Source organism: Spongiimicrobium salis, from assembly GCF_043678055.1.
Taxonomy (GTDB): domain Bacteria; phylum Bacteroidota; class Bacteroidia; order Flavobacteriales; family Flavobacteriaceae; genus Spongiimicrobium; species Spongiimicrobium salis.
In genome coordinates this window covers 173,015-390,609 of sequence record NZ_JBHEQA010000004.1, presented here as the reverse complement: position 1 = coordinate 390,609, position 217,595 = coordinate 173,015, and the positions used below count along the sequence as shown (strand labels likewise).

Annotated in this window: 170 protein-coding genes and 1 tRNA gene; 87 read left to right on the top strand and 84 right to left on the bottom strand. The window is 39.2% G+C overall.

The genetic code is table 11. From position 1 onward, the window contains the following. The 7 genes from ACEXOE_RS18850 to ACEXOE_RS18820 form a co-directional block, all read left to right on the top strand. The coding region (locus tag ACEXOE_RS18850; RefSeq protein ID WP_394750403.1) for a non-ribosomal peptide synthetase family protein at positions 1 to 2,339 on the top strand (2,339 nt) is incomplete at its 5' end. A 96-nt stretch (positions 2,340 to 2,435) separates the two neighbouring features. Further along, positions 2,436 to 5,510 carry a cyclic peptide export ABC transporter gene (locus tag ACEXOE_RS18845; protein WP_394750402.1) on the top strand — a complete coding sequence of 1,025 codons (3,075 nt, stop codon included), beginning with the start codon at positions 2,436 to 2,438 and terminating at the stop codon, positions 5,508 to 5,510. A gap of 62 nt (positions 5,511 to 5,572) precedes the next feature. Continuing rightward, positions 5,573 to 6,922, top strand: coding sequence for a serine hydrolase domain-containing protein (locus ACEXOE_RS18840; RefSeq protein WP_394750401.1), 1,350 nt, complete (start codon positions 5,573 to 5,575; stop codon positions 6,920 to 6,922). A gap of 151 nt (positions 6,923 to 7,073) precedes the next feature. Then, complete coding sequence (locus ACEXOE_RS18835; RefSeq protein ID WP_394750400.1) at positions 7,074 to 8,054, top strand: TauD/TfdA family dioxygenase; 981 nt, start codon at positions 7,074 to 7,076, stop codon at positions 8,052 to 8,054. A 15-nt stretch (positions 8,055 to 8,069) separates the two neighbouring features. Next, positions 8,070 to 8,855, top strand: coding sequence for an aspartate/glutamate racemase family protein (locus tag ACEXOE_RS18830; RefSeq protein ID WP_394750399.1), 786 nt, complete (start codon positions 8,070 to 8,072; stop codon positions 8,853 to 8,855). Positions 8,856 to 8,900: 45 nt separating this feature from the next. After that, a complete protein-coding gene (locus tag ACEXOE_RS18825; RefSeq protein ID WP_394750398.1) occupies positions 8,901 to 9,863 on the top strand; it encodes a cupin-like domain-containing protein in 963 nt (320 codons plus the stop codon). Between the two features lie 18 nt (positions 9,864 to 9,881). Continuing rightward, entirely contained in the window at positions 9,882 to 10,634 is a 753-nt protein-coding gene (locus tag ACEXOE_RS18820; protein WP_394750397.1) for a thioesterase II family protein, read from the top strand. A 24-nt stretch (positions 10,635 to 10,658) separates the two neighbouring features. Here the strand turns inward: ACEXOE_RS18820 and ACEXOE_RS18815 are convergent, their stop codons facing one another. After that, entirely contained in the window at positions 10,659 to 12,017 is a 1,359-nt protein-coding gene (locus tag ACEXOE_RS18815) for a sensor histidine kinase (RefSeq protein ID WP_394750396.1), read from the bottom strand. Beyond that, positions 12,007 to 13,386, bottom strand: coding sequence for a sigma-54-dependent transcriptional regulator (locus ACEXOE_RS18810; protein WP_394750395.1), 1,380 nt, complete (start codon positions 13,384 to 13,386; stop codon positions 12,007 to 12,009). The genes ACEXOE_RS18815 and ACEXOE_RS18810 overlap by 11 nt, the downstream gene beginning before the upstream one ends. Positions 13,387 to 13,659: 273 nt before the next feature. Between ACEXOE_RS18810 and ACEXOE_RS18805 the strand changes: the two genes are divergently transcribed. The 10 genes from ACEXOE_RS18805 to ACEXOE_RS18760 all read left to right on the top strand — a co-directional run bounded on the left by ACEXOE_RS18805 (position 13,660) and on the right by ACEXOE_RS18760 (position 32,515). After that, the gene (locus ACEXOE_RS18805) at positions 13,660 to 14,910 is read left to right on the top strand and encodes an efflux RND transporter periplasmic adaptor subunit (RefSeq protein ID WP_394750394.1); all 1,251 of its coding nucleotides are present in this window, start codon (positions 13,660 to 13,662) and stop codon (positions 14,908 to 14,910) included. Positions 14,911 to 14,949: 39 nt separating this feature from the next. Further along, positions 14,950 to 15,639, top strand: coding sequence for an ABC transporter ATP-binding protein (locus ACEXOE_RS18800; RefSeq protein WP_394750393.1), 690 nt, complete (start codon positions 14,950 to 14,952; stop codon positions 15,637 to 15,639). Between the two features lie 26 nt (positions 15,640 to 15,665). Then, a complete protein-coding gene (locus tag ACEXOE_RS18795; protein WP_394750392.1) occupies positions 15,666 to 17,003 on the top strand; it encodes a TolC family protein in 1,338 nt (445 codons plus the stop codon). 334 nt (positions 17,004 to 17,337) lie between these two features. After that, positions 17,338 to 25,095 carry an amino acid adenylation domain-containing protein gene (locus tag ACEXOE_RS18790; protein WP_394750391.1) on the top strand — a complete coding sequence of 2,586 codons (7,758 nt, stop codon included), beginning with the start codon at positions 17,338 to 17,340 and terminating at the stop codon, positions 25,093 to 25,095. 69 nt (positions 25,096 to 25,164) lie between these two features. Beyond that, positions 25,165 to 25,845 (top strand): DUF5672 family protein, encoded by a 681-nt coding sequence (locus ACEXOE_RS18785; protein WP_394750390.1) that lies wholly within the window; start codon positions 25,165 to 25,167, stop codon positions 25,843 to 25,845. 698 nt (positions 25,846 to 26,543) lie between these two features. Further along, entirely contained in the window at positions 26,544 to 28,301 is a 1,758-nt protein-coding gene (locus ACEXOE_RS18780) for a helix-turn-helix domain-containing protein (RefSeq protein ID WP_394750389.1), read from the top strand. Positions 28,302 to 28,698: 397 nt separating this feature from the next. Then, positions 28,699 to 28,842, top strand: coding sequence for a hypothetical protein (locus tag ACEXOE_RS18775; RefSeq protein ID WP_394750388.1), 144 nt, complete (start codon positions 28,699 to 28,701; stop codon positions 28,840 to 28,842). A gap of 962 nt (positions 28,843 to 29,804) precedes the next feature. Continuing rightward, a complete protein-coding gene (locus ACEXOE_RS18770; RefSeq protein WP_394750387.1) occupies positions 29,805 to 30,332 on the top strand; it encodes a UpxY family transcription antiterminator in 528 nt (175 codons plus the stop codon). 219 nt (positions 30,333 to 30,551) lie between these two features. Beyond that, complete coding sequence (locus tag ACEXOE_RS18765) at positions 30,552 to 31,730, top strand: AMP-binding protein (protein WP_394750386.1); 1,179 nt, start codon at positions 30,552 to 30,554, stop codon at positions 31,728 to 31,730. Between the two features lie 113 nt (positions 31,731 to 31,843). Then, positions 31,844 to 32,515 carry a 4'-phosphopantetheinyl transferase family protein gene (locus ACEXOE_RS18760; protein WP_394750385.1) on the top strand — a complete coding sequence of 224 codons (672 nt, stop codon included), beginning with the start codon at positions 31,844 to 31,846 and terminating at the stop codon, positions 32,513 to 32,515. Positions 32,516 to 32,664: 149 nt separating this feature from the next. Here ACEXOE_RS18760 and ACEXOE_RS18755 read toward each other — a convergent pair whose 3' ends face one another. From ACEXOE_RS18755 to ACEXOE_RS18730, 6 genes are all read right to left on the bottom strand, one after another. Continuing rightward, positions 32,665 to 33,933: a sterol desaturase family protein gene (locus tag ACEXOE_RS18755; RefSeq protein WP_394750384.1), complete on the bottom strand. Its 1,269-nt coding sequence runs from the start codon at positions 33,931 to 33,933 to the stop codon at positions 32,665 to 32,667. Positions 33,934 to 34,041: 108 nt separating this feature from the next. Beyond that, positions 34,042 to 35,097 carry a ThuA domain-containing protein gene (locus ACEXOE_RS18750; RefSeq protein WP_394750383.1) on the bottom strand — a complete coding sequence of 352 codons (1,056 nt, stop codon included), beginning with the start codon at positions 35,095 to 35,097 and terminating at the stop codon, positions 34,042 to 34,044. Positions 35,098 to 35,247: 150 nt separating this feature from the next. Continuing rightward, entirely contained in the window at positions 35,248 to 36,375 is a 1,128-nt protein-coding gene (locus ACEXOE_RS18745) for an acyltransferase family protein (RefSeq protein WP_394750382.1), read from the bottom strand. A 23-nt stretch (positions 36,376 to 36,398) separates the two neighbouring features. Continuing rightward, the gene (locus tag ACEXOE_RS18740) at positions 36,399 to 37,763 is read right to left on the bottom strand and encodes a peptidoglycan DD-metalloendopeptidase family protein (protein ID WP_394750381.1); all 1,365 of its coding nucleotides are present in this window, start codon (positions 37,761 to 37,763) and stop codon (positions 36,399 to 36,401) included. Beyond that, positions 37,756 to 38,139 (bottom strand): BlaI/MecI/CopY family transcriptional regulator, encoded by a 384-nt coding sequence (locus tag ACEXOE_RS18735; protein ID WP_394750380.1) that lies wholly within the window; start codon positions 38,137 to 38,139, stop codon positions 37,756 to 37,758. Before ACEXOE_RS18735 ends, ACEXOE_RS18740 begins: the two co-directional genes overlap by 8 nt. Positions 38,140 to 38,248: 109 nt before the next feature. Next, the gene (locus ACEXOE_RS18730) at positions 38,249 to 39,985 is read right to left on the bottom strand and encodes an ABC transporter ATP-binding protein (RefSeq protein ID WP_394750379.1); all 1,737 of its coding nucleotides are present in this window, start codon (positions 39,983 to 39,985) and stop codon (positions 38,249 to 38,251) included. A gap of 210 nt (positions 39,986 to 40,195) precedes the next feature. On the opposite strand from ACEXOE_RS18730, the gene ACEXOE_RS18725 reads away from it, so the two are divergent. From ACEXOE_RS18725 to ACEXOE_RS18715, 3 genes are all read left to right on the top strand, one after another. Next, positions 40,196 to 42,370, top strand: a complete 2,175-nt coding sequence (locus ACEXOE_RS18725; protein WP_394750378.1) for an acylase — start codon at positions 40,196 to 40,198, stop codon at positions 42,368 to 42,370. 75 nt (positions 42,371 to 42,445) lie between these two features. Further along, entirely contained in the window at positions 42,446 to 43,333 is an 888-nt protein-coding gene (locus tag ACEXOE_RS18720; RefSeq protein ID WP_394750377.1) for an ABC transporter ATP-binding protein, read from the top strand. Positions 43,334 to 43,364: 31 nt separating this feature from the next. Then, on the top strand, positions 43,365 to 47,009 hold the full coding sequence (locus ACEXOE_RS18715; RefSeq protein WP_394750376.1) for an ABC transporter permease/M1 family aminopeptidase: 3,645 nt from the start codon (positions 43,365 to 43,367) through the stop codon (positions 47,007 to 47,009). A gap of 29 nt (positions 47,010 to 47,038) precedes the next feature. Here ACEXOE_RS18715 and ACEXOE_RS18710 read toward each other — a convergent pair whose 3' ends face one another. The 4 genes from ACEXOE_RS18710 to ACEXOE_RS18695 form a co-directional block, all read right to left on the bottom strand. Beyond that, entirely contained in the window at positions 47,039 to 47,506 is a 468-nt protein-coding gene (locus ACEXOE_RS18710; protein WP_394750375.1) for a hypothetical protein, read from the bottom strand. Positions 47,507 to 47,754: 248 nt separating this feature from the next. Then, on the bottom strand, positions 47,755 to 48,384 hold the full coding sequence (locus ACEXOE_RS18705) for a hypothetical protein (RefSeq protein ID WP_394750374.1): 630 nt from the start codon (positions 48,382 to 48,384) through the stop codon (positions 47,755 to 47,757). A 192-nt stretch (positions 48,385 to 48,576) separates the two neighbouring features. Continuing rightward, positions 48,577 to 49,437, bottom strand: coding sequence for a DMT family transporter (locus ACEXOE_RS18700; protein WP_394750373.1), 861 nt, complete (start codon positions 49,435 to 49,437; stop codon positions 48,577 to 48,579). Positions 49,438 to 49,509: 72 nt separating this feature from the next. After that, positions 49,510 to 50,400: a metallophosphoesterase family protein gene (locus ACEXOE_RS18695; RefSeq protein WP_394750372.1), complete on the bottom strand. Its 891-nt coding sequence runs from the start codon at positions 50,398 to 50,400 to the stop codon at positions 49,510 to 49,512. Positions 50,401 to 50,546: 146 nt separating this feature from the next. Between ACEXOE_RS18695 and ACEXOE_RS18690 the strand changes: the two genes are divergently transcribed. Beyond that, positions 50,547 to 52,889 (top strand): GAF domain-containing protein, encoded by a 2,343-nt coding sequence (locus ACEXOE_RS18690; RefSeq protein ID WP_394750371.1) that lies wholly within the window; start codon positions 50,547 to 50,549, stop codon positions 52,887 to 52,889. A gap of 9 nt (positions 52,890 to 52,898) precedes the next feature. Here ACEXOE_RS18690 and ACEXOE_RS18685 read toward each other — a convergent pair whose 3' ends face one another. Further along, positions 52,899 to 54,092, bottom strand: a complete 1,194-nt coding sequence (locus ACEXOE_RS18685) for a Pycsar system effector family protein (protein ID WP_394750370.1) — start codon at positions 54,090 to 54,092, stop codon at positions 52,899 to 52,901. A 116-nt stretch (positions 54,093 to 54,208) separates the two neighbouring features. Between ACEXOE_RS18685 and ACEXOE_RS18680 the strand changes: the two genes are divergently transcribed. Beyond that, a complete protein-coding gene (locus ACEXOE_RS18680) occupies positions 54,209 to 57,853 on the top strand; it encodes a metallophosphoesterase (RefSeq protein WP_394750369.1) in 3,645 nt (1,214 codons plus the stop codon). 14 nt (positions 57,854 to 57,867) lie between these two features. On the opposite strand, the gene ACEXOE_RS18675 is transcribed toward ACEXOE_RS18680, so the two are convergent. The 11 genes from ACEXOE_RS18675 to ACEXOE_RS18625 form a co-directional block, all read right to left on the bottom strand. Then, positions 57,868 to 58,719 (bottom strand): hypothetical protein, encoded by an 852-nt coding sequence (locus ACEXOE_RS18675; RefSeq protein ID WP_394750368.1) that lies wholly within the window; start codon positions 58,717 to 58,719, stop codon positions 57,868 to 57,870. Continuing rightward, the gene (locus ACEXOE_RS18670; protein WP_394750367.1) at positions 58,712 to 59,635 is read right to left on the bottom strand and encodes a GyrI-like domain-containing protein; all 924 of its coding nucleotides are present in this window, start codon (positions 59,633 to 59,635) and stop codon (positions 58,712 to 58,714) included. The genes ACEXOE_RS18675 and ACEXOE_RS18670 overlap by 8 nt, the downstream gene beginning before the upstream one ends. A 3-nt stretch (positions 59,636 to 59,638) precedes the next feature. Next, entirely contained in the window at positions 59,639 to 60,991 is a 1,353-nt protein-coding gene (locus tag ACEXOE_RS18665; RefSeq protein WP_394750366.1) for a vanadium-dependent haloperoxidase, read from the bottom strand. 11 nt (positions 60,992 to 61,002) lie between these two features. Beyond that, entirely contained in the window at positions 61,003 to 64,254 is a 3,252-nt protein-coding gene (locus ACEXOE_RS18660; RefSeq protein ID WP_394750365.1) for a VCBS repeat-containing protein, read from the bottom strand. A gap of 48 nt (positions 64,255 to 64,302) precedes the next feature. Then, positions 64,303 to 67,605: a VCBS repeat-containing protein gene (locus ACEXOE_RS18655; RefSeq protein ID WP_394750364.1), complete on the bottom strand. Its 3,303-nt coding sequence runs from the start codon at positions 67,603 to 67,605 to the stop codon at positions 64,303 to 64,305. A 53-nt stretch (positions 67,606 to 67,658) separates the two neighbouring features. After that, positions 67,659 to 68,984, bottom strand: a complete 1,326-nt coding sequence (xylA, locus tag ACEXOE_RS18650) for a xylose isomerase (RefSeq protein WP_394750363.1) — start codon at positions 68,982 to 68,984, stop codon at positions 67,659 to 67,661. A 1-nt stretch (position 68,985) separates the two neighbouring features. Next, on the bottom strand, positions 68,986 to 70,470 hold the full coding sequence (locus tag ACEXOE_RS18645; protein ID WP_394750362.1) for a xylulokinase: 1,485 nt from the start codon (positions 70,468 to 70,470) through the stop codon (positions 68,986 to 68,988). Between the two features lie 111 nt (positions 70,471 to 70,581). Then, positions 70,582 to 71,121, bottom strand: coding sequence for a hypothetical protein (locus ACEXOE_RS18640; protein WP_394750361.1), 540 nt, complete (start codon positions 71,119 to 71,121; stop codon positions 70,582 to 70,584). A gap of 33 nt (positions 71,122 to 71,154) precedes the next feature. After that, positions 71,155 to 71,625, bottom strand: a complete 471-nt coding sequence (locus ACEXOE_RS18635; protein WP_394750360.1) for a monoheme cytochrome C — start codon at positions 71,623 to 71,625, stop codon at positions 71,155 to 71,157. Positions 71,626 to 71,665: 40 nt separating this feature from the next. Further along, the gene (locus tag ACEXOE_RS18630; protein WP_394750359.1) at positions 71,666 to 73,210 is read right to left on the bottom strand and encodes an SLC5 family protein; all 1,545 of its coding nucleotides are present in this window, start codon (positions 73,208 to 73,210) and stop codon (positions 71,666 to 71,668) included. A 145-nt stretch (positions 73,211 to 73,355) separates the two neighbouring features. Continuing rightward, positions 73,356 to 74,513, bottom strand: a complete 1,158-nt coding sequence (locus ACEXOE_RS18625; protein WP_394750358.1) for an LLM class flavin-dependent oxidoreductase — start codon at positions 74,511 to 74,513, stop codon at positions 73,356 to 73,358. A gap of 161 nt (positions 74,514 to 74,674) precedes the next feature. Here ACEXOE_RS18625 and ACEXOE_RS18620 point away from each other — a divergent pair, with 161 nt between their 5' ends. Further along, on the top strand, positions 74,675 to 75,211 hold the full coding sequence (locus tag ACEXOE_RS18620) for an NADPH-dependent FMN reductase (protein ID WP_394750357.1): 537 nt from the start codon (positions 74,675 to 74,677) through the stop codon (positions 75,209 to 75,211). A gap of 7 nt (positions 75,212 to 75,218) precedes the next feature. On the opposite strand, the gene ACEXOE_RS18615 is transcribed toward ACEXOE_RS18620, so the two are convergent. The 5 genes from ACEXOE_RS18615 to ACEXOE_RS18595 form a co-directional block, all read right to left on the bottom strand. Further along, positions 75,219 to 76,217 (bottom strand): LacI family DNA-binding transcriptional regulator, encoded by a 999-nt coding sequence (locus ACEXOE_RS18615; RefSeq protein ID WP_394750356.1) that lies wholly within the window; start codon positions 76,215 to 76,217, stop codon positions 75,219 to 75,221. A 79-nt stretch (positions 76,218 to 76,296) separates the two neighbouring features. After that, positions 76,297 to 77,229, bottom strand: a complete 933-nt coding sequence (locus ACEXOE_RS18610) for a YeiH family protein (protein WP_394750355.1) — start codon at positions 77,227 to 77,229, stop codon at positions 76,297 to 76,299. An 89-nt stretch (positions 77,230 to 77,318) separates the two neighbouring features. After that, the gene (locus ACEXOE_RS18605; protein WP_394750354.1) at positions 77,319 to 80,666 is read right to left on the bottom strand and encodes a VCBS repeat-containing protein; all 3,348 of its coding nucleotides are present in this window, start codon (positions 80,664 to 80,666) and stop codon (positions 77,319 to 77,321) included. A 191-nt stretch (positions 80,667 to 80,857) separates the two neighbouring features. Beyond that, positions 80,858 to 82,450 (bottom strand): RagB/SusD family nutrient uptake outer membrane protein, encoded by a 1,593-nt coding sequence (locus ACEXOE_RS18600; RefSeq protein WP_394750353.1) that lies wholly within the window; start codon positions 82,448 to 82,450, stop codon positions 80,858 to 80,860. A 16-nt stretch (positions 82,451 to 82,466) separates the two neighbouring features. Continuing rightward, on the bottom strand, positions 82,467 to 85,433 hold the full coding sequence (locus tag ACEXOE_RS18595) for a SusC/RagA family TonB-linked outer membrane protein (RefSeq protein WP_394750352.1): 2,967 nt from the start codon (positions 85,431 to 85,433) through the stop codon (positions 82,467 to 82,469). Between the two features lie 385 nt (positions 85,434 to 85,818). Between ACEXOE_RS18595 and ACEXOE_RS18590 the strand changes: the two genes are divergently transcribed. The 6 genes from ACEXOE_RS18590 (at position 85,819) to ACEXOE_RS18565 (ending at position 93,813) form a co-directional block, all read left to right on the top strand. Next, positions 85,819 to 86,838 carry a LacI family DNA-binding transcriptional regulator gene (locus ACEXOE_RS18590; protein WP_394750351.1) on the top strand — a complete coding sequence of 340 codons (1,020 nt, stop codon included), beginning with the start codon at positions 85,819 to 85,821 and terminating at the stop codon, positions 86,836 to 86,838. Positions 86,839 to 86,861: 23 nt separating this feature from the next. Next, on the top strand, positions 86,862 to 87,527 hold the full coding sequence (pgmB, locus tag ACEXOE_RS18585) for a beta-phosphoglucomutase (RefSeq protein ID WP_394750350.1): 666 nt from the start codon (positions 86,862 to 86,864) through the stop codon (positions 87,525 to 87,527). Positions 87,528 to 87,561: 34 nt separating this feature from the next. Further along, positions 87,562 to 89,868, top strand: a complete 2,307-nt coding sequence (locus ACEXOE_RS18580) for a glycoside hydrolase family 65 protein (protein WP_394750349.1) — start codon at positions 87,562 to 87,564, stop codon at positions 89,866 to 89,868. A gap of 82 nt (positions 89,869 to 89,950) precedes the next feature. Beyond that, positions 89,951 to 91,744 carry an alpha-amylase family protein gene (locus tag ACEXOE_RS18575; protein WP_394750348.1) on the top strand — a complete coding sequence of 598 codons (1,794 nt, stop codon included), beginning with the start codon at positions 89,951 to 89,953 and terminating at the stop codon, positions 91,742 to 91,744. A gap of 21 nt (positions 91,745 to 91,765) precedes the next feature. Further along, the gene (locus ACEXOE_RS18570) at positions 91,766 to 92,524 is read left to right on the top strand and encodes a glycerophosphodiester phosphodiesterase (RefSeq protein WP_394750347.1); all 759 of its coding nucleotides are present in this window, start codon (positions 91,766 to 91,768) and stop codon (positions 92,522 to 92,524) included. Continuing rightward, positions 92,524 to 93,813, top strand: coding sequence for a BaiN/RdsA family NAD(P)/FAD-dependent oxidoreductase (locus tag ACEXOE_RS18565; protein ID WP_394750346.1), 1,290 nt, complete (start codon positions 92,524 to 92,526; stop codon positions 93,811 to 93,813). Before ACEXOE_RS18570 ends, ACEXOE_RS18565 begins: the two co-directional genes overlap by 1 nt. A 10-nt stretch (positions 93,814 to 93,823) precedes the next feature. Here ACEXOE_RS18565 and ACEXOE_RS18560 read toward each other — a convergent pair whose 3' ends face one another. Further along, positions 93,824 to 94,297 (bottom strand): TspO/MBR family protein, encoded by a 474-nt coding sequence (locus tag ACEXOE_RS18560; RefSeq protein ID WP_394750345.1) that lies wholly within the window; start codon positions 94,295 to 94,297, stop codon positions 93,824 to 93,826. Between the two features lie 152 nt (positions 94,298 to 94,449). On the opposite strand from ACEXOE_RS18560, the gene ACEXOE_RS18555 reads away from it, so the two are divergent. The 9 genes from ACEXOE_RS18555 (at position 94,450) to ACEXOE_RS18515 (ending at position 106,518) form a co-directional block, all read left to right on the top strand. Then, positions 94,450 to 95,541, top strand: coding sequence for a diphosphomevalonate/mevalonate 3,5-bisphosphate decarboxylase family protein (locus ACEXOE_RS18555; protein ID WP_394750344.1), 1,092 nt, complete (start codon positions 94,450 to 94,452; stop codon positions 95,539 to 95,541). A gap of 129 nt (positions 95,542 to 95,670) precedes the next feature. Next, a complete protein-coding gene (locus ACEXOE_RS18550) occupies positions 95,671 to 96,609 on the top strand; it encodes a mevalonate kinase family protein (protein ID WP_394750343.1) in 939 nt (312 codons plus the stop codon). A 35-nt stretch (positions 96,610 to 96,644) separates the two neighbouring features. After that, on the top strand, positions 96,645 to 97,550 hold the full coding sequence (locus ACEXOE_RS18545) for a geranylgeranylglycerol-phosphate geranylgeranyltransferase (RefSeq protein WP_394750342.1): 906 nt from the start codon (positions 96,645 to 96,647) through the stop codon (positions 97,548 to 97,550). Further along, entirely contained in the window at positions 97,550 to 98,500 is a 951-nt protein-coding gene (locus ACEXOE_RS18540; protein WP_394750341.1) for a carbon-nitrogen hydrolase family protein, read from the top strand. Before ACEXOE_RS18545 ends, ACEXOE_RS18540 begins: the two co-directional genes overlap by 1 nt. 131 nt (positions 98,501 to 98,631) lie before the next feature. Further along, positions 98,632 to 99,465: a pseudouridine synthase gene (locus tag ACEXOE_RS18535; protein ID WP_394750409.1), complete on the top strand. Its 834-nt coding sequence runs from the start codon at positions 98,632 to 98,634 to the stop codon at positions 99,463 to 99,465. Between the two features lie 228 nt (positions 99,466 to 99,693). Beyond that, on the top strand, positions 99,694 to 103,224 hold the full coding sequence (locus ACEXOE_RS18530) for a metallophosphatase (protein ID WP_394750340.1): 3,531 nt from the start codon (positions 99,694 to 99,696) through the stop codon (positions 103,222 to 103,224). 17 nt (positions 103,225 to 103,241) lie between these two features. Next, the gene (locus ACEXOE_RS18525) at positions 103,242 to 103,868 is read left to right on the top strand and encodes a Pycsar system effector family protein (RefSeq protein ID WP_394750339.1); all 627 of its coding nucleotides are present in this window, start codon (positions 103,242 to 103,244) and stop codon (positions 103,866 to 103,868) included. Between the two features lie 93 nt (positions 103,869 to 103,961). After that, a complete protein-coding gene (locus ACEXOE_RS18520; RefSeq protein ID WP_394750338.1) occupies positions 103,962 to 105,527 on the top strand; it encodes a protein adenylyltransferase SelO in 1,566 nt (521 codons plus the stop codon). A 37-nt stretch (positions 105,528 to 105,564) separates the two neighbouring features. After that, the gene (locus ACEXOE_RS18515; RefSeq protein ID WP_394750337.1) at positions 105,565 to 106,518 is read left to right on the top strand and encodes a hypothetical protein; all 954 of its coding nucleotides are present in this window, start codon (positions 105,565 to 105,567) and stop codon (positions 106,516 to 106,518) included. 26 nt (positions 106,519 to 106,544) lie between these two features. Here ACEXOE_RS18515 and argH read toward each other — a convergent pair whose 3' ends face one another. The 15 genes from argH to ACEXOE_RS18440 form a co-directional block, all read right to left on the bottom strand. Then, positions 106,545 to 107,825, bottom strand: a complete 1,281-nt coding sequence (gene argH / locus ACEXOE_RS18510; RefSeq protein WP_394750336.1) for an argininosuccinate lyase — start codon at positions 107,823 to 107,825, stop codon at positions 106,545 to 106,547. A gap of 145 nt (positions 107,826 to 107,970) precedes the next feature. Continuing rightward, entirely contained in the window at positions 107,971 to 109,053 is a 1,083-nt protein-coding gene (locus tag ACEXOE_RS18505) for a M20 family metallo-hydrolase (RefSeq protein ID WP_394750335.1), read from the bottom strand. Between the two features lie 5 nt (positions 109,054 to 109,058). Beyond that, positions 109,059 to 109,835, bottom strand: a complete 777-nt coding sequence (argB, locus tag ACEXOE_RS18500) for an acetylglutamate kinase (RefSeq protein ID WP_394750408.1) — start codon at positions 109,833 to 109,835, stop codon at positions 109,059 to 109,061. 18 nt (positions 109,836 to 109,853) lie between these two features. Beyond that, positions 109,854 to 110,804: a Rossmann-fold NAD(P)-binding domain-containing protein gene (locus tag ACEXOE_RS18495; RefSeq protein WP_394750334.1), complete on the bottom strand. Its 951-nt coding sequence runs from the start codon at positions 110,802 to 110,804 to the stop codon at positions 109,854 to 109,856. A gap of 11 nt (positions 110,805 to 110,815) precedes the next feature. Further along, positions 110,816 to 111,961 (bottom strand): aspartate aminotransferase family protein, encoded by a 1,146-nt coding sequence (locus tag ACEXOE_RS18490; RefSeq protein WP_394750333.1) that lies wholly within the window; start codon positions 111,959 to 111,961, stop codon positions 110,816 to 110,818. A 42-nt stretch (positions 111,962 to 112,003) separates the two neighbouring features. Further along, entirely contained in the window at positions 112,004 to 112,801 is a 798-nt protein-coding gene (gene proC / locus ACEXOE_RS18485; protein ID WP_394750332.1) for a pyrroline-5-carboxylate reductase, read from the bottom strand. A 36-nt stretch (positions 112,802 to 112,837) separates the two neighbouring features. Next, positions 112,838 to 113,812, bottom strand: a complete 975-nt coding sequence (argC, locus tag ACEXOE_RS18480; protein ID WP_394750331.1) for an N-acetyl-gamma-glutamyl-phosphate reductase — start codon at positions 113,810 to 113,812, stop codon at positions 112,838 to 112,840. After that, positions 113,809 to 114,999, bottom strand: a complete 1,191-nt coding sequence (locus ACEXOE_RS18475; protein ID WP_394750330.1) for an argininosuccinate synthase — start codon at positions 114,997 to 114,999, stop codon at positions 113,809 to 113,811. Before ACEXOE_RS18475 ends, argC begins: the two co-directional genes overlap by 4 nt. A 6-nt stretch (positions 115,000 to 115,005) precedes the next feature. Further along, positions 115,006 to 115,590, bottom strand: coding sequence for a GNAT family N-acetyltransferase (locus ACEXOE_RS18470; protein WP_394750329.1), 585 nt, complete (start codon positions 115,588 to 115,590; stop codon positions 115,006 to 115,008). Between the two features lie 215 nt (positions 115,591 to 115,805). Next, positions 115,806 to 117,167, bottom strand: coding sequence for a glycosyltransferase 87 family protein (locus ACEXOE_RS18465; RefSeq protein WP_394750328.1), 1,362 nt, complete (start codon positions 117,165 to 117,167; stop codon positions 115,806 to 115,808). A 3-nt stretch (positions 117,168 to 117,170) separates the two neighbouring features. Further along, positions 117,171 to 118,655, bottom strand: coding sequence for a cellulose synthase family protein (locus ACEXOE_RS18460; RefSeq protein ID WP_394750327.1), 1,485 nt, complete (start codon positions 118,653 to 118,655; stop codon positions 117,171 to 117,173). Positions 118,656 to 118,657: 2 nt separating this feature from the next. Beyond that, on the bottom strand, positions 118,658 to 119,347 hold the full coding sequence (locus ACEXOE_RS18455; protein ID WP_394750326.1) for a glycosyltransferase family 2 protein: 690 nt from the start codon (positions 119,345 to 119,347) through the stop codon (positions 118,658 to 118,660). Further along, on the bottom strand, positions 119,347 to 119,832 hold the full coding sequence (locus tag ACEXOE_RS18450; protein WP_394750325.1) for a toxin-antitoxin system YwqK family antitoxin: 486 nt from the start codon (positions 119,830 to 119,832) through the stop codon (positions 119,347 to 119,349). The genes ACEXOE_RS18455 and ACEXOE_RS18450 overlap by 1 nt, the downstream gene beginning before the upstream one ends. 49 nt (positions 119,833 to 119,881) lie before the next feature. Beyond that, positions 119,882 to 121,471, bottom strand: a complete 1,590-nt coding sequence (locus tag ACEXOE_RS18445) for a 4Fe-4S binding protein (protein WP_394750324.1) — start codon at positions 121,469 to 121,471, stop codon at positions 119,882 to 119,884. A gap of 14 nt (positions 121,472 to 121,485) precedes the next feature. Further along, on the bottom strand, positions 121,486 to 122,832 hold the full coding sequence (locus ACEXOE_RS18440; protein WP_394750323.1) for an NAD(P)/FAD-dependent oxidoreductase: 1,347 nt from the start codon (positions 122,830 to 122,832) through the stop codon (positions 121,486 to 121,488). Positions 122,833 to 123,084: 252 nt separating this feature from the next. Between ACEXOE_RS18440 and ACEXOE_RS18435 the strand changes: the two genes are divergently transcribed. From ACEXOE_RS18435 to ACEXOE_RS18410, 6 genes are all read left to right on the top strand, one after another. Beyond that, on the top strand, positions 123,085 to 123,810 hold the full coding sequence (locus tag ACEXOE_RS18435; RefSeq protein WP_394750322.1) for a DUF547 domain-containing protein: 726 nt from the start codon (positions 123,085 to 123,087) through the stop codon (positions 123,808 to 123,810). A 34-nt stretch (positions 123,811 to 123,844) separates the two neighbouring features. Then, positions 123,845 to 124,741, top strand: coding sequence for a hypothetical protein (locus ACEXOE_RS18430; RefSeq protein ID WP_394750321.1), 897 nt, complete (start codon positions 123,845 to 123,847; stop codon positions 124,739 to 124,741). 46 nt (positions 124,742 to 124,787) lie between these two features. Next, positions 124,788 to 125,786, top strand: coding sequence for a glycoside hydrolase family 113 (locus ACEXOE_RS18425; RefSeq protein WP_394750320.1), 999 nt, complete (start codon positions 124,788 to 124,790; stop codon positions 125,784 to 125,786). A gap of 1 nt (position 125,787) precedes the next feature. Next, the gene (locus tag ACEXOE_RS18420) at positions 125,788 to 126,540 is read left to right on the top strand and encodes a hypothetical protein (RefSeq protein WP_394750319.1); all 753 of its coding nucleotides are present in this window, start codon (positions 125,788 to 125,790) and stop codon (positions 126,538 to 126,540) included. 86 nt (positions 126,541 to 126,626) lie between these two features. Then, a complete protein-coding gene (locus tag ACEXOE_RS18415) occupies positions 126,627 to 127,892 on the top strand; it encodes a POTRA domain-containing protein (RefSeq protein WP_394750318.1) in 1,266 nt (421 codons plus the stop codon). 163 nt (positions 127,893 to 128,055) lie between these two features. Beyond that, positions 128,056 to 129,144, top strand: coding sequence for an N-acetylmuramoyl-L-alanine amidase family protein (locus ACEXOE_RS18410; protein ID WP_394750317.1), 1,089 nt, complete (start codon positions 128,056 to 128,058; stop codon positions 129,142 to 129,144). 12 nt (positions 129,145 to 129,156) lie between these two features. Here the strand turns inward: ACEXOE_RS18410 and ACEXOE_RS18405 are convergent, their stop codons facing one another. From ACEXOE_RS18405 to ACEXOE_RS18375, 7 genes are all read right to left on the bottom strand, one after another. Next, entirely contained in the window at positions 129,157 to 130,026 is an 870-nt protein-coding gene (locus tag ACEXOE_RS18405; RefSeq protein ID WP_394750316.1) for an NAD(P)-dependent oxidoreductase, read from the bottom strand. 76 nt (positions 130,027 to 130,102) lie between these two features. Then, on the bottom strand, positions 130,103 to 130,975 hold the full coding sequence (locus tag ACEXOE_RS18400) for a helix-turn-helix transcriptional regulator (protein WP_394750315.1): 873 nt from the start codon (positions 130,973 to 130,975) through the stop codon (positions 130,103 to 130,105). Between the two features lie 91 nt (positions 130,976 to 131,066). Beyond that, a complete protein-coding gene (locus ACEXOE_RS18395; protein ID WP_394750314.1) occupies positions 131,067 to 131,774 on the bottom strand; it encodes a TIGR04283 family arsenosugar biosynthesis glycosyltransferase in 708 nt (235 codons plus the stop codon). Beyond that, a complete protein-coding gene (locus tag ACEXOE_RS18390; protein WP_394750313.1) occupies positions 131,761 to 132,828 on the bottom strand; it encodes a DUF547 domain-containing protein in 1,068 nt (355 codons plus the stop codon). The genes ACEXOE_RS18395 and ACEXOE_RS18390 overlap by 14 nt, the downstream gene beginning before the upstream one ends. A gap of 179 nt (positions 132,829 to 133,007) precedes the next feature. Continuing rightward, on the bottom strand, positions 133,008 to 133,973 hold the full coding sequence (gene arsM / locus ACEXOE_RS18385) for an arsenosugar biosynthesis arsenite methyltransferase ArsM (protein ID WP_394750312.1): 966 nt from the start codon (positions 133,971 to 133,973) through the stop codon (positions 133,008 to 133,010). 129 nt (positions 133,974 to 134,102) lie between these two features. Next, complete coding sequence (locus ACEXOE_RS18380) at positions 134,103 to 134,918, bottom strand: purine-nucleoside phosphorylase (RefSeq protein ID WP_394750311.1); 816 nt, start codon at positions 134,916 to 134,918, stop codon at positions 134,103 to 134,105. Next, positions 134,908 to 135,537 carry a TIGR04282 family arsenosugar biosynthesis glycosyltransferase gene (locus tag ACEXOE_RS18375; RefSeq protein WP_394750310.1) on the bottom strand — a complete coding sequence of 210 codons (630 nt, stop codon included), beginning with the start codon at positions 135,535 to 135,537 and terminating at the stop codon, positions 134,908 to 134,910. Before ACEXOE_RS18375 ends, ACEXOE_RS18380 begins: the two co-directional genes overlap by 11 nt. 404 nt (positions 135,538 to 135,941) lie before the next feature. Between ACEXOE_RS18375 and ACEXOE_RS18370 the strand changes: the two genes are divergently transcribed. Beyond that, positions 135,942 to 136,784 (top strand): helix-turn-helix domain-containing protein, encoded by an 843-nt coding sequence (locus tag ACEXOE_RS18370; protein ID WP_394750309.1) that lies wholly within the window; start codon positions 135,942 to 135,944, stop codon positions 136,782 to 136,784. A 68-nt stretch (positions 136,785 to 136,852) separates the two neighbouring features. On the opposite strand, the gene ACEXOE_RS18365 is transcribed toward ACEXOE_RS18370, so the two are convergent. The 3 genes from ACEXOE_RS18365 to ACEXOE_RS18355 are packed head-to-tail and all read right to left on the bottom strand — an operon-like array spanning position 136,853 to position 139,606. Beyond that, positions 136,853 to 138,178, bottom strand: coding sequence for an ADP-ribosylglycohydrolase family protein (locus ACEXOE_RS18365; protein ID WP_394750308.1), 1,326 nt, complete (start codon positions 138,176 to 138,178; stop codon positions 136,853 to 136,855). Next, positions 138,175 to 139,146, bottom strand: a complete 972-nt coding sequence (locus ACEXOE_RS18360) for a phosphotransferase (RefSeq protein ID WP_394750307.1) — start codon at positions 139,144 to 139,146, stop codon at positions 138,175 to 138,177. The genes ACEXOE_RS18365 and ACEXOE_RS18360 overlap by 4 nt, the downstream gene beginning before the upstream one ends. A 13-nt stretch (positions 139,147 to 139,159) precedes the next feature. Beyond that, positions 139,160 to 139,606 carry a DUF1572 family protein gene (locus ACEXOE_RS18355; RefSeq protein ID WP_394750306.1) on the bottom strand — a complete coding sequence of 149 codons (447 nt, stop codon included), beginning with the start codon at positions 139,604 to 139,606 and terminating at the stop codon, positions 139,160 to 139,162. A gap of 131 nt (positions 139,607 to 139,737) precedes the next feature. Between ACEXOE_RS18355 and ACEXOE_RS18350 the strand changes: the two genes are divergently transcribed. The 7 genes from ACEXOE_RS18350 to msrA all read left to right on the top strand — a co-directional run bounded on the left by ACEXOE_RS18350 (position 139,738) and on the right by msrA (position 142,952). Next, complete coding sequence (locus tag ACEXOE_RS18350) at positions 139,738 to 140,169, top strand: RrF2 family transcriptional regulator (protein WP_394750305.1); 432 nt, start codon at positions 139,738 to 139,740, stop codon at positions 140,167 to 140,169. A gap of 48 nt (positions 140,170 to 140,217) precedes the next feature. Continuing rightward, a complete protein-coding gene (locus tag ACEXOE_RS18345) occupies positions 140,218 to 140,679 on the top strand; it encodes a hypothetical protein (RefSeq protein WP_394750304.1) in 462 nt (153 codons plus the stop codon). Positions 140,680 to 140,697: 18 nt separating this feature from the next. Beyond that, positions 140,698 to 141,081, top strand: a complete 384-nt coding sequence (locus ACEXOE_RS18340) for a cupin domain-containing protein (RefSeq protein ID WP_394750303.1) — start codon at positions 140,698 to 140,700, stop codon at positions 141,079 to 141,081. Continuing rightward, positions 141,078 to 141,470: a group III truncated hemoglobin gene (locus ACEXOE_RS18335; protein WP_394750302.1), complete on the top strand. Its 393-nt coding sequence runs from the start codon at positions 141,078 to 141,080 to the stop codon at positions 141,468 to 141,470. Before ACEXOE_RS18340 ends, ACEXOE_RS18335 begins: the two co-directional genes overlap by 4 nt. A 37-nt stretch (positions 141,471 to 141,507) precedes the next feature. Beyond that, a complete protein-coding gene (locus tag ACEXOE_RS18330) occupies positions 141,508 to 141,786 on the top strand; it encodes a hypothetical protein (protein WP_394750301.1) in 279 nt (92 codons plus the stop codon). Between the two features lie 165 nt (positions 141,787 to 141,951). Continuing rightward, entirely contained in the window at positions 141,952 to 142,404 is a 453-nt protein-coding gene (msrB, locus tag ACEXOE_RS18325) for a peptide-methionine (R)-S-oxide reductase MsrB (protein ID WP_394750300.1), read from the top strand. Further along, entirely contained in the window at positions 142,401 to 142,952 is a 552-nt protein-coding gene (gene msrA, locus ACEXOE_RS18320; RefSeq protein WP_394750299.1) for a peptide-methionine (S)-S-oxide reductase MsrA, read from the top strand. Before msrB ends, msrA begins: the two co-directional genes overlap by 4 nt. A gap of 68 nt (positions 142,953 to 143,020) precedes the next feature. Here the strand turns inward: msrA and ACEXOE_RS18315 are convergent. Then, a tRNA-Phe gene (locus tag ACEXOE_RS18315) sits at positions 143,021 to 143,093 on the bottom strand. 100 nt (positions 143,094 to 143,193) lie between these two features. Between ACEXOE_RS18315 and ACEXOE_RS18310 the strand changes: the two genes are divergently transcribed. The 7 genes from ACEXOE_RS18310 (at position 143,194) to ACEXOE_RS18280 (ending at position 150,904) form a co-directional block, all read left to right on the top strand. Continuing rightward, positions 143,194 to 143,922 carry a type III pantothenate kinase gene (locus tag ACEXOE_RS18310; protein ID WP_394750298.1) on the top strand — a complete coding sequence of 243 codons (729 nt, stop codon included), beginning with the start codon at positions 143,194 to 143,196 and terminating at the stop codon, positions 143,920 to 143,922. After that, positions 143,923 to 145,191: a hypothetical protein gene (locus ACEXOE_RS18305; RefSeq protein ID WP_394750297.1), complete on the top strand. Its 1,269-nt coding sequence runs from the start codon at positions 143,923 to 143,925 to the stop codon at positions 145,189 to 145,191. Between the two features lie 38 nt (positions 145,192 to 145,229). Next, entirely contained in the window at positions 145,230 to 146,600 is a 1,371-nt protein-coding gene (locus ACEXOE_RS18300) for a tetratricopeptide repeat protein (RefSeq protein WP_394750296.1), read from the top strand. Position 146,601: 1 nt separating this feature from the next. Continuing rightward, entirely contained in the window at positions 146,602 to 147,228 is a 627-nt protein-coding gene (gene lptC / locus ACEXOE_RS18295; protein ID WP_394750295.1) for an LPS export ABC transporter periplasmic protein LptC, read from the top strand. After that, positions 147,221 to 147,421: a hypothetical protein gene (locus ACEXOE_RS18290; protein WP_394750294.1), complete on the top strand. Its 201-nt coding sequence runs from the start codon at positions 147,221 to 147,223 to the stop codon at positions 147,419 to 147,421. Before lptC ends, ACEXOE_RS18290 begins: the two co-directional genes overlap by 8 nt. Positions 147,422 to 147,426: 5 nt before the next feature. Next, entirely contained in the window at positions 147,427 to 148,716 is a 1,290-nt protein-coding gene (locus ACEXOE_RS18285) for a hemolysin family protein (RefSeq protein WP_394750293.1), read from the top strand. 94 nt (positions 148,717 to 148,810) lie between these two features. Beyond that, on the top strand, positions 148,811 to 150,904 hold the full coding sequence (locus ACEXOE_RS18280) for a peptidylprolyl isomerase (RefSeq protein ID WP_394750292.1): 2,094 nt from the start codon (positions 148,811 to 148,813) through the stop codon (positions 150,902 to 150,904). Between the two features lie 61 nt (positions 150,905 to 150,965). Here the strand turns inward: ACEXOE_RS18280 and ACEXOE_RS18275 are convergent, their stop codons facing one another. Further along, positions 150,966 to 151,871, bottom strand: a complete 906-nt coding sequence (locus tag ACEXOE_RS18275; RefSeq protein WP_394750291.1) for a GYDIA family GHMP kinase — start codon at positions 151,869 to 151,871, stop codon at positions 150,966 to 150,968. Further along, positions 151,871 to 153,190 carry a hydroxymethylglutaryl-CoA reductase, degradative gene (locus tag ACEXOE_RS18270; RefSeq protein WP_394750290.1) on the bottom strand — a complete coding sequence of 440 codons (1,320 nt, stop codon included), beginning with the start codon at positions 153,188 to 153,190 and terminating at the stop codon, positions 151,871 to 151,873. Before ACEXOE_RS18270 ends, ACEXOE_RS18275 begins: the two co-directional genes overlap by 1 nt. A 187-nt stretch (positions 153,191 to 153,377) precedes the next feature. On the opposite strand from ACEXOE_RS18270, the gene ACEXOE_RS18265 reads away from it, so the two are divergent. Together ACEXOE_RS18265 and ACEXOE_RS18260 are read left to right on the top strand one after the other, a co-directional pair. Further along, positions 153,378 to 155,540, top strand: a complete 2,163-nt coding sequence (locus ACEXOE_RS18265; RefSeq protein WP_394750289.1) for a S9 family peptidase — start codon at positions 153,378 to 153,380, stop codon at positions 155,538 to 155,540. A gap of 15 nt (positions 155,541 to 155,555) precedes the next feature. Then, the gene (locus tag ACEXOE_RS18260; RefSeq protein WP_394750288.1) at positions 155,556 to 157,118 is read left to right on the top strand and encodes a peptide MFS transporter; all 1,563 of its coding nucleotides are present in this window, start codon (positions 155,556 to 155,558) and stop codon (positions 157,116 to 157,118) included. On the opposite strand, the gene ACEXOE_RS18255 is transcribed toward ACEXOE_RS18260, so the two are convergent. The 6 genes from ACEXOE_RS18255 to surE all read right to left on the bottom strand — a co-directional run bounded on the left by ACEXOE_RS18255 (position 157,115) and on the right by surE (position 163,945). After that, positions 157,115 to 159,139: a ComEC/Rec2 family competence protein gene (locus ACEXOE_RS18255; RefSeq protein WP_394750287.1), complete on the bottom strand. Its 2,025-nt coding sequence runs from the start codon at positions 159,137 to 159,139 to the stop codon at positions 157,115 to 157,117. The two genes, ACEXOE_RS18260 and ACEXOE_RS18255, sit on opposite strands and share 4 nt — an antisense overlap. A 1-nt stretch (position 159,140) precedes the next feature. After that, a complete protein-coding gene (locus ACEXOE_RS18250; RefSeq protein ID WP_394750286.1) occupies positions 159,141 to 159,698 on the bottom strand; it encodes a C40 family peptidase in 558 nt (185 codons plus the stop codon). A gap of 159 nt (positions 159,699 to 159,857) precedes the next feature. Then, a complete protein-coding gene (locus ACEXOE_RS18245) occupies positions 159,858 to 161,681 on the bottom strand; it encodes a DUF885 domain-containing protein (RefSeq protein WP_394750285.1) in 1,824 nt (607 codons plus the stop codon). Positions 161,682 to 161,708: 27 nt separating this feature from the next. Next, positions 161,709 to 162,821: a lipid-A-disaccharide synthase gene (gene lpxB, locus ACEXOE_RS18240; RefSeq protein ID WP_394750284.1), complete on the bottom strand. Its 1,113-nt coding sequence runs from the start codon at positions 162,819 to 162,821 to the stop codon at positions 161,709 to 161,711. A gap of 37 nt (positions 162,822 to 162,858) precedes the next feature. Beyond that, positions 162,859 to 163,143 (bottom strand): hypothetical protein, encoded by a 285-nt coding sequence (locus ACEXOE_RS18235; RefSeq protein WP_394750407.1) that lies wholly within the window; start codon positions 163,141 to 163,143, stop codon positions 162,859 to 162,861. Positions 163,144 to 163,165: 22 nt separating this feature from the next. Beyond that, positions 163,166 to 163,945 (bottom strand): 5'/3'-nucleotidase SurE, encoded by a 780-nt coding sequence (gene surE, locus ACEXOE_RS18230; RefSeq protein ID WP_394750283.1) that lies wholly within the window; start codon positions 163,943 to 163,945, stop codon positions 163,166 to 163,168. A gap of 207 nt (positions 163,946 to 164,152) precedes the next feature. Here surE and ACEXOE_RS18225 point away from each other — a divergent pair, with 207 nt between their 5' ends. From ACEXOE_RS18225 to ACEXOE_RS18200, 6 genes are all read left to right on the top strand, one after another. Beyond that, entirely contained in the window at positions 164,153 to 166,282 is a 2,130-nt protein-coding gene (locus tag ACEXOE_RS18225; protein WP_394750282.1) for a carboxy terminal-processing peptidase, read from the top strand. Between the two features lie 250 nt (positions 166,283 to 166,532). Continuing rightward, positions 166,533 to 168,725 (top strand): peptidase domain-containing ABC transporter, encoded by a 2,193-nt coding sequence (locus ACEXOE_RS18220; RefSeq protein ID WP_394750281.1) that lies wholly within the window; start codon positions 166,533 to 166,535, stop codon positions 168,723 to 168,725. Between the two features lies 1 nt (position 168,726). Then, complete coding sequence (locus tag ACEXOE_RS18215; protein WP_394750280.1) at positions 168,727 to 170,019, top strand: HlyD family secretion protein; 1,293 nt, start codon at positions 168,727 to 168,729, stop codon at positions 170,017 to 170,019. A 186-nt stretch (positions 170,020 to 170,205) separates the two neighbouring features. Next, complete coding sequence (locus tag ACEXOE_RS18210; RefSeq protein WP_394750279.1) at positions 170,206 to 171,801, top strand: vitamin K epoxide reductase family protein; 1,596 nt, start codon at positions 170,206 to 170,208, stop codon at positions 171,799 to 171,801. Positions 171,802 to 171,937: 136 nt separating this feature from the next. Next, positions 171,938 to 172,096: a hypothetical protein gene (locus ACEXOE_RS18205; RefSeq protein WP_394750278.1), complete on the top strand. Its 159-nt coding sequence runs from the start codon at positions 171,938 to 171,940 to the stop codon at positions 172,094 to 172,096. Positions 172,097 to 172,248: 152 nt separating this feature from the next. Then, the gene (locus ACEXOE_RS18200) at positions 172,249 to 173,049 is read left to right on the top strand and encodes a DNA/RNA non-specific endonuclease (RefSeq protein ID WP_394750277.1); all 801 of its coding nucleotides are present in this window, start codon (positions 172,249 to 172,251) and stop codon (positions 173,047 to 173,049) included. Here ACEXOE_RS18200 and rodA read toward each other — a convergent pair. The 7 genes from rodA to ACEXOE_RS18165 all read right to left on the bottom strand — a co-directional run bounded on the left by rodA (position 173,046) and on the right by ACEXOE_RS18165 (position 180,733). Next, a complete protein-coding gene (gene rodA, locus ACEXOE_RS18195) occupies positions 173,046 to 174,326 on the bottom strand; it encodes a rod shape-determining protein RodA (RefSeq protein WP_394750276.1) in 1,281 nt (426 codons plus the stop codon). The two genes, ACEXOE_RS18200 and rodA, sit on opposite strands and share 4 nt — an antisense overlap. Continuing rightward, positions 174,316 to 176,184, bottom strand: a complete 1,869-nt coding sequence (gene mrdA, locus ACEXOE_RS18190) for a penicillin-binding protein 2 (RefSeq protein ID WP_394750275.1) — start codon at positions 176,182 to 176,184, stop codon at positions 174,316 to 174,318. The genes rodA and mrdA overlap by 11 nt, the downstream gene beginning before the upstream one ends. Next, a complete protein-coding gene (mreD, locus tag ACEXOE_RS18185) occupies positions 176,181 to 176,690 on the bottom strand; it encodes a rod shape-determining protein MreD (RefSeq protein WP_394750274.1) in 510 nt (169 codons plus the stop codon). The genes mrdA and mreD overlap by 4 nt, the downstream gene beginning before the upstream one ends. Continuing rightward, positions 176,680 to 177,498: a rod shape-determining protein MreC gene (gene mreC / locus ACEXOE_RS18180; RefSeq protein ID WP_394750273.1), complete on the bottom strand. Its 819-nt coding sequence runs from the start codon at positions 177,496 to 177,498 to the stop codon at positions 176,680 to 176,682. Before mreC ends, mreD begins: the two co-directional genes overlap by 11 nt. 79 nt (positions 177,499 to 177,577) lie before the next feature. After that, positions 177,578 to 178,606, bottom strand: coding sequence for a rod shape-determining protein (locus ACEXOE_RS18175; RefSeq protein ID WP_394750272.1), 1,029 nt, complete (start codon positions 178,604 to 178,606; stop codon positions 177,578 to 177,580). A 54-nt stretch (positions 178,607 to 178,660) separates the two neighbouring features. Continuing rightward, positions 178,661 to 180,193 (bottom strand): bifunctional phosphoribosylaminoimidazolecarboxamide formyltransferase/IMP cyclohydrolase, encoded by a 1,533-nt coding sequence (purH, locus tag ACEXOE_RS18170; RefSeq protein WP_394750271.1) that lies wholly within the window; start codon positions 180,191 to 180,193, stop codon positions 178,661 to 178,663. A gap of 87 nt (positions 180,194 to 180,280) precedes the next feature. Further along, positions 180,281 to 180,733, bottom strand: coding sequence for a GAF domain-containing protein (locus ACEXOE_RS18165; protein ID WP_394750406.1), 453 nt, complete (start codon positions 180,731 to 180,733; stop codon positions 180,281 to 180,283). Positions 180,734 to 180,934: 201 nt separating this feature from the next. On the opposite strand from ACEXOE_RS18165, the gene ACEXOE_RS18160 reads away from it, so the two are divergent. Both ACEXOE_RS18160 and ACEXOE_RS18155 read left to right on the top strand, forming a co-directional pair. Further along, positions 180,935 to 181,372, top strand: a complete 438-nt coding sequence (locus ACEXOE_RS18160; protein ID WP_394750270.1) for a hypothetical protein — start codon at positions 180,935 to 180,937, stop codon at positions 181,370 to 181,372. After that, entirely contained in the window at positions 181,372 to 181,584 is a 213-nt protein-coding gene (locus ACEXOE_RS18155; RefSeq protein ID WP_394750269.1) for a helix-turn-helix transcriptional regulator, read from the top strand. The genes ACEXOE_RS18160 and ACEXOE_RS18155 overlap by 1 nt, the downstream gene beginning before the upstream one ends. A gap of 67 nt (positions 181,585 to 181,651) precedes the next feature. On the opposite strand, the gene ACEXOE_RS18150 is transcribed toward ACEXOE_RS18155, so the two are convergent. From ACEXOE_RS18150 to miaB, 11 genes are all read right to left on the bottom strand, one after another. Then, a complete protein-coding gene (locus ACEXOE_RS18150; protein ID WP_394750268.1) occupies positions 181,652 to 182,344 on the bottom strand; it encodes a TapB family protein in 693 nt (230 codons plus the stop codon). Further along, positions 182,344 to 183,579: an OmpA family protein gene (locus ACEXOE_RS18145; protein WP_394750267.1), complete on the bottom strand. Its 1,236-nt coding sequence runs from the start codon at positions 183,577 to 183,579 to the stop codon at positions 182,344 to 182,346. The genes ACEXOE_RS18150 and ACEXOE_RS18145 overlap by 1 nt, the downstream gene beginning before the upstream one ends. Positions 183,580 to 183,706: 127 nt before the next feature. After that, positions 183,707 to 184,462 carry a LytR/AlgR family response regulator transcription factor gene (locus ACEXOE_RS18140; protein ID WP_394750266.1) on the bottom strand — a complete coding sequence of 252 codons (756 nt, stop codon included), beginning with the start codon at positions 184,460 to 184,462 and terminating at the stop codon, positions 183,707 to 183,709. Positions 184,463 to 184,476: 14 nt separating this feature from the next. Further along, complete coding sequence (locus ACEXOE_RS18135) at positions 184,477 to 186,273, bottom strand: tetratricopeptide repeat-containing sensor histidine kinase (protein WP_394750265.1); 1,797 nt, start codon at positions 186,271 to 186,273, stop codon at positions 184,477 to 184,479. Between the two features lie 312 nt (positions 186,274 to 186,585). Beyond that, a complete protein-coding gene (gene groL, locus ACEXOE_RS18130) occupies positions 186,586 to 188,220 on the bottom strand; it encodes a chaperonin GroEL (RefSeq protein ID WP_394750264.1) in 1,635 nt (544 codons plus the stop codon). A 66-nt stretch (positions 188,221 to 188,286) separates the two neighbouring features. Further along, entirely contained in the window at positions 188,287 to 188,565 is a 279-nt protein-coding gene (locus tag ACEXOE_RS18125; protein WP_394750263.1) for a co-chaperone GroES, read from the bottom strand. Between the two features lie 173 nt (positions 188,566 to 188,738). Next, a complete protein-coding gene (gene secG, locus ACEXOE_RS18120) occupies positions 188,739 to 189,095 on the bottom strand; it encodes a preprotein translocase subunit SecG (RefSeq protein WP_394750262.1) in 357 nt (118 codons plus the stop codon). A gap of 5 nt (positions 189,096 to 189,100) precedes the next feature. Beyond that, positions 189,101 to 190,033 (bottom strand): hypothetical protein, encoded by a 933-nt coding sequence (locus ACEXOE_RS18115; RefSeq protein WP_394750261.1) that lies wholly within the window; start codon positions 190,031 to 190,033, stop codon positions 189,101 to 189,103. A gap of 7 nt (positions 190,034 to 190,040) precedes the next feature. After that, entirely contained in the window at positions 190,041 to 190,568 is a 528-nt protein-coding gene (lptE, locus tag ACEXOE_RS18110) for an LPS assembly lipoprotein LptE (protein ID WP_394750260.1), read from the bottom strand. A 1-nt stretch (position 190,569) separates the two neighbouring features. Further along, positions 190,570 to 191,847 carry a sigma-54 interaction domain-containing protein gene (locus ACEXOE_RS18105; protein WP_394750259.1) on the bottom strand — a complete coding sequence of 426 codons (1,278 nt, stop codon included), beginning with the start codon at positions 191,845 to 191,847 and terminating at the stop codon, positions 190,570 to 190,572. A 2-nt stretch (positions 191,848 to 191,849) separates the two neighbouring features. Then, positions 191,850 to 193,301, bottom strand: a complete 1,452-nt coding sequence (miaB, locus tag ACEXOE_RS18100) for a tRNA (N6-isopentenyl adenosine(37)-C2)-methylthiotransferase MiaB (RefSeq protein WP_394750258.1) — start codon at positions 193,299 to 193,301, stop codon at positions 191,850 to 191,852. 145 nt (positions 193,302 to 193,446) lie between these two features. On the opposite strand from miaB, the gene ACEXOE_RS18095 reads away from it, so the two are divergent. From ACEXOE_RS18095 to ACEXOE_RS18050, 10 genes are all read left to right on the top strand, one after another. Further along, a complete protein-coding gene (locus tag ACEXOE_RS18095; RefSeq protein WP_394750257.1) occupies positions 193,447 to 194,202 on the top strand; it encodes a hypothetical protein in 756 nt (251 codons plus the stop codon). 69 nt (positions 194,203 to 194,271) lie between these two features. Next, complete coding sequence (locus tag ACEXOE_RS18090) at positions 194,272 to 195,540, top strand: LVIVD repeat-containing protein (protein ID WP_394750256.1); 1,269 nt, start codon at positions 194,272 to 194,274, stop codon at positions 195,538 to 195,540. 95 nt (positions 195,541 to 195,635) lie between these two features. Then, positions 195,636 to 196,298: a class I SAM-dependent methyltransferase gene (locus ACEXOE_RS18085; protein WP_394750255.1), complete on the top strand. Its 663-nt coding sequence runs from the start codon at positions 195,636 to 195,638 to the stop codon at positions 196,296 to 196,298. Between the two features lie 182 nt (positions 196,299 to 196,480). Next, on the top strand, positions 196,481 to 198,976 hold the full coding sequence (gene topA, locus ACEXOE_RS18080) for a type I DNA topoisomerase (protein WP_394750254.1): 2,496 nt from the start codon (positions 196,481 to 196,483) through the stop codon (positions 198,974 to 198,976). A 2-nt stretch (positions 198,977 to 198,978) separates the two neighbouring features. After that, positions 198,979 to 200,136 carry a formimidoylglutamase gene (locus tag ACEXOE_RS18075; protein ID WP_394750253.1) on the top strand — a complete coding sequence of 386 codons (1,158 nt, stop codon included), beginning with the start codon at positions 198,979 to 198,981 and terminating at the stop codon, positions 200,134 to 200,136. Positions 200,137 to 200,249: 113 nt separating this feature from the next. Next, positions 200,250 to 201,605 (top strand): T9SS ring complex lipoprotein PorK/GldK, encoded by a 1,356-nt coding sequence (gene porK, locus ACEXOE_RS18070; RefSeq protein WP_394750252.1) that lies wholly within the window; start codon positions 200,250 to 200,252, stop codon positions 201,603 to 201,605. Between the two features lie 74 nt (positions 201,606 to 201,679). Next, a complete protein-coding gene (gene porL / locus ACEXOE_RS18065) occupies positions 201,680 to 202,330 on the top strand; it encodes a type IX secretion system motor protein PorL/GldL (RefSeq protein WP_394750251.1) in 651 nt (216 codons plus the stop codon). Positions 202,331 to 202,382: 52 nt separating this feature from the next. Then, on the top strand, positions 202,383 to 203,951 hold the full coding sequence (gene porM, locus ACEXOE_RS18060; RefSeq protein WP_394750250.1) for a type IX secretion system motor protein PorM/GldM: 1,569 nt from the start codon (positions 202,383 to 202,385) through the stop codon (positions 203,949 to 203,951). A gap of 28 nt (positions 203,952 to 203,979) precedes the next feature. Beyond that, on the top strand, positions 203,980 to 204,882 hold the full coding sequence (gene porN, locus ACEXOE_RS18055) for a type IX secretion system ring subunit PorN/GldN (RefSeq protein ID WP_394750249.1): 903 nt from the start codon (positions 203,980 to 203,982) through the stop codon (positions 204,880 to 204,882). A 114-nt stretch (positions 204,883 to 204,996) separates the two neighbouring features. Next, positions 204,997 to 206,052 (top strand): NAD(P)/FAD-dependent oxidoreductase, encoded by a 1,056-nt coding sequence (locus ACEXOE_RS18050; protein ID WP_394750248.1) that lies wholly within the window; start codon positions 204,997 to 204,999, stop codon positions 206,050 to 206,052. Positions 206,053 to 206,060: 8 nt separating this feature from the next. Here the strand turns inward: ACEXOE_RS18050 and ACEXOE_RS18045 are convergent, their stop codons facing one another. Beyond that, positions 206,061 to 206,444, bottom strand: a complete 384-nt coding sequence (locus ACEXOE_RS18045) for a DUF983 domain-containing protein (protein WP_394750247.1) — start codon at positions 206,442 to 206,444, stop codon at positions 206,061 to 206,063. A 65-nt stretch (positions 206,445 to 206,509) separates the two neighbouring features. Between ACEXOE_RS18045 and ACEXOE_RS18040 the strand changes: the two genes are divergently transcribed. The 8 genes from ACEXOE_RS18040 to ACEXOE_RS18005 all read left to right on the top strand — a co-directional run bounded on the left by ACEXOE_RS18040 (position 206,510) and on the right by ACEXOE_RS18005 (position 216,974). After that, positions 206,510 to 208,420, top strand: coding sequence for an ABC-F family ATP-binding cassette domain-containing protein (locus ACEXOE_RS18040; protein ID WP_394750246.1), 1,911 nt, complete (start codon positions 206,510 to 206,512; stop codon positions 208,418 to 208,420). Positions 208,421 to 208,570: 150 nt separating this feature from the next. Next, a complete protein-coding gene (locus ACEXOE_RS18035; protein WP_394750245.1) occupies positions 208,571 to 209,446 on the top strand; it encodes a leucine-rich repeat domain-containing protein in 876 nt (291 codons plus the stop codon). Between the two features lie 13 nt (positions 209,447 to 209,459). Continuing rightward, complete coding sequence (locus tag ACEXOE_RS18030) at positions 209,460 to 210,377, top strand: leucine-rich repeat domain-containing protein (protein WP_394750244.1); 918 nt, start codon at positions 209,460 to 209,462, stop codon at positions 210,375 to 210,377. A gap of 127 nt (positions 210,378 to 210,504) precedes the next feature. Next, positions 210,505 to 210,969: a MarR family winged helix-turn-helix transcriptional regulator gene (locus ACEXOE_RS18025; RefSeq protein WP_394750243.1), complete on the top strand. Its 465-nt coding sequence runs from the start codon at positions 210,505 to 210,507 to the stop codon at positions 210,967 to 210,969. Positions 210,970 to 210,983: 14 nt separating this feature from the next. After that, positions 210,984 to 212,117: an efflux RND transporter periplasmic adaptor subunit gene (locus ACEXOE_RS18020; RefSeq protein ID WP_394750242.1), complete on the top strand. Its 1,134-nt coding sequence runs from the start codon at positions 210,984 to 210,986 to the stop codon at positions 212,115 to 212,117. Then, positions 212,114 to 215,416: an efflux RND transporter permease subunit gene (locus ACEXOE_RS18015; RefSeq protein WP_394750241.1), complete on the top strand. Its 3,303-nt coding sequence runs from the start codon at positions 212,114 to 212,116 to the stop codon at positions 215,414 to 215,416. Before ACEXOE_RS18020 ends, ACEXOE_RS18015 begins: the two co-directional genes overlap by 4 nt. Beyond that, positions 215,413 to 216,777, top strand: a complete 1,365-nt coding sequence (locus ACEXOE_RS18010) for a TolC family protein (protein WP_394750240.1) — start codon at positions 215,413 to 215,415, stop codon at positions 216,775 to 216,777. The genes ACEXOE_RS18015 and ACEXOE_RS18010 overlap by 4 nt, the downstream gene beginning before the upstream one ends. Before the next feature lie 14 nt (positions 216,778 to 216,791). After that, a complete protein-coding gene (locus ACEXOE_RS18005; protein ID WP_394750239.1) occupies positions 216,792 to 216,974 on the top strand; it encodes a CPXCG motif-containing cysteine-rich protein in 183 nt (60 codons plus the stop codon). 5 nt (positions 216,975 to 216,979) lie between these two features. Here ACEXOE_RS18005 and ACEXOE_RS18000 read toward each other — a convergent pair whose 3' ends face one another. After that, a complete protein-coding gene (locus ACEXOE_RS18000) occupies positions 216,980 to 217,585 on the bottom strand; it encodes a carboxymuconolactone decarboxylase family protein (RefSeq protein WP_394750238.1) in 606 nt (201 codons plus the stop codon). Between the last annotated feature and the right edge of the window lie 10 nt (positions 217,586 to 217,595).

The window sequence follows — 217,595 nt, the reverse complement described above, 5'->3', positions numbered from 1 at the left end:
GTGCGGCCTATGTCCCGATCGACATGGACAACCCCGAGTCCCGTATCTCCCACATCGTCGGCGACAGCGGCTGTGTTACGATCTTGGGGGAAGGGGAGCTGGAGCGTTTCGTCTCGTCGATGGAGGGTTATCCCGACACGCCCCTTGGGCGCGTTACGGGTAGGGACGATACGGCCTATGTGATCTATACGTCGGGCTCCACGGGCCGTCCCAAGGGCGTGCTGGTGCCCCATGGCGGGCTTTCCAACCTTATACGCTCGCAGTGCTCCCTCTACGGGATCGACGCCACGGACCGCATCCTCCAGTTCTCCAGCCTGGGCTTCGATGCCTCCGTGGAACAGATATGGATCGCGCTCTGCACGGGCGCCCGTCTGGTGCTGGTGGACCGTGGGACGCTCTTGGACGGGGAGCTGTTCGGTGCCTACCTCACGGACCAGGAAATCACGCATTTAGATATAACACCTTCTTATCTGGAGGGCATCGGCCTCGGGGACCACGCCCCGCTCCGCCGGGTGGTCTGCGGTGGGGAGGAGTGCCGCGCCGGCCTTGCGGACCGCTATAGCGGGAAATACGATTTCTACAACGCCTATGGCCCCACGGAAGCTACGATTACTACTTTTATGAAACATGTCCGCACCGAGGTGGGCAAGGGGGGCAGGGTGCCGTTGGGGCGCCCGGTGGCGAACACTTATGCCTATGTGCTCGACGGTGGGCTCTCGCTGTTGCCCGTGGGCTGCATCGGGGAGCTCTACATCTCTGGTGCGGGGGTCACCAAGGGGTACCTGAACAGGCCCTCGCTGACGGGCGAGCGCTTTCTTCCGGACCCCTTCCGCGAGGGCTGTCGCCTCTACCGCACGGGGGACCTTGTGCGCTGGCTCCCTGACGGGGACCTGGAGTTCATCGGCCGCCGCGACGGGCAGGTGAAGATACGGGGCTACCGTGTGGAGCTGGGAGAAATAGAAAACATGTTTCATAGCTACAAAGATTTATTGGAACAGGTTATCATTGATACACATAGAGAGCATAATAATACATTCCTAGTTGCCTATATTGTATTGACGAAAACAGGAAACATTAATGAAATTAAACAGAGGGCATTCGAAGATCTTCCAGGGTATATGGTACCTTCATACTATATGCCAATAGAAACTATTCCGCTTACCACGAATGGAAAAATAGACAAATCTAGTTTGCCCTCGCCAAGACTTGAGATCGGTGAAAATCTTATTCTTCCGAAGACCAATATTGAAAGGGCCTTGGCAGAAATATGGTGCGATATACTTAGCATAGGGAAAGAATTTATAGGCATAAACTCCAATTTTTTTGATTTAGGGGGACATTCCTTAAATGCTACAAAGTTAGTGCATAGTATCAACGAGAAATTTGATGTTAAGATTCCTCTAGTAGATATTTTTTTAGCAATAAATTTAAAGGAATTAGCAAAAAAAATACCCTTATATAAAAATGACAAAACCGCAAATATTAAAGAACTTGTTCGGTTAAAAGAGGTCAAAAAACCTAAAAATAATATCTTTTTCATACATGATGGAAGTGGAGATGTACATGGTTATATTAAATTGATCGCGCAACTAAAAAACTATAATTGTCTAGGGCTTTGCAGTAAAAGTATACACCATAGCTATCCGATGAACATGAATGTTGTGGATATGGCATCAAACTATATTGATAAAATTAAAAAAGTGCAGGCTTCGGGGCCATATATTATTATTGGATGGAGTTTTGGGGGCATTTTAGGATATGAGATTGTTAAACAACTGGAAAAATCTGGAGATGAAATTAAAAGTTTGATAATGATAGATACCGATTTTACGGTAAATGATGAAATCAAGCGTAGAGAGTTTAATCTTGAATCGGAAAAGGAATTTTTAAGAACGAATCTTCAAAATAATATTGCAAATGACAATACTTTTGAAACAATGGAAGAATTATGGAATGAAACTGTAAAAGTTGTTTCATCTTCCAAGATGTCCTTTGAGGAAGTGCAACATCGAATTCCTAAATATGTTTATGATCTTATTCCTATGGAGGAAAGAGATGACCCCAAGATGATCATTCGTACAATGAATACGGTTCGATCCTTAGAACGGACATTGTCTGGTTATACTTTAAATGGAAAAATAAACACCAAAATAAGCTATTTTTCAGCCTTGGATTCAGATTGTCGTTATCAAGATTTTTCCAATTTCACCAATGAAATGGAAGTAATCCAAGTACAAGGAGATCATTTCTCGATGATGAAGTCGCCCCATGTTCATGAATTGGCAACTATTATTATGAAACACTTAGCGCATTCTATTTCCAATCCTCTACTAGATTAATTGCCGACAATACGCACTTCTACATTTGTATTTTACTTTTTAAACAAAACTTTAATAGTCAATACTTCTAAGGATCATTTGACCTATACATGCTATATGAATACACAAGTAAAACTTAATATTATCCTTCTTTTAAAAGCAATACTATTTTGCTTTTTTTCAAGTCAGGTTGTTTTGTCACAATCCTTGGATACGAATGAACTTTTGGAACAGATTGATCAGGAAGTAATGCATCTAATGCAGAAGGGGGATATTCCCGGACTTAGCGTTGTTATTGTACAGGATAATCAAGAAATAGTAAGAAACTATGGCTTCGCAAATGTGGAAGAAGAGATACCTGTAAGCTCAAATACACTATTTGAACTGGGGTCTTGTAGCAAGGCTTTTACCGCTTTGGCCGTAATGCGATTGGTAAAGGAGAAAAAAATAGATTTAGAAGATAAAGTTTCAAAGTACGTACCATGGTTAAGTTTGATGTATGAAAGGGAAAAGGTAGAAATCACTATTCAACAGTTACTACATCACACGACTGGAATACCATGGACAACCATTTCTAAAATACCGGAAGGTAATGATGAAAATGCACTAGAACATACGGTACAAAATTTAGTAGGACAAGAACTAAAACATTATCCAGGTGAGAAGTTTGAATATGCTACTATCAACTATGACGTATTGGCGCTCATCATTCAAAAAGTAAGTGGAGAAACATTTGAAGATTATCTCAAGGAAAGTATAATAAGGCCTTTGGGTTTAACAAGTACAACCATTGGTACTCCTATCGATACCACTTTTTTTTCAAAAGGATATAAGATTGGTTTTTTTAAACCGAGAACATATAATGCGCCCAGATTTAAAGGAAATAATGCAGCGGGCTACGTTATTTCTAATTCCGTAGATATAGCGAAATGGTTGAAGCTGCAATTAGGCATCATACCATCTGAATTATATGATTTGATGCTTTTGACCCAAGAAAGGGACAGAAAAGTGCCTCTTCATAATATGTCTGCATATGCCATGGGTTGGGAAGTGTCTTTAAATGGTACGGAAGAAATACAGCATAGTGGACAGAATCCAAATTTTACTTCCCATCTTATTTTAAAACCTAAACAGGGGATCGGGGTAGGCGTACTAGCAAATTCCAATAGCACTTATACGCCTATTATTGGCGATATAATTATGAAAGTATTGACACAGCGTTCAACGGAAATTGATTTTGATCCAGGAGATAGAAATGATAAAACTTTTTCGATTCTTTCTATGACCATTGGAATCTACATTTTTGCTGTTTTGGCCTTTCTGATATGGCTAATTATAGATGTGGTAAAAGGAAAAAGGAAGTATGAAGGACTGTCCTCGGTAAAATTAAAACGATATGTATTAGCAATAGTCAAGGTAATCCCTTTTTTATATGGCTTATATCTTCTTCCGATGGCCATGGCCAAATTCGATTGGAATACGATATTGATCTGGACACCTATAAGTTTTTCCAGTTTTGTTGATTTGACCATTGCAGCTATTGCCATAAGCTATGTTGCTCATCTGATCAGTTTGTTCTTTCCACATGAGAATGAATATAAGCGAATTGGTCCTCAACTTTTATTGATGAGTATTTTATCTGGAGTTGCCAATGTGGTTGTCATAATCATGGTTACTTCGGCCATAGGTTCGGATATTCCCTTTGAATATATTCTTCTTTATTTTTCATTGACTTTAGGTGTATACTTATTGGGAAGAAGATTTGTTCAAATAAATTTGGTTGGGTTTACAAGAGGATTAGTGTATGATTTACGATTACAGCTCATTACTAAAATTTTGTCTTCTTCTTTTCAGAAGTTTGAAAAAATTGAAAAAGGAAGGGTGTATACCGCTCTTAATGACGATGTGACTGTGGTTGGAGGTGCTACACATACGTTTATGAATGTTTTTACTAGTACAATAACCGCATTGGGTGCCTTTCTTTATCTAACTTCCATTGCCTTCTGGGGCGCTTTGGTCGTTATTTTCTTTATACTGATTATGGTTACGCTTTTCCAATATCAGGTAAAACGAACAAATGTGTACTTTGAAGAGGCCCGTGATGAACGTAATGTGTTCATGAATTTGGTAAGTGGAATGATTGAAGGCTATAAAGAAATTAGCCTACAACGCAAAAAACGACAAGAATTTAAGCAGGATATAGCCAATAGTGCAGATACGTATCGGAAGAAAACACTTATTGCCGATATTCATTTCGTAAATGCATTTCTGGTCGGTGAATTGATTCTTATTCTGCTATTAGGGTTGGTAGCTTTTGGTATTCCTGAATTTTTTCCAAGTATAAAGATTTATACTGTTTTAAATTTTGTGGTAGTATTGCTTTACCTCATAGGACCTATCAATCGTATTGTTGATGCCGTACCCATTTTTATGGAAATTAGGGTGGCATGGAATAGAATCCATAAATTTTTGGGAGAGGTATCTACCAAAAACAAAATGTTGGAAGTACAGCATACCAAAGTATTAGATGTTGAAAGTATTGAAGCGAAGGGAGTAAGTTTTAAATACGGTCATGGTCAAACTGCTTTTGAAGTTGGTCCAATAGATCTTAAGGTAGAAAAAGGAGAAATTCTTTTCATTATTGGAGGGAATGGAAGTGGAAAAACCACCTTTGCCAAATTGCTTACAGGCCTCTATGAAGCAACCCATGGAGAGTTTAAAATTAACGGAATACCTATTGAAAGTAGCGAATTGGGGGAATATTTTTCTACAGTGTTCAGCCCATCTTATTTATTTGAAAAACTTTACAACGTAAATACAGCGGCGGAAGAAGGGAAAGTACAGGGAATTTTAAAGCGATTGGATCTTGCAGAAAAAGTACAGATTGAAAATAATACCTACAGTACTATTGATTTATCTGGTGGTCAAAGAAAACGTTTAGCCCTATTACAGTGTTTTTTGGAAGATTCTCCTATTTATCTCTTTGATGAATTAGCTGCTGATCAGGATCCTGTTCATCGTAATTTCTTCTATAAAACTTTGCTGCCTGAAATGAAGAGAAACGGAAAAATTGTTATAGCAATAACCCATGATGATCATTATTTCGAGATAGCGGATAAAGTAATGAAAATGGATCAAGGGCAATTGAAACTCTGCAATGATGATTTCTTGCTTTATGAATTACCCAAATGACCTACAACGTCATTAACCTCACGAATACTTATTGTAAATCATATCAATTTAATTTAAAAATCATGAAGGACAACTATTTGAAAATCGAAAAACATGTAAAGAATACCTTTTCGAAAGGACATTTTTTATTTACTCTCCTCATATGTATGGGGATTGCACAGCTGGGAAATGCACAACAAGACAAATCGTTTATAACGAAAGGAAAACAGATTAAGGTATCCGAATTTAATAAGGAGATAGAACATTTGAGAAATATGTCTGGAGTACCGGCAATTTCTTTGGCGGTAATCGAAGACAATAAGGTCGTTTTTTCAAATGTTTACGGTTACAAACAAATGGATAAGAAAATAAAGGCAGATGAAAACACAGTGTTTGAAGCATGCTCTTTAACCAAGCCTTTTCTTATATCTGTAATCTATCAACTTGTAGAAGAAGGTCGCCTGGATTTGGACAAGCCAATTTCCCATTATTTAAAGAGTTATGAAAAATTAGATCATGATAAAAGGACAAAGTTGGTCACTACAAGAATGATATTGAGCCATACCTCGGGAATTGAGAATTGGAAACGTTATAACGACCCTGATGTTTTGGAATTCTTAAGTGATCCAGGAGAAAAATTCGTGTATTCTGGTGAAGGATTTGAGTATTTGGCCTCCGCAGTGGAAGTTATTTTGAATGAGCAATATTTTGACTATATCACTAGAATGGTTCTAAAACCGCTTGGATTAAAAAATACGGTCATGGAAATAGCCGATAAATCCGGGGATAATGTGAAAACAAGGGGAGCAACGGACAATTATGCTTTTGGACACGGTGTTTTAGGAGGAGAGCAAAGGAAATATATGCTTACCAAAGAAGACAAAATACCAGGAGGATTGATCCATACTACTGCAGGCGATTATGCCAAGTTAATAGTATCTTTTTTTGATGGAAGTTTAGTATCGAAAAAGAGTGTTGCCGAATTACAGAAACCCATAGTCAAATTATATGAATTTGGAGATATCAATGTTTCTATGAGTTCTGGACTTGAATTAAAAGTATTACCGAATGATACTATTGTGGGCTTCAGTGGGAGTAATTTTGGCTATAAAGCCGAGTTTTTGTACTCTATTAAAAGTAAACGGGGATTTGTGTATTTTACCAATAGCGACTTAGGAAAGACTATGTTGGCGCGAATCAATGAACTCACCAGTGGTTTTGATTTAGACCTATATAATCCAGATTTTCAGACTTTTTATCCAGTTACTCTTGACATGATACGGGTATATAGGGAAGACGGCGAATCCGAAATGTTTAGACAGCTAATCTCCCTAAAAGAAAAGGGCAACTTGAAAAAAGATAATTTACGGGAATTGTCCCAAGTATTTGAAGAAAAAGGAGAAAAAATAGTAAAACGTATTTTGGCACTGTAAAGAGAAATATGATAACACAACCATAATCTTACAAAGTGTCCCCTTTCTTTTAATACACTTCAAAAATCAAAGTATTATATTCTTTATACTATGATTTCATCTAGCTGGTTAAGCTTCAACGATCAGCAAATAATATTAAATCAATTTACTTATGGATCAATTAAAAACATTCCTTAAACAGGAGAGAGGGGTATATGACCATACCACTTCATTACCTATAGAAATTATTTTGGCCGACCTTTCAAAAGAAGAGTTCATTTCATTTTATAGAAAAAACAAAGAACTTATTGAAAATAATTTAATGGTACATGGGGCCATAAAATTCAGGGGCGTTGCCATAGATTCTATAGATAGTTTTCAAGAAATAACACATTCCATTTCCACCAAGTTTTTAAGCTATATTGATGGGAATTCTCCGCGTACCAAGTTAACAGGAAGTGTATATACTTCTACAGAATATGATGCTTCTCAAAAAATAACGATGCATAATGAGCTTTCATATTCCAAAAAGTGGCCTGGTAAAATCTTCTTTAGTTGTATTACTCCTGCTCAAATGGGAGGAGAAACTTTATTGGCCGATAGTAGGACAATACTACAAAAAATGGATAAAGAGATAGTATCTGAAATTGGTCGAAAAGGAGTTACTTATGTCAGAAACCTACATGGGGGGACCGGCATGGGCCCCTCCTGGATGGATACTTTTGAGACAAATGACAAACAAGAACTGGAAAATTATTGTACATCATATGATATCGACTTTTCCTGGAAAGAAAATGATTTATTACATGTAAAACAATCAAGCAAAGGGATTCTTCAACACAGAACGACAAATGAATCGGTTTGGTTCAATCAAATTGATCAGTTCCATCCATTGCATTTGGGTGATGAATTATATGAAACGATGTTGTTAATGTATGAATCTCCAGAAAACTTTCCCATGTACGTCACCTATGGGGATGGAACAATAATACCTTCGGAAGTAATACAAAAAATCTTAGAGACTATAGAAATAGTGACCGTTGCACCTCAATGGGATAGGAACGAATTGCTAATGGTAGATAATGAACTTATAGCCCATGGAAGAAATCCTTTCAAAGGAGATAGAAAGGTAGTAGTAGCGATGTCTGAGTAAAAGAAGGGATTTGCTATGAAACCTATAGACGAAAAAACGATTGGAATTTTGGGGGGCATGGGACCTAAAGCAGGAATAGCCCTATACGATTCCATAACATCGCAAACAAAGGCCAACAGAGATCAGGATCATTTATCCGTTATCTTAATGTCTTTTCCGAAAGAGATGATCGATAGAACGCAATATCTTGAAAATGAGAATTTAGATAATCCAGCATTTAAGATTGCTGAATCTATTAAAAAATTGGAACTCGCAGGTGCTGAGATAATAGGGATAGCTTGCAATACAAGTCATTGTCCTAAAATTTATAATGAAATTCTTCGACAACTCCAACTACGGAAGTTTAATGCCAAATTATTGAACATGCCAACAGAGACATGCAAGTTCATAAAGAGCAAATGCGCCAAAAGTACCAAAGTAGGCATAATGGCAACTAACGGAACAATTAGATCGGGTCTGTATCAGGATTTACTTATAGAAAATGGATATACCCCAGTAGTTCCGGAAATTGAATTTCAAAAAAAAGTAATCCATAGATTGATTTATGATAAGGAATTTGGTATAAAGTCCAAACCTAATCGCATTTCAAAAGAAGTATTGCTTTTGTGGAACCAGGCAATTCAATTTTTTAAGAGTCGTAATACGGACATTGTTATTTTGGGTTGTACTGAACTCTCATTACTTCTTAAGGAATATGAAGAAAAACATATTATGCTTGTAGACTCTACAAGTATAATGGCTTCTGCACTAATACGAGAGGCTAGAGTGAAGGAAAAGCTCTTGAGCACTGCAGAGCGTTGAGGAAATCAACAAGAGATAACATCAATTTAATTTAAAAGTAGACCAATGGAAAATTATAGTATTGAGGAAAAAAAAATTGATAAATTTCAGGATTATGAAAAAAAACTCCTGAACGTTATACCTCAATTAAACAATGCTAGAACGGTGGTAACACTAGATGCCAGAACCTTAAAAGAATCTGATTTCAGAAAGAATTGGCTTCATAAAAATAAAGCCTGTCTCATTAAAAATGCTGTTGAACACTGGCCAGCAGTACATCAATGGAAAGATAAGGAATACTGGTTGTCGGCCTCCAGTGATTTCAAAGTCAAGACTAATTTTCATAGTAATTACAATCAAGAAACAAATATTGAAGGAAAATCTGAAATAACATCATTTCATGATGCTATAGAAAGGCTCCACGAAAAAAAAGATGCAATATTTAGTATCCCTGGAGAGTGTATTGAAGAAGGAACCTCCCTAGCTAAAGTAAATGCCGAAATTGGAAATTTTAAGTTTTTGTCAAAAGTAAAAAGACCGCGGTCTTATTTTCATAAACGCATCTTTATATACAGGAATGCCGCTACCGCGTGGCATTATCATAATGTTGACGAAACACTGATGTGCCAGGTTAATGGGGCAAAAAAAGTAGCCTTATTGACCCCAGAAATACCACGCCCCAAATATGTTTCAAACTTTTTGACCCAAGAATTACAGCTAGAAGGAGATACTTTGGATGACAACATAGATTTACGGCCATTGATAGTAGAGGTAGAGGAAGGAGATGCCCTATACATACCACCATATTGGTATCATGCTGTTGTTCCCAGTGACAATGAAATTGGCTATACATTGGCATTTTGTTGGAGGAGTCCATGGCATAAATTGGGGGACTTTTCGAATTTCTTTGTCCGAGAGTTGTATAAAAAAGCAATATGGCCTGTAAACACCCTTACTTTTGTATTTCCTTTTTTGGGCGCATTTGCTTTTATGAATTTTTTATACCAAAAACTAACAAGAACCATTTGATTTTTAAATTTTTTCCTTATGAAAAAAATAAAACTTTTTTGTTTGCCCTATGCTGGTGGATCTTCAGTAATATTTAGCAAATGGAAATATTTAATTCATGAAAATGTAACGCTTGTACCCATAGAATTGGCAGGAAGAGGAACTAGGATTCATGAACCGCTTTATCCTAATATTAAGGAAGCGGTCAATGATATTTTTAATCGCGTAAAAGTGGAAATAGGTGAAGGTGATTATGCTTTTTTTGGACATAGTATGGGAGCATTGTTAAGTTATGAGCTAGCACAAAAAATTAGTAATCAAGGATTGAAGCCTCCCATACACATGTTTTTTTCGGGGCGTGGCGCTCCACATGTTAAACCGCTCAAAGAAAAGAAATACCATCTTTTAAACGAATCGGATTTTCGATCTAAAATACTTGAACTGGGCGGAACACCTCCTAGTTTCTTTGATCATCCAGAGCTTTTAGAGCTTTTTCTTCCGGTATTGAGAAATGACTTTAAGTTGGCTTCCCATAATTTCACCAAAAGAAAAGTAATACCGTTACCATATGATATTACCGTATTTGTCGGAAAGGATGAAGATCTCTCTGCGGAACAGATTGATGGATGGAAAAAACACACTGAAAAACACTGTCAAATACACTATTTTAATGGAGGTCATTTTTTCTTGAACGAGGAAGTAGAGAATCTGGTGCATAGGATATACTTAGCTTTGTATGGTGATGAAAAGAATCAGCGTCATAGCCCCGAATTTCAGAATGAAGTGAGTTAAAATATTCTAGTATCCTCTCTAAGATCAAATTTTAATAGTAAAAGTTGTTTTCACACCCGGCGTAGAAATAACGCTTAAACTTCCATTATGCATTTGAACGATCTGTCTCGATAGGCTCAAGCCAATTCCAGATTCTTTTTTTTTGGTTGAATAAAATGGAATAAAAATTTTGTCGAGAGCTTCTGGAATAATTCCGTCTCCATTATCGACAACCTCAATAATGGTGATATCTTCAGATGCTTTACGACCTCGAAGTTCAATACCGGGGTGAGGGTGCTTGTGAAGGGATTCCAGAGCGTTTTTCATTAGATTGATGATAACCATTTCAATGAGTTCTTGATCTCCCCAAAGCTGAATATCAGAAGGGGAAACGGATTGCCTATAGTTCATATGGGGAAAAGAAAGTTCTGTCTTAAGTAGGGTTGACACATTATTGAAACAAGCTTTTAACGAAAAATAACGAAATTGAGGTTTGGGAATATTGGTATAATCTTGATAAGCATTAACGAAATGTATTAAACCTTTTGTCCTAGTAGCAACCGTATGAAGGCCTTCTCTTAAATCTGTATAACTTTCACTGTCCAGAATGTAATAATCTTCCTTCTGCACTAGGTCTTCATGAAGCACGTTTAGCATCGTGGAATTGAGAGAGGCAATTGGATTTATGCTGTTCATGATTTCGTGACGTAATACTTTACTGAGATTTTGCCAGGATTCCAATTCTATCTTTTGAACCTCAGGATAAATATTTTGAAAAGCCAAAAGTTTAATGAGCTTGTTTTTAATTTTTATAGAAGTGGCGTTTATAGCAAGTTGGACCCCTTCTTCTTTATGGAAGAGTGTGCTTCTATTTGGTCTTAACTCTGTAATTGTTTTATAGAGTTCGGGCTGTAATGGCATGAGTTCCTGTACATTTTTGATTTGTTTCAGGCTTAGGTATTTTTTCGCATTTTCATTGACCAATTCTATGTGCCCCTTTTTATTATAGGCAAGTAAACCTGTATTTACTTGTTTTACTATAGTGCTTAAATATTGAATACTTTCTTGTTTTTCGGTACGTTCTTTTCTGAAGGCATCCAGAACTTCATTAAATGCATTGTTCAATTCCCGAGTATTGGCTCCAGGTTGATTGGTTGAAGAAAATTTTAATGTAAAATCAGAATAACGGATAGATTCCAAGAATAGTAATAGTCGATTATGAGTAGCAATACTAAATTTAAAGATCTCTGAAATTTGAAAAAATATGAACACCAATAGTATCGTTGAACCAATGTAATTGACATACTTTGGCCCTTTGAAGAAAACATAAATCAATGCACCCAGAGATAGGGTCAAAAAGATGATTCTGAAAAAAAAATATGTTTTAAATCTGTTAAAGCTCATGTTTTTCCAATCTTCTATAAAGAGATGCTCTGGTTATTCCTAATTCGTTAGCAGCCAGTGTCATGTTACCATGATATTTTTTTAAAGCTTTTTTGACAAGAATTTTTTCCGCTTCGTTCAAGTTATACGTTTCAATGATAGCAGCGTCATTGGCATTCGATTGTGTTTGGGAATTGAAATCCAAATGTTCTGGCTGAAGAATTTTGACATTGCTCATGATTACTGCTCTTTCAATAGCGTGTTGCAGTTCCCTGATATTTCCTGGCCAGTTATGTTTGTTCATTCTTGAGATAGCCGCATCACTTATCTTAGAAACATTTTTACTGTATTTTTTAGCATAAGTGGTCATAAAATATTCTGCGATAAGAGGAATGTCTTCGATTCGTTCCCTTAGTGGAGGGACATTTATTTCAATGGTATTTATACGATAGATCAAATCTTGGCGAAAAGTATTTTGTTTCACCATATCGTATAGGGACATGTTGGTAGCACAAATAAGGCGAATATCTACTTGAATTTCCTTGTGGGAACCCACCCTACATACTTTTCTATTTTGTAGAACAGTCAATAATTTGGCTTGAAGAGGGAGCGATAAATTCCCTATTTCGTCCAAGAAAAGAGTACCTCCAGAAGCAATTTCAAAGCGTCCTGGCCGATCTTCTTTGGCGTCTGTAAAAGCGCCCCTTTTGTGACCAAAAAGTTCACTTTCGAACAGTGATTCGGAAACAGAGCCTAGGTCAACGCTGATGAACGGCTCACTGGCTCTATCGGAATTTCTGTGTATTGCCCTAGCAATAAGTTCTTTTCCAGTGCCATTTTCGCCTAAAATTAGGACGTTGGCATCTGTTTTGGCTACTTTGTCGATAATGGAAAATACTTTTTGAATAGCAGTACTGTTGCCTATGATATCAACGTAGTTGTGATTGAGTTGTCTATTGAATTCTCGTTGTTTTATTTTGAGGTTCTTGAGTTCAATTTTGTTTTCGCGGAGCTCCAAGGATGCATAGATAGTAGCCAATAGTTTTTCGTTCTCCCATGGCTTCAAAACAAAATTGGAAGCCCCAGATTTAATGGCTTGCACAGCCATTTGAATATCGCCGTAGGCAGTCATTAAAACTACGGACATTGAAGGGTCGATCTCTAAGATTTTATCCAACCAATGAAAACCTTCTTTACCACTGCTTAAATCTTTGGTAAAGTTCATATCGAGCAAGACTAAATCATAGGTTTCATTCTTTAGTAAAACAGGAATGGATTCGGGATCTGGAGACAAATCAATTTGCAAGAAATGCCGTTTTAAATACATTTTGGCGGCTTTTAACAAGTCTTCATTATCATCAATAATCAATATTTTTCGATTCTTCTGCATAGTAGACGTGAATTTTCGGAATTATAGTAAAATTGTATTACAATTCTGATATAAGAATAAGAAAGATAAGGCATAAAATCAATAAAATAGATTCTTTTGTTAAAAATATATTCTCTGGCTTTATGTTGATCGTTCCTGAACATAAGTGTACGTTTTCGAACACTAAAAGAATATAGGATTTTCAAGTAAATAGTTATAAGAAACTGATAATCAAACATATATGATAATGGCATGTCTTTTGTCTAAAGAATGGTGTGCTTTAAAGGTATTTTTATGGATAGAGTTGTAAAAAAGAAAAAATGGGGAAGGAAAAAGATAGTCTATACTGTTTTGGGGGTAGGCGTATTGGTGATAATTATTTTTCAATTGTGGTTTTCCGGAGATGGTTATACTTTGGAGATTGACGAAAATCAGGTGACATTTTCCGAAACGAAACGGGAAATATTCCAAGAATATATTGTTCAGACCGGTGCTATTGTGCCAAAGAAGACCTACTATCTGGATGCAGTTGAAGGAGGAAATATTATTAAAACATTTAAAGAGAGCGGAGCTATACTACAAAAAGGAGATCCCATAGTAGAATTGGAGAATATAAATTTGAAATTGAGTGTTCTGAGTCAGGAAAACTCACTTAATGAACAAATAAATAGAGTTAGGACAACAAGATTGCAATTAGATCAGAATTACCTTTCCCAAAAACAAGAACTCGCGGAAATAGAAAATCAAATACAAATATTGAGACCTCAATATTATAGAGATAGTATTATGTCTACCAGAGAACTGATTTCGGATAAAGAATTTGAAAAAACAGAAGCCGATTACAGATATAATACCAAAAGAAAAGAATTTACCTATGAGTCTTTCAAGAACGATTCCACTTCGCGCATGTTGCAATCTAGACAATTGAACATGTCCGAAGCAAGCATGATCGAAAATTTGAGGGGAGTTCGGAAAATCCTGGATAATTTAATCATAAGGGCTCCTATAGATGGTCAATTATCTACTCCCGAACCGTTACAAGAAGGACAAAATGTCAACAAAGGAGATCGATTGGGAGAAATTGATGTTATTGGCACTTACAAAGTACGGGCACAAATAGATGAGTTGTATTTGCCGAGAATTGCGGTAGGCCTTCAGGCCAACACAACATTTGCAAACAATACACATCAATTGGTAATAAGTTATATCTATCCTACTATAAAAAATGGAAAATTTGAAGTAGATATGGAATTTGTAGAGGAAGTACCGGAAGGAATTAAAAAAGGGCAATCTGCAAGATTGAAGATCGCCTTGGGAAAGTCCTCCGAACAATTGGTAATTCCAACAGGAGGGTTTTATAATACTACAGGTGGAGATTGGGCCTTTGTGATAGAAGAAGGAAAGAATAGGGCAACAAAAAGAATTATTAGATTGGGAAGAAAAAATTCTGATCAATATGAAGTTCTGGAAGGATTGGAACCTGGAGATCGAGTAATAACATCTTCCTATGAAAATTTTGGAGATGCCGAGAAATTGGTATGGTAATATCGCCTAATAGAATCATAAATTAAAAAATTGGAACTAATGATACAAATGAAAGAATTAACAAAGGTTTATGCCAGTTCAGAACTGGAAACTACAGCCTTGAATAAAATTAACATAGAAGTGAAAGATGGGGAATTTGTTGCTATTATGGGGCCATCTGGCTGTGGTAAGTCAACCTTACTCAATGTGTTGGGGCTTTTGGGAAGCCCATCTGGAGGAGAATATTGGTTCGGGGAAAATGAGGTGGCCAAGTTTTCGGAAAAACAACGTTCAAAATTAAGAAGAGGCTCTATAGGTTTTGTTTTTCAAAGTTTTAATTTGATTGATGAGCTCACTGTATATGAAAACGTAGAACTTCCTCTTTTATATCAGAAAGTACCTAAAAGCGAACGGATTGAAAAAGTAGAAGTCGCTCTGGAACGCATGAATATTATGCATCGCAGAAATCATTATCCTCAGCAACTATCGGGAGGACAACAACAACGTGTGGCTATTGCTCGAGCCATTGTAACAAACCCCAAAATTATCTTGGCGGACGAGCCTACCGGAAATCTCGATTCTACCAATGGCGCGGATGTGATGAATTTGCTGGCAGAACTCAATAATGATGGAGCGACCATAATTATGGTCACACACTCACCAAATGATGCACATTACGCGCATCGTATTATCAATCTCTTTGATGGAAAAGTAGTTTCTGAAAATATCAACGCAGAGTTTAAGATATAATTTCCTGAAGTTAAATGACCAAATATATGATTTGGAGTGACAAATATCCAATACTCTTGTTTTTTCTTCTCCTCTTAATGAGTAGCTTTTCCCATGGGCAATACAAACTCACATTAAAAAAGGCTATACAGATTGCCGTAGAAAAAAATATAGAAGTAGAGAAGGCTGAAAATGATTTTAAGCTGGAAAATAAGAGAAAACTTAGAAGCTATTCAGAGCTGTTCCCAACTTTTTTTGTCACGGGCAGCGGGAATCGTTCTACAGGTCGGAATTTTGACCAGGTTGCTGGAGAAGTGAGAACGGAATCCGGAAACTTTGCCAATGCGGCATTGAGAACAAATTGGGATATATCAAACCTTTTAAATAGCATTGCAAAGTTAAAAGCATCCAAGCACAATTCCCTATCAAAATTATGGGGACTAGAGAATGCCAAAGATTTTGCCATTCTCGAAGTGGCGAGGAATTATTTTGAAATATTACAGAATACGGAACAGAGGGAAATTTTTGTAAGCTCTATAGAAGCTCAGGAAAAGAATTTAGAAAGTACCGAAGAGCAAGTAACGTTGGGACTCAGGACAAAACAAGATTTTTACACACAGAAAGCAGAATTGAGTAATCTCAAATCCATGCTGCTCCAAACCGAAAATCTAATAAGTAATGGTAAAAGTGAATTAATAGGATTGTTGCGTTTAGAAGTGACCAAAGATATTGAGTTGGATTTTGAATTTTCAGAAATTGAGTTTGATTCAAGCCTTGGTTCTAAAACTACGTCAGAATTGTATGAACAGGCATTACTTCATAGGAATAGTATAAAAAGTTCAGAAGAAGATGTAAAGGCTAAAAGAAACCTTCTTAGACAAAATAGGGGCTTGTATTATCCATCTGTTTCTCTATTTTACAATTATGGAACCAATTTCTCTTCTTTTCAGGAGGGTGACTTTAGGCAGCAATTTTTTACGGATAATATTACACAAGTATTAGGCTTTTCTGTGAATATCCCAATCTTTAATGGTATGCAAACCCGTACATCCGTAATTGAAGCAAAGATAACATATGAAAATGCGGTTTTGGATTATGAATCGCTTAAAAACAAAACCTTTGTTGAAATCAACAATATTAATAATACAATAAAAGCAAATTTACAGGAACGCACTTATCGTACAGATCAACAGGAGGCTTCTAGAATTGCTTTTGATCTAGAACAACAAAAATATGATTTGGGAGCGGGAACCCCGGTAACTCTAGCCATAGCTCAAAGAGATTATATTGAGGCGCAATTGCTATTGAATCAGGCAAAATACCAGCTAAAATACAATCAGTATGAATTGAATTTCTTTTGCGGAACTATTCAAGAAAAAATGTAGAAGCAATCAATCATCTTTTTTTAAACCTTGGTCTCGAAGTGAATTTTGAGGGAAATTGAATTATACGTAATTAAGAAAAATATCAAGAACTCTCTTTAAAATTCGCTGAATATTAATTCAGGATTCACTGTAATCGGAGAAACCATTAAATCTATACTAGCTTTTGATACGGACTATGCCCACTAAATAATGCGACTATCATTAAATAGCGCATAAAGAAGCATGGTAAGCTACACCTCTCTTGAAACATGCCAACAACCCCTTTTTTATCGAATCCCTAAAAAAGATTCCAATACGCTAGACTTCTTATTACAACCTTAGAAACAAAATAATCATGACAAAGAAACTTGAAAAAGCCAATGTCCAGGAAATTTATGAGCTTAGTATGGTTCAAAAAGGAATCTTGTTCCATTATTTGGAAGAACAAGATAAAAACTTATATAATGTACAATTGTCTTTTAAAGTACAAGGTCCCTTAAATTACCATGCGCTTCAACAAGCCTTTTGGGACACCCAAAGGGAAAATGAAGTATTGCGTTCTGTTTTTCGGTGGGAAGAAGTAAAACGACCTATTCAGATTATTCTTAAGAAATACGACATCACCCAAAACTTTGAAGATATATCGCAACTAGAGACGGTTGAAAAGAAAAGTAAGCTTGCGGAAATGATTAAGGAAGATCAAGAAAAAAGATTTGATCTTAATAATTTGCCCATAAGAATAGGAATAATAAAGATCGCTGAAGAGGAATATGTTTTGAATATTACACACCATCATATCCTTTATGATGGATGGAGTACAGGCATATTTTTAGAAGCTTTTTTTGGAAAATACAATCAATATAACAAAGGTCTGCGCCCCATTCATAGTGTGAAGGCAACGTACAAAAGGGCTTATTTGGAAATCAAAAAGAAATACGACCCTGTTAAGAGCGCAAAATTTTGGAAGACGTATTTGGAAGGATATGAACCCAACTTGCTATTTGAGCAAAAAAGGAACCCTTCTAGCCACATGAACAAAACCTCCAAAGCTTCTTTCTCCTGGGAAATGGAAAGGTTAGAAATTTTTTCTAGGAAAAACAAGGTCACAAAATCTTCATTGATCTATACCATTTACGGCATTTTGCTCATGAAGTACGGAAATGTATCGGATATCATTTTTGGTATATCAGTTTCGGACAGGGATGCTACTATGGAAGGTTTGGAAGAATTAATGGGAAATTTTGTCAATACGATACCCCTTAGAATATCGGACCCAGGGAATACTTCTTTTCTAGAACTAGTACAGAGAATACACAAGAGATTGATAGTAGGGCAAGAGTATACCAATACATCATTAAATGAAATTTATGAAATGCTTAATTTCAAAGGGGTTCGAACATTGTTTGATTCTACAATGGGGGTAAAGAATTATTCTATCAATAAAGAATTGATCCATAACGTAGATGGTCTGGAATTAGCGTTGAACGGGGTGTACGAACGGACTAATATCCCATTGGCAATAGATGTATATTTTGAAGATGAACTGCGATTGGAATTTAATTATAGTCATGTCTTTTTTGAGGAGAACGATATTCATACGTTAGCGGAACACTTTTTCAGAATCTTAAATCAAGCTTTTGATGCTCCCCATAGTCCTATAGATGACATAAAAATACTTTCGAAAAAAGAGCGAAACCATATTCTGGAAAAATTTAACGAAACTACATTGGAATATAACTTCCAAGAGACGATTATTAGTTTGTTTGAAAAACAAGTAGCGCAAAATCCACAGAATTTTGCTGTGAATTATGAAGGAAATCGCATTACGTATAAAGAATTGGCAACTCAGGTTGATCAAGTAGCACAGGGCCTCCTAGAAGTTGAGGATGCTCTCAAAGAGTCCGCCCACCCGATCGGAATAATGATAGATCCTTCAATAGAGATGATAATAGCTATTTTGGGCATACTGAAATCGGGAAACGCTTTTTTACCGCTAGACCCACGTACTCCGGATGGGAGATTGAAATCAATAGTATTACAGTGCAAGACCACAGTTTTACTTACAAGTGAAAAATATTTAACTCAGCTCAATAGGAACATAGGGAACATTGCTAAACCCTATACCATAGCAAGTATAAACGTAAATAAGAAGAATGTGGAATGGGCTAAGAAAATAGCCTTGTCACCAAGTAATCTGTTATATGTTCTCTTTACATCGGGAACTACTGGAGAACCCAAAGGTGTGCGAATCAATCACAAAAATATGGTTAACTATGTATATTGGAGCAAAGATTTCCTGCATCTAAGCACTAGGGATAAGTGGTTGTTGGCCCAACCTATTTATTTTGATGCCTCTTATACGACCATCTTTGGAGCACTTTTATCTGGAAGCGAATTGCATATTGTATCTAGGGAAATGTATGTGGCTCCTTTGGATTTACTAACCTATATAGACCAGCATAAAATCACACATTTGAAAATGGTGCCATCTCTTTTCGCAACACTAATCCAAACAGAGGAAGGTTGCAAATTAAAGTCTATAAAAAAACTAATTCTGGGAGGCGAAGGGATCCGGGTAACTGATGTTCTGAAAGTTATGAATGTTTCTGAAACCATAGAAGTAATCAATCATTATGGGCCTACAGAAGCCACAGTAGGTACTGTGGCCACTTATATTGATCGGAATACTTTGGAGGATTTTGAAAAGCGACCCATTATTGGAACACCAATTGCAAATAGTAGAATTTATATTTTGGACAAACTATTAAATCCGATGCCCATAGGTATGAAAGGAGAACTATATGTAGCAGGTGTGGGCGTGTCGGAAGGATATTTAGGAGATCGCACCAGGACATCGGAAAAATTTATTGACAATCCATTTTATCCTGGGACAAAAATGTATGGCACCGGTGATTTGGCGCAATGGAATTCCAAAGGTCAAATAGAGTTTTTAGGGAGGAAAGACTTTCAGGTTAAAATTAGAGGGCATCGCATTGAATTGGGAGAAATTGAGAGTAAACTATGCTTGCTTAAAGGTATTGATAAGGTCATTGTCCTTGCTAAAAAAGAGAATGATAATTCGTATTTGATCTGCTACTATGTTTCCTCGACCCATATTGAGGAGGAATCTTTAAGAGAATATGGAAAGCTGCATTTGCCAGCTTACATGATTCCAACATACTTTATGCGCTTGGATGCGATGCCCGTCACAAGTATAGGTAAGATCGATAGAAAAGCTCTTCCAATCGTCGAAAAAGTATCGAAAAGTACATACTTGCCTCCAAAAACTAAAGAAGAGGTAGTTTTAGCCTCCATTTGGAGTGATGTTCTTGGAGTGGAAAAAATTAGCATCACTGATAACTTCTTCCTAGCTGGCGGAGATTCTATAAAATCTATTCAGATTAGTGCAAGATTGCGAAATGTTGGATATAAAGTCGCTGTAAAAACCATTATGGATAACCCTACTATTCATGAACTATCTCGAAAAATAACTCCCCTAACAGTCCATAGTGATCAATCTAAAATGCAAGGTGACTTTGGGCTTAATGCTATACAACAGGAATTCTTTCAAGTTCAAAAAGAGGAAAGACATCATTATAATCAATCCGTACTTCTACGTTTTAAAGAAAAAGTCACGAAGGAATTTGTAGCAGAAATCTTTAAAAAGATAATTGAGCATCATGATGGCCTTAGAGTGAATTATGAGATTAAAAATGGAAATGTCAAACAGTTTTATAGGGAAGAGGACCTGCCTCTTTCTCTCGAAGAATACATGATTTCAGATGAAACCGAGCTTGTATTGAATACCTATAAGGATAAAATTCAAGCCAGCATCGATTTAGCAAATGGATCCTTGATAAAATTGGGACTTTTTCATGAAAAAAATACCAGTCAATTATTGATTGCAATACATCATTTGGTAATCGATGGAGTCTCTTGGCGCATATTGTTTGAGGACATTGAAACCTTATATCAGCAAATCAAGATGCAAAAAGCACCCAAACTACAGGATAAAACAGATTCTTTAAAAGTATGGCAGGGAAGCATATCGGATTATATCGTGTCAGCGCAGTATCAAAAAGGGAAATTGTATTGGGAAAGGTTTAAGGCAAAACAATTTCCAAGAATCCCCCATGACCTTGAAAACGGAAGCTTTTACCGCAGAGATTTTAAAAACAAAACTTTTCGCTTAAACAGAAATTATACGAGTAGATTGTTAACAACGGCAAATAAACGCTTCAATACAAGAGTTGACGATTTATTGCTTACAGCATTGTTGTTGTCGGCACATAAACAATTTGGAAATACATTGTTAGGGGTAGACCTGGAGTCTCATGGTAGGCAAGATTTAATGAGCAACCTTGACGTCAGTAGAACAATAGGTTGGTTTACGAGTATTTATCCAATTATTTTGGAAAAAAAGGGAACGACTTGGGGTACGGTAATCACGGAAGTCAAAGAAATGTTACGAGCTATTCCAAATCATGGGATAGATTATATGATAGGAAGATTCTTTGATTCTTCAATTCCTAATCCAGAAAGAAGACCTCAGATGAAATTTAATTTCCTGGGACAATTTGACAACGATATTCAAGGAAAGAACTATACGATTTCCAATGATTATAGAGGTGTTGAAGTTTCTCCAGAACATATTCAAACAGTAGATTGGGATATTTGGGGGCTTGTTGTTTCGGGTATACTTGAGATGAATTTGAATTACAACACTACGCTGTATCATGAGGATACGATAGATAGTTTTATTGATGGTTTTGAACGGAGTATAACAGAAGTCATAGATTATTGTTGTTCTGAAGACCAAGTAGAATTAACAAGATCTGATCTTACCTATACGGAAATTAAAAAGGATGAGCTTGAAAGATTGAAGAACAATTATGTGTTTAGCGATCTTTATACGTTGTCGGGGATGCAAAAGGGGATGTTGTTTCATTGGACTTTATCCAAAGATTCTGCAGATTATTTTGAACAAAAAGTACTTTATTTTGAAGGGCACATTGATGAAGTTTTATTAGAGCAAAGTTTAAATCAATTGATTGATAGACATGAAGCTTTACGAACTGTATTTGTTCACGAAGGTCAAGAAACACCCGTACAGGTAGTTTTACGCCAAAGGAAAATTGATTTTAGCTATAAGAACGTCCAGAACGAAGTGTTGGAAAAAGCAGAGGCGAAAGTGTTACGAAAATATAAGGAAGAGGACTTAAAGCGCAAATTTGATATACGTTTTGACTGCCTGATCAGAGTAACACTTTTAAAAACATCAGATACTAGGTATAAATTAATATGGAGTCATCACCACATCATTATGGATGGTTGGTGCTTAGGGATTCTTTGGAAAGATTTACAACACTTTTATTTAGGAAGACAGCAACGTACAGAAACCTTATTACCTCCTTCCAAAAAATATAAGGACTATATACTTTGGTTACAAAATCAAGACAATAAGACTTCTTTAGACTATTGGAAAATGTATCTTGAAGATTTTGAACAGCCTTCCAGTTTTCCGAAACTGGCTCTTGAAAAAGCAAAGGAGGCCGTTTATTCACCAGCGCATGTGGAGGTGGTAGTCAACAAAAGTACAACGGATGGCCTGAAAGAGTTGGCAGGAAAATACGAAGCAACACTAAATACACTCTTGCAAACAGTATGGGCTTTGCTTTTGAGTAAATATGCCAATCAGGATGATGTTGTTTTTGGATCTGTTGTTTCTGGAAGACCTTCTGATTTAGAAGGAGTAGAGGATATGGTAGGGTTGTTCATTAATACGCTTCCCTTGCGTATGCGTTTTAATGAGGATGATACTGTGACTTCTGTTTTGCAACGACATCAAAATAACAATGTCAAGAGTTTATCACATCAGTTTGTGCCCTTAACAGATATTCAATCCCTTCATAATTTAGGGAGGGCCTTGTTCGATCATATTTTTGTATTTGAAAATTACCCGATATCAACTGCGATGAAAGGTGCAAAGCTGGGTAGCGAGAAATACGGTGGAGCAACGATGACCAAGGCTGACATTTTTGAACAAACCGGTTATGATTTAACCGTTATAATCAATCCTGGAGATACGTTACGAATAAAAGCAAGCTACAATGCAAACGTCTATGCTTCCACGACAATAAATCGAATTCTGGAGCAATTTGAGTGCCTCATAGAAGGGATATTATTAAAACCTAACCAGCAGCCTCAAAAGGTTTCCATGGTTAAAAAGGAAGAACATCAACAACTTATAGCACTTTTAGATCATCAGAATGTAGATTGGCCAAAAGAAACCAATTTAGTGGAACTGTTCGCTAAACAGGTAAAACTATTCCCTTCTAAGGTAGCCTTGAAGTTTGAAGATAAAGAAATGACTTATGCTGAATTGGATCGTCAATCCAATCAAGTAGCCTCTGTTTTGTTACATAAGGGGATTGTACCAGAGCAGTTGGTCGGAATACTACTAGATCGTTCTTTAGAAATAATTGTGGCCATACTTGGAGTGCTAAAGGCAGGTGGAAGCTACATGCCCATAGACATAGATTATCCAGAGTCTAGGATTGCCTATATGTTGGAGGATAGTCAAACTGAATTGCTTTTAACAAGTAAGGCCTTAAATCTGTATACAGACCCTAAAGATATTGACATGATTTATATGGAAAATATTGAGGCTGAAGATCTGCCAATAGCGGCATTACCTAAAAATTACAGACCTGAAGGACTGTGTTATGTTATATATACCTCTGGTACCACAGGAAATCCAAAGGGAGTTATGGTATCCCATCGAAATATGGTCAGATTGTTTTTTAATGAGAAATTTCAATTCGATTTTTCATCTTCAGATGCATGGACTATGTTTCATAGTCCATGTTTTGATTTTAGCGTATGGGAAATGTACGGTGCCCTTTTATTTGGAGGGACTCTTATTGTAATACCTAAAATGACTGCAAGAGATCCCTATAAATATCTACAATTGTTGCGAAAATATAATGTGACCGTGCTTAATCAAACGCCAAGTGCTTTTTATAATCTTATTCATCAAGAGATTCAAATTGGTGAGCCAACGTTAAAGGTTCGATATGTGATTTTTGGGGGTGAAGCACTGAATCCTGGAAAATTGAGACCGTGGAAAGAACGATATCCTGAGACCAAATTAATCAATATGTTTGGTATTACGGAGACCACTGTGCATGTGACCTACAAGGAAATAGGGAATTATGAAATTCAGAATAATATCAGCAATATAGGAAGACCTATTCCTACCCTATCTGTTTATGTTTTAGACAAACATCAAAGACTACTACCTGTAGGAGCAATAGGCGAAATGTATGTTGGAGGAGATGGCGTTGCAAAAGGCTATCTTGGAAAAGTAGAACTAACAAAAAGAAGATTTATTAAAAACCCCTTTAAAGAAGGTGAGCTATTCTATCGCACAGGAGATTTGGCCCGTATTTTAGAATCGGGAGATATTGAGTATATCGGAAGAATGGATTCGCAAACCCAACTTCGTGGTTTTAGAATTGAATTAGGAGAAATTGAAAATTGTTTATCCAATTATCCCGGAATAAATGAAGTAATAGTGCTGGTGAATGGGGAAGCCGAAAATAAGCATGTAATAGCCTATTATACCGCGGATCATGAAAAGGAAATCATGAAGATGAGGACCTATCTTTCCAAAAAACTTGCGGAGTACATGGTGCCGTCTTACTATGTTTATTTGACCAGTATTCCCCTTACGACCAATGGAAAATTGAACAAAGCACAGTTGCCCGAACCAAATTTTGCCGAGATAAAGTCATCGGCTTTTGCCAAGAACGATGTTCAGAAAAAACTTGTGCGTATTTGGGCAGATTTATTGAACTTAAAACAAAATCAAATAGGGATCCATACAAACTTCTTTGACCTAGGGGGCAATTCCTTAAAACTCATGGGAATGATAGATAAGATACATCGGGAATTTGATATTCGGATTACGGTAGCAGATGCTTTTACGTATCCAATAATTTCCCTTTTGGCAGAATTTCTTAATGGAAGCGATGAAGAAGAATTTTTGGACGATTCTCAAGTGGAGGAAATGAGTGAAGCCATTGATATTTTTAATCAATTAAATGATTGAAAGGATAAAACTACATACATGAAAAGAAGGTTTAGCGTAAAATAATTTTGACATTAAAGCATATGAATTATGAAAAAACTTAATAATGTAACTCTTTTGGGTATTGATTGTATAGATATAGAAAGGCTTGTCGTAGCGGCTGAAATTAGCACCAAAAAAATAGAGTTTGGAGCAGTCAAATTGTTGAGTAATTTAACATATCCAAATTATGATATTATTAAAATTCCAAAAATTGACAGTATTGAAAAATACAGTAAATTCATGATTAAAGAACTCTTTAAATACGTTGACACGGATTATGTCCTGATTTTTCAACATGATGGATTTGTTTTAAACCCTGATAATTGGAGTGATTCTTTTCTTGAATTTGATTATATAGGAGCATGTTGGCCTTGGTATCAAGACGCGTATGACATTGGGAATGGAGGTTTTAGCCTACGAAGTAAAAAGCTGTTAAAAATGCTCGCTCATGACCCATGTATCTTTGAGTTTCATCCTGAAGATTATATTATTTGCAGAACCTATGGTGCATATCTACGAAAACAAGGGATTAAATTTGCGTCTCGTGAAATAGCCGATAAATTCAGTCTTGAAAAGGAACGATGGGAGGGGCAGTTTGGATTTCATCAGGCAGATTTATCCAATTGGAACATCAATGAATATCTAGATAAGTCAAGATTTTCAAAATACTATGAATTGTTTTATGAAACATTTCCCGATGCATTATTTAAAGAAAGAAACGTGGTTTAAAGAAAATGTGTTGCTATAACTTCTAAAGAAAATAATGTCATTAAGAGTATTTTTTAATAAAGAGTATTGTTCTCAAAAAAAAAGCCTTTCCAGAAATGGGAAGGCTTTTTTTAATTTAAAAAATAACTGATATAGATACAGCAATTCTATGCCGCTGTCTAGTAGCCGTTGCCTATAATCTTAAATGTCATAAAAGAATATGGAACAAGCACTTGGAAAGGAAGTGATAATTTTAGACGGATTGAAATACTCTTGTTAAATTCAACATACTACAACAAGACATCATTTAGAATATTTTTTTAAAAGAACGGATAACATTTTTTAGATTAATGAACATGTAAATATAGTACACAAAAATTGAAGAAGTATAATGGATTTTAATCTTGTTCAAAGAAGGTTTTTAGGAAAACAACCGAACAAAATTATAGAAAGAGGAAACAATGGAAATTCAAAAACGAAATATTATTATTAAAATTAATAATCCTTGGATGTCAATATAGTAGCGTAATTATGGAAATTAGAAGATGAAATATTATATTAAAAATGACAGATTTTCGCTAAGATTAGAAAGGATATAATTTATCCATACTAGAAAAATATCCTTATATTAGAAGAAATTAAGAAAAACATCTGCCTTAGAATTCTATGGAATGTCTTTTTTATGTTGCCACCCAAATCGAAAACATCATGCTGAATATATGAAGAAAAGTATTTTTTTATTTCAGCTCTTTTGGTTTTTTTTTCTCCATGGGAGAAACAGTACTTGTATTGCAAAATTAGATAGTTCGGTACAGGATATACCAGGCAATTATATACCATATGCTCAACAAGATAATTTACGGATCAATGATTCCATTAGGAGTAGGGTTTTAGCTGAGGAAAAATTACGAATAGCCAAAATTTCAGAAAGAACGGACGAGATATATGATGCGTATTATGAATTGGCCACCCTAGTCCAAGAGAAAGATGCCATTAGGTACGCAGATAGTATTATTGCGTTAACACGGAATACAGAAAATTTTAATTACCCAGCAAGAGCCTACTTGTTCAAGGCTAAGCTATATGGAGCTAGGGGGAGATATCAATTATCAATGGATGAGCTTGTAAAGGCAAATCGCTATGCTAATTTGAATAAAAATATTGACCAACAATATGAGACCAAGTACTACATTGCGGTCTTACAAGGAAATTTGGGAAATCATCAAGAAGCACTCAATCTTCTGCAATCCATAACGACGTACTACAAAGAAAAAAATGCAAATAATACATTGGATTATCAGGAGTTTTATATTAAATCGCTTTTCGCATTGGGAAATTCATACAATTATAATGAAGATTACGACCGTGCTTCCCTCACGAATAAAAAAGCTATAGCATTATCCTTGAAAACAAAGGATAGCGTATTATATCCGCATATTCTTTTAAACTCGGGTACAACACATTTCCTTAAAAAGGAATATCGCTCCAGTATAGATAGTCTTTTAAAATTAAAGGATATAATTCTCAAGCAGGGATTCGATACTAGTAGATGGATCATCACGGACCTCACCCTAGGGAAAAACTATTTTGAACAAGGTCAAATAGAAGATGCTCTAAGATATTTTGAAGTAGTAGATTCTACAGCCTTTGCCAACAAGTTTTTTGAGCCTACAATGCAATCTATGTACGAAACAATGATTGGATATTATAAAGAAAAGGAAGATGTTGAAAATCAGCTTTTCTATATTGACCGCTTGCTTGCCTTGGATAGTATTTTGGATGAGGACTTTAAATATCTTTATGAACAAATCGATAAAAAATACTACACGCCCAATCTGATTTTAGAAAAACAAGCAGTTATAGATTCTCTTGAAAAAGAAAAAAGAAGTACCGCGGTTATCGTCATTGTGTTGGCGGTATTGTCTGGTCTTCTATTATTATTCTTATTTCAGAATGTTCGAAAAAAGAGAATTTATAAACAAAGGTTTACAGAACTTTTAGAGAAAACAAACAAAGCAAGAAAAACGAAACAAGAGGACACAGGAAAAAGCACATCTATGGTGAACCGACAGATGGAGAATCAGGGCGGTATTGGAATATCTAAGATTATTATCAATGATATTCTTAAGAATCTAAGGTTGTTTGAGGAAAATCAAAGTTTTATTGCATCAAATATTACGGTAAGTATCCTTGCAAAGGAGTTTAAAACAAATTCTAAGTACCTTTCCAAAGTAATCAATATCTATAAAGAAAAAAGCTTTAGCAATTATATCAATGATTTGCGAATTGATTTTGTTATCGAGAAATTAAAAACAGATGAAGTATTCAGACGCTACACCATTAAGGCAATAGCGATGGAAGTAGGATTTAATACTGCTGAAGCTTTTTCTAAATCCTTTTTCAAAAGTACTGGTATCTATCCTTCATTTTTTCTTAAAGAACTAGAGAAAGTGGTAGTCGATGAAAATAGGTCGTGATTCTTAACATTTTCCAATAGTGGTTCGTTCAAAATTGCCTTTGTTTTTCTCAAAATTATAGTATTGATACGTTGCTGGATCATTAGGTAAACTGTAGAAGGTTACTTTAAAAATTAAATTGTTTAAAGTTGGAAACGCTATCTATGTTTAGACTTGTTCCTAGAAGTGTCACAGTTTTTTCGTTGTACTTTGTGGATTATGGAGAATATCTCAGGAAGTATACACATAAAGAAAAAGATTACATTATTATATGGTTAAATCTTTTTTTATGTGGTCTGAATTCCTGAAAGTAGACCGGTAAATTCCTGAAAAAAGACCATATTTCATTAATTTAGAGTAAATTAAGAAGTATTCATTTTATATTTGATGAAAAACCTTCACTAAACATATATTTGAAATGAAATCAAAGAAAAAAGAAAAAAATCTAAATTTGGGTAAACTTCGCATTACAAAGCTTAAAAACCTAAATCAGATTCAGGGAGGAAAGGATACGGATAGAACGAAAGAAGAGTATACAACGACTTTTACGACCGAAGGTTGATTATTTCCTAAACTCTAGCAACAACTCTACTTCTTTATTTTCGGAGCACCTTTCCTGTTTACGATCGCTCCATAATGCGAGTACAGACTTCTACCCTAAATGGTATGTAAAATGAGTTTCGGCCATAGTTTTTAAGGGATTATATCTGGTTGAAAAGCAAGATGCCGAAATCCGTCATGCGCATGTATTTGGAGTATATTTTAAGTAGATGAATATCCCTACATAACTTTCTATCTTGCACAACTGATAGCACTTACGGGTTACCCACAAATTATTTTTGTTCGTAAAATGTTCGTTCGAAAAGTCGAACTTGAAGTAAATGGTACAAAGAATTATTTTTTGAAGAAACTACTTAATGTATGGTGTATGCATGCTATTTTTTTTTTGGGCATGTCTTCTGAAACTACCACTTCTAGGCAACATTATTACTTCATGACTTTGGATTATGGATGGCATTGCCTAAGCTTAAATTTCTAAATTTAAACTTTTGGTTGGCAAAGTAAAAACAATTTATCCGATTCATATTCTTCCTTTTTTTTGTTCTTATGATCTGCTTCTATTGCCCTATGTTTTATGAACACAATCAGTAATTTAATTAGGGGGCGACTTAATACTTTAAAGTAGAATTGAATTCCGTGAAAAGCAGTCGGAATTCCTGAATACAGCCTCAATAAACTTGCGATGAGGATACCTCATACTTTAAGTTTGTTTATGGCAATAACCTACAGGTTGTGGCTATAAAGGTCCTCAAATTTCACGATAATTTTAAACCTAGAAACCTTTACTGCAAAAAAAGGTTTTGCAACATTTCATTCTGAATCTCGAGGATTTTTACCGTACCGTGACTGCATAAAATTCAATGCAATATCAGCACAAGAAAATACACCCATATTTTGGGTAAAATATTGCTGGTGGCAGTCTATTGAAATTTAACTGTTTGTGTTACTTAAAGAAAATTAATTATGAAACAAAGAAATAGAATAGGTTGGCATGTGCTATACGTGAGATCTCGTCATGAAAAGAAAGTATACAGCTTATTATTGGAAAATAAATTAGAAGCATTTTTACCGCTTATTAGTACAGTTAGAAAATGGAGCGATAGGAAGAAGAAAATAGAGATTCCACTTTTTAGTTCGTATGTATTCGTTAAAATTAACTCTCCAATGGATTTTTATAGAGCACTTAATATCAATGGTGCATCAGCCTATATTCGTTTTTCAGATGAATATGCCATTGTTCGGGAAAATGAAATAACGCATATGAAATTGTTAGTAGGAAACAAAGATATTACGAACGTGAAACAAGCTCCCTATCAACCTAAAATTGGACAAATCAGTAAGATAAAATTTGGCCCCTTAATGGGGCTGGAATGCGAAGTTTTACAGATTCGGGATAAATGTACAATTCAAGTTTGTGTGAATTCTTTAAAGCAGAATATTGTAGCCAATATCCCGTCTTTTTATTTTTCTGAACTCCCCAATGCAGGCTAGGAATAAAAATGAATGACATATTGAATAAAGTATAGTTATATATGAAGAAAACAGTAGTAATGAAATTTTCTCTTTAGGAGTATGTTTCTTAGGAAACTTATGCATCTGTTTCAATGACGACCGAATACCTATATTCCTTTTTAATATTCGAATAAGCATAAAATTTATCAAAAATTTAGATTACCAATATCGGAAGCGATAAAAAAGAAGATATACGTTTTGAGTCATGTAAATGAATCCATTATTAGTTGTTTTAGAAGGCAAGTTGAAAATGATGGAGGTAAAATTGCAATAAGTTGGTCGAATGGAAATATGGATTATTCCGAATTGGATATTTTATCCAATCAAATGGCCAATGTTTTAATTGATCAATTTGAAATAGAAGAAAGTGACTTTGTTGCGGTCATGTTGCCAAAATCAGAAACGTTGATAGCGATCATAATAGCCGTTTTAAAATGTGAAGCCAGTTATGTGCCAATTGACCCGAACTGTCCGTTGGAAAAGAAAGAATTTATTCTTAAAGATACTTTTTGCAAACTAATAATTGATGAGAAGTTCTTAAATCAATATATAACGACTTTTAGGCACGCCAAAAAAGCGACCCCTATAACAACTACAGGAAATATCAGCATTGTCAATATTATGTATACGTCCAAGTTTAAGGAGAAATATATAGGGGTCATGGTACAGGATAATAATGTACTCTCGCTGCTAAAATCGTGCAATAAAAATTTTGAACTTTCTTCAAAAGATTCTTGGTTATTGTATCATTCATATAGTACGGATTTTTCCATTTGGGAAATTTTTGGATGTCTTTTAAATGGAGGAAATTTGGTCCTCGTTAATGAGGAGGAAACTCAAAATAGTACTTCATACGTAAGGTCAATGAATGACCATCACGTCACAATTTTTGGTCAAACATCTTCGCAATTTTGCGATTTTGTAGATTCGGGCATAGAAGTTCCTTCATTGCGATATGTGATTTTAAGGGGGAAAATAAGCTGCGCATCTAAAATACGGGAATGGAGTAAAAAACACCCTCAAGTTCATCTCTTTAAAATATATGGGAATACAGAAACAACAGTATTTACAACCTTAAAAAAACTAACTTGGGATACTGCAGTACGATATTCATTGAATAATATAGGAAAGCCATTACCTCTGGTTAGATGCTATGTTGTTAATAAAAAACTAGAAGTCCTTCCCTATGGGTGTGCGGGAGAGTTATGTGTTGGAGGGGATGGAGTGACATATGGATATTTAAACAATCCGCAATTAGATAAAAAACACTTTGTCGACGATTTATTCTTTGGACAGGGAAAAATGTACCGTACAGGAGATTTGGTGCGTTTCCTCTTCACTGGAGAATTGGAATATTTGGGAAAAATGAAATATTGAGAACATTAAATTTATACATAGAACGCTTATGATATTCCTTATAGTCTTTTAATGAATAGAAAAGATAGTGGAAATTATACAATAAGATAAAGTTTTTGTTCAAATCTACTTTTATGACCTCTGTCTATTACACATTTTGCAAAAAACTCTCGAATTACGAGTATACCAGGGCAATTTCACTGCTTCCTATAATGATGCAACGTAGGGCAAGGAGATATCACCGTTGGCAGGATTCACATGCTTATCTGTACGGGAAATTACTATTGAAATATGGATTGCGTCAATTGGGAAAGGATGATTCTCTAATGACAATGAGAAAATCCAAACAAGGGAAGCCCTATTTTGAAGATGATTCCTTGAGTTTTAATATTTCCCATTCTGGAGAATATATCGTCTGTGCAATAAGTCATTGTCATTATAAAACTATTGGCATTGATATTGAAGAAATGAAACCTGTTGTTTTTACAGATTTTGACAGTGTATGGTCTCCTCAGGAAAAAAAAGAAATAAATAGTATAGAAAAGTTCTATAGGTTTTGGACGCGAAAAGAGGCTATTGTAAAAGCAGACGGAAGAGGTTTGAGTATTCCTTTGAAAACTATTGACACTACAAAATTAACTGTTGTCGTCAACAACAACACTTACTACCTGAGCGAATTAGAAATCGATAGAAAATATAGTACGCATGTTGCTACATTGGGAAAAGTAGAAAAAAATAACCCAATTAATTGTGTGTTTATCACAGCCTATGCGCTCTGTGATATCTATGATTCGGAAATGTTATAAGGAAGCTTGTATTTTGTGCGAAACGAAGAATCCCAAAATCAAAAATGACACGAATTTTAATTGGGGAAATTGAAGATTAAAAAAGCATCGAACCATCCCCTTTTGTATACAAGCAACTTGAACAAGGCAGGAACTTTCCTTTTCTTTGATTAGCGGAATGATGCTGTTTGTACCTTGGTTTTTTCCAAATAAGTAAAGTAGATCGTACCTAGAATGGTACTCAAAAAATATACTATTATAATGAAAATAGCCGAGGGCCAATGCTGCTGAATCCCAAACCAATCTCCTGTAAAAGATAGGGACGCCAATCCAAATGCGCTCCTAGCAAACTCGATCCACTTTGCAGATTTTTCCCGATCCATCAAAGAAGAATATCCATATACACTAATGAAAAGGAAAAAACCATATAGTAAAAGTTGGTTGTACTGAAGATTTGCAAAATTGAAAAACATAAAAAGTAAGAGTCCAGTACAACTTAAAAGTTGATACATGGCATACCATATAAAAGCGTTGGAAACTTCTGTTCTGTATTTGGTAAAATTATAGACATCTTCAATGCCTTTTAGAGGGTATTTTTCCTTTACATCTGCAGGACGCCAACCTGTGGGCATACACCAAATGATCAATTTGTTCTTTAAGGTTTTTGTTCTCCAGGCATCTTGTATGAGTCGCCAAATATGTTGAAAGTTAATACGTATGGGGTTCCATGTGGCAGCAGGTTTAAGAATGCCATAAACGGGAGGAGCTTCTTTTAATTCTTTTTGAAAGGTGTGGAACATGCGATCCCATATACTAAAAATCTGTCCCAGGTTTTTGTCAATGTATTCGGGGTTTATGGCGTGATGTACCCGGTGCTGTGAAGGAGTTACTATAAGATATTCCAACCAGCCTAAATGACCAATGTATCGGGTATGGTACCAAAATTGGGCAAATAAGTGAATGGGGGCTATAATATTGACGACTTCAGCGGGCACGCCTAGAATGGCTGCGGGAAGGAGCAATAGGGGAAAATAGGCCAAAATATTTGAAATGGATTGGCGTAGCGCACAGGCAAGGTTAAATTCTTCACTGCTGTGATGAATGAGATGTTGGTTCCAAAAAAAATTGACTTTATGACTTAATCGGTGATTCCAATATCCGGCAAAGTCAATACAGATAAATCCCACGATATAAACGATAAGTGTGGATTCTATCTGAAAAATACTCAAATGTTCCAATAAAAAAGGATAGGAAATAATAATAAGTGCCAATCCAAGGGAATCTTTGATAATATTGGTCAACCCTGAACTTAGGCTAGAAATAGTATCCAATGGCCTATGGAATTGTTTTTTTATGAAATGTCCATATAGAATTTCAAGCAATACCAATCCAATAAAAAAAGGAATGGCAATCAACAAAACTTTGGCGTAGGTTTCCATAAAAAGTACAAAAGATAATTTTAAATATAACGAATAACTTTGTACTTCATTAAGGATAAGATAAAAAGGCCCTTCAATTTCTGAAGGGCCTTTTTTGTGATATCATTTTTATTGTTGTTTCCATTTCCGGGAACTTCCTTTGTCTTTTGTTGGAAAATCTTGGGGGATTTCCTGAGTAACCTTTCCTGTGGCAACCCACTCTGATCCGCGTTGGAAGGTAGTAATAAAGCCAACACATTCCATAGAGTAATCCCAATGCCCAAGGGCCGTATGGAAAATCTTTCCCTTGCCATAATTTACGGTCATTAGCATAGGCTCGTGTCTGCCTGTACCTTTTACGGAAGGATTCCAGGGAGGTCCGTTTTTTTCTACATCGGAGTAGGCCGTAGCCAAGACAGTCATATTTTCTGCAGGCCCCCGCATACGGTCATACAATTCATCCTTGGCGTGTAACCAAGTTGTGGGGAGTCCCTTCATAATGGGGTGTGTTGCATTCCTAGTTTCCAAGGCAAATTCGTATTGTGGTCCATGGGAAGCGCAAATACCATCGGAACCGTCGCGTTGTATATTTCCTTGGTCGTCATAATATACATAAGGGCCACTATTGATATCTCTATCTCCCCAAGCTCCAAGCCCGATCATTTTATTAAACTCATCCCAATCGCCCCAGGGGTTATTGGCAGCGTGTACGACAACTAGTCCGCCACCGTTGGCCATGTATTTTTCAAAATTTTTCTTTGTTTGCGCAGGCCATGGGGCACTTCGCTCCCCCATATTGGAAATGACCACATCGTATTGCTCAAAATTAGGATTAAAGTTGGGGTCCGCTTTGGGGTCTGCTAAAATTTCTGTGCCTTTATCCCTTCCCTCACTATAGTGATTATTGAAATAGATAATAGCTTCATTTACCTCTGGAGCATAGTAATTAGCACCTGCCCAAATGTAGGAGGTACGCATGATATCTACCTCGAACATGCCAGTCTGTTCCAAATAATCTTTCATCATCAAGGTGGTTTTTGGCCATATGAAATGATTGTTTTGGCCTTCAACGATGAGCGCCTTCATTTTTTTTGGAGGATCCAGGGATATATCAACGTCACTAGGAGCAAAGCTATGGAACAAAAATACACTGATGAAAGAAAGAACTGCAATAGGGATTCTCATGGGTACTACTTTTAATTTGAAAAATTGAATTGCCTCCTGAAAAGGGAGCGGCCTTCCCGCAAATTAGGAATATATTTCTAGGATTGCCAAATTAAAAAGTAGGTTTTCCTATTAAAATAATGGAGTAGTACAACTATAACGATTGCGTATTTAAGGAATCCATTTTTTTCGTAACCATCTATTGATCGGATTTGTAAAATAACGGGCAATAGCTTTGCCCAAGAGTAATGAAAAGACAATGGTTAAAAGATACAATGGTGTAATCCAAAACTGCGATAAATCCCAGCTTTTAAATAGGGCTACTAGAGAAATAATAACAAACATGTGAGTGAGATAAATCTCATAACTATGTTTTCCCAAGTGCTCCAACCATCTAAAAATGGGATAATGGACTTGTTTTTTGGATTGGTGACGAGAATGCATCCATAAGAGGACGAGACCTACCCCAATAGCCAGAACAGTGATGTAGAGTCCATTTTTAGTGAGTCCCCATTGATAGGTTGTTCTTCTAAAAAATAGGATGAAGGTGATAAAAATCCAGCCTACTGTAAGCAGGCCAACCCCAATTTTCTTGGGAATCTTTACCCTATGGGCAAGCAAAGCTGTCATACAGCCTATGGCTATGGCATCGATGTAGGCCAAGTGATTTCTATCGCCCAACTCATTTCCCGGGAACAGCTGTGTTCTTGCCCAGGGCGATACGATAAAAAATATGCTGACCAGCACCACAAAATGCCATTCTTTTCTACAGAAAATACAGAGCACTGGAAAGAAGAGGTAGAACACTTCTTCAATGGATAGAGACCACAAAATGTCCCAATTGGCAGGAAGGTACCCCACCTGAATTTCCAACCAATTAAAATGAAAGGTCAATGCTGCGAAAAGAGCTCTGATCAATGAAGTTTTTTCGGGATTTAAAATGAATCCTGGCACCCCTGAGAGATGGAGAATGCTCAACACTAGGAGTAAGCCAGTCAATAAAGGGATGATGCGGGCAAAGCGCATCAAATAGAAGTGTTTTATGGACATCTTGGGTAAATTTCCCCATTTTTGTATGGCAGAATTTGTAATGAGATAGCCCGAAATTACAAAGAACATGGCTACACCATAAAAACCACTCCAAAAAAATAAAGAATACCATTTTTTGGGAAGTAGTGCTCCCAAATAGGTCTCTTTAAAGGGAACCTTTAGGTTTAAATGTAAAAGGATGACCATAAGAATGGCCATTCCTCTTAAAACATCGACACCTATATTTCTAGAAGCGCTTGTGTCTCGCATCGCAAAAGGTTGATGGGGTAAATCTATTGGTCAAAAAAGGACATGGGATCTACAGGTTTCTGGTCTTTTTTGATTTCAAAATGTAAATGTGGTCCTAATGATGCTCCTGTATTGCCCACATAACCAATGATTGCTCCTTTTTTTACTTTTTCGTTCGCTTTCACTGCGAAGCCCTTTAAGTGGGCATAGGCTGTTTCATACCCGTCACTGTGTCGTATATGGATGAGGTTGCCCCAATCCCCTTTTAGTGCGGCATAGGTTACAACACCATCGGCAACGGCAATGATAGGTGTACCACTTTTGGCACGAACATCGATACCTCGATGAAAAATGGGTTTCTTCCGTATGGGGTCTTTCTTTCGCTGACCAAAGGGGGAAGTAATATTTTCTGGAGTGCTATTTTCTATAGGAAATATAAAATTGGGCAAGGCATCAAGGGAGGCGACTTCATGGGGCACAGTATCAAAAGATGAATTTTCTATAGCAGCAGGAAGTACAATTTTTTCAGGTTCGGCCGTACGGAAAGCCATTACAAAGAAAATAATGAGCGGAAGCAGGATGCTATAGCGTAATACATTTGTTGATGGGGAATTCTTTTTTGTAATCATGTCTATTCGTTTTTTAATAATGGGTTGATGAAAATTACTATATAAGGTACTGGTGTGTATATTGGAAATATGGGTTTTCAATAAGGTTAAGTAGGCAATCTTATCCTGGGTCTGTTGCACTACAGCATGGTCTGCCTGAAATTCATGGATAGCTTTCAATGACTTTTTAAATAAATAGACTAGCGGATTGTACCAAAATACAATGGCGTATAGTTCACTTAAAATTAAGTCCCTGGAATGCTTTAGGCGAACATGAACTTTTTCATGTTCAATGATGTTTGAGTTATAAACCCCTTGGTTTTTTTTAGGAATAAAAATCCAATGGAAACAAGAAAAAATAGTGGGGACATCGGCCAAAAGAAAATGAACCCCATCCGTAGAAACCATTTCCGAATTTTGACGTAAAGATCGTACATGAAGCAAGCTTTGTATAAAACGTATGCTATGCCACAGCACCCCAAGAACATATATTCCAAAGATGTATAGAGGATAGTTATGCTTAAAAACGGCATCTTCCGATAATGGAACGGCCTTTAGTGTTGAAGTACCGCTAAAGAATTGTTCCGTAAATATCGGAATTTCCGGATCGGGGTATGAAAGGGTGACCAGCGGAAAAAACGCTTGTATTAATGGAAGGCCTAAAGCCAAAGGTATTATAGCAAGTAGTACCCACCGATTGGTATGATGAAAGGTGAGTTGCTGTAAAAAAAGACGGAAAAAAAGGTAAAGTATGGAGAATACCATACTGCTATGAAAAAAATAGGTGAGAAGATCAGTCATTTTCCTCTTTTAAGCGATCTATTTTTTCATCGATCATTAATTTCATTTGTTCCAACTCGGTAAGACTGAGGTCTTCGTCTTTGGTAAAGAAAAGGGCAAACTTACTCATAGAACCGCTAAAAAAATCGCGCACTACAGCTTTGAAATGTCCCTTGAAATAGCTGTCTTTAGAAATTAAAGGGTAGTATTCATGTACTTTTCCATGAGTTCTGAAATGCACAAATTTTTTCTTCACTAACACTCGGATGACGGTAGAGATAGTGGTATATGCAGGTCTGGGTTCCGGAAATTGTTCCACAATGTCTTTAAGAAAGGCATGCTCTAAATTCCAAAGGTATTTCATCACCTGCTCTTCTGCTTTTGTCAAGTCTTTCATAAGGCGAAGATAATCAAATTTTTGATCTATGACTATAAAAATAGTTATATTACTATAAATATAGTTTTAAGAGATGAGGTAAAGCCCAAGTATAGGTCTTGTACGTGATTTAAATTCTTGCTTGGTACGTAAATAGATTGTAGTATCGACCTTCCTTGGCAATAAGGGTGTCATGCGTGCCTTGTTCTGCAATGCTCCCATTTTCGATGACCAAAATCTGATTGGCCTTTCTAATGGTGCTTAAGCGGTGGGCAATCACAAAGGTGGTCCTTCCCTTGGTCAGTTCGGCCAAACTTTTTTGAATTAAGGCTTCACTTTCCGTATCCAGATTTGAAGTAGCTTCGTCCAAAATCAGAATTTTAGGATTGGCAAGAATGGCTCGGGCAATGGCAATGCGCTGGCGTTGCCCACCTGATAATTTTATCCCCCGTTCCCCGATTAAGGTATCCAAACCTTCTTCAAAACGATCCGTAAATTCGTCTACATAAGCAGCTTTGATCGCATTTTGTAGTTCTTCTTCACTGGCATTGGGTCTTGGGAACAATATGTTTTCCCGAATACTTCCTTCAAAGAGAAACTCGTCTTGTAATACGACGCCCAAATGTTGCCGGTAACTTCCCAATTGTACTTTGGACAAATCTTTGCCATCTATGGTAATGGTACCGGAACGCGGATTTAAAAAAGTAGCGGCCAAGCCGGCAATGGTAGATTTTCCAGAGCCCGAACTGCCCACAAGGGCAATAACATCTCCTGAATTTGCCTCAAAACTAATATGGTGCAGTACCTCTTTGTCCTCTTCATAAGCAAAGGAAACTTCCTTAAAGCTAATATCGCCATGAATATCTTCCAAGGCCAAGGTACGATCAGCCTCTTCAGCTTCGGGCACCATGTTCATGAGTTCTTCCGTACGGTCCAAGCCTGCCAACGCTTCGGTAAACTGACTCCCAATATTGCTCATTTGGACAATTGGGGCGATCATTTGTGCTAGAAGTACCGTGAACAATAAAAAATCTCCTATGGTCAATTCCCCCTGTATAATCTTATAACCTCCATATCCCATAACTCCGGTTGTAGCCACTCCAATGAGAAAAGTTGCAGAGCTGGTCATAAAAGCGGTAGTGGTTAAACTCTTTTTTACATTCTGGAAGAGTTCATCGACTCCTTTTTCAAAAATTTTATATTCCTGGGTTTCTGCATTAAATCCTTTGATTACTCGGATACCTCCTAAAGTTTCGGTTAGCCTACCTTTGACTTCGGCATTGATTTTTCCTCGATTTCTGAAAATAGGTCGTATGATTTTGAAGGCTTTGAGGGCAATAATGCCAAAGATGGCCAATGGCACAAAAGTAAATAGGGTCATCGTAGGGCTAATGGTCAGGAGAATAACTAAAGAAACTAGGGCGGTTATGGTTCCTCCTACCAATTGCACCAGGCCGGTACCGATTAAATTGCGTACCCCTTCCACGTCACTCATTATCCTAGAAACTAGAGCACCCGATTTTGTATTGTCAAAAAAACGAATGGGAAGGGACAACACCTTTTTTTGGACTTGCGAACGGAGTTCCGAAATCAAAAACTGTGCTTGAACACTTAAAATTCGAGTTAATAAAAAAGAAGTTATTGCTTGGATTAAAATAGCTACGATTACGGCTACTACCAGTACTTTGAGCATGTCTACATTCTTGTTGGCGATGACATCATCAATAAGGTATTTTGAAGCAAAGGGTGTAACAAAACTAGCCGCTTTTCCAATAACAATTAGGAGAAGGCCAATAAATACAAGGTTGCGTCTCGGCCAAATAATAGTTTTAAAGGCGGAATATATACTGACTCTCTTCTCGGCCATAACAGAAATTTAATAGGAGTTGTAAACAAATCGTAAAACAACAAAGATATTGGTTTCGCGAGTGGATGAAGAAAAGATTTTGATTTTCATTTCTACCAATGCGAATATCTTAAAATTTTCAGCTTTTTATTTCAAAATTAGCATTTCAGTAACTGGATTACTACATTCACAGAATGAAATCGTTATGGATACTTAATTAAATTTAACCTTATGAAATTCTTACCCCTGTTTTTACTATTGGGATTGGCTTCTTGTGCCACCGAAAAGTCAGATTCTGAAGAGAATCGCTGGAAAACACATGCCGAGAACACTACGATCATCCGAGATGATTTTGGAGTCCCCCATATTTATGGAAAAACAGATGCCGATGCTGTATTTGGACTCTTATATGCGCAATGTGAAGACGACTTTAATCGCGTGGAACAAAATTACATATGGGCTACGGGAAGGTTGGCCGAGGTTGAAGGAGAGGAAGCCTTGTATAGTGATCTTCGGGCAAAATTGTTTATGACGGAAGAAGAAGCCATCCAAAATTATGAGAAAAGTCCGGATTGGCTAAAGGAATTATGCGTTGCCTTTGCCGATGGCATTAATTACTATTTGAAGACCCACCCGGAAGTAAAACCGAGATTATTGACGCATTTTGAACCGTGGATGCCCATGTACTTTAGCGAAGGTTCTATAGGTGGGGATATTGAGCGTATCCGAACCCGGAAAATAAAAGCTTTTTATGAAAGTGGTATGGAAGTGCCCAAAATGGAGGAGGCAACAATGAAAAAGAAAGAAGAGGCTATGGAGCCACAAGGATCCAATGGAATTGCCATTTCTGGGAAATTGACCGAATCGGGAAATGCCATGCTCCTGATTAATCCGCATACCTCATTTTATTTTAGAGGAGAGGTGCATGCCGTGAGTGAAGAAGGCCTTAATGCGTATGGTGCTGTTACATGGGGGCAGTTTTTCATTTATCAAGGCTTCAACGAAAAAACAGGCTGGATGCACACATCGACCTATACCGATGTAATTGATGAATTTAAGGAAAGCATTGTGGAGATGGATGGAAAATTGTTCTACCAATATGGAGAAGAACTCCGTGCTGTGGAAACATCGGAAGTCACACTGAAGTATAAAGATGGGGATGCCATGAAAGAGAAGACTTTTCCCATGCATCGTACCCATCATGGTCCTATTACACATTTGGCCGATGGACAATGGACAGCTTCCGCTATGATGTGGGAACCTGTTAAGGCTTTAGAACAATCGTATACGAGAACCAAACAAGCGGGGTATCAGGGTTTTCGTGAAATGATGGATATTCGAACAAATTCTTCCAACAATACCGTTTATGCAGATGCAGAAGGGAATATAGGGTACTGGCATGGAAACTTTATTCCGGTGCGGGATACCAAATTTGATTATACCAAACCTGTAGATGGGAGTGATCCGGCAACAGATTGGAAGGGCTTACATACGGTGGACGAGTCCATCACCCTTTTAAATCCTGAAAATGGATGGCTGCAAAATTGCAATTCAACACCTTTTACGGCCGCTCTGGAATTTAGTCCCAAGAAAGCGGATTACCCTAATTATATGTCTATTGATCGTGAAAATTATAGGGGCGTCCATGCCATTGAACTTTTAACAGGCAGGAGTGGCTATACACTGGATAATCTTATTGCCTTGGCTCATGATCCGTATTTGCCAGCCTTTGAAAAGTTGATTCCCGGATTATTGAAGGCCTACGAAAATACGCCCACAACTCTTGGAGCTGAGTTCAAAAGACCATTGGAAGTACTTAAAGCGTGGGATTACAGAACATCCAAAACATCTATTGCCATGACTTTGGCCCATTATTATGGTACGGAATACTACCGATCGGGGCAAAGAATTGAAGGCTATACCCCTATGCAGTTGGTGGAATACTGGGGTTCTGATTCTCCCGATGAAGAGAAACGAAATATCTTTACCGCAGTCCTCCTAAAATTAAAAGCAGATTTTGGGACTTGGGAAATGCCTTGGGGAGAGGTCAATCGCTATCAAAGATTGAATGGGGATATCCGCCAAGCATTTGACGATAATGCGCCCAGTATTGCAGTAGGTTTGGCTTCGGGTCGTTGGGGAGCTTTGGCCGCCTACGGGGAGCGGTATACCAATAACACCAAAAAAATGTATGGCACTCGAGGAAATAGCTTTGTTGCCGTGGTTGAGTTTGGAGATAAAGTCCAAGCCAAAAGTATGCTGGCCGGAGGACAGAGTGGAGACCCCAATTCCCCACATTTTGATGACCAAGCACAGCCTTATGCAGATATCCAATTTAAAGAGGTCCCTTTCTACAGGGAAGATGTGGAAAAAAGAGCACAAAAAACCTATCATCCCGGGGAGTAAATTAAATTTATAACAAGATAGTGTAACAATAGAAGACCAAATTAGTCTAAGAATCATAATCAAAAACCAAATGTAATGGCATTAGAGATCAAAAACCTAAGCAAAACCTATTCCAATGGCGTACAGGCATTGAAAGATGTAAGTTTAACGATTCCAAAGGGAATGTTTGGGCTACTAGGCCCCAATGGGGCGGGAAAATCTTCCCTAATGCGAACTTTGGCTACCTTGCAGGAGGCAGATTCAGGAACTGTTCAAATGGGCGATATCGATGTACTCCGGGACAAAGATCAAGTACGGCAGATTTTAGGGTATTTGCCTCAAGAATTTGGAGTGTACCCCAAAGTAAGTTCCTATAAAATGCTCGATCACATTGCCTCATTGAAAGGAATTTCCAGTAAAGGGGAACGCAAGGATTTGGTAGAAGCTTTATTGACCAAAACCAATTTGTGGCATGTCCGCAATAAAAACTTGGGAACCTATTCTGGGGGAATGAAGCAACGCTTTGGAATCGCCCAAGCGCTCATTGGAGAACCAGAACTTATTATTGTAGACGAACCTACAGCAGGCTTAGATCCGGCGGAGCGCGTGCGATTTCATAATCTTTTAAGTGAGATTGGAGAGAATACCATTGTGATTTTATCTACCCATATCGTGGAGGATATTTCCAATCTCTGTAACGATATGGCCATTATTTGTTTAGGAGAAGTGGTGGCGCAGGGAAATCCGCAAGAATTGACCCAAAGGGTTAATGGGAAAATCTGGAAAAAGTCCATTGAACGAAAAGAATTGGAAGACTATAAGTCAGAATTACAGGTGATTTCTTCACATTTAAAGGCAGGTAAAACGGTTATTCATGTGTATCATGAACAACAGCCCGATGCATCTTTCGAGGCAAGTCCGGCCATTTTGGAGGATGTCTATTTCGCAGAGATTACGACCCGTATGGCTACGGCTATCATTTAATTTAAACCGCCTTCTTTAAAACCAGACAATTATGTTCAAAGAAATCTTTCTTTTCGAATTAAAATATCGATTGAAAAGGCCAGCGACCTGGGCCTATTTCGGCATTCTTTTTGTTTTGACCTTTATTCTTGCCTTAGGCGGAAATACACCGGCCTCCGAAAAAGTGTTTTTAAATGCTCCAGGAACCATAGGGCAGATGCTCTTGATCTTTAGCCTTTTTGGAATATTATTATCCAGTGCAATTATGGGAGTGCCGGTCTATAGGGATATTGAACACGGTACACAGAACTACTATTTTTCCTACCCCATAAGCGAAAAAGGGTACATTTTAGGACGGTTTTGGGGTTCTATGATTACGTTGATATTGGTCAGCTTAGGAACACAATTAGGACTTATCATTGGTTTTGCCCTAGGTCCCTATGCTGGTTTTGAGGACGCGGATCGCTTTGCCACTTTAAACCTATTGCACTACATTCAACCCACGCTTATTTTTTATTGGTCCAATTTGTTTTTTGCCGGATGTATCTTTTTTGCATTGGTCAGCTTAACTAAAAAAATTATGCTGGCGTATGCCGGTGGGGCAATACTCTTTATTGTCTATTTGGTGACACAAACCTTGGTTCAAGACATTGATTCCAAAGAATTGGTAAGTCTCTTGGACCCCTTTGCCCTGGGTGCTTATAACAATGCCACACAATATTGGACTCCCGTAGAGCAGAATGCCCAAATGGTGCCTTTTGAAGGAATGGTGTTATGGAATAGGTTGTTATGGGTAGGCCTAGGCGTGGCGATCTTTTTGTTTACACTTTTTAGATTTGATTTTCAGCGTTTCCTCAGCAAGAAACTTAAGGGCAGGAAAAAAGATGAGGTCGATACTGTATTATCCCCTTCAGCCGCTTTAAATCCCATTCCTGCAGTAAGTAAGGTGTTTTCGGGAAATCTGCATTGGAGACAATTGTTTCGGTTGGGATGGATGGAGTTTAAAAATATTCTCGCAGATAATTTCTTTAAAGCGATTCTAATTGCCGCGGTGTTGTTCCTGTTTTTTGACGGTTGGTTTGGTTCCCCTATCTATGGAACACCTTCTTTGCCGATGACCTATTATATGCTGGAAGTAAAGAGTTTTACTTATGTTATTCTGGTCTTTATCCTAATTGTCTTTATGACGGGGGAAGTGTTGCATAGGGAGCGCAGTGTAAAGTACGATCAAATATTTGGTTCCCTGCCGCTTCCGAATTGGGTGATTTACGGATCTAAATTTTTGGGATTGGTATTGGTGTGTTTCGTTCTGGTGAACATGATTCTGTTCAGTGGAATGTTAAATCAAATATTTAAGGGGTATTTTAATTTTGAATTGGACAAATATTTCATTGATCTGTATTTGATTGAATTTCCTAAATACATCATGTATGTCATGCTCGCCTTCTTTGTACATTCCTTGGTGACCAAAAAATTCATGGGACATGTCTTTACCATTACCATTTGGCTGGTTTTGTTTGGGCTAAGTAGCTTCGCGGATATCGATTACAACTTGTTTTTGTATAGCTATACCCCAGGTTATACAGTATCGGATATGAACGGTTTTGGACATTTTGGAACTTCATTGTTCTGGTTCCGTCTATATTGGCTGGCATTTGGGGGCATTTTAACCCTTATTGGGTTAATTTTTTGGAAAAGGGGAACAGATTCCGGTCGAAAATCGCGTTGGAAAACGGCAAATGGAAATTTGACCAAACCGGTTTTGGCCACTGCAGGGATTTGTGCTTTGCTTTGGATAGGTTCTGGACTCTACAATTATTACAATGTAAGTGTTTGGGGGGAGTATAGTACACTGGACGAAGGCCTGGAATCTCGGGCAAATTATGAGAAAAAACTGAAGAAATACGAGTTTATAGATCAACCAAAAGTAGTTGATGTGAAGGTGTATGCCGACTTAGTACCTGAAGAGCGCTCTGCTACCATAAAAGGAATGTTTACACTGGTCAATAAAACCAATGCGCCTATTGATTCGTTGCATTTGGATTGGGGAGGACAATCGAATTATCGAAACGAAGTAGAGGTATTTGAAATTGATGGCGTACGCCCCGAATTAGGGATGGAGTATGAAGATTATGGTTATAAAATCTATGCCTTGCCCAAGCCTATGGCGCCTAATGATACCCTAAGTATGCAAATTACCTTAAAAGGGTTTTATAAAGGATTTCCCAATGAAGGAACAGGTTCCAATATTGTACATAACGGGACCTTTTTAAACAATGGATTCTTTCCTTCTTTTGGCTACAATTCGGGAGTGGAATTGAATGGGGATAAGAGCAGAAGGGAACACGATCTTCCGGAAAAGAAATATCAGTTACCCGACCAAAAGGACGCTTGGGGATTAAACAATCTGCTCTTTAATGATGATGGGGACTATATTACTTTTGAAGGTACCGTGAGCACCGCTCCGGACCAGATTGCTATTATGCCAGGTTATTTGCAGAAAGAATGGGAAGAGAATGGCAGAAAATATTACACCTATAAGATGGAAGGGGAATTGGATTATTTCTATAACATTTCTTCAGCGCGTTATGATGTACATCGCGAAGAGTGGAAAGGCAAGAATGGGGATAAAGTGAATATTGAGATTTTCCATCACCCCGGACATAAATACAATATCGATCGCTTTGTGCATGGGGTACAAAAATCCCTGGATTATTTTACAGAAAATTACGGACCGTACCAATATCGGCAAATGCGTATTATTGAATTTCCTAGATATAGCACTTTTGCCCAGTCTTTTCCAAATACGGTGCCTTATGCAGAAAGTTTTGGATGGGTAGGCGATTTTAGCGATCCCAATGATTTGGATTATGTGTTTACGGTCACCTCCCATGAAGTGGCACATCAATGGTGGGGACACCAAATTACACCCTCGGCAACAAGAGGGTCCAATCAAATATCGGAGACCATGGCGGAGTACTCCTCCTTGATGGTGATGAAAAAAGAGTATGGCGTAGATGCTATGCAACGTTTTCTCAAAGAAGAAGTAGATCGTTATCTAAGTGGGAGAGCCAATGAAAGCAAATTTGAAAAGACGCTGTTGGATAATGATACGCAAGCTTATGTGTGGTATAGGAAAGGAGGCGCCATTATGTACGCCCTTCAAGATCTTATAGGGGAAGATAATCTTAATAGCGCCTTTAGGAAGTATATCGATGAAGCGGCATTTAGGCCAAAAGCGCCCTATACCACCTCTACGGAATGGTATAGCTACATTGAAGAAGTTACGCCCGATTCATTGCAGTATTACATTGAGGATAGCTTTGAAAAAATCACCTTGTATACCAATAAGGTAACCAAGGCGAATTATAAGAAATTAGCAGATGATACCTACGAGGTTACCCTAGAAGTAGAGAGCAACAAGAATTATTACGGAGGGAACGGAGAAACCCTTGGGGAAGGAAAAACACCTAATTTACTGGATATCGGGATTTTTGCCGCTGACGAAGAGAATGAGAAAGGCCTTGAGGTTAAAAAACCCTTGGTTCTGGAAAAGAAATGGGTGGCACCAGGAAAAAGTTCATATACTTTTATTACTAAAGAAATGCCCATCAAAGCAGGTATTGATCCCTATAACAAGATGATTGACCGAATTCCGGACGATAATATGGTAGATGTTGAGGAATCAGAGGAATAGCACTTAAGGAAGTAGGTTGATATCTTTATTTATTGAGGAGACAATTCTGTAAAGGAGGCATCCATAATTTGGAACCCTTTAGACTTCTCTATGAGGGAGGTGTCTATACTAGCTTCAAATTCATTGGAAAAAATAGGAATAAGATTTCCATTACTATCATCGGCTTCGATAAGCATCACGAATCGTGTTTTTAGAAAGGCATTTCCATCAATACAAGGAGTTAGGAAGGAGAGGTAAGTACCTTTTTGCATCTTGTAATAACGTGAAAAATAATGATTTCCGCAGCCTATGGCCTCTCCACGCTGGCTTGAGTGCGATATTACATTGCGCCATTTTCCTTGAAAAAAAACAATTCTAAAAATACTGAATTGTTCAGCTTGGTAATGCAGTCGTTTATGTTTATTGGTAGAGTTGATCACAAAAAGTTGGAACCCTTCTTTTACACCCTTTGAAGCATAATATCCTTTGCTTGAAAAAGGCCAATAGGAGTTGTTCATCACCAAAAGATGTAGCTTATTTCCATTCAATAGTAATGATAAGGAGTCACTATCCTGTAAAGCAAAAGGAACTGTTGACCTTTTAACTTGACCACGGGTTACATCAAAATCTTTATAAGAAAGACATGCATTCTTTTGAGAATATAAATGTTGAGAAAGAAAGCATAGGACAAAGAGGAAACAATTGGTTTTAAGTGTCATATTTAAATGACGATTGAACTATAAAAGTGTAACGAAGAGCATAGATGTTACTCCTTCACGACGATCAAACTGGCTTTGGAGCCCGTAGAAAGATTCCATTTGCTGGAATAAATGAGCTGACCTTTATCGTCATAGACATCCACTTGTGCAGTGTTGGGGCCGGAAGAACCTTGATTCAAGGCTTCAAAATCAATTCTATTGAACCCTTTTTTCAGGTCAAGATTGATGCCTTTAAAACCTGCGGTCAATAATATCTCGGATTCTACGACATCGCCATTGGCATATATGCGTACACGGTCTCCATCTACATATTCATGATCACGGCAAACCACTCCAATATACTTGGCGCTACTCTTAATATCGCCCAAATACTGATCCCCAAAATGTGTTTTTGAATTCTTTTTTTCTTTTTCCCCTAATCTCGCATCGATTTTGAGTCCTTGGCCTGCATCTACCAATTTTTTTTCCGGTAACATGGTAAATCCCTTTTTCTTGCGGGAGAGGTCTACGGGTTTCTTTACCTTAAAAGCGGATGGAATCTTTAGGGCCGTACCTTTACTTTCTTTCTTCGTTTCCTTTACAGCGTCTATTTTCAGGGGTTTGGCAGGAATATCCTCCTGGGCCATCCCGTTGAAAGACCACAATACAGTGAAAATAAGAAAGATAAAATGTTTCATAGGCTACGTTATCTGTCGGGATAGCTCCATAAAAATAACAAATACCCTGCCATAGGGGCTTAAATTGCTGTTAAATTCGATGAATTTAAGGATAAATCCATGTTTTCATCCAAAATACCATTAGTTCAGTAAAGAATAACGAAGCCTGAGTTTGAAAATTGTCATCATCCTAAAAGGAATACGAGATCTCTTTTAGGAGGCGTTTTCTTTTTTATGGGAACGAGTCAACAAAAAACTGCTAAGAATAATAAGGATTCCTCCCAGAATCATATTGAGTTCCAAAGATTCTTTGAGTACCAAATGCCCAAGAATCAAAGCACTCACTACTTCTAGATACATCATGGAAGAGGTTGTGGCCGCATTTAAATATTTAAGTCCATAAAAGAAAAGGCTAAATACCACAACACCTACGAGTAGTCCGTAAATAGAGGCTATTCCAAAGTGTCCCCATTCCATGGCGGGATAACCAAGGAGAAATAAGGGCAAAAAGACAAGTACGCTTACAATGTTTTGATAAAAAATGGTTTCATTCTTATCGTAATTTTGCGATTCCGATTTAAAGATGATTACAGTAATGGCATAGCCAATGGCAGCTCCCAAAGAGGCTAGCATTCCTATAAAATCGCGATCTTCAAAGGTAAAGGTCTTATGCGAGTAGGCAATGATCAATCCTATAAAGGCCAAAATAATCAGAAAAACTTGATATTTGCTCAATTTTTCCTTTAAAAACAGCATGCCCAACAATGCCACAAAAATAGGCCAGATATAAAAAATGATGACGGCATTCCCTATAGAAGTTAAGATGTATGCGGTAAGATAGAGATACATCCGCAAGGCATTAATGGCCGAAGCCCCCAGCATTTTTTTATAGTTCCCTCTAAAGAATGGAACTTTCTTCTGTAACATCCAAATGCTAAATACCAAGGCAGGGACAAAAGCTCTCACCCATGCAATGGAACCGGCGGTCATGCTCGTTACCTGTTTAATGATAAGTCCGTTTAATCCGGCAAGGGCGGCGGCAAGAATTAGGGCATAGATGGCTTTCCGATACATAAGAAAAAGTGCGAAGGTACATATTTCGCAAGAACTTTTTTGCCTTTATGCGATCTAGGATGTTCTTAAAAATCAATGGTAATCCGAAAGACGTTGAGGACCTTCCAATAAGACGCGTACAATTTGTAGGGTTCCATCATCTTTGGTGGAAATTTGCCATTTGATCAAGGAAATAGTTCCTTTTTCAATTTCAATGCCTGTAATACTTCGTGGATGCACGCAACTTCCGTCATTAAAGAAAGCGAGTTCTCCGGGTTCAGGAAATCTAGGCCTATGGGTATGCCCTATAATGGTCATCAAGTTTCCATTGTCCGCGACCCATTTTTTGACGCGGCGCTCCACTTTGATCAGTTCCTTAAAATTTTTGGCAGGGCTCGTAGGGTCAGATATCCCCACTACCTGTAATGGTTTCCAAAGGGCTCGTACTAAAAATCGATTAAAGCGCCAGCCGTGATAGTTCATAAAATCGGCCTGATGCCCGTGGGCCAGAAAGATTTCTTGTTCCGTTTCCCGATGTTTTAAAACAACGCCTTCGTGATAAGTAATACCCTTCAGCAAAAGCTCCTGTTCCCCCGTTTTGGGATCGAAATAGGAATGCAAGTGCTTTTTTACATAATTAGGATCTTTATACACCATATCGTGATTGCCCCATATCATATGCAAACGTCCGGCTTCGAGAAATTGCTTCAGTAGCAGGTAGACATTTTTATGGGCCAAAAGCAAAGGGGAGAAAGAGCGGTTTTCCCAGAGTTCATCCCCATCGCCCAACTCGCAATAGGTAAATCCTTTTAAAAAATATTGTTGTAATGCATGGAAATAGATATTTCTATTGTTGGCAAAATCATCGGCAAAACTATTGTCACCCCTATGACAATCGCTAAAAAGGATAAATTTAGAAGTGTCGTCAAAAGGTACCACCTTGGCATTTTTATAGGCTCTGGTGAGTCGGAAGTTGGATGACATGCAGTATATTTTCCATAAATATCCAAAAAAACCGTTGAAATGCCATAATGTTTCCTTTAACAATGTTGTCTCATTATCTTTTGTAATTTTGTAGTTCAATCAAAGACAAACCATATATGATAGGATGTAAACCAATCGATTCTCCTATGTTGCAGTTGATCAGTTTCAATTCACTATTGAAACAGTATGATGAAATGGCAAAAAGTGGAGATGAATATTTGTCCGCCAAAGCGAAACAGATTCTTGCGGCCCAAGCTCCCTATCCGGAACTTCGGGAAGGCTTTTCTGATATTCAGCTTTTGGATAAATATAAAGATGTCATCAAAATTATCCTACAGGACACTTTTTCAGAGGTCCTGACCCAGAATGAAATCAAAGTAGCTTCTTTTCCCTACAGTAATGTAGTTTTCAATTCATCCAAACGTTTTCAAAAAATCGTTGCAGATGCGGGAGAAGGATTTGAACTTACCATACAAAATCTACCAGATCAGGTAAATTATATTATTGCCTGTACGGTAATATTGAACTTTTATTATGGATATCAACTAGATTTTAGACGGCCAATTTTTTATGACATTCCAGATGCCAATGGTGTAATACGCCACTATAGAATTTTGTACAATGCGGATTTTCTGGAACTTTTTCCTACTGAAAAAGCCAAGGATCTAAGCAAAGAGGATGTAGACCTGTTGTTAGAGAATTTTGATGACCTGGATTTATGGAAGGAGAAAATACCGCCCAACAGTTTTGTGTGCAAAGGTTTTGTAATTTCCAATATGTTTGATGTTACGGCAGAATATTCCATTTCTGAAATAAAATCCGGTTTAATAGCCAATGACAAGCGTAACGATGACAATTTTATAGAAAATCTGAAAGGTACTTTTCAGTCCTTGTTCAATCTTCCAGATATTCAAATTGGTTTTGTGACCTATAATGCTTCAGAAGACCAGTTTGAAAAGGTGTATGGAAAAGGCATTGAGAGTTTTATCCTAAAGGACAAAGACAACGAAGTATGTATGGATGCCCTTTGTGAGGGATCGTATAAGAAGTTAATGACGGATAATGCGTACTATGCTATTTCAGATGTAGATAAATACAATGAGATGTCTGGTGGAAAAGCTCCTTATGGAGCACTATATCGCCAAGGGATCAAGAGTGCTATTTTAGCTCCAATAGCTGCCAATGGGGAGCTTTTGGGAATATTGGAATTGGTGTCCACCACAAAAGGGCAATTGAATAGTGTAAATGCTAATAAGTTGAACGATGTCATGCCGTATATTGTGACTGCCGTTCTACGTTCCAAAGCAGAGGAAGAAAACCTTATTGATGCGGTCATACAAAATGAGTGCACCTCTATTCATCCATCGGTCTATTGGAAATTCCAGGAAGAAGCAAAACGCTTTATTAAAGATGATCTGCTTGGAAATCAGCCTTCTTTTAAAGAAATTGTTTTTAAAGAAGTATACCCGCTCTACGGGCAGATTGATATCAAAGATTCATCCAATGCCCGAAATATGGCCATTCAACGTGATCTAATGATTCAATTGTCGGAGATTAATCATGTGTTGAGTGAAGCATGGGAGCATAATAAACTCTTCGTATATGAAGAGCTCATGTTTAGAGTGAACAATCACATTGATGATGTCAAAGAGGTCCTTCATACGAATAGCGAACAAGCTATTTTTGATTTTATACAAGAGGAAATCAATCCTGTACTTACACATTTAAAGCTCGAAAGTCCAAAGTTAAAAGAGATTGTGGAGACCTACGAGAAAGATATTGATGCTGGAACGGAATCCTATTATGACCATCGCAGGAATTATGATGAAAGCGTCATGGAGATCAATAAAAGATTGGCCATGGTCATTGATACAAAACAAGTAGATGCCCAGGAAATGTATCCGCATTATTTTGAGCGCTACAAAACGGATGGCGTAGAGCACAATATGTACATCGGGGATTCCATAACAGGGGAAAGACCTTTTAATGCCATGTATCTGAACAATTTAAGATTGTGGCAATTGCAGGTGATGTGTGAAATGGAGAACGAATATTACAACTTTAAGCCAGAGTTGCCCATTCAATTGGATGTGGCTTCATTGATCTTAGTATATAACGCTTCCCTTTCCATTCGTTTTAGAATGGATGAAAAGCAATTTGATGTTGACGGTACTTATAATGCCAGATATGAAGTCATTAAGAAGCGAATTGATAAATCTTTTGTCAAAGGCACCAATGAACGTTTGACGCAAAAAGGAAAACTGGCCATTGTCTATTCCCAGAAGAAAGATGAATTGGAATACTTAAGGTACATTACATTCTTGCGATCCAAAGGGTATTTCACCAGCAATATTGAAATCTTGGAATTGGAAGGATTACAAGGCGTAGCGGGACTTAAAGCCATAAGGGCCGAAATCTTATACAAAAAAGGAAACGCCTCCCAAAAGTCCTATACCTATCAGGATCTTATGGAAGAATTAAAATTGTAAGCGATTAGATTATAACATTACTCTGTCCGGACCAAAGAATTTAAAGGCGATGCCAAAGGCAATCACTGAAATGACCATGCCCACCATAAAAATGGTATAGGTCCACCAGAGAATAGTATATTTCCGGTTCAGGACGATACCCAGGAAATATAGATCTTTGGTTAGGGAAGCATAGACATAATCTTTGTCCTTGGTCAACTCTGTGATGGCCCATTCGTAATCCTTAAGGTTCATTTTATGGAAATTCCCAAAGAATAACAGGTTGACTCTTTTCTCGTTGACATCTTCTTTCGTGAATTCCCCGCGGGTCACATTTGGCCTGGTCGCAAGTATGGACAATACCATGGAGACAATACTGAATACAATAAATATGACTGTGGGATAAATTAAATATCCATTGGAAGGGTTGTCCAATTTTGGAATAAGGTTGGACAGGGCCAATGAAATCACAATGGCATTTACAGATAAGAGAATATTGGCCTTGGTATCGGCAATATCACTCAGTTTTAAATGATTTTTTAAGGTAACCCGAAATAAGGTTTGAATACTTCTATCTGGACTCTCACTCTTGTATTTCGCTTTCAGTGCTTCTTTCCGGGCAATTTCTTTTTCGACCGAAGCACTTTTGATCATTTTTTTGAGGTTTTTATCCTTGCCTTCCTGCCAGTTCCCTTTGGCGTAATCCGTATAAAAACGATGTTCTTCACGGAACATTTTGATGTTGGCATCGGCCCATTCTTCCGAGGAATAGGAAGCAATATCCAGTTGTTGCAATTCCAAGCGTAGGGCTTCGCAGGTTTCCGGATAACTTTTCTTGGCGAAATGGGAGGCATCCGCATCCCGTATAATTTCTTCCCCTAAACCGGAGGGAGAATGAAATCGTTTCGTGGCCAAGATATATTGATTAACTTTTTCAATGATATCCGGAGCCACTCCTTCTTTTGCCAAAAAATCCTTGGCTATAAGGGCGCTATGATCTTCATGATTGTCAGGTCCTTTGGTATAACCCGTATCATGCAACCAGGTCGCCAAAAGTAAAGCTTCGTTTTCTTTCTCCTCCAAATCGTAAAAATTAAGCAATTCTTTAGTACTTTTAACTACCCTTTGGGTATGTTTTAAATTGTGGTACAAATATTTGGGATCCAGCTTATTAACAAGAAGGTCAGTTACGAAAATTTCAGTTTTTCCAAGGATATCCGACATGTGATGCATTTTTAGAATTCCCAAATTACGAATTTTTGATTTTTAATAGTATGGACATAAGAAAATATTGTGTTTTCGGCGTATTTATTTTGCTTTTCACGGGCTGCGCTACCCAGATGACAAAGTATGTTGATGGAATTAAACCAAATGATGCTTCGCGCACGAAGACGGTTTCCCATACCTTCTATCTGATAGGGGATGCAGGTTTATCGCCCTCTGGAGAATTGAATCCGGCCTTGCAAAGTTTTAAAGAGCGTCTTGAGCGCGCTGATAAAAATAGTACGGCGATTTTTTTGGGCGACAATATTTATCCGGCAGGACTTCCCAGTAAAAAAAACGACCTGGAACGAAGCATAGCGCAGAATAATTTGAATGCCCAACTGAAGACGCTGGATAACTTTAAAGGGAAGACCATTTTTATTCCAGGAAACCACGATTGGTATAGTGATGGCCTCAAAGGAGTGGAACGTCAACAAAAATATATTGAAGATAAATTAAATAGTAAGGAAGTATTTTTTCCGCAGAATGGATGCCCTCTACAAAAAGTAGAAATCAATGAAACAACGGTAGTAATCGCTATAGATACGGAGTGGTATTTGACCAATTGGAACAAGCACCCCAATATGAACGATGAATGCGATATTAAAGACCGGGAGAAGTTTTTTGAGGAACTGGAAGGGCTTATCAAAAAAAATGCGGACAAGACCACCATTCTGGCATTGCACCATCCTATGTTTACCTATGGAGAACACGGCGGACAATTTAGTCTTAAACAACAGTTGTATCCAGGGCATAATAAAATACCATTGCCGGTATTGGGAACGGTGATCAATGTGTTGCGAAGAACTACGGGGGCTTCTACCACGGATGTGAATAATGCCAGGTATCGCGAGCTTAAGAAACGAATCGTGACCTTGGCCCAATACTCGGAAAAAGTAATTTTTGCTTCCGGACATGAGCACAATCTTCAATATATCGTGGAAAACAATACCCCGCAAATTTTAAGTGGATCCGGCGCAAAGAAAGGGGCGACACGTTTGTTGAACGGCAGCAAATTTTCTTCAGGAAAGTTAGGTTATGCGACACTTGAAGTGTATGAAGATGGATCTTCCAGGGTTCGTTTTTTTGGTGTTGACGAAGTCCAGGGAGAAGAGTTCCTTTATACGGCCGAGGTATTACCTGCGGACGTAGAGGAGCAAGTAGGACAATACGCCACAGATTTTCCGGCAACCCAAAAAGCTTCGGTCTATACCCAGGAAGAAATCACAAAAAGTGGATTCTTTAAAACCGTATGGGGTGAACGTTACAGAAAATATTACGGAACTGAAATAACGGCGCCTACAGTGCGTTTGGATACCCTTTTTGGAGGGTTGAAACCCATACGAAAAGGGGGTGGGCACCAATCCAAATCCTTGCGCTTAGAAGATAGTGAAGGACGCCAATATGTAATGCGGGCTTTGCGGAAAAGCGCGGAATTGTATTTACAGGCAATTGCCTTTAAAGATCAATATGTAATTGGGGAATTTCAAGATACCTATACGGAAAGATTATTGCTGGATTTCTATACAGGAGCACATCCCTATGCTCCTTTTACCGTAAGTGAGCTCTCGGATGCCGTGAATATCTATCATACCAACCCTCAATTGTTCTATGTTCCCAAGCAAGCGGCTTTGGGTGGTTTTAATGAAAATTTTGGAGATGAACTCTATCTTTTGGAAGAACGCACTTCGGATGGGCATGGAAACCAAAAAAGTTTTGGATATGCCAACAAGATGGAAAGTACAGATGATCTGTTGAAAAAGTTGCGGAAAGATGAAAAATATGCCGTGGATACTGAAATGTATATCCGTGCCAGACTCTTTGATATGATCATTGGCGATTGGGATCGGCATGCCGATCAGTGGCGATGGGCAGAATTTAAGGACAAGGATACCGGGAAAGTAGTATATAGGCCTATTCCAAGAGACAGAGATCAAACCTTTTCTAAATTAGGGGATGGGGCCTTAATGGGACTTGCGACCAAAATAGTGCCCAGCCTACGCTTGTTTGAAGGTTTTCGGGAAGAAATACGAAGCGTGAAGGGGTTTACCTCTCCTTTTGCTTTTGCTTTGGACACCCGTCTGTTGGGAGAAACTACCTTAGAACAATGGCAAGAACAGGAGGCTTTTATTCGTAAAAACTTAAGCGAGGACGTTATCGATAAGGCCTTTGAGGCCTTTCCGGTTGAAGTTAGGGATGGTAGCATCGATGAGATGAAACGAATTTTGCTGGCGCGTATAAACGATTTGCCCAGGGTTAGCAAAGAGTACCATGATATTCTGAACAAATATGTAGTGATTACCGGTACGGACAAGGATGATTGGTTCCAAATCAATTGTTTGAATGCCAATGAAGTTGAAGTATTGGGGTATAGGAATATGAAAGGGAAAAAAGATCGCATGTTTTTCCAAAAAAAGTTCCATAGAAAGACCACCAAGGAAATATGGATTTACGGTTTGGATGATGACGATTATTTTGAAGTAACAGGTGTGGGCAGGAGCGCGGTGAAAATCAGATTGATCGGAGGGCAGAACAATGATATTTACGATACCAAGGGAATCAAAAATATTTATGGCTACGACCAAAAAGCAAAGAAAAATACGGTTACAAGCCCCATGGCCCATATGCGATTGAGCAATAATTATGATTTAAACACCTATCAGCCCTTGCGATTAAAACGTTCCGTGAATCAGTTGGTGCCTTTGATCGGCTTTAACCCAGATGATGGCCTTAATATCGGTTTAACGGACACCTATACCCATAATGGATTTTTACAGAATCCATTTACCAGTCAACATACCTTTAATGCGGCTTTTTATTTTGCTACTAGCGGCTTTGATTTTGGTTATACCGGAGAATTTGCACAAGTTTTTGGCAATGCGAATCTTGCCTTGTCGGGCAGGTTCACCAGTCCCAACTTTAGTAGAAACTTCTTTGGTTTTGGAAATGAAACCGTAAATGTTGATGATGATTTGGGATTGAATTTTAATCGTGTTCGTCTACAGACCATTCGTCTATCTCCTTCTTTGGTGTGGCGAGGACAATTGGGTTCCAAATTTAGAACGGGGATATCTTACGAAACTATTGAAGTTGAAGAGACCGAAGATAGATTTATCAATACCTTCTTTCTGGCAAACGGAACGGAAAACTCCAAAAGCTTTGTAGGTGTCGATGCAGAATACAGTTATGAGAACCGGGATAACGATGCTTTTCCCACCCTTGGAATGGCAACTTCACTTCATGTAGGTTATACCGTGGGAACGGAAAGTGGTGCGCAAGGTTTTGGATATATTATTCCTAGTTTTTCCCTGGATTATAGACTGGTTCCGGATGGGAGACTGGTAGTGGCTTCAAAATGGAAGGCGCATTTTAATGTGGGTGATGGTTTTGAATTCTATCAAGGCGCTAGTATTGGGGGCGTCAATGGACTAAGAGGGTTCCGTAACGAACGATTTACCGGTAAAAAATCCTATTATCAGAATACGGACCTACGGTATAGCCTTCAAAAAATACGCACCGGAATTGTTCCTGTTGCACTTGGGATTTATGGTGGATTTGACTATGGAAGGGTATGGTTACCCGAAGAGGATTCGGGAGTATGGCATACTTCTTATGGAGGAGGTTTCTTTGTAAACGGTACCGATTTGGTTTCCATTTCCGCCGCCTTGTTCAGTAGTGATGATGGTTTGCGCTTTACTTTTGGTTTAGGTTTTGGATTTTAACCTTAAGAGGTAATTTACTTTAAGGAGAAAGTATAAAGATTTCTTCCGGTGCTCTTATGCTGCTCATCAGATAACCATAGGGTGTTGTTGTCCTTGAAACAAACCGATTCCATCTGGGTGTTCGTAGGCAAATCTGTTGTTGTTAGCATGCCTTTTGAAAAATTATCTAAAGAAAAGTTCGTGAACAACCATAGCTTGCGATTGCTGATCAGTACAATCTTTTTTCCATCGGGAGAAATATCAGCAGAAGTAATTTCGCAAGAACCTTGTTGGGTACAGGATATAAAAGAACCTACCAAGAAGGCTCGATGATTTCCTTTTTTTGCTGGAACCTTGTAAATAAATGCCTCTCCATGAAACGGCCTAGCTCTATTTTTGGTGATAATGTATAGGAACCCTTGATGGTAAAAGAAGGCTTCGGCCCCAAAATGACGTTTGCTTTTCTTAGGGGGGAATTTTTTTTGTTCCGGATAGAAGAATTGTATGGCTTCCGCAGTAATATGGTCACCCTTTTCCTTTTCGGGATTGGGCACCTTATAAATGACCAGGTCTTTCCGGGTATTCTCGTTATTCCCAAAGTCGCCAATATATATATTGCCTAAACTGTCTTTTGCTAAATCTTCCCAATCCCGATTCTTGGCATTTTTAACTTTTAATTCCTTAAGAAGCTGTCCATTAAGGTCTACTTGATACATTTTATCCGGATTTCCACTATCCTCAATAAACCACGCCGTGTCGCCATTAATACTGGCAATGCCAGAGTTTTCACCTAATTTCTTGGGGAGTTGGGTAATAGGTTGTAATTGTCCATACTGGGTACAACCAGTGAAGAGAAAAAGTAAAAAAAATACCGTTGTGTTATTCATTTGAAGGCTTTAAAGGCAGGTATATCTCGGTAATCCAGTCAATAGCGTTACTTCCTTCCAAAGGGTCGTTGCGGAAATACTCAATCGGAAGCGTTTCTATTGCTATATTATTGCGTTTTGCGAATTCATAAAGGGAAAACCAAGCGCGATCTGAAATTCTATAATTTCCATTAAATATGGCTTTGATTCCTCTTCCACCACCATGCGATTTAAATTTTATAGATTCATGAAAAGGTAGGGAATCTTTTTTTTGAATAGGAAACATAAAATCAAAAGATATGGAATCCTTCGGGACTTCCCAAGAGGTCGTAACTAGAATAGGCCTGCCAATAACCTCTATATTTTGTTTTTTGAGCCAATATAGAATTTCTACATTCAATTTGATCATTGTATTTGCCTTTTGGTCAATAGTACTTTTCGAGGCTATAAAAGCATAGAATCCTTTTGGAATATCTGCTTCTCCGATAATTTTAACCTTATGCAGCTCAAGAAGGTTATTGAGGCTACGATTAAACTTCGATGTTTTGTTAAGTAACATCTTTTTTAAGGGAGGGTTGGAAACTAAATTTTTGAATCTGGTAATAGCACTATTTTGGTGATCTCTAACGCTTATCGTAATCTGAGTTGTGGAATCCGTTATACTTTCAAAATCCCAATCCATAGAAATGATACTGTCCTTTATTTTTAGATCAAATTCACTATGAGTATAAGGCTTGGTCGTTGCGTTGAGTATCACCGTATTTTCTGATTTAGCCAATGCCTTAACCCATTTGTCAACATGGTTGAATATTGTTCCTGGAGATGTTTTCTTTTCAAAACGTATCTGGTAATCATAAGGTTTTACAAAGAAATACCAGACAGAAACTGCTGCAACCAAGAGACTAATGCTCCCAAAAATATATTTCTTCTTGCTCATAGATCAATGGGAGACTACACGGGTGTCGGTATTCATTTGGAGATGATTAATAATAAATTGCCCTACATCCTTACCCTGCTTAATACCGACATCAACGGCAGCTCTGTAATGAATCCCTCCATACATTCTGCTAATGGCAGCTTCTTCTGCCGCTTGATTAAAAGAAGTAAAATTACGTACGGGGAGACCGTATGGAATTTCGGTGTCGTCTTCAAAGGCAAAGTCATCCCCAAAAATACTGGTCAGTGCCATAGCCGCGGATCCCGATACCACACTGTGCCCGCTGGTATATTCCGGGAAGGGGGGCGTCTGTAAGACAGGTTTCCAACTATCGTCAAAATACTGATTGATCAAGGTTTCGGGGCGGATTAAATTACTGCGGTATTTCTCATCCCAGCAACTAATAAAAGCATCGGCAATGGCAATGGAGGTTTTTGTATAAGCATATACGGTCTGATCGAAATTGGCACCTACTTTTCTACTGGCTATTTTGGTAATCCCGATCCAATGTGCCCCAGGAGTGATTTTTTTGGTGGCAAACATTAAATGCCCCCGTGTCACGGAAACATAGGGGTTACAATCCCAAAACTGCGCAATAGCGATTTCTTCTGAACTGTCTCCTTTCTCAGTGATATCCATACTAATGTCATAGACCTCTTTTACTTCTTTATAAAATGCCGTGCCTTCCTCCATAGAAAACTCAGGTGGGGGCAGGGGTTTGAATTGTGCTGCGGAATCAATAACAAAAGGTCGGATTTTATTCCAATGTGGTTCAATCCCTGGCATATAGGCCGGAGGCGTAGGTTGCCATCGTGAAGCATCATCCGTGTCTACCGTGAATTTGGGCATGGTGCGGGTTTGTTTGTAGTTGTCCTGATCCATCCATTGCCCTACGTGATCGGCCACCTTTAAACCGTAGGTTTTGGAATTTTGGAATTCCAATTCATTCTTATTACTCCATATCTGATACAAACTATCTCTGTAGGAAATAATGCGATCTTCGGAAAAAATTAGTCGTTTGCTGAGTTCAAAATGAGCGATAAGGGCCGCTAGTCTATAATTTATGGTTTTTGAAGCCTCAGGTTCGGGAATAGGACTAAAATCCGTCAATTGTCCATTTAAGGAAGTATAGTCCTCGTTTTGAAGCGCGACGATTTCATAGGCTGCAATATTCGGATATGCGTAGATCCTACTGGCAACGGGAGGTGAGAAAATATCATGTATCATGATTTCGGTAACCTTATCCACGGATTCATGTAAATCTTCCCCGGTAATTAGTATAGGACTCACTTCTTGGGAACAAGAGACCAGAAGTCCCAATAGCGTAATTAGTATTCCTTTTTTTATCATCATCATCAATTTTACTGCTAGTTAAGAATTTGGTATACTTGTGCTTTGTCGTTATTTAAGGTTACTACAAGATAGGCTTGCTTATTAAATGTCAATACGTTGAGGTGGCGTACAGATTTTTGCATCAATTCCAAGCCTAAACTTGCCCCTAAAAGTACATTATTTTCATTTTCTATCAAGGCTCCGGAGAAAGAATCTAAACGCCCGTGAAAAGGTTTCGTACCAAAGTAATTCCCTGCCGCCAAGACTTCATTTTTTCCATCGGCATCAAAATCATACGAAAGAAAGCTGGTGATGGGAGAAAATTGTAAAGTTTCCATAAAGGGAACAAAGCTGAAACGTCCATTTTCATTCTTTAAGTAGCCTGAACGCAATTCCTGTACTTGCAGCACCATCGCCTTTTTCAATGCGTCATTATCCAGAATTTGAGGAATTGATTTCCCTGCGAAACTATGGTAATCCGTGAATTTTTTTCTCAGACTGACCAATTGCCCTGCAAGTGCGTCCAAATCATTTAAAGGATAGTATGTTCCATCTTTGGCCGTACTCACAATGGTTTCCGTACTGCCGTTATCATCAAAATCTGCGTAATACATTTTCATAGGATAAGCTTTGGATGCCACAAACTTTGAATTTGTTCCCCAGTTTCCCAATAAATAATCCATATCTCCATCTTCATCAATATCAAAAGCCTGAATACTTTGCCATAAGCCATGGAGGGATTCCTGTAATAGGTTTTTCTCTGTGAATTTCCCGTTTTTATTTTCAAAGAATTTGGGAGACATCCATTCTCCTACAACGATAAGATCTTGGACACCATCGCCATTAAAGTCATCCCATACGGCATCCGTAACCATGCCGGCCTCTTGAATTTCGGTATTCGCTATAGGGGTAAAGGTTCCATTATTGTTGCGAAGTATCTGGGAAAAGGGCATATTTCCAAAATCATTGGAAACGGCATTACTGCCTAAGAAAAGATCTAGATCCCCGTCACCATCAATATCATTGCTTTTAACTACAGAAGCATTTTCAAAAATTTCAGGAATGCTACGCACTTGAAAAGTAGTATCCTGCTGTACATAATAATGATCCAGTAAAGGTTTCATTTTTCGGAAAAAATCTCCCCCTCCGGAACCTATAAAAAGATCGTTCTTTCCATTGTTGTCCAAATCAGAAATGAGTGCTACGACCTCTTCTTTCAGTGAATCTTTTTGTATCGACGGATATGTAGTCAGTACAAAAGAAGAGTCTTTCTGAATATAGATTCTAGAGCCAATGTTTCTGGATCCCCCAAAGAAAATATCTTCTTTTCCATCATTGTTCAGGTCTCCCACCGCAGTTGCCGGCCCTCTATCGGAAATACGATAGGGAATAAGCTTTTGGCGATTGCTATCAAAGTAGTTGTCCTCCTTATGCGTAAAATTGATCCCCAAATTCGCTTCCGTTTTTTTAAACCGCTTTTTTGTCTTTGGTCTAAGGGATGAATAATCAAAAGGTTTTGTGTTTTCCGGACTAAGGATCAATTCCTGATTTACGCTCACATCCCTGAGTACTTGGTAGGTGCTATTGGGCCAGACAATCTTAATGGAATCTACTTGTTTTGTGCTTCCATACCCAAAATGGATCATAGGTTCTGATGAGGCCTGAAAACCTCGGACGGTGTAGAGCGATTTAAATTGAAGTTGTCCGTTATGATAGGAAAAAACTTTAGTGCCTATTCCGAAAGGGTTTTTTCCGGGATACTTAAATTTTAGTTTTAGGTAATTGGCTTTTGTATTGGTTTGATTGATATAGATTGCCGCTGGGGCATTGGAGGTATTGCTCACCAAATCCAGATCTCCATCATTATCCAAATCGGCCATGGCCGTTGCCCCGGAAATCAAGGTGTCTTTTACGATCCAATCTGCCGATTTGTCTTCAAAGCCCAGGGAAGCATTTCCTTTAAAAACATAATTATGGACTGCACCCGATGGCATTAAGTTTAAGGCTTTTTGATCCACCAGTTTAGTGTTGCTTATTTTTTTTCTGATTTGCTCACTTGAAACAAAATTGATGAAATCCAAATCATTGGGACGTTTGGTGATACCATTGGAAATGAATAAATCTTGCTCTCCATCTTGATCATAATCCCCAAAGAGGGCGCTCCAGCTCCAGTCCGTGGCGGCTACACCACTTAATAAAGCGGTCTCTGCATAGGTGCCGTCCGGCTGATTGATATGCAACATATTGCGTGTAAATTGGTAGTGATACCCATAATTTTCCGTTCTTAACTTCTGCGTTTGAATATCATCATCTCCCTCTGAAGATTTTAAGGCTTTTTCATTTTCGGGAAGCATGTCCAATGAAATAATATCAGGCCAGCCGTCATGATTGATATCGGCGACATCGTTTCCCATGGAAAATCGGGTGATATGACCGAAATATTTTTTTAAACTTTCGGTAAAAGTACCATCGCCATTATTGAGATAATAATAATCGTCTTCATGAAAGTCATTACCCACATAGATGTCCGGAGCGCCATCATGATTGAAATCGGCTACGGCAACGCCAAGTCCATATCCGTTAATTCCTCCATAAATCCCGGCCTCTTCACTTACTTCCGTGAACTTTCCTTGGTCGTTTCGCAATAATTTATCCCCGGTTTGAAAATTTCGCTTTAACCGAAGATTGGCCCTTCCAAAAGATTCTTGGCTATGCACGGCATGATTGAGCAGGTAGAGGTCTAGATCGCCGTCCATGTCATAATCCAAAAAAGCGGCTGAAGAGCTAAAAGAATCAAAATCCAATCCGTAAGCGGCGGCACTTTCGGTAAAAGTTCCATCTCCTTTATTGATATAAAGTTCATTATGGCCATCGAATCCATTGATGCCTACAACGGCACAGACATAAATATCCAAAAAACCATCTCCATTGACATCTCCCATAACAGCCCCAGTATTCCAGCTGCTATTTCCCGCTACACCTGCTTGCGCCGTAATGTCTTCAAATTTAAGGTTGCCCGTATTGCGGTATAATTTATTTTTAACTTGATTCCCCGAAAAAAAGATATCGGCTAATCCATCATTATCAATATCCCCTATGGCAACCCCTCCACCATTATAAAAATAGAGGTAATCCAGAATGTTTAGCTGGTCGGTTTCCGTTAGGGTATTGGCAAAGCTAATTCCGGTATCTTCGGAAGTAGGATTTGTAAAAACGTCACCTCCTTTCTTTCCGCAGGAAAAAAGGGTCGCTACTAGAAAGAGATAATATAGGATGTTTTTTTTCATGCAATACAAAACATTATGGTTTGGTCGGTTTAATTTGAAGTAGGACGTTTAGGGCATGTGCGTGGTAAACAATATGGGTTTTGCATTATTGATTCCAATAATATAATAGGGAATCGCATTGATCATCATCTTGGCAATACTTCGTGATGGCCCCGGAATATCCAGGGATAAATTTGTATTCCAATAAAAAGTTCCTTTTTTATCATACAACAAAACAAGGCCATGGGAAGCATCCATTTTGCCCAGTTGCGTATTTATTTCTTCACTATTTCCAACTAAAAACACATCCTTAAAACCGTCCTTATCAAAATCTTCTATTGCAATATCCTGAATTATAGAAGCCTGTGCAATAGGAGGCAAACTTTTAATGTTAAAATTGCCATTTCCATCGTTTTCGAAGAAAGAACTTTCTAATAGGTAAACCTCTTTTTTATCTGCCTTCTTTAATTTTTCGGAACTAAAAAGTGTTTCAATATCTGCACGGGCAAAATCGTTATACGATAAAAAGGCTTTATTTAGGTAGGGAAGTTGCTTGGTAAGATCGTCTTTTGGAGCCAAAGGGGTTTCAGTTTCTTGGTGGTAATAGGTTATTATGGGATCAATGGTTCCATTATTATCAAAATCCAAATTATAGAGGCGTAAGGGGTTTTTGCGAGAAGCACTAAATTTACTGTTCCTTCCCCAATTACCGGCAATAAGATCGATGTCTCCATCCTGGTCAATATCATCAGCTTTTATACTATTCCATAATCCATGGGTGTATTTCACATTGTTGTCTTTTTTGATGGTAAGGGTTTTGCCATCATTTAAAAAGATAGTAATAGGCATCCAGTGACCGGCCACAATCAAATCTTGGAACCCATTGCCGTCCAAATCTACCCATTGAATATCCTTTACGGCACCAATATCTTGAAAAGTGCTGGAAATGCTTTCCGTATGGTCTTCAAAGTTCCCTTGGCCATCATTGATAAACAGGTATTGTTTTGGTGTTTTTCCAAATTGTCTGGGGAACACATCCGAAGCAAAAGCAATATCCATATCGCCATCATTTTCAAAATCTACCACACGAGCGGTGGAAGCATTTAAGGTCAAGGCCCCAAAAGGAGAAGGTGCTTTTACAAAGGTCCCTTCCTTATTGATGTACAATCGAGGCTGTAGTGCATTGCCAGACTGAAACTCATTGCCTCCGCTGACCACGAGTAAATCTGTAAAAGTATCACCGTTGGCATCAAAGAAGACGTGGGAGACATCTTCATTGATCGCATCTTCCATGAATAAGGAATCTTGAGCGCTACTAAAATTCCCCAAGTCATCCTGCACCAATAATACCGAAGCCTGTTGTTTTGCCCCGCCGATAAAAAGATCGTCCCTGCCGTCTTTATTAACATCTGCAACGGAGATGGACGGGCCTTCATTGGTAGAAGCAAAAGGAATTAGAGGATTGCGATCAAACTCCGTTGTTGCAGGTTCTTTATGGGTAAAATCATTTAAATTCCCCGTAACGCCCAGAGGGTTTAGAATCTTAGCCTGCGCTTTTTTATAAAAGTTTCCCTGTGCATCACTTTGGCGCAGGGTCAACTGTGCCGTTTTAAATTGTTGCAAGGTCTGATAACGCCCTCCTGGCCAAATTACAGTTAGGGAATCTGGAAATTTTTGTTTCCCCAATCCGAGATGCATCCTTGGAGAGGTGGCTGAAAGATAGCCTCTAGACGTGAAATTTTCTTGGGTGATGACTGTTCCCCTATGATATGCGATAACTTTTGCTCCTATTCCAAAAGGATTGCGGGAAGATCCTTTAAAAGCAATATGCATAAAGTGGCCTTCCTCTTCTTCTTTCAGCGGTTTATTTTCAAGAAGATAAGCCAGCTCGTCCACATTATTTACGATCAGATCCAAATCCCCATCATTATCCAGATCGGCATAGGCCGATCCATTGCTAAAGGAATCTTCTTTCTTGTGCCAGATAGAAGTCATGTCTTTAAATTGCAGATCTCCTGTATTTTTAAAGAAGTAGTTGGGAACTTTTTTTTGTGGAATTTCCTGGATAAATGCCATATCTGTAGGGCTCATCCCATTACTAATGCGTTTTTGGATATTCTCATTGGCAATAAAACTAATGAAATCCATATCATTGGTTGCCCCTTTGATTCCATTGGAAACAAATAAATCTTTGAGGCCATCATTATCAAAATCGGCCAATAAAGGACTCCAGGACCATTCGGTGGCCGCAATACCACTTAGGTTTCCGATTTCACTAAAATTTAAATTGCCCAGATTCAAGTGCAAGGTATTCTGGATATATTGGGGGGCATAGCCATTTTTAAGGTAGTATTGATAGGTGGGAAATGGAAATTCCAATCCAGAACTTTTATAGGTTTCCAAGTTTTCGGGAAGCATGTCCATAGAAACGATGTCTGTGCGGCCATCATTATTGATATCTGCAATATCATTGCCCATGGAAAAATGCGTGGTGTGCCCTAACTTTTTTGCGTCCGTACTTATGATTTCCTGAAAGGTACCATCTTGATTGTTGAGGTAGAGATAATCATTTTCAAAAAAATCATTGCCTACATAAATGTCGGGATAACCATCATTGTTTAGATCACTTACCCCTAGACCAAGGCCATACCCAATATTCCCTTGATAAATTCCGGCTTCGGCAGAGACATCCATAAATTTTCCTTCATCATTCCGATAGAGGCGATCACCCGAGATCGAATCTACCAATTTGCGTTGACTTCCCCTTCCATAGGATCTATTGGGATGGGTGGAATGGTTCATGAGATACATATCCAAATCTCCATCCAGGTCATAATCGAAAAAGGAGGCCTGGGTAGAAAGTCCGGAGAAATCCAGACCGTATTTTTTAGCTTCTTCCTTAAAACTAGGAATGCCATCGGCATCCATACCTTGATTGATGTACAATAGGTTGTGTCCTTTAAGATGTAAATAACCCGAAACTTTGCAGATATAAATATCCAATAAGCCATCATTATTGATATCTACATGGCTAACACCGGTGGTCCAACCCGATGCATTGTTGATCAAAGCCGTATCCGTAATGTCTTCAAAACTCAGATTTTTTTTGTTCAAGTATAACTTATCCTTGCCCTGATTGGAGGTAAAATAGAGATCGATCCATCCGTCATTGTTGTAATCCGCTGCAGCTACTCCAGCTCCATTATAATAATAGAGATAGGTGAGAATATTGAGTTCTGGAGTATCTTTTAATTCGTTTTTGAAACCAATGTTGGATACCTCTGGAGCCACTTTTACAAAGCGTTTCTCCTGCTTCTTACATGAGGAAACAAGCAAAAATAGAAGGAGGAATATACCAAGAAAATACTTCATAGGAATAGGCTAAACTGGAGTAATATAGGGATTCTTTCCTAAAGAATGAAGCCTTAGATGTATTGGTTGATTATATTTTCAAACAGTTCTTGTTTTCCACTTTTTGAGGTGATTTCCCCCTGTTCTTTGGCAATCTTATACAGGTCTTGAAAGTTTAGTTTTCCAACTTCAAAATCGGCTCCAGATCCTTGATCAAAAGAATGGTAGCGTTCCTTTCTAAGTTGGTCATAGGCTGAGGAGGAGATGATTTTATCTGCTATGATAAGGGCCCGGGCAAAAGTATCGGCCCCTCCGATATGCGCATAGAAAACATCTTCCATATCGGTGGAATTTCTTCTGAGTTTAGCATCAAAATTAATACCGCCACCCTGAAGTCCCCCAGCTTTTAGGAAAACTAACATGGCCTCAGTAACCTCGTTAATATTGTTGGGAAACTGATCCGTATCCCATCCATTTTGATAATCTCCTCTATTGGCATCAATACTGCCCAATAGCCCATGTGCCGCAGCCACTTCCATTTCGTGTTGCATGGTATGGTTGGCCAAAGTAGCGTGGTTTACTTCCAAATTGAGTTTAAAATCATCTTGTAGTCCATAGTGTTGCAGAAAACCAATAACGGTAGCTGCATCAAAATCATACTGATGTTTCATAGGCTCCATAGGTTTGGGTTCAATGAAAAAAGTACCCTTAAACCCTTGGGCTCTGGCATAGTCCCTTGCCATGGCCAAAAATTGGCCCATATGGTCCAATTCCCGTTTCATATTGGTGTTCAATAAGGACATATAGCCTTCCCGTCCTCCCCAGAAAACGTAGTTTTCGCCATCTAAAGCTATAGTAGCGTCCATGGCCAATTTTATTTGTCCCCCTGCCCGCGCCAGTACTTGGAAATCAGGATTTGTGGCAGCACCGTTCATATATCTTGGATGGGAAAAACAATTGGCTGTTCCCCAGAGCAACTTCACTCCCGAAGCAGTTTTTTTCTCCTTAATGTAGTCGATAATAGCAGCTAGACGTTGTTCGGATTCTGAAAATGTACTTGCTTCCTTAATAAGGTCAAAATCATGAAAACAGAAGTAATCGAAACCTAGTTTGGTTATAAATTCAAAAGCGGCATCTGCCTTTTCTTTAGCAGCAATGAGAGGGTCGGTGGCGCTATCCCAAGGAAAGTTTAGTGTTCCGGGCCCAAAAGGATCTGCGCCTACACCACCAAAGGTATGCCAATAGGCTACGGCAAACTTAAAATGTTCCCGCATGGTTTTTCCGGCAACCACCTGATTCGGATTATAATATTTGAACGCCAACGGATTGTCCGATGCCTTCCCTTCATAGGGAATGGACGAAATACCTTTGAAATATTCTTTGTTTCCTACTAATGCCATTTTAATTTGATTTTAGGACGGAATGCAATGCCTTTTTCCAGCGCGCATAGGCCGTATTATACTGTTCTTTTGAAGTGTCCGGGAAGAATGATTTTACATAATCTGTAGTATTCATTTCCTCGCGGTACGTTTTAAAATCTTTATGATGAAATTTGCATGCCCTTGCAGCGCCAACAGCTCCGGTAACCTTATAAATTTCAATTTCTTGTCCGGTCAAGGTAGCCAGGGTCTTGGAAAAAATTTCGGAACGGAATAAATTGTCATTTCCCGCTCTGATGACTCGTGCCTTATCCCCTTCGGTCAACATCATTTCTATGCCATAGGCAAAAGCAAATGCAATTCCCTCCAAAGCCGCTCTGCACAGTTGTTTTTTATCGTGCCTATTGAGGTCAATATGAAAAAAATGGGTATTTATATGCTTATTGTCCAACATGCGTTCCGCTCCGTTGCCAAAGGGCAAAATCGTTACGCCATCGGCACCAATGGGAACTTCAGCTGCCAGTGCATTCATGTCTTCATAAGAAGAAACACTAAGGTTATTTAGTAACCAGCGATATTGAATGCCACAACCATTGATGCAGAGCAGTTTGCCAATACGTGGATTTTCGGAAGTATGATTGACGTGCGCAAAATTGTTGATTCTTTGACCATCTTCAGTAATGCTTTTTTCGGTTACCGCATAAACTACCCCCGAAGTACCTCCGGTGGCCGCTATCTCTCCAGGTTCAAAGACATTTAACGCTAGGGCATTATTAGGCTGGTCGCCTGCCCGGTATAGAATGGGAGTGCCTACCGCTAGGCCTGTTGCTTTACTTCCTTCCACGGAAACCCTACCTTGAATGTCAAATGTAGATACAATATCAGGGATTAAATCCGAACTTATAGCATAGTGGTCCAACAGCCATGTGGCAATATCATTCGTTTTAAAATCCCAGAAAATACCTTCGGACAAACCTGGAATTGTGGTGCAGATGCGATCGGTTAACTTATAGGCAATATAGTCCCCGGGAAGCATAAACTTGGCTATCTTGGCATAGTTATCCGGCTCATTTTCCTTTACCCAGCGCAATTTGGAGGCAGTAAAGTTTCCCGGAGAATTTAAGGCATGGGTACAACATTGCTCAGGACCTAAGGCGTTAAAGGCTTTTTCTCCAATAGAAACCGCTCTGCTGTCGCACCAAATAATGGCGTCACGTAGTGGAGTGCCTTTATCATCTACAATAACCAATCCGTGCATTTGATACGCAATGCCGACCCCGGTAATATCCTTTGCATCCACCTGATTACGCTGCAATAGATGCTTGGTGGCTTCGCAAACGTATTTCCACCAAATATTTGGATCTTGCTCTGCCCACGCTTTGTGGGGGGTATGAATTTCCATTTCTACCTCGGGTAAACTGATCAGATCTAGCTGTTCGCCAGAATCCGTCAAAATCAAGGCCGCTTTAATGGAAGAGCTGCCAATATCATACCCAATAGCATACATAAATACCTTTGTTTTATAAAGAATGAAGATATCAATTTTTAATAGAGCTTACAATGTGGATATTGCAAAAAAAGAACAGAAGTTATTCATTTTCCGCAATAATGACGAAATTTAAGTTTTCGGAATTTTGGTATAATTTCGAAGGGCTATTTCCATGGCCCACCAATACTTTTTTGGCGTTAGAAAGGTCCATTTCAAATAATCAAAAAGGCCCAAATACGTCCATTCCCAAACCAAGGCGTTTAACCACATGGTGCGTCCAATTCGTTTTCGAATACGCCGGAGTTCCAGGGTCGAAATACCATTTTCGGAAAGTAGTTTTTGAGTGTTTTGTTTTTCCTCTTGGTCAAATTCAGTATCCAAAAAAGTATGATTAAGATGTTCCCAAATGTCAAACCGATCGACAAGGGGAATGCGATTTCTTTTGGCAAAATGTTCCAGTGCGGTTTTTAGTTCAGAGGAGATAAAAATGAATTCCTTTTTCTGGTAAATGAGAGCAGGAGGATGTATGCTTAAGTTAATTTCGGCAATGTCCTCGGCAGCAATATGCCGAATTAGGTGGATAGGGCTACAGCTAAAGAAATATCCTTTCGGGAATCGTATTTCACGATCCTTGATCTCAATTACGATATGCTTATGTTTTGAACCCATTTAGAAGCAAAGGAATGCGCCTATGACCGGTGCCTATTTTAATTCATACCAATCCACATCACTTAAATTTTCGCGCCTGCCCTTTTGATCGGGGGCGTAATAGGTAGCCAGATAATCCAATATTATAGCTTCGTCTTCCCCAAGATCCCATAAATTTTGTGTTTCCTGCATCCACTTAATGGTGGAGCCCCATGCTTCCCTGCTCATTTTATTTTGAATGACAAGGGCAGAAGAATGACAGTTGGTGCAATTTTGAATCACTTGTGTTAACCCCGTACCATTCTTGAATCCGGTAGGGGTATGGATTCCGTTTTCGATCTGTAGCTCTTCAGAGGGTATTTTTAAAAGTATACTTTCTTCTGGCGTATCTAGTTTGGGTATTCCGGAAGTACGCTGTTGCAGGTATAGCGCTCCAATGAAAATAATACCAATGCCACAAAATAGGAGTATGATTCTATGATATAAGGCTTTTACTTGCTTTCTGAAATTTTCTTCCGATGACATGCTATCTTAAATTTTTTTAAAATCATTTAAAATATAGCCATTAATGAAATATGACATGCAATGCGATGAGGGAAAGAATCATTCCCAATCCTATTTTTGACATCAAAGGTGTTGCGGGTTCCAAGTATAATTTGCCCTTGATAAAGCCTCCTTTTGAACCTACTAAAATAATGGCAAAACCAATTAGGATCACCCACATGGCACGCACAAAATAGTTCATATCGGGAAAAACATAGGCAAAGAATAATTGAAGAGGCACCGTGGCGATAAAAGCAAATAGGGCCACCCTGTGTTTTGGAGCCATTAAAAAGGCCGCAGCACAAATGAGCACAACAATACCGCTGTTAATGTAATAGCGTAGCTCATTAAGGGTGTGCGTAAAGGCTTCGCCGGAGTTTTGGATTTTAATATACAGGAGCACGATTCCAATTAAAGAGCCTGAAATAAAGGCAATTAGAATGGCTTTTTTACCCGATCGCACTACTTGTTGATCTGTAGCAGATTTATTGACATAAGGTTTGTAGATATCAATGGACCATAAAGTGGCCAATGAATTGAAGGTAGAGTCCACGGTACTCATCAAGGAGGCGAAGAGGGCACATAAGATCAAGCCTTTTAAACCTACGGGAAGATACGTGTTTACCAAGTATGGGAAAGCAGCATCCGGATCGGCCAGACCATTGGAACCTAATATCCCTACCAAGGCAATCCCAGGAAGAATAATGATGGCGGCCATAAAATACTTCATTACTCCTCCTACCATTAAGCCGATTTGCACATCTTTAAGGCTTCTCGCCGCTAAAGATCGTTGCACTACGGATTGGTTGGCACACCAATAATTAATATTCAGCAAAAACAAACCAAAAATATGAATCCAGGGGAGTTTCTCATGATCCGCAGGCAAGTGCAGGTGCATAAGATCTCCTGTTTTATTATATAATTCGGACCAGCCCCCTAAGTGATGAATAGCTACGAGTAAAACAACAATACCTCCAGTAAGGAGAATGGCAAATTGTATTACATCGGTACGCACCACAGCGGCCAGTCCGCCAAAATAGGTATAAGTGGCAGAAAAGAGGCCCAGAAATATAATGAGTATAGCAATTCGGATAAACCGGTCTTCATGAATAAAGGATAAATATTCTGCAAAAACGATATCTACGGAATACGCACCCCAAAACAAAGCAGCGCCAAGGGTAATGGTGGAGAACAGTAAAATATTGGATACGGAATAGAGCAGGGACACTGTCTTTCCCAGTCTTGTTTTAATAAACTGGGTAATGGTGATGATCTTTTCCCGATAATACATAGGGACAAAAATGAATGCCGCCATAAGTAAGCCCTGGATAGCATTGATTTCCAAACTGGCCTGTGCCAAACCGTAGAGATAAGCAGACCCCATGAAGCCCAAAAATTGATAACCCTGTACATTGGTGGCAATGGTAGAGAAAGCAATGGAGGGCCAGCGTAAGTTCCGTGAACTTAAGAAGTATTCTTCAGTAGTGGCATTTTTAGGGGTTCTTCCAGAAAGGGCGGTTACAAAAACAATGACAAAGTATGCGCAAACAATTAGTAAATCAATCATGAACTTACTCTTTTAATTAGGTTTTGATCGGTATGGTAATGGCCATCTACCAATTGTAGGTGCTAATACGGAATCAGCAATTGTCTATGCCATTTTCTGCATGTAATATAAGATTTTGTTTTTAAAAAATGTGATTCCCAACTGTTTAAATACGGATTCCAGCGGCTAAAGGAGAATCGGGTTCTTCTGCACTTACTTTCCCTTGTTCAATAGGTAGGGAAACGGTCTTTAATCTAGGAAGGACCAATCTTGCGAAATTTTCGCACTCTTCTTTATGGGGGTAGCCAGAAAATATAAAGGAACGTATCCCCATATCCATATAACGATTTAATTTTGCCACGATTTGATCTGGATTTCCCACTAAAGCCGCGCCACATCCTGAACGCCCTTTTCCTATGCCTGTCCACATATGATCTTCAACATATCCGTCATCTTTGGAAATCTCCCGCATTTGTGCTTGTCGGCTAACCCCATAAGATTTCGCATCCAATGCTCTTTCCCGCATTTCCTTCCCTTGCTCTTCTTCCAGTTTGGAAATAATGCTATCTGCATATTCCCGTGCTTCTTCTTCGGTTTCCCGGACAACAACGTGAACTCGGAGGCCAAAATCTACCGTACGCCCATAGGAAGCCGCTTTGGCACTCATGTTCTCCATTAAAGTTCTTAAGTTCTCCTCGGTTTCCGGCCACATCAAATATACATCGCAATGTTCGGCGCATAGATCTACAGCAGGAGGGGAGTATCCACCAAAATACAATAGGGGGCCATTTTTTTGGTATGTTTTGGTAGGAAGGGAAGGCAATTTAAGAGTATAAAATTGTCCTTTGAAATCGATTTCATCTTGACTCCATGCTTGCTTTAAGATTTCAATAACCTCGCGAGAACGTTGATAACGATCGGCAGAAGATAAATCTTCCCCGGGCAAATTGGACGATATAATATTAATGGTCAAACGCCCTTTTAAAATATGATCAATAGTTGCCAGTGTCCGTGCCAACATGGGAGGGTGGACTTCCCCACAACGTATGGCGGCCAATAAATTAATCTGTTCCGTCATAGGGGCAACTGCGGCAACGAAAGGCAAAGTGTCTTGTCCTACTTGATATGAGGATGGACACAAGATATTGCGGTAGCCATTGCGATCGGCGGTCAATAGAATTTCAGAAGTGTTTTCAAAAGTACTCTTGTACTTCATATTGCGCTCTCCCAAATAACGATCATCGCCGTTGCAAATAGGAGCAAACCATGATACTTCTGCTCCGTCCAAGTGTGGCGACCTTATGGTAATTTTAGTGTTGTCCATTCTCTTTTTGTTTGGAAATGGGACTTAAGCGTCCCAAAACATTCTGGTTTAGAGTCAAATATAATTAAAAATATGAAAAATGTAAACGTTTACATTTAAAAAAATGATATTTTTACACCTTATAAAGAGAAAAATCAGTAACAGCTTAAATCACCCTCAGAATGATTACAATTATTTCAGGTTCCCATAGGGCAGACAATAAGACATTACACTTTGCCAAATACATACATCGGGAGCTTCAACATAAGACCGACGAACCCATTCGTTTGTTGGATTTATCAGAAATGGATGAAGTAGTACTAAGTAAACAAATGTATACCAGTCAGCCTGAGATGATACAGCAGGTTCAGGACGAATATTTTACGCCTTCGGAGAAGTTTTGGTTCTTGGTACCTGAGTACAATGGGAGTTATCCCGGCATTGTAAAATTACTGCTGGATGGTATTTCCGTACGCGATAAAGACAAAAGTTTTTTGGATAAGAAAGCCTGTATTACGGGAATAGCTTCTGGAAGAGCTGGAAACTTAAGGGGAATGGATCACCTTTGTGATGTATTGAGTCACCTCGGTATCTGTGTGCATCCGAATAAAAACCCCATATCCTCTATTTATAAATTGTTGGATGAAACATATGAGCTGGTGGACGAAGGAACTCAAATGACCTTGTCAAAACAAATGGATCAACTGCTGGCTTTTTAGGGAGCGCTTATTTGCTGGATTTTCGGACAATCAATTCAGGAGACAATATTTCTTTGGAAGGCAGTGGCCGTTCCTTATCGAATTGCTGTAAAAGAAGGGAAACAGCAGTGGTACCCATAATATCACATTTTTGATCGATAGTGCTTATTTGGGGGTCTACATGCACACAGAAATCCGTATTTCCAAATCCAACGGCCTTAATTTCCTCCGGAATGGCTTTTCCAAGACGTTTCAAGAGATTAATGGTATAGAGGCAGCTATCATCTCCATGTGCAAAGAAGCCATCTGTTCTTGGACAAGCATCCAAGTAATCTTGAAGCAATTTTTCATCTTTATCCGTATCATAGGAAAGTTGAATAATATGCTCCTTTGTAACTTGTAGGTCATTTTTTTTCAACGCATCGAGAAAACCTTTTTTGCGCTCTTGAAATATAGGGACATTGAGATTTCCAGCGATGTGAAATACTTTTGTGCATCCATTGTCAATAAGATGTTGCGTTGCTAAAAAGGCACCTTTATAGTCATTCAAGACAACGGTAGTGGCATCCTCCAAAGATGGTCCTCGATCAAAAAACACCAATGGGATGCTCAATTCGGACAATTTCCGGATAAAGGAGAATTCTTTGGTATTCTTGGAGAGGGACATCAGAATGCCATCCGTCTTGAGCTGTATAAAAGATTCTATGGCAGCACTTTCTTTTTCTTGGGACTCATGAGATTGAATAATGATGATGTTGTAACCAACCGCGCTTAATTCTCTTTCAATACCATTAATAATGCTACTAAAAAACGAATTATTGATTTCAGGAACGATTACCCCTACAATATTGCTTTTTCCACTACGCAATGCTGCGGCCATCATATTAGGACGGTAATCCAGTGACCTGGCAGCATCCAAAACCTTCTTTTTAGTCTTGGGAGAAACCAGAGGACTGTCATTGAGCACTCTCGATATCGTGGCCAATGATAGCCCCGTAATCTTGGCAATATCCTTTATTCCAGCCATATTATGAATGTTTTCCTGAGCATTATAGTTATAGGAGCTCGTATCAAAGGTAAAAAATAAGCCTTGTTTTGATTGTCTTTTACGTATAATTGACAATATAGAGTAGCGAAATTACCGCTAGTACGATCCAGGTAAAACTACCTACAATCAGGATATTTGCACCAATTTTTTTCAAACTGCCCATATTGATTTGCAAGCCGATAAGAAATAAGGTGAAAATCAATATTTTTCTGGAAATCCATACCATTTTTTCACTAAAGGCTGACATTTCGGGAATATAGGAAGACAGAATCATCGTAGCGAGAAAGCCTAAAATGAACCAAGGGAAATTGAATTTTTCTTTGGAATCCGATCCAAAAGAAATAATGAGAACCAAAGGAATGATCCATAGTGTACGTATCAATTTGGTCGTGGTGGCAACATTAAGTGCAATTTCGCCAAATTGTGAACTGGCACCAATTACGGAACTGGTATCGTGGATGGCAATGGCACACCAAAGTCCAAATTGCGTCTGATTCAGGTCAAAAAAATGTCCTATGGTTGGAAAAATAAATAGGGCAACGGCATTCAATAGAAATACAATGGCCAAGGCTATGGATGTCTGATTGGAATTGGCCTGGACACTAGGACTAACCGCCGCAATGGCACTCCCCCCACAGATCGCCGTTCCCGAGGCCACCAATATGGTGGTAATTTTTTCGGAACCAAGAATCCTGCCGATGGTAAAAGCTATGACAAAAGTTAATGTAATAGCGATAAGACTTATAAAGAAACTACTAGATCCTAAGGTGAGTGCTTCTTTTATGGGAACACCAAAACCTAATCCTATGACAGAGAGTTGTAATAATTTGGATTGCACCTTGGGGTGCCGCTGAACGATATCCGTATTGCAAATTTTTGAAATCCCTACAACCATCCCAATCAACAAAGCAATTGCTGGGCTAACGTATCCAAAAAGAATACCTAAAAGGACAATAGCCCCTATGATGTATATGGCTGGTTTTAAGTTCATTGTAATAACGCGACAAACATACAAATAAAATGTAAACGTTTACATTTTATTATTGAAAATATTTTCATCAATCTAACCCGATTATAAGTTTAAGGCGTTTTTGAAAATACTTTGGGACTGGCATTATTTCTACCGACCATAAAGAACAGCTGGCCAGCCTTATCCGAAAACGGGAGAATATGTTTTATCTCCCCTTTCATATAGAAGCCTGAAATATCATAGGGCTGCCATTGAAAAGCTTCGTCCTTGTTGCCCAATAAAAGGCCACCATAACTGGCGTCTAATCTGCCATATTGCGGTTTGAACTCAAAGTTGTTTCCTCCAAATAAGATATCCATTTGTCCGTCATTATCAATATCCGTGCAGGCAATATCACAAATACAGGAAAACTGGGCCTCTTTGGGAAGTTCCTGAAGCGTAAAAGTGCCATTACCCTGATTTAAAGCAATACTACTTTTTGCTGTGCTAACTGTTTTCACAATAGCATTTCCAAGAACTTCAGGACTCAACAGCTCACCAATGCTTTTGGTAGCATAGTCAGAAAACTTCAAATTTTCCTTTTTCAGGGAAACCAGCTGAGCGGTTAACTCTCGTTTTAAGACTATAGGGACATCACGCCCTTCAATATTTCGCGTTAAAATCTGTTCTATGGTACCATTGTCGTCAAAATCGTTAATGTACATTTTTGTGGGAGCCTTTTCTGAAGTAATGTATGTGGTATTGGTACCTTGATTTCCTAACACGAGGTCAATGGCACCATCTCCATTGATGTCTTCAGCCGCTACAGCATTCCACCATCCCGTAGCAGTGCTTAAACCGATGTCCATGATACTCAGACGGCGTCCATTGTTTCGTAAAACCGTTGGCGCCATCCAATCTCCAACCAATACCAGATCCTTTTTGGAATCCCCATTGATATCTGCCCAGGTAGCTGAGGTGACCATGCCAAGGTCCTTCAAGGCAAAGGCTTTACTTTCGGTAACATCAGAGAATACCCCCTTACCATCATTTTCCAGTAAGAGGTGTTTAGGGTTTAAGCCATATATACCCGGAACACTTCTGCTCCCGATAAAAAGATCTATATCACCATCCTGATCGAAATCATAAGGGGCAATGACCGCCACATTGTGTCCGGTACTTTTCAAAGCTTCGGGACTACGCGTCAAATTGCCTTTTCCATCATTGATATAAAGTCGATTTTTATACGCTTTACTATCATCTGGGACATTTCCTCCAGATCCTACGGCCAAATCTAAATCTCCATCTCCGTCGGCATCAAAGAAAGCAGCAGCGGTATCTTCTGTCAAGCGATCTTCCCTGAATACATCTTGTGTTGGGCTTGGTTTTAAGCTGCCCTTGCCCTGATGCAGATATAGTGAAGCTATTCCGCCTTTGGCAGCGCCAATAAAAACGTCCTCGTGCCCGTCATTATTGACATCTCCAACCGCCATGGCAGGGCCTTCTTGCGAAAGCATTTGGGAAATAAGACCTTCATAATCAAAATCAATATGTTTGTCTTCCACGTGCTTGGACAACGGGGTTTTAATTTCCTGAAGTAGGGTTGGGCGGGATTTCGTTTTGGGAACATACGTTGTTTTCGCATCAGTTTGCGTTAAAACAAGCCTTGTATTTATAGCAGGTTCAATAATGGACTGGGTTTTGTTATTAGGCCATATTACTTTTAAGGAATCTATTTTTTGATGCGACCCTATACCTAGGGTCATCGTATATTCCACGGAAGATTGAAAACCTCGTGAAGGAATCAATTCTTGTTTCAGGATTTTATCCCCCATATAGGCTTCAACGATACTGCCTACGCCAAAGGTATTGGGACGCTCCCCTTTTAAACTTAATTTTATAAAGTTGTTCGCAGAGGTATTTGCATTATTTTTATACACCAACAGTTCTTGATTGACCGTATTGACGATCAAATCCAGATCGCCATCATTGTCCATATCCCCATATGCAGCCCCATTGGAAAAACTAGGTTCGTCAAAGCCCCAGATAGCAGTAGCGTCAGTGAACGTAAGGTCTTGGTTGTTTTTAAAAGCGTAATTAACAATAGGAGTGGAGGGCATAGCATTGATTACAGCCTCCTTTTTATCTTTTGTTCCCGTTAAGGCCGATTGTTGACGGGCAACATCATCGAAAAAATCAATAAAATCTTGATTGGTCAAATCGTGATACACCCCATTACTGATATAGATATCGCGATAGCCATCATTATCCATATCGAACAGCAGTGCTCCCCAGCTCCAATCGGAACTGGATACCCCACTATAGTGCGCAATTTCGGAAAAGCTATTTCCTAAATTTACTTGAAGGGTATTCTGCATATATTGATGATAAAAATCGTTCTGCAGCTTACGTTGGTAGGTATCATAGGTCTCAAAAGTGGTTGTGTTCTTTAGGCGCTGATCGTCTTTGGGAAGCATATCGGTGACAAAAATATCGGACTTTCCGTCGTTATTGATATCTGCCATATCTGCACCCATGGAGAATAAGCTGAGGTGTGAGGCCCAATTCCTAATATCTTCTTTAAAAGTTCCGTCCTGATTGTTGATGTAGAGATAATCGTGTTCAAAGAAATCATTGGAGACGTATATATCAGGATAGGTATCATTATTGACATCGCCAATGGTAACTCCTAAACCAAAACCGATTAAGCTACCATAAATATTTGCTTCCTCGCTAACATCGGTAAAAACGCCATTATTGTTTTGGAGTAGTTTATCGCCACCGCCTTTTACTTTTTCCGGCATGTTCCAGTCCTTGGCTCTAAGATCCCTTTTATTGTTATATCCTAAACTAGCCACGGATATAAAGCTGTTGTTCAACATATAGACATCCAGATCTCCATCTTTGTCATAGTCAAAAAATGCGGCATGTGTTGTAAATCCACTATCAGCAAGATTATATTGTGCCGCACTTTCGGTAAAAGTTAGGTCGCCATTATTGATAAAGAGTTCATTTTTTTGATCATCTCCTTCAATATTTCCCGCATTACAGACATAGATATCCAAAAAACCATCACTATTGATGTCTACGAACACAACTCCGGTAGACCATGCTTTGGTGCCTAAAACTCCGGCAGTTTCACTAATGTCCTCGAAAGTGAAATCACCTTTGTTTAGGTACAATTTATTTTTCTTTCGATTGGCGGTAAGGTATAGGTCGGGAAGACCATCATTGTTGATGTCTCCAATGGCCACTCCGCCACCGTTATAAAAATTGCGATAAAGGAAAATATTAAAATCCTCTTCGTTTTCTATTTTATTTTCAAAATCAATACCGATAGCGGCTGGGTCTATTTTTGTAAATAGCGTTTCTTGAATTTTATCGGGTATTTCTTCCTTTTTACTTTCGGCGCAGGACATTAAAAGAATGATCCATAAGGTAAAAAATAAGGGGTAATTGAATTTGGAAGTTTGAATCATTTTGGCAGTAGATTTACGGAAAACTAAAGATATTTACTTTTTTACAATTCCCTTTTTAATTTCTGCTAAAAATATGGAGTATTGAAAATGCAGGGGTTGAATAGCAGGATAAGATTGAAATAATCCTTATTAAAAAAGAGGGCGATATCGCCCTCTTTTTCTCTTAAACTTAAACTTGTATATAGAAATGATTAGTACCCTGGATTTTGTACCAAGTTAGGGTTGGTAGCTAAAGCCGAAGCAGGAATTGGATATTTATTTCTAAAATCATCCTGAACGGTTTTCATCTCCCAAGTGGTGCTCGTGAACGTTCCAAAACGTAATTGAACAGCTCTACGTCCTCCGGCAACACCTTCTCCATTTAATTCTCTCGCAATAATATCTGGCATGTCATCTAATGTTACAGCGGCTAATGGAGCGGCTCCTGCTCTTGAACGAATAGCGTTAACATCGGCCAAGGGGTCACCACCTGCGCCTCCTCTTAAAGCGGCTTCAGCACGCATGAGCAGGGCATCGGTGAAACGAGCATATACAAAATCCCTAAACCCATCACCGGGAAGACTTCCATCTGCTTGTCTTACAGGATATTTTACAATACGAATTCCATTACGTTCATTGTTAACTTCTAAATTGGTCAAGATAACATCTTCATAAATCAATGGATTTTCCTGTCTATCGTTTAAATTTGTGCCATCTGGACGTCTTTGCTGGCCTCTTATATACCCAGTAGAAATACCCGCAACATCTTCTCCTGGAAGCCCTAATCTGGCATCTTGAGTTTCATCGTCTGTTCCAAAGAGGCGAAAGGTCTCCGTAAGGGTGACAAAACCATTCCATCCACCTTGATTAGGGTGTAATTGATTGTACATTCTTGTTCTGGCATCGCCATCCAACATTAATATAACTTCTTGATTATCATTTTCTGCCAAATTCCAGATGTCAAAATAGTCAGCACTATTATCGAGAGTAAAGCCCAACGATTCAATAGCATTGACATCTGCAATAACTTGGTTCATATCTCCTTGGGAACCTACTAAATGCATAGCATTTAGATTAACTCTTGCGCGTAAAAATAGAGCGAATGCCTGCCCTACACCGCTTAGTGTACCAAAGCGATCGTCTCCATCACCACGTAAGGGAACGCTTGGCCCGTTATCGGATAAATCACCACTAGATATAGCGGAATTTAAATCGTCCAAAATAAAATCAAAAGATTCTTGCGGAGTTCGTACAACCGGATTTACATCTGCCCCATCATCCACACCTCTAAAAGGAACCTGACCGTAAAAGTCAAGAAGGGAATATGTGTGAAAGGCTCGTATAACCCTTGCTTGCGCCGCTTCTTGAGCGGTAGGATTGGATCTGGAATCCAATAACTGTGTCGCTAAAAGCACCGCAGCATTATGTTTGTTCCAAGTCTGCAATACGTAAAGGTGATTAGGGTCCCAAGTATGATTGTGTAAGGTACGCCATACTCCATTATCTCCCCAATCCGCTCCACGAGTCAATACAGCGATATTATCTGCTGCAACTTCTGTAAGTGCATAATCATCCGCTTGAGTTGTTGATCCCGATAAACCTAGACCATTACTTGCTCCACTGGTATATAATGCAGAAAGTGTACTTGCTGTATTGGCAACTCCTGCGAATTCACCAATGGTAGTCTGTCTTGTTTCAGAATCTAAAAATGTAGGTTCTAAATCCGTACAGCTCTGTCCTAAGAGCAAGAGAATACATATCCCAAGCCCTTTTGTAAAATTATTTTTAAAAACTTCTTTTCTCATGATTTCTTTTTTTTATTTAAAAACTTGCATTAACTCCAAATGAAATGGTGGTTGGTCTTGGATATGAAGTAAGATCAATACCTAAAGATGGTAAGTTATTCAAAGTTCTATCAGTGGAAACCTCTGGATCCTGTCCACTGTAATCTGTAATTACAAATAAGTTTTGAGCATTGAGGAACAGTCTGAAAGCACTAAAAACGCTATCTTCCGTGATATCAAAATTGTAACCTACAGTTAAATTTTGTAATCGTAAAAATGATCCATTCTCAAGGAAACGAGATGAAACGGATTGTGGGTTAAAGCTATTTTCTACACCAACAAGAGCCAATACATCAGTGGTAACATTTCTACCTTGAGAAAGGTTTGGAATGGTTTGAAATGCATTTCTGGTATTGTTGTAGATCGATTGTCCGAACTGGCCGTTAAAGAATAGGCTTAAATCCCAATTTCTATAACTGAAATTGTTGGTAAACCCTAAAGTAACATCTGGTAAAGCACTTTCTCCTACGAAAATTTGAGAACCATTGTTAGAGAAGATGTTTGCGCCATCGGCATCTAACCCTTGGAAATCTCGAACAAAGAAACTAAATAGTGGCTGATTGTTTGCCAATCTTTGAGAGAAAGCTCCTGTAAGTCCAGGACCATTAATCTGTCCTGCGTCAATTGCAGGTCCATCATAGTTCTCCAAAACATTATCGGTATAACCAATATTAAAATTAAGGTCCCAATTGAATTCGTCAGTTTGAATTGGTGTTGCGTTTAAGGTAAGTTCTACCCCTTTGTTGACAATATCTCCATCAACATTACCAAAGATAAATGGCTGAGGCGCTGGTTGAGCACTGTTTACTTGTAATAAGAAATCAGTAGTAGTTCTATTAAAATAAGATAGTGATCCACTTACCCTACTATCTAAGAAAGCAAAATCAACACCAATACTTAATTGTCTGTTTTCTTCCCATTTCAAGGCGGGATTGTCAAAGGCCACGAATCCAACATTACCTCTTGTGCCATCAGTATTTCCAGTATTGAATCGCTCACGTTGCGTAAACTGATTGGAACCTAGGCCTTCCTGATTACCGGTTACCCCCCAATTCGCGCGCAATTTAAATCTATCAAAGAATTCTGGAAACCACTCCTCTTGATCTAACGCCCAAGATGCTCCTACAGCTCCAAACGTACCATATCTATTATCTCCACCAAAACGGGAAGAACCATCAACACGTATGGTGCCCGAGAAGTTAAATTTATTGTTGAGAGAATAATTTGTTCTCAAAAAGAAGGACTGTAATTCATCTCTTTGCAAAGAAGTGTTTGCTGCAAAGCCCTCTGCTCTAGCTATATTGTTCACCATTAAGAACAAGTCCGTGGTTTCAAAACCAGCACCTTCTATGAATGATGTTCTAGTGACAAATTCTTGGTAGGAATGACCTAATACGACATCCAAGATATCTTCGCCAAAACCTTTATTATAATTTAAATAAGATTCCCAAGTAACATTGGTAAGATCAAATTCTTGCAAAGTAACCCGTCCTGTATTTAAAGTTGGCCCAGAGTTGAAGTTTCGCGAAGTAGCACTACTTCCGGCAGATGTAGATTTATCTAACCCTACTAAAGTATTTAAACTTAAATTCTCCGTAAATTTATAGTTTCCAGAGATGTTCACAAGACTTCTTAATGTACTGGAAACGTTTCTATTTAATTCCAATAAGGCTAAGGGATTTCTTCGTTCTGCAGAAGGTTGCGTGAAACCACCAGGATCTCCTTCGGTAAAAAGAGATTGATCCGGAGCAAACCCAATGGCAGCAGATAATAAATCTCCACGAGCATTCGGATTATTGGTAATCGGAGGTCTTTGCGTCTCAATATTTGAAATTGTTGCCTGCGTATTCAAAGTCAACTTATCATCAAAGAAACGTTGTGTTGCATTGAATCTTGCTGTAAGTCGATCGAAACTACTGTCTTCAACTTCACCTTCTTGATCCTGATATCCGAAAGAAAGACGGTAATTTCCATTTTCTCCCCCTCCTCCATATGCAAGGTTGTAATTTTGCGTAAAAGACGTTCTAAAAATAACATCATTGGTGTCAGTATTAAACCCTCTATCGGTAAAAGTACCGCCAGAAATGATATTTTGCGCTTCCAAAAATTGCTCTCTACTCAATAAATCAGGTTGGTTAGGAATGTAACCCACGGACATCGTAGAAGAAAACTCTAAAATACTTCTTCCCGTTGTTCCTCTCTTCGTAGTAATGATTACAACACCATTTGCTCCCCTGGATCCATAAATGGCTGTAGAAGCTGCATCCTGCAAGATGTCTATACTGGCAATATCATTTGGATTTAGGAAACTCAAAGGGTCCAAAGAACCTGCTGAACCAATATCCGTATTTCCACCACCTGTTCCGGGGGATGTATTTCCACCATTCAGTGGCACACCATCCACAACGTAAAGCGGATTGTTTTGCGAACGTACAGATGCTGTACCCCGCACACGCACATTAACGGCAGCTCCAGGTTCACCACTCGTTGCTGAAATCTGCACCCCAGCGGTTTTACCTTGAATCAATTGTTGTGGGTTTACGATTACCCCTTTGTTGAACTCTTCAGCTTTTACGCTTTCTACGGCACCTACGGTACTTCTTTTGGTCGTGGTACCATATCCAACAACTACAACTTCATCAAGTTCATCAGCATTTTCCTGTAAAGTTACATTAATGGTCGTTTGCCCGTTCACTGGAATTTCTTGAGTACTATATCCAATATAGCTAAATACCAAAACAGCATCACTGGCAACATTACTTAAAGTGTAATTACCATCAAAATCTGTTTGCGTACCATTCGAAGTTCCTTTTACCAGTACGCTAGCCCCAGGCAATGGGCCATTTGCGTCAGAAACCGTACCTGATACTTCTTGTCCTTTTGCTATACCAAAACATAAAAATGCCCCGATAAGCAAAAAGCTTTTCAGTAGTGTAATCTTCATAGATTGTTAATTTAAAAGTTTAGTTAATTTCAATTAATCGTTAAACATATATAAAAAAAATGTTAAAATCGAAATAGGGCATATATAATGAATAACGAAACCGTTTTCGTGTTAATAACTTTTTGATTTTAAGAAAATGATAATCTTTTGTTGCTCTCGTTATGTGATTGACAAATATATGATGCTCTTTCTGTGATTTTAACAACATTTAAACAAATATACTATTTTTAATTTTATGTAATTTAGTAATTGGTATTGCAGGCTTTTTGCCAAAAATTAATTCGTATAATTTTAGTTGCCCAAAAAAGCATTTTTCTATATCATTACTTTTTTATTTGAAAATCTGCATGCCAAAAAAACATTTATCTAAACACTTTTTTGAGATTTGAAAAAGAAAATAACATTGAAGCATATTGCAAGAGAATTGGAAGTTTCCATATCCACTGTCTCTAAGGCATTGAAGAATAGTGAAGAAATAAGTAGGGATACCAAGGAAAGGATACAAGCTTTTGCGAAATTGTATAACTATAAGCCCAATAATATTGCCATTAGCCTAAAGAACAAAAGAACCAAAAATATCGGGGTTATCATTCCCGATATTGTACATCATTTTTTTACAACGGCTTTTAGGGGTATTGAGAAGTATGCCAATAATATGGGATACAATGTTATTGTATGTGTTTCTGATGAATCTTTTGACAAAGAAGTGATCAATATGGAAATGCTGGAGAATTCCAGTATCGATGGATTTATTATGGCCCTATCTACAGAAACACAATTGAAAGGAGATTACAATCACCTAAAGGAAGTGACGGAGCAGGGAATTCCTTTAGTGCTTTTTGATAGGGTAACCGATGAAATCCAATGCGATAAGGTGATTATCAATGATAAGGAAGCGGCCTATAATGCCGTTAAGAAACTTATTGGGAATAAGCGAAAGAGGATTGCATTGGTAACTACCGAAGATTATTTCAGTGTGAGCAGAGAAAGGGCAGCAGGATACAGAAAGGCCTTGGAAGATCACCACATTCCTGTTGACGAAAATCTAATCTTACGTCTTTCGGATATGGAAATCGATGAGGCTGCCATTGCTGATTTTTTCCATACGAGAGAGGTGGATGCAGTATTGTGCGTCAACGAGATTTTTCCGATCCACTGTATGAAATTGGTGCAGGAAAACGGACATAAAGTGCCCGATGATATTGCTGTCATTGGTTTTACAGATGGCCTTTTATCTAAATATGCCACCCCAACGTTGACCTCTATTGATCAGCGAGGCGAGGAAATGGGAGAAATAGCGGCACGCATGCTCATTGAAAAAGTGGAAAGTGAAGATGAAGAAGAAACCTATAAAACTGAAATACTTCAAGCAACACTCATAGAAAGAGAATCTACAATCAACTAACTACTTCAACCTTAACTATTAAAATGACTACCACTGGATTTATATTCGATTTGGACGGTGTTATCGTGGATACTGCCAAATATCATTATCAAGCTTGGAAAAAATTGGCCCAGCAATTGGGATTTGAATTTACACCGGCACATAACGAACTTTTTAAAGGGGTCAGCCGGGTGCGTTGTCTCGAAATTCTATTGGAAATAGGTGGAATAACAGTTTCCAAGGAACAGTTTGATGCGTGGTTGGTAGAAAAGAATGAGGATTATTTAAGATATATTGAAAAAATGGATGCTTCGGAAATTCTTCCCGGGGTTGAAGTAATTCTAAGATACTTGAAAGAAAATAGTATTCCCATGGCGTTGGGGTCTGCAAGTAAGAATGCGGTTCCCATATTGGAGAAGGTCAATTTACTCCAGTATTTTGATGCTGTAGTAGATGGGAATCATGTGACAAAGGCTAAGCCTGATCCTGAAGTATTCTTGCTGGCAGCGGAGCAATTAGGTGTTGCGCCCAAGCTTTGTGTAGTCTTTGAGGATGCGGTTGCCGGTATAGGTGCTGCCAATGCGGCAGGAATGACCAGTATAGGTATTGGAGAAGCAGAAGTACTGGGCGAGGCAGACCATATCGTAAACCAGTTTAAGGAAATTGATGTGCCTTTCGTAGAAGGTTTAATCGCAACCATTTCAGCATAAATAGCTAAAACTATAACCCAAACAAAACAAACCAATGAATCAAAACTATATAAAACCGGATGTTTGGTCCATTATTGAGGAAGGATTTGATAAAGAGCGCATAAAATCCTCGGAAAGCCTTTTTAGTATTGGCAATGGCGCTATGGGACAACGTGCAAATTTTGAAGAATCATATTCGGGAGACAGCTTTCAAGGGAGTTATATCGGCGGGGTTTATTATCCGGATAAAACTAGGGTAGGATGGTGGAAAAACGGATATCCCGAATATTTTGCCAAAGTACTTAATGCTCCAAATTGGATTGGGATTGGACTTGTCATTGATGGGGAAGAATTGGATTTGAATCAGTGTAAAGAAGTAGCCAACTTCCGCAGAGAGCTCAATATGAAGGAAGGTTGGTATGGCAGAAGTTTTACTGCAACCTTGCAGAATAATGCTATTATTGAAGTGAAGGTGGTGCGTTTCCTTAGCCTTGATATGGATGAAGTTGGCGCTATTGACTACGCTATTACCCCTAAAAACAGAGACCTAAACATTGTTTTTCAGCCTTATATTGATGGTAACATAACCAATGAAGATTCCAATTGGGACGATGCGTTCTGGGATATCTATGAAGTGGGTGGTCAAGGGGCTATGCACTACGTATCGGCCAAGACCATGAAGACAGAATTTCACGCTTGTACCGCGATGAGGAATCAACTGTTTATTGATGGGAAGTTAGATAAAACAACGCCCAAGGAAATAAAATCAGAATCTAAGATCAGCGCGGAATATCAATTCCAATTGAAAAAGGGAAGCACAGCAAGTTTAGTTAAGTATGGAGGGTATACTACCTCCTTACATCATGCCAAGGAAGCCTTGGTGAAGGCTTCTGAAGAAGTGCTTTCCAAGGCAAGTCATTTTGGTTTTGACGTATTATTGGAAAAACAGAAAGAAGCCTGGGCAAATGTTTGGAACATGAGCGATATTGTGATAGAAGGCGATGTGAGCGCACAGCAGGGTATCCGTTTTAATATCTTTCAGTTGAACCAAACCTATTCGGGCAAAGATTCCCGTTTGAATATTGGACCCAAAGGTTTTACCGGAGAAAAATACGGCGGGAGTACGTATTGGGATACCGAAGCTTATTGTATTCCATTTTATATGGCCACAAAAGATCAGCAAGTTGCCCGAAATTTATTGAAATATCGTTACGATCACTTAGAAAAAGCAATTGAAAATGCGGAGAAGCTAGGCTTTACCAATGGGGCAGCACTATATCCTATGGTAACGATGAATGGCGAGGAATGTCACAATGAGTGGGAAATTACTTTTGAAGAAATTCATAGGAATGGCGCCATTGCCTTTGCCATATTCAACTATTACCGCTATACCGGAGACTATTCCTTTGTCCCCGAAATGGGACTGGAAGTACTCATTGCCATTGCACGATTTTGGCATCAGAGAGCTACGTTCTCCACCAATAAGCAGAAGTACGTTATCTTAGGGGTCACCGGCCCTAACGAATATGAAAATAATGTCAACAATAATTGGTACACCAATTATCTGGCCCAATGGTGCATTGCATATTGTTTGGAGCAGATTGGAAAGGTAAAAGAAGGTTATCCGGAAGATTATCATCGTATTTGGGGGGCAACCAAACTATCCCAAACCGAAATGGAAGCCTGGAAGACCGTCGCAGATATGATGTATTTTCCCTATTCTGAGGAGCATAAGGTCTTTTTGCAGCAAGATGGATTTTTAGATAAAGAATTAACTCCAGTTCAAGATTTGGAAAAATCCGATCGTCCGATCAATCAAAAATGGAGCTGGGACCGTATATTAAGATCTCCATACATAAAACAGGCCGATACCCTACAAGGATTTTATTTGTTTGAAGATCATTTTTCTTTGGCAGAATTGCAACGCCATTTTGACTTTTACGAACCTTTCACTGTACACGAATCTTCCCTTTCGCCCTGTGTACATAGCATACAAGCAGCAAAGCTGAATAGAATGGAACAGGCATATACTTTTTATCTGCGTACTTCGCGTCTGGATTTGGATGATTACAATAAGGAAGTGGAAGAAGGGCTGCATATTACCTCCATGGCAGGTACCTGGATGAGTGTGGTAGAAGGTTTTGGTGGGATGAGAGTCGTAGAGGACAAACTTTCATTTAGCCCGAGAATACCAGAGCAGTGGAAAGCTTATTCCTTTAAAATTAATTTTAGAAATAGGACCTTGAACGTAAAGGTTACCGCGGAAAAAACGAGTTTTGAATTGGAAGGCAAGGAGGAAATGTCCATACGCGTCAATGGGGAACGGGTGGTATTATCCCCGGAAAAGGTGGTAACCGCTTAAGATGAAGAAGAGATCTCCCCTTTTTTTAATATGCACCATTCTGTCGTTCGTTGGATGTCAGGAGAAAAAAGAAAAATCACCAATGGAAAACAAACATAAAGGGAAGCGCAAAGAAGTGGTTTACCAAGTCTTTACCCGCTTGTTTGGGAATACCAATACTAACAATAAAGCTTGGGGAACACTTGAAGAAAATGGCGTCGGTAAATTTTCGGACTTCAATGAAAAGGCCTTACAAGAAATAAAAGAATTGGGAATCACCTATATCTGGTATACGGGCGTACCGCATCATGATGTGATTACGGATTATACTGCTTATGGAATTTCTATGGACGATCCGGATATCGTAAAAGGAAGAGCGGGGTCTCCCTATGCAGTCAAAGATTATTACAACGTAAATCCAGATTTGGCCAATGATCCGAAAAAAAGATTGGAGGAGTTTCAAGCCTTGGTCCAGCGTACACACGATGCTGGTTTGAACGTGTTGATCGATATTGTTCCCAATCATGTGGCCCGTAATTATGAGGGTAGTACAACCCCAAAAGGATTGAAACCCTTTGGCGTGGATGATGATACCACAGTACAATATCATAAGGATAACAACTTTTATTACAATCCAGGAGAAATATTTGAAGTTCCTGCTTGGAACCATGATTATCTTCCTTTGGGAGGAGATGACCCAGTGCTGGTTGATGGGAAATTTAAGGAAGTTCCCGCGAAGTGGACGGGAAATGGATCTAGGTTGTCCCAACCCCATTACAACGATTGGTACGAAACCGTAAAAATCAACTATGGGGTCCGGCCCGATGGCACCTATGATTTTGACCGATTGCCAGACGATTTTGATAGCAAAGACTACACGGCACACTACAATTTTTGGAAAACGAAAACCGTACCGGATTCTTGGATAAAATTTAAGGATATTGCACTGTATTGGCTCCGTATGGGAGTAGATGGTTTTCGTTTTGATATGGCGGAAATGGTTCCTGTAGAATTCTGGAGCTACATGAATTCTTCCATAAAAATGGAAAATCCTAATGCTTTTCTTTTAGCGGAAGTCTATCAACCTTCACTATATCGGGATTATCTCCGTAAAGGAAAGATGGATTATCTGTATGATAAAGTAGAATTATACGATAGTATTAAGCATATTATGCAGGGGCATGGTTGGACAGATCATATTCCTGTTGTACAAGATGGATTAAAGGATATTGAACATCATATGTTGCATTTTCTGGAGAATCATGACGAGCAGCGTATTGCAAGTCCGGAATTTGCAGGTGATGCGCAAAGGGGAAAACCGGCCATGGTGGTTTCCGCGACCATTAGCACTTCACCAACCATGATTTATTTTGGACAAGAAGTCGGAGAGCCAGGAGCGGAGGATGCCGGATTTGGAAAACCTACCAGAACATCAATTTTTGATTACATCGGCGTACCGCACCATCAACGATGGATGAACCATAAAAAATTCGATGGAGGGCAATTGTCCGATGAAGAAAAGGAATTACGGGATTTTTACAAGCGACTGCTCAATTTTACCATAAAGAGTAGCGCCTTAATGGGGGCATATAGAGACATTCATTACTACAATAAAGAAAGAACCGAAAATTACAATCATAGAGTATTGTCCTATGTGCGTTGGTCCGAAGATGAAAAATTAATCGTTTTGGCCAATTTTGATGCCCATGAAAAGTATCACTTCTCTTTGGAAATCCCGGCAGAAATCATTGAAATTTGGGCCTTGAAAGATGGTGTGTATGCCTTGTCAGAAGAAATCTATGGTCAAAAAAAGAAAATACTTACTGTTGAAAAAGGGGTAGGTAAAATTGCTTTGGAAATACAGCCTTTGGAATCTTTTATCTTTAGAATTCCTTAATTTAGCAGAAAAACCGACTGTATGATAAAAAGACTACCTAAGCTTCTCTTATCTCTTTGGTTTCTAAGCTTTTTAAGTTGTACTATGATGAATGACAACCCCCTTGTTATAGGCCATAGAGGGGCTATGGGCTACGAAACCGAAAATACTTTAGCCTCTGTTCAAAAAGCACTAGATCTCAATGTAGATATGATTGAAATTGATGTGTTTAAAATTGAAAGTGGAGAGATTGTGGTGTTCCACGACGAAAAAGTCGATCGATTGGCCAATGGCGGAGGAGCCATAGAAAGTTATAACCTCTTGGATCTGAGAAAACTTATTCTCGATGGGAATCATAAAATTCCACTATTACAGGATGTTTTGAAATTGATCGATCATAAGGTTCCCCTCAATATTGAACTCAAAGGGGCGAACACTGCTGAAGAGGTAAATGCCATTATGTCCTATTATATCAAGGAAAAAGGATGGTCTACCGATGATTTTCTGATTTCAAGCTTTAATTGGGATGAATTGCGCAAGATGCGCAAATTAAATGATACGGTGGCCATTGCTGTATTGACCGAAGAAGATCCCAAAGATGCTATCCCCCTAGCTCAGGAGCTTGTTGCAGTGGCCATAAATCCAAACTTTGCGTTACTTACACAAGACAATATTAACATTGTGCACGATGCTGGTTTTAAAGTGTACACATGGACGGTCAATGAAGAACAGGATATCATGAAAGCAAAACGGATGGGGGTAGATGGTATTTTTACCAATTATCCAGACCGTATACATTGATGTTCGACGTTGTAATTATAGGTGGAGGAGCTGCTGGCTTCTATGCTGCAATCCACATCGCGGAAGAAAACCCTAGTCTAAAGGTGGCCATCATTGAGCGGGGGAAGCAAGTGCTGTCCAAAGTAAGGGTCTCTGGGGGAGGGCGTTGTAATGTCACGCATGCTACCTTTGTTCCTACGGAACTTGTGAAGAATTATCCCAGGGGAGAAAAAGAATTGATGGGGCCTTTTCATACCTATGCCACGGGAGATACGGTCGATTTTTTTGAAAGAAGGGGAATCACCCTTAAAATTGAGGAGGATGGTAGGATATTCCCAACGAGTAATTCTTCCCAAACCATTATAGATTGTTTTTTAAATGAGACAGCACGCCTTGGAGTAAAGGTCATAAAGAGTACCGCTGTGACTGGAATTTTTCCGCCTGAAAAGTTGGAGAATGAACAAGGGGCGTATTGGAAAATCGAAACGATCAGAAAAGATTTTCATGCCAAAAAAGTTATAGTGGCCGCTGGGAGTAGTCCTAAAGTATGGACAATGCTAGAAGCCCTTGGTCATACAATTGTACCTCCGGTTCCCTCATTATTTACGTTTAATATCAAAGATCCCCGTATCAAGGGCATCCAAGGAATAAGCACAGAGGTACGGGTCTCCGTCAGTATTGAAAAAAACAAGAACAGCAAGTTGACCACAGTATTGAAAAGTAAAAAAATTCAACCGATAAAATTAACTTCGGAAGGCCCCCTCTTAATTACACATTGGGGTATGAGTGGCCCGGCAATTTTAAAATTATCGGCTTGGGGCGCGCGCATATTGCACGATTGTGATTATATGTTCAAAGCAACCGTCAATTGGCTTCCGGAATACCATAAGGGAGGTATTATACATCTCCTAATGCAGGTAAAGGAAATTGAATCGAAAAAAACCGTATTGCGAACCAATGCGGTAGACCTTCCTAGAAGATTATGGATCAATTTAGTGAAAGCTGCTGGAATTTCTGAAACGACAAAATGGGCCGATGTAAGCAAGTTGGAACTTCAAAAATTGTCTGAACAATTAACGGAATCTGAATTTGAGGTACTTGGAAAAAGTACATTTAAAGAAGAATTTGTGACTGCCGGAGGGGTAGATTTAAAAGAAATCAATTTTAAGACTTATGAGAGTAAGATCCATCCACAGTTATATTTTGCCGGAGAAGTAATCAATGTAGATGCTATCACCGGAGGATTTAACTTTCAAAATGCTTGGACCGGAGCCTATATTGCGGCTAAGGCCATCGTGTCTGCGGTTTAAACAAGGGAGACTAATTCAATTCCCATATTTTGTAATTCAGCAAAGTGGCAAAGCATACCCAAAGGAAATAGGGAATCAATAAATAAGCGGCAACTTTGCTGACTACCCTGAACCATTTAATGGTCATAAGAATAAGCATGAGTAATACCAATATGGTCAATAAGGCCCAAAAAGGATTTTTTAGCCCAAAAAACAAAATGCTCCACAAGGCATTGAACAATAATTGAAAACCAAAATGGTATAAAGCCGTTTTTACCCAAATATGATAAAACCCTTTAGACCATACGATTCCTGCTGCAATGCCCATCATGAGGTATAATACGGTCCAGACGGGGGCAAATACCCAATTTGGAGGATTAAAACTAGGTTTGTTCAACGTAAGGTACCAATCATTGACCGAGCTCTGCGTGGCAAAACTCGATAAGAAGCCTATCAGTAGGCAAATGATAATACTGATGGTAATATAGCGCAGTTTCTTTTTCAAAGGACCCGTTTCGAACTAAAATAGTAATTTATGCCCAATTTGCATTGCTCTATACATTAAGAATATGGACTCTCCTGAAAAATGAGATCACTTTGGGATCTATGCGGAGGGTTACAACTGTAAAAACTATCTTTGTATAAACGGTATCGTACATGACAGAAAAAGACTTTGTTCCTTCCAAATATTTACAGGAAGTAAAGGAAGGGAAAGTAAGATGGAAATCTCCAAGCAATATTGCTTTAGTAAAGTATTGGGGGAAAAAAGAGAACCAAATTCCAGCAAACCCATCCATTAGCTTCACCTTGAGTGCCTGTGCTACCACGACTACGCTTCATTATAAGAAACGGGAAGAAAAAGGAAACGATTTTTCTTTTGATTTGTATTTTGAAGGAAAGCGCAAAGTCGATTTTGAACCTAAGATCCATGCTTTTTTTGAGCGAATCGTAGCCTATGTACCATTTTTGAAGGAGTATCATTTTAAAATTGAAACCTCAAATTCCTTTCCCCATAGTAGTGGTATAGCTTCCTCTGCCAGTGGAATGTCTGCATTGGCATTGTGTTTAATGGATTTGGAACAAGGTTTAAATCCGGAAATAGGGCAAGATTTCTTTAAAAGAAAAGCGTCGTTTTTAGCGCGCTTAGGTTCGGGAAGTGCATGTCGCAGCATTGAAGGGGATATGGTACAATGGGGAAACCACAAAGATAGTTTGGATAGTTCTGACCTTTATGGTACAAAATACCCTTTTAAAGTACATGCGATCTTTAAAAAGTACCACGATACGATACTTTTGGTAGACAAAGGGCAAAAAGAGGTAAGTAGTACAGTAGGACACAATTTAATGCACGGGCATCCTTTTGCGGCATCCAGATTTGAGCAGGCCCATGATCATCTCACTCACTTGAAATCGGTTTTTGAGCAGGGTGATATCGATCTTTTTATCAAGATTGTAGAACGTGAAGCCCTTACCCTGCATGCTATGATGATGAGTAGCGATCCTTATTTTGTTTTGATGAAGCCCAATACCTTGCATATTATCCATAAAATCTGGGCTTTTCGTAAAAGTTCAGGCACGCATCTGTGCTTTACATTGGATGCAGGGGCCAATGTCCATATTCTTTATCCCGAAATGGAAAAGGAAAAGGTATATCAATTTATTAAGGATGAGTTAGTTGTGTATTGTGAAAACGGACAGTATATTTGCGATAGAATAGGATTCGGGGCGCAAAAATTAAATGTGCTATAGAAGATAATTAAATACCTAGAAGCACGTTAGAAAAGTATATATTGACAAGCGTGGACGTATTATTTTTGATTAGGTAAATAGAATTGTTTATCTTTATTGAAGAATTGTTAAACAAAATAGATTTTTAGAATGAAGGGGCCATTGTTTTATGCGAAGATTTTACTTTTTGGAGAGTACGGAATCATCAAAGATTCCAAAGGGCTTTCCATTCCCTATAACTTCTTTAAAGGAGCACTAAAAACGGATAAGAATCCTTCGGATAATGCCATTGCATCCAATGCCAGTTTACGGGAATTTGCAGATTACTTGGAAAACATGGGCAAGGAGGAAGAGGATTGGGCTGTTTTTGATATTATGGCACTTAAGGAGGATGTAGCAAAAGGAATGTATTTTGACAGTTCCATCCCGCAAGGCTATGGCGTAGGGAGTAGCGGAGCTTTGGTCGCGGCCATTTATGATAAATATGCAAAAGATAAAATAACGGTTCTAGAGAATTTAACGCGGGAAAAACTCCTTAAACTGAAGTCGGTTTTCGGAAAAATGGAATCCTTCTTTCATGGCAAATCTTCTGGTTTAGATCCCTTGAACAGCTATTTGAGCTTACCCATTCTTATAAATTCCAAAGATAACATTGAATCAACCAGTATCCCTTCCCAAAATCAAGAAGGAAGAGGTGCCGTATTCTTGTTGGACAGTGGCACGATTGGGGAAACAGCGCCCATGGTAAGTATTTTTATGGAGCAGATGAAACAGGAAGGATTTCGTTCCATGCTTAAAAATCAATTCATAAAGCATACAGATGCTTGTGTGGAAGACTTTATCAATGGAAATGTAAAATCACTTTTTGGCAACCTAAAACAGCTCTCCCACGTAGTTTTGGATAACTTTAAGCCCATGATTCCTAAAGAATTCCATAAACTTTGGAAACATGGTATAGATACCAATGAGTACTATTTAAAGCTTTGCGGATCTGGGGGTGGAGGCTATATTCTTGGGTTTACGCAAGATGTGGATAAGGCCAAAAAAGCGCTCAAAGGGTACAATTTAGAAGTAGTCTATAATTTCTAAATAATTTTTACTTAATAGTATAATCAACTTCTCAAATGCTTGACAGAAGAAAAAAACTCGTACTCCTAAAGTTTTTGAGTTTGTTTTCCGTGGTCAGGGGGTATAATATTCTAATTATTGTATTGGCCCAATATCTGGCCTCCATCTATATTCTGTCGCCTAATTTATCGCTTAGAGCTGTAGTTTTTGATCTCAACTTATTAATGCTGGTGATTGCATCGGCCTTGGTGATTGCAGGAGGATATATTATCAATAGTTTTTACGATGCAGAGAAGGATCTGATCAATAAGCCCCGGAAGACCATGCTGGACAGGCTGGTCAGTCAACGTACAAAGTTGACCACCTATTTTATACTGAACTTTTCTGCCGTTTTTTTTGCAAGCTATGTGTCCTTTAGGGCGGTGTTGTTTTTTTCAGCCTACATTTTTGGAATATGGTTTTATTCCCATAAACTTAAGCGACTGCCTTTACTAGGAAATATCGTATCCGCAACCTTGGCCATTGCCCCTTTCTTCGCCGTGTTCGTCTATTATAAAAATTTTGAAACGGTGATTTTTGTACATGCCATTTTTCTCTTTTTATTGATATTGTCGCGGGAAATGATAAAGGATTTGGAAAATATGGCAGGTGATATGGCGCAAAATTACAAGACCATCCCTATTCTTTATGGACCTAAAGTATCAAAAATTGGGATTGGATTCTTAATTGTGTTGACTTTGATTCCTTCCCTATTGTTGATCAATAGATTTAATATAGGGCACATGTATATTTACTTTATAGGATGTGTTTTTTTATTGCTGTTATTTATGATATTATTATGGAAATCCAAGTCCAAAAAAGATTATGTTTGGCTCCATAATATTTTGAAATTAATTATTGTTGTAGGGGTCTTTAGTATTTTATTGATCGACATAGACCTCGTCTTAAATCGTATACGTTAATGGAACATCTGTTAAAAGTAGCTATGGCGCAAATTTCGCCAGTTTGGTTGAACAAGGAGGCTACCCTCCAAAAAATTGAAAACTCCATTCGTGAGGCTGCTGAAGCGCAGGCAGAACTTATTGTTTTTGGTGAAGCTCTCCTCCCGGGATATCCATTTTGGTTGGCGTTGACCAATGGGGCGGCTTGGGATTTAAAGGTAAATAAGGAAATACATGCTCACTACACCCGTAATGCCATACAAATAGAGGCTGGCGAATTGGATAGCGTATGTGCTCTGGCGAAAGAACATAAGATGGCTATTTACTTGGGAATTATTGAACGTGCTAAAAACCGAGGGGGACATAGTTTGTATTGTTCGCTGGTCTATATCGATGCAACTGGAGCAACTAAATCTGTACACCGAAAACTACAACCTACCTATGATGAGCGTTTGACATGGGCTCCCGGTGATGGAAATGGTTTGCAGGTACATCCATTGAAACAGTTTACCGTTGGAGGATTGAATTGCTGGGAAAATTGGATGCCTTTACCACGGACTGCACTATACGGCTTAGGAGAGAACTTGCATATCGCCGTTTGGCCTGGTAATGACTTTAATACCAAAGATATTACTCGTTTTATCGCTAGGGAATCCAGAAGTTATGTCATATCCGTTTCATCTTTGATGAAAAAAGAAGATTTTCCCGAAACAACGCCACATTTTGATCAATTGATTGCGGTTGCTCCTGAGGTTATGGCTAATGGAGGTTCTTGTATTGCCGGTCCGGATGGAGAATGGATCATAGAACCCGTATTGCATAAAGAGGGATTAATATACCAAATCTTGGACTTCAACAGAATCTATGAAGAATCCCAGAATTTTGATGCCGTAGGACATTATTCAAGACCCGATGTTACCCAATTGACGGTTAACAGGGAACGACAGGCTACGGTTACTTACGATAATTAGAACCTAGAAATTGGGTTATTGTCCAGTTGTTTTCCTTTTTTTAATAGGCTTGCTTGACACTAAGAGATGATTAAGTGCTAGTTGTAGAGTATCATCCAATTTCCTTTGCTACCTTTGCGGAAAATTTCATTATGGGGAAATCGGACTTCAATAAAAAAACTTCAGGAAAGCAGGGAGCTAATTTCGGAAAGAAAAAATACCCTCCCAAAAAGACGGGTATGAAAAATACGGCCCCAAAACAACCTTCCGACCCCAACAGGATTCGATTAAATAGATATGTGGCAAATTCTGGCGTATGTTCACGTCGGGAGGCAGATATCTTTATTGCAGCTGGAAATGTGACCGTAAACGGGAAAACTATCACCGAAATGGGCTATAAAGTGCATTTATCCGATACGGTGAAGTTCGACGGTCGCTTGCTCAATCCAGAAAAAAAGGAATATGTATTGTTGAACAAACCCAAAGATTTTACGACAACTACACGCAATGAAAGAGGGAAAAGAACCGTAATGGGATTAATATCCAATGCCTCTAAAGCTACCTTACTGCCCATTGATCGGTTAGATAAAAATACCACTGGATTGTTATTGTTTACCAATGATGGTGAAATGACCAAGCGTCTGGGAACCCCAAAAAACGGACTACGTAAAATTTATCATGTGGAATTGAATCGGGATTTGAGAAGCGTCGATCTAAAATCAATTCAAGAAGGAATCGCTATAGACGATAAAGTGGTGCGGGTCCAAGACATCAGTTTTGTGGATAATGCACCGAAAAATCAGGTAGGCATTGAAATTTTTAGCAGTAGAAATAATATTGTACGACGTATTTTTGAACATCTCGAATATGAAATCGTCAAATTGGATCGGGTGATTTATGCAGGCTTAAGTAAAAAAGATCTACCCCGAGGACACTGGAGGTACCTTACAGAACAAGAGGTGATCAATTTGGGGATGATAACATAATAGCTAAGGAAACGCATGTCTCCTTGTGCCGCTATGGCCCCTCTTTTCATGGAATTATTTTTAGGTATTGTCGCGCGAAGTAACTTCCTATAGTTTTCTACTTTCTCTAAACCTTTGATTGTGATACTTTTGCGCTCGAAGTTGTGGTCTTCTGGAATTGTTGTATTTTCCAGAGAAGATTTCTTCAATCAACAACATACACAATACATGACCATCAAAATGAAAAAAGTGAAAAATATAAGACTAATGTTGGTATTCTTATCGGTGTTAGCTTTTTACAGGGGATTTTCGCAAGAAATAGAGACCTCTATTTTTATTACCGGCAATACAGGGGAGGCAGAGCACCAACAGCTACTTTCCCAAATAATGAAGGATAGCAGAAATGTTGATGAAGCTACTTTATTGATTCTGGGTAACGCCATGAAAAAAGGAGGCTTCGCCAACCCTTTGACCATGACCACCCTAGAAGCACAATTATCCGAAGTAAAGAAATTCAAAGGGAAATCAATATTTGTTCCTGGACCCAATGAATGGGAGGAAAAAGATCATAAGGGAGTACGGAAATTGGAGAAGTTTATTCAAAAGAACAGTGATGCGAAGTTTTATCCGGATGGATCCTGCCCAATCAAGAAAAAAGAACTATCGGATAATGTGGTTTTGATTACTATTGACTCCCAATGGTATTTGGAAGATTGGGATGCTTATACGTATTTAAATGAAGATTGTGATATTAAAAATAGAACACTTTTCTTTTTGGAATTCGAAGCAATACTGAAAAAAGCACAGGATAAGATTAAGATCGTTGCAGTTCATCACCCTGTTTATACCAACAGTAGACAGGGGCTTCTTAGGAATACTGCCGCATTTTCCAGCCAGGATTTCCAAAGCAAACAATACCGTGGTTTAAGGAATAGGTTGGCTACTTCGGCGCGGCAAATGGAAAAGGTGATTTTTGTATCGGCGCACGATAAAAACCTACAGTATATGAACCCTAGCGGGGTAGCACAGATTATTAGCGGGGCGCCGGGAAGTACAAGAGGTGTAAAAAAATCGAAAGAAGGAGAATTTTCGTCTACGAAGAACGGCTATGCCCGTTTGGATATCTATGACAATGGAAAAGTGACCACCAGTTTTCATTCGGGAGTGCAAGGCAAAAGTGAAATGTTGTTTTCCACGATGATATTCGATGAAAAAAAAGAAAATGGCCTAGCCGATACGTTCCGGAATAAAGAAAGCTACGGGAAAACAAAGAAAGCGTCCATATATACTAAAGAAGAGACCCAGAAAGGAGGAACCTATACGAGTCTTTGGGGTAAGCATTATAGGCAGTTCTATGGAAAGCAGATAGATGCGCCAGTGGTTTTTTTAGATACACTATGGGGAGGATTGAAACCTGTGAAAAAAGGAGGTGGGCAACAGTCCAAATCCTTAAGAATAGAAGACAAGAGTGGGAAGCAATACGTGATGCGGGCCCTGAAAAAAAGCACAACGAAATTCTTACAGGCCAACGCCTTTCAGGATACCTATATTGGAAATGCCCTGGATGGCACCGCAGTGGATAAATTTCTATTGGATTTTTATACGACGTCCAATCCATATACTCCTTTTGTAATGGGCGGACTCTCGGATGCCGTGGGTGTTTTTCATACCAACCCCATACTGTTTTACGTGCCGAAGCAGGCGGCATTGGGCAAGTTTAACAAGGATTTTGGGGATGAGCTCTATATGATTGAAGAACATGTTGGAAGTACACAGACCGATTTGGTCAGTTTTGGAAGTCCAAAAAAAATATTGAGCACAGCAGATGTTATCCAAGAAATCCACAAAACTGGGCGTTCCGTAATTGATGAACCCTCGTACATTCGTGCCCGACTTTTTGATATGTTGGTTGGCGACTGGGATCGTCATGAAGATCAGTGGCGCTGGGCACTTTTTGAGAATGAAGACGGTACTGAAATATGCAAACCCATTCCCAGAGATCGGGATCAGGCCTTTTCCAAATATGATGGTGCCTTGATTTCCTTTTTGACCCGTGCCATTCCTGGTTTGCGGAAAATGCAAACCTATGACGAGGAATTGAGAAGCCCCAAGTGGTTTGCCCTATCACCCTATCATATCGATGTGAATTTCATTACAAATGCCGATTGGAAGGAATGGGAAAAACAGGCAAAACACTTACAGGAAAATTTAACGGATGCAGATATAGAAAAGGCCTTTGAAAATATCCCTGAGGAAATCAAAGGAAGTATTATAGAAGATATTAAAACAAAATTAAAGGGGAGACGCGCCAATATTGTGGCCATTGCCAAGGAATACTTTGATTATCTCAATAGGTTTGAAGTCATTGTTGGGACTCAAAAAGATGACAAATTTGAGATTGTGCGGCATGATGGAGGAAAGACTTCCATTGCGATCCACCGAAAAGATTTGGGTATTTTTAATAGGACGTTTACCAAAGACGTGACCAAAGAAATATGGTTGTATGGTCTGGATGGGAAGGATACCTTCACGGTTTCTGGTGAAGGAGATCAGCTGATTAAGTTAAAAGTATTGGGGGGCAAGAAAAATGACACCTATGATTTTAAAAATACCAGGAAGGTAAAATTGTATGATTATGCGAGCAAGAAAAATACGATTGTCAATAAAATATCCAAGAAGTGGCTCGTGGACGATTATGAGGTCAATAACTATGACCACAAGAAATTAAAGCACAGTGCCAATCAGGTTTTACCCATTATTGCGGCAAATCCCGATGATGGTCTGCGTATAGGGGTCATTGATAATTATACCTTTCACGGGATACAGGCGAACCCTTTTACGCAAAAACACACCTTTAAGGCTTCCTATTACACGGGAACCTCGGGTTATGACCTATCTTATAGAGGAGAATTTTCCAATATTTTTCACCGATGGAATTTTGCGCTGGAAACCTCCTATAACAGCCCTAATTTTGCTCGTAACTTTTTTGGTTTTGGAAATGATACCGAATATGATAAGGATGCGGTGGATCTGGATTTTAATCGCGTGAGGATTCGCAAGTGGGATGCGGCGGTTTCCTTGATTTACAGAGGAAGAAATGGAGGTTCTTTTCATTTCAAACCCTTGGTAGAATCGTTCCGAGTAGAAAATACCCAAGACCGATTTATCAATACGGTTCCGGCCAACAACACTATTTTTGATCAGCAGACCTATGGGGGAGTGGAAGTAGCTTACGAATATGAAAATAAGGACAATGCCGGTTATCCTACCTTGGGTTTTGATGCCGAAATACGCGCCGGATATAAAACAAATATTGATGGTGGAGCTGCCGAAAATAGCTTTGCCTATGTACAACCGCAATTGGTCTTAGATCACAAGCTTACCAGCAGTGGCTTTTTGGTATTGGCTACAAAAATAGGGGGGAATCTGATTCTTGGAGATGATTTTGAATTTTATCACGCGGCAACATTGGGGGGGAACAATAACCTTAGAGGTTTTAGGAACGAACGCTTTACGGGAAAGTATTCGGCCTATCACAATACTGATCTTCGCCTAGCGCTGGGGAAACTAAAAACGAGTATCATTCCATTGCGTTATGGAATTACAGGAAGTTTTGACTATGGCCGCGTTTGGACTTCCGATGACAATAGCAGTCAATGGCACAACAGCCCTGGAGGATCATTTTGGTTAAACGGCCTAGGGTTTTTAACGGCCAACCTTGGGTATTTTGGAAGTGATGATGGAGGTAGGGTGGTCTTTGTTCTGGGATTCTCATTTTAAATCCTAAAAGCAATCGTATGGAAGCACATAAAGGAGAAAAGCGACTGGAGAATCAATTTTTAAGGGAAGAATTGAATATTGACAAAGAAAAACTCAAAGCTTTAAAAAAGAAATTGGCCAAGGTGGAACAACGTTCCGAGAAAGGTACAGAGACCTTATTTAGGTTGGTATCAAAAAATCAGTATACCCTGAATTCCATGATCGATAGAAAGTCGAATATCCTTATCTCGGTGAATGCCTTGATTTTATCCATTGTTATTGGTACGGTATTAAGTGAATTGGATCAAGACCCCCATCTTCTACTGCCTTCGATCATCATTTTGGGCACCAATCTTACCTCTATCGCTTTTGCCATCTTTGCTACCCGTCCAGAGCTCTTTCATGGGGATAAAAAAACCAATAACCTCATGTTCTATGGCAATTTTCATGCTATGGAAGAATCCGAGTATACTGAGAAATTGACGGATTTAATATACCAAGGGGATGAATTGTATAAGATTATTGCAAAAGATACCTTTTATCTAGGGAAGACCATGAGCCGAAAATTTAAACTTTTACGAAAGTCTTTCGATGCCTTTCTTATTGGAATTATTATATCGGTTATTGTTTTTGTGGGCTGTCATATTCTCTTTGGAAGTTTCTAGCATCGAGGCACCCATCCAGAAACTTCCCGGGTAAAATACAAAGCTTATCCCAAAGCAAGGGGACTTGTCATGGTTTGTAATTATCTTAGCAGTATGAAATTGAAGATAAAGGATACGTTCACTACAAATTTACCCGCAGATGTGGATACCTCCAATACAAGGCGACAAGTGTTGAAGGCCTGTTTTTCCTATGTGATGCCAAGAATACCCTCTGAACCTAAAGTTTTATTGGTTTCCCATGAGATGGCAGAGCTTCTGGGTTTGGATGAAAAAGAGATGAATTCCAAAGCGTTTTTGGATATGGTTACAGGAGTGCGCCCTCCAGCTGGGATGCAACCGTATGCGATGTGTTATGGAGGACATCAATTTGGGAATTGGGCCGGACAATTGGGGGATGGTAGAGCGATCAATTTAGCAGAAGTTGAGCATAAGGGGCAAGGTTGGGCCATACAACTCAAAGGTGCTGGCGAAACACCCTATTCGCGTTCTGCAGATGGTTTGGCCGTATTGCGATCTTCTATTCGAGAACACTTGTGTAGCGAGGCCATGTATCATTTAGGAGTGCCTACGACAAGATCTCTTTCCCTATCCTTATCGGGAGATAAGGTATTGCGAGATGTACTGTATAATGGAAACGAAGCCTTTGAAAAAGGAGCTATCGTATGCAGGGCGGCACCAAGTTTTATACGATTTGGAAATTTTGAGATTTTTGCGAGCCGTCAGGATACAGATACCCTAAAAACATTGGTGGATTATACGATTACCGAATTTTACCCTGAAATAGCGACGGGGACCAAAGAAGGATATATTGCTTTTTTTCAGGAAGTCTCCAATCGTACCATGGATATGATATTACATTGGCAAAGAGTAGGTTTTGTTCATGGGGTGATGAATACCGATAATATGTCCATTCTTGGCTTGACCATTGACTATGGTCCTTATGGTTGGTTGGAAGGTTATGATCCCAATTGGACTCCCAATACAACGGACCGACAATACCGAAGATATCGTTTTGGAAATCAATCCCAGATTGCATTGTGGAATTTATTACAATTGGCCAATGCTCTTTTTCCTTTGGTGAAAGAGGCCGAACCTTTGGAAGCCATTTTACACGCCTATCACGATACCTATGAAGGGAGATATCGAGATATGATGCGCCAGAAATTAGGCTTGCAAGAAGCGTTGGAGTCAGATGTTCAACTTATAGGAAGCCTGCAGGCCAATCTGCAATTAACGGAGACCGATATGACCATCTTTTTCCGGAATTTGTCCAAATTAAGGGCAACATCAAAAGAAGAAGTGTTTTTGGAATTACTTCAAGAAGCGTTCTATGTTTCCGAAAGCATAAAAGATACGATACTGACCCCCTGGAAGAATTGGTTCAAAGCCTATACGGAAAGACTGGCATTGGAAACTACGACCGATGAAGAACGTTGGGCTGCAATGAATGCGACAAATCCTAAATATGTGCTGCGGAATTATATGGCACAAATGGCCATAGATGCAGCCGATCAGGGCGATTATGAAATGTTGGAGGAATTGTACCAGTTGTTAAAGTTGCCTTATGACGAACAACCGGAGCAAGAAAAGTGGTTTGCCAAACGCCCGGAATGGGCTAGGCATAAGGTAGGCTGCTCCATGCTGTCCTGTAGTTCGTGATTCGTTTTATAACTCTTGTTGTTTTAACTTTATGAAAATGAGATATTTACTACTAAATTTACTGCTTATTTGGAGTATGCTTTTGGGCATTTCATGCAGAGGTGATGGTGAAGCTAATGAGGAAATATCGTTAAATTCCCATATCCAATTTTTTGGTTTTACTCTAGTTGATACTCTTTGGGATGACCCTACTGATACCGAACATAATGCTAATTATAAAGATGAGGTATACCCTTTTAGCAATATTGCCGATATCTTGGTAGTAGATCCCGAGGACTATATTGCCCATAGGATAAACGCTTTTTCCGATTTAGAGATGAAAGCTATCCTTCATTTGAATGAGTTGTTTTTTGAGATTAGAGGAACTGATAGTCCTTCGGGTACGGCCTATGGACTACGAATTGATTATCAGGAACGTTGGAATAGATTTGTTGCTACGAATACTCTAAAGGAACAGAGAGCGTTAATCGGGGCTTTTTATATAGGTGAAGAACCTACGTGGAACGGTATTTCTTTTGAAGAATTAGAAGCGGTAAGCCATTATGTAAAAATGCAGTTCCCTGATGTTCCCATTATGCTTATTGAGGCCGCGCCTATGTTGACAACACTTCAAGTACCAACATCTGTAGATTGGTTAGGGTTTGATCACTACTTTGTGCAAAATCCTTTGGAAGATAACATTTATCAACAGGAATGGGCATTGCTGAAATCTAAACGGTCAGCATCGCATCAGCGTATTGTAGTCGTTATGGATACCCATTATATTTCAGAGGCTCATGGAGAATTTGGGGGTATTGCATTGGATGAAATGAACGAAGTGGCTCAAAGTTACTATGCTCTAGCCCAATCCGAAGTTTCAGTAATTATGGTCCTAAGTTATTTTTGGCCGAATGGTTTTGATGCTCCCAACTCCATTGGAGCTAGAGGAATGCCTTCAGATGTATTAGAAGAGTATATGCGAATTGGAAAAGAAATCTCTGGTAAAGAATAGCAGAAATGTAAAGAATCTTTTTCCGTCTATGACATACGATTCATCTTCTCCCGAATCTCTTCCAAACACAAATTCCCTATACTACCTTCATGGGTATGTTGGATATCCCTTTTGGGCGTAAAAGTACCTTCCTGAATTTCCATGCCCATTTTTTTATAGGCGTCCCGGAAAGGCATCCCGGATAATACCAATTCATTTAAGGTGTCTACACTAAAGAGATAGTCGTATTTGTGATCCTCCAAAATGTTTTCATTGACTTGGATTTTCCGTAAACTGAAGACCATAAGCTCCAAACAGGCCTTTAAATCCTGTATGGCAGGTACCATGATTTCCTTGACCAATTGTAGATCTCTATGATATCCACTGGGTAGATTGGTTGTGATCAATGTCAGTTGATTGGGTACCGCTTGTAGTCTGTTGCATTTCCCTCGGATCAACTCAAAAACATCGGGGTTCTTTTTGTGGGGCATAATACTGGATCCTGTGGTGAGTTCATCGGGGAAGGAGATAAAATTGAAATTCTGACTCATATACAAACAGATATCCATGGCCATTTTGGCTAGAGTAGCACCTACAGCAGCGATGCCAAAGGCAGCGGATTTTTCTACTTTCCCTCGCCCCATTTGGGCCGCAACTACATTGTACTTCATTGTGTTGAACCCCATCTCCTTTGTGGTAAAACTACGATCAATGGGAAAAGAACTTCCATAACCTGCAGCACTGCCCAGCGGATTCTGGTCTGCAACTTTATACGCGGCATCAATGAAGAAAAGGTCGTCGATCAAACTTTCTGCATAGGCAGAGAACCACAGGCCAAAAGAGGAGGGCATAGCCACCTGCAAATGGGTATAGCCAGGGATTAAAAGATCCTTATGCTGTGCCGCCAGCCCTAGCAATTGATCAAACAAAATCTTCACTTCTTTCTTGATATCCGATAACTCTTCCTTTAAATAAAGATGTACTGCTACCAAAACCTGATCATTCCTTGAGCGCGCCGTATGTATTTTTTTTCCGGTATCCCCTAACTTCTCAATAAGAAGAAACTCAATCTTGGAATGCATGTCCTCAAAATCATCCTCAATCGTGAAATTGCCCGCTTCGATACTGACTCCAATACGCTCCAATTCCTGAACTAAAGCTTCCGTTTCTTCTGTGCTTAGAATTCCTATTTTTCCTAGCATTTTGGCATGTGCCATGGAAGCGATGACATCGTATTTAGCCAAGACCAAATCTAACTCCCGGTCATTGCCTACGGTAAAATGGTCTATTTTTTTATCGGTACTAAATCCTTTTTCCCAAAGTTTCATGTGTTTTGCTTTTTAAGTTCAAGTTCAAGTTCAAGTGTCAAGTTCAAGTTCAAGTTCAAATTCAAGTATCAAGTTCAAGCGTCAAATTCAAGTTCAAATTTATTAAAGCGATACTTCGGCTAGTGCCTTATATTACCTATAGTTTTTAATTGTTCCTTATCTCATCCACTAAAAAAGCGTTCAATATCTGAATGTAGAGGTCAATCCCTTCTTTGATTTCATCCACGAAAATAAATTCATTGGCGGAATGAGATCGGGTGCTATCCCCAGGACCTAATTTCAGGGACTGGCAGGACAGCGCTGCTTGATCGGATAGAGTCGGGGAGCCATAAGTAGTTCGTCCCAATGCAATTCCCGATGCTACCAAAGGGTGATCTTTTTTTATGGAAGAAGAATTCAATCGTAATGAACGTGCATGCACTTCACAGGGTGCGTTTTCTTCCAAAAAAGTGGCAATCTCTTGGTTGCTGTAACAATCATTGACGCGGACATCCACTACTAATTCCACTTGTGCCGGGACTACATTGTGTTGGGTTCCTGCGTTAATTTGTGTTACAGTGAGTTTTACCTCGCCCAATACTTCTGAAATTTTCTCAAACCTACAGGCCTCAAACCATTGCAGTACTTCAATAGTATTGTAAATGGAATTGTTGTCATTGGGATGTGCCGCATGGGAAGGTGTTCCTTTCACCGTAGCATCGAAAACAACCAATCCCTTTTCGGCAATGGCCAATTGCATTAAAGTAGGCTCTCCCACAATAGCTACATCAATTTCTGGAAGTAAAGGTAGCATACTGTTAAGGCCATTGGACCCAGAGCTTTCTTCTTCTGCAGAAGCCACAATGATGATATTATGATTAAGATCTTTCCGTTCATAAAAATGAGTGAAAGTTGCCAATAAGGAAACTAGACATCCGCCCGCATCATTACTACCCAAACCGTATAATTTCCCATCTTCCACATGAGGGTGAAAAGGGTCTTTGGTGTAGGCTTTGTTGGGCTTTACCGTATCGTGATGGGAATTTAACAGGAGATTGGGCTTGCTGTCGTCAAAGTATTTATTGAATGCATATACATTGTTTTGTTCTCTTTGATGCGGTATGTTGAACGCATCTAACCATACTTGTATTGCGGTAGCCGTCTTGTCTTCTTCGCTAGAAAATGATGGAGTGGCAATTAATTCTTCCAGTAGGGTAATGGCGTAATCGTATAGTGTTTCTCTTTCCATAATGGTTAAAGGCGTATGGTGGTGTATAAATTTGTATTGGGGTCAAGCATGCTCGTGTTTCCTATGCACACTTTGCCCACGTTTTGCTGTAAGGCATGAAAGCAATTTTGCATTTTGGGCAACATGCCGTCCGCAATATAGTTGTTGGCCAACAGTTCTTTATAGGAAGCGGTATTGATATCGGAAATGACGGAATCGGGGTCATTGATATCTTTGAGAACCCCTTTTTTTTCAAAACAATAGTACAAGCTCGTGGTATAGGCTGCACTCAGTGCAATAGCAATTTCGGAGGCAATAGTATCGGCATTGGTGTTTAACAATTGTCCTTGTCCATCATGGGTAAGGGCACAAAAAACCGGGGTGAATCCTCCGTCAACAAGGCTGGAAATGGCGCTTAGATTCGCTTGGTCAATATCACCCACGAAACCATAGTCGATTTCCCGGACTGGGCGTTTGTGTGCCATGATCGTATTGGCATCGGCACCACTTAAGCCAATGGCGTTACATTTTTTAGCTTGTAGTTGGGCTACGATTTTTTTATTGGCGAGTCCGGCATAGACCATGGTAATCACTTCCAAACTTTGGGCGTCCGTCACTCTTCGCCCTTGGATTAGCGTAGAGGGTATCCCCAATTTAGTCGCTAAGGAAGTGGCTAGTTTTCCGCCGCCGTGTACCAATATTTTAGGGCCTTCCATTTTAGAAAAGGCATCTAAGAATTGTGTCAGGGCCACAGGATCTTCAATGACATTTCCCCCAATTTTAACTATAGCAATTTTTTGCATCTTCATTTGTCTTTTTATTTAGGGATTAGCGTTTCCCTCTTCCAATAATTTCTTCAATACCAGTTGGGCCGCATACGTTCTGTTGTTGGCCTGCGCGATTACTATAGATTGTGGACTATCCAAAACAGCATCTTCAACCACTACATTTCGTCGTACGGGCAGGCAATGCATGAACTTGGCCTTCCCCAATTTCTTTTTGGTCATCATCCATTGGGCGTCTTGAGATAGTATCTCACCATAATTCGTATAGCTGCTCCAGTTTTTTACATACACAAAATCGGCCCCCTCTAAAGCCTTTTCCTGATTGTACTCCACAGGGGTATTTTTAGTAATTTTTGGATCTAGTTCATAACCTTTGGGATGTGTAATTAGAAAATCAACATCCTGCATTTGTGCCATTTCAATAAAGGAATTGGCCACGGCATGAGGCAATGCCTTAGGATGGGGAGCCCAAGAAAGGACAACTTTGGGTTTTGATTGCTTTTGATGTTCTGCCAGTGTAATGGCATCGGTCAGGGCTTGTAATGGATGTCCGGTAGAACTTTCCATATTGACTACCGGAATACTGGCATGGGCCATGAATCCCTGTAGAATGATCTCGGCCTCATCCTCTTCCTTGTTCGTGAGACCTGCAAAAGCTCGTATGGCCACAATGTCGCAATACTGCGAAACAACTTGGGCCGCCTCTTTGATATGCTCCGAAGAACCTTGATCCATGATGGTACCATCACCAAATTCCAAAGTCCATCCTTCATTGCCAAAATTCATCACCATCGTGTCCATTCCTAAATTTAATGCCGCTTTTTGGGTGCTCAGACGTGTTCTCAGACTATTGTTGAAAAAGAGGAGTCCCAAGGTTTTTCCTTTCCCCAGTTCCTGAAAGGCCGTCGGATTTTTTTTGAGTGTTCTTGCTTCAGCTACCCATTCGGGAAAAGATGCAATATCGTGTACGGAAGTATAGTTTTTCATGTGAAATACGTTTATAAGATGCTATTGTCTAAGACCAATTCTTCTTGGAGCGCATTGAAAAATTGATCGATTGTGTTGGTGTCAATATTTAAGGCGGGAAGGATACGTAATACAAACTTATCTTTGGCGCCACCAGTGAAAATATGTTGCTTGTGAATCATTCTTTTCCGCAGCTCGGCCACTTCAAAATCAAATTCCAGGCCCAACATCAGGCCTCTGCCTTTTACGCGTTTTACTTGTGAAATGGATGCCGCCTTTTCATGAAAATACTGACCTAGCCTTGCTGCATTTTGAACCAATTGCTCTTGTTCAATAACCTCAAGTACGGCCAGGGAAGCTGCGCATGCCAAGTGATTCCCACCAAATGTGGTTCCCAACATACCATAAGAAGCTTTGATATCTTCATGGATGAGGACACCACCTACGGGAAAACCATTTCCCATTCCCTTGGCTATAGAAATGATATCGGGCTGTATTCCATGATGCTGAAAGGCAAAGAATTTACCTGTTCGTCCGTAGCCCGATTGTACTTCGTCCGCTAGGAGCATAGCGTTATGGGTCTTGCACAAATGGGCAATTTCTTGATAAAAGGAAGTACTGGGTTCATCTAAGCCCCCAACCCCCTGTATCGCCTCAATGATGACTGCGCAGACATCTCCTTTTTGCAATTCTCTTTTAAGGCCTTCCGAATCGTTCAAGGCCAAAAAACTAACTTCTTGTTGCGCATTTATAGGCGCATTTATTTTGGGGTTGTCTGTAGCGGCAACGGCTGCGGAAGTTCTTCCGTGAAATCCATTTTTAAAGGCAACTACTCTTGATTTTCCTGTTTTAAAGGAGGCTAGTTTCAACGCATTTTCGTTGGCCTCGGCCCCAGAGTTGCAGAGGAATAACTGATAATTTTCACAACCCGATAGGCTGCCCAATGTTTCTGCCAATTGCTGTTGAAGTGGATTTTGAACGGCATTGCTATAAAATCCAATGCGATCAAGTTGGTCTTTGATACGGGAAACATAATGGGGGTGGGCGTGTCCGATAGCGATTACGGCATGACCTCCATAAAGATCTAGATATTCCTGACCAGCTTCGTCAATGACAATACTGCCTTTGGCCGCTACGGGCGTAACATCATATAGGGGGTATACATCAAATAATTTCATAAATCACTGTTTTAATAGTCCTTTGGACTGGCATTTATAGGCTTAGTTTTTTGTCTTGAATTCGCTGATTTTATCAAAAGAAGCGACTACACCGCGAATCAGGGACGAACTAAGGCCTTGATGTTCCATTTCGTTCAAGCCCTTGATCGTACAGCCCATAGGGGTGGTCACACGATCAATTTCTTCTTCGGGGTGATTTCCCGATGCAATCAATAAATTTGCCGCACCATCGCAGGTATGCATGGCCAATTCTTGGGCTTCCTTAGCGTCGAAACCTAATTGTATGGCTCCTTGGGTCGTGGCTCGAATCAATCGCATCCAAAAAGCAATACCACTGGCGCATATAACAGTGGCTGCTTGCATTTGACTTTCAGGAATCTCCATAGAATGTCCCATTCTATTAAAAATGGCTTTGGCCAGATCAATACGCTTTTGCCCTTTTTGGTTACTACAGAGGCAAGTCATGGATTTCCCTACGGAGATAGCGGTATTGGGCATACTTCGCACGATGTACTGATCTGCTCCAATGATCGCTTCAATTTTCGCAATACTAAAACCTGTAATGGTTGAGATAACAATATGCTTATCGGTCAACAATTCTTTAATATCCTCCAATATGGCAGAAAAATGCCCAGGTTGCACGGCAAAAATCAACACATCGGACTGCTGTACCGCCTCTTTATTATCAGATGTTACGGTGACATTGCCGTATTTTTCAAAATCTTTGATATCGGCTACATTCCTTTTGGTCAAATACATGGTGGTTGCCCCATTGGAATGCAAAATGCCTTTGGCTATGGATAGCCCCAAATTTCCGGTTCCTATTATCGCTATTTTCATTTTTTCTTTTTATGAGATGACTATACTACTATTGGATTAAAACACACCGGCTTTCAATTGCAGTCCCGCTGTTTCTTCAAAACCGCACATCAAATTCATATTTTGTACGGCTTGACCCGAGGCACCTTTAAGGAGGTTGTCTATGGCTGAAGTAATCAATAACTGATCTTCATGCTGATGCAAATGAATATGACATTGATTGGTATTGACTACTTGTTTAAGGGTTATGGGTTCTTCAGAAACATGGGTGAATTTAGCGTTTGCATAGAATTCCTGATAGTACTGTTTCGCTTCATCCAGGCTTCCTCCGAAAGTGGTATAGGCCGTGGCAAAAATACCCCGGGTAAAATTCCCTCTATTCGGCATAAAGAGCAGTGTTCCGGTATGGGATTGTAAACTGTGCAGGCTTTCATTGATTTCCCCTAAATGCTGATGGGTAAAAGGTTTATACCAAGAAATATTATTGGTTCGCCAGCTAAAATGTGTGGTTGCGGAAGGACTGACCCCCGCTCCCGTGCTTCCTGTAATAGCATTGATATGTGTAGCATGCGTTAAAAGCTTATGCTTGGCCAATGGCAGTAATGCCAATTGAATTGCTGTGGCAAAACAACCGGGATTGGCAATGTATTGCGCTTTTACAATAGCTTCTTTTGCTAGTTCTGGAAGACCGTATAGGAACGCTTTACCGTCTAAAACAGCATCCTTTTTCAGTCTGAAATCGTTGCTAAGATCTATGATTTTAGTGTTTTCGGAGAAATGATGTTTTTTTAGAAATGCAGTAGAATTCCCATGGCCTAGACATAGGAAAACAACATCTACTTGAAGATTTACTTCTCCTGAAAAATTCATGTCCGTTTCGCCCAATAGATCCGGATGTGCAGATGATAATGGTTTGCCCGCTCTTGTGGTACTGTATACAAAATCCAAATTCGCTTGCGGATGATTTAGGAGTATTCGTATTAATTCTCCCCCTGTGTATCCCGATCCCCCTATAATTCCTATAGTAATCATGCTTCTTGATTTATATGTTGATATATTTTACCTGAATTGGAGGCAATTTTAATAAAACCCTTGGCCTCTTCTGCAGTCCAACCTTTGTTCATCTCACCGTAACTGCCAAAGGCGGCATTCATTAGGTCGTGCTGCGAAGAGATGCCGTGCAAGTCAAATCGGTACGGATGCAGGCCAACAAAGACATCTCCAGATACTTTCTTTTGTGTATCGGCAAGAAATACTTCTATATTTCGCATTACTTCATCTAAATAGTTGCCTTCGTGCAATAACATACCATAAAAATTGCCCTGTTGTTCTTTTTGAAATTGTTGCCATTTGGTCAAGGTGTGTTTTTCCAATAAATGATGCGCTTTTATGATGATCATGGCAGCAGCGGCTTCAAAACCTACCCTTCCTTTGATCCCAATAATAGTATCACCTACATGAATATCCCTGCCTATAGCATATGTAGAGGCTAGCTTGTTCAATGCGACGATGTTATTCACGGGCGTATCCGTTTTACCATCAATTGCAGTCAATTCTCCTTGGGAAAAACTAAGCTTAACCGTAGTTGGGGTAGTTTCTTTCAGGGGGCTAGGGTATGCGGTATCGGGTAAAGGCGCATGTGAGGTCAAGGTTTCATCTCCCCCTACAGAAGTACCCCAAAGCCCTTGGTTAATGGAATATTTTGCCTTTTCCCAGGCATAATCTACACCGTTCTCCTTTAAATATGCAATTTCCGCTTCTCGGGACAATTGTTCATCTCGAATTGGGGTAATGATTTGTATTTCTGGTGCAAGAATCTGAAAAATCATATCAAATCGTACCTGATCATTGCCAGCTCCTGTACTGCCATGGGCAATATAATGGGCACCTATTTTTTTTGCATATTGTATCAATTCTACGGCCTGAACAATACGTTCTGCGCTAACCGATAGGGGGTATGTATTGTTTTTTAATACATTTCCAAAGATGAGGTATTTTACCACCTTTTCGTAAAAGGTTTGCACTGCATCTATAGAGGTATAGGAGGTAGCTCCCAATGCTAAGGCCCTTTCTTCTAAAGTTTTGATTTCTTTTTGGGAAAAACCGCCGGTGTTCACGCTAACGGCATGGACTTCATAGCCTTTTTCTTTAGACAGATATTTGGTACAATAGGAAGTATCTAGGCCTCCGCTATAGGCCAATATTAATTTATGGCTCATATGTTCTTAATTTTTATGGGGGGATGATTTTTTTATATTCGTTTTTGTGGATTTACTACTGCCTTTCTTAGAATCGGCCGTGTATAGCATTCCTGTGCATAGGCACATCTTTTGCTCTGTGCGTGTTAGAATATCAAAATTCTTACAGGTTTGGCATCCTTTCCAGAATTCAGGGTCATCGGTCAATTCGGAGAATGTAACGGGTTTGTATCCCAATTCATAATTGATCTTCATCACGGCTAAACCTGTAGTGATCCCAAAAATATTGGCATTGGGAAATTTTGTTCTGGAGAGTTCAAAAATGGCCTCTTTAATCTTTTTGGCCAAGCCTTGATTTCTGTAATTGGGGTGAACAATAAGGCCGGAATTGGCAACAAACTTTCGATGTCCCCAAACTTCGATATAGCAAAAGCCTGCAAATTCATTACCGTCCAATGCAATAACGGCATTTCCATTTTGCAATTTCTTAAGGATGTACTCTGGCGTACGCTTGGCGATTCCTGTACCCCTGACTTTTGCCGATTCTGCGATGGTATCACAAATCACAGGGGCATATTTAAAATGCGATTCATTAGCAATACAGATTTCCATTGCTATTCTTGTTTTGAAATAAATACTATACTTAAATGGTCTTGTGGTAGATTGCGGAAATGGACTCACCTATTTCCAATATATGGAAGCACCCTTACGGGCGACGACGGCGAACGGGTACGGGAGCATACGTAGGAGCGATAGTCCTAGAAGTGATGTGTATGTGTACTTGTTCGTTCATTATGGGTCAAATGTACAAATTAAATGGTTTCGACCTAATTTGAAGCCTGATTTTTATTGAAAATTAATTTTTCACCCTTCAATTTAAAGATTTCATAAGCCAAAAATCCATATACTGCTATATATTCAATGGTCAATAGCCACAAATTCTCCTTATAATCGGCATTGGAATAGGCCCAATAGCTCAATATGACCGTAAATGACCATAATAAGGCATAGCGATATTCTGAAAAAACCCCAAGGACTACCAAGAAAATAATATACCATGGATGAACGGTGGCTGAGGTGAAATAATAAAAAGTCAGCATCAATAGCATGGAGGTAAGGAGTACGGGAAGGCTTTCATTTTTTCGAAGAAAAGTCAATAGTAAAGCGACAATAATAGTAAGTATAGGCGTTATTTTCCCATAAATTTTAATGAGTATCCATGGTTTTCCATCAAACTGTACCGCAATGGATTTGATGGCATTATATAAACCGGCATTAAATTCAAAATTTGAAAACCAAAGCCCTATGGTCTGGGAATAATTATCTATAAATTCAGAAGAAAAGAAGGGGACTAAGAGTATAAGTATAGTTCCTCCTATTACACTATAGAAGAGGACTGTCTTTTTAAATTTAAAATGGGTCAGGAATAGGGGAAGGAACAGTATGGGGACCAGCTTTACGGAAATGGACAAGGCATACACTACAGCGGCCCATAACCATTTATTTTTAGCCAATAGGTAGAGAGACCATACAAAGAAAAATAACATAACTCCTTCAAAATGGAGGTTTCCAGTAAGTTCAATAATCACTAAGGGGTTTACGAAATACCAGAAGATGTTATGTGTGGATCGGTTTAGATGCGACAATAACTTTCTTCCAAAATAAAGAATCCCGATATCGGCCAGTATAATGAGTAGCCGCATAACAATCACAGCACCTAGGACACTTTTGCCGGAAAGTAGTGAGGCCAGAGCAAAAATGGCCTGATTCAAAGGAGGGTAATTGGAAAAATGACGGGCACTTAGACTTCCCATACCATCGTAGAGCTCCTGGGCATTGGCGATAACCAAATCTTCTTGCAATATGAGTTTATCCGGAACATAGAGGTAGGGATTAATTCCATTGCTCACCAGTTCCCCATCCCAGATAAAGCGATAAAAATCCTGAGAAAGATTAGGTTCCACGATAAGAAAAACAAGGCGAAACAGGATTCCTGCAACCAAAAGAAACTTAAAATTCCATTTTTCAAATTGGATAAGCTTGTAGCACAAAAAGAATAAGGCAACAAACAAACTCAAAAGCGTAGGGAAGTCCGTGCGATCCAAAGAATACGCAAAGGTGCTATAAAGAACAAGGCTTAATAACAGAAGGAGAATTGGAAATTTATGGAGTTTCCAATAGGACAACATCTCTTATGCTTTTGCAGTCAATGATTTAAAGAATACAAATCCGAATCCTAGAAATAGCATGAAATGAAATGGGAACAACCCAAAGTCATTTAGGGGAATGGCGCTATACATGCCAAATAAGAAGTACAGCATGAGGGCGGCCTCTAGAATCATATTTGGGGACAGTTTTTTGGCCAGATATTTATTGCCTTTCCAGCTGTCTCCGAGATTATTGATGTTAAACTTTGGTGTGCGTACAAATTCACTTCGTTTACCGATATGACCTTCCAGAACAGCCATGGAATTGTGCAAAGAGAAACCAAGGGCTACCGAGAAAAAGGTAAAGAAGAGTTTAATGTAATCTACAAAATTATCAAAACTGCTTCCCTGAATACTCTTGTAGGTGAACCAATAGCAGATAAACAGAATAATAGTACTGATAATAAAGAAACTTGTTACCTGAAAAACCCATCCCAAATGTCCATACATATTTTTAATATACAGCATCGGAATACTCAATAGGGCAACAATGAATACACAAAGGAACATAGAGCTGTTCAACAGGTGCATTACCCCATGAAATTTTGTTTTAAAAGAGATGTTTTTTGCGGTGATAACACTCCAGACCGTCTTTCTGAAATTTTCGGCACCACCTTTGTTCCAACGGAATTGCTGAGATCTTGCGGCACTGATCACTACGGGAAGCTCTGCCGGAGTTTCCACATCTTCCAAATATTTAAATTTCCAATTTTTCAATTGGGCACGATAACTCAAGTCAAGATCCTCGGTCAACGTATCCCCTTCCCAGTTTCCTGCATCCAGAATACAATCTTTTCGCCAAATTCCTGCGGTACCATTAAAATTGATGAAATGTCCTTTGGCATTTCGCCCAACTTGTTCCAAGGTAAAATGAGCATCAAGGGCAAAAGCCTGAATTCTGGTCAAGGTGGAATATTCTCTATTGATATGCCCCCAGCGGGTCTGTACCACCCCAATTTCTTCGTCCTTAAAATAAATGACGGTTTTTTTCAACCAATCGGGATCAGGAAGGAAGTCGGCATCAAAAATGGCAATAAAATCCCCTTTGGCAATTTCCAAACCTTCTTTGAGGGCTCCTGCCTTAAAACCTTGACGATTGGTTCTCCGGATGTGGGTAATATCCAAACCGGTTTCCTGTAACTTTTTAATATGTGCAGCAGTATCCACGACAGAATTATCCGTGGAATCGTCCAATACCTGAATTTCCAATTTGCTGGAAGGATATTCTATTTTGGAAATGTTTTCCAATAAGCGTTCCATAACATACTCTTCATTGTAAATGGGGAGTTGAATGGTTACATACGGAATTTCCTTTGGGTCCAATAAATTGTATTTTGGAGCTTCCTGATTTCTTTTTTTATAGCCCAAATAGTTGATTAATAAATTCAATTGCGCAAGGCTATAGAAAAATATCAACAATAGTGCAATACTATAAATGGCAATAATAACGTAAGCAATAATTAGTCCCATATTTATTTAATGCTATATTTAAATATCCAACCAAGGATTTTTATGCCAGCAAATATAGTACCTTTTACAGTACCTGACACCTTTGATACACCAATTCTTTTTTTGTAACGTACTGGTACTTCGGTGTATGTCAACTTCTTTTTTAGCGCTTTCAACTGCATTTCCACGGTCCAACCATAGGTTTTATCCTTCATTTCAAGGGATAACAACTTATCATAACGGATAGCTCTAAAAGGGCCAAGATCCGTGTATTTTGCCCCGAAGAACAATTTCATCAATGTGGTGGCCAATTTATTCCCAAAAACCTGTTGTGGGGTCATTGAGCCTGCTTCACGCAGTGCACTGGTCCGAGATCCTATCACAAAATCTATGTTCTCTGAAAGAATAGGGTGTACCACTTTTGTGAGTTCTTCCGGATAGTCAGAATAGTCTCCATCCATAAATACGATGATATCTGGCTTTTTGGATTGTTTGGCAATATATTCCATACCGCATAGACATGCAAAACCATATCCTTTTCTTTGTTCTGTAAGGACCGTAGCTCCAGCGGCTGTGGCATTGACCACAGTATCGTCTGTAGAGTCATTATTTACAACAATGATTTCAGATACGATCTCGGGAATATCCTTAATGACATGAGCGATGGAATCACCTTCATTAAAAGCAGGGATAATTACTTTGATGTTCGCCATTATCTTAAGTCAGATAATTTGTTTTCCCTTTTAAAACTTTTGAAGCTAAACCACTCTTTGATTTTTTGTCCGTTTTTGTATTTTTCAGCTGATGCCAATTTCTCATTTTTATATTTGAGGCAATATCCGTTTTTTATTCCATCATGCAGCTGACATTTATGGATTATTTTTCCACTTTGATCATAAAATAACCACCAGTTGGCTTTTTTTCCATTTTTGTAATGCCCTTCCATTTCCAATTTTCCATTTTCATGGAAAAAATGCCAGTATCCCCTTCGTTGCCCATTTTTAAAATGTCCTTGCTGGAATTTTTTACCGTTCATATGATAAAATTTCCAGTAGTCCACTTTGTGGTTTCCGGCCAACCAGCCTTCAGATTTAATTTTTCCATTTTTATGGTATTCTTTGTGGTACATCTTTCCTGAAGGGGAAACATGGCCCATAAAGAGTGTCATGAAAACGATTAAACTAAGTTTAGAAAACATCCCTTTGGTTTTTTTATTTGGTCGCGATAAAAAAGAAGACCTAACGGATTTATTTGTTGTTTACCAAATCCATAAGGTCAACATCATTTCCTAATAAAACCTGAGTAGGGTTAATGCGTCCTTCCAAGGGTCCATTTTCCAACTTTAACACGCCTCGAGGACATACTGCAGAACAGACACCACAACCCACGCAACTGGAACGCACAATATTCTCTCCTTTTTGGGCATAGGCTCTTACATCGATACCTTGTTCACAATAGGTAGAGCAATTTCCACAAGAAATACATTGTCCCCCATTCGTGGTAATTCTAAAGCGGGATTTAAAGCGTTGTACGAAACCTAAGTATGCCGCCAGTGGGCAACCAAATCTACACCACACTCGATTTCCAAAAATAGGATAGAAACCTGTTCCAATGACACCGGCAAATACGGCACCGATCAAGAAGCTATAGGTGTCCATAACACTTTGCACCTTAATGCCTAAAACAGTACCTGTTTCGGCAAAAAAGCCATAGAGGGTCATTCCCGTCATCACAAGTGCAAAGAGCAATACCCCGTGAATTAACCAGCGCTCTATTTTCCAGGAAAATAAGGACTTGCTGGAATGTTGTCTGTAGGGGTCCCCAAGTGTTTCGGCCAATCCACCGCAACCACAGACCCAAGAGCAGTACCATCTTTTTCCAAAGAAATAGACCATTACAGGAACAATGACTAGGGTAAGGGTAATTCCCCAAACCAAAATAAACAACCCTAGACCACCAGAACTGATGAGTTCTTTGAGGTTCCAATTAAAAAAGAAATCATAATCCAAAGGAAAGGCATTTTTAAAATCGTACCCTTTGCTATATGATAATTGTAGGCGTACCATAATCTCCGGAATCAAAAACGCAAATACGATTTGAAAGAACAACACAGAGGTAGTACGTACCATTTGATACATATTGTGACGGTACTTAATATACATTCTAACGGCCATTACCACCATTACAACACAATACATAAGACCATAGACGAACCATTGTCCTGCAGGATTTCCACTTAAGCTCTCACTAATGGGATCTGCTAAATAGGTCCAGTTTATGGCATATTCCGGAAGGAAATAAAGGATAAGGTAGAAAGAGACCAGAAAGATAAAAACAAGCCAGGCAACAAAGCCTTTATTGGTAGCACTTTCCAAATAAATACCATTGTTTTTTATTCCCTTTTTTCCTAAAAGCACCACATTGGGAAGAATGAACATCAAAGCTCCAATGATGCCCAATCCAAAGGTTAGGAACCACATGAGGCCTTTGTTTTCTACAATAAAACCTTTTCCGGCAGCTTTGGCAACATTGGCGGCCATCTCATGGGGCTTTCTATAAATGATCTTCCCGTATTCCTTATTTTTTCTGTGTTGGGCGTTTACACTTTCTAAAGTAGAGGTGACCTTAGGGGATAGGGCGGCAACCCCATTAAATTCCTTGCCAACAACATCTTTTTGTATGCGTTCTATAAAGAGTTCACTTTTAATACCATTATCCGCTACAAATTTTTCAAAAGTATCCTGAGATACCTGAAACTCTCCAATAAATGGAAGTACGGTGAATATTCCAAGGCCTACCAAGAAGATAACAAGGCCTATATTTTTTATTGCTTTCATATTATTTTACTTACCTATGCGTTACTGAAAATACGTTTCCAACTTTTCTTTTTTGGCGTAATGGAAGTGCCGAAATCTGCATTGAACTTTGCTACTATGGCAACTTCGTGAAGTGCGTAGAATTCAGGATCAAAATTGGCATCCTTTAAATATTCCATGACGTGTTCTACACTTCGCTCTTCCGTTAGCCAACGATTAAAGATTTCATGGCGCATACGTATTCCAAAGGTGTTGATGCCCAAAAACTTTCGTGTTACTTTATCGAAAGCTACGGTAACACAAATTTTTTCGGTGGCATGTCTCCAGTGAAAATGAACTTCATTCTCCTTCATGCCGCGTTCGCTGAATACCCATCCATAGGTTTGATATTCCACATCCAAAAATTTCGCAGAATTGAACCAATGTCCGGGTTTGTATTCCGTCTTATTCCCACAGATGGTCTGGGCCACGGTTTCACCCATCATACGGCCGGTATACCATACCGCTTCTATAGGTCTGCGATTTCCAATAGGTTCATGTTGCTCGGCACAATCACCAATGGCATAAACATCAGGGATATTGGTTTCCAAATGTCGATTTACTTTTATTCCTCGGCCCAATGCAATGCCGGAATCCTTAAGAAAGGCAATGTTGGGGGAAACTCCTGCAGTAAGGCCAACTACATTACAGGGTATGGTATCCCCTTTATCTGTAGTCACTGCTTTTGCTCTGCCGTTTTCATCGGCAATAATTTCTACGAGATTGGTCTCTAGCCTTAAATCAATATGATGATCTAAAATATGTTCGTTGATCAATGCAGATTCGCCTGCTGGAAGTACACCGTTCCAAAAACTACTTTCCCGAACCAGAAATGTAACCGGAATATCTCTTGTACGTAACATTTCGGCCATTTCTATACCGATCAAACCTCCACCCACGATAACGGCCCTCTTACAGACCTCTTTATTGGGGGCATTAGCTTCCAAGGCGTCTAAATCCTGCTTGGAATACAAGCCTTGTACCCCATCTAAATCTTGTCCTGGCCACCCAAACTTATTGGGTTTGGATCCAGTGGCCAATATGAGTTTATCGTAAGTAATATTTTGTCCATCCTTAATAATAAGGGTTTTGTTTTGATGGTCAACGGTTTCCACATAGCCCTTGACAAGGTCTATCCTATTTTTTTTCCAAAACCAATTTTCATAGGGTTGTGTATGCTCAAACTTCATATGCCCCATATATACATACATTAATGCAGTGCGGGAAAAGAAGTAATCGGTTTCGGCTGAGACAATGGTGATTTTTTTATCGGATAGTTTTCGGATATGTCTTGCCGCGGTAACGCCGGCAATACCATTACCGATAATAACGATCTGTTCCATCTTATATGTTTAATTGAAGGTTGTTAAGGATTATGTCGCTCATAAATATAAGAACTTATTCCAGAGAATTAATTTAGAAAGAATTTAAATATGATAAAAATGCAAATAATTTGTAAGGTTGCAAATATTTTATGTGCATATAAAACTCTGATTTCTAAATCCTTAAAAAATTCATAAAAATAAATCTTTTTTGTAGGGTTGTTAAAATTATAGCGACTTACACCGGTATTAAATGCTAACAAACAATTTAAGATGAAATCACAAATTAAGATTACGATAACTGCAGTAGTACTATTTGCTTTCTCATTTGGACAAGCCCAGAGTACTTCAGAATTCTTTACCAAAGCCGATACTTTCTTCAAGACACATGTAAAGAATGGTAGAGTGGCTTATAAAGCGATAAAAAGTGACCCCGCTTCTTTGAACGAATTAATTTCCATGGCCGAGAATATTACGGTTTCCAAGGCAAATGCCAATGAATATCAAGCTTTCTGGATCAATGGATATAATTTATCTGTCATTAAAGGTATAGTGGACAATTACCCTATAAAATCCCCATTGGATAAAGCGGGCTTTTTTGACAAGATCAAACATAATATTGGCGGTAAGAAAACCACATTAAATGATATTGAAAACAAATTGTTGCGCGCTGTGTATCCAAACGAAGCCCGTTTTCACTTTGTATTGGTATGTGCCGGTCTAGGTTGTCCCCCGATAATAAATAATGCGTATCTCCCTTCCACATTGGATAGCCAATTGGAAAAGCAGACGAAAATAGCTTTGAACAATCCATCTTTCATCAAGGTGAACAAAAACAAAGTAAAAATCTCTCAAATTTTTGAATGGTATACCGGAGATTTTAAGAAGAACGGAAAGAGTTTGGTAGATTATATCAATCAATATAGAACTACACCTTTACCGGCTAAATCAAAAGTTTCCTATTACCCTTACGATTGGGCTTTAAACGAAATAAAATAATAAACACGAATAATCAATTATTAAAACTACTAGAATGAGATCAATGAGAAATTACGCAATGCTTTTTGGATTGCTTTTTGCAACGAGTATAGGATTTGCGCAAGACGATAATACGGACGATACACAGGATAGCGGACAAAGTAATATTCAGCAGTATACTCCCTCAAAATTAATTGGGAAAGGACAATGGGATATCAAATGGTTCAACAACCTGTATACCCAAACAGAAAGTACCTTTACAGAAGGACGAGAGCCTAGACAAACCTTTTTTACGTCTACTTTTGAAATCTATACCGGTGTAGGAGAGAATAAAAGATGGAATGTAGGGGTGATTGCACGTATTCGATCTAATGTTGTTAATGATAGAAGTGCTTTGGATGTATTTAGTTTTGATGGAGCCGAAGATGCACGTTCCGGATTTACGGCCTTTGCGCCCTCTGTTAAATTTGTTCCTTTTGCTAAATTGAGCAATTTTTCCATCCAGAGTTCTATTTTTATCCCCTTGATCGATAATGAAACGGAAAACACCTTTAATGTATTCTTGGATCAGAATGGATTTGTATGGCAAAACCGTTTATTCTATGATTACACTTTCCCAGGTGGAGATTGGCAATTGTTTTCAGAGTTGACCACGGAATTGAACTTTGGTGATGAAGATGAGAGTTTTGCAAACAATAGTCTTAACCTCAATCCAGGACTCTTTTTGAGCTATTTTCCAAGTGCCAACTTTACGGTATTGGTATTGGCGCAACACTCACAACGTTTGGATTTAGGAAATGATTTTACCCAGAATTTTACCGCTTTGGGCGGGGGTGCTAAATTCCAATTGAGCAAAGCGTTGAACCTGGAATTGTTATATACCAATTTTGTACGGGGAGAGAATACAGGTCTTGGACAAACATTTAACATAGGACTACGAGGAATTTTTTAGAAAACATCCTTAAATACCTTATTTTAGAAGCCTTAATCGTATTCGTATGAAAAAATTAGGGCTTCTTTTTTTGCTTTTTATTCAACTGTCCTGTAACAGTCAAACTACAGAAAAGATCAATGGGGTAAGTTTTGTGGCATCCCGGGATGCAGCTACACAGGAAAGTGTTGATGCTGTACTAAACGTCAATGCCAATCACTCTGCAGTGATGCCTTTTGGTTTTATTCGGGATATCGCCTCTCCTGAAATTATTTTTAACACGGATCGCCAATGGTTCGGAGAAACAAAAAAAGGAGCGAAACAGTACATAGAACTGTTACAGAAAAATGGAATAAAAGTAATGGTGAAACCCCAAATATGGATATGGCATGGGGAGTTTACCGGAACTTTAAAGATGAATTCCGAAGAAGAATGGAAAGCTTTGGAGCGTTCTTACGACAAATTTATCCTAACCTATGCGGAATTGGCGCAAGAAACAAAGGCGTTTTCTTTTTGTATAGGTACAGAACTGGAACAATTTGTTGCCAATAGGCCAGAATATTGGAAAGGTCTTATCAAAAAGATAAGAAGCATTTACAAAGGAAAGCTGACGTATGCGGCAAATTGGGACGAATTTACAAGAACTCCTTTTTGGAGCGCATTGGATTATATAGGAGTGGATGCCTACTTTCCCTTATCCGAAGAGAAGACACCTTCTGTTTTGGCGCTTAAAGAGGGTTGGCAGAAGCATAAAGGTAAAATGAAAACATTGTCCCAGGAAACGGGAAAACCTGTTTTGTTTACGGAATATGGGTATCGTAGTACGGATTATAATGCCAAGAAACCTTGGATGTCCAATAGGGAAACCACGGTAAACTTGGAAGCCCAGGTCAATGCCACACAGGCAATTTTGGAGGAATTCTGGAAAGAGGATTGGTTTGCTGGAGGGTTTGTTTGGAAATGGTTCATACATCATGAAAGAGCAGGTGGGGAAGACAATAATAGGTTTACACCACAAAACAAACCTGCGGAAAAAGTGTTACAACGATTGTATAAAATAAAGTAATTTGAAGTATTCTGTCTATTTGTGCTTATTTGTATTCTTTTCGTGTTCAACGAATGGAACCGATGATACTGGTGTAAATACACAAAATGGTACTTCCACTACCTTAGCGGCCATGGTAGATGCCCGAGAGGTCGTTGTAGATAATGTGATTGCCTGTGCTGGAAGCAATGAGGACCCTTCCTTGGTAAGCATTTATCTGTATCCGCGGGAAGGCGTGACCAACATTCGATATTTTGAGACCAGCACGGCAGATCAAGACAAAAACGATTATCAAAATTATACCGAAATGGAAGGCGTTTTGCTTGATGTTTTCAATGGCTATCTATTGCGATACGAAGTAGCCTTGCCTCAAGAAAAATGGATTATCGTGTCTTTTGAAGAAGAAGGGAAGATTCACCTTTCCAATCCCATTCGACTCAAACATCGCACGAAGCCTACAGAGTATCTTCCAGAAAATGTATCGGTGGATATCTCTAATCCCTTAATGCCCACTTTTGTTTGGACAGATGGTGTTTTTGATGATTCAAAAATTTATTTTCATGTAGTTTCCGATACCGAAGAGAATTTGCTGTCCGGAACCTATACCTTTGAGCGGAGGTTCCAATTTTATAATCTCGATAATGTAGTATTGAATATTACAGAAGAAACACCCCCTGAATTGGTATTGGAAGATTCGTATAATTTTACACTATTGGCCGTAAGTGAGGATAATTGGGTGAATTTGTTCGCAGAAGTTAACTTTGACCTTCAATAATAGCCTTTTAGGGCTTAATTTAATACTATATTTACGGCTTTATACGTCATATACGCTATCTTTAGCGAAAAATTGCGCGAACTCTCATGACTAGAGTAATCTTCTTGATTTTTTCATTGTTATTTTTCTTTGGGGGTACCTATGCCCAAGAAGGAAGAATATCCGATGTTAAAATTCAAGGCGTAAAAAGAACCAAACCTTCCTTTGTGAAAAAGTTGGTGAAGGTGAAAGCAGGAAGTGTCCTGGATTCTGTAGCCTTGGAGGAAGATGTAGCTAGGTTGTTGCGATTGCCTTCCGTAGCCCATGCCTATTTTCAGGTATTTCCAGCAGATAATAACCAATACAATGTATTCTATAATATTGAGGAAAATTTTACGCTAATTCCCTTTGCCAGTGTGTATAGCTCTACCAACGATGAGTTTGCTTTTAGGGTAGGGTTGCAAGAATTTAATTTTCTGGGTAGAAATATCACCTTGGGTGGTTTTTATCAGTACGATGTATTCAATTCCTATGGAGCGGGAATACGGGCGCCCTATCTGTTTGGAAAGAAATGGGGAATAGAACTAAATTATCAAAACCTGACGACCCAAGAACCTGTTTTCTTTGATAATGGCACGGCAGATTATAGATACAATAATACTTCCTTTGAAGTCTTGGCATTGCATGAATTCAATGTTCGGAATAAAATTAGTTTTGGCGGAAGTTTTTTTACGGAAGACTATTCGTATTTATTCGGAATAACAAGCCCCGAAGTGCCCCTAGCTCTTGTTGTGGACAAGTATCTCTACAAAGTGCTGTACCATTATGACAATATTAAATACTTCTATCAGTACCTGTCGGGTTTTAAAAGCGACTTAAATTTTCAGTATGTTCAGAGTACCGATGAGCGTTTGCCAGAGTTTGCCATCGGATTCAATGATTTTGCCTACTACCTTAGGGTAGGAGAGAAAGGAAATTGGGCCAGTCGTCTACGACTAGGTATTTCCAGCAATATCGATAGCCCCTTTGCTCCCTTTGCGGTAGATAATAACCTAAATATTCGAGGGGTGGGAAATACTATTGATCGTGGAACAGCCGCTATTGTCTTAAATACCGAATACAGACACACTTTGGTCGATAAAGATTGGTTTGTTCTACAGAGTAATGTTTTTATCGATGGGGGATCCTGGCGGAATCCTGGGGGAGACTTTAGCGACTTTGGCGATAATCAAAACCTGAGGATCTATCCTGGAGTGGGATTGCGCTTTATTCATAAACGTATCTTCAACGCTATTTTTAGGATAGACTATGGGTATGGTATTACCAGGGACTCGGAGCGAGGAGTTGTTTTTGGTATTGGACAATATTTTTAAGAATGTCTGTTTTGTTTCCAAGCGTTAGGCTAAAGACTTCATTTTGAGGGTAGAAAAAGTGTCGATTTTTCTATTTTATTTGAAAAATAATTAATTTTATGAGGCTTGAATAAAATTTAGGCACCCTTTTTGGAGTTTACTATATAGAGGCATTTATGAAAGTATGAAAAAAGTATTCCCAAACCCTAGATATCAAAAAGTAATGACCCTGCTGTTTCTCAGTGTGGTATTTTCTTCTTTTTCCCAAGATTCCCTTCGTACGGCGATTGCGGAACAAGGGGATGGCATCTATTCTATCTTAAGAAAGCAAGGAATAGATCCTACCAAATTTTACAAGGATTTTATACAATTGAACAAAGCTTGGATCAAAGATAGCACCACCTTAGTGGTTGGACGTTCTTACAAGATACCCAGAGGGGTTTTGGATAGCGTTTCTGTAGCTACGGCAAAGATTTCCGATGCCACGATAACTACCGATTCCCCCAAAAAAATCGTAAAGGGAAATGCGCCGACCGTGAAAACTTCGGTTCATCCAATTTTTGGCGATGCCTATGAAAAAGTTTCAGAAAAGAGTGAGCGTTTGGAAGGTGCGGTGTACTATCTTATCTCAGGACATGGGGGACCAGATCCCGGTGCCGTAGAAAAATATAAGGGAAAAACTATTGCTGAAGATGAGTATGCTTATGATATCACCCTGCGTTTAGCTAGGGAATTATTGTCCCACGGAGCCAAGGTTTATATTATCATTACGGATTCCAATGATGGTATACGCGATAAACGCATTTTGGAAATTGATCGTGATGAACGAGCCTATCCCTCGGAGAAGATTCCACTCAATCACACCAAACGATTGAAACAACGTGTTGTAGCGGTGAACAAACTGTTTCGGAAAAATATTGGAAAATACCAACGCCTTATTGTTACCCATATCGATAGTAGGAGCAAAGGACAAAATATTGATGTGTTCTTTTATCATCACGAGAAGAGTAAAAATGGAAAGCGTTTGGCAGAAAGCATTCATACTACCTTTCAAAAGAAGTACAAGAAGTATCAACCCAACAGGAAGTACTCCGGCACTTTTTCGGATCGCAGTTCACTCTATCTCGTAAAAAATACACTACCTGCCATGGTCTATATTGAAATTGGGAATATTAAAAACCCAAAAGACCAGCGCCGAATATTAGATCCAGATAATAGACAGGCACTGGCCAAATGGATTTCGGAAGGGGTATTAACAGATTTTGAGAAGTAGGAATCGTATCATTTATTTTTTAGATTTTAAAAAAGCATAAATCCCAGAGAAGTCCGTTTCTATATACCCCTGTTGCATGGCTAAGGCATAGAGTTCTTTGGTGTTGTTTAAAGAAGGGGTTGCAATGCCTTTTTCATAAGCTGTTGTTGCTGCAAGATGCAGATCTTTGTGCATCCATTGTAACGGGAAATTGGCCTCTAAATCATTAGCTTCCATTTTTGACCGCACCAATTGGAGAAATGGAGCCACCACAGGTGTCTTTAGTAAAACATCGAACAAAACGTTTTCTGCAATGCCCATTCCCTGGCCCAGTACCATGGCCTCACTAAAAGCCATCATAGATTGGGCAAGAAGACTATTGATCAGCATTTTCATATTAGACCCTTGGCCAATAGCTCCTAAGTATACCGTTTTTTGCCCCATAAGGTCCAAAAGGGGGTGTATATGATCAAGATCTTCTTTGGCAGCTCCAACCAGGAACAATAGTTCCCCTTTTTCCGCAGGAGCTTTTGTTCCTGCTACTGGCGCATCCATGTAACGAATACCTTTTTCTGCAGCTATACGTCCCATCTCTTCTGCAAAAGAAGGGTTTACTGTACTACAATTGATCCAAAGCCCCCCTTTTTTCATCGCAGTTAAAAAGCCATTTTTTCCCAAAGCCAGCTGACGCACTACTTCGGGCGTGGAAAGCATAGTGATGATGAGGTCACTTTCCAAGGCCACTGCTTTTGGGGTTTTAGCCCATAAAGCACCTTGTTCCAATAAGGATGTAGCCTTGTCCTTTGTTCTGTTATGTACAATGAGCTTATGCCCCCCTTTTTGAAGATTGGAAGCCATGCGTACACCCATGATTCCCATCCCGATAAAACCAATATTTTTCATGTTTCTTATTTTATGCAAAAATGAAAATTAAGACAAAAGAGAAATATACTAGAATGTCAAGAATAGTCTTTTTCGGTCAAAAAGATTGAATTTCCATCTTTTTCCGATGATCCATAAGGTATTTTTTGGGGGAAGTGCCAAATTTTTTGCGAAAGGCTTTAATGAAATGGGAGGTGCTTTCATATCCAACGGCAAAAGCAATCGTTCCAATGGATTCATTCTTTGTTTTGAGGAGTGTTGCAGCCATATTCAATCGTTTTTCAATAAGCCATTTTTTGGGAGGCATATGAAATTTGGATTTAAAGTCGCGACGGAAAGTACTGATGCTACGGCCTGTTAAGTAGGCGTAATCTTCAATATCCAAAGGCTTATGGAAGTAATCGGACATAAAACGTATGATGTCGATACGTGTTCTTTGTTTTAAAGTCTGAAGCTTACTAAGAAAAGCGCTTCCCTGAGGAGAAATAGCGATCAAATGAAGGAATTCCAGCAATTTGGTATGCGTAAATTGATGGTTTTCTGCATTCCGGTATAGTTTTAAGAGACTTTCTACATATAATCGTAAGGGAACGGCATAGGGTATTTTGAGGAGGGATGAATTCGTATCGGGAATGCGTTGCTCAAAATTCTTCAAAAAACCATCGATTAAATCGGCATCAAAAAAGAAAACCAAGGCTTGAAAAGGTTTCTTTTCCGGAATGATGTCGGTGACCATATACATTCCTTTGGGCAAAAATACCAGCTCATTCTTTTTTATCGTTGTGTGATGGATATCGTGTTCTATGAGCAAGGAACCTTCAAGAATCAAAGTTATAGCATGGGAAGATAGGTAACGCTCGTTATTGAGGTCGACGCTAAACGTTTCTTTATACAGAATGCAAGAACTGCCATCAACCAGTAGTTTTTCAATATTGGGATGTTGGTAAAAGGCATAGGGTACCACTTTCATAGAATTAAGGTAACAATTTTAACTGAAATAAACAGAAAATAAGCCCAAATACGGAAAGTAAGTGGCCTTTTAGTCCAAGTCAATCCCTAAATTAGGAAATAACATGTCTTTTATAGTAGTCATAAAGCGAATCTGGACCTGCGCCCAATATTTTTTTGACATGGATTACCGAAAAATGATATTGTAATCGGAATCTACCATTCTCTTTATACTTCCTGGAAGAAGTCACTACATATTGTGGGAGGACTTTAAACTTGGCTACTTTATAGATGCGGCCTATGAATTCCCCATCCTCATAAATGATATAATCTTCATTAAAACCCTTATTTTCTTTAAATAAGGCTTTGGTAATAAATAAGGATTGGTCTCCACCACGGCACATTTTGTGATTCACACGCGTCCACCAGGCCATGAATTTTAAAAACCGACTTTGGCTATCGAATTTCATGCGAAAACAACCTACTGTGGCTCCTTCTTCAACAGCCTTTAAGATGCGACTACAAAACTTGTAGGGAGGTAGTGTATCTACGTGCAAAAAATACAGAATGTCGCCCGTGGCATAGTTTGCTCCAATATTCATTTGTTTTGCCCTGCCTTTAGGAGCTGGGATAACAGTAGCACCCAAATTTTCCGATATAGCAACCGTATCATCCGTACTGCCGCCATCAATGACTAAAATCTCCCGAATATTGGTAGGTTCGCTATTTTCTCTAATATGGCGTATTACCGAACCAATATGATGCTCTTCATTCAGTACGGGAATAATAATGCTGATGGTTTTGGGACTACTTTGCTTCATTCAAGCTCCAATCATATTTTAAGTAAGATACCTTGGCCTTAGGCGAAATCGTGGTTTTTGCGTATTTGTTGATATAATCTTTCAACGAAGTTCCCTTTTCCGTGAAATCTTTTTTATACCATTTAAAAATCTCGGAAAGTTGCGCTTTATCCGCAGTGATTATATTTCTAGTGGTGTCATTTACGAAGTCTATCGAAGCTGCTTCCAATTGCTGTTCCATTTGAGCAGCTGTAAAAGCTTTGTTGACCAATTTTGGACAAGAGAATGAAGCGCAGTTGATAGCAAAATGAATCCGAGGTTCGTTCATTTTTCGCAAAATTTTATGTTCTATATCTCCCAAAGAAACTTTTTCGTTGCCAATAGGAACAATTTTTTTGCCCCAAGGGCTTTTAATGCGCTTAATGCTTGTAGTAGGATAATTATCAATAATCAACTTTACCGTAGCGGCATTATATAGATTGATATAGTAAGCTAATTTTTCATTTTTAGGAGCACTTTCCTCAGGAACATTTTGGGCTAAGGTGGTCAAATAGGCGTTTAAGGCATCGGCATCCTGGGCAAAACCTTTATAGTCTACATTACCTTGATCATTCACGTATTTTTTCAACAAACTGTTCCACGGACCGTGATCTATAGCTTTTATTTCTTTGGGACTTTCAGTGGCCTGCACTTCTTTGGTTTCAATAATTACCTCTTCCACGGCTTCTTTTTCCTTCTCTAGTTCTTGCACTTCTTCTTCTACAGTTTCGGCAATTGGTTCTATAGTTGCTTCCATTGCAATTTCTTTACGATCATCTTCAAGAACTACATTCTTTTCCTCTTTTTTAGAAGTTTTGAGTTCCTTTTGAACAGCATTCTCCGTACTAAGGGCAATTTCTTGGGCAGGAGCAGTAATTTCTTCAGGGGTTGCCACAATTTGGGAGTCTTGCGCTCCTTCCGTGCTAGTTACTGCAACAGGGGTGTTTTCGGTGACCGTAGAGGTTTGTTTGGCAGCCTTGTTATTGCCACAAGAAAAGAATAGGGCCACTGCAACGGGTAACATAAGTACGTTCATAATTCTTTGTTTTGAAAAAATCATAGATAAATCAATCACTTCTTCTATTTTGACGTGTTAATTGCAATTTTCTTACGGAAATTCGATGAAGTGTTTACAAACCCATCTAAAATAAAATTTGGGAACCTCTCCTAATGGAAAAATCCCCAAATTTAAATGCACAAAATAGGCAATAGTATTTAGCAACAGCCACCGCCGTTATAATGCCAGGTACTCTCGCTAATATGTATTTGATCGTTTGCCTTGGCCAAAGCATCTGCAGTCTTATCACAAACTGCCAAAGGCTGATTCTGCATTAGAACATGTCCGTTATTATCATCAAAATATTCTTCATCCCCGTAATAAATCGCGGTTTTCCCGGTAAATACACAAGGGCCATCTTCCGGCATGGGATCCTTGATTGCAGCTACTTCAATAGACTCTATATAAATCAGTTCATCTGTTGGATAGTGATTGGGAGAAAGTACTCTGTACGATTTTCTGGCCCTGATTTCGATAGTCCCGAAACCTGCATCGGTCAATGCCTTTACATAGTCTTTTATCGGAATACTGCCACTAAGACAAAGTGCACGTAACCTATCATCATTTCTAAGGGCATCGTTCATGGGTTGTTCACAAGTGGGGTCGCTCATGACCAGGCGCCCGTGAGGTTTTAATACACGATACATCTCGTCCATAGCTTTCTTTAAATCTTCCGCTTTGAAGATGTTGAAAAGGCAATTTTGAGCTGCTATATCCATGCTATTATCTGCAATGGGAAGATTTAAGGCATCTCCTTTTACCAAATTTACATACTCACTTTTGAACCAGTCATTTTCAAGCTCGGCAATTTTAAAATTTTCTCGGGAAGCCTGTAACATTTCATCCACAACATCCACTCCGGTGACACCGCCTTTTTGACGTGAAAAATAAGAGAACTGAAGTAATTCCATTCCCCCTCCTACACCAACGTATAATACCTTGGGGTCATTGACCAAATCCTGTGCGGAAACCGTGCTTCCACAACCGTAATTCATTTCCTGCATAATTTTAGGGATAGATAATCCCGGAAACTGCCAAATAGGGTTGGTTGTACAACAAAGGCCAACATCGGGGGTTAGGGCTGCATCTTTGTACAAATCGTTAGTTGCTTCTAAATAACTCATATTTTTTCTTTAGTTATATTCTCAATTCATTTGCTGTCACTTCTAATTCCAGACGAATTTCAATACTATTGGATGGACAGCCAGATCCAATAATCAAGGTTCGTTCTTTTCAAGAAAGCTGAAAAGAAGTTACAGTTCTTTCAACAATTCTTTAAAGAGTTTTATCATCTTCGGTTCCGTGCTACCGGCTATCGCTATAATTTCTGCAATATCCACGGGTTTAAGGTTGTCCGGGTCGCATTCATCTGTTAAGACAGATACGGCTACTATAGGTAGTCGTAAATGATTGGCAACTATTACTTCCGGAACAGTACTCATTCCAACGGCATCAGCTCCCATGGTTCTTAACATGCGGTATTCTGCCCTGGTTTCCAATTGTGGACCCACTACGGAAGCGTATACTCCTGTTTGGAGAGAAATCCCTTCCCTTTGGGCAATGGCCGTAATTTTGGCCCGCATTTCACTATCATAAGGATTGCTCATATCTACAAAACGATCTCCAAAATCGGCAACATTCTTAAATGCCAAAGGAGATCCTCCCTGTAAATTAATATGGTCCTCGATCAACATCATATCACCTTTGGTATACTCCAAGTTGATTGCTCCTGCAGCATTGGATATGAAGAGTTTTTTAATGCCCAATTGATGCATTACACGAATGGGGTAGGTAACATCTAGAAGATCATAGCCTTCATAAAGATGAAAACGCCCTTGCATGACCACTACTTTTTTGCCTTCAATAGTACCATAGATCAATTTTCCAGTGTGAAATTCCACGGTCGCCAATGGAAAAAAGGGAATATTGTTATAGTGGGCCGCTATTGGGTTTTCTATCTCATCGGCCAATTGCCCCAAGCCAGTGCCCAGGACTATTCCTATTTCTGGAGCATCGAACCCTTTACTTTTTAAATAGGCCGTGGATTCTTCCAGCTGTTTATGCGTCATGCTTTACGGTTTTAAGAAAAGGTTGGAATGCTTCAATATGAGCAATATCCTGATAGGTGTCTACATCATTCTTGGGCTCCAATACCTTTGTATTTTTGTTTGCTAAAGTATTATAAGTATCCTGAAATACGGTTTCTGTACCCCATTCCTTGTTTTTAAAGAGCTCCGGAGTATAGGTTGTACATCCTAAAAGATAATAGCCTCCATCTTCTGCCGGACCAATGACATAGTCATGATCGTTCAATTGATCAAAGGCATCCGCAATATCAGCTTCCGTTAAATCGTACATATCACTGCCGATCACTACTATTTTTTCAAAATGATCTTGAAATCCAGCTTTGAACGCATTATCCATGCGTTCTCCCAAATCTGCTCCTAGCTGTAATTTTTTGTCATAAAATGTATTATCCCAAATATCATCTTCCCAAATGGATTCTGAATAAAACACTTGCTTGGAGGCTTTGAGGTTTTTGGTAATCTTCTTGGTGTGTTCCAGCAAAAAGACATAAATGTCCAAAGCAATTTCATTGCCCGTTACAGCGGCCAATCTGGTTTTGCACTTCCCCAATTCAGGGTTTCGTGTAAATATGAGCAGTAAATTTTGTTTTTTTTCTTTCAAGAATTTATGGTTTACATCATGTAAGTTGTCCTTTATTGGTCAACTTTTTTTTACATTACTTACGTCAAACCAGAATCAAGAGTTATTCCTCCGCTACGATAAAGATTCTTTGTTTTTTGCTCGTAACCATGACGGACAAAGATACGCTTTTGCGTTAAAAAGAAAGAAGGGCCCATAAAATTATAACAGAGTTTTAGGGATAAACTTCGGTTGGAAAGAGCCGGTCAATATGTTGTTAAGGGATAAAACATAATTACGAATTGTGGATTACAAATTCTTGCGAATTCAAGGAAATTTAGGGTTAAACGGAAGTGACGGGTGAATGGCGGGCGAAATACGGCCTTAAAAATTGGGAGGATAGCCCCTGAATCGTAGTATTGTAGTATCCATTAAAAAATAGAATCATGAAGCAACCGGAATTGGGCCAAAAGATTTTGGCATTGAGACAACAAAAGGGACTTACCCAAGAGGAATTGGTGGCCCAATGCAATATTAGTGTTAGGACCATTCAACGTATAGAGGCTGGAGAAGTCATTCCTCGAAGCTATACGGTAAAATCTATTTTGAATGCTTTGGATTATGATATAGGGCAATTGCAATTTGAAGAATCCCGAGTCAGTCAAGAATTTAAAAAATTATTCCTGTTCACTATAGATGATGATAAGGAAGCAGGTTTTCTCATAAGACAATTAAATATTGCCTGGATATGTGGATTAATCTATTTTCTGCTGGGCTTTCTTGAAACAGGATTGTATTTGTCGCGATTTTTTGAAGGGGAGTTGATTCTGGGCAAAGTGGGATATATTAGCATAGAACTGATTACATTAGGGACTTTTATTCTCTTTATGAGAGGGTTCATTTTGACTGGAAAAATTGTAAAAAATTACTTTTTGAAGATTGCTGCCTTCATTACAATTTTTGTGAGTGGCTTATTTTATGTCTATGATATTCTTTCCCTTTTTATTGACGAGTTTAGCGTAGATTTTATTTTGGGGGCTTCATCCATCGCTTTTGGAATGATCTCTATCTTCTTTGGGATAGCACTTTTTCGTCTCCAACCTATTATTGGTTCGTTGGCAGCGGTTGCAGCAGTTTTTGAACTTATTGCTTCCTTCTTTTTTCTAACCGTAATTCTTAGTTGGATAGGTTTAATATTTTTACTGCCTGCAGTCTTATTGGAAGTAATACTGCTCTATAAGATGATGGAAATGTTGAGCGCCAAACAAACTGAAATACAAATGCAATAAAAAATCAAATAACGAGTAGTCCAAACCCAAATGCCTTTGACAACATGCCAAAGGTATTTTGGTTGTTTTTACTCTTCCGTGATCGCATCCGTCATTTCTTTGGCTAAAGCTTCCAGGTCAATTCCCAATACCTCCTTATTTACAAGAAGAACTTCTTGTTTTAAGGTGGTGGGAAGTTTGGAATATCCATCTTTCGCGCCTAGAATCATACCGGCTACGGCAGCTACGGTATCATTATCTCTTCCGTAGTTGACAATGAACTGCATGGTCTTTTTAAAATCCCCTTCGCCAAATACTAAGGCCGAATATAAAATTTCCCAGATTTCCCCGGCATGAAAAGCAATGGCTTTTTGGTTTTTTTCCAATACACGATAAACAAATTCCTGCTGTACCCACTGCAAAGAGGTGCCTTGGTATCCTTTAGGTATTTTGGGAGGAATACTGTCCAACAGATAATCGGCATCAATAATAGCGGAAGGATCGTTCACCAGTAAAGAATCATTGATGTTAATTTCTTTAGAGGCAATAACCGTTTTTTGGGCAGCATCGGCAATGGAGTAGGAAAGTCTTGAAATTAACCTGCTGTCCTGATATCCTTTGGGGTCTACAAAAATTGCCGCTTGAAGAATGGTATCCATATCTTTTGTTTTCAATGCCGTATTGCACATGGCAGCAACAATTCCCGAAATATCCCGAGCATAGCCCAAGTCAAAAAGAGTATGTTCATAGGCAATATTGTAGGCCCTTTCAGGGTCAGACGCCCATAGACCGAACATAGGGGTATAGAGCATGCCGGCACAAGACATTTCTCCTCCGTAAAATCTATTTTGCGCCTCTTGATAGGCTTTGGGGCCTTTTTGATAGGCAAGGGCAACCCTGACCCATTCTTTGATCCAATCCACTTTTTTAAGTTGTTGGTCCAGCATATCGGGATTGGAAAGGGCATCATCATCCGCCAATTGTGGAAGTAAGGATTGATAATAGTCCACAATAAAATCCGCAAAATGTTTCGCATTCAAATCGTTTTTATGCTGTACTACATATTTCGTAGCTAGGTATTTCCAACGGGTATCGTCTGTAGTGGCGCCTGCCACCAAATTATGCCCCCAGGGCCCTTCGGGAGAACGCTCGCGTATGGTAGGGGTTAAGCCTAGTATGTAGCCATATTGTTTTTGGATATCGTAACGATTCCACATTTCAGTAGATGCCCCCATGGCATCGCCAATGGCAGAGCCTACCAAAGCTCCCAATACTTTATCATAATATGTGGCCTTGTCCAATTTCAGTGGTGTAGCGGCATAGCTGCTTTTTTGAGGGGTGGGAATTGTTGGGGACGACGCATCGCGACAAGAAAATAGAAGGAAGAAAAGAAGGGGTAGAATACGATATTTCATGACAGAATCATTTTATGCGCCATCTGTAAAAGGATTGTTTTTTCAGAAATGCTGCGTTCCAAGGGCAATTGCGCTAGACCAATTAATCGGCGCATCATTTCAATCCCCGCCATTTGTCGGACCAATTTAGAATCAACACTAAGGGGATATTGATTTTCTATCAGGTTCAGGATGCGATCTTCCCCAGTGGTCAATATCAGATGCCCGGCCAATACGCCTAGATCAAATTCGGCAAAACCAACAAAACTGAACTCGGGATCAATTACGAAAATATGATCGTTCGCGCTCATCCAACTTCCTGGATAATAATCCCCGTGCAATAATACATTTCCTTTGGATAAGTAATGTTCCCCAATTGCGGCGATCTGCGCCTTGAGTTGATGATCTTGTTTATACTTCATGGACAACTCCTGAAGACCGTTTTGAATGGCATCCAGATCAAATCCATTATCCTCTTGAAAAGGCAAAACAAAAATGTGTTGATGGTTTAGCTTGCGCAAAATTATATTTTCCGGGAAATCCTGGGGGGCACTGGCCGTATGCACCAAGTGAATGATGCGAATCAATTGCGCTTGTTGTTGTTCCGAAACGCTTCTTTGTTGATACACTAGGGTCATGTCTTCACATTTCCCTAAATCCTGCAATTGCAACAGATAGTTTTGAGCGTCGTAATGAAGGACCGAGGGAGTATGGGGGCGCATAGCTTCACTGTCAATGGTTTTATAAAACAATTGTTCTACGTGAATGCGATCTAAAGGGGCTTCTATATCCTGATATTTTTGCACATAGGGTCTGGACTGTTTTAAGATAAAGGAACGCTGATCTGTAATGATCCGCAATACCACATTCATATTGCCCTCCCCCGCTATGGCCACCTGCTGTATGATCTCTTTGGGATGCAACCAGTTTTTGGAATGTAAATAGGCCTGGAGTTCTTTAGGGGCTATATGGGCGTCAATACTAGTCAAAATTACAATGCTTTTATGAGGTGATTAATCTTCTATGATAATTAATTTGTCCTAAATGATAGGTTAAATGTGTGGTTAGGTGAATCAGCATATACGCTATGGATGTTTTTTGGGAAAATACCTGCAGCGGATATTCTTCTTGCAAGGTTTCCGGTGCTAATAGATCCAAAGTTTCCAGAACCACCCTTTTGGTTTCTTCTATTTTTGACAAGAGCTCCGCTCTAGGGACGTCTTTAAGTGAAAATTCCAGCTCGCGTTGTCTTTGGTATTCAAAATTCCCCAATGTAGCTCCTATAAAGGTATTTAGATTGCCAATAAGATGCAGGCAGAGATTACCTCCGGAATTGTTAATGTTTGTACCGATTTTCCAAAGATCTTTTTCATCTTCATAATTGGAAATTTCGGCACTTAGTTTGTCGAGATTACGCTCATAGAGTTGTTTTAGACTTGATATAGGCATGATGAAAAAGAAATAAAAGTTCAAGATAAATAAAAAATGATCTGCTTTTTAGGTTTTACTGCAATTTTATAAAGGATATATTTGTCCGTTATAAAATAATACTATAATTTTGCCCTATAATCTATTGGAAAATGTTTTCAAAATCCTGTGAATATGGCTTAAGAGCGGTGATTTTTATTGCTGGGCAAAGCCTTAAAGACAATAAGGTAAGTTTGCGTATTATCTCGGAAGAGATCAATTCTCCCCAAGCGTTCACGGCTAAGATATTGCAGCAACTTACGCGAAGTAAGATCGTTAAATCGATCAAGGGCCCATATGGCGGTTTTGTGATAGAAGCGGAGAAGATGCAGACAAAACTGAGTGAGGTGGTAAGCGTCCTAGACGGAGATGCCATCTACACCGGATGTGGTTTAGGCTTGAAACAGTGCGATGCGAATTCGCCATGCCCCTTACATTATAAGTTTGTAGAAATAAGAAATGATTTAAAGGTTATGCTGGAAAGTACCACCTTGAAGGCTGTGGTCGAGGATATGAATGCGGATGTAATTATCTTAAAAAGATAAAAAATTTAAAACTATAACGGATAAAAAGGTCTTTTAATCTTTTTTAAAATGAAATACCGATATCAATGTAGCATTGCTCTTGTTTTTCTCTGGATAGGCTTTGTCTCGGCCATTAGCTTTATGGAAGCTTGGTTAAAGTTTCAAGCTCCGGGCATAAGCACGGAATTAGGATTGGGAATAGGACAATTGGTCTTTAAGGCACTGAATAGGGTAGAGATAGGCCTGGGAATCCTCTTAGGGACTGTCCTAGGATTTTATAAAAATAGGGGGCAAAGAAAAAGTACGCTACTGTTTTTATGGGTTCCATTGCTCTTGTTGGGGCTTCAAACATTTTGGTTACTCCCCGAACTGGATGTACGGGCCAGCATGAGAATTCAAGGTGAGATGGTACCCAATAACAGGCTTCACCTTTGGTATGTACTTATGGAAGTGGCCAAGTTGGGCAGTTTACTGATTTTTGGAATAGCGCTGCTGAGAAAGATGGGCCTCCGACACCCCAAAAATAAATAATGTTTAAAACTAAAAAAGATGAATAATACAGCAACACAAATGGTTTCATTTACAAAGAACTTGGTATACAATGAAAATAGACCGCAAGTGGAAACCTTGCTAAAAACAGCAAGTTCCAAGGAGGTTCGTATTCTCATGAAGAGTGGCCAAATAATGAAAGAACACAAGGCGCCATTTCCTATTGTGGTAGCACTTGTGGAAGGGGCAATTTACTTTGGTGTAGCGGGTAAGAAGCAGGTATTGAAGAAAGGAGACCTCATTGCCTTGGATGCCCATGTCCCTCATGATTTAAGTTGCATTGCAGATTGTATCATCCGTTTGTCCATTTCACATCAAGATGCTGTGGAAAGAGTCAAACAAAATGTTGAAGATACGGTCTCCCTTGATCATAAGAGAAAATGAAACAGATAGAAACTAGGGAAGATATCTTTCTCTTGGTCTCCACCTTTTACCAAGCGATACGGGAAGATGCATTGTTGGGTCCAATTTTTAATCAGCATTTATCTGAAGAACAATGGCCTCCCCATCTGGAAAAACTTACCGATTTCTGGGTTACCGCCTTGTTTGGAGTGGCCTGCTTCAAGGGAAACCCAATGCGGGCCCATAGACAGGTAGATGAACATCTAAACTATACCATGAATCAACTTCATTTTGGGAAATGGCTGCAATTGTGGTTTCAAACCATAGATCAATTGTACGTAGGTGAGCTTGCTGAGCGGGCCAAAGATGCTTCCCGAAGAATGGCTACGAATCAATATCTGGCGATCTGGAAAAATAGACCGCAACACTAATATGAATGCAAGGTTTAGATTTTAAATAAATAAAAAAATGAGTATCTATCAAAGTTATTTCGGAGAGTATCAAAAAAGAATAATGAGTTATGCCCCATTGGCCATCATAGGCCAGAGCTGTTTGGGTTCTGTTGCCGCCATGTATATATTGATCAATGGAAATACCACATTGAATATGGTACAATTGTTTATAGTAACCATACTCTGTATGTTTTATAATGGCGCTATTTTATCACAGCAAAAACCAAAAATTAGTTTTAATTTGCTTATCGCAAGCGTTGTGGTGAGCAGTATCCTTATTATTATCAATGCCTGAGCAATTTGTGTTAGTCGATATAAGGGTGTCGTAAAAACCCATATTGGAGCTTTGCTCCGGTTTAAGAAGTGTAAAATGTATAATTTCTCATGTAGAATGTACATGGTATTTCCTAGGTTTCCTTTGTACTTTTGATATGTAATTAAAACAGAAAGGAGATTTTATATGATGACTTGGAAAGATGTCATACATTTTTCGGTAAAAGGAAACCCAGATCCGGACAAACGAGTTGTGAAGACCGAAAAGGAATGGAAGGAATTGTTGACACCAGAGCAATTTCGGATTACTAGAAAGAAGGGTACTGAAGCTGCTCATAGCGGAGCGCTCTGTAGTGTTTATGATGAAGGCCAGTATCACTGTATTTGTTGCAATAGTCCTTTGTTTGATTCCTCGATCAAATTTGGTTCGGGAAGTGGGTGGCCAAGTTTTACGGCCCCAATAAAGGAAAATGCCATCAAATATGAAAAGGACAGCTCTTTCGGGATGGTGCGTGTTGAGGTCATGTGCAATACCTGCGATGCGCATTTGGGACATGTGTTCCCAGATGGTCCGGAACCTAGCGGATTACGTTACTGTATAAATTCTGAATCAATTCAAATAGAAAGGAAAAAAATATGAATCAAAAAAAAATACAAATGGCCACTCTTGGGGGTGGATGTTTTTGGTGTGTGGAAGCGGTTTTTCAGGAAATAAAAGGCGTGGAAAAAATCGTTTCGGGATATACTGGGGGAAATGCCCCGGGAAGACCTACGTATAGGGAGGTCTGTTCTGGTTTAACGGGCCATGCTGAGGTCATTCAGGTTTCTTTTGATGAAAGCCTAATTTCATATAAGGATATTCTGAACGTATTTATGACGAGCCATGATCCTACTACCTTAAATCGTCAGGGCGCGGATCGTGGTACCCAATATCGTTCGGTGATTTATTACCATGATGAGATACAGCAAGAGGTAGCCTTAGAAGTCGCTCAGGAAATGACGTCCTATTACGAAAATCCCATTGTCACGGAAATTAGCCCTTTGGGTGTTTTTTACGAGGCGGAGGACTATCATCAAGATTATTATAGGAACAACCAAAGCCAAGGCTATTGTAGCGCTGTAATCACTCCTAAATTGGTAAAATTGCGGAAAATGCATGCCGATAAACTAAGGAAAACTACGGTTTAGCATTATTACAAAGGATGCTTGGGCATCAACCATAAAAAAACCCGAACAACTTGTTCGGGTTTTTTATGTGGTACCTCCAGGAATCGAACCAGGGACACACGGATTTTCAGTCCGTTGCTCTACCAACTGAGCTAAGGTACCAGCGCTGTAAGCGGGTGCAAATATAATTTCAATTTTAGGATATACAAACAAAAATGCAAAAAAAGGTGTTTGTTTTTTTACATTTTTAGACCTTTGCCCTATGAATCTGATCATTGATGCCGGAAATACCATGGTGAAACTCGCTGTGTTTGACAAAGATACCCTCTTGTCCAAGGTGAAAATTGCGCTTTCTGATTTTTCAGGTCAACTTAAACTTATTTTTGAAGAATTTCCTAATATTGGACATGCCATTGTTTCTTCTGTGGGGAATTTGGGAAAGAAAGATATTCAAATAGTGTCCTTATTCTGTAAGGTGCACGTATTGGACCATAGTTCCTTGGTCCCTTTTAAAAATTCTTATGCTACGCCCCAAACTTTAGGGGTAGATCGCATTGCCTTGGCTACGGCCGCTTTCTATGATAACCCAAACGGGAATACTCTAATTGTGGATGCGGGAACCTGTGTGACCTATGATATGGTGAACGATTATGGAGAATATTTGGGGGGAGCCATTTCTCCAGGTATTCATATGCGTTACAGGGCGTTACACCGGCAAACTTCTAAATTGCCCAAACTTGCTCCTGAGGACATCATTGATATTATCGGGAACTCTACCGAAACCGGAATCCATAGCGGAGTAATTAATGGGATTTGCAATGAAATTGATGGTGTAATCAACCAATATAGTGCACGTTTTATAGATTTAACAGTTATTTTAACAGGCGGTGACGCTCAATTTTTGTCAAAACGATTAAAAAATACCATATTTGCGAATTCTAATTTTCTCCTTAGAGGCTTAAATTATTTACTGGAATACAACAAACACTAAATGATAAGAAAAATCGTAATTGCAATACTATGCTGTGCAGCTAGTGGCATATACGCTCAAAATAGTTCAGCGTCGCCTTACTCTTTTTTTGGTATTGGGGAGCTGAGATCATCGGGGACTGTAGAAAATCGGATGATGGGAGGAATTAGTGTCTTTGCGGATAGTATCCATATCAATCTGCAAAACCCGGCTGCGTATAGCAAATTATTGCTCACCACCTATTCTGCTGGAATTTCGCATAGTGAAATTAATTTGGAAAGCGCAACCGCAGCGGAACGAACACGTATTACCAACCTTGAGTATCTTTCTCTGGGTTTTCGATTGCGAAAAAATTTAGGATTGGGACTGGGGGTGGCCCCTTTTTCATCCGTAGGATATAATATCGTTTCACAAAGTGCCAACGCGAATAATGCTACGGTGACCAATGCGTTTTCAGGAGATGGCGGATTGAATAGGGTATATGCCTCCTTAGGATATCAAGTGACCAAAAACTTGAGTCTTGGAGCTACGGCAAATTTTAATTTTGGAACCTTGCGCGCCAACAGGATACAAAGCGTGGAGAATGTTCAATTTGGAACATTGGACAGGAGGGAGTCCAGAGTAAATGGACTAGCCTTTGATTTTGGGGCAAATTATGTTTTGCCCTTAAAAAAGAACCTTAATTTTCATGGTTCAGTGGTGGTGAGTACCCAAGCAAATTTGACTTCGGAGAATTCACAGGAAATAGGTTCTTTTGAACAAATTGCAGGTGCAGAGATCGAAGTGGTCGAAGTTGACCTTGCCGCTGCAGGATTACGGAATACGGATTTAAAAATCCCAACCACAACAACCTTGGGATTGGGTATTGGAAAAACGAGAAAATGGTTTGTGGGCGCGGAATACAGCTTTCAGCAATTGAGCGATTTTTCGAATGATTTTTTAGCCGTATCCAATTTCAGATTTGACGATGCCAGTAGTTTTGCTATAGGAGGGTTTTATATTCCTAATTATAGTACTTTTACAGGGTATTTCAAGAGAGTGACCTACAGACTCGGAGCTCGCGTTTCCAAGTCAGGAATGATTGTTAACGACACGGAAATAAATGATTTTGGCATAACTTTTGGAGTTGGTTTACCATTGGGTAGAGGCTTCTCTAATATTAACCTTGGTTTTGAAGTAGGAAACAGGGGGACAACAGATGCCAACCTAATCAAAGAAAGTTACTTTAATGTGAACTTGGGAATATCGTTAAACGATAGTTTTTGGTTCCAAAAGAGGAAATTAAATTAATAAATTAGTACATTAACCGCTTTTAAACAATTGATGATATGAAAACGAATCTTTACTTAATGGCAATTGCTTTACTAGGAGCCATGAGTGTAAGTAATGCTCAGGATCAGAATCCAGAATGTCTGACCAATCTCTCCATTTTCAACGAACATGCAAAAGTGAAAAACTTTGATGCGGCCTATGAGCCTTGGAAAATGGTGTACGATAATTGTCCATCGTTGAATAGGGCAACTTTCTCTCAAGGAGAAAAAATCCTTAAGGATAGAATAAAGAAGGCTTCTGCTGCAGACAAAGATGCTGCTATTGCGGATTTGGATGAGCTATATCAAAATAGTATGAAGTACTTCCCCAAGCGCTTTAACAAGGCTGCGATGATAACGAAGGAAGTATTGTTCAAGTATGATAATAAGATGCTTTCCGACATACAGATCTACGATGGATTGCATAGAGCTTTTACGGAAGACAAAGAAAATTTTAAAAACCCTAAGGCGCTATATTTGTATTTCTCTAGCTTGGTGAACTTGCACAAGGCTGGTGAAAAAGAATTGCAATTGGTTTTTGATACCTATGATGATGTAACGGAGAAAATTGAAGTAGAGAACAAAAAACTCACCGATCAGATTGCAAAGTTATTGCCTAAGGAAGAAGCAAATACCTTATCTGCCAAGGAGAAAAGACGTTTGAGAATTTATAGTACAAACTCTGAATCTTTTGGTAAGATCTCAGGAAGTATAGATACCAAATTGGGAGATTTGGCGAATTGTGAAAATTTAATTCCATTATACCAAAAGAGTTTCGAAGCTAAAAAGAATGATGTAGTTTGGGTAAAGAGAGCCGTAGGAAGAATGTTTGCCAAAGAATGTACCGATGATCCTTTGTTCGTACAATTGGTGGAAGCTCAAAATGCGTTGGCACCAACAGCAGACACCTATTTTTACCTTGGATTGTTGAAACAAAAAGCGAAGGATACCAAAGGAGCTTTGGCCGATTTTACAAAGGCAACGGAGTTGGAAACAGATTCTGATAAGAAGGCCAATATTCAGTATAAGATTGCGTCTATCTATAGAAGAAGTAGTAAGTCAACGGCAAGAAGTTATGCCCGTAAGGCAATCGAATCTAATCCTTCTATGGGAAAAGCCTATTTGTTGATCGCAAGTCTGTATCCAGGGAGTGCCAACGATTGTGGTAGCACCACTTTTGAAAAAAGAGCATTGTACTGGAAAGCGGCAGAAATGGCCCGTAAAGCGGGAAGAGTAGATCCTTCTTTACGTGGAAGAGCAAATGCGGCCGCTGCAAGTTATAATGCAAAGGCGCCTTCTAAAACAGACATTTTTAATGCCGGAATGGCCGGTAAAAGTGTAACCTTCTCTTGTTGGGTAGGTGGTAGCGTAAAAGTGCCCAACCTATAGGATGTACACATTTTTAACATATAATTTTAAAAGCATTGCCGTAGTAGTTACTATGGCAATGCTTTTTTTATCGTGTCAGGACCGCTATGAACGCGTGGGGGCCGAAGCACAAAAAAAGAGTTTTCCTCAAGCCATTGCGGAAAATTTTAAGTTAATATATACGGAAACCGGGGAAGTTATTGGCCGGGAAGGAAAGGCGAATTCTCGTGTGGTGGCCATTCTCGAAAGCCCTAGGAGCGAAGATTTTGAGAATTTAACATTTCGCTATCGCACTTTTCCCAAAGGACTTACTTTGGATTTCTTTAATGAGGAAGGGAAAAAAAGTATCATTAAAGCAGATTACGGCATTATTTATTCTGAAACAAATGTTATAGATTTACAAGGAAATGTAATCATGGAAAGTCACGACGGGAAAAGGATGGAAACATCACAAGTCTATTGGGATCGTGCCAACGAATGGATTTTTACGGAAGAAAAGTTTAGATTTATTGACCCGGAAGAAGGTACTGATATGAAGGGAGTAGGGATGAATCTAAAAAGGGATTTCAGTTTTTTTAAGGCGCATAAAACGGAAGGAATAGCTACCATCGAGGAAGGTAAAGTAGAAGAAGAAAAACAAGATGATTAAAATTTTAAAATATACAGAATATCTTTATTTGATCGTGGCTGTATTGTCACTGTACAAAATCTTTAGCGAGTGGAACACCAATAGGGAAGGAACGTACTTGTTTATCTTCTTTGCCATAATCTCCACGGCAATGTTTTTGTTCAGAAGACGCTATCGGCAAAAATTTGAAAAACGAAATCAAGATAAGCCTTAAACCTATTGGAGACTTCCATTGTCATTATTGTAATCTCCCTTTTGCTTTCCGCTTTTTTTTCGGGAATGGAAATTGCTTTTATTTCCGCCAACAAAATTCACATAGAAATTGAGAAAAAACAGGAAGGTTTTCTGGCCATAGTACTGGCAAAACTCACCGAAAGACCCTCTAAATTTATTGCCAGTATGCTCATAGGCAATAATATTGCTTTGGTCATCTATGGATTCTTTATGGGAGATCTTCTCATGAATTGGTTGATGAGTTGGGAAGTGGCACCGGGAAGTTTTTGGGAACTGCTAAGGACAGATTTTAACCTTTTGACCCAAACCATTATTTCAACATTGGTGATTTTGTTTACAGCAGAGTTTTTTCCAAAAGTCTTGTTTCAAATCTATGCCAATAGTTTATTGAAAATACTGGCTATTCCTGCCTATTTTTTTTACCTATTGTTCTACATTGTATCTGAATTTGTGATTTGGATATCCGATATTATTTTAAAACTCTTTTTTAAAACGGATGGAGACCAAGTGCAATTGGCTTTCAGTAAAATAGAACTGGGAGACTACATCACGGAGCAGATGGAGACGGTGGAAGAAGAAGATGAAATTGATTCCGAAATTCAAATCTTTCAAAATGCTTTGGAATTTTCGGAAGTAAAGGCGAGGGAGGTTATGGTGCCGAGAACGGAAATTGTTGCTACAGAACTCCATGAAACCACCAAGAACCTGAGCAAAACCTTTGTGGAAACAGGTTATTCCAAGATATTAGTCTATAAAGGAACCATAGATAATATCATAGGCTACGTACATTCCTATGAACTCTTCAAACGACCAAAGACCATTAAGAGTATCCTGTTGCCTGTAGAGTTTGTGCCAGAAACCATGTTGATCCATGAGATTTTAAATGTATTGACCAAAAAACGAAAGAGTATTGCTATTGTTCTTGATGAGTATGGCGGAACTTCGGGTATTATGACGGTGGAAGATATTGTGGAAGAGCTCTTTGGGGAAATTGAGGATGAACACGATTCCACAGATCTTTATGAAGAACAGTTGGATGAGGAAAGTTTTAAATTTTCAGCGCGTTTGGAAGTAGATTACCTCAATGAAAATTACAAACTGGAACTGCCCGATAGTGACGAGTATGAGACCCTTGGAGGGCTTATCGTGAACGAAACAGGAGAGATTCCCGAGCAAGACACGGAAATAAAAATCGGTAACTTTCTATTCACAATATTGGAGGTATCCAGTACTAAAATTGATCTGGTACGGCTAAAAGTGCTAGAAAACGACTAAAGACCTCCAATAAAGGGGATTTGTTCCCCGAATTTTCTTTATTTATTTCAAAGAAATTGGTAATTTCGCCAACTGATTTAAACATTCTATTAAAATGGCAATTTTAGAAAATATAAGAAAGAGAACCACAGTATTAATACTGATCATAGGGATGGCATTGTTTGCATTTGTGATTTCAGGGGTATTCAGTAGCGACCTCGGAGGTGTTAAAGTTGGTTCCAGTGTAGGGGAGGTAAATGGAAACGAAATTTCTATTGATGGGTTCCGCCAAAAAATGGAAAGTGCATCGCGTTATGGAGGGAATACTTCTTCCATGCAGTTGGTGAATTCCATTTGGGAACAGGAAGTCAGAGATGCTGTTTTAGGAGAGCAATTTGAAGATTTGGGCATCAATATTGAGCAAGATCAAATCATCAACTTTATTAAATCTAATCCTGGTTACGCACAGAATCCCGAATTTTTAAATGAAAGCGGAGTTTTTGATGATGATAAGTTTAGAGGATATATCCGCGGATTAAAGGATAACGAAAATCCCGCCTTGTATCAATCCTGGTTGGAAAATGAAGCGGCCATCATTCAAAGAGCCAAAGAACAGACGTATTTCAATCTTATTAAGGCTAGTGTTGGAGCTACTTTAAAAGAAGGGGAGTTGGATTATAAATTGGCCAATGACAAAGTAAATGTAAAGTATGTTCGGGTTCCTTACACCTCGATTGCGGACAGTTCCATTACCGTGAGCAAAGAAGAGATTTCGGCCTACATTAAGGAGAATGAAAAGGAATATGAGCAGGAGAACGCCAGGGATATTCGATTTGTATATTTTCAGGAAACGGCCTCCTTAGAAGATGAAGCGGCCATCAAAAAAGCCATTTCTGAATTGATCGATGGAGATGAAAATGGGAGAGTAGGATTAAGAACTACAACGAACTATGAGGATTTTATGTATAGCAATAGTTCTGATATCCCTTACGATAGTATTTATAAGGCAAAAAAGGATTTGCCCACTAGCGTGGCAGATACCCTATTGGCCTTAAATATCGGAGATATATATGGCCCTTATCGCGATGGGAATTTTTATAAAGTGACTAAAATGGTCAATAAAAAAGCTAACGGTTCTGTAAAGGCCAGTCATATTCTTATTGCCTATGAAGGTGCACAACGTGCCAATCCTGATATCAAAAGAACCAAGGAGGAGGCAGAAACCAAAGCCAAAGAGATTTTGGCCGAAGCGCTTAAAACAGATGCTGTATTTACAGATTTGGCCAGAGAGAATTCAGACGGCCCTTCAGCACCCAGAGGAGGTGATTTGGGATATTTTCAAGAAGGTGTCATGACACCAAAGTTTAATGACTTTGCTTTTGGAAACGATGTAGGACATATTGGATTGGTAGAAACAGATTTTGGTTTCCATATCGTGAAAGTGGATGATAAGCAAGATGTGGTGCAATTGGCCACAATGGCTAGAGAGGTTGCACCTTCTTCTGAAACCGTCAGTGCCTTGTTCACGGATGCCACCAAATTTGAAATGGCAACCTTGGACAATAAGAACAATTTTGCAGAATTGGCCAAAGAGAATGAGTACCTCGTTAGGCCGGTAAACAAAATAAAAGAGATGGACGAAAACCTTCCCGGGCTTTCTGCACAACGTCCCATCGTACAATGGGCTTTTAATGAAGATACCAAGATTGGTGACATTAAGCGTTTCAATGTAAACCAGGGCTATGCTGTAGTGCAATTAACAGCAACTTATAAAAAAGGATTGATGGACGTGGAAGATGCTTCTTTAACGGCATTGCCTAAAATTAGAATGAAGAAGAAAGCGGAACAGATTTTGGCGGCTAACCAGGGGAAATCCTTGGATGCTCTTGCAAAAGATAACAATGTTACCGTATCTACGGCTTCGGCCCTTACGGTTAAAGCACCAACTATTCCCGGTGCGGGAAGCGAGCCTTTGGTCGTGGGAACGGCATTTGCTTTGGAAGAAGGGGCAACGTCTGGACTCATTGAAGGGCAAACGGGTATTTTTATGGTCATGGTGACCAAAAAAGAGGAAGCCACAAAATTAGATAATTATAGTACCTATGCCAATACCTTACAGAAATCTGGTGCGGCCAGAGTAAATGGTGCGGTATACAATGCATTGAAAAATGCGGCAGAGATAGAAGATAAAAGAGCTACTTTTTACTAAGAATAGCACTTGTTATAACTTAAAAAAGGCATCCCGATCAGGATGCCTTTTTTGTTTTTTATCATAAAATCATCTGTTCGTAGGGAATAATGGTAGCATATCCTTTTTCCGAAAAATATGCCATTTGTGTGGCATGCCCGGTGGCCAATATAAAATCACCTCCCCAGGCCCCAAGACTCTTTATCGCCCCAGGGTAGTCATAAAACCTATTTTCTTTTACGCTGGGCACTCCTAAAATAGAAGATAAAAGCGTTTCGTGCTCCAAGATCAGTTTTTCAAAAATGCGCATCTCACTACAAGTTGCCATGGCTCTGGTGATTTCAGAAATGCGTTTAAGTACAGGTTTTAGGTCAAAATCGCGCTTTTTGAAATGCGCAATACCATCGCGACTGTTCTGCTTTTTGTTCAAATGAATGAAATGGAGCTCATCTTTAAATGGAGGGTTAAAAGCGACCGCTGTTACCTGCGGAATCTTATCCTGCAATTGATAGTAGATAGGAAAGTTATGCTGGGCACATGAAATATCGTAGCCACTTCCGGAAAACGTATTCCAAAGCAATTCATGGGCATCTACTCCAGCCCATTGGGCAATATTATTGATCAAGGTGGAAGAGGAACCCAATCCCCAATCTCTTGGGAAATCCAATTGCATTTTTACAGCATAGCCTTGAGCTCCTCTTAGGAATTTAGGATTTAAGTGTTGTGCTCCCCGTAAAATGTGCTCCAAACGAAGAGAAATTTCATTTTGTGTTCCTGATGTTACTCGGGGATGTACGTCTAAATTAGCCTCATACCATATTTCTCCACGATGATCAATACTGGTCCATTTCAATTGGGGAGCGGCAATGGCCTCAATGTGCATGGATTGTCCATAACGCGTGGGTAAGGCCAAGCTCAAGGCGCCATCTAAAACAAGGTATTCCCCTGTGAGTAGTAATTTTCCATTGCTATAGAATTCTGAGGTCATTACTGGGCTCTTAGTTTGTTGAATGCAGCTACTACTGCACTATGCGTCACTGTATTTTTCTTAAAGTGATCGGTCAATACGATTTTTTCTTTTTCGGTAGCGCCCATTTGATTTAGGATGTTGAGCAGGTGCATTTTCATATGCCCCTGCTGAATCCCAGTGGTTACCAAAGAACGGATTGCGGCAAAATTTTGTGCTAGACCTGCAACAGCTACAATCTGCATTAACTCCTTGGCGGAGGGATTTTGTAAAATTTCCAAAGCCAATTTCACGAGCGGATGTAATGTGGTCAACCCCCCAACGGTTCCCAAGGCCAAAGGAATCTCGATCCAAAAAGAAAAAATACCGTCCTTAATAGAAGCATGTGTTAAACTGGAATACGACCCTTCCCTTGCCGCAAAAGCATGCACTCCTGCTTCTACAGCTCTAAAATCGTTTCCGGTGGCAAGGACTACGGCATCAACGCCGTTCATAATTCCTTTATTGTGTGTGACAGCTCTATAGGGTTCAGCTTTGGCAATGGCCACTGCTTGGACCATCTTTTCGGCAAACGCCAAAGGACTAATTGTGGCGTCTTCCTGTAGTGCCTCTACCGGGCAGGATACACTGGCCTTGACCAAACAACGGGGCACATAGTTGGAAAGAATGCTCATCACGACTTCCAATTGTTTTTCGGAAGGGGAAAAGGCGTTGTAAGCAGCAGCTTCCCGTGTGAGTGTTTTGGCAAATTGTTCCAAACAAGAATTGATGAAATTGGCGCCCATGGCGTCCAAAGTCTCAAAAGTACAGTGAAGTTGATAGTAATGCGCTAAACTTGCAGTTTTATCCTTTAGGATAATATCCGTAATACCACCACCACGTTTTTCCATATTTTTCGTGATTTCGGCGGCATCTTTTTTAAATATGGGCTTTATTTCTTCAAAAAATGCTTGCAATTTGCCAAAGTTCCCGGAATACATGAAATGGACTTGCCCAATTTTTTCAGTAGAACGTACTTCCGTTTTGAATCCTCCACGGGACAACCAAAATTTAGCAGCTTTACTTGCTGCGGCTACCACAGAACTTTCTTCTATAGCCATGGGAATGGCATATAGCTGATCATTAATTAAGAAATTAGGGGCAATCCCTAAAGGCAGATAATAATTGCTTATGGTATTCTCAATGAACTCATCATGTAATTTTTGAAGGTCGGTATCGGAATTCCAATACCGTTTAAGAATACGTTTTGTTTCCTCAGAATTATCCGTGTAATGCGAGCTTATCCAGTCAATTTTTTCAACTTTGGAAAGTTTGGAGAAGCCCTCAATGGGAGTGGTCATATACTATTGGTTTCTGATTTTCAAAGATAGTAATAATGCAGGTATTCTGGTAGCTCAGCCCTATTTGGGCCTCATGTATGACAAGATATGTTAATAGGGCTGGAAAACAACATATTTATAGCTCAAAGTTTATTTTTTAATGAAATTATTAGTAAACTTGAAAGTTTTAAACGTTTTTTGAGAATATATGAAAAAAATACCCCCTTTAATTGTATTTGTGTTAGTCTTATCTACAGTGACGGTAGCACAAAAACAACAAATCACCATTGAAGAAATCTACGGAAATCAATTTGGCACGGAACGCTTAGAGGCACTGCGTTCTATGAACAACGGAAAACACTATACCGTTTTAAATCGGGAAGATAGGAATGTTAGTGCCATTGATAAATATGATTACAAGACGCAACAAAAAATAGAAACTATAGTATCCTCCTCGGATGCGGCTGCTATTCCCGTCTTTAGTTCGTATTCCTTCAGTGCAGATGAAAGTCAAATTTTATTGGCTACCGAAGTGGAGGCTATTTTTAGACGTTCGCGCCTAGGGGTGTATTATATTTATGATACGGCTTCAAAAGCTGTAGTGAAAATTGCGGATTACAAAATACAGGAACCTACCCTATCCCCCAATGGAAAACATGTAGCTTATGTCTATGACAATAATATGTATGTGATGGATATTGCCGCGAATACGACAAAGAAAATCACATCCGACGGGCTTAAAAATAAGATTATCAACGGTGTTACAGATTGGGTTTACGAAGAAGAATTTGCATTTGTACGTGCCTTTGCCTGGAATAGTGATGGCACCAAGATTGCCTTTCTCCGCTTTGACGAAACAGAAGTCCCTGAGTTTTCAATGGATATTTACGGTACGGCATTATATCAGCGCCAGAATGTATTTAAATACCCTAAGGCGGGTGAGGCCAATGCTATAGTGTCTTTACATATGTATGATGTGGCCGGCAATAATACGACTTCCATCAATTTAGGGAAGCCTTATTACATTCCAAGAATTAAATGGATGAACGATGCCAATACGTTGAGTGTGCAAACGCTCAATAGACATCAAGACCGTCTGCAATTACATGCAGTGAATGCTACCAGCCATGCAGTATCGCTTCTATTGGAAGATACGGATAAAGCCTATGTGGATGTCACGGATAACCTTACTTTTTTAGACGATGATAGTTTTATTTGGACCAGTGAGAAAGATGGGTACAACCATATCTATCTCTATGGAAAAGAGGGTGCATTAAAACGGCAGATTACCAAAGGGAATTGGGATGTCACCAACTATTACGGGTATGATAAAAGAAAGAAAAAAGTGTATTATCAATCCGTTGAGAATGGATCGATCAATAGGGATGTCTATAGTATTGGGGTCAATGGAAAAGGTAAAAAACGTTTGACTCAGGAAACAGGGAGAAATACCGCGGCTTTCAGCACAAATTTCACCTATTTTATCAATACTTTTTCTAGCGCGACCACGCCTCCAAAGTATACGTTGCATCAAGCCTCCAGCGGAAAAAAGGTGAAAGATATCAAGGACAATACCGCACTTTTGGAGAAATTAAAGGGATACCAAATGTCCCCCAAGGAGTTTTCCACGATTTCTATCAATGGGAACGATCTAAATATGTGGATGTTAAAGCCACAAAACTTCGATGCTTCAAAAAAATATCCGCTATTTATGTTCCAGTACAGTGGACCTGGCTCGCAAATGGTGAGCAATAGCTGGAACAGCGCTAACGATTACTGGCACCAAATGCTGGCTTCCGAAGGATACGTTGTAGTTTGCGTAGATGGTAGGGGAACAGGTCTCAAGGGACGCGATTTTAAGAAAGTGACCCAGAAAGAATTAGGGAAATATGAGGTTGAAGATCAAATTGCGGCTGCCAAAAAACTTAGTGAACTTCCCTTTATTGACGAAAACAGAACGGGCATTTGGGGCTGGAGTTATGGAGGCTTTATGTCCACCAATTGTATTTTAAAAGGAAACGATGTTTTTGAGATGGCCATTGCGGTTGCCCCGGTAACTTCATGGCGTTTTTATGATACGGTCTATACAGAACGCTATATGCAGACCCCTCAGGAAAATGCAAGTGGCTATGACGAGAACTCTCCCTTTAATTATCCGGAACTCCTTAAAGGAAAATACCTATTGGTGCATGGCACAGGGGATGATAATGTACATGTGCAAAATTCCATGCGCATGATAGAAGCCTTGGTACAGGCAAATAAAGATTTTGAAATGGCGGTTTACCCAGATAAAGCGCATAGTATTTTTGGTGGAAATACCAGAGTTCACCTATTCCATAAAATGACCAAATTCATTAAAGAAAATCTATAAAAATCAATATATATTATGGCTGATACATTGAAACCAGTGCACCAAAGAGAACTTTTTGGACATCCGGTAGGACTCTACGTGCTGTTTTTTACCGAAATGTGGGAACGTTTCTCCTACTATGGGATGAGGGCACTTTTAACGACCTATATGGTAGCTAAAACTTTAGAGAACGATCCTCAAAGTGGACTTGGCTGGACGAGTACGGAAGCCCTAGCCCTTTATGGATGGTATACCATGTTGGTCTACGTGATGAGTATTCCTGGAGGTTTTATTGCAGATCGCTTAATTGGTCAAAAGAAAGCAGTGGCTATTGGAGCTATTTTGTTGACCATAGGTCATGGTGTTCTGGCTATCGATGCGATCTGGGCCTATTATACCGGATTGGGATTTGTTATTCTGGGCGTAGGGATGCTGAAGCCAAATATATCCACTATGGTAGGAGGCTTGTATAAGCCCAATGATATTAGAAGGGACAAAGGGTTCAGTATTTTTTACGTAGGTATCAATTTGGGCTCCTTTACAGCTTCCTTGTCTGTTGGGGTTGTTGCTACTTTGTACGGTTGGCACTATGGTTTTGGCCTTGCGGGTATAGGAATGTTATTGGGTTTATTGGTCTACCTTTACGGGCAACGCTTCTTGGTTCATGTAGGAAACGCTCCGACCCAAGAACAGAAATCCTCGGATATTAGTTTAGGGGAATTGTTCTCGCAATTGATGAAATCCCCATTGCAGTTGGGAATTGTTCTTGCTATTATTGCCTATGCCATTTTTTCTGGCTTTACCTATGAAACGGATAGTTGGGGGTATGGAGCACTTTATATATTTATAGGCTTGATCACTGGGATGATGATGATGATCTACAAGAATCTAAACGGACAAGTAGAAAAGGATAGGTATGTAGTATTGTTACTTTCGTTATTGATCGTAATTGTTTTTTGGGGTTGTTTTGAACAAATGGGAGGATTAATGAATCTATATGCTGAGGAAAAGACCAATAGAATGTTAATGGGTTGGGAAGTACCTACAGCTTGGTTTCAAGGTGCAAATGCCGGCTTTATTATTCTCTTGGCAGTGGCCATAGCCAGTTTTTGGGCAAAGCGAAAATTAAAAGGAAAAGAAGCAACCTCACTTTTCAAAATGGGAATCGGGACCATCATCATGGGAGTTGGTTTTGTATATATGGTATTTGCTTCTATGCAATATGAGAGTGAAGGAAGTTCGGCTATGTATTGGCTGGTTCTTGCCTATTTGTTCCATACCATTGGAGAGCTCTGTTTATCACCGGTATCGTTATCATTCTTCACCAAATTGGCCCCCGCAAGGTATATGGCTTTAATGATGGGGGTATACTGGGCGGCAACCGGACTAGGGAACAAGGTAGCAGGTGTTGTTGGGGAAAGTGCTCAAAAAGCAGGAGAGTTGAAAGTGTTTGGCGGACTTTTCATTTTTGCCGTACTCTTTGGTTTGCTGGTAGTGCTATTGATAAAACCATTAAAACGACTTACGCATGGAGCAGAGGATAATGAGGTAATGGTGCATGACGACGAAACAGAGGGATTTGAATTATCCGACCATTAGTCTAAATCCCTTATAGAAAAAGAATAAGCTCCCTTTTCACCGGTATAGTGAAAAGGGAGTTTTCTTTTGGCACAACTTGCCTTCCAACGATGAATGGCACTGTTATAATTACTGCCGTCCGCAATGATGAGTTTGGGAGAAATGCTATCCAATACCCGATCTAGATTTATTTTAGAGGATTGTGTCAATAAAAGATATTCCACGGGGGTCTTGGATTTTGGGTATAGGGCAAGACTATCAAGAATCAAAAGGCGGGAGCCTCCTATCCGATAGGCATAGGCCAATGAGTCGTACTGTACCTTATTGATACGTTCTGCAATCTTATAGGCATTAACCGCTCTTTCTGAAGGAGAAAAAGTAGCGGCAATGTGAAGCAAACGCCCCTCTTGATGATACAATACCGTATTTCCAATAGTATGGGTGACGATGAGAGCCGTTTTTTTATGGGTCATAAAGCTAGTATGCCATACCCAAACTTGCATGGCCATGATACTTCCAAAAAGTAGGGTCAACCGCTTAAAACTCACTTTGGATAAAATAAGAACCAAGCTTATGATTATAGCATAAGAGCAGTAAAGCTGAAACAGATCGAAAGAAATATTTTGAAAAAGAAAGACTTCCTGTTGGGCAATCCACCCAATGAGGCGATTCATGGTTTGAATCATAAGGTTGTAGAGATTCACGAGGAATTCGGGTAAGGCCTCGCCTAAGGCCAAAAAAATAATTAAAATACCCAGTAGCAATAGTATACCTAAAAAGGGAATGATCAGCAGATTGGAAACAAAAAATAAGCCTGGGAATTGATGAAAATAGAATAGACTTATGGGCAATACCCCCATTTGGGCCGCAATACTTACGGCTAGCAATTGCCAACTTTTTTGAAGTAACCAGTATTTAGGGGTCCATAATTTGAGTAGCAGAGGGTAGATCCAAAGTATAGAAAAAACAGCGGCATAACTCATCTGAAATCCTACCTGAAATAGGAGTGAAGGAGCAAAGAGTAAAATAAAGAAAAGTGACAATGCCAAAATATTAAAGCTATTTGTAGGCCTGTTTAAATATTGGGCATACGCCACAAAAGAAAACATGCTTACAGCGCGGATGATGGATGCCGATAAGCCTGCCAAAAAGGCAAAGCCCCAAAGTAGAAGAACAATAAGAAAGAGTTTTATCGTTTTTCCATGAGGGATATATGTCAATGGTGTCAATAGAAATTGCAGTAGTAGCAACAAAATACCAATGTGTAATCCTGATAGAGCCAATATATGTACTGCACCGGCATTCTTATAAGAGGTATAGGTGCCTTCCGAAATAGCATGGCGTTGCCCTAGCAATAATGCTTGGATAATAGCGATTTCCTCCTGGCCAAATTGGACTTCCTTTAGTTTGGAAATAATCTTGTTTCTAAATCCTGCGGCCCTACCATAAACACTTTGAGTAGAAGAGGGAAGCATACGGTAAGGTGCCACAGCTTTAAGTTCATCGTAAACGCCTAAGTGCTCCATATAGGAGGCATAATCAAATTGATGTGGGTTTAAGGGCTTTCCGATGGGTTGAAGACTACCATGAACGAGCAACTCATCGTCTACTGCAAATGGGGCAGAATTTTTTGCATTGGGGATACGGAGCATTACTTTTCCAGATAGGGCCAAGCTGTCCTTATGTGCAATGGTCACAAGGTATCTATGGGAAAAAGAACTCGGTTTTAGCACTTCCCTAATCTTTATATGCCAGCTATGTTTTTCCGAATCATTGAAATGGGAATAGTGACTTTTAGAATATTTGGGTTTTGAAAGTGCTATGGCGAGCATGCCTATGCCCACTACTAACAAAGCTGCCATTACGCCAAAGAAGGCTGTTTTCTGTTGTTGCTTGTGAGCGAATAAGAATACTAAAATAATCAAGGGACATAGTACACTAACAGCTGCTATCGAGGGGGTAATATGAAACCAATGGCCCAATAGAATGCCCAAAACAAGGCCAAGGGAAAGCTTGACAGAGATGAATCGTAAAACATCCACCTTAAAGGATGCGTTTGGCCTTTACAAAAGCATAATTCCAAAAACCTTCCTTAATAGAAGAAACAATGACTCCCCTGGAACTTGTGGCATGAATGAATTTAATAACGCCTTGATCTGTACTGACAACCAGACCAACATGATTGATCCGTTTTCTTTTGCGATTGGTGTTGAAAAATAAAAGGTCCCCCTCAACAACCTTTTTCAAAGGAACGGCTTCTCCTTCGAGTGCCATGGCGGCCGAAACTCTGGGCAGGGCAATATCATGAGCCTTAAAAGAAGTGTATACTAGGCCAGAGCAATCCATGCCTTTTCTGGTTGTACCGCCGTACATATAACGTACATTGGAAAAGGTTAGCGCGGTCGCAATAATATCATCCGCTTTGGTCGTTAAGGTCGGAATCGTTTCTTCGGTAGTGTTTGGGGCATTTGTAGAAGACGCAATAGCTGTTTTGGCAGGAACTATGATTTTTCGCTCTTTTAGGCTGGCCCGCTTTCGTTTTGAAGTGCCGCATTGAGCAAGGGTCAATAAGAGCAGTAGCCAGAGCATTTTTCGAATCATTAGTGCGGTGTTGAGAAAAGGATGTGCTAAAAATACAATTATTTATGAAATAGAAAAAAATCTATATCTTAATTTATATCCCCACTGAAATATAAAATAGTATTCGGTCGGAACATTAGCTTAGTATTCCGACCGAATTCCTAAGTCTTGTCATTATAATTAAGATTTACTGGCAACCCAATCATTTACCATATCTTCCAATACATTTAAAGGAACGGCACCATTGGTGAGTACAACATCATGAAATTCCCGAATATCGAATTTATCGCCCAACTTTTCCTTTGCCATTTCCCTAAGGGAGAGAATTTTGTTCATCCCCACCTTATATGCTGTAGCTTGAGAAGGCATTACAATATGCCGTTCAACCATTTTTATAGCGTCACTTTCGGCATTAGGCGTGTTATCCTTATAGTAAGCAATACTCTGCTCCCTAGTCCATTTCTTATAATGGATACCGGTATCGACCACCAAGCGGCAGGCACGCCATAATTCCATGGCCAAACGTCCAAAATCTGAATACGGATCAACGTAGAGTCCCATTTCCTTAGGAATCATTTCGGTATATAGCCCCCAGCCTTCGGAATAGGCCGTATATCGTCCAAATTTCCTAAACATAGGAATGTCTTTCAATTCCTGGGCAATGGCCAATTGCATATGGTGCCCGGGAATCCCTTCGTGATAGGCCAAAGCTTCCATTTGATATTTTGGCATGGCCATAATATCGTACATATTGGCATAATACGTTCCCGGTCTGGATCCGTCTATGGCTGGAGCTTGATAAAAGGCCTTGCCCGCCGATTTTTCTCGAAAAGCTTCCACTTGTTTCACGATCATATCCGCCTTGGGCTGTGTTAAAAACAATTCTCCCAAACGACTTTTCATATGATCGATGAGTTTAACGGCCTCGGCCATATACGCTTCTCTTCCTTCTTTGGTGTCCGGGAAATAAAACCGTTGATCTTCGCGCATAAAACCAAAGAATTTCTGTAAACTTCCCTCAAAACCAACCTGTTCTTTGATGGCATTCATTTCTTTGTGAATGCGTTCTACTTCGGAAAGTCCTAATTCGTGGATTTCTTCTGCCGTCATAGTAGTGGTCGTAGTTCTGGCCAGGGCATTATTATAAAAGGCGTCCCCATTATTGAACTTCCAGGCACCATCATCCGTTGTGGCCCTTTTTTCCTGTTCGCTGAGAAAAGCAATTAAATTTTCATATCCGGGTTTTACCGAATTGATCAAAGCCTCTTTTGCAGCATCCACCAAAGTGTTTTTATCTTCTTCGGATAGCTCTAGGGCGGCCACTTTTTTTGTGAAATCGGCCAAAAGCGTACTTTCTTTTTCATCGGTGTCAAAAGGCTGCCCTAACAGGATATTCCGCGAAGATTCAAGAACTCTTGGAAACACAAATTTTGGAGGCATAATTCCTGCTGCTTCCCGTTCTTTCAATCCGGTAATAGCTTGTGCCATCACCTTATCAACACCATTTAATCGGGAAATATAGGCTTCCGCATCACTTTTATCCGTAATGCGGTGCATATTGATTAAAAAAGAAGGTATCTGGGAATGCGTACCGAACATTTGGTTCACAGGGTAATTGTGCAAACGGTACTGATAGTCGGCAATTTCATTTTCCATTTGCTGAACGGCCAAAGTATAACTAAGTCCTGTGGCCTGATCCAAGGCGTCCATATCCACGGAATCCTTTAAATAGCGTAATCGCATTTTGGTGCGTTTCAAATTTTCCTCTTCCGCTTGTTTTGAGCGGTCGTCCCATTTGCCATAATCCGTCTTATCACCTATATAGGTTTGCGTTTCGGGAGAGTATGAGATGTCTTCTTCCCAATTGGCCCGAAACCAATCGTTCAGCTTTTTGGAGGCATTCTGGATTTGCTCAGGGGAGGAGGCTTGCTTTTCATCATCTTTGCAACTTGTAGCACAAATGATACAAAGGCCCAATGTCAAGATTTTTAATTTTGTAATCATAATAGTTACTATTTCGGGGGGGGGGGGTTAATTCATTTTTGCAATTAAACGAGCGGCTTTTTGACTGGCTCCTTTTCCACCTAACTTTTTCTCCAAGGCCTCATAATCGGCCAAAACAATTGCTCTGTTTTTGGATTCCAGAATATCCGAAAGGGCTTGGTGCAGCTTTTTTGAATTCATATCGTGCTGAATGAGTTCTTTGACCACTTCTCTGTCCATAATCAAATTTACTAATGAAATATATTTTAAAGTAATAATTCGTTTAGCGATTTGATAGGAGAGCCAATTGCCTTTATAACATACCACTTGTGGAACTTTAAACAAGGCTGTTTCTAAAGTAGCCGTGCCACTTGTGACCAAAGCAGCGTGTGCAATTCGCAATAAGTCATAGGTCTTATTGGAAACAAATGCAACATTTGGAGTATTCAGGAAAGGGGCATAAAATTCGTAAGTTAAGCTTGGGGCGCCGGCAATTACAAATTGATATTCCTCAAAATTGGGTTGCACCGAAAGCATTACGGTGAGCATTTTTTGTACTTCCTGTTTTCTACTTCCCGGGAGCAGTGCTATAATGGGTTTTTTAGGGTCTAGTTGATGCGCTTTTCTAAAGTTATCTTCTTCGGAAAAGCTATATTGTGCTATAGCATCTATTAATGGATGACCTACAAAATTAACGGGATATCCATGCTTTTTTTCATAAAAATCCTTTTCAAAAGGAAGAATCACATGCATGGCATCAATATCTCTTTTGATTTTATGGATTCGCTTTTCACGTGAGGCCCATATTTGAGGAGAAATGTAATAATGGGTACGATAGCCATTCATTTTGGCCCAAGCAGCAATGCGCAAATTAAAACCCGAAAAATCAATAAAAACAATGACATCTGGTTGAAAGGCTTTGATGCTTTCTTTACAGAAAGCAATATTCTTAAAAATTTGAGGCAGATTTCGAAGCACTTCAAGGAAGCCCATAAAGGCCATATCTTTATAGTGCTTTATCAAATCTCCTCCCGCTTGTTGCATAAGATCTCCTCCCCAACATTGAATGCTGGCCTGGGAATCTTCAATTTTTAAGGCTTTGATCAAGTTAGATCCATGAAGATCACCCGATGCTTCCCCTACAATAATATAATATTTCATGCGGTATGGTACATGCCCTAATAGCCATTGTACAGAATTAAAATATTTTATAATAAACAATCAATAAGGCCGTAAACATTGTTGCAATGAGAACACCTCTCGCATAACTGTCTTTCCGAAGTTTAATAAAACTAAAAAAGGCAATGAGATTGAGTATTGCTCCAAGGGCCAGTATACTACCAATATGCCCCTGTTGTACGGCATTCAGATAGGTTTCTTTAATACTGTAATCGGAAAATAATAAAATATATAGGACGGACCCAATAGTATTGGCAATTACCCCAATTAAAAATCCAAGAATTATTTCTTTTTTATTCACTATGAAAGGTTTTTTGGTTGTCATTTTACTCTTGTAAATTCCAATTGTTAATATGTTGAATGGCATGATGGGCCGTAAGGTCAAATTGTGTGGGAACAACAGAAACATAGCCTTGGGCCAATGCCCATTCATCGGTATCTTCACCTTTGTCCAAGAGTTCAAAGGTACCGGTGAGCCAATAATATTCTTTTCCCATAGGATTTACACGTTTGTCAAATTCTTCTTTCCAATTGGCCCTTGCTTGTCTGCAAATTCGGATTCCTTTAAAGGGTTTGCCTTCCAATTTGGGAATGTTTACGTTAAGCACTACACCTTCCGGAATTTTATGGGTCAATGCTTCCCTCACAATTTTTTGGACAATGGGTTTCGCAGGCTCAAAATCTGCTTTCCACCCGTAATCGCAAAGCGAGAACCCAATGGCAGGAATACCTTCAATACCTGCTTCTATCGCAGCACTCATGGTACCGGAATAAATAACATTGATCGAGGAATTGGAACCGTGATTAATACCGCTAATGCAGATATCCGGTTTGCGATTTAAAATTTCTTGAAGTCCCAGTTTTACACAATCGGCGGGGGTGCCACTGCAGCTGTATTCTTCCAGTGCGCCTGCCGCTTGGTCTACAGTAACTTTTTTGGAATAGAGCGCATTGTCCAAGGTAATGGCATGTCCCATACCAGATTGAGGGCTGTCTGGTGCTACCACGATTACATCTCCAATTTCTTTCATAAAACGTATCAGCGCCCTTAAACCTGGTGCTGTTATACCATCATCATTTGTTAGGAGAATCAAAGGTTTTTGCATATAATATAATTTATAGTGTAAAAATACGTTTTTAAAGTGTTTTTACGGTACATCCTTTTTTTAACGGAGAGGAAACGTTTAACAAAAAATTATTGACCTTGCCCGAAGACTGGCATGGTTTTTTCAGTATATTAGGGGATTCATACCTTTATCAAAGACATGGGTGTGGAAATCTAGAGAATTAAACAATCTAAATAAAAATTTCGCATGAGGAAGAACTTGGCCATTGGATTACTGGCAATGTTGGTTGCGGTAGCATCGTGTAGTTTTACGAATAAATCATTTGAAAATAACGATAAGGATAAGCTGCTCATTGATTTGATCAGTTATGTGTTGAAAGAGGGGCATTATGATGCCAAAGAGATCGATGACGATTTTTCCGTAAGTGTTTTCGAAGATTTTATCGATCTTTTGGATCCTACCAAACGCTATTTCCTGGAAGAGGATATCGCCGATTTTGAAAAATATAAATTTCAAATCGATGATCAAATAAAAAATACGGATATCACCTTTTTTGATTTTGTCCACAAACGTTTGATCAAGAGAATGGAGGAGGCAAAATCCATTTATAAGGACATCTTATCTGAGCCTTTCGATTATACCAAAAAAGAGCAAATTAGTTTAGAATATGACGATCAACCTTTTGCAACTTCCAAAAAAGAATTGAGGGAAAGATGGAGAAAGCAATTGAAATATGCGACCATTGGAGACTATGATTTGGAATTGGACACCAATGAAAAGAAAAAGGAAGAAGATGCATCCTATAAATCGCTTAGCGTTGAAGAAATGGAAATGGCGGCTAGAGAAGCTACCAAAGGAACGTTGGATGAATTTTTTGATTTTGTCGATGATTTGGAGCGAAAAGATTGGTTTGTACAATATATCAATACCATCGTAGATGAATTTGATCCCCATACTTTTTACTTTGCCCCTAGGGATAAGGAGAAATTTGACACTAGCATGTCCGGATCTTTTGAAGGGATTGGTGCGCGTTTGCAAAAGCGAAAAGATCAAACCAAAATTGTAGAAGTTATTTCTGGAGGTCCTGTATGGCGCGACCAGAAAATTGAGGTAGGGGATGAAATTTTAAAAGTAGGTCAAGATGGAGAGGATCCTGTTGATATTGTCGGAATGCGTTTGGATGATGCCATTGAATTCATTAAAGGCCCCAAAGGCTCCGTTGTGCATTTAACCATAAAGAAAGTAGATGGTTCTATTGAGGTGATTTCAGTTACAAGAGATATTGTAGTACTGGAAGAGTCCTATGCCAAATCTGCAAATGTGATCAAAGGAAAGGAAAAATTCGGATTGATTAATCTTCCCAAGTTTTATGTAGATTTTGAAGACTATACCAAGAGAAATGCGGCAAGTGATATTGCAAAAGAAATAGAGCGCTTAAAGCAAGAAGGTATGGAAGGGCTTGTGCTTGACCTTCGTGATAATGGAGGAGGTTCTCTACGTACAGTGGTAGAAATGGCCGGGCTGTTCATCAAAGATGGTCCAGTGGTACAGGTACGATCTGCGGGTGAGCGAAAAGATGTATATGACGATCGCGATGAGCGTATCCAATGGGATGGTCCCTTAGTGATTTTAGTGAATGAATTATCTGCTTCTGCCTCAGAGATATTGGCAGCGGCCATGCAGGACTATAAAAGAGCGGTTATTATTGGAAGCAAACAGACTTTTGGAAAAGGAACAGTGCAGAATGTATACCCTCTGAACAAAATGTTGAGAAGTAACGAACATGGAGATTTAGGCGCCTTAAAATTGACGACACAAAAATTCTACCGTATCAATGGTGGGTCTACACAATTGAAAGGTGTGGAAAGTGATATCGTGGTTCCAGATCGCTATAGCTATATTGATATAGGTGAACGAGATCAGGAAAACCCATTGGCTTGGGATAAGATTTCACCTGCAGACTACGAAGTTTGGGATGGATATATCGATTTTGAAAAAACTATTGAGGATAGTCAAAAGCGTATGGCGTTGAACCCTCAAATAAAGTTGATTGAAGAAAATGCAAAATGGATCAAGGAACAACAAGATGAAAATTTGGTGTCCTTGAACTATGAAGACTTTAAGAAAGAAGAAAAAAAGTTGGAAGAGAAAACCAAGTACTTTAAGAAGTTGAGCGAGTACGATTCCAAACTTACTTTTGAATCCTTGAAATACGAAGAAGAATTGTTTACAAAGGATTCTACATTGCGTCAGAAGCGCAATCGTTGGCATAAAGATCTGGCCAAGGACGTGTATGTAGAAGAAGCGATCAATGTTTTACAAGATTTAAAAATCAACAATATTAGACCTAATAAGTTGGCTAGCGTAAAAGAATAGTTCTTCTAATCCAAATTCATTGAACAAGAATAGGAAGCCTTTACTCTAGGAGTAAAGGCTTTTTTAGTATATGCTTCACAAATACAAAGTACGCCTCGTATTTGGGAAGACTATGATTTGTCTGCGATTTTATGCTAAAAAAAAGAAAAATTTATAGGATTTTTCTTTTTTATAATTAGATTTATACTGTAAGTGTTTTTTGTGTAGAGGAGGATGTTGTAGCACTTAAAAATCATGTCAGAAAATTTAAATGTCAAAAAAATTTCCCTTTTATAAACAAGCAGATTTTAAAGACTGCGGCCCCACTTGTTTAAAGATCATTGCCAAATTCTATGATAAGAATATTGCCATACAAGAACTTCGGGACCTGAGTGAGACGACGCGTGAAGGTAGCAATCTGCTGAATCTAAGTGAGGCCTCGGAAGCCATCGGATTTCGATCTTTAGGGGTAAAGTTAAGTGTCAATGCTTTGGAAGAAGCGCCGTTACCTGCGGTAGTGCACTGGAACAAAGAACATTTTGCAGTGCTCTACAAAATAAAGAAAGGCACCTATTATATTTCGGACCCGGCACATGGATTGATCTCCTATACCCAAGAGGAATTTATTAAGCATTGGATAGGGAATAACGCCAATGCAGATACGGAAGAAGGTATTGCCTTATTGGTGGAACCGACTCCTAAACTATACAAAACCGTTTTTGAGGAAGAAGAAGAGGGGTTTGGTTTTTCCTTTCTTTCTAAATACATCTTTAAGTATAAGAAATTTATTTGGCAATTGGTGATCGGCCTTCTTGCGGCCAGTTTATTACAATTGATTTTCCCATTTTTGACACAAAGTGTAGTCGATGTGGGGATTAAAAATCAGGATATTAACTTTATTTACCTGATTTTATTTGCGCAATTGGCACTCTTTATCGGGCGAACGGCGATCGAGGTGATTCGGAGCTGGATTTTATTGCATTTAAGTACCCGAATCAATATTTCCCTAGTTTCTGACTTTTTCATTAAGTTAATGAACTTGCCCATCGCTTTCTTCGATGCTAGGATGACCGGAGATATTTTGCAACGGATCAATGACCATAAACGTATAGAACGTATTTTAACGACCTCATCATTGAGCGTGTTGTTTTCTATGGTGAACCTTGTTGTATTCAGCTTTGTGTTAGCGTATTACAGTTTGCTGATTTTTGGGATTTTTGCTGCGGGAAGCTTTTTTTATTTTTTATGGATCATCATCTTTTTGAAGAAACGGAAAGATCTGGATTACAAACGCTTTTCCCAGGTGAGTCAGGAGCAAAGTAAAGTCATTGAACTGATCAATGGAATGCAGGAAATAAAACTGCATAATGCGGAGAAACAAAAAAGATGGGGGTGGGAATTCCTGCAGGCACGTTTGTTTAAGATATCCATAGAAGGTTTGGCCTTAGAACAATATCAAAGTGTGGGGTCGCAGTTTATCAATGAATTAAAAAATATACTGATTACCGTGCTTTCGGCTAAATTAGTGATCGATGGCGATATCACCTTGGGAATCATGTTGGCGATCAGCTATATTGTGGGGCAATTGAACTCTCCTATTTCACAGTTGATCAATTTTATTCGGGAAGTACAGGATGCCAAGATTTCTTTAGATCGTCTGTCCGAAATCCATAATAAGGAAGATGAAGAAAAAAGGGGAGATCGGAAAATAGAAGAGCTTTCCAAAGATTTGGATTTTACCTTACAAAAGGTATCCTTTCGATATAGCGGCTCGGATCAGATGGTCCTCAAGGATTTAGACCTAAAAATACCTGCAAATAAGATTACGGCTGTTGTTGGTGTAAGTGGGAGTGGAAAAACAACCTTAATGAAGTTATTACTGCGTTTTTATGAACCTAATAAGGGAAGTATTAATGTTGGGAATCATGATATCCGAAATATTTCACAGAAGACCTGGAGGAGAAATTGTGGTGTAGTCATGCAAGAAGGTTATATTTTTAATGATACTATTGCCAATAATATTGCCGTAGGAGAAGATTATGTAGATAAGCAAAAATTGGCCCATGCGGTAGACGTCGCCAATATCAAAGAATTTATAGAGACCTTGCCACTGTCTTACAATACAAAGATCGGTATGGAAGGTGTTGGGTTGAGTACGGGGCAAAAACAACGCTTGCTTATTGCGAGAGCGGTATACAAAAATCCCGATTATCTGTTTTTCGATGAGGCTACTTCGGCATTGGATGCAAACAATGAGCGGGAAATTATGAATAAACTGGATATTTTCTTTAAAAATAAAACGGTAGTGGTCATCGCCCACCGCTTGAGTACCGTAAAAAATGCGCATCAGATTGTGGTGTTGGACAAGGGGAAAATTGTTGAAATAGGAAATCATGAAGCGTTGATTGCACAGCAAGGAAATTATTATAATTTAGTAAAGAACCAATTAGAATTAGGAAAGTAATATGCCTGAAGCCTTAGAAGATATAGAATTGAGAAGTGAGGAAGTACAGGAGATACTTACTCGGGTGCCACAATGGATGATTCGCTGGGGAAGCACCCTGTTTTTGGTACTGATTATTTTGGTGTTGGCCATTACCTGGTTTGTAAAGTATCCCGATATCATAGGGGCAGAGGCCAAATTGACTACGGAGATACCTCCGCAAAAAGAATATGCCCAAATAACGGCTAAAATTGATAGTATTTTTGTGCAAGAATCCCAGCATGTTTCGGAGAATACTATTCTGGCGGTTTTGGATAATACGGCCAATACCCAGGATGTGTTTTATCTAAAGTCTATTTTGGATACCATCTCCATCAAGAATAGAGCTATTGAATTTCCATTGGACGAATTGCCCATTTTATTTTTAGGGGATATCGATATTGCCTATGCCAATTTTGAGAACAGTTATGCGGCCTATATTTTAAATAGGGACCTACAACCTTTTTCAAATGATGCCCTTGCCAATAAAATTTCCATTTCCGAATCTAGGGGAAGGTTGGAGAGCCTAAGAGCGCAATATGCTTTGAGCGAGTCAGAACTTGAGTTTAAAAAGAACGAGTTGAAACGAAGCGAATCCCTTTTTGACAAGGGTGTAATATCCCAACAAGATTATGAAAATAAGCAATTGGAGATTTTAACGGCAGAACGCAACTTAAAGAGTATGGGGGTTTCCATTTCCAATATGCGGGAGGCCATAAGTAATGCGCGTAAAACAGCTACGGGAACCGAAATTACGAGAACAAGGGAGGAGACCCAACTATTGAAAACTACTTTTCAAGCGTTCAATCAATTGAAGAAAGCCGTGCGCGATTGGGAAAACAATTATGTGCTGAAATCTGAAATAGAAGGTACAGTCTCCTTTTTGGGGTATTGGAACAAAAATCAAACCGTAACCGCAGGGGATCAAATTTTTACTATTATTCCTTCGGAGAATTCAAATTATATCGCCAAACTAAAAGCACCTTCTCAGAATTCGGGGAAAATAAAACTGGAGCAGGAAGTGAACGTGAAATTACAGAATTTCCCAGAAACCGAATTTGGGGTCTTGAAAGGAAAAGTAGCCTATATTTCTTTGTTGCCAGATAGCGAAGGTTTTTATTTGGTAGATGTGTCCCTTCCCAAAAAATTGGTAACCAGTTATAATAAAGAGATCGTATTTAAACAGGAAATGGCGGGTACCGCAGAAATTATTACGGAGGATCTTCGTTTGCTGGAACGCTTTTTTTATCAGTTTAAGGATATCCTTAGTCGATGACTTCAAAAATAATAAGTAGATAAGTACTTGAAAAAGAGTCGTTTTGAAAAGAATTGGATACTTTTTTAGCTATACATAACTATTTTATGTATAGTTCCTACATTTTACAGTTATTTTTTCGTACTTTGAAGTGCGAATAAAACCCATTTATTAGAAAATGCTATGAATAATGAGTTGTTTATTATCTTGAAAAAGTTTCTAAAACAAGAGAAATACCAAATCAATTATGAGGAACTGGAGCTACAATTATTAAGTCATCCTTCCTTTCCTAGTTTACATTCTGTAACCGGAGTCCTGGACCATTTCAATATTGAAAATGTCGCTTTGGAAGTCCCCACAAATATGGAGATTTTAACGCAATTGCCGGAAAGTTTTATTTCCTTGGTGAGTGCACAAAAGCATTATGTCATTGTCAATAAAAAGCGAGATGCTGTGGAACTGATTTACGGTAATGGAGATAAAAAAAAGCTGACTAATGCGGAATTTTTGGAAGAGTGGAGTGGTATTCTGGTTGCTGTGGAAAAAGTAAATACCCATGCCACTGGGAACCAATCAGAAGCTAATACAGGGATATACACGCTGTATGGTTTAACAGCTGTCCTGGCCTTAGGAGTTTTCTTCTTTAACGCTTCCAGCCTATTTCAAGTACTCCATTTCTTTCTAACTGTTGCGGGACTTGTAATTAGTGCTTTGATTGTTCGGCACGAATTGGGATTTAAATCCAAGATTATAGATAAATTATGTACCGGAAAGGAAACCGCAAGTTGTGAGTCTGTACTGAATTCAAAAGGAGCATCTTTGTATAAAAATGTGAAGTTGAGTGATTTGGGATTTGTGTATTTTGCCATGACTTTCTTGACTTGGTTTTCAGGAGTTTTCTTTTCAAATACACCTTATGTTATAGTGGCGCTAACACTATTTAGCCTCCCTATTACCATTTATTCTATCTATTACCAATGGCGTATTGTAAAGCAATGGTGCCCGCTCTGCCTTGGTATTGTAGGGGTACTATGGCTTCAGGGTGCAAGTTTGTTTTTCTATGAAAATCCAATTTCAACTTATCAGTTCCAAGTAGGGGAACTATTCTTTTTTGCTCTAAGCATTTTTGTGGCTATTTCTTTTTGGACTTTTGTGAAACCACTGTTGGAAAACCGACAAGAATTGAAGAAGAATAAGATTGTTCATTATAAATTCATTCGAAATTTTGAATTATTCTATACGCTTTATAATAAGGAAAAAGCAAAGACCACAATTTCCCAAGATACGGCAAAAAAGGAAATCGTATTGGGAAACGAAGATGCTTTAGTTGATCTTACATTGGTCACTAACCCGGCCTGCTTCTATTGTAAAGAAGCGCATATGGACATGGAAAAAATCCTAGAGAAGGATGCTAAAAATGTTCGATTGACCATTCGTTTCAATATTAGCACCCAGGATAAAGAAAATAAAGCCTATCTCGTGGCTTCCCGCTTGTTGGAAATTTACCATTCCCAATCTTCGGAAACCTGTACTATGGCATTACATGAAGTTTATGAAGAAAATGCCGACTTGGAAAAATGGTTGGAAAAATGGGGGAAAACCACAGTTACTTCTTTTGATGCGCTCTTGGAACAACAGAAAAACTGGTGTGCTGAGAACGACCTGAACTTTACACCTGCCTTATTGCTCAACAATAAAATATATCCCAAGATATATGACCGGTCCGATGTAGGTTACTTCATAGAGGATTTAATGGAACAAGCATCCGAACCCATAGAAGAGGTAATAGCAGAAAATCAATAAAAAATACATAGACAAAACGCCTTCTGTCATAGGACGGAAGGCGTTTGTTGTGAACAATATCTTCTCGCGAAAGATGGACACAAACCTTGAGTGTCCCTAAATGTTCAAGGCCAATATAATTATAAATTTTAGTAAGATGAAAAATTTAAAGAATTTAAATGGCGTAAAACTTTTGAATAAAGAAGCGCAAAAGGAAGTTTCCGGAGGTTTTGGATGTCCTGTTTTATTTGGCCCCTGTGATATAGGTTTTGAATGGAGCACTGCCTTATGTGGTTGCGTGCCCTCATGTGATTAGGTCTTTGGGTCCATGTCTAAAAATTAGAATTGGACAATTAAACCTATTATAGTTCATTGATAATGTCCGGATGTTTTCCGGACATTATTTTTATTATAAACAGTAGTAGGCGTTATGTCCTGACCTCATAATATTGACTATTTTTGAATAGGATGAAGAAAAAAACACTTTATACGGTTTTGATGATTACCTGTGTCATTGGTTTTTGGCTTTTTGACAACTTTTATACTCCGGCAACCTATACCGAAGCCAATGGCAAGAGCAATTCTACGGAAATACCATTAAAATTTATACCGAGTACCAGATCGGGAACTATAGTTCATCATCAATACTTTTCGCTTTCTTATGCAGAAAGGTATGAACAGGCAGAATGGGTCGCCTATAAACTCACCAAAGAACAGTTGACTTATGATGATCGCAAACGCCCTTATTTTATAGAAGATCCCAAAGTAAGCAGTAAATCTGCTGATTGGAGAAATTATAGGGGTTCTGGTTATGATCGCGGGCATTTATGCCCAGCCGGAGATCGGCGTTTTTCGGACTATGCCTATAAAGAGACATTCTATACCAGTAATATCAGCCCTCAAAAAAACGATTTTAATGCAGGTATATGGAATCGTTTGGAACAAAAGGTGCGTTACTGGGCCAAACGATATAAAACGGTCTATGTGATAACAGGAGGAGTTTTGGAAAAAGGATTGCCCAGTATTGGAGAAGAAGATGTTGCGGTGCCGCAGCGGTATTACAAAATCCTTGTAAAAGAAGACAAGGGACATATTGACGTATTGGCCTTCCTATTCCCCCATAAAGAAAGTACAAAGCCTTTGCAGGAATTTGTTGTTCCTGTGCATCGTCTAGAAGGTTTAACGGGAATCGATTTTTTTGAAGCAATGCCAGACCATCTCCAAGAAACTTTGGAAAAGCAAAGCCGAATTGGCTCGTGGAAATTTTAAAAACGTTCGTTCAATCGATTGGCATCCAACTTGATGAAGATAAATAGCAAGATGGTGAAAAAGATGAGACCTGATCCCCCATAACTAAAGAAGGGGAGTGGAATTCCAACGGTGGGCAACATCCCAATTACCATTCCGATATTAATGAAATAGTGCACAAAAAGTACGGAAATAACCCCATAACCATACATTCTACTAAAGGGGTTTCGTTGCCGTTCTGCCAAAGAAATCAAGCGTAAAAAAAGTAGGGAAAATAGCAATACTACGGCCGTAGTTCCCAAAAACCCCCATTCTTCCCCCACCGTACTGAAAATAAAATCAGTATGCTGTGCTGGGACAAAATCTCCTTTGGTACGCGTGCCCTCTAAAAATCCTTTTCCAAAAAAACCTCCGGATTCAATAGCCTGCTCTGATTGATAGGTGTTGTATCCTATGGTCTTTCTGATTTCTTCCAACTTCTCAGGGTCTTTTTCCAGACGTAGCCATAAGCTAAAACGGTCTCGGTGGCGTTGTTCAAAAACATTATTGAACACAAAATTTACCGATAAGGAAAAAACAATGGAAATTATAAAGAAAGCCGCCAATGGAAGCACAGGAATTTTAAATTTACGTCGTTTTAGAAGGAAAATCAGAGCGATCAAGAGGGTCAGCCCAATACTTACCCATACGGTGCCGAACATTAAAGTGGTAACAAAAACTAGAATGGTCAAAATGCCGAGGCCCAAATAAAACAACGGTACCCCTTCTCGAAACAGCACAAAAATAAGGGCAAAGAAAACCAAAGCACTTCCAGGGTCGGGTTGGGGGATAATCAATATGGCAGGAATTAAAATAATCAAAAAAGCGTACAACTGATCTTTTTTCCGCCGAATATCGGTCTGGATATCACTGAGGTATTTGGCTAAGGCCAAGGCGGTAGCTACTTTAGCAAATTCTGAAGGTTGTAGGTTAAAAAAGCCCAGATCATACCAAGAAGTAGCTCCTGCAATGGTTTTCCCAAAAACAAACAAACCCAGTAAGGAAGCCATGGAGCCGAGATAAATGAGACTGGAAAAGCGCTCATAAAAGTTGGCCTCTACTCCTAAAACAAGGACAATGCAGACCGTACTTACGCCGATAAAGAAAAATTGTTTCCCATATAATTGTCCAAAATCAAATATAGAACTTCCTTCCGTAAACGTACTGGAATAAATATTGACCCATCCAATAGCAACCAATAAGAAATAAATGAAAACTGTAAGCCAATCAATTTGTTTCAGCGTGCTTTTACCAGACATATTCGTTTATCTTGAAAGGTTCCCCGCTATAGGGTTTGGCATATTCATGTTCCAAGGTTTTTTCCAACATACGCTGTTCAAGATCTTTGCGGGTAATTTCACCTTTAATATACTTTTCAATAAGCAAAGAAGCTATATGGCCTGCATAACGGGATCCGTAATAGCCATTTTCAATATATACTGCAATAGCAATCTTGGGATTGTCCACGGGTGCAAAAGCCACAAATACAGAGTTATCGGTCAATTGAGTCTTCACCCCATCGATTAAGGTGTAATTTTCTACCGTACCTGTTTTACCCGCGATGTCAATGCCTTCTACTTGGACCCATCTTCCCGTTCCTTTTTTGTAAACATCGAACATGCCTTGAATAACAGGCTCAAAATACTTTTTGTCGATCGTAGTATGTTTAGGCGTGGTATACTTTTCATTATCAATAGGTGTATTATCCACTTTTTTAAGCACATGAGGGGTAAAATAGTATCCTCTATTGGCAATAGCCGCAGTCATATTGGCCAGTTGAATAGGGGTAACATTAATTTCTCCCTGTCCAATGGAATTGGAAATAATATACGAAGGCACCCATACATTATCGCCATGCGCTCTGTCGTAATAGGCCGTATTAGGGATAAGCCCAGGCCTTCCAGTAGGAAGGTCATAACCTAGGTAACTCCCAAGCCCAAAACTTTTGACGTGTTTTTCCCAAACATCCATACCTTCATCCGTAGTAGGAAATTTGTCATATATTTTACGAAAAGTAGTTGCAAAATAGGCATTACAAGATTTGTATATTCCCGAATTCATATTGCGTATCCCACCTCCGCAATGACAACCTCTCTTAGTTCTGCCCACATAGAACCCATTTAAACAACGGACAGTGGTATTTGGATTAATCACTTCTTCTTGCAGACCTATAAGGGCATTCATAATTTTAAAAGGAGATCCCGGAGATCCTTCCGCAGATAAGGCTCTATCAAAAAGCGGTTTGGCTATGGTATCATAATGTAATTTGCTATAATTTTTGGAGCGTTCCCTACCCACCAAAAGAGAAGGTTTATAGGTGGGGCCGGAAATCATGGCCAGTATTTCCCCAGAGCTAGGTTCAATGGCTACAATGCCACCACGTTTGCCATGCATTAATTTTTCCCCGTATTCCTGGAGTACCTTGTCCAAAGTTACCTGGATTTCCTTTCCCTGCTCAGGAAGGGTATCATATATTCCGTTCTTGTAGGGACCAATAACTCGATTAAAACGGTCTTTTTGAATATGCTTTACGCCTTTTCTGCCTCTTAGAATTTCCTCATATTGCTTTTCTATACCTGTACGGCCCTTTAATTCACCAGCTACATAGGCCGGGTTCTTGATCAAATCGCGTTCATTGACCTCACTGATATATCCAAGCACATTGGCGCCACTATCGGTATCATAATAGCGCAGCGATCTTTTTTGAATATAAAAGCCCTCGTATTTTCGCATTTTTTCCTGAAGTCCTGCGTAGTCCTCTTTGGACAATTGTGGAACCAAAACAGAAGGGAGCCTTGGGGAGTACACGCGTGCCTTGCGCAATTTCTTTATAAAAGCCTCTTTTTCAATACCCAATAAACCACAGAATTCCAAAGTGTCCAAGGGTTTTACTTCCCTAGGGATAACCATAACGTCATAAGCCGGTTGGTTGGCCACTAAAAGCTTTCCGTTACGATCATAGATATAACCCCGCTCCGGATAATCATATACTTTTTTTATGGCTGTATCGTTCAATACCTGATCCGGTGAAAAACTAAAAATTTGTAAATAGGACAGCCTCCCGATAAAGGTAATCCCAATGATAATGATAATGGACGATAGCAGAAGTTTCTTCATTCTTTTTTAACGCTAAAAAGGGTACTAAACAATATACAAACCACTAAAGACAGCGAAGTGGTAGCCACAACTTTCTTCAAAATTAACAGGATATTTGACAAATTGAAAATTTCTAAAGAAAAGAAAATCAAATGATGTACTATTAGTAATAACGCAAGAAATGTAATTTGTTGTGCGGTGGTTGTATTACTTAACTTAAATGTTTGGAATTCAAAATTAACACCAAAACAAAATCGCATGATTACGGGTCTAAAATAGGCTATGGTCACGGTAGCGGCGGCATGTATTGCCATGGTATCGGAAAATAGGTCAACCATAAATCCTAGTAAAAAACCCAGTAAGATTAAAACTGCTTTATTTTCTTTAATCGGATACCAATACAAAAAGAGCACGTAAACCATGGGATTGATATAGCCCAGAAAATTAAGGTTGTTGAACACAAGCACTTGCACGAGTACTAGTAGTACAAAACGAATGACATTGATAAAGTAAAAATTATTGGTCATTTTTTATCTCCTCTTCCAGTTGTAATATTTCGGGCCTATTGATATTGTTGATGATATACACGTTTTTAATATTGGCCATATCATTAAACAGTTCAATGTCTATGCTGTACAGGCTTTTGGAACTGTTTAGGTCAAATTTCTTGATAACGCCAATATCTATATTTTCCGGAAAAATACTGGACCTTCCCCCGGTGACAATAGTGTCTCCTATATGAAGTGGAACCAATCGGGGAATGTCTTCCAATTGCACCACATTATAGGCTTCAGTGTTCCATTTTAAAGAACCGGAATAATCGGTATTCTTAATTTTTGCATTAATGTTGGACTTGGTATTTAAAATACTTTGAACCCGCGCAAATTTGGCAGAAGTACCTTCAATGATGCCGAGAATTCCTTTGGAAGTAATCACGCCCATATCTTGCCCGACAGAATCATTCTTTCCTCTGTCAATAGTAATATAATTCATGTTGGCCGCATAACTGTTGTTGATGGCATGGGCAGGCATGACTGTAAAATTGATTTTAGTCGTATCAATTTCCATACTATCATTTAGGCCATTATTGAACAAAAGCCTGCGTAGACGTGTATTCTCCTCTACAAGCTTTTGATTTTCTTTCCGTAATCCAAAATAAGAAGTAATATTACTTGAGGTGTTGTAAATTCCTCCGGTCACAAAGTTGGCCGAATTAAAAAATTTGGATTTGTGATAGGAATGCGAATGAAAGGTGAACCCTAGGGCAATGGATAATAAAAAGACATAAAGCAAAGAGATTTTATATCTTAATAAAAAGTTGATTATCTGTTGCATTCACCTTCCTGTTCTTCCAGTTAACTATAACAATACCTTAAGTGCTAAAATGTACAGAGCCATCACGCAAGGATGTGATCTATTTGATCAATATACTCTTGTACCGATCTAAATTTTTTAATGAAATTCCTGTTCCACGCACTACTGCCCTTAAGGGATCTTCTGCAATATACACCGGTAAATCTGTCTTTTGCGATAACCTTCGGTCCAAGCCGCGTAACATCGATCCGCCTCCTGCAAGATAAATTCCGGTATTATAGATGTCAGCCGCAAGTTCTGGTGGTGTTTGTGAAAGGGTTTCCATCACCGCATCTTCTACTCTTAAGATGGACTTGTCCAAGGCTTTGGCGATTTCCCTAAATGAAATCTGTACCTGTTTTGGTTTTCCTGTCAATAAATCCCTTCCCTGTACAGACATTTCATCTGGTGGGTCCTGTAAATCCTCAGTAGCAGAACCTATTTGGATTTTAATATTTTCAGCAGTACTTTCCCCAACGTAGAGGTTGTGTTGTGTACGCATGTAATAAATAATATCATTGGTGAAAACATCTCCCGCAATTTTTACCGATTTATCACAAACAATACCTCCTAAAGCGATAACGGCAATTTCAGTTGTTCCACCACCGATATCAACAATCATATTTCCTTTTGGCTGCATAATATCTAATCCAATACCAATGGCAGCGGCCATAGGTTCATGAATCAAATACACTTCTTTCCCGTTCACGCGTTCTGCAGACTCCTTTACCGCTCGCATTTCAACCTCAGTAATCCCCGACGGAATACATATCACCATCCGCAATGCGGGAGGAAACCATTTTTTCTTTAAGGCCGGAATGTTTTTAATGAACATATTGATCATCTTTTCAGAAGCATCAAAATCGGCAATAACCCCATCTTTTAGGGGGCGAATGGTCTTTATATTTTCATGGGTTTTTCCTTGCATCATGTTGGCTTCTTTGCCAACGGCGATAATCTTTCCACTAATTCGGTCTCTTGCTACTATGGAAGGACTATCTACTACTACTTTGTCTAAATGTATGATCAGTGTATTGGCGGTACCTAGATCAATGGCTATTTCTTCTGTTAAGAAATCAAAAAATCCCATATATATTCGTTTGATTTTCGATTAAAAGTAAACTTTATCGGTAAAAGTAGCAAATTAATGCTTAAAATGGCGTGTGCCGGTCATGACCATGGCTACCCCATTTTCGTTACAATAATCAATACTTAATTGGTCCTTAATAGAACCTCCGGGTTGTATAACGCTGGTTATACCACTTTTATGCGCAATTTCTACACAATCTGGGAAAGGAAAAAAGGCATCACTGGCCATTACAGCTCCTTCTAGATTGAATTTGAAGGAGTTAGCTTTGTGGATGGCCTGATTTAAAGCATCAACTCTTGAGGTTTGACCTGTACCACTGGCGCATAATTGTTTGTTTTTTGCCAATACAATGGTATTACTTTTAGTGTGTTTGCACAATTTTGAGGCAAAAAGCAAATCTTCCAATTCTCTTTCGGATGGTGTTTTTGTTGTTGTATTTTTAAGGTCTTCCAAAGCATCTGTTTTGGCATCTTTATCCTGTACAAGAATACCGTTTAAACAGGTGCGAACTGAACTTTGGGGAAGCGGGGTATCTTTTAAGGTCAAAAGAATACGATTCTTTTTCCCTTTAAGAATTTCCAAGGCCTCCTCACTAAAGCCAGGAGCTATGACAACTTCACAGAACAACTTGTGGATTTCTTCAGCGGTAGCCACATCAATAGCCGTATTACTGATGAGTACCCCGCCAAAAGCAGATACGGGATCCCCTGCAAGTGCATCAACATAGGCTTGATGAATTGTAGATCGTGTGGCCAAACCACAGGCATTATTGTGTTTTAATATGGCAAAAGTAGGATCGTCCTCTTTGAATTCTAAAATCAGGTTCACTGCGGCATCAACATCCAAAAGATTGTTGTACGAAAGTGCCTTTCCATGGAGTTTGTCAAAAATAGCATCAAAATCCCCGAAGAATACTCCTTTTTGATGGGGGTTTTCCCCATAACGCAGAACTTGTCCCCGGGTTTCACTTATTTTTAAAACAGTTTCTTCTTGGGCCGCATTAAAATAGTTGAATATTGCGGCATCATAATGGGAAGAAACATTAAAGGATTTTGTGGCAAAGCGTTTGCGATCTTCCAATGTTGTACTTCCATCTCCGGTACTGATCAATTCCAGCACTTCATCATAATCTTCCATAGAAGAAACACAGAGTACATCTTTATAGTTTTTAGCTGCGGCACGAATCAAAGAAATGCCACCAATATCAATTTTTTCGATAATGTCCTGTTCTGAAGCTCCACTGGCTACAGTTTTTTCAAAAGGATATAGATCAACAATGACGATATCCAATTGTGGAATGTCAAATTCCTGCAATTGTGCAACATCACTTTCATTGTCCTGTCGGTTTAAGATTCCACCGAATACTTTGGGGTGCAAGGTTTTTACCCGCCCTCCAAGAATAGAAGGGTAACTGGTAACCTCCTCAACGGGCACAACATTGATTCCTAGGTCTTTAATGAATTTTTCGGTTCCTCCGGTAGAATATAGCGTAACTCCGAGGGCATCTAATTTTTGAACAATAGGGGCTAAACCATCTTTGTGAAAAACTGAGATTAGGGCTGAAGTTGCTTTTTTGGTGGTGCTCATCTGATATACATATAGTTAATAAGCACACAAAAGTAATTTTTTTGAACGTAAAACGATAACTGGTTTATCAACAAAACCGTTAAAGTTTTAAAGAATCTCAGCTACTTTTTCATTTACAAATTCCAAAAAGCGTTCGTCTTCTTCTGAAAAGGGATCTGCAACGTTGGAATCAATGTCTATCTGACCGATATTTTCACCATTCACAAATAGGGGAACCACAATTTCTGATTTCACATCAATGCTACAGGCAATGTAATTGTCCTGTGCCGCAACATCGGGCACTACAAAATTTTCATTGGATACCGCCACCTGTCCACAAATCCCTTTTCCAAAAGGAATAATCACATGATCGGTGGGAAGGCCGGCATAGGGACCCAGTTTTAGCTCATTTTTATCTCCGTTTTTAAAATAAAACCCCACCCAATTGTAGTACGGTACCGAAGCCTTTAAGAGGTCGCAAATTTGTTGTAGACGAGTATCAATATCTACATTTGGAGTGTCTAATATCGCTGTGATTTTAGGGCGCAATTCCTGAAGCATTATCTTTTTTTTACAAAGGTATTCAATGCCCGCCAAATCACAAAATACGACCAGAATACGCAAAATTAAAAAGGGGATACAAAAATCTGAGATATCATTTTTTAAATTCAAAAATGTAAAGTATATTTGTCATATTGTAAGTTTAACTTTCCTTAATAACAAGTTTATATCGTTGTTTAGGATAGTCTTAAAACTAAGATTATGGAATCTAAATCATCGATGATTTCTGACGAGAGAAGTATTGATAAACTAAAGAAATACCAGTTGCCCAATAAAGCAAAAAAGATAGGATGGCTAATTTGTGGTATTGCATTTATTGCTCTTTTCTTGACGGACAAGGATACCAACTATAAATTGGTTGCAAAATATTCCTTATTGATAGGTCTGTTGATTGTTTCTATTTCTCGGGAAAAAATTGAAGACGAGTTGATAAAAAACTTGAGAATGCATTCCTTTACTTTTGCCTTTATTTTTGCCGTATTCATCGCAATTACCAATCCTTTACTTTCTTATCTGGCAAATTTTGTTTTTAGTGAAAAACAAGGAGTATTTGACGGTATTGGGGATTGGATGATACTTTGGTTATTGCTGAGTGTGCAGATATTCTATTTCGAATATTTAAAAAGACTACATAATTAATGAAGAATAGACTTAAAATAGAAAGAGCCATATTGAATATGACTCAAGAAGAATTGGCAAATAAAATTGGGGTATCACGTCAAACTATTAATTCTATTGAAAAAAACAGATATATTCCTTCAACCGTACTATCATTAAAATTATCTATGGTGTTTCAAAAACCGGTGAATGATTTCTTTGAATTGGAAGAAACAGAAATTAGTGCTACTTAAGCTTGTTTACACTGACTATGGAAGCATAATAATTTTTTGCCTCTAATATATTTATTCTTCTAACCTTCTATTTAATTGCCGTCAATTCATGATACCCCAATAATTTTCCTCTCTTATTATAAGATTCGGATTTTACCACAGCCTTATCTTCTTTATACCATTCTTTCCCAGATCCCCGAACCTTGATGATTCCAAATTTTGACTCAAAATCAAAAGTCACCACTTGGCAATCAAAAGTTCCGGCACTTGTCGTAATGGTTTCATTGGGAAGAATTTTGCGATTGAAAATAGTAAAGGTCATGGTCACCACAGTAAAATCGTTGGCATTAACCTTAATATTGATATTGCCATCTTCCAACACCTCTCCCGCTTGCATGTTTACCGGAAAATAAAGTACATCCCCATCTATTATAAGTTCGATATCTTTTTGGTCATGCTCTGCTAATTTTCCCATATCAAAGAAGCGCAGCATATCCATATAAAAAAGGCCATTTTTACAGCCTGCCGCATACTCTGTGGTAAATTGTTCTTGCCCTTTAGCATTAAACAATGTTGCTTTTATGGCCGCAATTAGACTACCTTCCTCTTCTGTTATTTCCAAAGTTTCATGTACAGAAGTGCTCTCTACTTTACCCTTTTTGGTATAATCGGTATAGGTCAGTTTTGCACCTTTTTTAAGAAAGACGGCAGCATTGCATTCTTGTGCATAGGCTTGAGTGCCTATAAGGAGAACTAGAATAAGGTATAGTATTTTTTTCATTAGGCGCTTTTTAAAATAAATTCAACACGTCGGTTATTTGCTTTTTCCTCAGGAGTGCTGTTTGCATTTAGAGGTTCACTTTCACCCTTTCCATCTGTGCTCAGGCGTTCTTCTTGGATGCCATTGTTGATCAAAGCCTGTTTCACCGCTTCTGCTCGCTTTTTGGATAAGGCTAAATTAACGGCAGTTTCACCATCAGTATCGGTATGTCCCACAATTTCAAAACGCCAATCCTTATTATCGGTCATCATATCTGTTAATTTGGTGATGATTCCGTAGGATTCAGGTTTTAGTGTGGCCTTTGCCGTATCGAAAAGAATACCTTGGGTACTGTATTTTCCATCGGCCAGGATGCGTTTGTACATTTGCCCGCCTCCATGGGCAATCCTTATGTTTTTAATGGCTACCTGTACAGGCTCATCCGTATCGGTATGTCCATCAAAATCAATGGCAATAATGTCTGGTACAATGGTAAGTTTTGGAAGGTTGATGATTCTTTTGTCGTCATAGTACATTTTGAATTTTCCTTTATGATAGGAAAGCGCCAAATGATGCCATGCGTTGAGTGGACCCAATGGCGTTTTTTCTATTTGGAAATTATACGATTCAACATGACCGTTGGTTACGGCATGCCTTAAATTAAAGCTGACATCAGGGTTGGAACCCGCATCATACCTATCTGCCGTGAGGTACAAATTATAATCTGCCCATGAATTATTGTTTTCTTTGGAAACATGATCAACATAAATGTCAAATTCCACGGTGAATTCATCCGAGAGGTAATTCTTTTCTTTGAATAATGGGATAACCCTATTGCTGTATTTTGCGGTGCCAATGATAACTTTTTCCCCATTGAAACGTGCTACTTCCGCACCTCCCTTGACCAAATCCCATCTGGAAGGAAATTCCCCGACTTCTTCGGTCAATAAATCATCGTAAAAAATAACCTTCTCTCCGGGGATGAATTTATAATTTCTCCAAATTTCCTCGGAAGCCCCATCTGTTACCTTTGCTTCTTTCCCATTGGTAACGGGCTTTGTTTTTTTGGATTCCTCTTTTTTCTTTTGCTCCTCTTCTTTTTTATTGGGGTTGAGTACTTCGTTGATTTTTTTATCCGCTTTTTCCGCGACTCTTTTTTCTGCTTTTTTCTTGATTTTTTTCCAAATCTGGGCTTCTGCGGTTTGAAAACCCATGGTTAAGAATGTCACACAGAGGATTGCTGTAATTTTTTTCATGATGCAGTTGTTTTATGCTGGTTACTTTGCAATAACCATACTAAAATACTGCACCCTCTTCTCAGATTGAGGAGCAATTAGAATTTGAGATAAAGCGTTTAGAATTCATATGGTTGCACCTAGAATTTTAAAATAGGGCATCGAGGAAGTCAGATAGAATTTTCTTTCTACTATGGGAAACGGGAAGGGAGGCGCCCTGAATACACTGTACGGTATCATTCTTTTTATCGAAGGATTGAATATGGTTCAGATTGATCAAATAGCTTTGATGTATCCTAAAAAACTGATGTTTTCCTAATTTGTCTTCAAAGGATTTCAGTGTCTTTGAAACCATAATTTTTCGCCCATCCATGATGTGGAAGGAAGAGTAATTATTGTCTGATTGCACATATAGAATGTCATTTATATTTACAATATGCGTTGCCTCTAAATTTTTCAGCACCATTTTCTTTTCTTGTGTGCTTGCATTGAAATTGTGAAAGAAAACCTGGAGTTGTTCCTGATAGTTTTCCTTCTGGGTTTCAAGAATTACTTTCTGTACGGCGGCGATAAGTTCATTAGGGGTATAAGGTTTTAGCAGATAGTCCAATGCACTAAATTTAAAAGCTTCTACCGCGTAGGTGTCAAAAGAGGTAGTAAATACAATTTTAAAGTCAATACTACTCAGGTTTTTCAATAAAGAGAAGGCATTGCCATCGGCCAGATTGATATCCAATATCACAAAATCGGGCTGTAGGAGTGGCAATTGTGCAGCTCCATCCTTTATGCTTGTAAGGTGTTCCAACAGTGTTATTTGTGGGAAATGCTGTTGTATAATGTCTTGAGCAAGGCCTGCAGCGGCAGGGTCATCTTCAATAATAAGACATTTAAGTTGATTTTCCATAGGGTTAAAGATACCTACAATTTTTTGTGTCGCACAGGAAAAGTCAATAGGACCACGGTTCCTTCTTTCTTTGGATTCAGATCAATGCTGCACAGATAGTTATAGGTCTTTTTAAGGTTTTGTACCCGTTCATGGAGAATGTCCATGCTCATGGACCGATGTAATTGATTGGCGTTATTTGAACCATTATTGGAGAATCCAGATCCATTGTCAGCAATAGACACGCTCAGGGAATCCCCAGTGTAGGTATAGTCAATTTTTATGACGCCATCTTCAAGTTCTTTAATGCCATGCAACAAAGCATTTTCCACAAAGGGTTGTGTAAACATGGGGGGAATCAATACGATATCCGTATCAATTTCTGGATCTATGGAAATATGATGCTCAAAGGGTTTTGTTGCGCCTAATTTTTGAAGATCCATATAATCGGTCAGGGCATCGATATCTTCTTGAAGTGTGATGAAATCTTGATCGGAACTCTCTAGGATGGAACGCATTAATTTACTGAAACTACCCAGGTAGCCAACAGATTCTTCTTTCTTGTTCTGATAAATAAAAGCCTGTATGCTATTTAAGGCATGAAATAAAAAATGTGGATTTAATTGCGTTTGTAACAGGCGCTGCTGAATTCTAGCCGTTTGTAATGACTGTTTGGTCTTCTGGTTTTGATACCAAATGATACCTAAAATAATGATGAGAAGTGCAAAAAGTCCAGATACCCAAAGAAAATTGCTTTGCTCTTCTAATTTTAGGGTATTTAACTCATCTTTGGTCTGCAATAAATCAATTTCTTGTTGTTTCTTTTCGGATTCATGCTGCGCTGTTAATTCTGCTACCCGAGCCTGTTGCCTAGCCGTATTTACCGAATCTTTTAAAATGCTATGCTGATTGGCATAAGAAAGTGCTTTGGCAATATTTCCCAATCCTTCATGAGCTTGACGTAAATTATTTAATACCAGGATTTTTAAATCAGGATTTATTTTTTTGGGAATTTTTTCAAAATGTAGTAGTGCCTCTTGATGTTGCCCTTGCTTTAAATGGGCATATCCCATATTATTTCGCAGAATATCGGTATTTTGTTGTAAAGTTTCTTTAATGGCCAAGCCTTTGCGCCCATAGTCAATGGAGGTAGTATAACTACCTTCTTCCAAATAAAAATTGCACAAGTTGGAATAAATATGCCCAAGGTAGCGTTGTGCATTGCTTTCTACCGCCAATTTTTCTGCTTTTTGAGAAGTGAGGATGGCTTGTCCCAATTCGTTGTTGGCGTATTGTGCATTTGCCAAATTGGTCAAGATTTGCATGCTAAGGAAATTGTCCTTGCGGGCATATGCCAATGCTTTGTCCAAATATTGGATGGCTTTTTGGGGATTGCCCAACCTAGCATTTAAACTTCCGATATTGGTATAGACCTTAGCTAGACTGATGGTATCTTTTAGAAGTTCAAAAAAGTCCGCCCCCTGTAAATAATGTGTGATCGCCTTTTCATATTCTTGTTTATAATTAAAGATATTGCCTAGGTTCTGATAGCTTCGGGCCAGATTGATCGAATCTATTTGGGGATCTTCCAAACCTTCTCGAATTAGTTTTTCCGCATCGTCAAATTCTCTTTGATTGATAAGAATTCCGGATTTCTGCAGGCGGACCTTGGCGATAAGTGTATGGTTTCCCGTTTCTTCGGAAAACGTACGGGCGAGATTGGAATAAAAGAGGGCACTGTCCAGATTTGATCTAAAAAATAAACCAGAGATTTCAAGACTTATTTCTGTTTTTTCGGTGGCATCCGAGCTACGCTCCAATGTTGTTTTCAAGGATGGAATGTCTTGGGAGAATAGGAGGGATGTATTCCATAAAAACAACTGCATTATACAAAGGCATAATACGAAGGGTCTTGAAGCGAAAATGCTATTTTTATAGGGAAAAAGCCTAAGGAATGACATGGTAAAGGTTATCTGTGTAGCTAAAATAGTCTATTTTCTTTTTTTAAAGTAGTTGGTGGGAGAGAAACTAAAATGACCAATACGCTTTACAGAAAGTAGTAAGCTGAATCTCTGCGGATTGGTTTGAAGAAATAAAAAAACCGCTTCCTAGGAAGCGGTTTTTATGCGGATATAAAATTGAGATTACATCATACCTGGCATACCTCCACCCATTGGTGGACCTGCTGGCATTGGATTTTCCTCTTTAATATCAATTAAGGCACATTCCGTAGTCAAAATCATTCCAGAAACTGAAGCTGCATTTTCCAAAGCTACTCGAGTTACTTTTTTAGGATCAATGATTCCTGCTTTTAGCATGTCTACATAAGTTTCTGATTTTGCATCGAAACCAAAATCGCCTTTGCCGTCCAATACTTTGGCGACTACAACAGATCCTTCACCACCTGCATTGGCAACAATAGTACGTAAAGGCGATTCAATAGCTCTCGCTACAATCTGTAAACCAGTTTCTTCATCGGCATTTTCCGCTTTTATTTTGGAAAGGGCCGATTTTGCACGGATCAAGGCTACACCACCTCCGGCAACAATACCTTCTTCAACCGCAGCTCTTGTAGAATGCAATGCATCGTCTACACGATCTTTCTTTTCTTTCATTTCTACTTCAGAAGCGGCACCTACATAGAGTACGGCAACTCCTCCGGACAATTTGGCCAAACGTTCTTGTAGTTTTTCCTTATCGTAATCTGAAGTCGTAGAAGCAATTTGGGATTTAATTTGATTTACCCTAGTCTTAATATCTTTTGCTTTTCCCGATCCATTGACAATGGTCGTATTGTCCTTGTCTATGGCAATCTTCTCACAAGTTCCCAACATATCTATGGTGGCATTGTCCAAAGAGAACCCTCTTTCTTCAGAAATCACGGTTCCTCCGGTCAATATAGCGATATCTTCCAACATGGCTTTTCTTCGGTCTCCAAAACCTGGGGCTTTGACTGCGGCAATTTTTAAAGATCCCCGTAGTTTATTGACCACTAAAGTAGCTAATGCTTCACCATCTACATCTTCGGCAATGATTACTAGTGGTTTTCCACTTTGTGCAACCGGCTCCAAAACAGGTAGTAAATCCTTCATGGAAGAGATTTTCTTGTCAAATAGCAAGATGTAAGGATTGTCTAGATCGGCAATCATTTTTTCAGAATCGGTAACGAAATAAGGAGATAAGTATCCTCTATCAAACTGCATTCCTTCAACAACATCCACATACGTGTCTGTTCCCTTAGCTTCTTCTACGGTAATGACACCTTCTTTACCTACTTTTCCAAAAGCTTGTGCGATCAATTCTCCAATAGTTTCATCATTATTGGCAGAAATTGAAGCAACTTGTTTTATCTTCTCGGAAGAATCTCCTACTTTTTTGGATTGCTTGGACAAGTTGGCGATCAAAGCCTCAACCGCTTTGTCGATTCCTCTTTTAAGGTCCATTGGGTTTGCACCGGCGGCAACGTTCTTTAATCCTTCTTTTACGATAGCCTGTGCCAAAACGGTAGCTGTAGTGGTTCCGTCTCCGGCAAGATCATTGGTTTTGGAAGCAACTTCTTTTACCATTTGTGCGCCCATATTTTCCAACTCATCGACCAATTCTATTTCCTTTGCCACGGAAACCCCATCTTTTGTAACGGCAGGAGCTCCGAATGACTTGCTGATGATCACGTTTCTTCCTTTAGGACCTAAGGTTACTTTTACTGCATTGGCCAATGCATCTACACCTCTTCGTAGGCCATCACGTGCTTCAATATCAAATTTTATATCTTTTGCCATAATTTGTGAATTTTATTGTGCCTCTTGCGAAAGCAAGAGCTTTTTTGATTTGTTTTATTACTGCTTTTAGATGATTGCTAAAATGTCACTTTCGCGCATCATTAGATAATCTCCACCTTCTAATTTTAATTCTGTTCCAGCATACTTTCCATAAAGTACAGTATCTCCAACCTTAACGGTAATCTGCTCATCTTTGGTTCCAGGACCTACGGCAACTACTTTGCCTTTTTGTGGTTTTTCCTTGGCAGTATCCGGAATATAGATACCCGAAGCCGTTTTTGTTTCCGCAGCCATAGGTTCTATAAGTACCCTGTCCGCTAATGGTTTGATGTTTACTTTAGCCATAATACTATGAATGTTTAAGACCTACCTGTTGAGGTCGATTGATTAATTTTTGAAATTCTTCCTTATGTTAGGCAGAAACTATGCCATTGGCATAAAACTGACACTTTGTTAAAACAAAAATGCCAGCTTGTCATTTCGGCTGGCATTTTGAATTCTTATAATGTTGTATAAACTTACTGAATCGTGTCCAACGGACTTGCTTCATCAGCAGCAGGAGTGCTATCCGGTAATACTTCCTCTACCTCTGCAGGAGCACTATCACCTTGTAATAATTTAGAGTCACTTTCGCTAAAATTCCCTTTTAGTGCCACATTGGACAATAAAATAAGAACAATAAGAAATGTTGCTAAAACCCATGTACTTTTATCTAAAAAGTCGCCGGTTTTCTTTACCCCTCCAATAACTTGGTTTCCACCTCCACCAAATGAAGAAGAAAGTCCTCCTCCTTTAGGGTTCTGTACCATAATCACCAAAACCAATAGGAGTGCAACAATGATGATGAGGATTAAAAATATTGTAAACGTACTCATTATAACTATGTATTTTCTTTTTGTATTTTTTCCACCGCCTTAATTCGGTCTGCAAAGAAACCACTTTTTTCTGGATATTTCAAACTTAAAATTTTGTAGGCCTGTATTGCTTTTTTGTACTTTTTTTGTTCGAGATATACTTTGGCCAAAGTCTGCGTCATCAATTCATTTTTATTAATTTTTGAAGAAGCTTTGATGGGAACTTTTGGCGCCGAGCTATCAGAGGGAATAATTTTAGGATTCTCATTGATGAACTTATCGATCAATTCAAATTTTTTCTTTCGTAAAACGGCTTCTTCCAATGGAAAATCCATAGATGGGGGCGGTTCTTTTTCTGTTGCGGTTTCCTTTGGAGAACTGCGGTTAATGGACTTTACAGAAGTAAGTTGAAGCCATTGCGCAAAGGAGTATTTTTCATTTTTGGTAAAAGAGACCGGAGCGTCTTGCCCTATTTCCGATTCACTTTTTTTTTTAGCCTCGGCAATCGATTTATCAATGGCGGGGTCCTTTGATTTAAAGAGGGTGGGATCCAGAATCTGTTCCGCATCACCAATATTTTGAGGGAGAGGGTTGTCTTCCGATCCCTCGATCATCGTGGTGTCTACTTCTTTATCCGTCAAAACTTCTTCCGCAATGGTTTCCGTATCGGCCAAAGCCGTGGTCTTTCCTCCAATGGTATCCGCAATCGTGTTTTGTAAAAAATCTTTTGAAGTGATGAAATCAAAAAGAATCTCACGATCCGTGGTGTATGCTGCTGTAATTTTAAGGGCATTGTTGTATTTAAAACTATTTAAATTTCGCAAGCCCTTAAGGTGAATTGCCCTAGCCGCTTGGAAATAGGGATACTCTTCCAAAATATCCTCCAATTGCTTCGCTTGTACCGGGGAGTTAACCTTTTCAGGATGTTGTAAGAGATATGTGAAATCCGCTACATTCATAATAGGATTACCAGTTTGCTAGAGAGGCGTTAAAGATATCTTGCGTTAAACGTTCAAAAATAGCATCATGCGCTTCGCTTCGTATCGCATCTACTTGTGTGTTTGCATCAAAATCGAAAAAGAAAGAGAACCTACGTTCAAAATCAACATCTTCCTTGGTCTTGTTGAAGAAACGAACATTGACGGCCATGGTCAATCGGTTTTGGTTGGCGGTCTGTTGTGCAGTGGCCGACATCGGCGCAATGCGGTATTCTACAATTTCCCCTTCGTAAATAAGATCTCCATCGCTACCTTTTAAGCTCAAGCTTGTCTGGTTGTTAATGGTCTCCTGTACCGCTTGGGTAAAATCCCTGTCCAGCCCTGGTTCAAAAACAGAGCCAGGGCTCTGCGCTGCAAGATTCTGGAAGAAATTTACCGTAAACGTTTCGGCATCTCCTTGATCTCCTCCAGTCTGGTTATAGGTGACTCCTTTTAGTCCGCAAGACTGCAGACTTAGTACACATAGCATTATAATAATGGATGCTGTTTTTTTCATATTACAAATCGTACTGTTTAATTTTTCGATATAGGGTGCGTTCCGAGATGCCCAATTCAGAAGCGGCAGCCTTTCGTTTGCCACGATTGCGTTCCAAGGATTTTTTAATCAATTCTATTTCCTTATCCTGTAAAGATAGGGTTTCTTCCTCTTCTATTTCTTCGGCAAAATGATACTTGTCTTCTTGGGGTATTGTTGTGGGTATACTAGGCGTATCCGGAATAGGTTCTGGAAGTTGTAATACTTCCATGGAAGGGGAGTGGGTTTCCTCAGTAACTTCTTCTCCGTTCTTGCCGTAAATTTTTCGAATGAGGTTTTCGTTTTCTTCCTGCACCTTTTCCGTATCGTTGGATTTTAATAATTCCAAGGTCAGCTTTTTAAGATCGTTAAGATCCCCTTTCATATCAAACAGGACCTTGTAGAGAATTTCACGCTCATTGCTGAAATCACCTTCATTTTTCTTGGAATCAATGACCGCCGGCAAATTGGTGCTGCTTGCATTGGGCAGATATCCATTCAATACATTTAGGGATATGGTCCTTTCTTTTTCCAATACAGAGATTTGTTCGGCAATATTCCGCAATTGCCTAATGTTTCCTGGCCAACGGTATTGTTGCAACAGCTGTATGGCGCCATCATCCAAGCGTATCGTGGGCATTTTGTATTTTTGACCGAAATCCGATGCAAATTTGCGAAAGAGTAAATGAATATCCCCTTGCCGTTCCCGAAGTGGGGGGATTACAATTTCTACAGTACTCAAACGATAATATAAATCTTCTCTAAATTTTCCTTTTTTGATAGCATCGAAAAGTTGCACATTTGTAGCTGCTACAATGCGGACATCTGTTTTCTGTACCTGGGAAGATCCTACTTTTAAAAACTCCCCATTTTCAAGAATACGCAATAAACGGACTTGGGTGGTCAAAGGCAATTCCCCAACTTCATCCAAAAAAATGGTCCCTCCGTTGGCCACTTCAAAATACCCGCTTCGTGTAGAAGTAGCTCCCGTAAAAGCCCCTTTTTCATGACCAAAAAGTTCACTGTCTATGGTTCCTTCCGGAATGGCGCCACAGTTCACGGCAATATACTTGGCGTGTTTTCTGTGGGAAAGTGAGTGAATGATTTTTGGCATTGCTTCCTTTCCTACCCCGCTTTCCCCCGTAACCAAAACAGAAATATCTGTTGGAGCTACCTGTATGGCTTTCTCAATAGAACGATTGAGTTTAATATCGTTTCCGATAATCTCATAACGTTGTTTTATGGCTTGTATAGATTCCAATATTATAAGGTGTTAATATTAGCATATCCCCGGGCTTCACCGATCAAGGTACCCGAAGTACAGTCTGTAATTTCTACCATGACAAACTCTCCAAGTTGGTACTGTTCCTTGGGAAACACAACAACCGTATTTTGGGAATTTCTTCCTTTCCAATGTTTGTCCGACTTTTTGGAAGTCCCGTCAATGAGAACTTCTTGTGTTTTTCCAACAAATTGTTGAATTCTATAAAGGCCATGTTCACGTTGCAGCGCAATGACTTCTTTTAGACGTCTGGATTTTACTACCTCTGGAACATCATCTTTTAATTTTCTCGCAGCCATGGTGCCGGGCCTTTCGGAATAGGCATACATATAACCAAAATCATATTTTACGTATTCCATGAGCGATAAAGTGTCTTGATGGTCTTCTTCGGTTTCTGTGGGGAAACCGGAAATCATGTCATGTGAAATGGCACAATCCGGGATAATCTCACGGATATGGTCAATAAGTTTAAAATATTCCTCTCGAGTGTGGAGGCGATTCATTTCTTTTAAAATACGATCACTACCACTCTGCACAGGCAAATGTATAGACTTGCAAATGTTGTCGTATTTCGCCATGGTATGGATAACATCCATGGTCATGTCTTGAGGATTGGAGGTCGAAAAACGAATGCGCATTTTAGGTTGTGCCAGAGCAGTCATTTCCAATAATTTTGAAAAATTTGTTGCCGTTGCCTTTTGTATGGCCGAGGCTTTGTCGAAATCCTTTTTCAACCCTCCGCCATACCATAGATAACTATCCACATTTTGCCCTAACAGTGTAATTTCTTTATAGCCTTTGTTCCAAAGTTCATTGACTTCTTCTATAATGGATTGAGGATCTCTGCTTCGTTCACGGCCTCGCGTAAAGGGAACTACGCAAAAGGTGCACATATTGTCGCACCCTCGGGTAATAGAGACAAAAGCACTGATGCCATTACTGTTCAAGCGTACAGGTGCAATATCGCCATAGGTTTCCTCTTTGGATAAAATGACATTGACCGCGTTTCTTCCTTCATCCACTTCCTTGATGAGATTCGGAAGATCTTTATATGCATCAGGGCCAACTACCATGTCCACTATCTTTTCTTCCTCTAAAAGCTGAGTTTTTAGGCGCTCTGCCATACATCCCAAAACGCCTACTTTGAGATGGGGCCGATTTCTTTTTACCGCATTGAATTTCTCCAGGCGCTTTCTAACAGTTAACTCTGCCTTTTCTCTAATGGAACAAGTATTGACCAGGACCAAATCTGCTTCTTCCAATTTTTGTGTAGTATTAAAACCTTGCTCCGATAAAATAGAAGCCACGATTTCACTGTCCGAAAAATTCATGGCACAACCATAACTCTCTATATAAAGTTTTCTATCGTTGTTTTTATTTTCACGGATTGAAAGGGAACTGCCCTGTACAGCTTCATCTATGGTTTTTTCCATTGGCTTGAATATTCAATGTATATTTGGTACTGACGAACTACAAAGATAGTACGAAACCTTAAAACTGTGACAATATGACAGTTTATTTTAATACTATTTTAGCGTTGCCGCCGTTTCGGTACTACCTTGAATAACCAACATTAAAATGAAGTTGACTACTTTAGAAGAACAGATTAACACAAAGGCTTCTCTGGATTTTGGAGCCATTTTTAACAACTCTATTGAATTATTCAAAAAGGTTTGGGTACAAGGATTTATTGTGCTCCTTCTTACCTTTATATGTATACTCCCTTGCTATCTGTTGTTTTATTCCCCCGTATTGACCGGGATTATTGTAGATCCGGAAATGTTGCGTCATGAAGAGCCCAACCTCATAGTGTTGATTTCTACATTTACCATGTTTCCGATTATAATGGTGCTGTTTTCTGCCATTATATTGTTGCTAAATGCCGGGTTTCTCAGAATATGTGCCCGTGTGGACAAAAACCTTGAAGGCAGCGATGATTACTTTTATTATTTCAAACGGCGTTATTTTGGAAAAGCCCTTGTGCTGTCCCTTGTGATTATCGGAATCTCCATTTTGGGGATGCTGCTTTGTTTCATTGGGGCATTCTATGTAATGGTCCCTATAGCATTGATACCTGCATTCTTTACTTTTAATGAAGATTTGACGCCTATTGAAATGGTGAAAGCAAGTTTTGTTTTGGGAAATAAAAATTGGGGTGTAATTTTTGGCATGTTGATCGTCATGGGTTTTTTGGCCCAATTAGGGATACTATTATGCGGTATTGGAGTGTTGTTCACAGCAATGCTGGCCAAAGTACCTATATACTATATGTATAAAGATGGTGTTGGTTTTCCTACTTCCAACAATACGGAGGATACCTACTTGGTGAAATAATACAACTTTTAACGCAACGGATTGTGTTTGTGGATATCTAATAGTAAAATACCACACAAACAAACTGTTATGAAGACAAAACCTATACTATTGATGATGGTCATCGCCTTGATGACATTTTCCTGTACCGATAATGAAGCCTTTAGAGATGTTATCGTTGCAAAACCATTGACAATTAAAAAATCGACACTGAAAGGAGAAGTGACTGTGATTGCTCCCACCGAAATTAAGACTTCGGGGAAAATATATGCCTACAAGAACTATGTCTTTGTCAATGATTTGTTTGAGGGTATTCATGTTATTGACAATACCATCCCCGCCGCTCCTCAAAAAATTGCCTTTATTGAAATAGCAGGAAATGTAGATATCTCTATTAAAGATGATTTTTTATATGCAGATAATCTAACCGATCTGATTGTTTTGGATATTTCGGATATTCAAAATATTCAGACGGTGAACCGTTTGGAAAATGTCTTGGAAGGAAATTTTTGGGCTTTGCCCGAAGTGAATTTTCAAACTCCCGTACAGGCAGATTTCTTCGATTATTCAGGAGTAGATTTTGAAAATGATGTCATCATAGGTTGGGAAACCCGAGTGGAACGCAGACCTGTTGAAGAAGTCAATGCCTTTTTCGATAATGCCGAGGGTGATATCGCAGCTCCCGCCATTGCAGATAATCCTTCAACCGTGGGACAAGGAGGCTCGCTGGCCCGTTTCGTTATTGCCAAAAATCATCTCTATGCGGTAGGAAGCCATACGATCAGTACTTTTGATATTGAAAATTTGGAAGCGCCCCAAGCCAAAGAGCAAGTGTACGCAGGTTTTGATATAGAGACGATTTTCAATCGTGGGGAACACCTCTTTTTAGGGAGTCAAAGAGGAATGTATATTTATGATATTTCTTCTCCGGCAACTCCGACCTTTGTGTCGGAATTTCAACATGGTACGGCTTGCGATCCCGTGGTGGTCGATGGAGACTACGCTTATGTTACCCTCAGAGGAGGAAACAATTGTGGCGCTACGGAAAGCGGATTATTTATTGTAGACATTTCGGATATCACACAACCTACCTTAAAAACCTCGTACCCCATGGATAGTCCCTATGGTTTGGGGATACGCGATGAAAAGGTATTTGTTTGCGATGGTGCATCGGGCCTTAAAGTCTATGATAAAACCGACGTTGAAAACCTATTGCTCTTAGATCATTTTGAAAACATTGACACCTTTGATGTTATTCCTAGAAGCGAATCTTTGTTGATGATAGGTGCTGGAATTTTATATCAATACCGTTATCTGGAGAATACCATTGAATTGATTAGTGAGTTGCCTCTTCAGTAGAAAAGAAGTATTGCATAGAAGTAAAAGGATGGCCCTTATTTTGTTTTCGCTCCCTAATTATGGATTTTTATGTGAACAAAAACAGCAAGCCTTGTATGTCCCAAAATCATAAAAAGAAAAGATGGCCCACAAAAAAGGTCATGTCCCAGATCTATGAAAAAAAATTCTGGGGAGGGGCCAACTTTGATTTTTATTCGGGAATAGGCTCCCATGATCCCCAGATTACGGAGCCCTACATTGATGCCCTTAAGAAAATCCTTCAAAGTTTCCCCCAAAAACTTTCGGTCTGTGACCTGGGCTGTGGCGATTTTAATGTTGGCCGTGCCTTAGTGCCCTATGCTGCTACCTATATAGGAATAGATATTGTTCCCGATCTTATTGATCGAAATAGAGCCCTATTTCAAAAACCAAATCTGGAATTTCATTGCCTGGACATTGTGAAGGACGAATGGCCAAAAACAGATTTGGTAATGATACGTCAGGTAATGCAGCATCTAAGCAATGTAGAAATACTAGCTTTGGTAGGGAAATTAAAACATATTCCTTTTATAGTAGTAACGGAACATTTGCCTATTGGCTCGTTTGTGCCTAATAAAGATCTGATTACGGGGCAGGGTATCCGGTTGAAAAAGAAGAGCGGCGTAGATCTAATGCAAGCTCCTTTTCATTTAGGGGCAAAAAATACCCAAAAAATATTGACGGTACCTTATCTCAAAAATCAAGGGGAAATTGTAACCACCTTATATCAAAACTTTTAATGTTTTTGTCCTGAGAACTTGTGTTTTCAGCTGTTGTTTGTCACATATTTTAAAATGGGTAAAGTATGCTTCAACAGTTGCTTTTTGTAGAGCGACTCCCATTCTTTTCTAGCTATTCTGGGACGGATTATCAATTTAAATAAAAAAATTCATATACTTTTGTACCACCAAATAACTCATGAATGGCAAAAAATTTAGTAATTGTAGAGTCACCTGCAAAGGCAAAAACAATCGAAAAGTTTTTAGGAAAAGATTTTAAAGTGGAGTCCAGTTTTGGGCATATTGCCGATTTACCGTCGAAAGAATTGGGTGTAGATGTGGATAATGATTTTCAGCCTAAATATATCGTTGATAAGGATAAGGCCGCCTTGGTAAAGAAATTGAAAGACTTATCCAAAAAAGCGGAAATGATCTGGCTCGCGAGTGATGAGGACCGGGAGGGAGAGGCTATTTCTTGGCACTTAGCGGAAGAATTGGGACTGGACAAGAATAAAACCAGACGCATTGTTTTTAACTCCATTACAAAATCGGCCATTCAAAAAGCCATTGAGAATCCAAGGGAAATCAACTATAATTTGGTCAACGCCCAACAAGCGAGAAGGGTATTGGACCGGTTGGTAGGGTATCAGTTATCCCCAGTATTATGGAAAAAAATAAAACCGGGACTTTCCGCAGGTAGGGTGCAATCCGTGGCCGTTCGCTTAATTGTGGAGCGGGAACGCAGTATAGAAGGTTTTACTCCAGTGGCATCTTATAGGGTCGCTGCAGAATTCAAAACTCAAAATGGAAGCGCTTTTAAAGCCAAACTGAATAAGACATTTAGTACAAAAAAAGAGGCTGAAGCCTTCTTACAAAAGAATTTGGGGGCAGATTTTTCAGTGGCCAGTCTAGATAAAAAGCCTGCAAAAAAATCCCCTTCTGCACCGTTTACAACTTCGACCTTACAACAGGAAGCGTCTAGAAAATTATATTTTTCAGTAGGACGAACCATGCAAGTAGCACAGCGACTATATGAAGCGGGACTTATTACCTATATGAGAACAGATAGCGTAAATCTTTCCAATGAAGCCCTTAATGCTGCAAAGAATGTGATTACCGATAATTATGGGGAATCCTATAGCACAGTTCGAAATTTTACTGGGAAATCCAAAGGCGCGCAGGAAGCCCACGAAGCCATACGTCCTACGGATCTGGGAAGACAATCCGTAGCCCTGGAACGAGATCAGTCTAAATTGTACGAGCTTATTTGGAAACGAACCATTGCCTCTCAAATGAGCGATGCGCAATTGGAACGTACGAATGTAAAAATAAAAGCCAGTTCCCATGGGGAAGAATTTACGGCCAATGGGGAGGTTATAAAATTTGACGGTTTCCTAAAGGTGTATTTGGAAGGAATGGACGATGAAGACCTTGTGGAAGAACAAGAGGGGATGCTTCCTGCCATGCAGGTCAACGATCCATTACAGAATATATATATTACCGCTACGGAACGCTTCTCCAGAGCCCCTTATAGATTTACCGAAGCTTCCTTGGTAAAGAAATTGGAAGAGTTGGGTATTGGTAGACCGTCTACCTATGCCCCTACCATATCTACTATTCAGAATAGGGGATATGTAGAAAAAGGTACCGTTGAAGGAACCGAACGAAACTATGTGCAATTGGTATTGGAAGCCAATACGGTTACCGAGAAGAAGCTCTCGGAAATGGTAGGTTCGGACAAAGGGAAATTGGTTCCCACAGATATAGGAATGATTGTAAACGACTTTTTAGTGAATCATTTCAGCACCATTTTAGATTATAACTTTACCGCCAAGGTAGAGGAAGATTTTGATGAAATTGCTACAGGAGACGAGGATTGGAAAAAAGTAATGAAAACCTTTTATAAGGATTTCCATCCTACCGTACTCGATGTAGAGGAAAATGCCGATCGGGCCAGTGGAGAGCGGGTTTTAGGCGTGGATCCAAAATCGGGAAGACAGCTTTCTGTGCGTTTGGGAAGATTTGGGCCTATGGTACAAATAGGAACCGTGGAGGAAGAAGAAAAGCCGTTGTTTGCCAGTTTATTACCGGACCAATCCCTAAATACCATCACCTTTGAAGAAGCTATGGACCTCTTTAAACTTCCTAGAAAGTTAGGGATGTTCGAAGGGGAAGAAATTGAGGCTAATGTGGGAAGGTTTGGACCTTATGTAAAATTTGGAAAGAAATTTGTTTCCATGGGGAAAGATGAAAATGCCATGGACATTAGCTTGGAACGGGCCATAGAACTCATCAAGGAAAAGCAAAAAGCAGATGCCCCTATCACTACCTATGAAAACAAGGATGTGACAAAGGGCACAGGTCGTTTTGGACCCTTTATCAAATGGGACGGAATGTTTATCAATGTCAATAAAAAATATGATTTTGACAACCTTTCCCAAGCCGATATCGAAGAATTGATAGAGGCCAAAAAACAAAAGGAAATTGAAAAACTAATACAGGAATGGCCCGAAGAAGGCATTCGTATTGAGAAGGCAAGATGGGGAAGGCACAATATTATTAAGGGAAAAATCAAAGTAGAACTTTCCAAGGATATCGATCCTAAGAAGATTACCCTAAAACAAGCCCAAGAACATATTGAAAAGAAAACGCCAAAGAAAAAAACCAAAGCAAAAGCGAAAACAAAGGCTAAAAAATAATTATGGCATTTGATTTTTTAATACCTGTAGAAGATAAGGTATTGGCACATTGTGAATTGCTATCGCCCCATACACTTGGAAAAAACATAGCAAAGCACAGTCAAAAGCAAGGTTTGCCCGCCTATTCCAATGCTGCTGTGGCAATCATTGGAGTAAAGGAATCCCGGAATGCCTTTGAAAAAAAGATCACTCCTTTAGACACTTCCCGGATTCGCTTGGAACTGTATAAGTTAATGTTGGGCAATTGGGATGTCTCCATGGTCGATTTGGGCGATATTGAAGAGGGGAATACCGTTTTTGATACCTACTTTGTGGTCAAAGAGATCATAACGGCCTTGGTTCAAAAAAATGTTACTCCTATTATTATAGGAGCCACCCAGGATATTACCTACCCTACTTATAGGGCTTTTGATGGAATAAAGAACATGATCAATATGGTGGTGGTGGATAGTAAGTTCGATTTCGGGGATGCCGAGGAGCTTATTTCTTCCAATTCATATATGAGCAAGATCATAACGGATAAGCCCAACAACCTGTTTAATTTTTCAAATATTGGCTACCAGAGCTATTTCAACGCCCAGGAAGAAATAGATTTGATGGAACGTCTTTTTTTTGATGCGTATCGGCTTGGAGAAATTGCCTCAGATATTACTTTGGTAGAACCTGTATTGCGCAATGCCCATCTAGTGAGCATAGATGCCCGAGCCATAAAGGCGAGTGAGATGGGGATGCCCAATTCATTTTCGCCCAACGGATTCGACGGAAGGGAAATATGTGCCATCGCCCGCTATACTGGTTTAAGTGATCGTGTTTCCGTTTTTGGCATCTACGAAATTGAAAATACCGTTCAATCTTTTCAGCTTGTGGCCCAAATGATTTGGTATTTTATAGAGGGGTATAATTATAGGATACCAGAGTTTCCCTACGCCAATACGGATGATTTCACCAAGTTTATCGTTCCTATGGAAATGGAAGAATTGGTTTTTCATAAAAGTAATACTACAGAAAGGTGGTGGATAGAAGTGCCATCAATTTTAACTTCACATAATAAATCAAAATCACCAGCGTTATTACCATGCACGGAAAAGGATTATTTGGATGCATGTAACGAAAATATTCCTGAAAGGTGGTTCAAGGCCTACAAGAAAGGCTTTGTATGATTTAAATTATTAGTAAAAGGATGGGTTTTGTACAATAATCTATCCAAAATATAGTTTTAGAGAGTAGTAATAATGTTTACTGTTTATAATCTTAATCGAAATTTAACCAAAGTATGAAGAAGCTATTGTTATCATCTTTAGCATTTGTTTTTTTGCTCACAAGTTGTGGGTCCAAAACAAAGGGAGAACTAGTCGGCGCCCGAGGAAAAAAATGGTACCCGGAAAAACCCTACGGAATGGAACTTATTCCGCGTGGGGCTTTCATTATGGGTAAGAGTGAAGAGGATCAGGCCCAGGTTTTAAATGCTCCAACGAAAACAGTAACCGTGCGTTCTTTTTACATGGATGATACGGAAATCACCAATAGTGAGTATCGTCAGTTTGTGGAATGGGTCAAAGATTCCATTGCTAGAACGAAACTGGCCGATCTTGCCGATCAACTTGGTTTGACCGAGGAAGACGGAGGTATCGGAGAATATGCGTTCAAAGATAACGACACCACAAATATGTCGGTCTACGAAAAATACAGATTGGAGAACTATGCCGGGCTTGGAGATAATCCAAATGAAGGTAGAGCTTTGAATACGGATATAGATTTAATTTGGGATACTTCGGATTATCCAGACGAATACTATGCCGAAATTATGGACTCGCTTTACATTCCTGAAGAAGAATCCTACAACGGTCAGCGATCTATTGATGTTACCAAGTTGAAATACAAGTACAATTGGATGGATATCGAGGCCGCTGCCAGATCCAAAACAGGAAGAAGAAAAGATTTTATCCGTAAGGAAGAATTGGAAATCTACCCAGATACTACGGTATGGATCAAAGATTTTGAATATTCCTATAACGAACCCATGCACAATGATTACTTCTGGCACGATGCCTATAGTGATTATCCTGTAGTAGGTATTTCTTGGCAGCAAGCTAAGGCCTTCTGTAATTGGAGAACCAAGTTAAAGAACGATGATCAAAGAGATAGAGGCAGACAACCCGTAAACAGATTTAGATTGCCTACGGAGGCAGAATGGGAATATGCGGCCAGAGGAGGTATTGAAGGAGGAACGTATCCATGGGGTGGTCCTTACGTCATTAGCGATACAGGATGCTTTATGGCAAACTTTAAACCACAACGTGGGGATTATGCAGCAGATGCGGCCTTGTATACCGTAGAGGCGAAGTCCTATGAGCCTAACGACTACAACTTATATAATATGGCGGGGAATGTCTCAGAGTGGACAGACTCTAGTTACGATCCCAATTCTTACGAATATGTTTCTACCATGAATCCTAATGGCGGTGACGCCAACAACGCCAGAAAAGTGATTCGCGGAGGATCATGGAAAGACGTTGCGTATTTCTTACAAGTGAGCACAAGAGATTATGAATATAGGGATTCGGCCCGTAGTTATATTGGCTTTAGAACAGTACAGGATTACTTAGGTGAAGAAGATTCTACACAATAAGAAATCCTTTTTAAACAAGAATAAACTTTAACCAAATACTTATTTATTAATTTTAAACTTAAATTATCTTAATTATGGCACAGTCTAAAACAACAAAAAAATTATTTAACATGGCCTACGGGCTGGGAGCTTCGGTGGTAATTATCGGTGCACTTTTCAAAATTTTGCACTGGGAATTTGGACCGCTTAACGGAGGAGTTCTTTTGGCCTTTGGTCTTATTACAGAAGCCTTAATATTTGCTATTAGTGCATTTGAACCCGTAGAAGACGAATACGATTGGTCTTTGGTATATCCAGAATTGGCAGGAGCTGAATCTTCAGGAAGAAAGAATGAAGTAGCTGAAGCTGCTGAAGCTGAAGGATTATTGTCTAGAAAATTGGACGATTTATTGAAAGAAGCTAATATCGATGCTGGACTTATGGAAAGTTTAGGAGATAGTATCAGAAACTTTGAAGGTGCTGCTAAAGGTATCGCTCCTACAGTAGATGCTATGGACTCTACACGTAAGTACTCTGAAGAAATGGTTCAGGCAGCTGCTCAAATGGAATCTTTAAACAGTTTGTATAAAGTACAATTGGAAAGTGCAAGCAAGCAGGCTACTGTAAACGAAGAAGTTGTACAAAATGCAAGTGCATTGAAAGAGCAGATGGAATCTTTGGCTACTAACCTTTCTTCTTTGAATGGAGTTTATGGAGGTATGCTTTCTGCTATGAATAAAAGCTAATTTAATTAGTGCAACAAACCCAAATCAAATTATTAATATCTAATTAAATAACATGGCAGGAGGAAATTTATCACCACGGCAGAAAATGGTAAACCTAATGTACCTGGTTTTCATTGCGATGCTGGCCTTAAATATAGGAAAAGAGGTTCTAGCGGCGTTCGGATCTATGAACAGCAAACTAGAACAGTCTAATGCAAAGATTGTAGAAAACAACCAATTGGCTTTTAATGGGTTAGAAACCAAAAAGGAAGAAAACCCAGCAAAGTATGGAAAGCTTTATGACAAAGCGACCCAGATTAAAACAATGTCCGATGAGTTTTACCAATATTTGGAACAACTTAAAGTAGACATGCAAAAGGATGTTTCCGACAAGACGGATTATACCACCATGGACAAAAGTGATTTCTTAGATCAGAAGTTCTTTGGAGGTAACGGAATGAAGAAAGAAGGACAAGACTTCTTGAATAGAATTATCAATTACCGTACGCAAGTATCGGCTATTTTACCAGAAAATATGTCTGAAGTAAAGTCAGCTGTTGCCACGCGTTTTGAAACCGGAGATGAGGATAATAAAGTGAAGAACAGAGATGGAATCAAGGAAAACTGGTTGAATTACAACTTTGAAAGAGTTCCGTTGATCGCTTCTGTTACGAAGATTACCCAAATGCAAGCAGATATTAGAGCAACAGAACAAGATGCTTTAAAATCCATGTTGGAAGGAGAGTTGAGCAGTCAGATTTCTTTGAAAACATTTGCAACATCCTTAAAAGCTGAAAAATCTGCTTTCTATAGCGGAGATCGTTACAACGGAAAGATCATCATTAGTAAAACCGACAACTCTTCTACACCAGTTAGAGCTGAGTTGACTCTTGATGGTAGAAAACTGACCGAAGGTAAAGATTATGAAATTGAAGCTGGAGGCGTTAAGATGTTGGTATCTGCAGGAAGTGCAGGAGATCATGAGATTAAAGGACAGTTGTTCTTTAAGCAGGATGGAGAAGAAATCCCTGTAGATGTAAACAATTCTTTTGCGACCATCAATAAGCCAAATGCTGCTTTGATCGCTGCAGATAAGATGAACGTAGTGTATCGTGGTGTTTCTAACCCAATGTCTATCTCTATTCCTGGCATTGCAGACAACAAAGTAAAAGCTAGTGCTCCTGGTTTAACACCACGTGGTGGAAGCAAGTATGTAATGAATCCTGGAAAAGGAAGAACAGTTACGATTCAAGCTTCAGGTACTTTGCCTGATGGACAAGTAGTAAGTTCTAGATCTGAATTCCGAATCAAGGATATTCCAAGACCATCTGGTGCCATAAGTAAGCAGACTGGAAGTGTAAAATTACCAAGGAAAAACTTGGAAATTGGAACTATTTCTGCGGTATTGGAAGACTTTGATTTTGATTTGAATCTTGCAGTGACTGGATTTAAACTAAAAGTTCCTGGACAGCCAACTGTTGTGGTTAGTGGAAGTAGAATGAACGGTAAAGCTAAATCTGCCTTAAAGAGAGCGAAACGTGGTGATGCAGTACAGATATTTGATATTCAAGCTAGAATAGCAAATAATAAGAGTTACAAGTTGAAAAAAGTATCTCCTGTAGTTGTTGAGCTTACAAACTAATAGTAGAGTTAAATAGATTTTTTATATTATGAATTGGAAGAATGTTTTATTAATTGGAGCTTTAACGCTGTTGCCTGTATCGATAATGGCCCAAGCCAATATCCTGAATGCGAAAAAACCGCAGGAAGTTGGAGTGCGAACAGAAGCTCAGAAGGAAAAGGATAATGACGCTCCTTTAAAATACGGTTATGTAGACGATAGGGATATCCTTTGGTCTAAAACAGTATGGGAGGTTGTTGACTTGGATGAGCGTGTTAATTTTCCATTATACTATCCAACGGATACGATCGATATAGGTCCTGACCGTCGTTCCCTTTACGATGTTTTGATCAAAAACATTAAAAATGGGAAATTGGATGAGATCTATGTAGACTCTTATTTCACGGAGAAAAGAAACTTCGATGATTTAAAAGCTACCTTAAAGAAGACCGATACGTTGGAATACGGTTACGAACAAATCAATGCAGGAGAGGAGCTTTCTCCAGAATACGTTGTGGAGCGAGAGCTTTCAGCTGCAGATTTGGAAGAATACTTGATCAAAGGCATATGGTACTTTGACAAGCGACAAGGAGAATTAAAATACCGCTTATTGGGGATTGCCCCAGTAGCTCCGGATGTCAACTTTATCGATGATGAATCTGTAGATATTGAATCGAATAAGGTACCCTTGTTTTGGGTATGGTATCCAAGTGCTAGAGAGGTACTCCATGAAGCAAAAGTGTTCAATCAGCGTAACTCTGCCCAGCCCATATCATTTGATATGCTGCTAAATGCAAGAAGGTTTAATGCGACCATTTATAAAGAAGACAACGTTCACGGAGATCGTAAGGTCAAAGATTATGTTGCCGATAATGCATTGTTCCAATTGTTGGAAGCACAGCGTATCAAAGAAGTGATACGGGATAGGGAGCAAGATATGTGGGCCTATTAATAAAATAGCAAATGTAGAAATTCCAATTCTATGACATAAAAAAGCGCTGCATCTTTGATGTAGCGCTTTTTATTTGCCGCCTCTCGGAGAACAGAAATGCCTAACTTTGCAGCTATGGTAGATTATATTGTTGTGGGTCTAGGTCTTGCCGGGCTTTCTTTTTGTGAGGTATTGGAGAAGCATGGGAAAAGCTTTATGGTCATTGATGATGATTCCCAAAAAGCATCGGAAGTGGCCGGAGGAATGTATAATCCCGTCATTTTAAAAAGGTTTACCCTAGCTTGGAATGCCAAAGAACAATTAGATTTGGCCATGCCTTTTTATTCCGCTCTTGAACAAAAGTTACAACTGCCATTGGATTATAAAATCCAAGTACTGCGCCGATTGGTATCGGTAGAAGAACAAAACCTCTGGTATGAGGCCACGGATAAGCCCCAGTTGGATTATTTCTTATCGCCTAAACTAGTACCCAATGCAAATACCGCTATTGCCGCAGATCATGACTATGGAGAAGTGCGGTTCACAGGTAGGATTGATACCAAAATCCTGCTAAGGAAGTATAAGGAACACCTTCAGGAAAGAAATGTTTTACGTAAGGCCTCCTTCAATTTTGAGGCATTGCAATTCAAAGAAAATCATATTAGCTATCAAGGCATATCGGCAGGCAAAATTGTATTTGCAACAGGCTATGGGCTAAAGAAAAATCCATATTTCAATTACCTTCCTTTGAATGGCACCAAAGGAGAGCTACTGACCATAAAAGCGCCAAAACTACAAGAAGACCGTATCATTAAATCCTCCGTATTCCTAATTCCTTTGGGCAATGATCTATATCGGGTAGGTGCCACCTATAAATGGAAAGACAAAACCAATACGCCAACGAAGGAATCTCGAACCGAATTACTACAAAAATTGGAAAGTTTCCTAAACTGTGAATATGAAGTGATCGATCATGTGGCCGGCATACGTCCAACTACAGCCGATAGAAGACCTCTGGTTGGGCAACATCCAGAACATAAGGCCTTATATATACTCAACGGTTTGGGATCCAGAGGGGTTATAATTGCGCCTTATGCCTCCCGACAATTGTATCATCATATAGAGCATGGTACAGATTTAGATGCTGAAATGGACATTGCACGTTGTACAAAAAAGTACTACCACCTATAGGTCAACCCCTAACTTTCTACAGCGTCCGAATCGTATTTAAAGAAAAAATTAATCCAGATATTACGGGATAAACGAATGATTACGGGCAAAAAGATAATCATGGTAAGGACAATGACAATAAAAGTAGTGATCAAACTTGCATGCAACAGTAAAAAGGAAATCACAAAAGCTGCAACAGCAAAGGCAATACCTACGGGATAACTTACATACATGGCTCCGTAGAAAAAAGAAGGCTCCATTTTGTATTTTATACCACAGTTGGAACAACGCTCTTTCATCTTAAAGAGATTGCTCAAGTGATACGGATTTTTGTCCTCATACATGCTTTCTTGATGACATTTTGGACAACTTCCTGTTAAAATACTGTAGAGTTTGTTTCCTTTTTTTAACATTTGCAGCGTATTTGTACAAAAGTACGGTTTTGTCCAATTTTCTAATGTAACATAGGTCACAAATTATGCTGAATATCCATAACCTTTCTGTAGCTTTTGGCGGAGAGTATTTGTTCGAGGAAATATCCTTTCGTTTGAATTCTGGTGATAGGGTAGGTCTTATCGGAAAAAATGGAGCGGGAAAATCCACCTTATTGAAATTGTTATCTAAAGAAATGCCCTTGGACAGTGGAACCATTGCTTCGGATAAAGATGTGAAAATTGGATTTCTAAAACAAGATATTGACTTCGTACAGGGAAGAACAGTGCTCGAAGAATCCTATCAGGCGTTTAAAGAGATCAAAGACCTGGAACTACAATTGGATGCCATTAATCACCAACTGGCGGAAAGAACCGATTACGAAAGCGAAGCTTACAACCAATTGATCGTAGATTTAAATGATGTCACGGCCCATTATGAGATTTTAGGAGGATATAATTATCAAGGGGAAACCGAGAAAATTCTTCAAGGATTGGGATTTTCCCGAACGGATTTTGATAAAAAAACAGATACCTTTTCCGGAGGATGGCGAATGCGTATAGAATTGGCCAAACTACTATTGCAAAGCAATGATGTATTGTTGCTGGATGAGCCTACGAACCATTTGGACATAGAATCGATCATTTGGCTAGAACAATTTTTAAGGAATTATGCAGGGGCAGTGGTCATCGTATCCCACGATAAAATGTTCTTGGATAATGTAACCAATAGGACCATTGAAATTTCCCTTGGAAGAATATACGATTACAATAAGCCCTATACCCAATATCTGAAATTAAGGGCAGAGATGAAGGAACAGCAGTTGAATGCCCAAAAGAATCAGGAAAAACAGATACAGCAGGCAGAACGACTCATTGAGAAATTCCGGGCAAAATCAACCAAAGCCTCCATGGCCCAATCCCTGATTAAGAAGTTAGATAAAATGGAACGGATAGAAGTGGATGAGGATGACAATAGTGTCATGAACCTGCGCTTTCCCGTTTCCATCACTCCTGGGAAGGTAGTTACGGAAATGGAGGGTTTGTCCAAAAGTTATGGAAATCACAATGTATTGAACCATATTGATCTTCTTATAGAACGGGATAGTAAAACGGCGTTTGTGGGGCAAAATGGACAAGGGAAATCAACCTTGGCGAAGATTATTGTAGGGGAGTTGGGATGCGAAGGGTATTTGAAATTGGGACATAATGTACAGATTGGTTATTTCGCTCAAAATCAGGCCGAATATCTCGATGGTACTAAGACCGTATTGGATACGATGATCGATGCGGCCAACGAGAAGAACAGAAGCAAGGTGAGAGACATTTTGGGTTCCTTCCTCTTCAGGGGAGATGAGGTGGAAAAATATGTACGTGTGCTTTCTGGAGGAGAGCGAAACCGATTGGCCCTGGCAAAAATGTTGCTGCAACCCTTCAATGTATTGGTCATGGATGAACCTACCAACCATTTGGACATTAAATCCAAAAATGTATTAAAACAAGCGTTGCAGAATTTTGAAGGGACATTGATTTTGGTCTCGCACGATCGTGACTTCTTGCAAGGACTTACCAACAAAGTATACGAGTTTAAAGATCGAAAAATAAAAGAGTATTTAGGGGATATCGATTTCTATCTGGAACAGCGCAAGGTACAAGATTTTAGGGCCATTGAGAAAAAGCAACAAGAGGCAGCTGCGACAAAAATTAAAGAAGCCCCCAAGGAGAATAGCTATAAAGATCAGAAACGACTGAAATCCTTAAAAAACAAGCTTAGTTCCGTGGAGCGTAAGATTGCCGATTTGGAGAAAGAAATTGCGGTCATAGATCACGATCTACTCATGAATTATGATGCCACCATTGCACAACCCAACTTCTTTGATGGATATCAACAAAAAAAGAAAGATTTAGAAGTGCTCATGGAACGTTGGGAAGAGATTACCCTGGAATTGGAATCCTAAAAGGGAAAAACCGGGAATCAGAGCAATTTTTTAACCACAACTTTTACAGCTTTCACAACAAAAATGGACTTGTGCGGCGCGCTTCATCGATAAATTTATAATAAAATCCATTAAATTTCTTTATTTGTAGGAGAATTCTTATAAATAAATATGTTGAAGAGAATAGTATTTAGTTTTAGCTTGCTTATTAGCTGCCAACTCATTTTAGCAACCCCTATCCCAAATACACAGCGCAAGGCTCTGGAAGAACTATACCACCATACGAATGGAAGTAGATGGACCAATACATGGGACTTGTCCAAACCTATTAAAAGTTGGTACGGTGTGGGTATCGAAAAGGGAAAAATTGTCTCACTCAATCTTTTTAACAATAATCTTTCTGGGACACTTCCTGCTGCTTTGGGGAAATTAAAACATTTAAGAGATTTGAATCTGGCATTCAATAATATTGAAGGAAGTATACCTGAAAGCATCACCTCTTTGAAAAAATTAGAGGTGCTACGTTTGGGTAAGAATAGGTTGAGCGGAACGATACCTGAAGATATCGGAATGTTGGAAAAACTCCAGGTTTTGGATCTGTTCAGTAACAATATCTCTGGGGATCTACCACAAAGTGTAGGCACTTTAAAAGCGTTAAAAGTACTATGTGTATCGGATAATACCATAAGTGGAACACTGCCACAGGAGTTGGGAAAATTGGCAGCACTGGAACGTTTGGAATTGGGTAATAATAGCGTTGAGGGGAATATCCCGATGGCTATAGGGGATTTGTCCAATTTGAATATGTTGGTACTGGCGGAAAATAATTTTTCCGGATCCTTGCCGAAAAACCTGTTCCTCATGAAGAAATTGAATGTGCTTCAAATTCAGAAAAACAAATTTGATATGTATCAACTGCGACGAGTGCTGCCTTCAAAGATAGGCCTTGCGTTGTTTGATTATGATAACACGGAAAATCAATTTAAAACCTTCGAGTTTAATAGAACGAGGATGGCAGATACCAAGTTTGAGGATGTTGAAGAATAAATCAAAAAAAACTATGGACGCACCAAATTATATACGAGAAGCCCAGAAACTATTTTTATTGCTGCTATGCATGTTAGCATGCGTCACTATGGTAAAAGCAGAAGTTTCTGAAGAAGATAAGGCGGTACTGCTAGAATTATATCATAGTACCAATGGGCCAGAGTGGATAAAAAAGTGGGACATCGAGCAACCGCCATCGCGCTGGCATGGTGTTAAAGTGGTAAACAATAAGATTATTGCCATTACACTTTTTCACAATAATCTTTCGGGAGTATTACCATCGAGCATTGGAAAGTTACAAGAATTACGACAACTGAACCTTGCTTTCAACAAACTTACTGGAGAACTACCAAAAGAAATAGCGGCACTGACCAAATTAAAGATATTAAAATTGGAAATGAATAGATTAAAAGGGTCGCTCCCAGAAAATATTGGCGACTTGGAACAACTTGTGGAACTTTCGATTTTTAATAATTTTTTATCGGGATCTATTCCTACGACTATTGGAAAAATGAAAAAATTGGAAATATTGAATTTGTCCAGTAATTCTTTTCGAGGAGAAATTCCAAAAACTATGGGAGACCTAACAAAATTGGAATCCTTGGGATTGTTTGAAAATAGATTGGAAGGCGCCATACCCAACGAATTGGGTAAGCTTGTGCAACTAAAGGAGATGGTATTGGCCAACAATCAATTGGGAGGGGAGATACCCGCCGAATTTGGACAATTGGCGAGCTTGGAGATTTTTCAGATCCAAAATAATAATTTCAACTCTTTTAAAAACCTTGAAAAGATGGATGCCCAAAGATTTTTGGTTTTCGACTACGACAAGTCCAAGGCAAAACGAGATTTCAAGAAGGTTGACTTTAATAAAGTGAAAACAAGAATGGCGGACACAAAATTTGAAGATGTGGAAGACGACAATAAATAGTTTTTTTTGAATTAGATTGGTTGTAAGGGGATATCGGAGGGTATCCCTTTTTTTTATGCAAAATCTTTAATAAATATTTAACATTAGTTGCATGTGCAACTATATGGCTTATGATTAGTTTTGCAAAATGAAATCTGAAGATTTTAAGGGATACTTTGACGATTCTATCGGGCCTTGGTTGGGAAGAACGGTTAAGATGGTAGACTATCATTTGAATGAAGTATTTCGTGCAGAAGGACTTGATGTGAGTAAGGAGCAAATGGTGGTTCTAATGAAATTGCACCAGAAGGATGGACTAACCCAAAATGAACTGGCCGAACTTACGTTTCGAGATAAGTCATCGATGGCTCGTTTGCTCTCCAAAATGGAAAAAAAAGCATATATCTCCCGGAAACAAAGCGCTGGCGATAAACGCATCAATCAAGTCCTTTTAACGGATTTGGGCAAGAAGGTTTTTTCAAAAACCCGTCCATTGATCCATCGCACCATTTCTTGTATGCAACATGGAATTTCAGAAGAAGAAAGGCGGTTGATGATCAAGGTGCTGAAAAAAGTACAACAGAATTTTAAAACAAAAACAACATCACTATAGGCAATACCAATACTATGAGAAAAATAATTTTATCTGTTCTGGGCATCCTACTGATTGTAGGGGCTGTTTTTCTTTCCAACTGGATAGCGGATAGCAAAACAAGAAGAAAACCCAAAGTGGAAAAAGTGATCAAAACTGTATTTGCTGAAAAAGTAAAGAACGGCACAGTTTCCATTAGAATTCCCGCCAATGGGAATTTGGTTGCTAAACGCAGAGTGGAACTCTATGCAGAGGTTCAGGGCGTTTTTAGAAAAGGGAGCAAACTTTTTAAACCGGGGGAAACCTATAGGGCTGGGGAGACCATTATTCGCGTAGACGCCTCTGAGTATTATGCCAGTGTACAATCTGCCAAAAGTAATTTATACAATTTAATTACTTCTATCATGCCCGATCTGCGATTGGATTATCCTGAAATATTCCCAAAATGGCAAGCGTATTTAAGTGCTTTTGACCTTAATGCTGCTACCCCACAATTGCCAACTATGGCCTCTGAAAAAGAAAAGTTCTTTATTTCAGGGAGAGGAATTCTGACCAATTATTACAATGTTAAAAACCTGGAACAGCGCTTATCTAAGTATAGCATTAAGGCACCCTATAGTGGCGTCTTGACAGAAGCTTTGGTTACCGAGGGAACCTTAATACGTTCGGGGCAGAAATTGGGAGAATTCATCAATACCGACGTATATGAACTGGAAGTCGCCATTGGAAAAACCTATAGTGATCTGTTAAAAGTGGGAGAAGCCGTTGCCTTGGAAAATTTAGATAAGACCAAAGCCTATACGGGAAAGGTAAGCCGTATCAATGGCAGCGTGGACCAAGCTTCACAGACCATTAAGGCCTATATAGAGGTGAAAGATAAAGACCTTAAGGAAGGGATGTATCTAGAAGCCAATCTGGATGCCAAAGAGGAGGTAGACGCTATAGAAATCGATAGAAGTTTGCTTTTGGAAAACAATCAGATTTTTGTTGTGCGGGATTCTATTTTAGATATCATAGATGTAAAGCCGGTCTATTTTTCGAACAAGACCGTGGTGTTGAAGGATGTTCCGGACGAGATTACGATCATTTCCAAACCGGTAGTAGGTGCCTATGCAGGAATGCTCGTAAATATTTTTGAAGAAAAAAATAAAGAAACCACCAAATTATGAGGAGCATTATAGGGTATTTTATCAAGTACCACGTAGCGGTCAATGTTATTATTTTGGCTTTCTTGGTTTTTGGTGTTGTCGGGGCAATATCGTTGAAATCGTCCTTTTTTCCGCTTACAGATTCTAAAAATGTGGTCATCAATATTACCTATCCTGGGGCTTCCCCTCAAGAGGTGGAGGAAGGGATTGTCCTTAAGATAGAGGACAACTTAAAGGGATTGGAAGGTGTGGAACGCGTCACCTCCACTTCCCGGGAAAATAGTGGGTCGATCAATGTGGAAATCGAGAAGGGAAGAGATATTGACTTCATGTTGTTGCAAGTTAAGAATGCTGTGGACAGGGTTCCTTCATTTCCTACAGGGATGGAGCCTCTGGTAGTATCAAAACAGGAAGCCGTACGGCAAACAATTAGTTTTGCAGTAAGTGGGGAGAACATCCCTTTAAGTACTTTAAAGCAGATCGGGAGACAGATAGAGAACGATATCAGGGCTATTGAAGGAATTTCCCAAATAACTATCTCGGGCTACCCTGAAGAAGAAATAGAAATTGCGGTCAATGAAAATAACTTATTGGCCTATGGTTTGACTTTTGCCGAAGTTTCCCAAGCGGTGGGAAATGCCAATATCCTTGTCACGGGCGGAAATATAAAGACCAGTGCCGAGGAATACTTAATTCGGGCCAATAATAGATCGTATTACGGGAGTGAGTTATCCAATTTGATTATTCGAGCAGATGCTTCCGGGCAAACCATTCGTTTAAAGGATGTGGCTCAGATTAGGGACCGCTTCTCCGAAACGCCCAATGCTTCCTATTTCAATGGAGACCTTTCTGTAAATACCAGTATTACCAGTACCAATACAGAGGATCTGATTTCTTCTGCGGAAAAAGTAAAGGAGTATATCGAAGAGTTTAATCAAAAATATACCAATGTACAGCTCAATGTAGTCAGTGATCAGTCTACAACCTTAACACAGCGGACAGCCCTATTGACAGAAAACGCTATCGTGGGGATGATTTTGGTATTGATTTTTCTTTCGCTCTTCCTCAATACGCGTTTGGCATTTTGGGTAGCTTTTGGACTCCCCGTGGCCTTTTTGGGAATGTTTGTTTTTGCAGGTTTTTTCGATGTAACGATTAATGTGTTATCCCTGTTTGGAATGATCATCGTTATTGGGATCCTGGTGGATGACGGAATTGTTATTGCCGAAAACATTTATCAACATTACGAAAAGGGGAAGACGCCCATACAAGCGGCCATAGATGGGACCATGGAGGTGATTCCTCCAATCATATCGGCAATTATTACGACTTTATTGGCCTTTTCCATTTTCTTGTTTTTGGATGGTAGAATAGGGGACTTTTTTGGAGAGGTTTCGGTAATCGTGATTCTAACGCTTGTGGTTTCTTTGGTGGAGGCCCTTATCATATTACCAGCGCATTTAGCACACTCCAAGGCCTTGAAACCACAGAATGATGTGCCTAAGACCGGAGTGGCAAAGGTATTTGGAAAGTTGCGACATGTCAATAAACTGGGAGATCGCATTATGGCTTGGTTACGAGACACCCTATATGTACCCGTATTGCGATTCGCCTTGCAATATAAGTTGTTGACATTCTCCTTCTTTATCGTCGCTTTGCTGCTGACCTTTGGTTCTATTCGAGGAGGAATTATTCGTACTGCCTTCTTTCCACGAATTGCCAGTGATCGGGTGCAGGTAACGCTGTTGATGCCCAATGGCACCAATGAAAAAGTAACGGATTCCATTATCAGTTTGATTGCGGAAAAAGCGGAAATCGTCAATCAGGAATTAACCGCGCAATATTTGCAGGGTACAGGGAAAGCGTTGTATGAGAATGCCATTAAAAATATTGGCCCAGGTTCCTCTTCAGCGCGTTTAACCATTAACTTGCTCCCGGGAGAAGAACGCCCAGATGCTATTAGATCTGATGTGGTGACCAATAGATTGCGCGAATTGGTAGGACCAGTTATTGGTGCGGAAAGTCTAATTTATGGTTCTGGAGGGAATTTTGGAGGCGATCCGGTTTCCGTTTCCCTTTTGGGATATAATATCGAAGAGCTAAAGGCTGCCAAAAAAGAATTGAAAACGGCCATGGAAAATAACCCGGCATTGAAAGATATTGCCGATAACGACCCTGCTGGAATTAAAGAAATCAGATTGGAACTTAAGGAGAGTGCCTATCTCCTGGGATTAGATCTTAGGGCTGTGATGAATCAGGTGAGGGCCGCTTTTTTTGGAACACAAGCGCAGCGTTTTCAACGCGGACAGGATGAAATACGGGTTTGGGTGCGTTATGATCGGGAAAATCGTTCCTCGATCACGGATTTGGATGAAATGCGAATTGCAGTGCCCAATGGGAGCAGGGTTCCCTTAAAAGAAATAGCAAATTATACCATTGAACGGGGCGATGTAGCGATCAATCACTTAGAAGGGCAACGGGAAATTCAGATTACAGCAGACTTAAAAGACGAAAAGACTACGAGTGCCGTGGATATTGTGTCCGAAATAAGAACCGAAATAATGCCGGCCATTCAGGCCAGATATCCAACGGTCTCGGCCTCCTACGAAGGTCAGAACAGAGAACGAAATAAATTAACGAACTCCCTGAATTTTGTGGGGCTCTCTGTACTTGCATTGATCTATATCACTATTGCTTTTACCTTCCGTAGTTTTAGTCAACCATTAATGTTGTTGCTCATGGTACCTTTGAGTTTAACTGCGGTGGCTTGGGGGCACTGGATCCACAATTTTCCAATCAATATTTTATCGATGTTGGGCATTATTGCCCTCATCGGGATTATGGTCAATGATGGCCTGGTGCTCATTGGAAAGTTCAACGGAAACCTAAAATCGGGAATGAGCTTTGATGAAGCTATTTTCAATGCGGGACGCTCGCGCTTTAGAGCCATTTTTTTAACGTCTATTACCACAATAGCGGGCCTTGCCCCTTTAATGCTGGAAACCAGTAGGCAAGCTCAATTTTTAATCCCTATGGCCATTTCCATCGCCTACGGTATTGGTTTTGCCACGCTATTAACACTTATTGTATTGCCCATTTTCTTGTCTTTTAGCAATAAAATGAAAGTAAGCACAAAATGGTTGATCACCGGAAATGCTATTACCAAAGAGGAGGTAGAACGAGCCATCAAAGAACAAAAAGAAGAAAAACACTCCATGATCAATGAAATGGATAAGGTAAATACCAACTATAAAGAAACCATCTATCCCGTTTTTGATCAGCAAGAGGAGATCGTTGAAAAAATAGAAGAGGACAAATGAAACATAGAATAATGGTAGCGATCCTATTTTTGGTGGGATCATATGGCCTGTATGCGCAAAGTAAATTATTGTCCAAAAACGAAGCCGTTCAAATGGCTTTGGACCATAATTTTGGCATTAAAGTAGCTAAAAACCAAACAGAAATAGCAAAGAATAACAAAGGCATCCTAAATTCTGGATACTTACCGTCCGTTACGGGTAATGCTGGGGCAACCTATACGAACAATGATACAAGAACCGAATTTCCCGGACAGTTTTTGGACGATGGCACCCCCAGACCGGATATTAATTTGGAGAAAGCTGAAAGTCAACGCTACAATGCTTCGGTAGCCCTAAATTATACACTTTTTGACGGCTTAGGGAGGTTTTATAACTATAAGCGCCTAAAAGAACAATATCAACTGAGTGAACTCCAAGCGAGAGAAACTATTGAAAATACGGTGATTCAATTATTCAGTGTTTACTTTGAAATTGCACGGTTGACCGAGAATAGAAATGTATTGGCCCAAGCACTTCAAATTTCCAAGGACAGGATAAAACGAGCGGAATACGCTTTTGAGTATGGTCAAAATACAAAATTAAATATTCTAAATGCCCAAGTAGACGTTACCAATGATAGTATAAGTTTACTGAATGCCGAACAGCAATTGACCAATGCCAAACGGGATTTGAATGTCATCCTAAATCAAAACCTCAATGAAACCTTTGAGGTAGACACCATAGTGCAATTTATTCCAAAATTAAAATTAGAGGAATATGCCGGAGATGCCAGAGCAAACAATGTGGCGGTATTGCAGACGGAAAAGAATTTGTCCATTACGGCCTATGATATCAAGGTCAATAAATCGGGATACCTGCCCACGATTGGCTTAACAGGTAGCTATGGGTGGAATCGGAATCAAAACCCCCCTTCGGCCTTTTTATCAGGAGCCATTTTTCCAGGGACAAACTCCAATGTTAAGAGTTTCTCGCTGGGAGCAAGTCTTACCTGGAATCTGTTTGATGGTGGGGGTACCTCGGTAAGGGTAAAAAATGCAAAAATTGCCTATGAAAATCAGGAGATGTTAAAAAAACAGATTGGGATGGAAGTAGATCGGGATATTCTCAATGCGCAATCCATATATGAGAATCGCCTGGCCATTTTTAGGATTCAAGAGCAAAATGTATTAACCAATCAGAATAATTTTGAACGCTCCAGGGAGCAATTTCAATTGGGAAGAATTACGTCTATAGAATTCCGACAAGCGCAAATTAACCTATTGAATGCCCAGACGAATAAAAATTTGGCCAAATACGATGCAAAACTGGCCGAGTTACAACTGCTACAGCTTACAGGCCAGTTGTTGAACGTTGCTTTTTAAAAAAAGATAAGGCTATGTACGAACACTTTTTCCAATGTCCGTATTGCTGGGAAGAAATTTCAATGTTGTTGGATACCTCAATAGGGGTGCAAACCTATGTGGAAGATTGTGAAGTTTGTTGTAATCCCATGGAAGTTACGCCGCGTTTTGAAAACCATGAACTCATTGCTTTTGAAGCTATCGATATAGAGCAGTAGATTTTTTATTGATGTTCCCAGTCCGAGGGGTCGTCGCTGTTATTGGGAGAAAGCCCTAGAATATCCCCTTTTGTGTTTACGCCTAAACCAACCACGGTTCTATTGACATAGTTGAAATAGCTGGTCACTTGATTGATTTCCAAAATTTCCCCTTCCGTAAAGCCTTCAGCTTTTAAAGCTTCTATATGCTCTTGGGTAGTTGTATGGGCCTCTAGGGTGAGACGCTTGGCATAGGCAATTCCGCTAAAATAGGGAGCATCAAAAAAAGTATGTAAGCTATCATTTTCTATACATGTAAAGAAATGGGAAGCTTTGACATCATCCTGCAGGAGCCGCTTTAAGCCCTCAAAGTGATGACTGACACAGTAGGGACAATGGTTTAAATAACTCACATAGACCCCAATAGCTTCCAAATACCACTTGGGCAAAGTATTGTTCGTATTGTGCAATACGCTCTTGTACAAGGTCATATGTCCGTTAAGGGAATGCGGGCGCAAACTGTGGATCGATAATACATTGTCCACCTTATTGTTAGGGCCTTTGAGGCGTTGGTACAACTTCTTGAGTGTGCCCTTTGCTTCATCATATCCGATTGTTTTTATCCAACTCATCTCAGCTTCA

What these genes read in the sequence shown, in the direction of transcription:
- ACEXOE_RS18175 (WP_394750272.1), bottom strand. Translation starts at nt 178,606, where the DNA reads ATGGGATTTTTTGATTTCTTAACAGAAGAAATAGCCATTGATCTAGGT.
- ACEXOE_RS18365 (WP_394750308.1), bottom strand. Translation starts at nt 138,178, where the DNA reads ATGAAATATCGTATTCTACCCCTTCTTTTCTTCCTTCTATTTTCTTGT.
- ACEXOE_RS18040 (WP_394750246.1), top strand. Translation starts at nt 206,510, where the DNA reads ATGCTGAATATCCATAACCTTTCTGTAGCTTTTGGCGGAGAGTATTTG.
- ACEXOE_RS18835 (WP_394750400.1), top strand. Translation starts at nt 7,074, where the DNA reads ATGGATCAATTAAAAACATTCCTTAAACAGGAGAGAGGGGTATATGAC.
- ACEXOE_RS18345 (WP_394750304.1), top strand. Translation starts at nt 140,218, where the DNA reads ATGAAATACCGATATCAATGTAGCATTGCTCTTGTTTTTCTCTGGATA.
- ACEXOE_RS18685 (WP_394750370.1), bottom strand. Translation starts at nt 54,092, where the DNA reads ATGTCGGATATCCTTGGAAAAACTGAAATTTTCGTAACTGACCTTCTT.
- ACEXOE_RS18125 (WP_394750263.1), bottom strand. Translation starts at nt 188,565, where the DNA reads ATGGCTAAAGTAAACATCAAACCATTAGCGGACAGGGTACTTATAGAA.
- ACEXOE_RS18490 (WP_394750333.1), bottom strand. Translation starts at nt 111,961, where the DNA reads ATGAAATTATTTGATGTATACCCCCTATATGATGTTACGCCCGTAGCG.
- lptC (WP_394750295.1), top strand. Translation starts at nt 146,602, where the DNA reads ATGTACACATTTTTAACATATAATTTTAAAAGCATTGCCGTAGTAGTT.
- arsM (WP_394750312.1), bottom strand. Translation starts at nt 133,973, where the DNA reads ATGAGTTATTTAGAAGCAACTAACGATTTGTACAAAGATGCAGCCCTA.
- ACEXOE_RS18160 (WP_394750270.1), top strand. Translation starts at nt 180,935, where the DNA reads ATGGAATCTAAATCATCGATGATTTCTGACGAGAGAAGTATTGATAAA.
- ACEXOE_RS18635 (WP_394750360.1), bottom strand. Translation starts at nt 71,625, where the DNA reads ATGTCATCGGAAGAAAATTTCAGAAAGCAAGTAAAAGCCTTATATCAT.
- ACEXOE_RS18830 (WP_394750399.1), top strand. Translation starts at nt 8,070, where the DNA reads ATGAAACCTATAGACGAAAAAACGATTGGAATTTTGGGGGGCATGGGA.
- ACEXOE_RS18660 (WP_394750365.1), bottom strand. Translation starts at nt 64,254, where the DNA reads ATGAAAAAAAACATCCTATATTATCTCTTTCTAGTAGCGACCCTTTTT.
- ACEXOE_RS18300 (WP_394750296.1), top strand. Translation starts at nt 145,230, where the DNA reads ATGAAAACGAATCTTTACTTAATGGCAATTGCTTTACTAGGAGCCATG.
- ACEXOE_RS18415 (WP_394750318.1), top strand. Translation starts at nt 126,627, where the DNA reads ATGACTAGAGTAATCTTCTTGATTTTTTCATTGTTATTTTTCTTTGGG.
- ACEXOE_RS18600 (WP_394750353.1), bottom strand. Translation starts at nt 82,450, where the DNA reads ATGAGAAAAGAAGTTTTTAAAAATAATTTTACAAAAGGGCTTGGGATA.
- ACEXOE_RS18250 (WP_394750286.1), bottom strand. Translation starts at nt 159,698, where the DNA reads ATGATTCGAAAAATGCTCTGGCTACTGCTCTTATTGACCCTTGCTCAA.
- ACEXOE_RS18050 (WP_394750248.1), top strand. Translation starts at nt 204,997, where the DNA reads ATGGTAGATTATATTGTTGTGGGTCTAGGTCTTGCCGGGCTTTCTTTT.
- ACEXOE_RS18745 (WP_394750382.1), bottom strand. Translation starts at nt 36,375, where the DNA reads ATGCGAGACACAAGCGCTTCTAGAAATATAGGTGTCGATGTTTTAAGA.
- ACEXOE_RS18690 (WP_394750371.1), top strand. Translation starts at nt 50,547, where the DNA reads ATGTTGCAGTTGATCAGTTTCAATTCACTATTGAAACAGTATGATGAA.
- ACEXOE_RS18795 (WP_394750392.1), top strand. Translation starts at nt 15,666, where the DNA reads ATGATTTGGAGTGACAAATATCCAATACTCTTGTTTTTTCTTCTCCTC.
- ACEXOE_RS18355 (WP_394750306.1), bottom strand. Translation starts at nt 139,606, where the DNA reads ATGCCTATATCAAGTCTAAAACAACTCTATGAGCGTAATCTCGACAAA.
- ACEXOE_RS18095 (WP_394750257.1), top strand. Translation starts at nt 193,447, where the DNA reads ATGAAGTTGACTACTTTAGAAGAACAGATTAACACAAAGGCTTCTCTG.
- ACEXOE_RS18575 (WP_394750348.1), top strand. Translation starts at nt 89,951, where the DNA reads ATGGAAAACAAACATAAAGGGAAGCGCAAAGAAGTGGTTTACCAAGTC.
- ACEXOE_RS18245 (WP_394750285.1), bottom strand. Translation starts at nt 161,681, where the DNA reads ATGATTACAAAATTAAAAATCTTGACATTGGGCCTTTGTATCATTTGT.
- ACEXOE_RS18440 (WP_394750323.1), bottom strand. Translation starts at nt 122,832, where the DNA reads ATGGAACAGATCGTTATTATCGGTAATGGTATTGCCGGCGTTACCGCG.
- lpxB (WP_394750284.1), bottom strand. Translation starts at nt 162,821, where the DNA reads ATGAAATATTATATTATTGTAGGGGAAGCATCGGGTGATCTTCATGGA.
- xylA (WP_394750363.1), bottom strand. Translation starts at nt 68,984, where the DNA reads ATGGCATTAGTAGGAAACAAAGAATATTTCAAAGGTATTTCGTCCATT.
- ACEXOE_RS18755 (WP_394750384.1), bottom strand. Translation starts at nt 33,933, where the DNA reads ATGGAAACCTACGCCAAAGTTTTGTTGATTGCCATTCCTTTTTTTATT.
- topA (WP_394750254.1), top strand. Translation starts at nt 196,481, where the DNA reads ATGGCAAAAAATTTAGTAATTGTAGAGTCACCTGCAAAGGCAAAAACA.
- ACEXOE_RS18785 (WP_394750390.1), top strand. Translation starts at nt 25,165, where the DNA reads ATGAAAAAACTTAATAATGTAACTCTTTTGGGTATTGATTGTATAGAT.
- ACEXOE_RS18555 (WP_394750344.1), top strand. Translation starts at nt 94,450, where the DNA reads ATGACAGAAAAAGACTTTGTTCCTTCCAAATATTTACAGGAAGTAAAG.
- ACEXOE_RS18565 (WP_394750346.1), top strand. Translation starts at nt 92,524, where the DNA reads ATGTTCGACGTTGTAATTATAGGTGGAGGAGCTGCTGGCTTCTATGCT.
- proC (WP_394750332.1), bottom strand. Translation starts at nt 112,801, where the DNA reads ATGAAAATAGCGATAATAGGAACCGGAAATTTGGGGCTATCCATAGCC.
- porL (WP_394750251.1), top strand. Translation starts at nt 201,680, where the DNA reads ATGGCACAGTCTAAAACAACAAAAAAATTATTTAACATGGCCTACGGG.
- rodA (WP_394750276.1), bottom strand. Translation starts at nt 174,326, where the DNA reads ATGTCTGGTAAAAGCACGCTGAAACAAATTGATTGGCTTACAGTTTTC.
- ACEXOE_RS18115 (WP_394750261.1), bottom strand. Translation starts at nt 190,033, where the DNA reads ATGAATGTAGCGGATTTCACATATCTCTTACAACATCCTGAAAAGGTT.
- ACEXOE_RS18305 (WP_394750297.1), top strand. Translation starts at nt 143,923, where the DNA reads ATGATAAGAAAAATCGTAATTGCAATACTATGCTGTGCAGCTAGTGGC.
- ACEXOE_RS18705 (WP_394750374.1), bottom strand. Translation starts at nt 48,384, where the DNA reads ATGAAACATTTTATCTTTCTTATTTTCACTGTATTGTGGTCTTTCAAC.
- ACEXOE_RS18675 (WP_394750368.1), bottom strand. Translation starts at nt 58,719, where the DNA reads ATGAATAACACAACGGTATTTTTTTTACTTTTTCTCTTCACTGGTTGT.
- ACEXOE_RS18150 (WP_394750268.1), bottom strand. Translation starts at nt 182,344, where the DNA reads ATGAAAAAAATACTATACCTTATTCTAGTTCTCCTTATAGGCACTCAA.
- ACEXOE_RS18140 (WP_394750266.1), bottom strand. Translation starts at nt 184,462, where the DNA reads ATGGAAAATCAACTTAAATGTCTTATTATTGAAGATGACCCTGCCGCT.
- ACEXOE_RS18435 (WP_394750322.1), top strand. Translation starts at nt 123,085, where the DNA reads ATGAAATCACAAATTAAGATTACGATAACTGCAGTAGTACTATTTGCT.
- ACEXOE_RS18220 (WP_394750281.1), top strand. Translation starts at nt 166,533, where the DNA reads ATGTCAAAAAAATTTCCCTTTTATAAACAAGCAGATTTTAAAGACTGC.
- ACEXOE_RS18470 (WP_394750329.1), bottom strand. Translation starts at nt 115,590, where the DNA reads ATGGAAATCTGTATTGCTAATGAATCGCATTTTAAATATGCCCCTGTG.
- ACEXOE_RS18020 (WP_394750242.1), top strand. Translation starts at nt 210,984, where the DNA reads ATGAGAAAAATAATTTTATCTGTTCTGGGCATCCTACTGATTGTAGGG.
- ACEXOE_RS18700 (WP_394750373.1), bottom strand. Translation starts at nt 49,437, where the DNA reads ATGTATCGGAAAGCCATCTATGCCCTAATTCTTGCCGCCGCCCTTGCC.
- ACEXOE_RS18425 (WP_394750320.1), top strand. Translation starts at nt 124,788, where the DNA reads ATGAAAAAATTAGGGCTTCTTTTTTTGCTTTTTATTCAACTGTCCTGT.
- ACEXOE_RS18520 (WP_394750338.1), top strand. Translation starts at nt 103,962, where the DNA reads ATGAAATTGAAGATAAAGGATACGTTCACTACAAATTTACCCGCAGAT.
- porK (WP_394750252.1), top strand. Translation starts at nt 200,250, where the DNA reads ATGAAGAAGCTATTGTTATCATCTTTAGCATTTGTTTTTTTGCTCACA.
- argC (WP_394750331.1), bottom strand. Translation starts at nt 113,812, where the DNA reads ATGATTACTATAGGAATTATAGGGGGATCGGGATACACAGGGGGAGAA.
- mreD (WP_394750274.1), bottom strand. Translation starts at nt 176,690, where the DNA reads ATGACCAATAATTTTTACTTTATCAATGTCATTCGTTTTGTACTACTA.
- ACEXOE_RS18760 (WP_394750385.1), top strand. Translation starts at nt 31,844, where the DNA reads ATGACCTCTGTCTATTACACATTTTGCAAAAAACTCTCGAATTACGAG.
- ACEXOE_RS18740 (WP_394750381.1), bottom strand. Translation starts at nt 37,763, where the DNA reads ATGACTGATCTTCTCACCTATTTTTTTCATAGCAGTATGGTATTCTCC.
- ACEXOE_RS18350 (WP_394750305.1), top strand. Translation starts at nt 139,738, where the DNA reads ATGTTTTCAAAATCCTGTGAATATGGCTTAAGAGCGGTGATTTTTATT.
- ACEXOE_RS18730 (WP_394750379.1), bottom strand. Translation starts at nt 39,985, where the DNA reads ATGGCCGAGAAGAGAGTCAGTATATATTCCGCCTTTAAAACTATTATT.
- lptE (WP_394750260.1), bottom strand. Translation starts at nt 190,568, where the DNA reads ATGAAAAAAACAGCATCCATTATTATAATGCTATGTGTACTAAGTCTG.
- porM (WP_394750250.1), top strand. Translation starts at nt 202,383, where the DNA reads ATGGCAGGAGGAAATTTATCACCACGGCAGAAAATGGTAAACCTAATG.
- ACEXOE_RS18725 (WP_394750378.1), top strand. Translation starts at nt 40,196, where the DNA reads ATGAAATTCTTACCCCTGTTTTTACTATTGGGATTGGCTTCTTGTGCC.
- porN (WP_394750249.1), top strand. Translation starts at nt 203,980, where the DNA reads ATGAATTGGAAGAATGTTTTATTAATTGGAGCTTTAACGCTGTTGCCT.
- surE (WP_394750283.1), bottom strand. Translation starts at nt 163,945, where the DNA reads ATGCAAAAACCTTTGATTCTCCTAACAAATGATGATGGTATAACAGCA.
- ACEXOE_RS18030 (WP_394750244.1), top strand. Translation starts at nt 209,460, where the DNA reads ATGGACGCACCAAATTATATACGAGAAGCCCAGAAACTATTTTTATTG.
- mrdA (WP_394750275.1), bottom strand. Translation starts at nt 176,184, where the DNA reads ATGAAGAAACTTCTGCTATCGTCCATTATCATTATCATTGGGATTACC.
- ACEXOE_RS18580 (WP_394750349.1), top strand. Translation starts at nt 87,562, where the DNA reads ATGAATCAAAACTATATAAAACCGGATGTTTGGTCCATTATTGAGGAA.
- ACEXOE_RS18640 (WP_394750361.1), bottom strand. Translation starts at nt 71,121, where the DNA reads ATGGGTTCAAAACATAAGCATATCGTAATTGAGATCAAGGATCGTGAA.
- ACEXOE_RS18670 (WP_394750367.1), bottom strand. Translation starts at nt 59,635, where the DNA reads ATGAGCAAGAAGAAATATATTTTTGGGAGCATTAGTCTCTTGGTTGCA.
- ACEXOE_RS18010 (WP_394750240.1), top strand. Translation starts at nt 215,413, where the DNA reads ATGAAACATAGAATAATGGTAGCGATCCTATTTTTGGTGGGATCATAT.
- miaB (WP_394750258.1), bottom strand. Translation starts at nt 193,301, where the DNA reads ATGGAAAAAACCATAGATGAAGCTGTACAGGGCAGTTCCCTTTCAATC.
- ACEXOE_RS18655 (WP_394750364.1), bottom strand. Translation starts at nt 67,605, where the DNA reads ATGAAGTATTTTCTTGGTATATTCCTCCTTCTATTTTTGCTTGTTTCC.
- msrB (WP_394750300.1), top strand. Translation starts at nt 141,952, where the DNA reads ATGATGACTTGGAAAGATGTCATACATTTTTCGGTAAAAGGAAACCCA.
- argB (WP_394750408.1), bottom strand. Translation starts at nt 109,835, where the DNA reads ATGCAAAAAATTGCTATAGTTAAAATTGGGGGAAATGTCATTGAAGAT.
- ACEXOE_RS18540 (WP_394750341.1), top strand. Translation starts at nt 97,550, where the DNA reads ATGGAACATCTGTTAAAAGTAGCTATGGCGCAAATTTCGCCAGTTTGG.
- ACEXOE_RS18720 (WP_394750377.1), top strand. Translation starts at nt 42,446, where the DNA reads ATGGCATTAGAGATCAAAAACCTAAGCAAAACCTATTCCAATGGCGTA.
- ACEXOE_RS18495 (WP_394750334.1), bottom strand. Translation starts at nt 110,804, where the DNA reads ATGAAAAACTATACTTCCGTACACGATATTGCATCTTTTCCCGAATGG.
- ACEXOE_RS18625 (WP_394750358.1), bottom strand. Translation starts at nt 74,513, where the DNA reads ATGGACAACACTAAAATTACCATAAGGTCGCCACACTTGGACGGAGCA.
- ACEXOE_RS18275 (WP_394750291.1), bottom strand. Translation starts at nt 151,871, where the DNA reads ATGACCTCAGAATTCTATAGCAATGGAAAATTACTACTCACAGGGGAA.
- ACEXOE_RS18015 (WP_394750241.1), top strand. Translation starts at nt 212,114, where the DNA reads ATGAGGAGCATTATAGGGTATTTTATCAAGTACCACGTAGCGGTCAAT.
- ACEXOE_RS18630 (WP_394750359.1), bottom strand. Translation starts at nt 73,210, where the DNA reads ATGATTGATTTACTAATTGTTTGCGCATACTTTGTCATTGTTTTTGTA.
- ACEXOE_RS18090 (WP_394750256.1), top strand. Translation starts at nt 194,272, where the DNA reads ATGAAGACAAAACCTATACTATTGATGATGGTCATCGCCTTGATGACA.
- ACEXOE_RS18450 (WP_394750325.1), bottom strand. Translation starts at nt 119,832, where the DNA reads ATGTTTTCTAAACTTAGTTTAATCGTTTTCATGACACTCTTTATGGGC.
- ACEXOE_RS18570 (WP_394750347.1), top strand. Translation starts at nt 91,766, where the DNA reads ATGATAAAAAGACTACCTAAGCTTCTCTTATCTCTTTGGTTTCTAAGC.
- ACEXOE_RS18525 (WP_394750339.1), top strand. Translation starts at nt 103,242, where the DNA reads ATGGAAGCACATAAAGGAGAAAAGCGACTGGAGAATCAATTTTTAAGG.
- ACEXOE_RS18225 (WP_394750282.1), top strand. Translation starts at nt 164,153, where the DNA reads ATGAGGAAGAACTTGGCCATTGGATTACTGGCAATGTTGGTTGCGGTA.
- ACEXOE_RS18710 (WP_394750375.1), bottom strand. Translation starts at nt 47,506, where the DNA reads ATGAACAACTCCTATTGGCCTTTTTCAAGCAAAGGATATTATGCTTCA.
- ACEXOE_RS18380 (WP_394750311.1), bottom strand. Translation starts at nt 134,918, where the DNA reads ATGACGCATAAACAGCTGGAAGAATCCACGGCCTATTTAAAAAGTAAA.
- ACEXOE_RS18515 (WP_394750337.1), top strand. Translation starts at nt 105,565, where the DNA reads ATGAGATATTTACTACTAAATTTACTGCTTATTTGGAGTATGCTTTTG.
- ACEXOE_RS18645 (WP_394750362.1), bottom strand. Translation starts at nt 70,470, where the DNA reads ATGTATGCTATTGGGTATGATATTGGCAGCTCTTCCATTAAAGCGGCC.
- ACEXOE_RS18815 (WP_394750396.1), bottom strand. Translation starts at nt 12,017, where the DNA reads ATGAGCTTTAACAGATTTAAAACATATTTTTTTTTCAGAATCATCTTT.
- ACEXOE_RS18595 (WP_394750352.1), bottom strand. Translation starts at nt 85,433, where the DNA reads ATGAAGATTACACTACTGAAAAGCTTTTTGCTTATCGGGGCATTTTTA.
- ACEXOE_RS18310 (WP_394750298.1), top strand. Translation starts at nt 143,194, where the DNA reads ATGAATCTGATCATTGATGCCGGAAATACCATGGTGAAACTCGCTGTG.
- ACEXOE_RS18610 (WP_394750355.1), bottom strand. Translation starts at nt 77,229, where the DNA reads ATGAACTTAAAACCAGCCATATACATCATAGGGGCTATTGTCCTTTTA.
- ACEXOE_RS18005 (WP_394750239.1), top strand. Translation starts at nt 216,792, where the DNA reads ATGTACGAACACTTTTTCCAATGTCCGTATTGCTGGGAAGAAATTTCA.
- argH (WP_394750336.1), bottom strand. Translation starts at nt 107,825, where the DNA reads ATGAAACTTTGGGAAAAAGGATTTAGTACCGATAAAAAAATAGACCAT.
- ACEXOE_RS18000 (WP_394750238.1), bottom strand. Translation starts at nt 217,585, where the DNA reads ATGAGTTGGATAAAAACAATCGGATATGATGAAGCAAAGGGCACACTC.
- ACEXOE_RS18335 (WP_394750302.1), top strand. Translation starts at nt 141,078, where the DNA reads ATGAAACAGATAGAAACTAGGGAAGATATCTTTCTCTTGGTCTCCACC.
- ACEXOE_RS18545 (WP_394750342.1), top strand. Translation starts at nt 96,645, where the DNA reads ATGCTTGACAGAAGAAAAAAACTCGTACTCCTAAAGTTTTTGAGTTTG.
- ACEXOE_RS18535 (WP_394750409.1), top strand. Translation starts at nt 98,632, where the DNA reads ATGGGGAAATCGGACTTCAATAAAAAAACTTCAGGAAAGCAGGGAGCT.
- msrA (WP_394750299.1), top strand. Translation starts at nt 142,401, where the DNA reads ATGAATCAAAAAAAAATACAAATGGCCACTCTTGGGGGTGGATGTTTT.
- ACEXOE_RS18035 (WP_394750245.1), top strand. Translation starts at nt 208,571, where the DNA reads ATGTTGAAGAGAATAGTATTTAGTTTTAGCTTGCTTATTAGCTGCCAA.
- mreC (WP_394750273.1), bottom strand. Translation starts at nt 177,498, where the DNA reads ATGCAACAGATAATCAACTTTTTATTAAGATATAAAATCTCTTTGCTT.
- ACEXOE_RS18395 (WP_394750314.1), bottom strand. Translation starts at nt 131,774, where the DNA reads ATGAAGCAAAGTAGTCCCAAAACCATCAGCATTATTATTCCCGTACTG.
- ACEXOE_RS18445 (WP_394750324.1), bottom strand. Translation starts at nt 121,471, where the DNA reads ATGAAAGCAATAAAAAATATAGGCCTTGTTATCTTCTTGGTAGGCCTT.
- ACEXOE_RS18750 (WP_394750383.1), bottom strand. Translation starts at nt 35,097, where the DNA reads ATGAGAATCCCTATTGCAGTTCTTTCTTTCATCAGTGTATTTTTGTTC.
- ACEXOE_RS18405 (WP_394750316.1), bottom strand. Translation starts at nt 130,026, where the DNA reads ATGAAAAATATTGGTTTTATCGGGATGGGAATCATGGGTGTACGCATG.
- ACEXOE_RS18200 (WP_394750277.1), top strand. Translation starts at nt 172,249, where the DNA reads ATGAAGAAAAAAACACTTTATACGGTTTTGATGATTACCTGTGTCATT.
- ACEXOE_RS18770 (WP_394750387.1), top strand. Translation starts at nt 29,805, where the DNA reads ATGAAACAAAGAAATAGAATAGGTTGGCATGTGCTATACGTGAGATCT.
- ACEXOE_RS18605 (WP_394750354.1), bottom strand. Translation starts at nt 80,666, where the DNA reads ATGATTCAAACTTCCAAATTCAATTACCCCTTATTTTTTACCTTATGG.
- ACEXOE_RS18790 (WP_394750391.1), top strand. Translation starts at nt 17,338, where the DNA reads ATGACAAAGAAACTTGAAAAAGCCAATGTCCAGGAAATTTATGAGCTT.
- ACEXOE_RS18075 (WP_394750253.1), top strand. Translation starts at nt 198,979, where the DNA reads ATGGCATTTGATTTTTTAATACCTGTAGAAGATAAGGTATTGGCACAT.
- ACEXOE_RS18680 (WP_394750369.1), top strand. Translation starts at nt 54,209, where the DNA reads ATGACAAAGTATGTTGATGGAATTAAACCAAATGATGCTTCGCGCACG.
- ACEXOE_RS18165 (WP_394750406.1), bottom strand. Translation starts at nt 180,733, where the DNA reads ATGCTTCAGGAATTGCGCCCTAAAATCACAGCGATATTAGACACTCCA.
- ACEXOE_RS18825 (WP_394750398.1), top strand. Translation starts at nt 8,901, where the DNA reads ATGGAAAATTATAGTATTGAGGAAAAAAAAATTGATAAATTTCAGGAT.
- pgmB (WP_394750350.1), top strand. Translation starts at nt 86,862, where the DNA reads ATGACTACCACTGGATTTATATTCGATTTGGACGGTGTTATCGTGGAT.
- ACEXOE_RS18735 (WP_394750380.1), bottom strand. Translation starts at nt 38,139, where the DNA reads ATGAAAGACTTGACAAAAGCAGAAGAGCAGGTGATGAAATACCTTTGG.
- ACEXOE_RS18475 (WP_394750330.1), bottom strand. Translation starts at nt 114,999, where the DNA reads ATGAGCCATAAATTAATATTGGCCTATAGCGGAGGCCTAGATACTTCC.
- ACEXOE_RS18550 (WP_394750343.1), top strand. Translation starts at nt 95,671, where the DNA reads ATGAAGGGGCCATTGTTTTATGCGAAGATTTTACTTTTTGGAGAGTAC.
- ACEXOE_RS18205 (WP_394750278.1), top strand. Translation starts at nt 171,938, where the DNA reads ATGAAAAATTTAAAGAATTTAAATGGCGTAAAACTTTTGAATAAAGAA.
- ACEXOE_RS18665 (WP_394750366.1), bottom strand. Translation starts at nt 60,991, where the DNA reads ATGATGATGATAAAAAAAGGAATACTAATTACGCTATTGGGACTTCTG.
- ACEXOE_RS18810 (WP_394750395.1), bottom strand. Translation starts at nt 13,386, where the DNA reads ATGCAGAAGAATCGAAAAATATTGATTATTGATGATAATGAAGACTTG.
- ACEXOE_RS18620 (WP_394750357.1), top strand. Translation starts at nt 74,675, where the DNA reads ATGATTACAATTATTTCAGGTTCCCATAGGGCAGACAATAAGACATTA.
- ACEXOE_RS18820 (WP_394750397.1), top strand. Translation starts at nt 9,882, where the DNA reads ATGAAAAAAATAAAACTTTTTTGTTTGCCCTATGCTGGTGGATCTTCA.
- ACEXOE_RS18465 (WP_394750328.1), bottom strand. Translation starts at nt 117,167, where the DNA reads ATGTTGTCCTATTGGAAACTCCATAAATTTCCAATTCTCCTTCTGTTA.
- ACEXOE_RS18025 (WP_394750243.1), top strand. Translation starts at nt 210,505, where the DNA reads ATGAAATCTGAAGATTTTAAGGGATACTTTGACGATTCTATCGGGCCT.
- ACEXOE_RS18775 (WP_394750388.1), top strand. Translation starts at nt 28,699, where the DNA reads ATGAAATCAAAGAAAAAAGAAAAAAATCTAAATTTGGGTAAACTTCGC.
- ACEXOE_RS18430 (WP_394750321.1), top strand. Translation starts at nt 123,845, where the DNA reads ATGAGATCAATGAGAAATTACGCAATGCTTTTTGGATTGCTTTTTGCA.
- ACEXOE_RS18370 (WP_394750309.1), top strand. Translation starts at nt 135,942, where the DNA reads ATGAAGCAACCGGAATTGGGCCAAAAGATTTTGGCATTGAGACAACAA.
- ACEXOE_RS18265 (WP_394750289.1), top strand. Translation starts at nt 153,378, where the DNA reads ATGAAAAAAATACCCCCTTTAATTGTATTTGTGTTAGTCTTATCTACA.
- ACEXOE_RS18715 (WP_394750376.1), top strand. Translation starts at nt 43,365, where the DNA reads ATGTTCAAAGAAATCTTTCTTTTCGAATTAAAATATCGATTGAAAAGG.
- ACEXOE_RS18805 (WP_394750394.1), top strand. Translation starts at nt 13,660, where the DNA reads ATGGATAGAGTTGTAAAAAAGAAAAAATGGGGAAGGAAAAAGATAGTC.
- ACEXOE_RS18145 (WP_394750267.1), bottom strand. Translation starts at nt 183,579, where the DNA reads ATGAAAAAAATTACAGCAATCCTCTGTGTGACATTCTTAACCATGGGT.
- ACEXOE_RS18840 (WP_394750401.1), top strand. Translation starts at nt 5,573, where the DNA reads ATGAAGGACAACTATTTGAAAATCGAAAAACATGTAAAGAATACCTTT.
- ACEXOE_RS18330 (WP_394750301.1), top strand. Translation starts at nt 141,508, where the DNA reads ATGAGTATCTATCAAAGTTATTTCGGAGAGTATCAAAAAAGAATAATG.
- ACEXOE_RS18400 (WP_394750315.1), bottom strand. Translation starts at nt 130,975, where the DNA reads ATGAAAGTGGTACCCTATGCCTTTTACCAACATCCCAATATTGAAAAA.
- ACEXOE_RS18845 (WP_394750402.1), top strand. Translation starts at nt 2,436, where the DNA reads ATGAATACACAAGTAAAACTTAATATTATCCTTCTTTTAAAAGCAATA.
- secG (WP_394750262.1), bottom strand. Translation starts at nt 189,095, where the DNA reads ATGAGTACGTTTACAATATTTTTAATCCTCATCATCATTGTTGCACTC.
- ACEXOE_RS18290 (WP_394750294.1), top strand. Translation starts at nt 147,221, where the DNA reads ATGATTAAAATTTTAAAATATACAGAATATCTTTATTTGATCGTGGCT.
- ACEXOE_RS18085 (WP_394750255.1), top strand. Translation starts at nt 195,636, where the DNA reads ATGTCCCAAAATCATAAAAAGAAAAGATGGCCCACAAAAAAGGTCATG.
- ACEXOE_RS18390 (WP_394750313.1), bottom strand. Translation starts at nt 132,828, where the DNA reads ATGAACGTACTTATGTTACCCGTTGCAGTGGCCCTATTCTTTTCTTGT.
- ACEXOE_RS18410 (WP_394750317.1), top strand. Translation starts at nt 128,056, where the DNA reads ATGAAAAAAGTATTCCCAAACCCTAGATATCAAAAAGTAATGACCCTG.
- ACEXOE_RS18780 (WP_394750389.1), top strand. Translation starts at nt 26,544, where the DNA reads ATGAAGAAAAGTATTTTTTTATTTCAGCTCTTTTGGTTTTTTTTTCTC.
- ACEXOE_RS18260 (WP_394750288.1), top strand. Translation starts at nt 155,556, where the DNA reads ATGGCTGATACATTGAAACCAGTGCACCAAAGAGAACTTTTTGGACAT.
- ACEXOE_RS18455 (WP_394750326.1), bottom strand. Translation starts at nt 119,347, where the DNA reads ATGGCGAACATCAAAGTAATTATCCCTGCTTTTAATGAAGGTGATTCC.
- purH (WP_394750271.1), bottom strand. Translation starts at nt 180,193, where the DNA reads ATGAGCACCACCAAAAAAGCAACTTCAGCCCTAATCTCAGTTTTTCAC.
- ACEXOE_RS18615 (WP_394750356.1), bottom strand. Translation starts at nt 76,217, where the DNA reads ATGGCTGGAATAAAGGATATTGCCAAGATTACGGGGCTATCATTGGCC.
- ACEXOE_RS18215 (WP_394750280.1), top strand. Translation starts at nt 168,727, where the DNA reads ATGCCTGAAGCCTTAGAAGATATAGAATTGAGAAGTGAGGAAGTACAG.
- ACEXOE_RS18800 (WP_394750393.1), top strand. Translation starts at nt 14,950, where the DNA reads ATGATACAAATGAAAGAATTAACAAAGGTTTATGCCAGTTCAGAACTG.
- ACEXOE_RS18695 (WP_394750372.1), bottom strand. Translation starts at nt 50,400, where the DNA reads ATGTCATCCAACTTCCGACTCACCAGAGCCTATAAAAATGCCAAGGTG.
- groL (WP_394750264.1), bottom strand. Translation starts at nt 188,220, where the DNA reads ATGGCAAAAGATATAAAATTTGATATTGAAGCACGTGATGGCCTACGA.
- ACEXOE_RS18280 (WP_394750292.1), top strand. Translation starts at nt 148,811, where the DNA reads ATGGCAATTTTAGAAAATATAAGAAAGAGAACCACAGTATTAATACTG.
- ACEXOE_RS18505 (WP_394750335.1), bottom strand. Translation starts at nt 109,053, where the DNA reads ATGGAAAGAGAAACACTATACGATTACGCCATTACCCTACTGGAAGAA.
- ACEXOE_RS18155 (WP_394750269.1), top strand. Translation starts at nt 181,372, where the DNA reads ATGAAGAATAGACTTAAAATAGAAAGAGCCATATTGAATATGACTCAA.
- ACEXOE_RS18340 (WP_394750303.1), top strand. Translation starts at nt 140,698, where the DNA reads ATGAATAATACAGCAACACAAATGGTTTCATTTACAAAGAACTTGGTA.
- ACEXOE_RS18270 (WP_394750290.1), bottom strand. Translation starts at nt 153,190, where the DNA reads ATGACCACTCCCATTGAGGGCTTCTCCAAACTTTCCAAAGTTGAAAAA.
- ACEXOE_RS18460 (WP_394750327.1), bottom strand. Translation starts at nt 118,655, where the DNA reads ATGGGACTAATTATTGCTTACGTTATTATTGCCATTTATAGTATTGCA.
- ACEXOE_RS18045 (WP_394750247.1), bottom strand. Translation starts at nt 206,444, where the DNA reads ATGTTAAAAAAAGGAAACAAACTCTACAGTATTTTAACAGGAAGTTGT.